The organism is Pedobacter psychrodurus, assembly GCF_032678585.1.
Classification (GTDB): Bacteria; Bacteroidota; Bacteroidia; order Sphingobacteriales; family Sphingobacteriaceae; genus Pedobacter; species Pedobacter psychrodurus_A.
Genome location: NZ_JAVTSN010000003.1, coordinates 57672 through 250306 on the forward strand (window position 1 = coordinate 57672; position 192635 = coordinate 250306).

General features: G+C 37.6%; 175 protein-coding genes, 1 other RNA gene and 1 riboswitch (1 of these 177 only partly in view). Of the genes, 80 read left to right on the forward strand and 96 right to left on the reverse strand.

Going from position 1 to position 192635, the window contains the following annotated elements; translation table 11 throughout:
* Positions 1-1086, forward strand: partial view of an FAD-binding oxidoreductase gene (locus R2S57_RS02710; protein ID WP_316843572.1) — the 3' portion only. Its footprint begins 339 nt before the window's first position; 1086 of the gene's 1425 nt are visible here — the last part of the coding sequence; the start codon falls outside the window, past its left edge; its stop codon occupies positions 1084-1086.
* A gap of 11 nt (positions 1087-1097) precedes the next feature.
* Here R2S57_RS02710 and R2S57_RS02715 read toward each other — a convergent pair whose 3' ends face one another.
* Positions 1098-1583 carry a thioesterase family protein gene (locus tag R2S57_RS02715; RefSeq protein WP_316843573.1) on the reverse strand — a complete coding sequence of 162 codons (486 nt, stop codon included), beginning with the start codon at positions 1581-1583 and terminating at the stop codon, positions 1098-1100.
* A 77-nt stretch (positions 1584-1660) separates the two neighbouring features.
* Between R2S57_RS02715 and R2S57_RS02720 the strand changes: the two genes are divergently transcribed.
* Both R2S57_RS02720 and R2S57_RS02725 read left to right on the forward strand, forming a co-directional pair.
* On the forward strand, positions 1661-2095 hold the full coding sequence (locus R2S57_RS02720) for an Hsp20/alpha crystallin family protein (protein WP_131530226.1): 435 nt from the start codon (positions 1661-1663) through the stop codon (positions 2093-2095).
* A 160-nt stretch (positions 2096-2255) separates the two neighbouring features.
* A complete protein-coding gene (locus R2S57_RS02725) occupies positions 2256-3572 on the forward strand; it encodes a nicotinamide mononucleotide adenylyltransferase (RefSeq protein ID WP_316843574.1) in 1317 nt (438 codons plus the stop codon).
* Between the two features lie 147 nt (positions 3573-3719).
* Here R2S57_RS02725 and R2S57_RS02730 read toward each other — a convergent pair whose 3' ends face one another.
* The 10 genes from R2S57_RS02730 to R2S57_RS02775 all read right to left on the reverse strand — a co-directional run bounded on the left by R2S57_RS02730 (position 3720) and on the right by R2S57_RS02775 (position 14642).
* Positions 3720-3929, reverse strand: a complete 210-nt coding sequence (locus R2S57_RS02730) for a DUF2683 family protein (RefSeq protein ID WP_316843575.1) — start codon at positions 3927-3929, stop codon at positions 3720-3722.
* A gap of 76 nt (positions 3930-4005) precedes the next feature.
* A complete protein-coding gene (locus R2S57_RS02735; protein ID WP_316843576.1) occupies positions 4006-5664 on the reverse strand; it encodes a MutS-related protein in 1659 nt (552 codons plus the stop codon).
* 40 nt (positions 5665-5704) lie between these two features.
* The gene (locus tag R2S57_RS02740) at positions 5705-6403 is read right to left on the reverse strand and encodes a LytTR family DNA-binding domain-containing protein (RefSeq protein ID WP_316843577.1); all 699 of its coding nucleotides are present in this window, start codon (positions 6401-6403) and stop codon (positions 5705-5707) included.
* The gene (locus R2S57_RS02745) at positions 6400-7443 is read right to left on the reverse strand and encodes a sensor histidine kinase (RefSeq protein ID WP_316843578.1); all 1044 of its coding nucleotides are present in this window, start codon (positions 7441-7443) and stop codon (positions 6400-6402) included. The genes R2S57_RS02740 and R2S57_RS02745 overlap by 4 nt, the downstream gene beginning before the upstream one ends.
* A gap of 157 nt (positions 7444-7600) precedes the next feature.
* Positions 7601-8824 (reverse strand): ABC transporter permease, encoded by a 1224-nt coding sequence (locus tag R2S57_RS02750; protein ID WP_316843579.1) that lies wholly within the window; start codon positions 8822-8824, stop codon positions 7601-7603.
* A gap of 11 nt (positions 8825-8835) precedes the next feature.
* Entirely contained in the window at positions 8836-9582 is a 747-nt protein-coding gene (locus R2S57_RS02755) for an ABC transporter ATP-binding protein (protein WP_316843580.1), read from the reverse strand.
* A complete protein-coding gene (locus R2S57_RS02760; protein ID WP_316843581.1) occupies positions 9582-10775 on the reverse strand; it encodes an efflux RND transporter periplasmic adaptor subunit in 1194 nt (397 codons plus the stop codon). Before R2S57_RS02760 ends, R2S57_RS02755 begins: the two co-directional genes overlap by 1 nt.
* Before the next feature lie 45 nt (positions 10776-10820).
* Positions 10821-12116, reverse strand: a complete 1296-nt coding sequence (locus R2S57_RS02765) for a TolC family protein (RefSeq protein ID WP_316843582.1) — start codon at positions 12114-12116, stop codon at positions 10821-10823.
* A gap of 648 nt (positions 12117-12764) precedes the next feature.
* A complete protein-coding gene (locus tag R2S57_RS02770) occupies positions 12765-13787 on the reverse strand; it encodes an LD-carboxypeptidase (protein ID WP_316843583.1) in 1023 nt (340 codons plus the stop codon).
* A gap of 693 nt (positions 13788-14480) precedes the next feature.
* Positions 14481-14642 carry a hypothetical protein gene (locus tag R2S57_RS02775; protein ID WP_316843584.1) on the reverse strand — a complete coding sequence of 54 codons (162 nt, stop codon included), beginning with the start codon at positions 14640-14642 and terminating at the stop codon, positions 14481-14483.
* A gap of 345 nt (positions 14643-14987) precedes the next feature.
* Between R2S57_RS02775 and R2S57_RS02780 the strand changes: the two genes are divergently transcribed.
* On the forward strand, positions 14988-16286 hold the full coding sequence (locus R2S57_RS02780; protein WP_316843585.1) for a DEAD/DEAH box helicase: 1299 nt from the start codon (positions 14988-14990) through the stop codon (positions 16284-16286).
* Between the two features lie 144 nt (positions 16287-16430).
* Here the strand turns inward: R2S57_RS02780 and R2S57_RS02785 are convergent, their stop codons facing one another.
* From R2S57_RS02785 to R2S57_RS02800, 4 genes are all read right to left on the reverse strand, one after another.
* A complete protein-coding gene (locus tag R2S57_RS02785) occupies positions 16431-17714 on the reverse strand; it encodes an OmpA family protein (RefSeq protein WP_316843586.1) in 1284 nt (427 codons plus the stop codon).
* A gap of 235 nt (positions 17715-17949) precedes the next feature.
* Positions 17950-18612, reverse strand: coding sequence for a YdeI/OmpD-associated family protein (locus tag R2S57_RS02790; RefSeq protein ID WP_316843587.1), 663 nt, complete (start codon positions 18610-18612; stop codon positions 17950-17952).
* 236 nt (positions 18613-18848) lie between these two features.
* Positions 18849-19379 carry an RNA methyltransferase gene (locus R2S57_RS02795; RefSeq protein WP_316843588.1) on the reverse strand — a complete coding sequence of 177 codons (531 nt, stop codon included), beginning with the start codon at positions 19377-19379 and terminating at the stop codon, positions 18849-18851.
* A gap of 95 nt (positions 19380-19474) precedes the next feature.
* Positions 19475-20626 (reverse strand): galactokinase, encoded by a 1152-nt coding sequence (locus R2S57_RS02800; protein ID WP_316843589.1) that lies wholly within the window; start codon positions 20624-20626, stop codon positions 19475-19477.
* 76 nt (positions 20627-20702) lie between these two features.
* On the opposite strand from R2S57_RS02800, the gene R2S57_RS02805 reads away from it, so the two are divergent.
* Both R2S57_RS02805 and R2S57_RS02810 read left to right on the forward strand, forming a co-directional pair.
* Positions 20703-21752, forward strand: a complete 1050-nt coding sequence (locus R2S57_RS02805; protein WP_316843590.1) for an aldose epimerase family protein — start codon at positions 20703-20705, stop codon at positions 21750-21752.
* A 3-nt stretch (positions 21753-21755) separates the two neighbouring features.
* Positions 21756-22151, forward strand: a complete 396-nt coding sequence (locus R2S57_RS02810; protein ID WP_316843591.1) for a DUF1398 domain-containing protein — start codon at positions 21756-21758, stop codon at positions 22149-22151.
* Between the two features lie 100 nt (positions 22152-22251).
* On the opposite strand, the gene R2S57_RS02815 is transcribed toward R2S57_RS02810, so the two are convergent.
* The 4 genes from R2S57_RS02815 to ribD are packed head-to-tail and all read right to left on the reverse strand — an operon-like array spanning position 22252 to position 25644.
* Positions 22252-23112, reverse strand: coding sequence for a nucleoside phosphorylase (locus tag R2S57_RS02815; RefSeq protein WP_316843592.1), 861 nt, complete (start codon positions 23110-23112; stop codon positions 22252-22254).
* Positions 23113-23121: 9 nt separating this feature from the next.
* Positions 23122-23736 carry a YigZ family protein gene (locus tag R2S57_RS02820; protein WP_316843593.1) on the reverse strand — a complete coding sequence of 205 codons (615 nt, stop codon included), beginning with the start codon at positions 23734-23736 and terminating at the stop codon, positions 23122-23124.
* The gene (locus R2S57_RS02825; RefSeq protein WP_316843594.1) at positions 23723-24592 is read right to left on the reverse strand and encodes a DMT family transporter; all 870 of its coding nucleotides are present in this window, start codon (positions 24590-24592) and stop codon (positions 23723-23725) included. Before R2S57_RS02825 ends, R2S57_RS02820 begins: the two co-directional genes overlap by 14 nt.
* Positions 24589-25644: a bifunctional diaminohydroxyphosphoribosylaminopyrimidine deaminase/5-amino-6-(5-phosphoribosylamino)uracil reductase RibD gene (ribD, locus tag R2S57_RS02830; RefSeq protein ID WP_316843595.1), complete on the reverse strand. Its 1056-nt coding sequence runs from the start codon at positions 25642-25644 to the stop codon at positions 24589-24591. Before ribD ends, R2S57_RS02825 begins: the two co-directional genes overlap by 4 nt.
* Before the next feature lie 79 nt (positions 25645-25723).
* On the opposite strand from ribD, the gene prmC reads away from it, so the two are divergent.
* Entirely contained in the window at positions 25724-26611 is an 888-nt protein-coding gene (gene prmC, locus R2S57_RS02835; protein WP_316843596.1) for a peptide chain release factor N(5)-glutamine methyltransferase, read from the forward strand.
* 119 nt (positions 26612-26730) lie between these two features.
* Here prmC and R2S57_RS02840 read toward each other — a convergent pair whose 3' ends face one another.
* Positions 26731-27252 carry a hypothetical protein gene (locus R2S57_RS02840; protein WP_316843597.1) on the reverse strand — a complete coding sequence of 174 codons (522 nt, stop codon included), beginning with the start codon at positions 27250-27252 and terminating at the stop codon, positions 26731-26733.
* A gap of 22 nt (positions 27253-27274) precedes the next feature.
* Positions 27275-28174 (reverse strand): site-specific tyrosine recombinase XerD, encoded by a 900-nt coding sequence (xerD, locus tag R2S57_RS02845; protein WP_316843598.1) that lies wholly within the window; start codon positions 28172-28174, stop codon positions 27275-27277.
* Between the two features lie 49 nt (positions 28175-28223).
* Here xerD and aroQ point away from each other — a divergent pair, with 49 nt between their 5' ends.
* Positions 28224-28640 carry a type II 3-dehydroquinate dehydratase gene (gene aroQ, locus R2S57_RS02850; protein WP_316843599.1) on the forward strand — a complete coding sequence of 139 codons (417 nt, stop codon included), beginning with the start codon at positions 28224-28226 and terminating at the stop codon, positions 28638-28640.
* 110 nt (positions 28641-28750) lie between these two features.
* Here the strand turns inward: aroQ and R2S57_RS02855 are convergent, their stop codons facing one another.
* Together R2S57_RS02855 and R2S57_RS02860 are read right to left on the reverse strand one after the other, a co-directional pair.
* Positions 28751-29764, reverse strand: coding sequence for a glycosyltransferase family 2 protein (locus R2S57_RS02855; RefSeq protein ID WP_316843600.1), 1014 nt, complete (start codon positions 29762-29764; stop codon positions 28751-28753).
* Positions 29765-29769: 5 nt separating this feature from the next.
* Entirely contained in the window at positions 29770-30642 is an 873-nt protein-coding gene (locus tag R2S57_RS02860; RefSeq protein ID WP_316843601.1) for a lysophospholipid acyltransferase family protein, read from the reverse strand.
* Positions 30643-30681: 39 nt separating this feature from the next.
* Here R2S57_RS02860 and R2S57_RS02865 point away from each other — a divergent pair, with 39 nt between their 5' ends.
* The 4 genes from R2S57_RS02865 to bioB all read left to right on the forward strand — a co-directional run bounded on the left by R2S57_RS02865 (position 30682) and on the right by bioB (position 35121).
* Entirely contained in the window at positions 30682-31293 is a 612-nt protein-coding gene (locus R2S57_RS02865) for a WbqC family protein (RefSeq protein ID WP_316843602.1), read from the forward strand.
* Positions 31294-31296: 3 nt separating this feature from the next.
* The gene (gene corA / locus R2S57_RS02870; protein WP_316843603.1) at positions 31297-32418 is read left to right on the forward strand and encodes a magnesium/cobalt transporter CorA; all 1122 of its coding nucleotides are present in this window, start codon (positions 31297-31299) and stop codon (positions 32416-32418) included.
* A gap of 240 nt (positions 32419-32658) precedes the next feature.
* Positions 32659-34008 carry a magnesium transporter gene (mgtE, locus tag R2S57_RS02875; protein ID WP_316843604.1) on the forward strand — a complete coding sequence of 450 codons (1350 nt, stop codon included), beginning with the start codon at positions 32659-32661 and terminating at the stop codon, positions 34006-34008.
* Between the two features lie 111 nt (positions 34009-34119).
* Positions 34120-35121 (forward strand): biotin synthase BioB, encoded by a 1002-nt coding sequence (gene bioB, locus R2S57_RS02880; protein ID WP_316843605.1) that lies wholly within the window; start codon positions 34120-34122, stop codon positions 35119-35121.
* A gap of 212 nt (positions 35122-35333) precedes the next feature.
* Here the strand turns inward: bioB and R2S57_RS02885 are convergent, their stop codons facing one another.
* Both R2S57_RS02885 and R2S57_RS02890 read right to left on the reverse strand, forming a co-directional pair.
* Positions 35334-35744 (reverse strand): organic hydroperoxide resistance protein, encoded by a 411-nt coding sequence (locus R2S57_RS02885; RefSeq protein WP_316843606.1) that lies wholly within the window; start codon positions 35742-35744, stop codon positions 35334-35336.
* Positions 35745-35875: 131 nt separating this feature from the next.
* On the reverse strand, positions 35876-38035 hold the full coding sequence (locus R2S57_RS02890) for an FUSC family protein (RefSeq protein WP_316843607.1): 2160 nt from the start codon (positions 38033-38035) through the stop codon (positions 35876-35878).
* Positions 38036-38522: 487 nt separating this feature from the next.
* On the opposite strand from R2S57_RS02890, the gene R2S57_RS02895 reads away from it, so the two are divergent.
* Both R2S57_RS02895 and R2S57_RS02900 read left to right on the forward strand, forming a co-directional pair.
* The gene (locus R2S57_RS02895) at positions 38523-38807 is read left to right on the forward strand and encodes a hypothetical protein (protein ID WP_316843608.1); all 285 of its coding nucleotides are present in this window, start codon (positions 38523-38525) and stop codon (positions 38805-38807) included.
* Complete coding sequence (locus tag R2S57_RS02900; RefSeq protein WP_316843609.1) at positions 38791-40143, forward strand: PhoH family protein; 1353 nt, start codon at positions 38791-38793, stop codon at positions 40141-40143. Before R2S57_RS02895 ends, R2S57_RS02900 begins: the two co-directional genes overlap by 17 nt.
* A 130-nt stretch (positions 40144-40273) precedes the next feature.
* Here the strand turns inward: R2S57_RS02900 and R2S57_RS02905 are convergent, their stop codons facing one another.
* On the reverse strand, positions 40274-41485 hold the full coding sequence (locus R2S57_RS02905) for a TCR/Tet family MFS transporter (protein WP_316843610.1): 1212 nt from the start codon (positions 41483-41485) through the stop codon (positions 40274-40276).
* Positions 41486-41775: 290 nt separating this feature from the next.
* Here R2S57_RS02905 and gyrA point away from each other — a divergent pair, with 290 nt between their 5' ends.
* The 4 genes from gyrA to R2S57_RS02925 all read left to right on the forward strand — a co-directional run bounded on the left by gyrA (position 41776) and on the right by R2S57_RS02925 (position 47542).
* Positions 41776-44367, forward strand: a complete 2592-nt coding sequence (gene gyrA / locus R2S57_RS02910) for a DNA gyrase subunit A (protein ID WP_316843611.1) — start codon at positions 41776-41778, stop codon at positions 44365-44367.
* A 26-nt stretch (positions 44368-44393) separates the two neighbouring features.
* The gene (locus tag R2S57_RS02915) at positions 44394-45482 is read left to right on the forward strand and encodes a tetratricopeptide repeat protein (protein ID WP_316843612.1); all 1089 of its coding nucleotides are present in this window, start codon (positions 44394-44396) and stop codon (positions 45480-45482) included.
* 100 nt (positions 45483-45582) lie between these two features.
* Positions 45583-46728 carry a tetratricopeptide repeat protein gene (locus tag R2S57_RS02920; RefSeq protein WP_316843613.1) on the forward strand — a complete coding sequence of 382 codons (1146 nt, stop codon included), beginning with the start codon at positions 45583-45585 and terminating at the stop codon, positions 46726-46728.
* Positions 46729-46825: 97 nt separating this feature from the next.
* A complete protein-coding gene (locus tag R2S57_RS02925) occupies positions 46826-47542 on the forward strand; it encodes an endonuclease V (RefSeq protein ID WP_316843614.1) in 717 nt (238 codons plus the stop codon).
* A 27-nt stretch (positions 47543-47569) separates the two neighbouring features.
* Here R2S57_RS02925 and R2S57_RS02930 read toward each other — a convergent pair whose 3' ends face one another.
* The 4 genes from R2S57_RS02930 to R2S57_RS02945 all read right to left on the reverse strand — a co-directional run bounded on the left by R2S57_RS02930 (position 47570) and on the right by R2S57_RS02945 (position 50476).
* Positions 47570-47917 carry a hypothetical protein gene (locus R2S57_RS02930; protein WP_316843615.1) on the reverse strand — a complete coding sequence of 116 codons (348 nt, stop codon included), beginning with the start codon at positions 47915-47917 and terminating at the stop codon, positions 47570-47572.
* Complete coding sequence (gene hemF, locus R2S57_RS02935) at positions 47918-48832, reverse strand: oxygen-dependent coproporphyrinogen oxidase (RefSeq protein ID WP_410479060.1); 915 nt, start codon at positions 48830-48832, stop codon at positions 47918-47920.
* A gap of 84 nt (positions 48833-48916) precedes the next feature.
* A complete protein-coding gene (locus R2S57_RS02940) occupies positions 48917-50149 on the reverse strand; it encodes an MFS transporter (RefSeq protein WP_316843616.1) in 1233 nt (410 codons plus the stop codon).
* 102 nt (positions 50150-50251) lie between these two features.
* Positions 50252-50476 carry a coproporphyrinogen III oxidase gene (locus R2S57_RS02945; protein ID WP_316843617.1) on the reverse strand — a complete coding sequence of 75 codons (225 nt, stop codon included), beginning with the start codon at positions 50474-50476 and terminating at the stop codon, positions 50252-50254.
* A gap of 412 nt (positions 50477-50888) precedes the next feature.
* Between R2S57_RS02945 and R2S57_RS02950 the strand changes: the two genes are divergently transcribed.
* The 3 genes from R2S57_RS02950 to R2S57_RS02960 all read left to right on the forward strand — a co-directional run bounded on the left by R2S57_RS02950 (position 50889) and on the right by R2S57_RS02960 (position 53577).
* Positions 50889-51374, forward strand: a complete 486-nt coding sequence (locus R2S57_RS02950) for a DUF4442 domain-containing protein (RefSeq protein WP_316843618.1) — start codon at positions 50889-50891, stop codon at positions 51372-51374.
* A 10-nt stretch (positions 51375-51384) separates the two neighbouring features.
* Positions 51385-52014, forward strand: a complete 630-nt coding sequence (locus R2S57_RS02955) for an ATP-binding protein (protein ID WP_316843619.1) — start codon at positions 51385-51387, stop codon at positions 52012-52014.
* A 204-nt stretch (positions 52015-52218) separates the two neighbouring features.
* Positions 52219-53577, forward strand: a complete 1359-nt coding sequence (locus R2S57_RS02960) for an MATE family efflux transporter (protein WP_316843620.1) — start codon at positions 52219-52221, stop codon at positions 53575-53577.
* Positions 53578-53882: 305 nt separating this feature from the next.
* On the opposite strand, the gene R2S57_RS02965 is transcribed toward R2S57_RS02960, so the two are convergent.
* From R2S57_RS02965 to R2S57_RS03000, 8 genes are all read right to left on the reverse strand, one after another.
* Complete coding sequence (locus R2S57_RS02965; protein ID WP_316843621.1) at positions 53883-54617, reverse strand: hypothetical protein; 735 nt, start codon at positions 54615-54617, stop codon at positions 53883-53885.
* Between the two features lie 38 nt (positions 54618-54655).
* Entirely contained in the window at positions 54656-55339 is a 684-nt protein-coding gene (locus tag R2S57_RS02970; RefSeq protein WP_316843622.1) for a pseudouridine synthase, read from the reverse strand.
* A gap of 42 nt (positions 55340-55381) precedes the next feature.
* Positions 55382-56284 carry a histone deacetylase gene (locus R2S57_RS02975; protein WP_316843623.1) on the reverse strand — a complete coding sequence of 301 codons (903 nt, stop codon included), beginning with the start codon at positions 56282-56284 and terminating at the stop codon, positions 55382-55384.
* The gene (locus R2S57_RS02980; protein ID WP_316843624.1) at positions 56284-57144 is read right to left on the reverse strand and encodes a bestrophin family protein; all 861 of its coding nucleotides are present in this window, start codon (positions 57142-57144) and stop codon (positions 56284-56286) included. The genes R2S57_RS02975 and R2S57_RS02980 overlap by 1 nt, the downstream gene beginning before the upstream one ends.
* A gap of 22 nt (positions 57145-57166) precedes the next feature.
* A complete protein-coding gene (kynU, locus tag R2S57_RS02985) occupies positions 57167-58453 on the reverse strand; it encodes a kynureninase (protein ID WP_316843625.1) in 1287 nt (428 codons plus the stop codon).
* Positions 58454-58518: 65 nt separating this feature from the next.
* Positions 58519-59007: a pyridoxamine 5'-phosphate oxidase family protein gene (locus R2S57_RS02990; RefSeq protein ID WP_316843626.1), complete on the reverse strand. Its 489-nt coding sequence runs from the start codon at positions 59005-59007 to the stop codon at positions 58519-58521.
* A gap of 54 nt (positions 59008-59061) precedes the next feature.
* Positions 59062-59667 (reverse strand): DNA-3-methyladenine glycosylase, encoded by a 606-nt coding sequence (locus R2S57_RS02995; protein WP_316843627.1) that lies wholly within the window; start codon positions 59665-59667, stop codon positions 59062-59064.
* A 14-nt stretch (positions 59668-59681) separates the two neighbouring features.
* Positions 59682-60161 carry a GAF domain-containing protein gene (locus R2S57_RS03000; protein WP_316843735.1) on the reverse strand — a complete coding sequence of 160 codons (480 nt, stop codon included), beginning with the start codon at positions 60159-60161 and terminating at the stop codon, positions 59682-59684.
* 129 nt (positions 60162-60290) lie between these two features.
* Between R2S57_RS03000 and R2S57_RS03005 the strand changes: the two genes are divergently transcribed.
* Positions 60291-61001, forward strand: a complete 711-nt coding sequence (locus R2S57_RS03005) for a DUF3291 domain-containing protein (RefSeq protein ID WP_316843628.1) — start codon at positions 60291-60293, stop codon at positions 60999-61001.
* A gap of 4 nt (positions 61002-61005) precedes the next feature.
* Positions 61006-61257 carry a hypothetical protein gene (locus R2S57_RS03010; protein ID WP_316843629.1) on the forward strand — a complete coding sequence of 84 codons (252 nt, stop codon included), beginning with the start codon at positions 61006-61008 and terminating at the stop codon, positions 61255-61257.
* A 519-nt stretch (positions 61258-61776) separates the two neighbouring features.
* Here R2S57_RS03010 and R2S57_RS03015 read toward each other — a convergent pair.
* From R2S57_RS03015 to R2S57_RS03045, 7 genes are all read right to left on the reverse strand, one after another.
* On the reverse strand, positions 61777-62112 hold the full coding sequence (locus tag R2S57_RS03015) for a Dabb family protein (RefSeq protein WP_316843630.1): 336 nt from the start codon (positions 62110-62112) through the stop codon (positions 61777-61779).
* 97 nt (positions 62113-62209) lie between these two features.
* Complete coding sequence (locus R2S57_RS03020) at positions 62210-62722, reverse strand: YMGG-like glycine zipper-containing protein (RefSeq protein ID WP_316843631.1); 513 nt, start codon at positions 62720-62722, stop codon at positions 62210-62212.
* A 130-nt stretch (positions 62723-62852) separates the two neighbouring features.
* Positions 62853-63578 carry a diphthine--ammonia ligase gene (locus R2S57_RS03025; RefSeq protein WP_316843632.1) on the reverse strand — a complete coding sequence of 242 codons (726 nt, stop codon included), beginning with the start codon at positions 63576-63578 and terminating at the stop codon, positions 62853-62855.
* Positions 63568-64254 (reverse strand): SIR2 family NAD-dependent protein deacylase, encoded by a 687-nt coding sequence (locus R2S57_RS03030; protein WP_316843633.1) that lies wholly within the window; start codon positions 64252-64254, stop codon positions 63568-63570. The genes R2S57_RS03025 and R2S57_RS03030 overlap by 11 nt, the downstream gene beginning before the upstream one ends.
* 10 nt (positions 64255-64264) lie before the next feature.
* Positions 64265-65206 (reverse strand): ABC transporter substrate-binding protein, encoded by a 942-nt coding sequence (locus tag R2S57_RS03035; RefSeq protein ID WP_316843634.1) that lies wholly within the window; start codon positions 65204-65206, stop codon positions 64265-64267.
* A 131-nt stretch (positions 65207-65337) separates the two neighbouring features.
* Positions 65338-65928 (reverse strand): DUF6580 family putative transport protein, encoded by a 591-nt coding sequence (locus R2S57_RS03040; RefSeq protein ID WP_316843635.1) that lies wholly within the window; start codon positions 65926-65928, stop codon positions 65338-65340.
* Positions 65929-65968: 40 nt separating this feature from the next.
* Positions 65969-67837 carry a TonB-dependent receptor plug domain-containing protein gene (locus R2S57_RS03045; protein ID WP_316843636.1) on the reverse strand — a complete coding sequence of 623 codons (1869 nt, stop codon included), beginning with the start codon at positions 67835-67837 and terminating at the stop codon, positions 65969-65971.
* Positions 67838-67934: 97 nt separating this feature from the next.
* Positions 67935-68129: riboswitch (cobalamin riboswitch) on the reverse strand.
* A 241-nt stretch (positions 68130-68370) separates the two neighbouring features.
* On the opposite strand from R2S57_RS03045, the gene R2S57_RS03050 reads away from it, so the two are divergent.
* Together R2S57_RS03050 and R2S57_RS03055 are read left to right on the forward strand one after the other, a co-directional pair.
* Positions 68371-69618: a serine hydrolase gene (locus R2S57_RS03050; protein ID WP_316843637.1), complete on the forward strand. Its 1248-nt coding sequence runs from the start codon at positions 68371-68373 to the stop codon at positions 69616-69618.
* Between the two features lie 105 nt (positions 69619-69723).
* A complete protein-coding gene (locus tag R2S57_RS03055) occupies positions 69724-71127 on the forward strand; it encodes a sigma-54 dependent transcriptional regulator (RefSeq protein WP_316843638.1) in 1404 nt (467 codons plus the stop codon).
* A 156-nt stretch (positions 71128-71283) separates the two neighbouring features.
* Here the strand turns inward: R2S57_RS03055 and R2S57_RS03060 are convergent, their stop codons facing one another.
* From R2S57_RS03060 to R2S57_RS03085, 6 genes are all read right to left on the reverse strand, one after another.
* Positions 71284-73074, reverse strand: coding sequence for a chloride channel protein (locus tag R2S57_RS03060; RefSeq protein WP_316843639.1), 1791 nt, complete (start codon positions 73072-73074; stop codon positions 71284-71286).
* Positions 73075-73150: 76 nt separating this feature from the next.
* The gene (locus R2S57_RS03065) at positions 73151-73873 is read right to left on the reverse strand and encodes an RluA family pseudouridine synthase (protein WP_138821545.1); all 723 of its coding nucleotides are present in this window, start codon (positions 73871-73873) and stop codon (positions 73151-73153) included.
* Positions 73874-74234: 361 nt separating this feature from the next.
* Positions 74235-74924, reverse strand: a complete 690-nt coding sequence (locus tag R2S57_RS03070) for a response regulator transcription factor (RefSeq protein ID WP_131532107.1) — start codon at positions 74922-74924, stop codon at positions 74235-74237.
* Positions 74925-75027: 103 nt separating this feature from the next.
* Positions 75028-76140 (reverse strand): TlpA disulfide reductase family protein, encoded by a 1113-nt coding sequence (locus tag R2S57_RS03075; protein ID WP_316843640.1) that lies wholly within the window; start codon positions 76138-76140, stop codon positions 75028-75030.
* A complete protein-coding gene (gene gatB, locus R2S57_RS03080; RefSeq protein WP_316843641.1) occupies positions 76140-77603 on the reverse strand; it encodes an Asp-tRNA(Asn)/Glu-tRNA(Gln) amidotransferase subunit GatB in 1464 nt (487 codons plus the stop codon). The genes R2S57_RS03075 and gatB overlap by 1 nt, the downstream gene beginning before the upstream one ends.
* A 93-nt stretch (positions 77604-77696) precedes the next feature.
* Positions 77697-78884, reverse strand: coding sequence for an ATP-binding protein (locus R2S57_RS03085; RefSeq protein WP_316843642.1), 1188 nt, complete (start codon positions 78882-78884; stop codon positions 77697-77699).
* 321 nt (positions 78885-79205) lie between these two features.
* Here R2S57_RS03085 and R2S57_RS03090 point away from each other — a divergent pair, with 321 nt between their 5' ends.
* Together R2S57_RS03090 and R2S57_RS03095 are read left to right on the forward strand one after the other, a co-directional pair.
* Complete coding sequence (locus R2S57_RS03090) at positions 79206-79796, forward strand: hypothetical protein (protein ID WP_316843643.1); 591 nt, start codon at positions 79206-79208, stop codon at positions 79794-79796.
* Positions 79797-79922: 126 nt separating this feature from the next.
* Positions 79923-80429, forward strand: coding sequence for a hypothetical protein (locus R2S57_RS03095; RefSeq protein ID WP_316843644.1), 507 nt, complete (start codon positions 79923-79925; stop codon positions 80427-80429).
* A gap of 74 nt (positions 80430-80503) precedes the next feature.
* Here R2S57_RS03095 and alaS read toward each other — a convergent pair whose 3' ends face one another.
* Entirely contained in the window at positions 80504-83122 is a 2619-nt protein-coding gene (gene alaS / locus R2S57_RS03100) for an alanine--tRNA ligase (RefSeq protein ID WP_316843645.1), read from the reverse strand.
* A gap of 116 nt (positions 83123-83238) precedes the next feature.
* On the opposite strand from alaS, the gene R2S57_RS03105 reads away from it, so the two are divergent.
* The 6 genes from R2S57_RS03105 (at position 83239) to R2S57_RS03130 (ending at position 91736) form a co-directional block, all read left to right on the forward strand.
* The gene (locus R2S57_RS03105) at positions 83239-83574 is read left to right on the forward strand and encodes a MerR family transcriptional regulator (protein ID WP_029274329.1); all 336 of its coding nucleotides are present in this window, start codon (positions 83239-83241) and stop codon (positions 83572-83574) included.
* Between the two features lie 323 nt (positions 83575-83897).
* Positions 83898-85895, forward strand: a complete 1998-nt coding sequence (locus R2S57_RS03110) for a helix-hairpin-helix domain-containing protein (RefSeq protein ID WP_316843646.1) — start codon at positions 83898-83900, stop codon at positions 85893-85895.
* A gap of 113 nt (positions 85896-86008) precedes the next feature.
* The gene (locus R2S57_RS03115; RefSeq protein WP_316843647.1) at positions 86009-87985 is read left to right on the forward strand and encodes a ComEC/Rec2 family competence protein; all 1977 of its coding nucleotides are present in this window, start codon (positions 86009-86011) and stop codon (positions 87983-87985) included.
* 1 nt (position 87986) lies between these two features.
* Positions 87987-88763, forward strand: a complete 777-nt coding sequence (locus R2S57_RS03120) for an enoyl-CoA hydratase/isomerase family protein (RefSeq protein ID WP_316843648.1) — start codon at positions 87987-87989, stop codon at positions 88761-88763.
* Between the two features lie 23 nt (positions 88764-88786).
* Entirely contained in the window at positions 88787-89470 is a 684-nt protein-coding gene (locus R2S57_RS03125) for a DUF4412 domain-containing protein (RefSeq protein WP_316843649.1), read from the forward strand.
* Between the two features lie 97 nt (positions 89471-89567).
* Entirely contained in the window at positions 89568-91736 is a 2169-nt protein-coding gene (locus tag R2S57_RS03130) for a S9 family peptidase (RefSeq protein ID WP_316843650.1), read from the forward strand.
* 32 nt (positions 91737-91768) lie between these two features.
* Here R2S57_RS03130 and R2S57_RS03135 read toward each other — a convergent pair whose 3' ends face one another.
* Both R2S57_RS03135 and R2S57_RS03140 read right to left on the reverse strand, forming a co-directional pair.
* Positions 91769-92479 (reverse strand): DUF3307 domain-containing protein, encoded by a 711-nt coding sequence (locus R2S57_RS03135; RefSeq protein WP_316843651.1) that lies wholly within the window; start codon positions 92477-92479, stop codon positions 91769-91771.
* On the reverse strand, positions 92479-93090 hold the full coding sequence (locus tag R2S57_RS03140) for a SatD family protein (protein ID WP_316843652.1): 612 nt from the start codon (positions 93088-93090) through the stop codon (positions 92479-92481). The genes R2S57_RS03135 and R2S57_RS03140 overlap by 1 nt, the downstream gene beginning before the upstream one ends.
* Before the next feature lie 155 nt (positions 93091-93245).
* Between R2S57_RS03140 and R2S57_RS03145 the strand changes: the two genes are divergently transcribed.
* From R2S57_RS03145 to pdeM, 4 genes are all read left to right on the forward strand, one after another.
* Positions 93246-94274: a ligase-associated DNA damage response exonuclease gene (locus R2S57_RS03145; RefSeq protein WP_316843653.1), complete on the forward strand. Its 1029-nt coding sequence runs from the start codon at positions 93246-93248 to the stop codon at positions 94272-94274.
* A gap of 3 nt (positions 94275-94277) precedes the next feature.
* Positions 94278-95867: an ATP-dependent DNA ligase gene (locus R2S57_RS03150; RefSeq protein ID WP_316843654.1), complete on the forward strand. Its 1590-nt coding sequence runs from the start codon at positions 94278-94280 to the stop codon at positions 95865-95867.
* A gap of 252 nt (positions 95868-96119) precedes the next feature.
* Complete coding sequence (locus tag R2S57_RS03155; RefSeq protein WP_316843655.1) at positions 96120-98597, forward strand: ligase-associated DNA damage response DEXH box helicase; 2478 nt, start codon at positions 96120-96122, stop codon at positions 98595-98597.
* A gap of 72 nt (positions 98598-98669) precedes the next feature.
* Complete coding sequence (gene pdeM, locus R2S57_RS03160; RefSeq protein WP_316843656.1) at positions 98670-99308, forward strand: ligase-associated DNA damage response endonuclease PdeM; 639 nt, start codon at positions 98670-98672, stop codon at positions 99306-99308.
* Here pdeM and trxA read toward each other — a convergent pair.
* From trxA to R2S57_RS03185, 5 genes are all read right to left on the reverse strand, one after another.
* Positions 99305-99601: a thioredoxin gene (gene trxA, locus R2S57_RS03165; protein WP_316843657.1), complete on the reverse strand. Its 297-nt coding sequence runs from the start codon at positions 99599-99601 to the stop codon at positions 99305-99307. The two genes, pdeM and trxA, sit on opposite strands and share 4 nt — an antisense overlap.
* A 112-nt stretch (positions 99602-99713) precedes the next feature.
* Positions 99714-100340, reverse strand: coding sequence for a hypothetical protein (locus R2S57_RS03170; protein ID WP_316843658.1), 627 nt, complete (start codon positions 100338-100340; stop codon positions 99714-99716).
* Positions 100341-100397: 57 nt separating this feature from the next.
* Positions 100398-101753, reverse strand: a complete 1356-nt coding sequence (locus R2S57_RS03175) for a dihydrolipoamide acetyltransferase family protein (RefSeq protein WP_316843659.1) — start codon at positions 101751-101753, stop codon at positions 100398-100400.
* Positions 101754-101809: 56 nt separating this feature from the next.
* On the reverse strand, positions 101810-103054 hold the full coding sequence (locus R2S57_RS03180) for a competence/damage-inducible protein A (RefSeq protein WP_316843660.1): 1245 nt from the start codon (positions 103052-103054) through the stop codon (positions 101810-101812).
* Positions 103055-103058: 4 nt separating this feature from the next.
* Complete coding sequence (locus R2S57_RS03185) at positions 103059-105629, reverse strand: putative LPS assembly protein LptD (RefSeq protein WP_316843661.1); 2571 nt, start codon at positions 105627-105629, stop codon at positions 103059-103061.
* 164 nt (positions 105630-105793) lie between these two features.
* Here R2S57_RS03185 and R2S57_RS03190 point away from each other — a divergent pair, with 164 nt between their 5' ends.
* The 3 genes from R2S57_RS03190 (at position 105794) to R2S57_RS03200 (ending at position 108566) form a co-directional block, all read left to right on the forward strand.
* Positions 105794-106657, forward strand: a complete 864-nt coding sequence (locus tag R2S57_RS03190; RefSeq protein WP_316843736.1) for an N-acetylmuramoyl-L-alanine amidase — start codon at positions 105794-105796, stop codon at positions 106655-106657.
* Between the two features lie 10 nt (positions 106658-106667).
* Complete coding sequence (locus R2S57_RS03195) at positions 106668-107444, forward strand: N-acetylmuramoyl-L-alanine amidase (protein WP_316843662.1); 777 nt, start codon at positions 106668-106670, stop codon at positions 107442-107444.
* Between the two features lie 168 nt (positions 107445-107612).
* Positions 107613-108566: an MlaD family protein gene (locus R2S57_RS03200; protein ID WP_316843663.1), complete on the forward strand. Its 954-nt coding sequence runs from the start codon at positions 107613-107615 to the stop codon at positions 108564-108566.
* Between the two features lie 631 nt (positions 108567-109197).
* Here the strand turns inward: R2S57_RS03200 and R2S57_RS03205 are convergent.
* From R2S57_RS03205 to R2S57_RS03220, 4 genes are all read right to left on the reverse strand, one after another.
* On the reverse strand, positions 109198-110103 hold the full coding sequence (locus tag R2S57_RS03205; protein WP_316843737.1) for a ribonuclease Z: 906 nt from the start codon (positions 110101-110103) through the stop codon (positions 109198-109200).
* Between the two features lie 70 nt (positions 110104-110173).
* Positions 110174-110551: an STAS domain-containing protein gene (locus R2S57_RS03210; protein ID WP_316825240.1), complete on the reverse strand. Its 378-nt coding sequence runs from the start codon at positions 110549-110551 to the stop codon at positions 110174-110176.
* 43 nt (positions 110552-110594) lie between these two features.
* Positions 110595-111539 carry a phosphoribosylaminoimidazolesuccinocarboxamide synthase gene (locus tag R2S57_RS03215; RefSeq protein WP_316843664.1) on the reverse strand — a complete coding sequence of 315 codons (945 nt, stop codon included), beginning with the start codon at positions 111537-111539 and terminating at the stop codon, positions 110595-110597.
* Positions 111540-111642: 103 nt separating this feature from the next.
* A complete protein-coding gene (locus R2S57_RS03220; protein ID WP_131532166.1) occupies positions 111643-112602 on the reverse strand; it encodes a PhoH family protein in 960 nt (319 codons plus the stop codon).
* Between the two features lie 103 nt (positions 112603-112705).
* Between R2S57_RS03220 and R2S57_RS03225 the strand changes: the two genes are divergently transcribed.
* The 3 genes from R2S57_RS03225 (at position 112706) to R2S57_RS03235 (ending at position 114378) form a co-directional block, all read left to right on the forward strand.
* A complete protein-coding gene (locus tag R2S57_RS03225) occupies positions 112706-113485 on the forward strand; it encodes an SAM-dependent chlorinase/fluorinase (protein ID WP_316843665.1) in 780 nt (259 codons plus the stop codon).
* 168 nt (positions 113486-113653) lie between these two features.
* On the forward strand, positions 113654-114178 hold the full coding sequence (locus tag R2S57_RS03230) for a hypothetical protein (RefSeq protein WP_316843666.1): 525 nt from the start codon (positions 113654-113656) through the stop codon (positions 114176-114178).
* 53 nt (positions 114179-114231) lie between these two features.
* Positions 114232-114378, forward strand: a complete 147-nt coding sequence (locus R2S57_RS03235; RefSeq protein ID WP_316843667.1) for a hypothetical protein — start codon at positions 114232-114234, stop codon at positions 114376-114378.
* Positions 114379-114426: 48 nt separating this feature from the next.
* Here the strand turns inward: R2S57_RS03235 and R2S57_RS03240 are convergent, their stop codons facing one another.
* From R2S57_RS03240 to R2S57_RS03280, 9 genes are all read right to left on the reverse strand, one after another.
* The gene (locus tag R2S57_RS03240; RefSeq protein WP_316843668.1) at positions 114427-115377 is read right to left on the reverse strand and encodes a D-2-hydroxyacid dehydrogenase; all 951 of its coding nucleotides are present in this window, start codon (positions 115375-115377) and stop codon (positions 114427-114429) included.
* A gap of 77 nt (positions 115378-115454) precedes the next feature.
* A complete protein-coding gene (gene serC, locus R2S57_RS03245; RefSeq protein WP_316843669.1) occupies positions 115455-116528 on the reverse strand; it encodes a 3-phosphoserine/phosphohydroxythreonine transaminase in 1074 nt (357 codons plus the stop codon).
* Between the two features lie 258 nt (positions 116529-116786).
* Positions 116787-119213 carry a TonB-dependent receptor gene (locus R2S57_RS03250; protein ID WP_316843670.1) on the reverse strand — a complete coding sequence of 809 codons (2427 nt, stop codon included), beginning with the start codon at positions 119211-119213 and terminating at the stop codon, positions 116787-116789.
* A 155-nt stretch (positions 119214-119368) separates the two neighbouring features.
* Positions 119369-120040 carry a ribulose-phosphate 3-epimerase gene (rpe, locus tag R2S57_RS03255; RefSeq protein ID WP_316843671.1) on the reverse strand — a complete coding sequence of 224 codons (672 nt, stop codon included), beginning with the start codon at positions 120038-120040 and terminating at the stop codon, positions 119369-119371.
* Positions 120041-120517, reverse strand: coding sequence for a DUF6036 family nucleotidyltransferase (locus R2S57_RS03260; protein WP_316843672.1), 477 nt, complete (start codon positions 120515-120517; stop codon positions 120041-120043).
* Positions 120518-120520: 3 nt separating this feature from the next.
* The gene (locus tag R2S57_RS03265) at positions 120521-120700 is read right to left on the reverse strand and encodes a hypothetical protein (protein ID WP_316843673.1); all 180 of its coding nucleotides are present in this window, start codon (positions 120698-120700) and stop codon (positions 120521-120523) included.
* A 148-nt stretch (positions 120701-120848) separates the two neighbouring features.
* Complete coding sequence (gene pnp, locus R2S57_RS03270; protein ID WP_316843674.1) at positions 120849-122984, reverse strand: polyribonucleotide nucleotidyltransferase; 2136 nt, start codon at positions 122982-122984, stop codon at positions 120849-120851.
* 176 nt (positions 122985-123160) lie between these two features.
* Positions 123161-123445 carry a 30S ribosomal protein S15 gene (gene rpsO, locus R2S57_RS03275; RefSeq protein ID WP_116249811.1) on the reverse strand — a complete coding sequence of 95 codons (285 nt, stop codon included), beginning with the start codon at positions 123443-123445 and terminating at the stop codon, positions 123161-123163.
* 334 nt (positions 123446-123779) lie between these two features.
* A complete protein-coding gene (locus tag R2S57_RS03280) occupies positions 123780-124256 on the reverse strand; it encodes a hypothetical protein (RefSeq protein ID WP_316843675.1) in 477 nt (158 codons plus the stop codon).
* A gap of 310 nt (positions 124257-124566) precedes the next feature.
* Between R2S57_RS03280 and R2S57_RS03285 the strand changes: the two genes are divergently transcribed.
* A complete protein-coding gene (locus tag R2S57_RS03285) occupies positions 124567-124986 on the forward strand; it encodes an acyl-CoA thioesterase (protein ID WP_316843676.1) in 420 nt (139 codons plus the stop codon).
* 329 nt (positions 124987-125315) lie between these two features.
* On the forward strand, positions 125316-126740 hold the full coding sequence (locus R2S57_RS03290) for an MATE family efflux transporter (protein ID WP_316843677.1): 1425 nt from the start codon (positions 125316-125318) through the stop codon (positions 126738-126740).
* Between the two features lie 92 nt (positions 126741-126832).
* Here R2S57_RS03290 and R2S57_RS03295 read toward each other — a convergent pair whose 3' ends face one another.
* Both R2S57_RS03295 and R2S57_RS03300 read right to left on the reverse strand, forming a co-directional pair.
* Positions 126833-127930: a hypothetical protein gene (locus tag R2S57_RS03295; protein ID WP_316843678.1), complete on the reverse strand. Its 1098-nt coding sequence runs from the start codon at positions 127928-127930 to the stop codon at positions 126833-126835.
* Entirely contained in the window at positions 127930-128556 is a 627-nt protein-coding gene (locus R2S57_RS03300; protein ID WP_316843679.1) for an ABC transporter ATP-binding protein, read from the reverse strand. The genes R2S57_RS03295 and R2S57_RS03300 overlap by 1 nt, the downstream gene beginning before the upstream one ends.
* A 261-nt stretch (positions 128557-128817) precedes the next feature.
* Between R2S57_RS03300 and lepA the strand changes: the two genes are divergently transcribed.
* Both lepA and R2S57_RS03310 read left to right on the forward strand, forming a co-directional pair.
* Positions 128818-130605, forward strand: a complete 1788-nt coding sequence (gene lepA / locus R2S57_RS03305) for a translation elongation factor 4 (RefSeq protein WP_316843680.1) — start codon at positions 128818-128820, stop codon at positions 130603-130605.
* An 82-nt stretch (positions 130606-130687) separates the two neighbouring features.
* Entirely contained in the window at positions 130688-131608 is a 921-nt protein-coding gene (locus tag R2S57_RS03310; RefSeq protein ID WP_316843681.1) for a bifunctional 5,10-methylenetetrahydrofolate dehydrogenase/5,10-methenyltetrahydrofolate cyclohydrolase, read from the forward strand.
* A gap of 178 nt (positions 131609-131786) precedes the next feature.
* Here the strand turns inward: R2S57_RS03310 and R2S57_RS03315 are convergent, their stop codons facing one another.
* Positions 131787-132122 carry a Rieske (2Fe-2S) protein gene (locus R2S57_RS03315; protein ID WP_316843682.1) on the reverse strand — a complete coding sequence of 112 codons (336 nt, stop codon included), beginning with the start codon at positions 132120-132122 and terminating at the stop codon, positions 131787-131789.
* Between the two features lie 107 nt (positions 132123-132229).
* Here R2S57_RS03315 and R2S57_RS03320 point away from each other — a divergent pair, with 107 nt between their 5' ends.
* Genes R2S57_RS03320 through R2S57_RS03330 form a run of 3 tightly spaced genes read left to right on the forward strand, consistent with a single transcriptional unit; the run spans position 132230 to position 135223 of the window.
* Entirely contained in the window at positions 132230-132853 is a 624-nt protein-coding gene (locus R2S57_RS03320; protein WP_316843683.1) for a 7-carboxy-7-deazaguanine synthase QueE, read from the forward strand.
* A gap of 37 nt (positions 132854-132890) precedes the next feature.
* Positions 132891-134777 carry an OmpA family protein gene (locus R2S57_RS03325; protein ID WP_316843684.1) on the forward strand — a complete coding sequence of 629 codons (1887 nt, stop codon included), beginning with the start codon at positions 132891-132893 and terminating at the stop codon, positions 134775-134777.
* Positions 134778-134806: 29 nt separating this feature from the next.
* Positions 134807-135223: a DUF6526 family protein gene (locus R2S57_RS03330; RefSeq protein WP_316843685.1), complete on the forward strand. Its 417-nt coding sequence runs from the start codon at positions 134807-134809 to the stop codon at positions 135221-135223.
* A gap of 185 nt (positions 135224-135408) precedes the next feature.
* Here the strand turns inward: R2S57_RS03330 and R2S57_RS03335 are convergent, their stop codons facing one another.
* The 3 genes from R2S57_RS03335 to recQ all read right to left on the reverse strand — a co-directional run bounded on the left by R2S57_RS03335 (position 135409) and on the right by recQ (position 139212).
* Positions 135409-136125 (reverse strand): DUF2071 domain-containing protein, encoded by a 717-nt coding sequence (locus tag R2S57_RS03335; protein WP_316843686.1) that lies wholly within the window; start codon positions 136123-136125, stop codon positions 135409-135411.
* A 2-nt stretch (positions 136126-136127) separates the two neighbouring features.
* Complete coding sequence (gene kdsA / locus R2S57_RS03340; protein WP_316843687.1) at positions 136128-136940, reverse strand: 3-deoxy-8-phosphooctulonate synthase; 813 nt, start codon at positions 136938-136940, stop codon at positions 136128-136130.
* 82 nt (positions 136941-137022) lie between these two features.
* Entirely contained in the window at positions 137023-139212 is a 2190-nt protein-coding gene (gene recQ / locus R2S57_RS03345) for a DNA helicase RecQ (RefSeq protein WP_316843738.1), read from the reverse strand.
* Between the two features lie 91 nt (positions 139213-139303).
* Between recQ and R2S57_RS03350 the strand changes: the two genes are divergently transcribed.
* On the forward strand, positions 139304-140272 hold the full coding sequence (locus R2S57_RS03350; RefSeq protein ID WP_316843688.1) for a KpsF/GutQ family sugar-phosphate isomerase: 969 nt from the start codon (positions 139304-139306) through the stop codon (positions 140270-140272).
* A gap of 15 nt (positions 140273-140287) precedes the next feature.
* On the forward strand, positions 140288-141379 hold the full coding sequence (locus tag R2S57_RS03355) for a mannose-1-phosphate guanylyltransferase (protein ID WP_316843689.1): 1092 nt from the start codon (positions 140288-140290) through the stop codon (positions 141377-141379).
* A gap of 186 nt (positions 141380-141565) precedes the next feature.
* Here R2S57_RS03355 and lysA read toward each other — a convergent pair whose 3' ends face one another.
* Positions 141566-142732 carry a diaminopimelate decarboxylase gene (lysA, locus tag R2S57_RS03360; protein WP_316843690.1) on the reverse strand — a complete coding sequence of 389 codons (1167 nt, stop codon included), beginning with the start codon at positions 142730-142732 and terminating at the stop codon, positions 141566-141568.
* A gap of 165 nt (positions 142733-142897) precedes the next feature.
* Between lysA and R2S57_RS03365 the strand changes: the two genes are divergently transcribed.
* Positions 142898-143062 carry a hypothetical protein gene (locus R2S57_RS03365; protein WP_316843691.1) on the forward strand — a complete coding sequence of 55 codons (165 nt, stop codon included), beginning with the start codon at positions 142898-142900 and terminating at the stop codon, positions 143060-143062.
* On the opposite strand, the gene R2S57_RS03370 is transcribed toward R2S57_RS03365, so the two are convergent.
* Positions 143051-144364 carry an aspartate kinase gene (locus tag R2S57_RS03370; RefSeq protein WP_316843692.1) on the reverse strand — a complete coding sequence of 438 codons (1314 nt, stop codon included), beginning with the start codon at positions 144362-144364 and terminating at the stop codon, positions 143051-143053. The two genes, R2S57_RS03365 and R2S57_RS03370, sit on opposite strands and share 12 nt — an antisense overlap.
* A gap of 340 nt (positions 144365-144704) precedes the next feature.
* On the opposite strand from R2S57_RS03370, the gene R2S57_RS03375 reads away from it, so the two are divergent.
* Positions 144705-146441 (forward strand): phospho-sugar mutase, encoded by a 1737-nt coding sequence (locus R2S57_RS03375; protein ID WP_316843693.1) that lies wholly within the window; start codon positions 144705-144707, stop codon positions 146439-146441.
* Between the two features lie 143 nt (positions 146442-146584).
* Here the strand turns inward: R2S57_RS03375 and R2S57_RS03380 are convergent, their stop codons facing one another.
* Positions 146585-147319, reverse strand: a complete 735-nt coding sequence (locus R2S57_RS03380; protein ID WP_316843694.1) for a hypothetical protein — start codon at positions 147317-147319, stop codon at positions 146585-146587.
* A 162-nt stretch (positions 147320-147481) separates the two neighbouring features.
* Positions 147482-147793 (reverse strand): hypothetical protein, encoded by a 312-nt coding sequence (locus R2S57_RS03385; RefSeq protein WP_316843695.1) that lies wholly within the window; start codon positions 147791-147793, stop codon positions 147482-147484.
* 86 nt (positions 147794-147879) lie between these two features.
* Between R2S57_RS03385 and R2S57_RS03390 the strand changes: the two genes are divergently transcribed.
* The 11 genes from R2S57_RS03390 (at position 147880) to rnpB (ending at position 154683) form a co-directional block, all read left to right on the forward strand.
* Positions 147880-148089, forward strand: a complete 210-nt coding sequence (locus R2S57_RS03390; protein ID WP_316843696.1) for a hypothetical protein — start codon at positions 147880-147882, stop codon at positions 148087-148089.
* The gene (locus R2S57_RS03395) at positions 148089-148472 is read left to right on the forward strand and encodes a type II toxin-antitoxin system VapC family toxin (RefSeq protein ID WP_316843697.1); all 384 of its coding nucleotides are present in this window, start codon (positions 148089-148091) and stop codon (positions 148470-148472) included. The genes R2S57_RS03390 and R2S57_RS03395 overlap by 1 nt, the downstream gene beginning before the upstream one ends.
* Positions 148473-148550: 78 nt before the next feature.
* Positions 148551-148922, forward strand: coding sequence for a hypothetical protein (locus R2S57_RS03400; protein ID WP_316843698.1), 372 nt, complete (start codon positions 148551-148553; stop codon positions 148920-148922).
* 169 nt (positions 148923-149091) lie between these two features.
* Positions 149092-149862: an MbnP family protein gene (locus R2S57_RS03405; protein ID WP_316843699.1), complete on the forward strand. Its 771-nt coding sequence runs from the start codon at positions 149092-149094 to the stop codon at positions 149860-149862.
* Between the two features lie 27 nt (positions 149863-149889).
* Positions 149890-150900, forward strand: a complete 1011-nt coding sequence (locus R2S57_RS03410) for a cytochrome-c peroxidase (protein ID WP_316843700.1) — start codon at positions 149890-149892, stop codon at positions 150898-150900.
* A complete protein-coding gene (locus tag R2S57_RS03415; protein WP_316843701.1) occupies positions 150863-151840 on the forward strand; it encodes a transporter in 978 nt (325 codons plus the stop codon). The genes R2S57_RS03410 and R2S57_RS03415 overlap by 38 nt, the downstream gene beginning before the upstream one ends.
* Positions 151841-151850: 10 nt before the next feature.
* Positions 151851-152285, forward strand: coding sequence for a hypothetical protein (locus R2S57_RS03420; RefSeq protein WP_316843702.1), 435 nt, complete (start codon positions 151851-151853; stop codon positions 152283-152285).
* A gap of 102 nt (positions 152286-152387) precedes the next feature.
* Positions 152388-152648, forward strand: coding sequence for a YHS domain-containing protein (locus R2S57_RS03425; RefSeq protein WP_316843703.1), 261 nt, complete (start codon positions 152388-152390; stop codon positions 152646-152648).
* Positions 152649-152797: 149 nt separating this feature from the next.
* On the forward strand, positions 152798-153448 hold the full coding sequence (locus R2S57_RS03430; protein WP_316843704.1) for an SCO family protein: 651 nt from the start codon (positions 152798-152800) through the stop codon (positions 153446-153448).
* A 181-nt stretch (positions 153449-153629) separates the two neighbouring features.
* Entirely contained in the window at positions 153630-154052 is a 423-nt protein-coding gene (locus tag R2S57_RS03435) for a cytochrome c (protein WP_316843705.1), read from the forward strand.
* A gap of 233 nt (positions 154053-154285) precedes the next feature.
* Positions 154286-154683: RNase P RNA component class A (gene rnpB / locus R2S57_RS03440), an RNA gene on the forward strand.
* On the opposite strand, the gene R2S57_RS03445 is transcribed toward rnpB, so the two are convergent.
* Positions 154684-155562, reverse strand: a complete 879-nt coding sequence (locus R2S57_RS03445) for a polyphosphate kinase 2 family protein (protein WP_316843706.1) — start codon at positions 155560-155562, stop codon at positions 154684-154686.
* Positions 155563-155704: 142 nt separating this feature from the next.
* Between R2S57_RS03445 and R2S57_RS03450 the strand changes: the two genes are divergently transcribed.
* The gene (locus R2S57_RS03450; protein WP_316843707.1) at positions 155705-158149 is read left to right on the forward strand and encodes a transglycosylase domain-containing protein; all 2445 of its coding nucleotides are present in this window, start codon (positions 155705-155707) and stop codon (positions 158147-158149) included.
* A 180-nt stretch (positions 158150-158329) separates the two neighbouring features.
* The gene (locus R2S57_RS03455) at positions 158330-161518 is read left to right on the forward strand and encodes a peptidase MA family metallohydrolase (RefSeq protein WP_316843708.1); all 3189 of its coding nucleotides are present in this window, start codon (positions 158330-158332) and stop codon (positions 161516-161518) included.
* Between the two features lie 224 nt (positions 161519-161742).
* Here the strand turns inward: R2S57_RS03455 and R2S57_RS03460 are convergent, their stop codons facing one another.
* On the reverse strand, positions 161743-162093 hold the full coding sequence (locus tag R2S57_RS03460; protein WP_316843709.1) for a GIY-YIG nuclease family protein: 351 nt from the start codon (positions 162091-162093) through the stop codon (positions 161743-161745).
* A gap of 133 nt (positions 162094-162226) precedes the next feature.
* On the opposite strand from R2S57_RS03460, the gene R2S57_RS03465 reads away from it, so the two are divergent.
* The 4 genes from R2S57_RS03465 (at position 162227) to bioD (ending at position 165340) form a co-directional block, all read left to right on the forward strand.
* Entirely contained in the window at positions 162227-163003 is a 777-nt protein-coding gene (locus R2S57_RS03465; protein ID WP_316843710.1) for a LexA family transcriptional regulator, read from the forward strand.
* A gap of 79 nt (positions 163004-163082) precedes the next feature.
* On the forward strand, positions 163083-163535 hold the full coding sequence (locus R2S57_RS03470) for a hypothetical protein (protein ID WP_316843711.1): 453 nt from the start codon (positions 163083-163085) through the stop codon (positions 163533-163535).
* A 74-nt stretch (positions 163536-163609) separates the two neighbouring features.
* Positions 163610-164731 (forward strand): pyridoxal phosphate-dependent aminotransferase family protein, encoded by a 1122-nt coding sequence (locus R2S57_RS03475; RefSeq protein ID WP_316843712.1) that lies wholly within the window; start codon positions 163610-163612, stop codon positions 164729-164731.
* Positions 164732-165340 (forward strand): dethiobiotin synthase, encoded by a 609-nt coding sequence (gene bioD / locus R2S57_RS03480; protein ID WP_316843713.1) that lies wholly within the window; start codon positions 164732-164734, stop codon positions 165338-165340.
* A 75-nt stretch (positions 165341-165415) separates the two neighbouring features.
* Here bioD and R2S57_RS03485 read toward each other — a convergent pair whose 3' ends face one another.
* The 8 genes from R2S57_RS03485 to R2S57_RS03520 all read right to left on the reverse strand — a co-directional run bounded on the left by R2S57_RS03485 (position 165416) and on the right by R2S57_RS03520 (position 178321).
* Positions 165416-166315, reverse strand: coding sequence for a glycerophosphodiester phosphodiesterase family protein (locus R2S57_RS03485; protein ID WP_316843714.1), 900 nt, complete (start codon positions 166313-166315; stop codon positions 165416-165418).
* 315 nt (positions 166316-166630) lie between these two features.
* Complete coding sequence (locus tag R2S57_RS03490; protein WP_316843715.1) at positions 166631-168040, reverse strand: calcineurin-like phosphoesterase family protein; 1410 nt, start codon at positions 168038-168040, stop codon at positions 166631-166633.
* Between the two features lie 77 nt (positions 168041-168117).
* Positions 168118-169692 (reverse strand): DUF5689 domain-containing protein, encoded by a 1575-nt coding sequence (locus R2S57_RS03495; RefSeq protein WP_316843716.1) that lies wholly within the window; start codon positions 169690-169692, stop codon positions 168118-168120.
* A gap of 32 nt (positions 169693-169724) precedes the next feature.
* On the reverse strand, positions 169725-171308 hold the full coding sequence (locus R2S57_RS03500) for a SusD/RagB family nutrient-binding outer membrane lipoprotein (protein ID WP_316843717.1): 1584 nt from the start codon (positions 171306-171308) through the stop codon (positions 169725-169727).
* A gap of 10 nt (positions 171309-171318) precedes the next feature.
* Entirely contained in the window at positions 171319-174753 is a 3435-nt protein-coding gene (locus tag R2S57_RS03505) for a SusC/RagA family TonB-linked outer membrane protein (RefSeq protein WP_316843718.1), read from the reverse strand.
* Between the two features lie 190 nt (positions 174754-174943).
* Positions 174944-175945, reverse strand: coding sequence for a FecR family protein (locus tag R2S57_RS03510; protein WP_316843719.1), 1002 nt, complete (start codon positions 175943-175945; stop codon positions 174944-174946).
* Positions 175946-176454: 509 nt separating this feature from the next.
* Positions 176455-177021: an RNA polymerase sigma factor gene (locus tag R2S57_RS03515; RefSeq protein ID WP_316843720.1), complete on the reverse strand. Its 567-nt coding sequence runs from the start codon at positions 177019-177021 to the stop codon at positions 176455-176457.
* 64 nt (positions 177022-177085) lie between these two features.
* A complete protein-coding gene (locus tag R2S57_RS03520) occupies positions 177086-178321 on the reverse strand; it encodes a sterol desaturase family protein (RefSeq protein ID WP_316843721.1) in 1236 nt (411 codons plus the stop codon).
* A 164-nt stretch (positions 178322-178485) separates the two neighbouring features.
* Here R2S57_RS03520 and R2S57_RS03525 point away from each other — a divergent pair, with 164 nt between their 5' ends.
* The 5 genes from R2S57_RS03525 (at position 178486) to R2S57_RS03545 (ending at position 183507) form a co-directional block, all read left to right on the forward strand.
* Positions 178486-179244 carry an ROK family protein gene (locus tag R2S57_RS03525; protein WP_316843722.1) on the forward strand — a complete coding sequence of 253 codons (759 nt, stop codon included), beginning with the start codon at positions 178486-178488 and terminating at the stop codon, positions 179242-179244.
* 86 nt (positions 179245-179330) lie between these two features.
* Positions 179331-180746: an NADP-dependent phosphogluconate dehydrogenase gene (gndA, locus tag R2S57_RS03530; RefSeq protein ID WP_316843723.1), complete on the forward strand. Its 1416-nt coding sequence runs from the start codon at positions 179331-179333 to the stop codon at positions 180744-180746.
* A gap of 29 nt (positions 180747-180775) precedes the next feature.
* Positions 180776-182290: a glucose-6-phosphate dehydrogenase gene (zwf, locus tag R2S57_RS03535; RefSeq protein WP_316843724.1), complete on the forward strand. Its 1515-nt coding sequence runs from the start codon at positions 180776-180778 to the stop codon at positions 182288-182290.
* 108 nt (positions 182291-182398) lie between these two features.
* The gene (gene pgl / locus R2S57_RS03540; RefSeq protein WP_316843725.1) at positions 182399-183124 is read left to right on the forward strand and encodes a 6-phosphogluconolactonase; all 726 of its coding nucleotides are present in this window, start codon (positions 182399-182401) and stop codon (positions 183122-183124) included.
* A gap of 2 nt (positions 183125-183126) precedes the next feature.
* Positions 183127-183507 carry a DUF5655 domain-containing protein gene (locus tag R2S57_RS03545; RefSeq protein ID WP_316843726.1) on the forward strand — a complete coding sequence of 127 codons (381 nt, stop codon included), beginning with the start codon at positions 183127-183129 and terminating at the stop codon, positions 183505-183507.
* A gap of 361 nt (positions 183508-183868) precedes the next feature.
* Here the strand turns inward: R2S57_RS03545 and R2S57_RS03550 are convergent, their stop codons facing one another.
* The 3 genes from R2S57_RS03550 to R2S57_RS03560 form a co-directional block, all read right to left on the reverse strand.
* Positions 183869-184750, reverse strand: a complete 882-nt coding sequence (locus tag R2S57_RS03550) for an exopolyphosphatase (RefSeq protein ID WP_316843727.1) — start codon at positions 184748-184750, stop codon at positions 183869-183871.
* The gene (gene ppk1 / locus R2S57_RS03555) at positions 184750-186810 is read right to left on the reverse strand and encodes a polyphosphate kinase 1 (protein ID WP_316843728.1); all 2061 of its coding nucleotides are present in this window, start codon (positions 186808-186810) and stop codon (positions 184750-184752) included. The genes R2S57_RS03550 and ppk1 overlap by 1 nt, the downstream gene beginning before the upstream one ends.
* Before the next feature lie 100 nt (positions 186811-186910).
* Complete coding sequence (locus R2S57_RS03560; RefSeq protein ID WP_316843729.1) at positions 186911-187540, reverse strand: hypothetical protein; 630 nt, start codon at positions 187538-187540, stop codon at positions 186911-186913.
* 76 nt (positions 187541-187616) lie between these two features.
* Between R2S57_RS03560 and R2S57_RS03565 the strand changes: the two genes are divergently transcribed.
* The 4 genes from R2S57_RS03565 to R2S57_RS03580 all read left to right on the forward strand — a co-directional run bounded on the left by R2S57_RS03565 (position 187617) and on the right by R2S57_RS03580 (position 191076).
* The gene (locus R2S57_RS03565) at positions 187617-188108 is read left to right on the forward strand and encodes a YajQ family cyclic di-GMP-binding protein (protein ID WP_116249667.1); all 492 of its coding nucleotides are present in this window, start codon (positions 187617-187619) and stop codon (positions 188106-188108) included.
* Between the two features lie 98 nt (positions 188109-188206).
* Positions 188207-188653 (forward strand): GNAT family N-acetyltransferase, encoded by a 447-nt coding sequence (locus R2S57_RS03570; protein WP_316843730.1) that lies wholly within the window; start codon positions 188207-188209, stop codon positions 188651-188653.
* A gap of 57 nt (positions 188654-188710) precedes the next feature.
* The gene (locus R2S57_RS03575) at positions 188711-189307 is read left to right on the forward strand and encodes a DUF4142 domain-containing protein (RefSeq protein WP_316843731.1); all 597 of its coding nucleotides are present in this window, start codon (positions 188711-188713) and stop codon (positions 189305-189307) included.
* A 155-nt stretch (positions 189308-189462) separates the two neighbouring features.
* Entirely contained in the window at positions 189463-191076 is a 1614-nt protein-coding gene (locus tag R2S57_RS03580; protein WP_316843732.1) for a S8 family peptidase, read from the forward strand.
* Between the two features lie 229 nt (positions 191077-191305).
* Here R2S57_RS03580 and R2S57_RS03585 read toward each other — a convergent pair whose 3' ends face one another.
* Complete coding sequence (locus R2S57_RS03585; RefSeq protein WP_316843733.1) at positions 191306-192352, reverse strand: NAD(P)-dependent alcohol dehydrogenase; 1047 nt, start codon at positions 192350-192352, stop codon at positions 191306-191308.
* Between the last annotated feature and the right edge of the window lie 283 nt (positions 192353-192635).

The following is a 192635-nucleotide window of genomic DNA, read 5'->3' on the forward strand; positions in this document are numbered from 1 at the left end:
GAGCCGGGCGTAATAACAGAAGAATTTATCAATGCAGTAGCCGAAAAAGGGCTTTTATACCCTGTAGATCCAAGTAGCAAGGGCTCTTGTTTTATCGGAGGCAATGTGGCCCATGGTTCTGGCGGACCAAGAGTAGTAAAATATGGCACCATTCGCGAATATATCTTAAATCTCGAGGTAGTTTTACCCAATGGCGATATCATATGGACGGGTGCCAATACGTTGAAATATGCATCTGGTTATAATTTAACACAATTAATGATCGGTTCGGAAGGTACTTTGGGCGTGGTAACTAAAATTGTAACCAAATTATTGCCTAAACCTACTCAATCTGTTTTAATGATGGGTTCTTTTAATACCAACGAAGATGCTTGTGCGGCAGTTTCAGCCATTTTCAGGGCAGGAGTTACCCCATCTGCTTTAGAGTTTATGGAGCGGAAAGGAGTGGAGTGGGTCATCAAATTCGATGATATTAAATTTGATTTGAAGGACGATGTTGCTGCTTTACTAATGATTGAATTTGATGGAGATGATTTAGATGATATTTTTAAAAACTGCGAGAAAACCAATATCGTTTTAGAAGAACACAAATGCACAGATGTACTCTTTGCAGATACGGCGGCTCAAAAGGAAGAATTATGGCGGATGCGGAGAACAATGGCCGAATCAGTTAAAGCTAACTCCGTTTATAAAGAAGAAGATACGGTTGTTCCACGCGCAGCTTTACCAAAGTTAATCAATGGAATAAAAGAAATTGGCACCAAATATGGTTTTGAGAGCGTATGTTATGGCCATGCAGGCGATGGAAATTTACATGTAAATATTATAAAGGCCGGAATGAGCGATGAGGATTGGAAAAATAAACTCAAGTTCGGCATTGCCGAAATATTTGAATTAACCACAGCTTTAGGTGGAACATTATCTGGCGAACATGGAATCGGTTTAGTTCAAAAGGAGTTTATGCCAATTAAATATTCCGAAATCCACCTAAATTTAATGCGGGGCATTAAAAATGTTTTCGACCCCAAGGGGATATTAAATCCAGGTAAAATTATGCCGGAAGAGCTAAAGAAGTCAAGTTTTTAAAACTTGACTTCTTATCCAAGTTGCTCAAAACCTAACATCTTTTGTTTTTCTTTATCTGGTATTGCAGTTGGTTTGCCTGTGCTATAATCCACAGCGATACATACTGTTTTGCCTTTGCCGCAGATCACTTCTTCATTTCCTGTTAGTTTAACGATCTGATAATCCAGATCGAAACTTGTATTGCCAATACGAGATGTTTTTACATGGATGGCGATTTTATCGTTCATCACAATTGGTAAAATATAATCCAGCTCTGCATGGGCAATTACAATTCCGGTTTTCTTCCAATCCCACTTGATGATTTCTTCCCAGTACTTGGTTCTGGCAATCTCCAGATAGGTAAAATAAATAGAATTGTTTACGTGCCCCATCAGATCGAAATCAATAAAGCGCAAATGGATATTGGTTTTATAGTTGAATTTGTCTGAAAAACCCTTTATTTCTGCCAATTTGTCTTTTGAAATGGATTTATTTTGCCAAAATGTCTTAAAAATCATAAATATTTGCTTTGGTATGTAAGTTGAATATGGTGTATTATCAATTTAAAAATTAGAAAAAATAAATAATAAGCGATATGACACTAGTAAATTTTAACAACAGAACCCGTAACACAGCTCCTTACTTTAACAATGTTTTTGATTCATTGTTTAGCGACGCAGTAACTAAAAACAAAATGGTTGATAAATCACCAAATGTGAACATTTACGAAAATGAAACTGCATACGTAATCGAGTTAGCAGCTCCAGGTTTAAAGAAAGAAGATTTTCAGATCAATTTAAAAAAAGACAACCTTTCTGTTTGGGCAGAAGTTAAAAAAGACGAAACCCAGGTAGCAAAAGATTTTACACGTAAAGAATTTGATTACAGCTCATTCGCAAGATCATTTAATTTACCAGATAGCGCTGATGGTGATAACATTACTGCCGAGTATAAAGACGGTATTCTATCCATCAATATCAGCAAAAAAGACGATGCTAAATTGCAACACAAAGAAATTGTGGTATCGTAATAAAAATATTCTCGAAAGAGGGTTTTTCATAATAGTTTAAGTTTAGGTTTTATAAGGTTAATGCTGGATAGCATTAACCTTATTTTGTTTTAAGTATTTAGATTGATTTTAAGTTACATTCTTAAAATCACCTTAATCTCATTTTTTGTACTTTTGCGCCATGGAAAGAGAAATTCTGGATACGAAACGTAAAGCACTTAAAATAAACCTTGACCCGAGAATTTACGGCACATTTGCCGAAATTGGCGCGGGACAAGAAGTTTCCAGGAACTTTTTTAATGCAGGTGCAGCATCTGGAACAGTTGCAAAGACCATGTCGGCCTATGATATGACTTTTAGCGACGCCATTTACGGAGCAGAAGCCAATGGCCGTTATGTGAGTCAGAACAGGCTTTTACAAATGCTCGATCACGAATTTGGCCTACTTAACGAACGTTTATCAGGCGAGAAATACGAAAGCCGCACCTTTTTTGCATTTGCAGATACCGTAACTACCCTCAATTATAAACGCACCAACGAACCTCACGGTTGGGTGGGCATCCGTTTCCAGAATGAGCCTGGAGGTATGCCAAATGAAATATTTTTCCATGTTCGTTTGCTGGACACCGATGTAAACATGCAACAGCGTGTACTGGGCATTATTGGGGTAAACTTGCTTTACGCAGCTTTTTACCATTATCAGGATCCAAAAATCATGGTAGAATCGCTGGCCGATAACCTAACCATCGGATCAGTTGAAATCGATTTGATTTCAGTTAAAGGCCCAGCTTTCCCTGAAGTGGATAATATCTTACTTAATCTATATATGATTATGAAGGATTTCTCCGCAGCGGCGATTTTCGATGCAGATGCACACCCACGTCAGGCTAAAGATCTTTTATATAAAAAGGATATCATGATTTTGCGTACCAAATACGGACAGAAATCGTTGCCAAACTTTAATTTATTTAATAAAGCTACCGATCAGTTTAAACGTACAAACAAGGTAGAGGAGGGGAACCTGGCGGTAATGATAGAGGTTTTGTTAACCAATGTTTTAACCGATGCACAAGAAACTCCAGATGATATTGATCTAGAATCAGTAGCTAAACGTGCCCAGGAAATGTGCGATACTGGAAATATTGTGATCGTTTCGAACTTTACCCGCCATAACCGTCTTGCAAAATATCTGGCCAGATGTAAACCTAAAAGCGTTGGTTTGGCCACAAACATCAACAATTTAAAATTTGTATTCAATTCAAAAAACTTCACAGGCGAAAACTACTCAGGTCAGTTATTGAGTTATGTAAACGATATGTTCAATACCAATGTGAGGTTATTTGCGTATCCATTCCTGGATAAAAAGACCAATCAGGTCATAACCACAGCAAATATGCCGGTTACGCCTGAAGCAAAGCCATTATTTGATTTTCTTTTAATCAATGGTTATATCACCGATATTAAGGATTACAATGAGGATGAGGTGAAGACGGTTTAGGGTTATATCTCAATTATGATTCATAACTTGCATTGATATGCAATATGTTTTTGACTGATAATATGAGCGGTCGTCACCCTGAATTTATTTCAGGGTCTATTTAGCCTGAAATAAATTTAGCATGACGAGCTTATAAAATTAAAGACGCTATAAAATACTTTCCCATATGTTTTTAGGATCTTTAATGCTAACCACATTGCCATTTTTAGCGTTAGTTATTCTTTCTTTTATATTAGAACCGAATTCGGAATTATATGGGCTTTCCTCTTCTTTTTTAAAAGAAACATTTAAAGCTTTTAAAACAGCTTCGATTGCAGCCTCTTGCTTTTTGTTTTTAGGATGTGCGATTATAGTCATAACAATTATTTTACAATCAAAAAATACGAAATTATTCAATAGCAATCAGATGCTTATAATTAGAGATGCAAATTATTCATTGCTTGGATGAATTCAAATCCTTACTGATCCGCAGCGCTTCGGCAATAATTTCCTTTGGATAATTGGACATTTCTAAAATTCTAATGGCATTTTTGGTTTTAAGCGGGCCTTCTTTTAACTTATGGTCAAAGATAAGTTCATCATTGGTAATGGTTTCGGTAAAATGATAAAGTTCATACTCTTCCGCTAACATATTAGATAGTTCAATATCATGGGTGGCCACGAAAGTTAAATTCTCTTTGCAGTTTAAGTGCGACAATATGGCTTTTGCCGCTGCAATCCTTTCGATGGTATTTGTACCCTTAAATACTTCATCCAAAACAAAAAGATTTTGATCTTCGCTTTCAACCGCATTAATTAAATAAGACATTACATCTACTTCTTCTAAAAAATAGCTTTTCCCTTGAAACAGATTATCATCGATTCTTATGGAGGTATGTAATCTGAAGAATGGTGCTTTATACTCTTCCGCAAAACAGGTATAAATCGTTTGCGCGAGCACCGAATTGATGGCTATGATACGTAAGAAAGTTGATTTTCCCGACATATTTGACCCCGTAATCAACATACTTTTTCCATCAAGCTTCAATGTATTGTCGATGCAGTTCTCGATTAACGGATGTTTAATGCCTTTAAATTCGACTCCTTTGTAAGTCTGGCTAAATTGTGGTTCGCAGGTATTTTCGCTTTCCTTTAACGATGCTACAGATATAGCCATATCGATACTGCCAATGTATTGATATAGATTTAAAATGTCTTCCTGGGAATTTTCAATCAGTTTGATCAATTTGAAAAAGGTAAAAATTTCGATCAGAAAAACGGCTTTAATGATCTCGAAGAGATAAAGTGGGATCTGGCTTAAATCGCCTTGATTATTCTGGCTAAAATCCTGATAAAGAATACCTATTCTTCTCTGGAATTTCTTGAAAACCGGAATGGCATTATTTATTTTTTCAGTCTCAAAAGGAAGTTTTTCCTTTACCAGTTTTCTCGAAACCTCAATTAAAATGTTAAGCTGCGAGAGTGATTTGGTAAAAACGAGCAGGTGCTTTTTATTCCAATAATTCAAATACGTAGCATTAAAAACGATCAGGAAAAGAGCTAATATTAAAAAGATGGAAATTTTAATGGATAGGATTAGTAATGTTGCTAAAACTATTAGATCAACTGAAAGCCATTTAAACCATGTAGGTTTTTCTACCAATTGATCATTTAACAATAACACCACAGCATAACTATCGGTACTATTGAGTTTTATCAGTTCTGTCTGAGTTTTTTCCCTAATGGATGGGTTCTCTGAAAAGAAGCGAGCCTGATCACTTAAATGCTTTAATGCTTCACGGTTATTGCTTGGCTTAGCCAATTTGTTATAAAGAAATTGTTGTCCGATTTTGCTGCTTGTACGATCAACTTTTGCAAATAACTGGTCGAAATCGATGTCGGCCATGGTTTGATGAGAAAGTACATGGAATGCCTGGTCTTTCACATATGTTGAATACCAGCTTGCTTTATCGAAATTGATAACCTCTGTTTTTTCTTTTCCCCAAATATCTTTAAGATCTTTTAAAATCTGTTTCTTCTTTTTTCTTTTGTCAAAAAAAGCAAATAGCATAAGGAACAATAAAGCTGCAATTCCGAATAATAGGTAGGTCATGTAATGTACTAAGCGCACACAATATACAGGATAAATATTTTTATTTTAATAATTTTTCAACTACCTGTTTATAACTGTCACTAACAGGCAGTTCCTTGTCCGCTATAAATAATACATTCTTTCGTATAGCGGTTATTTTATGGATATTTACGATAAAGGATTTGTGGATTCTTTCAAAATACCCTGGCAGTTCTTCTTCCATGTTTTTCATGCTTGAGCGAACCACAGCTGCTTTCGGACTGGTAGAGGTATGGATCTGGATGTAATCTTTTAGCCCCTCCAGGTAAGTAATCTCGTTGAAGCTGATCTTCATTAAGCTATAACCTATATTCACAAACATATAATCTTGCTTAGGCAGATGGGATTGCGAAGCAGACTGTTTAAGCTCATACAGGTCTTTAGCTTTGTTACAAGCTTTCATGAAACGATCAAGCGATACAGGTTTCATTAAATAATCTACCACATCGAGCGCAAAACCCTCTAAAGCATATTGTTTGTATGCTGTAACGATAATTACCATTGGCTTTTTAACCAAACTTTGGATAAACTGTAGTCCGGTGATTCCAGGCATCTGGATATCGATAAAAATCAGATCTATCGATTGTTCCTGCATGATTTTATTGGCTGCAAATGCGTCATCGCAACTGTCTACCAATTCTAAAAACGGAATGCGGCTAATGTTGTCGGCCAATAACTGTAGGGCTAATGGCTCATCATCAATGGCTAAACACTTGATCATAACGTTAATTTTATGGTGAGGTGAACATTGAACCATGCATCTTTTTTTTCTATTTCCAATTGATGGTTTTTGCCATAAAGTAAATTTAAACGTCTGCTTACATTGCTTAAGCCAATACCCGAGGCAGCATCTTTCACTTCATTTTCGTCTGTGCTAAACTTGTTTCTGACGATGAAAGTCAGCTGCTCATCTTCTGTTTTTAGATCGACAAATATTTTGGGGTTTTCGATCATCCCAACACCATGTTTAAAGGCATTTTCGATAAATGGAATTAATAACATGGGTTCTATTTCATCAAATTCGCTTTCGATATGCATGTTGGTTTCAATTTCTACCTTTTTTCCGAAGCGCTGCTTTTGCAAATCAATGTAGGCCTGCAAATACTCGGTTTCGGTTTTAATGGATACTTTTTCTTCATCTGTTTCGTACAACATATATTGCATTAAACCAGATAATTTCATCACGGTTGGCTCCAGTTCATTGCTTTTTAGCCGCACCAAGGCCACAATATTGTTCAGTACATTAAAAATAAAATGAGGACTGATCTGCGATCGAAGAAATGAAAGCTCCGTTTTCATGTTTTCCTGTTCGCGCTGCAAAGATCGTTTTTCTTCACTAATCCGGTCCGAAATCATGGTAAAGGCCGTGCTTGCCGCGATGGTTAATAGAAAGGTTGGGGTATTAAACCAAAGTGTTCTGCCCAGGTTAAAATTAAAATCGGGTAATAAAATATGGAACAAGATCGAATGAACAGTAATGGCCAGAAGTAAACAGGCAACGAATGATAGCCCATACCATAAATATTTTTTCCTGTAAAAGAAAGAGGGGATTAAAACCTTACTGTTTAAATAAAAAATGGCAATCCAATAAAAGTAACTGATAAAATTTAACCTTAAGAACTGGGTTTCTTCGTAGCTGCTTAATGGGTGAGGAGGACGACTTCTATTCACATTAATAATATAGGGCAAAGTGATTAAAACAACCCAAACCAAAATATGCAGGCTTAATTTTATCCACTTTTTTGAGAAATTAATCGTCATTATTTTTTCTTTTGCGCTTCGCATCGCTAAGTTATTATTTATTATGTTTTTTAAGGTGTTTCGTCATGCTGAATTTATTTCAACATTTTGATGATATTTTTAAAGAGTAGCGCATCGGGACATTAACCTCTCAAATTAAAAGCCCCGATGCCTGGTGCTACTCGTATCTTAATGCATCTATCGGATCTAAATTGGATGCTTTCTTTGCTGGATAATAGCCAAAGAAAACACCTGTAATGGCACATACAACAAAGGAAATAACGATTGAAGATTCTGCGATTAAAATTGGCCAGTTTAAGAAATAGGAGATGAGATAAGCCGAGCTTACCCCCAATATTACGCCAATTATACCGCCAGTGATACTGATTAAAATTGCCTCTATTAAAAATTGCATTAAAACATCTTGTCCACGGGCGCCAATAGACATTCGAAGACCTATTTCCCGGGTACGTTCGGTAACCGAAACGTACATAATATTCATAATCCCAATCCCCCCAATGAACAGTGAAATACCTGCTATTGCTGTTAAAAGGACGGTTAACATACCACTTGTGGCGCTAATGGTACTGATTAGTTCAGCTTGTGTACGCACCTGAAAATCATCAGTTTCTGCAGCTGTTAATCGGTGGCTTTGTCTTATGGCATCCGAAATTTCGGTTGTAGCCGCAGCACTTGAGGCTTCTGTTGTTGCAGATGCATAAATACTTTGCAGGTAGTTGGTTGCGGTAATTCTTTTTTGTACGGTTGTGAAAGGGGCGAGGATAATATCGTCCTGATCTTGTCCGAAATTACTTTGCCCTTTTGATTCTAACACGCCAATGACCTGAAAAGGAATGTTTTTAAAACGTATAATCTGGCCAATAGGGTTACTTCCATCGGGAAACAGGTTATCAATCACTGTTTTACCCAAAAGACAAACTTTAGCAAAACTTTTAACATCATTTTCGGAAAACAGAATACCATCTTTAAGTTTCAGTTGACGGATATTTAAATAATCAGGGCTTACTCCGGTAATGGTAGTTGGCCAGTTATAGCCACCTTTAATGGCTTGTCCGCTGGTAGAAACAACAGGCGATAAACCATTTATATTTTTCGACTGTAGTTTTTGAATCGCGGTGATATCTTCCAGTTTCAAAGTCTGGATGCTGCTTCCCTGTAAACGTACACCGCCAGGTTCGTTGCTTTGTGGCATAATGGTAATCATATTCGAACCCATACCAGAAAGTGAAGAGCGGATACTTTGTTTAGAGCCTTCGCCAATCGCCATCATTGCAATTACTGCTGCTACACCGATGATAATGCCCAACATGGTTAAGAATGCACGAAGTTTATTTCGCTGCAATGCTAGAAAGGCAATCCTTAATAAATTTGTTATGGCCATGATTTCCTTGATTAATAATCATCCGATTCGGGCAAACTGGCCAAAGCCTCTTTTGCCGAACGTTGATTGGTGTTAATACTATTTTTTTGGATTTTACCGTCCCTTAGCATAATGGTTCTGGTACTAAAAGCCGCAATATCAGGCTCGTGGGTAACAAAAACGATGGTTTTGCCTTCAGCATTCAGCTCCTGCATTAAAGCCATAATTTCGTATGACGTGCGGGTATCTAAATTTCCTGTAGCTTCATCCGCCAAAATCATAACAGGATGATTAACCAATGCCCTAGCAATGGCCACGCGTTGCTGCTGTCCGCCAGATAACTGACTAGGTGTATGATCAAAACGTTCAGCAAGTTTTACCGATTCAAGCGATTTAATAGCCCTTTCTCTTCGTTCATCTGCCGATATCATTTTGTTATAAAACAGTGGAAGTTCTACATTTTCTAATGCAGATGTTCTTGGTAAAAGGTTATAAGCCTGAAAAACAAAACCAATTTTGGTATTCCTCAAACCAGCAAGCTCATCCCGGTTTAAACTTTTAACATCAACACCATCCAGATGATAACTTCCATCAGTAGGTTTGTCTAAACAACCTAGAATATTGAGTAGAGTTGTTTTACCAGAACCGCTACTTCCCATAATGGTTACAAACTCGCCTGCTTTAATATCAAAAGTAATACCTTTTAATGCCCGAACAGTTTGATCGCCCATTACAAACTCACGTTTTAAGTCGTGTATATCTAATATCTTCTGTTCCATTATTTCCTTCTGTTACCGCCTGGGCGTTTTGGCATGAAAGGACTAGATTGGCCCTGACTTGCTGCCTGACTTTTACCCATGCTTTGCGCGCCTGTAATCACTATATCTGTTGCTGCTAATCCTGATAATACTTCAACATGTGTATTGTCGTTTATACCTGTTGAAATTTTCTTTTGTACCAGTTCTTTTGCACTTTTTTGTACCCACACATAAGCTTCATCTGCTGCTGCTGGTTTCTTTTCAGGATTTACCCAGGTCATTTGATATTTACCTGCCAAAGTTGAATCTGGGTTATATTTTATCGCCTTTGTTGGAATGAGTAGTGCATTATTCACTTCTTTTGTGAAAATGGTAATGTTTGCGGTCATCCCTGGTTTTAGCTTATTCGCATCGTTCGAAGTATTGATAATGGTTTTATAGGTGACCACGTTCGATGAAATGGAAGGGCTTAGCCTGATTTCCTGAATGGTTCCTTTAAAGGTATCGTTCAAAAAGGCATCTACGGTAAAAGTTGCCCTTTCGCCTTTAGAAATATTACCTACATCAGCCTCATCCACAGATGCTTCTACCTGCATTTTCGTTAAATCTTTTGCAATACTGAAAATGGTTGGTGTACTGAAACTTGCTGCAACTGTTGTTCCTTCACTCACGCTTCTCGAAAGCACCGTACCATCAATTGGCGAATATATACTGGCCAGCGATAAATTCTTTTGCGCTGAAGCCAGCTGTGCTTTAATGCTATTAACGGATGCTTTTGAGGCGTTGTAAGTATATAAGGCATTGTCGTAATCGGCTTTGCTCACCGCACCAACTTTATATAAGTTATTTTGGCGGCTAAAATTACCCTGCTGGTAAACCAATGCGCTTTGCGCACTTACCAGATTGGCCTGGTACTGATTTACAGTCGCCTCGAATAAGGTTTTATCCAATTCGGCCAATAATTGTCCCTTTTTAACTTTAGAGTTGAAATCGGCGTAAAGGGTTTTAATCGTTCCCGATACCTGTGTACCTACCGCCACTGTATCAACCGGTTGAACTTTACCTGTGGCGGTAACATTTTCGGAAATATAACCTGTTTTGGGTTTCTCCGTTTCCAGAACCACCACCTGTTCTTTTTTGCGTAAAGCGAAGTACCAAACAGCAAACAAAGCTATCGCGATACCGAGGATAATGAATATTGTTTTCTTTTTCATGATTCAAATATTAAGTTGACTAGGCGGCAGCCATCATCATGTATTTTAGTTAGTTATAGGAACTCCTGTGTAAAAATTATAGATTCTGGTGTATAGGTTTGCAGTATATTTTGCTTGTACAAAGGACTGTAAGGCCTGCACATATAAATTTTTCTGTTGCAGGTTTTCGACGATATTGTTTGTACCTTCTTTTAATGCCGCATTCGAAATCCTTAAAGCTTCGCTTGTGTAGGTAAACTGTTGTTGTGCAGCAGTATATTGACTGTTTGCATTTTGTACATTGATATACGCACGTTCTACATTTTGGGTCAGTGTAGTTTTGGTATCTAAAAGAGATAATCGAGCCTGTTCAATGCTAATATTGGCCTTGGCAACATTGGTTTTTGTTACCCTTCTGTCGAAAATTGGGATTGATAGGGTTAAACCCAAATTCTGATAAAAACTATTATTCAACTGGTAACCATAACCGCCTACACTATTATTGCTATAACCTGTGTTCAGTGATCCGCCCAAGCTTAAGGTTGGGCGTAAGGTCGATTTTGCTTTTGCCAATTCTGTTGTTTGCAGCTGAATGTTTATTTCACCGCTTTTAACTTCCGGGCGAGTCCGTAATGCTTTGTCCTGTGCGGAAGCTAAATTATCCAATGCCGGTGCTACCGATACGGTATCTGTTGTACTTACTTCGAAAGCAGTTGCTGTTGGAATTTGCAATAACTGTTTTAATGTTAAGATATTCTGTTGCAATGTATTTTGAGCGGTAACTAAAGTGTATTTATCATTAGCGTATGTAGCCTGCAACTGTAAAAGATCCTTTTTTGCAATGGTTCCGAACTTAAATTGTTGTGCTGATTGTTTAACCTGTGCTTCGCTGGTAGTTAACAAGTCTTTTAAATAGGTGATATTTTCTCTGGCGAGCAAAATATTCAGATAAGCCTGGGTAATAGAAATGGTAATATCATTTTTAGCCGCTTCAACAGATAAATTTGCGGTTTGCAGGTTTAGTTCTTTGGCTTTTATATCATTTTTTAAATAACTCCCATTATATAAGGTAATATCTGAGCTTAAACCAAAACCACTGGTATTCTGTAATCCAGATTTGTAATTGGTAATTGCCTGCGATACATTTCCGGTTAAATTGGGAAGCACAGCCGATTTTGATGCAATTAAGTTCTGTTCGGCCGTTTGGGCATCCAATTTTAAAGTATTAATGCTGATATTTTTTTCCTTGGCATATTCAATGGCCGTTTTTAAATCCCATACTTTTGGGATTTCTTGTGCTTTAGTTGCATAAGCCGCTACAAGCAAAATGAATATGAAAATATATTTGATGTATCTGCGCATGGCGAATAAATTTTGTGTCTCTTTAGAACTATTGAACACAAAAATATATCCGATTCAAGCTGTATTTTATCAATTGAGACGAACACCTAAAATGCTGCGACGAAAAGCTGAAACTTTGAGACCACTCAAAATTTGAGATTTAATATACACGGCATATTTGTCTGTTTTTTGAACCACATAAGGCATATAAGCTCAATTATTTTCTTACATAGGCAATAGCTAAGCTGTTCTCAGGTGACTTAGGTGGTGAGAACATTGGTAATGTTATTTGAACCACCTTAGCCATCTAAGATCACCTAAGTTTCTTAGTTGCAATTTAACTTGACCATATAAGCTTACATGGTCTTAATGTATTAGATGGTAATAAATTAAACCATTTGTAATATCTAGCCGCTTTCATTTACACTTAAAAATGGAAAATACATTTACCACGTTTTTGAACCACGTAAGGCATATAAGTGAAATAAGCTCGATTGATGCGCATATATAGGCAATAGCTAAGCTGTTCTCAAGTGACTTAGGTGGTGTAAAAACATTGGTGGTGTTAATTGAACCACCTTAGACACCTAAGATCACCTAAGTTTCTTAGTTGCAATTTAACTTGACCATATAAGCTTACATGGTCTTAACTATCTTAAATGGTATCAGTTAAACCGTTCGTAATGTTGAGCCACTTTCATTCACGATTAAAGTATGATTTACACCACATTTCAAGGCGAAGTTATTTCGTTGGTGCCCCACAGGGAAGTCGAAGACAACAGGATAATTGTATTCCTTTATTTTTTCTAAAACGATATCATACACGGTTTTGCCAAATTCTTCACCAGCATCATCCGGTTTAACTTTAAAACCACCAATAATCAATCCTTTTAAGCTTTTTAATTTACTACTGCGCTTCAGGTTCCATAACATTCTATCAATGCTATACAGGTATTCACCGGTATCTTCTATAAAAAGTATTTTGTCTTTAGTATTCAAATCAGAATCGCTGCCTGCCAAAGTTTCAATAATACTTAGGTTTCCGCCTACTAAAACACCATCAATTTTGCCCATGCGGTTATTGATGTTGATAGGGGCGGTGTACCCCATCTGTTCACCAATCAATGCATTTTTTATGGATAAAATTGTTTCAATCTGTATCGGTTCGGCTTTACTCCAATCGTCAGGAAAACTATTGCACATTTTGGAGTGGATGGAAGCAATACCATAATTTTTGGCTAAATGGCAATGCAGAACGGTGATGTCGCTAAAACCAATAATCCATTTTGGGTTTCTTTTGAAAGATGAAAAATCGAGTTTATCGATTATCCTTACAAAACCGTAACCTCCCCGGGCGCACATAATGGCTTTAATTGTTGGATCATCAAGCATTTGCTGAAAATCTACCAATCTTTCATTATCCGTACCACCATAGGTAAAATCGCGTTTGCCGATGGAATTACCCACTTTAATTGTAAAACCCCAACTTTGCATCTGTAAAACAGAAGGCTGGATCTGTTCTGGTGTAATGTATCCCGCAGGACTCGTAATCCCGATGGTATCACCAGGTTTTAAATAAGGCGGTATTTTAAATGATGAATTTTCACTTTCTACAGTATTGGCTAAAGTTTTAAATACAGGAAACGCAGTTGCGGCTGCGATAAATGAAGAAAGGAAGTGTTTTCTGTTCATCTAAAATGTGATGTAATGTTGATCTGGCTAATATAGGATTTAAAATTTTCGCATAAAAGAAAAGGGATTTATATCCATAAATCCCTTTTTTAAACCAAACAAATTAATCTGTAAAAGATTAGTATAATGTGAATTATATAAATAACCCCGAATGAAATAAAATGTTTTGAGATTTTGAAAAAAATTTGTGTCATTCTGATCCGATAACTATCAGATGCAGTGAAGGATCCTTAAATTATAAGTAAATTTTTCCAACATATTAATGATTTGATTGCTCATAAAATATTTTTTAAATCACTGTATCTGCTAAATAGCCCTGATGGAAACGGAAATACTTTTTGGCCCCATGATATTGTATTTGAGAAAACATTTCCAAAAAGATTGAAGTGTACAGCAGGAACAACCCAAACTATGAGCACTGTAACTGCGCTTCTAATATTGAAAAAGCAGGACAATTAATCGAGATTCTTCACTGTGCTCAGGATTAAAGCATTTAGGTTAAAAGGTAAAGGCTACCCATCGCGGATAGCCTTTGCTAACAACAAAACAAATATAAGATAACCAAATCTTGCCTGATTGAGCAGAATCAGGGTAAAGTGCTATGAGATACACTTCGCGGCCTAGTAATGGATTCGAACCATTGTAAAGAGTTTATGAAACTCCAACCTTCCAATCGGTCAACTGGCCAATGTTTTATAACTGCCTTAATGCTAAATAATCGCTTAATTCTAAAATCTGTTCTTTATTTAAGCTATCTTCATCCGCCGAAACCTGCTGTTCATCTTTTTCCTTTTTTAGGGGATATAGGAGATTCGGGTATTCATCTATAGCTGGGTATTGAAAATAGATTGACATGATTTTTTTGTTTAACTGCTTAACATATTTTTGTTATTGATTAATGATGAGCAAATATAGAAATAAGTATATAATATCTATAGATTTAGTAGTGTTTGTTTTAAATTATCTTTCAACTGATTCATTTTCAATTAAATAATTTTCATTTCACCTTTATATTTACTTGAAATAAAATTCTGAATCAAATAAATCTGATCAACACAAGCCGTTTTTCTTAATAAGAAAAATAGCAGGGACGCAGCTAGTCCAGGAAATTCCCACCTTTATTTTTAAGCCTTTAAATTCAATTTCAGAAAAGCTAATTATTTTAAGGATATTTGCAGCTTAAACATTAAAATAGTAATTGTGTCTTTAGATAAATTAAAACTTAGCAAACCGCTTGTAGCAGCCATGACTGATGCCGGATTTTTAACACCAAAAGAGATCCAGATCAGAACAATGTCGCGCATTTTAGGTGGACAAGATGTTATAGCGGTGGGACCAGAGGGGTCGGGAAAAACAACAACTTATGTTTTAGCTACTTTAATGAAGTTGAAGTATGCCTTTGAGGAAGCGCCAAGAGCTTTAATTTTAGTACCTGATGCAGAACATGTAGACCATGTATTGGAGCAGTTTAAATTATTGAACCGCAACAATACCTTTAGGATTTTAGGAATTGACAGCCGTGGAGCTGTTGATACTCAGATGAACGAAATAACAGATGGTGTAGATATTATTGTTGCGGTGCCTGATCGTGCACGTGCTTTATATTTGAAACTGGCACTCAATACCAATAAAATTCAATTGTTTATTGTAGATAATGCAGAGCTTATTGTTAAAAAGGGCTTACAATTACCCGTTGTAGAATTGGCCAACAGTGCCTATAAATCTCAGCATGTGGTATTTACCGAAGTGATGCACGAAAAATTAAACCATATGATTTCTCCGTTCATGAAAGATTCTACCACAACAATTGAGGTAGACGAGATCGGCGAAAAGCAGGCAGAGGTTTATCAGCAGATGCTTTATCAGGTACCAAATTTCAGGACCAAGCTTAATCTGTTAACCTTGTTATTGAATGATACCGAGGTTTTTGATAAAGTGGTAGTTTTTGTCAATACACGCTTAACTGCACAAACGGTTTATAAAAACTTTAACCATACCAAAGAAAACGAGATCAGTATTTACCGTTCTTTATTCTTTGATGATAAGGGCTATGATGATATCGAAGATTTTAAAGATAATCCTGAGGCCAGAGTTTTAATTGTAGCCAACGAGAATCTGGAAGAGCTTGACATTCAGGGAATCCCTTTTATCCTGCATTTGGAATTGCCTGAGCAAAAGGAAACCTTAATTCAACGGATTGTTAAACATGGCGATGAAGATGTTGTGGCGATTACTTTTTCAACCGATATCGAATTGATCGAGGTGAAAAAGATTGAACAGGCAATAGGTCAAAAGTTAGCAGTAATGGAATTACCAGAAGATCTAAAAGTAGTTGATGCTGCCGCTAAACCAAAGAAAAAGAAAAGTGGGGAAGAGGAAGAAGATACCGACCGTGGTGCAGCCTTTCACGACAAGAAAGCGAGTAACCTGAAAAATTACAACTATAGTGCGGGCACAAAAGCCAAAATGACTTATAAAAATAAGAAGGGCTTGTCTTAAATGAGTAGGGCGTCACCCTGAATTTATTTCAGGGTCTATTTTGCAAAAAAAAAGATGCTGAAACAAGTTCAGCATGACGTTAAAAAATAAAAAAGCTCCTCAGAAATTAATCTGAGGAGCTTTTTTATTAATCGTTATTTACGACTAGTATAAAGTAAACTCTACACGACGGTTTTGTTGACGGCCAGCTGCAGTTTTGTTGGTTGCAATTGGTTGGTCAGGTCCGTAACCTGTAGCTTCAATTCTCGATGCATTAGCACCTTGAGATACTAAATAAGCTTTTACTGATTCAGCTCTGTCTTTAGATAAACGTAAGTTTAACTCTCTGCCACCAGTATTATCAGTGTGACCAGCTAATTTTAAGCTAAAGTTTTTCTCTACCAATAAACCAGCAACACGGTTTAAAGTAGCATAAGATTTAGAACGGATAGTTGATTTACCTAAATCGAATTCTAAGTTAGAAATCGCATCTTTAACTACTTTACGGTCTTCTTCAGTAATTACTCTTGTTTCTTTAATGATTGTTTTTGGAGCAGCTAAAGGACATCCAGAACCATCAACAACTGTACCTGATGCAGTACCTGGACATTTGTCGAATTTGTTTGCTACACCATCATTATCATCGTCGCCCAGATCTTTAGCATATTGATCTCTGTCGCGTTGTGCATTTTGCTCAGCTGTAGATAATGCACTTCTTAACTCAGCACTCTCTTCAGCGCTTTGTTTACGTAGGTTAGCCAATGCACTGTAGTTTTGTAACTGAGGTTTATCCGCACTTCCCAATGCAAACTCTAAACCTGCGTGAGCGTAAGCAAATCTGCTTTTAGGTAAAGATTCAGGAGATTTGATAAAATTAACATCATAACCTAAATCAATGTTGATACCTTTTGCAACACCTAATTTAACACCGGCTCCAACTGGGATAAACCAACCTTCTCTACCTTTACTTTCGCTTACAATTGCACCAGTTGTGCTGTAATCAGACGACATGTAACCAGCACCACCTTTTAAATAAGGAATTAACACTGCATTTTCGTTGTTGATGTTGATGTTTGCAACATTAAAAACTGCGGTTAAAGCTCCAGACCATTCAATGCTCTGTTGAAAATCGGTAGTACCGTTGGTAGACTTAATATTGCCTCTTAAGAAATCTGCCTGCAGACCTAAAGATGGTAAAATTTGTTTTCTAACGTTTGCACCGTAACCGATACTTTTAAACTCTCTTGCTCTAACACTTCCTGATCCGAAGATCGTGTTTGGAGAAAGTATTCCTCCATGTACACCTACACTCCAGGTACGGAAAGATTTTTCTCCGAATCTGGTACCTGTTGTTGTACTCGTTGTGGTTGGCGTTTCCTGTGCAAATAATTGTGATGATAAACCTAGTAAAGCAACCAACATTGTTGATTTTGTAATTCTCGTATTCATGTTCTTCTATTTTGTAATTATTAGTCTCTTAACAGTTTTTATATCGTACTGTTTTGCTTCGACTAAGAAAAAATCTTGCCAAAAGAAATATTTTACACACAAATAGCATATTATCAGAAGATTAGCTAGGTAAAATAATTTCACAAAAATGTTACTTAACAGGAGGGAATGCCTTGTATTTTGTATATTATTCTATACAGATATGCTATCTGAATTTTAAATGAAACTTAAATTTTTATTTTTCAGATGGATTTTTCTTTCCATTTAAGAGCATTTCCAACGACTTTTCGATTCTACTCGAACGGGTTTTTTCTTGTTTAGCCGTTAAAATCCAAAGCACATATTCTTTCCTATGGGAATAAGCGAGTTGGTTGAAATAGGTTAATGCTTGAGGAGAATTTTCTAAAACAATCTTTAAATCGTTGGGCAGTTTAACCGTTTTGTTTACCGGATCAATATATTCGCCAAATTCGTTGTTTTTGATATGGTCGTTCCGCAATCCCGATGGCTTAACTTCAGTGATGAGTTTTAAGCGTAAAGCCGTCCAGGTTTCGTTTACCGCCGCAGATGCGCAAGGCGTTAAACCGAAAGTATCCAGCTCTTCCCAACTTTTCATCAGATCCAGGTCGGATTTAATTTTTGATGATTTCTTAGGATAAAATATCCAAATGATGGTTTTTGCATTTATCCATTTAAGATTTCGCTGGATTTGTTTATCCAACTGATCTTTAGTGGTTGTAAAGGCAATTAATACATTAAAACCGGCTCCCTGATTATATTTTAATGTTACGTCAGGAGGTATATCGCCAAATATAACAGCAGCTTGCTCTGGCGCATCAATTATATTAATCACAGCACCTGACTTTACCTGAAGCTTTTTTAAGAATAAATTTTCCATCATTTAAAAAAAAAATTAGCCACGGAATCACTGAAACACGGAATATTGATCAATTTATTATTTTAATCAACTTCCAATCTAACTTTGTGTGCGGTTAAAAATTAGCCCCGCCTGCCCAGCTATTCAGGCGATGATTCACAAAAAAACACGGAAATATTTTTTTTCTCATTTGCCGAATCTCATGTCTCCGTGTTCTTTGTGCTTTTTCTCTGTGATCTTTATGGTAAAAAAAATGATTACAATCTCAATTTAGCGAAGAAATCCCAAAAAACAATTCCTGCGGAGATCACTATATTAAACGAATGTTTCGTTCCAAATTGTGGGATTTCGATACACTCATCAATTTTTGCCATCACCTCGTCGCTTACACCATCCACCTCGTTACCAAAGATTAACGCGTATTTTTTATTAGGATCAGGCTGGAAAGTATTTAACATTGTACTGTTTTCGGCCTGTTCAATGGCCACAATCTCATAGCCCAAAGCCCTTAAAGCATCAACGGCCTGTAAGGTATCTGCATAATGGATCCAATCCACTGATTGTGTAGCCCCAAGTGCAGTTTTTTCGATTTCACGGTGTGGTGGTTGTGCGGTAATGCCGCAAAGTATCACTTTCTCTAAAGCAAAACCATCTGCAGTGCGGAAAATAGAACCTACATTGTGCATGCTGCGCACATTATCCAAAACTACCACTACAGGTAATTTTTCCTGTGCTTTAAACTCTTCTATATCCGGACGGTTTAACTCGTCTAATTTTAATTTTCTCATTATTTTTATAAAAGGATTACACAGATGGAGGGATTACACCGATTGGATGTAATTTCGGAACTGTGTTTATCGATATTCGTCGGTGGTTAATATTTTTATAATCTAATTGGCCCGCTACCAATCTCGCTGATGTAAATCGCGGCGGGGTAACCAATTTTATCTATATAATCCTCTGTTAGTTGCTTTGCAAAATCTTCTTCGAAACCTTTTTCTAATAAAGCGATAGCACAACCGCCAAATCCGGCTCCTGTCATACGTGCACCAATAACATGTTCGTAGCCCGCACAAAAATCAACCACCGCATCCAATTCTTTTCCGCTCACTTCGTATAATGTTCTTAAAGATTCGTGCGAAGCATACATTAACCTCCCGAATTCTTCCAGATTTCCGCTATTTAGCGCTTTTGCTGCCAAATGAACGCGATCGTTCTCCTTGACTACATGCATAGCACGATTTAAAATTATTTCGTCGGTGATTAAATGGCTATGCAGCGCGAATTTCTCAGCCGTTAATTCGCAAAGATAATGAAGTGTGATTTCTTCGTTTAATAGGTTTAGCGCTTCCTGGCATTCCGCTACACGCTCGTTGTATTTAGAATCGGCCAGTTCGCGGGGCTTATTGGTATTAATGATTGCCAGAACATATTTGCCAAGATTAACATCAACCATCTTGTATTTTAAGGTTTCACAATCCAAAACAATTGCCTTGTCTTTTTCACCAAAAGCAACAGCAAACTGATCCATTATACCTGAATTTAAGCCGATAAAATCATTTTCAACGCGTTTAGCGATTTTAACAAGCTCCAGTTTATCGTAACCAAGATTGAAATAGGTGTTCAGGGCATAAGCTGTTGCGATTTCTATAGAAGCCGAAGAAGAAAGTCCAGATCCGATTGGAATGTTTCCATAGAACAGAAAATCCAGTCCGCCAATTTCTTTTCCATCCTTGATAAATTCGTTGATTACACCTATGGGATAATTGCTCCACAGACCACCATCTTTTTGATTTAGGGCATTACTTTCAACTTCTGTTTGAATGTCGAAATTTAGGCTCTTAAACCTAAACTTGTGATCTTTGTTTGGCGCGATGGCAAGCCATGTTCCCAGTGTAATGGCACAGGGCATCACCAAACCACCGTTATAATCGATGTGTTCGCCAATCAGGTTAACGCGCCCAGGAGTAAAATAAACCGCATCGGCATTTTTATGGTATTGTGCTGCAAATTTTTCCGCTAGGTTGATATTCATTTGGCTAAAATATATTTATAAAAAGCATTAATAATAGTATGTTTGTTTAGGAAACAAAAGCCCTAAGTTACAATTTATGAGCGTTCAGCAAATACCTACAGGAAAAATTATTGATGGCGAAGAAGTTATCGCAATCGAACTCACCAATAGTAAAGGCACTTATGTCAAAATATTCAATTACGGTACCATTATCAACAAATTTGTAGTTAAAAATGCCAATGGCGAAATGCAGGATATCGTTCTGGGTTTCGATACTTTCGACGAATATCTTGATCCGGCTTATTTAAAAAATTACCCATATTTTGGTGCCATTGTTGGCCGGTATGCAAATCGTATAAAAAACGGCAGGTTTACCATCGGCGAAGAAAGCTATCAACTGGCACAGAACGCAGGTACCGATACCCTTCACGGTGGAGTAGTGGGCTTTGATAGAAAAGTTTGGGATATTGTTGAAATAGGAGAAGGGGCACAATCGTTTGTTACCCTGCAATACGAAAGTGTAGATGGCGAAGAGCATTTCCCCGGGAACCTGATTGTTGACTTAACTTTCGAACTCACTGAAAATGATGAGCTGATTTTAAGTTATGAAGCTGAAACCGATAAAGCGACAGCCATTAACTTAACACACCATAGCTATTTTAATCTCGCAGCAAATGGTGGAAACATCAAAAATCACAAGCAACAGATTTTTGCCGCTAATTATTTGGAGCAGGATGATAATTATTCGGTAACGGGCAAATTGATTCCCGTTGAAGGAACACCCTGGGATTTTACAAAATCTAAAGCAATTGGAACGGATTGGAATGAAGATGAAGGATACGACCAAACATTTGTTCTGGATAAAATTTATGGTGATTTATCCTTGGCCAGTAAAACAATTGAAGAGGATAGCGGTTTAGTGTTAAGTGTATACACTACAGAACCGGTAGCCCACCTGTACACCGCAAAATATTTGGGTGTTAAAAACGGAAAAGGCGGAAAAGATTATGAAAGTTATGGTGCTTTTTGTATAGAAACCCAGCATCATCCAAATGCAGTTAATATACCTGAGTTTCCAAGTACCATTTTAAACCCTGACGATCTGTATACACAAACCACAATTTATAAAGTTTCACTAAACAAATAAATCATGTTCACAATCGAAGACATCCACGCAGCAGAATCAAAAATTAGAACTGGTGCAGATTTCCCTCAGTTTATAAAAGAAATTAAGGAAATGGGTGTTAAGCGGAACGATGTTTACGTATCCAACGGCTTGTCAATTTATTTTGATGATGAAGACAATGCTCAGCAGGTAAGTCCTGATGGCTACCCAACGTTGATTATAAATGATGATCCATCTGCTGGTAAGTTAACCCATGCCTTGGAAATACATCAGAAAGGTGAAACAGATTATTTTACGTTTTGCAAACAGGCAGCCGATGCTGGAGTAGAGAAATGGGTTACCGATCTGGACGAAATGACCTGTACCTATTTAGATGCCGAAGGGAACGAATTGGTAAAAGAATCAATACCAACGATATAGTAAAGAATATAAATTTAAAGGCCCGAATCTCGGGCCTTTTTTATGCTATATCATTCTGTGATGTCAGATGTTACCAGCTGATATTTAATATTTTTTTCCTCTAAATCCTTTCCAGCACCATTTTTATGGCTTGTTCTACAATTTTGTTTGGTTCTTTGCTAAATTCAAATTTCACGCGACTGGCTAAAATTGCATTTATCGAAATGGCATTGTGACCTAAAACTTTGGCCAAAGCATAAATACCTGCGGTTTCCATTTCCAGATTGGTAATGCGGTGTTGGTTGCTCTTAAAATTATTGATTAGGCCGATAAAATCGGGAACTGCATTTTTTGCCCGCACAATTCTACCCTGTGGTGCATAAAAACCGGGTGCAGTAATGGTGATGCCTTTCGCCATATCTTTACCAATGGTATTTAATAAAGTGTCGCTTGCCGCCGTTAAATAAGGATTAATATTTTTAAGGTGGCCAAAGTGGACTTTAACAGCGTTCATTAAAAGTTGCTCATCACCAGATAACTGCTGAAGATAATAATTCATTAAAGCATCCATGCCTAAGCCATGCGACGATGCCAGGATGGTTCCCATGGGAATATCTGGCTGAACGGCACCAGATGTACCTACACGGATAATATTTAATGAAGTAAGCGATTTTTTAATTTCACGGGTTTCGAAATCGATGTTCACCAACGCATCCAGCTCATTAAAAACAATATCGATATTATCCGTGCCAATCCCTGTTGAGAGTACCGTGACGCGCTTTTCACCAACAAAACCGGTATGGGTAATAAATTCGCGTTTACCTTTCTTAAATTCGATCGTATCGAAGTACTTACTCACTTCACCAACACGGTCGGGATCGCCCACGGTAATCACCGTATCGGCAACATCTCCTGGCAAAAGATTTAAGTGGTAAATGCTGCCATCAGGATTGATGATTAAGTCGCTCTCGGATATTTTCATATTTGGTTATTAAATCGTTTGAAGATATTTTAATTTAACACCTTCAATTTTATCAAATTTACTTAAAACCTGATTGAGTTGTGCTTTTCTTACTTCAAATTTCAATATACAATCTGTATCAAACTGTTGACCTAAAATCTGCAGGTTTTCTTCTTTGCTCAGTTTCATTACATCATTCATCTGCAGGTATTCGAAATGGGCTTCGTAAACATCATTTACGGTTTTACAAACAATAGTTGAGGCTTTAATCGCCTCAATACTAGCAGTCTTATAGGCGTTAATTAAACCCGGCACACCAAGTAAAGTACCGCCAAAATAACGCACCACAACGATTAATACATTGGTAATATCTTCAGACAATAAACAGTTCAATATCGGCCTGCCTGCAGTACCCGAAGGCTCTCCATCATCGTTCACCCTAAAAACATTACGGTCTGGTGTTAAACGGTATGCATAACAGAAATGATTGGCTTTAGCATGCTCTGCCCGGAGCTTAGTCATAATCGGTTTTACCTCTACTTCACTACGGATTGGATAAGCGTAAGCCATAAACTTACTTCCTTTATCCCGAAATATACCTTCTGAGGCAATTTCGATAGTTTTATACGAATCATCGAACAGCATTTTGCGATAATGTAATGAAAATAACAGCTGCAATAGCCAAAATGATACCTGCGTAATTTAATTTGCTTAGCTTTTCTTTAAAAGCAATTACGCCAATTAGTGTCCCTATAATGATTACACCCAAATTCATGGCAGCAAAAACCGTTGAAGGGTTTTCTGCAAGTGCTTTGTGGGCTTTCATATAAAAAAGAATGTTCCCGAAATTAAAGAATCCTAAAATAAGTCCACAAATCAGATTTACAAGTTGTAATTTGATTTTTCCAGTAATCAGCATCGAAATCACAATCAGTAGGGAAACGATAAATGCCAGGCAAAAAACAGTGAAAAGTGAAGTGGCATAGGGTAGGTCTTTGTAGAGTGCAATCTGTTTAAAAAGCACATCAATTACACCAAAACCAATAAAAACCATAATGGGGAAGAGTAGGTTTCCTTTGCCGTTCTCTTTTTGATCGGTCTTACGTAGAAAGGTTAGGAAAATGGCTGGGAAACCAATACATAAGCCTACAATTTTGAACTTATTAAAATCTTCCTTAAAAATAAAATAAGCTGCCAGTATAGGGATAAACAGAGATAAACGCTGTGCGATATCAGTTTTAGCGATCCCCAGGTTTTTAACAGAGGCGGCAAGAAATAGAAATATAGAGGGCAATAGTATCGCCAAGGCGACATATATAGGCCAGGGTGCACTGGCTGTAATGAGTTTAACATCGGGCTTAAAAAAAAGAAAACACAAGGTTAAAGCTGCAAAATAATTAACGGTAACGGCCTGGATAATACTGATCTGATACCGTTTGGCCAGTTTTAATAAGATGGCTACGGTAACACTACAGCAAATGCTTAAAATAATGTAAATCATTTATTGATGTCGTTTATATAGATAGAGAGTTTGTCATTTCCGATCTGGATTTCTTCCTGTAAATTTCCGTTAATGGCAGGGGAAGGAATACCATCGCTCCAACTGTTTGATGAGGTAAAAATACGTGCTTCATCCCATAGGTTAGTACTTAAAAACTGGTTTAAGATGTTGGCACCCCCTTCGATAATGACCGATTGTATATCCATCAGGTAAAGCTGAAAAGCTATTTTTTGCGCCAGATAAAAATGCATATCTTCCATCTGGATGTAATGGATATTATCGATTACATCGGTTTTGACCTCGTTAAAGATAATGGTTTTTGCTTCCGTATTGAAAATATGATTGCTTACAGGTACCTGGAGATTTTTATCAATAACCAAACGAACTGGGTTTTTACCTGGCCATTCGCGTGCAGTTAACTGGGGATTATCCATAATAGCAGTCTGTTTGCCGATTAATATCGCATCTTCTTCGCTACGCCACTGGTGCGCCAAACGTTTAGCCAAAGCGCCACTGATCCATTTCTGGTGGCCATCTTTTGTTGCAAAATAGCCATTGGCCGTTTCAGCCCATTTTAGAATGATATACGGCCTTTGTTGCTGTACCCTGGTAAAAAACCTTCTGTTAAAATAACGGCATTCCTCATCTAAAATGCCACTTACAACTTCAATACCAGTATTTTTCAACTTCTCAATTCCTTTGCCATCAACCCCAGAGAAAGGATCTCTATTGCCAATCACAACTTTTTTTAACTGATGTTTCACCAATAAATCGGCACATGGGGGCGTTTTACCAAAATGAGCACAAGGTTCGAGGTTAACGTAAGCAGTAGCTTGTTTTAATAAATTTTCAGCTTCATCTCCGTATTTATCAAATACAGCCTTTACAGCATTGGGCTCGGCATGGGCTTTTCCGTATTCCTGATGGTAACCTTCACCGATAATTTTGCCATTTACTACAATTATGCAACCAACCATCGGGTTTGGACTTACGTTTCCGATTCCCAGGGCTGCTAATTCCAGACAACGTTTTATGTAAAATTCATCGCTCATTACGGCAAAAGTAGTAAAAAAAGCGTCATGGGCTCATCAAAAGCAACCTGTTATCATCTCAATTAAGTAATTTTGTATCATGAAAATCGGAGAACTAGCAGCGCATTACGAACTGGAACTTGAGCCATTATACGAAGGTGATGAGGCGAAAGCACTATTTAGTATTGCTGCTGAGCAGGTATTGGCCTTGTCTCCAGGCAAATTGATGATGCATAAGGATACGGATATCAGTTTCATCAATATGCAAAAGCTCCTGAGTATCTTAAATGATCTGCAGATCGGTAAACCCATTCAACATATTTTAGAGGAAGCTCATTTTTACGGCTCTGTTTTTAAGGTAAACGAACATGTGCTGATCCCGAGGCCTGAAACAGAAGAATTGGTAGATTGGATGATTTCAGTTTGCAGTTCACAGCTTTCAGCTGACAATAGTAAGAAAATTAGTATCCTCGATATCGGAACCGGATCTGGATGTATCCCGATTACCTTAAAAAAACATTTGCGAAATGCCGAAGTTTCTACTTTAGATGTATCTGCCGATGCAATTGTTGTTGCCAGGGAAAATGCCTTCCAAATAGGTGTTGAAATCAATTTTATTGAAGCTGATATGCTAAGTTTTGCAACTGAACAAAAATTTGACGTAATCGTCAGTAATCCGCCATATATCAGAGATTTAGAAAAAGCTGATATGCATGATAACGTACTGAGTCATGAGCCACACCTGGCGCTATTTGTGAGCGATGAAAACCCTTTGATATTTTATAAAGCCATAGCCGAATTTGCTAAAACAAACCTAAAAACTAATGGCTTACTTTATTTTGAAATTAACGAATACTTAGGTAGCGAAACCATTGAAATGTTAAAGGATAAGGGGTTTATAAACATTGAGTTAAGGCAGGATATGCAAGGAAAAGATAGGATGGTGAGAGCGGAAAGTCCGAGGTCCGAGGTCGGGAGTCAGAAGTGAAGGTGCGAATAAGAACACGTTAAATCCAACTTGTCTCTTCTTGCCCTCCAGGTTAAAAAAAATGTCGCGAATGCTCGGAAAACCCAGAAAATTAAATGCTTCGGATAAAGGCGGAATTACTAAACCTTTTTGAAACTGAGTTTTGATTTAGTTAATTCAATAATTTCTTGGAATTGTTGCTCATTTGCCTCAGATTGATGTAACATGAAAAATATTTTGTTATTAACAAGCAGTATAAAGAAATCATTATTAATTGAGTAATTTGAAAATGCTTCCCATTTAAAATAAATTTTTTTTTCATTATCAAAATAATTAAACTCATCATCGGTAAATTCGAAAGTATAAATGAAATTTTGTTTTTTATGTTTTTCAGATATGGTATCCAACTCTTTAAAATAGAATGTTCGTATATTTATTATTCTCAGTATATAATTAAAAGTCAGTATAAAAAGAATAACCCCGGCTATTCCATAAAAAGATGGGGTGGGCCCCTTGTTAATCGCAATTAGAATCATCAATCCTACCGTTAGAATAATATAGATGAGTAACTTTATATAACTCTTCATATTTTCTAATCTAAATTTTAATTTATTGCTCTTAATAAAAAGTGATTTATCAAATGGAACTGTAATACTGATCATTTTTATATTAATTTATTTATAATTAAGCCCTTGGATGAAACTGTGTAATTACCTCTCTTAAATAATCGCGATCGATGTGTGTATAAATCTCTGTAGTTGTAATACTCGAGTGGCCCAGCATTTCCTGCACCGCACGTAAATCAGCACCGCCTTCAATTAAATGCGTAGCAAAAGAATGCCTTAGGGTGTGTGGACTAATTGTTTTCTTTAAGCCCGTAGCTATTGCCAAAGTTTTAATCAGGTTGAAAATCGATATTCTGGATAATTTAGCGCCGAAACGATTCAAAAATATAAAATCTTCGTTTCCTTTTTTGATATTGGCATGTACGCGGACTTCAGTGATGTAAATATCCAATAGCTTTAAGGCCACACCTCCAATTGGTACCAAACGCTCTTTATTTCCTTTTCCAATTACCTTTATAAACTCAATCTGAGGAAATAGATTTGAGATTTTCAATTCTGTTAATTCAGTTACACGCAGGCCACAGCCATACAACACCTCCATAATGGCCTTGTTACGCATGCCTTCTGGTTTTGAAGCATCAATTGCTGCGATGAGTTCATTTATCTCATGGATATTTAACGTATCTGGTAGTTTTCTGCTGAGCTTCGGGGCCTCAATTAGTGCCGTTGGATCGTTAGAAATCACCTCTTCGAGCATTAAATAGGAGAAGAAAGCTTTTAGCCCCGATATTACCCGTGCCTGTGTACTGGCCTGCATCCCCAATTCATTTAGCCACGAAATAAAGGATTTTAGATGTGAGATGGTAATGTCAGTCAGTTTTGGTTCCTCATTTAAAGATTCGTAATACTGAATCAATTTGTCAATATCACCCAGGTAAGCATCAACAGAATTGCCGGATAACGACCGCTCTAACTTCAGGTACGACTTAAATCCTTTAATATATGATTGCCAAAGCATGCTTTTAATTGAGATTTTTTATAACATTGCAACGTTACAACATTATATTATGAAAATACAAATTATTAACGGTCCGAACTTAAACTTATTAGGCGTGCGCGAACCATCTATTTATGGTAGCACCAGTATTGAAGAGTACATTAAAGAATTAAAAACGGTTTATCCGAATATCGAAATAGCATATTACCAAAGTAATGTAGAAGGCGAAATTATTAATAAACTACATGAAGTAGGTTTTAGTTACGACGGCATAGTACTTAATGCTGGTGGTTATACGCATACTTCTGTAGCCATTGCAGATGCTATTGCAGCCATTAAAACACCGGTAGTTGAAGTACATGTATCGAATATTTATGCCCGCGAAGAATACCGTCATGTTTCTTTGACCGGAAAAAACTGTCAGGGGGTTTTAACAGGTTTTGGTATGAAAGGTTACCGCCTGGCGATTGAAAGTTTATTGATCTAAATCTTTAATGGATAAAGCAATTCACAGATTTTAATTTGATTCAGGTGGATTACAGATGCACAGATCATTGGTCTGGAAAACATTTCGAGACCAATATACACAGCGGTTTTTTATTTTAGATTAGAAAAATATTTAATTTTCTTAATAAAAAATGCCCAAACAATGCTGTTGTTATACACTCCAGTATGTTTGGTGTAGTCTTTTTGAATTGCTTTTCTCTTTTTGCTCGTTTTCGACAACGATTTAAGAAAATGCCAGTGCCCTTTACTTACTGCCATTGTAAATTTTGGCTTTCCACTAAGTAAAAAGTGCCACCAGGCAATAAAATCGATAAACATCCGAATCGTTATCCTAAAAATGGCATCACCTACAGGCAGGTTTTTTTGCATAATGATCAGATTGTTCCTGAAATTGAGGTAGGTTTTAAATGGATTTTCGGTTTGTAAAGTCCCGCCACCAACGTGGTAAACCTCCGCATCCGGACAGTACATAATCTTATAATTCAGGTTCTTTAAACGCCAACATAAATCTATTTCCTCCATGTGGGCAAAAAGATCAGCATCTAAACCACCCGCTTCCTGCCAACACTTACTTTTGATAAAAAATGCAGCACCACTGGCCCAAAAAACTTCTTTTTTCTCATTGTATTGGCCCTTATCGAACTCATAAACATTGAATAACCTGCCACGGCAAAAAGGGTACGCATAAATATCCAGATAACCACCGGCAGCGCCTGCATATTCGAATTGGTTTTTGTTCAGCTGCCATTTAATTTTTGGCTGTGCTGCTGCAATCTGCACATCACTTTCCATCAGATTAATTACAGGCTGTATCCAATTGGGAATCACTTCTACATCCGAATTGAGCAAAATAAAATAATCAGCTTCAACGCGTTCTAAAACTTTATTATATCCCCCCGCAAAGCCGTAATTAAGATCATTTTGAATGATTTTAACGGTTGGAAAATTTTCTTGTAAAAACAAAACGGAGTCGTCTGTTGAGGCATTATCGCCAACAACAATTTGCAGGTTATCATATTCCGAAAGCAAAATTCCAGGTAAAAATTGCTTTAGATACGCCTTTCCATTCCAGTTTAAAATTACAATAGCTACTGATGGGTTCATTCTTTTTATTCGGGTTTAAATTTCCAGCGCTTATGGCTCCAAAGCCAATACTGAGGCTGTTCTTTAATAATATCTTCTAAAAACTTAAAGTGCAGATCTGTAATTTCAAATTCATACATTTTTTCGGGGTCAAGGCACATGGGCAAAACTTCGATGTGGTAATAGCCTTTTTTAAGCACTTTAACCTTAAAATAGTATATCGGTCTTTTGGTTGATTTTGCAATTTTTTCTACACCCAATAAAGCAGCGGTAGGCTGATTCAGGAAATTTACAAAGTATTTTGTTTCTTCTCTCGTTGGCGATTGATCACTTGCAAAACATAAAAGCGTTGGTTCATTTTTGTAGGCCGCCATACCGCGCAAAGTTTGTCGCATGGCAATAAAAATATTCCCATATTTTGTCCGTGCATAATTGAACCACTTTCCAAAAACTTTATTCGAAATGGGTTTAAAAATCACCATGGTCTTAGCAGAAATATGGAGTCCCAATGCTAAAGTACCCAATTCCCAGTTGCCATAATGGCCTGTACAAGCGAGTACGCTTTCGCCAGCTTTAAAATGAACTTCTAATTGCTCCAGTCCTGTAAATTTAACCCTTCTTAAAGTTTCAGCTTTCGAAATGCTGGTCATTTTGATGATTTCAAAAATAAGTTCGGCTAAATACAGAAAGAATTTTTTCTCAATTGTTTTAATTTCGGCCAGGGATTTTTCAGGAAAAGAGTTGGTTAAATTCTGTCTGACAACTTTTTTTCGATAGCCAATTACGTAATAAAGCAGATAATATAGTAATCTTGCAAAAAAAAACAGCAAAGGCAAAGGGAGCAGCGATAATAGGTATAAAAAAAATACGCCAACGTGCGCAATCCCTCTTTTAATCATTATTTTTAAAACGTTTCAGCTACAAACATAAATTTTCAAATGCAGAATACAGCTATACTTCCATTATTTTATCTTCCACCGGTTGGTTATTTTAGTCTATTGCAAAAGCTGGGGACAGATTTTTTAATTGAAAAACATGAGCACCTCGCCAAGCAAACTTACCGCAACCGAGCCAGTATTTATTCACCAAACGGAAAACTCGATATCACAGTCCCAGTAGTAAAAGGCTCAAAAACACATACGAAAATGAAGGATGTTCGGATCAGTTACGATTTTAAATGGCAACGTTTACACTGGTTGAGTTTGGAAAGCTGCTACAGAAGTTCGGCTTATTTCGAATTTTACGAAGATGAGTTATCGCATTTCTACAATAACAAATTCGAGTTTTTATTCGATTATAACCTTGAACTGGTAGAATGGTTGAGCAAAAAGTTGAAACTGAATAAAACTTTCGAAGTTACTCCTGAGTATTTTGACAATATCGTTCCAGAGTTGGATTATCGGACCATCATGAATCCCAAAAAAGACGAAGATATTGTAAACAATAAGCCATATTATCAGGTTTTTGAAGATAGACATCAATTTTTACCCAACTTAAGTATAGTTGATTTGTTATTTAATCAGGGCCCGCAGGCCCGGTTATATTTGTAACGTATGGGAAAAAACAAAGCACGTAACCGCCATAAACATTATAAGGTACCAGAACCTGGTACAAGTCCGGGGCTATATGCCATTGATGATGATGCATTAAAGCCGCAAATCGTACTGCATACTTATAACGAAAAGAGTTATAAGAAAGAGAACATCGAAAACATCAATAACATTGATAAACTGATTGAGAACAAAGATTTTTATTATTGGTTCGATATCAAAGGTTTGGCCGATCCCAATATTTTTGAAACACTGTATTCTAAATTGGATATCAGCAGGTTGGTTTTGGAAGATATTACCAGTTCTTATCAGCGACCAAAACTGGATGAGTACGACAACGATAAATACATTTTCGCGGTAAGCAGGCACTTGTTTTTAGGGGAGGAGAATGTTTTAAGCAATGATCAGATCTCTTTTATTTTATCAGAACGTACACTCATTACCTTTCAGGAAACTTATGCCGATTGTTTCGAACCTGTAAGGAAGCGCCTGGAAATAGGAAAAGGTAACATCCGTATCGGTGGAAGCAGTTATTTAATGTACGCCATCATGGATGTGATTGTAGATAACTACTTTACCTTATTGAATTTTTGGGGTGAAGAACTGGATGCCATTGAAGACAGATTGTATGACCATCCTGATCGCAGAATCATGTACGATACCCAGGCGATTAAAAGATCATTGATTATGATCCGTAAGGTGGCCTGGCCAGAAAGGGATAAATTAAACGATATTATCCGGACAGATAGTCCGTTAATTTCCGATCTGACCAAAACCTATATGAAAGATGCTTACGATCATTGTATCCAGATTATCGATTTTATTGAATCGTTGAAAGAGATTGCATCGGCCAATATTGACATGAATTTATCAATCATTAGCAACCGGATGAATGAAATTATGAAAGTGTTGACCATTATTTCTTCAATTTTCATCCCATTAACCTTTATTGCAGGGATTTATGGGATGAACTTTAGTAGGGAAGACCCTGCAACAGGAAAAATATTAAAAGATAATATGCCCGAATTATATGCCGCTCATGGTTATTTATATACCTGGATTGTGATGGGCGTAATTGCAATTTTACAGGTCATTTATTTTTGGCGGAAGGGTTGGTTTAAATAATGTTGTCATTGAATGCTATGAAGACTCTGCCTCTAAGTTGTATTAACTAAGATATTAGAGTTGTGTAATGGAAAGTTTTCTATTGAAGAAGATTCTTCGTTTCTCTCAGAAAGACAATCAGCTCTGAATAAGTGAATGCCATACAATGGAGTGATTAAAAAGATGAGAATAAATTTCAAACAGTTCTAAAAATCAATTTTTAATATTTGTAGCTTTAGGGCGGTTTTGGTTAGGTTATAGATGCAGTCATTCGAAATAGATAAAAGCGACGTACTCAAGGTTAAAAATGCAATTTTAGCTGGTGATGAAACTTTAAAAGTAGTTTTAGGTGAATACCATGCCTCAGAAATTGCCATTCTTTTCGAACGTTTGGATAAATCCGAACAACGCCATATTATCAACCTGCTTCCGGCAGAAATTGCTTCAGAGATTATTTCTGAGATGGATGAAGAATCCCATCCGGAAGATTTACTTTTCGAACTCCATCCCGATAAACGTACCGAAATTGTTGAGGAACTGGATTATGATGACGCAACCGACATCATTTCCCAGCTCGAAGATCATGAGCAAAAGGAGATTTTAGAAGACCTGACCGAAGATCATGCTTCAGAAATCCGAAACCTTTTAACCTACGACGAAAAAACCGCCGGTGGTTTGATGAATACAGAATTGATCTGTGTAAACATCAACTTAACCAAAAAAGATGCGATCGACGAAATCATCCGCCAGAGTGAGGAAATGGAAGAGTTTTACACCATTTATGTGGTGGATGATGAGGATATTTTTAAAGGGATTGTTTCGTTAAAAGACATTATCAAAGCAAAACACAATGCCAAAATAACCGAATTGGTTAAAATTGATGCCGTTTATGTGCATCCTGATACCGATCAGGAAGAAGTGGCCAATCTGATTTCACAATATAATTTAACCAGTATCCCCGTAATAGATGATCATCAGAAATTACTCGGAAGGGTAACCTTCGATGATGTAATCGATGTAATGGAAGCCGAAAGTACCGAAGACATTTTGAAAATTTCAGGGGTATCAGAAGATGAGGAATTGAGCGGTAACTGGGTAGAGGCTGTAAAATCGCGTTTGCCATGGTTAATTATCAACCTGGGCACAGCGTTTTTAGCTTCATCTGTTGTGCGTTATTTCGATCCAACCATTAAGTTAATTCCTTCCCTGGCGGCCTACATGACAATTATTGCGGGAATGGGTGGAAATGCAGCAACTCAGGCACTTGCCGTAACGGTTAGGCGTATTTCACTGTATGATTTGACTGATAAACAGGCTTATCGAACCGTTTTAAAAGAGTTTACGGTAGGTTTAATCAATGGTGCGTCCAATGGATTAATCGTATTTATTTTTGCTTACTTTTTTGATGGAAACCCATTGCTTGGATTGGTTATCTTCCTGGCTATGACGGGTAATCTGGTTATTGCAGGCATTACAGGTGCCGGAATTCCACTAATTTTAAAAAGGGTAGGTATCGATCCTGCCATTGCATCATCTATAATTATTACTACTTTTACCGACGTTTTTGGTTTCCTATTAATTTTAGGATTGGCCAGCAAACTATTACTATAATCAGGATTTACTTGATTTTGGGATATCAGGATTTGATTCTGGCACACCTCAATGAAAATCCTGTTAACTTAACTAAGATTACATAAATTAAATCTAAAAAATCTGATCCCGATGCAAACAACAAGACACGATTGGACAAAAGAAGAAATATACGAAATTTATAACAGACCATTTTTAGATCTGGTTTACGAAGCCGCAAGCATCCACAGAGAAAATAAAGATTATAATGAAGTTCAGGTAAGTTCATTAATCTCCATCAAAACTGGTGGCTGTGCCGAAGATTGTTCCTATTGCCCTCAGGCAGCACGTTACCATACTGAACTGGAAGTTCAGCCATTAATGCAGGTTAGCCAGGTGGTAAGCGCTGCAGTTAAAGCAAAAGAGGGTGGCGCATCACGGTTATGTATGGGTGCAGCATGGCGCGAAGTACGTGATAACCGTGATTTTGACCGAGTTATTGAAATGGTTAAGGCTGTAAACGATATGGATATGGAGGTTTGCTGTACTTTAGGTATGCTGACCGAAAATCAGGCACAACGTTTAGCAGATGCTGGCTTATATGCCTATAACCACAATATCGATACTTCTGAAGATGATTATAAACGGATTATCTCGACCAGAACTTACGATGATCGTTTAAATACCATTAAGAATGTGCGTAAAGCTAAATTAACGGTATGTAGTGGTGGTATTATCGGTTTGGGCGAAACTGTAGAAGATCGTGTTTCGATGTTGCAAACCTTATCCAATATGGAAAAACACCCTGAATCGGTTCCGGTTAATGCCTTGGTTCCGGTAAAAGGAACACCTTTAGAAAATCAACCACGTGTGCCAATCTGGGATATGGTAAGGATGATTGCTACGGCACGTATCGTAATGCCGAATTCGGTGGTACGTTTATCAGCAGGTAGAAATGAGATGAGCACTTTAGAACAGGCTTTCTGTTTTATGGCTGGTGCAAGTTCGATTTTTGCCGGAGATAAATTGTTAACTACCCCAAATCCTGCTTTTGTAGATGATATGGCGATGTTCGAACTATTGGGCTTAAAAACACGTGATGCCTTTAAAAATGGCCGACCTGCAAATACAAGGATAGCTGAAGAAGCTGTTTAATGGTGTCAGTTGTTTCCAACTAACACAAAGATTGATTTCAAGCCATAGTGTAAACAAGAAAGTCCCGGTTTAAAACCGGGACTTTCTTGTTTTATACTTGTGGTGTCAGATATTGCAATTGACACAAAGTGGAGTGTTATCTTACCTTTCTATTAGATAGTCAGATGATAACATCTGACGTCACTCAAAAATGGCAACATCTAATCTTCACTTTACACAGCTGTTACCCTTACCTCAATATTTCCTTTTACGGCTTTAGAATAGGGACAGGCTCGATGTGCCTTATCTGCTAACGCTTGCGCCTCCTCATGAGAAATTCCAGGGATGTGTACGTCAAGATCGGCTGAGAGTACGAATGAGTTTCCATCTTTATTAAACGAAACCAATACTTTCACATTTGCTTCACTGATATCTACACCTTCGCGTTCAGCGACTGAGCCTAAGGCACCTAAGTAACAAGGTCCCCATGCTGCTGCAAAAAGTTCTTCGGGATTGGTTGCGCCGCCTTGTCCGCCGAGTTCCTTAGGTTTTCTTAAATCAAAATCTAAAATCCCATCACTTGATTTGATGTGTCCGTCTCTTCCTCCAGTAGCTGTTACTTCAGCTGTATATAGCTTTTCCATATTGTTATATTAGTGTGAATAGCTTAACAATTGATAATGGCCTTTGTTTTACACAAGGTTCGTTATACTACATCAATTCAGTCTAATGAATGTGTTTTAGCATCATTAATAAGTATAATGAAATACCCGGATTAAATCTTGATTTTTACCGAGAGTTTATAGATATCATAAGCTACCTTTTGGATGAGGTCGAATTGCTCCGGAATTAAATCTTCGCCTTTTTTTATAGCTAATCCTGTATCATTTAGCCTGATTAACGGAACATTATCAATCGTATTTGTTCCCTGTACAAGATTATCAATAGCGGTATCCAGTAAATAATTGGTGTTATTGGCAATGGGTTTTAATGCATCAAAACTTTCAAAAATAAATTGATGCTCTTTATTGTACAGTGAAAGTGTAGCCACATAAGAAGAGAGTAAATGACTCAAGGCTGTAAACTGGTGTACTTCTTTAATAAATAACTGTTTGCTCTTCGGTTCAGAAAACATTCTTTGAAACAAGGAAGCCAAATTGGCGGTGCTTACATAAACCTCTTTTCGCGCGAGTTTATATTCCGTTCTATTGTAATTTTTTTCGAAATACAATTTAATTACCTGCGCATAGTAAACCTTATTTGCTTTAATAATGTTGAGCATGGCTTCTTTAAGTTTTTCATGCTCCCAGGTTGGAAATAAGGAATAACTGGCAATCAGAGCAATGCCTGAACCAATAAAAGTATCGTAAATTCTTTCTCGTGCCAGGGCAATCGACCCCATACCCAGAAAGTCGAACAGGATCAAGATATAAGGGGTCATGAAAAGTACGCTCACCACATAATTTTTCCTTTGAAAACTATAACAACCAATCATGCAGATCAACAAAATCACGAAGAGGGTGTTTCGATCATGGATGTAGGTTAAAACACCCATACCAATAAATGCACCCACAGTAGTACCAATCAAACGTTGATAATTACGTTCTTTAGTCAAACTGAAGCCAGGCTTCGAGATCACCAGTATGGTAAGCAGAATCCAATAACTATGCGAAAAGTTGAGGATCTGAGAAACGACAAATCCCAAAAGCATTACTACGGTAACCCTTAGCGAATGTCTGAAAGTTGAAGAACTATAAGTTAAATTTTCTGTAAACAGCTTGAAATCGAATTTCTGTCTGGTAATAAATTTCTCTGTATCTACCTCAGCCTGCCTGATATCTTTACTGTTCCTGATTTTAAAATAACTAAAAATGGTTTTAACCCTTGCGAGTATATTTTCAATATTTACTTCAATATTTTTCAGGGCGATAATCCCAAGCGTGTTGTATTCCTGATTTTGATTGTTTTTTTCCAGGTCGTTGATCTTGATTTTCAAACGCTCAATTTCGATCAATAAACGTTTCGAAACAACCGGTGTTCCACCGCTTTTTAAAGCAAATGCAATATCGTCCAAAGCATAAGAAATCCGCTTGATCGCCATTTCATAATCTGATAAAATGCCTGCTTTATCAAACTGATCATGCAATTGCTGGTAATTATAATAGGTCGACATGACCTGTTCGAACAGATCAACCATATCCACAAATACCAGTAACAAAAATCTTCCTTCAGGGGTAGAATCCCTCACGATTTCGCGTGTCCGGAACAATAGCTCCCTTACTGCATCTTGTTTTTCGTGTACGGAAACCTGAAGCTGCAGCAAATCTGAGTATGTTTTATCATAATTGTTATTTTGATGGTAGAACTTCGCTTTTTCGCGCAGAAACTCTGCAACCTCCAAAATAGAATCGCTTAACGATTGCTGTACCAAACGGAAAGGGCGAAGTCGGTATACAAAATAGCTTAAACCCGTATACCAAAGGCTTCCGGCCAACACCATAACTGCATGCAATAATACCTCCTGCCAAGGGCGCACATCATCAATGCTCAATACCATAATCAGCAAAACTGCCGTACCTACAGAGGCCGCCCTAACACCATAAATATAAAACATCGAAAACACGAAGCTCGATGCAGCGAGTAAAAAGCCAATAAAATAATGGTTTTTGTTGGTTAAGCCGGTAATGATCGAAAAGGTAAAAATTAACGCTGTGGTGATCAGCATCGCATTTCTACGATGTACCATCGGGCCGGGGCTATCAACAACACTTACGCATAAAGCTCCGAGAGATAAAGTCATGCCATACTTCAACATACCAAATTGGGCCAATATTAAAGAGGGGAGCAGTACGCCAATGGTTATGCGTAGACCGTCGGCAAAATACGTACTCAATAAAAAGTCTTGTATATTTCTAATAGGTTGCCTAATCTGCATGTTACAAAAATAACTATAATAGTGATTTTTTTGTTGCGATTAAAATTAAGTTTTTTGCTTTTTTTCTGATTTTAAGCAGAAAACATATAATTAACTGATTAACAAAAAGATAGAAAATGTTGACAAGTACACAACCCTAAATTGTTAATAACATCAGCATAGATATGAGTTAAAGGATATAGAGCTACTTTTTGTAAATATATGTTGTTGATAAACAGCATTTTTAAGTTAATAACTTTGTGCATAAAAACGTTTATTTTTCTCTTGACAAAAGAGCGTTTTCATACTAAATTAGATCATATCAAATACGAAGTACTTTGAATTCTGATAAAACAATCCAAAAGAGATAAAGAACCGAAAGGGGAATTGTTTCGGATCGTTTACAGGGAAAACGATTAATTTCAGAAAGGGTTAAACCGAGTAAGAATATATATAACCATCGAAAGATTGGACGATAAGAAAATCGCACAGGCCCAAACAGAGCTTATTGAAAACTAAGAAGTTTACGGACGAAAGAGTTGGAAATAAATTTTCACGAATCGCAAAAGTTGCAAAACCTAACGATAACGGAAAAATCAAGGTAACAAGAATTAGATGCGTTAAAATACGACTACGGTGGTTTTTAGCGTTAAAACGGGGAACTGAATCGAAAGATGAAGGACCCCGTTTTTATTTTGGGCAAAAATTAGCTCAGGCCATCAAAAAAGAATGGCACATTTTTCTGCTTATTATCCCTAAAATATTAAATTTACCAAATGGCCAAAAAAGGTAAATCAATCTCCAGTCCTTCAAAAAAGATATTCGTTTTAGATACCTCGGTTATTTTATACGATCATGATGCGATAAACAACTTCCACGAACACGATGTGGCCATTCCCATTCAGGTTTTAGAAGAACTCGATAATTTTAAAAGTGGTAATGATACCCGAAATTTTGAAGCCAGAAGTTTTATCCGCCTTATTGACGAAACTTCCAAGCAAAAACTGATCAGCGATTGGATTGCCTTGAAAAGTCCAGGCTCAGGAAAATTTAAGGTCGTTTTAAATGAAAAACCTTTAATAGTAGATGCGGAAGAAGTATACGGAAAAGGGAAAACAGATCACAAGATTCTGAATGCGGCTTTAAGCTTAAAAGAAGAACATCCTGATAAAAAAGTAGTCCTGGTATCAAAAGATATCTGTCTGAGGTTAAAAGCAAAAGCACTCGATTTAAACGCAGAAGACTACGAAACAGGTAAAATCAAAAATGTAGATGAACTTTACGCCGGAAAAACTGAAATAACAGATTTTCCTGTCGAAGTTATAGAAGCAGTAAAAAAACAACCTTTTATCGATGCGGGTGAGATCGAGTTGCCCCCGAAAAATGCCAATCACTTTTATATCCTTAAAAATAAAAGAAAAACAGCCAATGTATTTTACAACAATAGTTTAAAAACTATTGCTGCTGTTTCTACTGATCCAATATTCAAGATCAAACCTAAAAACATTGAGCAGGCATTTGCCATCCATGCCCTTTTAGATCCTGAAATTAAATTGGTGAGTATCCAGGGAAATGCCGGAACAGGAAAAACCTTGTTGGCTTTGGCCAGTGCTTTAGAACAGCGCAAAAACTTCAGGCAGATTTATGTTACCCGACCGATTGTTTCATTAAGTAATAAGGATATTGGCTTTCTGCCTGGTGATGCAAAATCGAAAACGGATCCTTTTATGGCTCCGATATGGGACAACCTAAGATTTATTAAAGAACAGTTTGTTGGAGACGATAAAATGTCGGAAAAAATTGATGAACTGATTGCAACCGAAAAAATAGCCATTGCACCATTGGCCTTTATCCGCGGAAGAACCTTAACGAAGATTTTTTTTATTATAGATGAGGCGCAGAATTTAACCCCGCACGAAGTGAAAACCATTATTTCGAGGGCAGGTGAGCATACTAAAGTGGTATTTACGGGCGATATTTATCAAATTGACACACCATATCTTGATTCAGAAAGCAATGGATTGTCATATCTAATTGAAAACGCAAAGAACCATCCACTGTATGCACACATTACCTTACATAAAGGCGAAAGGAGCGAATTGGCGAATTTGGCGAACGAATTGTTGTAACACTGAACCATTTCCCGTTGATCTAGCAGAAAAGAACCGCAGATTTAGAGGGATTTGATAAGAAGTAATATTTAGCCTTCGAATGTCTATTGAGATCTGCGCATTTATCTTTTTTAATCTGCAGGAAAATCTAATGATATTTTTTCAAACTCCTCAAACAGATAAATAATCCAATTAAAGTCAAAACTGCACTTAAAATAAATGGTGCTCCCGGAAAATAAACCGGCGCTTTGCCTTCAATAAAATAAGCAAAGATATGTGTCATCACCCAAGGGGCAAATATGGCAGCCAAGCTTTGCAGACCAGTTAAAACGCCTTGCATTTCACCTTGTGCATTCGATGGCACCTGGTTTGAAATCAAGCCCTGCATCGCCGGCCCACCAATTCCGGCCAAACCATAAGGCAACATAAAGGCAAACATCATCCAACCTTTGGTTGCAAAGGCAAATGCTACAAAACCGATGATGTATAATATCAAACCAAAATAAACCGCTTTCTTTTCTCCGATTTTAGGGAGAATGATTCTGATCAAGCCACCTTGAACAATCCCCACTACAAGTCCTACAAAACCTAAAGAATAACCTACCCAGGCGGCATCCCATTGGAATTTTTCCATGGTGTAAAACGTCCAGTTAGATTGAACCGAATGACTGGCAAAATACAATAAAAATAAAGTGGCCATCAAACCCAATAGTGCAGGATATTTCCCAATACTGACTAACGAACCGATTGGATTTGCTCTTTTCCAATCAAAAGCCCTGCGTTTTTCCACTGGTAGCGATTCGGGCAATATAAAATAACCATAAAGCCAGTTGATTAATGATAAACCAGCGGCAATCATAAATGGCACACGGGTACCGAAATGACTAAAAACGCCACCCAAAACTGGCCCTAAAATAAACCCTACACCAAATGCAGCCCCAACCAGACCAAAGTTTTGAGCTCTTTTCTCAGGTGGCGAAACATCAGCAATATATGCTTGCGCAGTTGTAAAACTGGCACCAGTAATTCCTGCAATAATTCTTCCTACAAATAACCAGACAATAGAAGGGGCAAAGGCCAAAAAAATATAATCGATGCCGAGCCCGAACAAAGAGCTTAACAATACTGGTCTGCGGCCATACCGATCGCTCATTGCCCCTATAATAGGCGAGAATATAAATTGAACCGATGCATAGGCCAATGTTAGCCAACCACCATATTCTGCAGCTAAACCGAAACCTCCGCCGGTAAAATCCTGTATCAGTTTTGGTAAAACAGGAATGATTAACCCAAAGCCCGTAAAATCGATCAGGAGGGTAACCATAATAAAACTCATTGCAGATTTCTTCTTGTTTGCCATCGTATTAAAGGTTGAAACGCAAAAGTATCAGAATTCCTTAAGATTGTAAATTTTAGTTCTCTACACCTGAATAAACCTCACAGGATTTAAAAAACCTGTAAGGTTTGCGAAAGCTACAAAACTCCTTAAACTGGCCCTCAATAAGTTAAAATTCAGTGGGGAGTAAAAAACCTATCACAAAGGTCAAAACTTTTCCACAATGCCTTAATTCGGCTAAATTTTGTTAAATTCGCAAGGTTATAGTAATACCCTTTTTTTAATATCGTTTTAAGTAACGAGAATAATAATTTATGGCAGAAGATTTAGAAAATCAGCAGAACGACAAAATCATTCAAATTAATATAGAGGAGCAGATGAAATCGGCCTACATTGATTATTCAATGTCGGTAATCGTATCAAGGGCTTTGCCTGATGTACGCGATGGATTGAAACCGGTACACCGCCGTGTTTTATATGGCATGCTCGATCTTGGTGTAACCAGTAATAAACCACATAAAAAATCGGCCCGTATTGTAGGGGAGGTTTTAGGTAAATATCACCCACACGGTGATGCATCCGTATATTTCACCATGGTTCGTATGGCTCAGGATTGGAGCTTACGTTACCCGATGGTTGATGGACAGGGAAACTTTGGTCATATTGATGGTGACTCTCCGGCTGCAATGCGTTATACTGAGGCACGTTTCTCGAAAATTGCTGAAGAAATGCTTGCCGATATCAATAAAGATACTGTAGACTTTCAGTTAAACTTTGATGATACCTTACAAGAGCCAACAGTTTTACCGGCAAAAATCCCTAACTTATTGGTTAACGGATCTTCTGGTATTGCAGTAGGTATGGCTACTAACATGGCACCTCACAATTTAACTGAGGTAATTGATGGTATTGTAAGTTATATCGACAATAGAGAGATTACTATTGAGGAGTTAATGAAGTTTGTAAAAGCTCCGGATTTCCCTACGGGTGGTATTATCTACGGTTATACGGGTGTAAAAGAAGCTTTCGAAACAGGTCGTGGCCGTATTGTAATGCGCGCTAAAGCCGAAATCGAAAACATTAAAGACCGCGAGGTAATTATTGTTACCGAAATTCCTTATCAGGTAAATAAGGCACAAATGATTGAGCGTACTGCTGAATTGGTTGGGGAGAAAAAACTGGAAGGTATTTCGAACATCAAAGATGAATCGAACAAAGATGGTATCCGGATCGTTTACGAAATTAAACGTGATGCAAATGCCTCAATCGTTTTAAACAACCTATATAAGTATACTGCTTTACAAACGTCTTTCAGTGTAAATAATATTGCATTGGTAAAAGGCCGTCCGCAAATGTTAAATCTTAAAGATTTAATCGTACATTTTGTAGATCACCGTCATGATGTAGTGGTTCGCCGTACCAAATACGAGTTGGCAGAAGCTGAAAAAAGAGCGCACATTTTAGAAGGTTATTTAATCGCCTTAGATCATTTAGATGAGGTAATTAAATTGATCCGTGCTTCCGAAACACCAGAAGATGCGCGTTTAGGTTTGATCGAGAAGTTTGGATTGAGCGATATTCAGGCCCGTGCGATTTTGGATATGACGCTTCGTCGTTTAACAGGACTAGAGCGTGATAAGATTAAAGAAGAGTATGCAGAATTAATGAAAACCATCGAATACTTAAAATCTATCTTGGATGACGAAGGTTTACGTATGCAGATCATTAAAGATGAGTTAGCAGAAATCCGTCAGAAATTTGGTGATGAGCGTAGAACGACTATCGTTCACTCAGCCGAAGATATGAGCATGGAAGATTTCATCGATGATGAGGAAGTGGTGATCACGATCTCTCACGAAGGTTATGTAAAACGTACACCTGCAACTGAATTTAAGGCACAGGGTAGAGGGGGTAAAGGTTCTAAAGGCAGTACCTCAAGAAACGAAGATTTTATTGAGCACATGCTCGTGGCTACTGCTCACAATTACATGTTGTTCTTTACTGAAGCAGGAAGATGTTTCTGGCTAAGGGTTTACGAAATTCCTGAAGGCTCGCGTACGAGTAAAGGAAGAGCCATTCAGAACATCATCAATATTCCGAAAGAAGAGAAAATTAAAGCTTACATCAAGGTTAAAAACCTTAAAGACCAGGAGTATTTAGAGAACAATTTCATCATTATGTGTACTAAAAAAGGTACCATTAAAAAAACTTCTCTTGAGGCCTATTCGCGTCCGCGTGTAAATGGTATCAATGCCATCAATATTAATGAGGGTGATGTACTGTTAGAAGCTTGTTTAACCAATGGCGAAAGCGAAATTGTAATGGCATTGCGCTCTGGTAGGGCAATCCGTTTCAACGAAAAAACCGTTCGTCCGATGGGTAGAACGGCTACTGGTGTACGTGGTGTAAGGCTTGCACACGATCAGGATGAAGTTGTTGGCATGATTGCTGTAAACAATCCTGAAGTTACGGTGTTAGTAGTATCAGAAAAAGGTTATGGGAAACGTACCGATATTGAAGATTACCGCGTAACCAACCGTGGCGGTAAGGGTGTAAAAACAATTAATGTTACGGAGAAAACCGGACAATTAGTTTCAATTAAAGACGTTACTGATAGCGAAGATTTGATGATCATTAACCGTTCGGGCATTGTAATCCGGATTCCGGTTTCAGCTTTAAGGGTAATGGGCCGTGCAACTCAAGGTGTACGTTTGATCTCATTAAAAGGTGATGACGAAATTGCATCTGTAACCAAGATTGATCACGAAGAGGATGAAGAAGAAACAGTAGATTTGGAAGATGTGTTGGTAGTAGATGGCGAAGAAATAGAGGCAGATACTACCCCAGAAGCAGATGATGCTGAAGATGAAGGCGAATCAGATACCGAAACGGAAGAAGAAAATTAACTAAAATTAAGATTAGAATAAAAATTATGAAAAGAGTATTTCTAAGTATACTTCTAGCAGGTGCGGTGAGCTCTGCATTTGCTCAGAAAAGTGAAATAACCGCGGCGAAAAACGACTGGGGTTTATTCCAACTGACTTCTTCAAGTGCATCAACGCCGTTGGCTAAAAAACTTGAGTCGTTGGCAAAAGGACTGGCACATACTGATAAAGCCATTGCTGATGAGAAATCTAAAGTAATTGCTGAAGCGTGGTCTTATCGTGCTTTATTTGCTTCTTCTGCAGCCATCTTAGATTCAACCAGTACAGCAAATGCTGATGCAAATCTGAAAATTGCTCAAGATGCAGTTGTAGAAGCCAAAAAACTAGATGCAAAAGGAAGTGAAAAAGACAATATTGCTTTAGCTGAAACCAACATTAGCAATGCAGTTAGAAACGGTGGTGTAATTGCTTACAACAAGAAAGATTACAAAACTGCTTACGAGAAATTCTTGGCAGCAACTGTAATCAATCCTAACGACACGGCAATGTATTTAAATGCAGGTATTGCTGCTAGAAATATCGAGGATTATCCGGGAATGATTACCCAGTTTAAAAAAGTAATTTCTTTTAATTCTCCGCAGTCTAAAGATTTGTATTCTGAAATTATCAGTACGGTATTAAGCAAACAAAAAGATACTACTGCTGCATTGGCTATCATCAAAGAAGCAACTGCTAAGTTCCCAGAAAACACAGACTGGATTAAAACTGAAACTCAGATTTATATTGATAGGGGTGATGCAGCAAAATCTGAGCAAATGTTAGTGGCTTTGGCAGCAAAAGAACCAAATAATCCTAGTTATCAGGTTTTATTGGGAAATATTTATTTCAGCCAGGCTTTAAAATTACAGGCCGACAGAAACAAAATTGACCCTAAAAAAGTAAAAGAATTTAACGAAGTAACTGGTAAAATGAATGCTTTGTTAGATAAATCTTTGCCTTTTTACAAAAAAGCACTTGAAGCAGATGCTAAAAATCAAGGCGCATTAGAAACGTTAAAAACGATCTATGCTTTTAGGAACGATACTAAAAATTATGAAGACATTAAGAAACGTTTAGACGCTTTACCTAAACAATAATTTATTGATCGATTCAAAAAAAGAGCCCTGAAATTTCGGGGCTCTTTTTTTTATGTTTATTTTTATCACTTATTACGGTTTTTACCACATTATTTACATTATGCAGAATTGCCTTAAAATATCCTTAACCGCTTTAATTTTCGTCTCTTTTAATGCTGTAGCCCAAAAAAGCCAAATTCTTATCGCCCGGAACGCCGTAGGTAAACTCCAGGCATCAATTGCGAATAAAGAAGATGAAAAAAAACAGTTATCGATCATTACAGAAGGCTTAAAATCAATTGAATCTGCCGAAAAAGACAATAAAACTAAAAAGTGGGGCGAAACCTGGTCTATAAAATCTTATCTCACATCTTTTGCTTCATTAATCGATACCGATCCGAATAATGCGAATAAGTTTTATGATACTGCAGTAGAAGCTGTGGCGAAAGCTAAATCTTTAGATCGTTACGATGATAATGGGGGATTGATCAAAGCTTCAAACCATAATATTCTGATCAAAAAGCAGGAAAAAGGCAATGAGGCCTATTTTAATAATGATTTTAAAGAAGCTTTTGCTGATTTAAAGGAAGTATGCGATAATTTTCCGGCAGATACAACTTTGGCATTAAATACAGCAATATGCGCGCTAAATATTCAGTCTTACGACGAATCTTTAACCTATTTTAAACGTGCAAAAGAAAACGGAATCAGAAATCCATCTGTTTTTCAGAAAATGGCACAGATGTATGTGGTGAAATCTGAGAATGAAACTGCGATTAAAACGTTAGAGGATGGCCTGGTGCTTAATCCTTTTAACCGTTTTCTTACCAACGATTATATTAATCTTTTGCTTGATACCGAAAATTACAGCAAGGCGCAGGGATTGATCGAAAATAATCTGAAAGTAGAAAAAGGAAGTAAATTGCTATATTTTCTTTACGGTTACCTACAACAGGTTGGCGGAAATAATGCGACAGCAATTTTATCTTATGACAAAGCTTTGTCTACAGATCAAAATTATTTCGATGCATTGTATCAATTGAGTTTGGCTTATATCAATACTGCCAACGAAACGTTGAGCAAAAATGATGCGGACAAAACTGAAAAATATAAAGGTTTGATCAACCGCGCACAGTTTGCTTTACAACGCGCCAATGAAATTAATCCTAATGATAAAAAAACTGTACAGCTGCTGATCGATATTTACACCAAAAAAGGAGCAACAAATAAAGTACAGGAACTAAACCGCAAGCTTCAAGAACTGTAATTTTATTGAGTAATTTGTGAGAATAGGATAGTATTGTAAATTACAACTTAACATAATATTAATTATAAGACATAATATTTCTAAACATTTATTGGATGTGATTTGTACTATTAACATGTACGACCACTATAGCTTCGAAACAGCTGCTGCTTATCAAGTTGAGCTTGCCCAGCAATTAAAGTTTCAGCCGATTGATAAAATTGAAACCATTGCTGGTGCAGATATTTCATTTAATAAAAACAGCACAACCATGTATGCCGGAATTGTAATTTTAACTTATCCTGCTATGGTGCTGAAATCTTTCGCATTGGAAACTTATGAAACCAGTTTTCCGTACAAGGCCGGTTTTTTGGGTTTTAAAGAAGTTCCGGCGCTGTTAAAAGTTTGGCAATTGATAGCTGATAAACCAGATGTTGTGGTATTGGATGGGAATGGAATTTTGCATCCTCGGCGTATGGGTGTGGCTTCACATTTTGGAATTCTTGCCAATCAGGCCACAATCGGTTGCGCCAAGAGTCTTTTACATGGCGAAAATCATATTCCTGAAAACATAAGATTGAGTACCGCTGAGATCGTCAGTCATGGTGAAACACTTGGCTTTGCCTTACGTACAAAAATTAATTGTGAATCAGTATACGTGTCTGCAGGTCATTTAGTTACTGCTGACCAGAGTTTATCAATTATGAAAAAATGTGCTGGCAATTATCGGATTCCTGAACCAACACGTATGGCGCACAACATTGTAAATGATTTTCGAATTGGCAAATTAAAAACTGGTTACCACGAGTTGCCACCGCCACTAACTTTGTTTTAGATCCTCAGATAAAATTAAATCCAACAACTAATTCAAATTGCAATTTTCTAAATTACCGTCCCAGATTTCCTTTTCGTTGGTTACGATTTCAAGGAAATCCATTTTGCTGTTGGTAACATCCAGACAATATGTTAATTCGTTTTTTAGATTTGGAGCGCTTAGTTTTTGCTCCGCACTTAATAAACCGTTTTCAAATTCTTCTTCCTGAGAAAATTCTTTTAGATAAACAAAACTTAAATACAAGCCTGTGGCTGTCACTTTTTTGATTTCAATTCTTATAAAATCCAGATGATCAGACAGATATTGAAATTTTTCTGAATTATTTGCTATTATAGTATTGAGCAACAGTAGCTCAAATTCGTTCAATTCTGTCATTTAAATCCAGTTAATTCCTTTTTTAAGCAGTTGTTGGGTCTTATATTCATCTGAATTAATTTCTGGTTGAACATTGTAACCCCAGTTTGCTTGCGGTGGTAAACTCATTAAAATAGATTCGATGCGGCCGTTTGTTTCTAAACCAAATTTGGTTCCCGAATCGTAAACTAAATTGAATTCTACATATCGGCTACGGCGCTGATATTGCCATTGTTTCTGCACTTCTGTAAATTCCTTATCCCGATTACGGTCGATCAGTTCAGTGTAAATCGGTAAAAATGTTTCGCCTATATGCGCAGAGAAATCCAGAATCTGCTCCCATGATAAATTCGTGCTTTCTGGTTTCAGTCTGTCGTAAAAAATTCCGCCTATACCACGTGTTTCTTCACGGTGTTTAATGAAGAAATAATCATCGGCATGTGTTTTAAATTTTGGATAAAAATCACCACTGAAATCGTCGCAGGCCTGTTTTAGTTTATGGTGAAAAAAACGGGCATCGTTTTCAAATACGTAGTGAGGTGTTAAGTCGATACCACCACCGAACCAGCGTGTTTCTTCATTTAGCTCGAAGTAACGGATATTCATATGGATAATCGGAACTAACGGATGGTTAGGATGGATTACGATGGAAACTCCAGTTGCAAAAAAATCATCTTCAGTTACATTAAAGGCCTTTTTTACGGCATCAGGTAATTTACCATGTACAGCAGAGAAATTTACGCCCCCTTTTTCGATAATTGCCCCGTTTTGCATAATACGGGTACGTCCGCCTCCCCCACCGTTTCTTTCCCAAAGTTCCTCTTCGAATTTTCCCTTGCCGTCGGCAATTTCCAATCCTCTGCAAATTTCATCCTGTATTTGCTTATAACGCGCTGCTACTTCTTCTTTGAACATGATGGCTCCTTCTATTTCCATACAAATTTAAGGCTATTAAAGCAGCTATATTGATTTATGTTTAGATAGTACATTTTATTGACATTGGTTTTAGTTGGGGATAAATTATTCTTCTAAATAATTAAGATCCTTATTAAAACTTTCTTTTAGATAGGATACCGAAATCATTGCAATTACCGTTACAATTCCCATCAAAATAAATGCAGCAGAAACAATATTGTAACGGTGAACAAAAAATTCGAAAACCAAAGTGATTGGAATTAAGGCGCCACGTACAAAGTTAGGAGCTGTTGTAGTTACGGTAGAGCGAATATTAGTGCCAAACTGTTCGGCAGCAATGGTTACAAAAGTTGCCCAATAACCCACTGCAAAACCCATAAATAAACAGATTAAAATAAAACTACTTTCCGTCAATCCTGTACTTGTAAGGTAAATAATAACTGTGACCACCGATAGGCTTTGAAAAATCAATACCGTTTTTTTTCGCGATTTTAATACCTGAGCCAAAAAGCCACACACTACATCGCCAATGGCAATACCAAAATAAGTATACATAATTCCAGTACCAGCATTAAGCAGATCTTTTGCACCTAGTGCTTTCCCTATTTCTGGCGATTGGGTAACCAAAATCCCCACAATGAACCAAAGCGGAAGTCCTAAACATATGCAGGCCAAATATTTTAAAAATCGTTTTCGGTCAGAAAAAAGCATAAAGAAATTACCTTTCGAAACTTCGGTACTTTGTTCAGCATGTTTAAACATACCTGATTCGAATGTACCTACACGTAAAAGTAATAACAAAAGACCCATGCCCCCTCCTACAAAATAAGACGTTTGCCAGGTGAAATGTTTGCCTATAGTTGCTGCTGCAGCTGCGCCTAACAAACCAATGCCAGCTACCACCATGGTGCCATACCCCCGCTTTTCTTTATCCATCGTTTCGGTAACCAGTGTGATCCCAGCACCAAGTTCACCAGCAAGACCAATACCTGCTATAAACCTGATAATGGCATAAGTATGTACATCGGTTGCAAAACCATTGGCAATGTTGGCCAACGAATACATTAAGATAGAGCCAAACAGAACTTTAATCCGGCCAAATTTATCGCCAATAATTCCCCACAGCAAACCGCCAAGTAATAACCCGAACATTTGCATATTAATTACATATTCGCCTTCAGTACGCATGTGTTCTGCGGAAACACCGATATCGGTAAAACTTTTAAGGCGAACTACGGAAAATAAAACAAGGTCGTAAATATCAACAAAATAGCCTAGAGCGGCTACGATAACTAAGAAAATTACATTACGGTTGTTGGCTTTTGCTTGAAGATCCATTTAATTATTTGGTTTAAACGCTGAAAGTACGCAATAACACAAATATTTAAAATAGATTTTTAAAATAAAAGCCACTCTGTTTTTAGAGTGGCTTTCATCATCCTACATAGGAGGATTTTTTTTTGTAGTATCAGGTGGCATTTTTGTAGTGGTATCAGGCATTTTTTTCGATGTCGTATCTGGCATCGTCTTCGTGCTGTCCATCATTTTTGTAGAATCCGTCGCAGTACTATCTGAAGAACCGGCCATATTTTTCGACGAATTGCATGCTGAAGTGGCTATCATAAGAGAACCCGCGAAAGCAAGACTTAAGATTATTTTTTTCATAGTTTTTATTGTTATCTATCAAATTAACAACCTTTTAATCATTTGGTTTTATTTTTTTTACTTCACAGTGATAATTATTAGTTCATTCTGCTGATTATCAATATTTTGAAATTACAATCCATACCTGTTATTCGGGATGGATCTTTATCTTTTCTAAAAATTTTGCTATATATTTTCTGCATAACATAGTAACCATCTTTCAAAATACCCTTGAAATTTTCTTGATTTGAGGAGATAGTATAAATAGAAGCACTAGCTGTTGTACCCTCAAAATGGTAACCTCTTCAATATCAAATTCTTCAGGTATGATGAATGCTATCGTCAACATGCATCATTCTAAATTACTTAAATATTACCAAAACAACATCTCCAAAACTTTAAAAGGTGGTAAAACTTTCTGATATTAGTATGTATGATTATTTCTCAAAACACCCTGAAATGGGTAATGCGCCTTTACCCTCCTTTGTTTTTTCAGCGCATTTGGGTTCAGAAATTTGAAAATGAATTTAGGAGCTGTACGGTCAAATTAAGTAAGAGCTTCTTAAATAAAAATTATAATGGCTCCATTTTTGGAGGCACCATTTATGCAGCAACAGATCCGTTTTATGCCTTATTGTTTGATCAGCTCATGCAGCGTCGGGGTTTTAAAGTCCGTGTTTGGCTTAAAAGCGCTTCTATACAATATTTAAAACCCGGACGTTCTACATTATATTTTACGATAACGGTTACAGAAGAAATGTTGAACGAAGCCACGGATGCCTTAAAAACCGTAGGGAAGTTTGTAAAGGCCTACCCTATGGAAATTACCAATAAAAATGGCGAGCTGTGTGCCACTGTAATGAATGAAGTGTATATCCGAAACCTGCACCAGGGCGAAACCCCTAGAGTTGCTTACTAATTTTTAGATTATGCCGAGTATTAAGAGTTTAATTTTGCAGGGCGAAGGTGTAATGCTCGATTTCAAAAAAACGATTACCAGTACCGAAAAAATAGCCAAAAGTCTGGTGGCCTTTGCCAATAATAAAGGTGGTAAGCTATTAATTGGCGTAGCTGATGATGGATCTATCAAGGGAGTAAAATCGGAAGAGGAAGAAAAATACATGATCTTAACGTCTGCGCATCAGTTCTGCAAACCAGCTATTGAGCCTTATTTTGAGGAAATTTATGTGGATGATAAATTGGTGCTGGTGGTAAACATCCCTCAAAGCGATACCAAGCCACATTATGCGCTTGATGACCAAAAGAAATGGTGGGCCTATATCCGCATTGATGACAAGAGTGTTCTGGCTAGTCGGATTATCCTGGAAGTGCTTAAACAGGAATATAAAAACGATGGGGTGCTCATATCCTATTCTGATAACGAAAAAAAGTTGCTCGAATACTTAGCGCAAAACGATAAGATTACCTTAAAAGAATTTAGCAAACTTTTACGCAGTTCTTACCGGAAGGCACAAAAAGTATTGGTTAATTTAATCCTGACCAATGTGATCAAGTCGCATTCCTCAGAAAAGGAAGAGTATTTTACAGCAGTGAGGTAAGAATTTACCACCAAATATGCGTGCGTTCTCCTACCCAAAATACATCCTCCTGAACTTGTTCCAGGATCATAAAAGAGAAATTTCTTAAAGGTTGGGTGCAGATACCAACTTTTCCAGGCATTACGAGGATCGATTTTAGAAACCGAACATTAACTTTTCTACATTCTAAATTTTGAGGTTTAAAAATCCGACCTTTGCAGACTTATGTTTTCTAAAATCTACACCAAGTATAAACCCTATTACAAAGAAAATCTTCATTTGGCATTGCCAATCGTGGGTTCGCAGGTTGGTCATACATTGGTACACATGGCCGATAGTATTATAGTTGGCCACTTTACCGACACCATTCAATTGGCAGCTGTTTCACTCGTGAATAGCATATTTATGCTCATTTTAGTCATTGGATTAGGTATTTCCTATGGTTTAACGCCACTCATTGCACAAGAAAACGGTCGGCAGAATTATGATGAATGCGGAAAACTTTTATCCAACAGCCTGATTATTAATATTTGTGTGGGTATATTTTTATATGTACTGGTTCAATTGGGCATATTTTTCGTGATCGATCATCTGGAACAAACGCCAGAGGTAGTACGATATGCAAAACCATATCTCAACCTTTTATCTGTTTCCATTATTCCATTATTGATTTTTCAAACTTTTAAGCAGTTTGCAGAAGGTTTAGGATTTACCAAACAAGCCATGTTTGTTTCCATCTGGGGAAATGCCATCAACATTATTTTGGGGATCATCTTCGTAAAAGGGATGTTTGGAATTAAATCGATGGGTGTTAGTGGTGTGGGTTTAAGTACATTGATCGATCGGATTTTAATGGCTTCAGTAATGTGTTTTTATGTATTACGCTCCCAACATTTTAAAAAATACCTGATTAATTTTAAAGCAACGTTTTTCGATAAGTTAAGGGCTATTAAAATTGCAAAGATCGGAATGCCTGTTGCGATGCAATATTCTTTCGAAATCAGTGCTTTTAGCGGGGCTGCAGTATTGATTGGTACAATTGGGGCGGTTGAACAGGCTGCACATCAAATCGCCATTAGTTTAGCCGCCATGACTTATATGATTGCCAGTGGTGTGGCCTCGGCTGCAACCATTAAAACGGGGAATAATTTTGGAAAGAAAAATTTTGATGATTTACGTAAATCTGCCATCGCCAGTTATCATGTTATCTTACTATTCATGTGCTGCACTGCGGTTATTTTTGTGCTGGCCAATAACATCATGCCTTTTATCTATACCGAAGATGCGGCAGTAATTCCAATTGCAGCACAGTTGTTGATTATTGCGGGATTTTTTCAGTTATTTGACGGGACACAAGTGGTGGGATTGGGTGTGCTGCGTGGTGTAGGCGATGTAAATATTCCTACTTTCATCACGTTTTTAGCTTATTGGGTCGTCGGAATTCCCATTGGATATGTAATGGGGTTTCATTTCGGCTTAGGCGTTAACGGCATTTGGTACGGCTTAACCTTAGGGTTGCTAACGGCATCTTTCCTATTGTTTATGCGCTTTCAGAATAAAACAAGAAGTTTGAAGGCTGGTTAATTCTCATTCTGAGCGAAGTGAAGAATCTTACTAGAAGTGTTCGCTGCGCTCAGAGTAACATTTTTTTTGAATGGGTAGATTGAATGCCCACTATCTTGACTTAGCCAAATTATTTTTTTGTGTCATCCTGAGCCTGTCGAAGGACCTTCACCATATTTAGTTTTGTCCAGTCTGGATATTCCGAAAATTCATTAAACAAAACAGATTAGCTTGTGACTTCTCCTGGGCTTAACGCAAGTGTTAAGTTAATGGCCTCTGCAGAACCAACACAGATTCTTCATTGCATTCAGAATGACAGCACGCTGTTACTTTCCGCCTACATTTACCACCACACCAATGGTAAAGATCGAATTACCTGCCGACATGTATTTGCGGTTCTTTAAGCCAATATTACTACTCGTGGTATATTGTAGCTGAAAAGTTTTACTCAATGCCATACGTGTAAAGAAAACCGGCTCAAAGAATATATTGTCTTCTTTTGGCTGAACAACTCCATTTAAAAAGAAACGGTCCATTTTTACATGGCTAATTCTTAATGCTGTACCGTAATTGATCGGAAAATCAGTTCCAAATAAATGCAGATTGTTTTTCTTTTTCGAACTATAGTTAACCTGTAAAAATGTTTTTCTATAATCTACTTCCTGTAGTTCACTACTGATCAATACATCATCTTTAAAATCGCGGAAGGTAATGTCGCTCCATCCCTTTCCCACACCTGCATAAATTTCAATAATCCGGTTATTGTCTGGACCAAAGGTATCAAAGTAACCACCGCCAATTTCGATCAGTTTATGGCCGAAATCTTTGCTCTTTCTTTCGCTGTTCATCCTTGAGCCGCTAAAAAGCACTCCTATGTGATCAGAAACGGCATATGCCCCATTCACACTGGCATTTCCTTTTAAAGAAATATGTGCACCGCCACTAAACTCGCCCTGCTTGCTCAACATAGGGGTATTCGGAACGTTGGGCATATAAACTGAAGAACAACTTGCTGCAAATAGCGCTAAAACTGGGAGTGTAAAACGTAGGTATTTAATCATAGATGTTATATAAACAGATTTTGAAAGTAAAAATTGTGTTAGCGTTCCATTTTCATGAAATCCATCACCCGCATAAACTCATCATGTAAACCAGCTTTTAAGTGGATTCTTTCTTTTGTGATTGGATGCGCAAATTCAAGTTCAGAGGCATGAAGCAACATGGTGGTCATCTCCCACTGATCTTTAAAAAATTTATTCTGTTTGTTGCAGCCATGTGTCCGGTCGCCAATGATGGGATGCAGGATGTGGCTAAAGTGCCTTCTCAATTGATGCATTCTACCTGTCTTGGGTGTAGCTTCAATTAATGAATATCTTGATGTTTGGTGTTTGCCAAAAGCCACTGGTACTTCGGCCCTTTGGAGGGTTTTAAACGAGGTGAATGCATCCTGCATAGTGCCGTTTTCTTTGGCTAAAGGATAATCGATATCCATAACATCAGGCGTGAAACCACGTAAAATGGCTAAATAGTTTTTATTAGTTTCTGCGTTCATAAATTGCTGGTGCATAGCAATTTCTGATGGTTTATCAAAAGCAAACAATAAGATTCCACTGGTCTTTCTGTCTAAGCGGTGAACCGGACTAACATGTTTGCCAACCTGATCTCTCAGTAACTGTAGTGCAAACTCGATCGCATCTCTGGCAATCGATGATTGATGCACCAGCAATCCGTGGGGTTTGTTAATCGCAATTAAATGCTCATCCTGGTAAATAATCTCCAACATATTGCCGCGAAGATAAGCATATTATGGTTTTCGCATAATGGCCTAGCTAAATAAATCAAATGCCAGCCGGTAGGTATTGCAGTGTGCATCTACAATATCTTTGATATCTGCAGAATAACCACCGCCCATACTCACTTGTAGGGGCAGGTTTTTATCCCTGCAGGCTTCTAATACCATCCTATCGCGTTCTTTACAGCCCGCTTTGCTTAATGCAAGTTTACCCAATTTATCTGTCGAAAGCACATCCACTCCAGAGAGGTAAAACACGAAATCGGGTTTAGCCCTTTCAAATGCTTTTTTAAGGTTGATGTTTAAAAGTGATAAATATTCTTCATCCTGCAGACCGTCATCCAAAGGCACATCCAGACTTGACAATTCTTTTCTGAACGGAAAATTCTTGTCCCCATGCATCGAAAAAGTGAATACCTTTGGCTCATACTGAAAGATTTCTGCTGTACCATTTCCCTGATGTACGTCTAAATCAATAATTAAGATACGCTTAGCTAAATTTCTACTTAATAAATAGTTAGCTGTTATCGACTGATCGTTTAACAAACAGAATCCTTCGCCCCAATTACTGCCTGCGTGATGCGTACCGCCGGCCACATTAAAAGCAATTCCATTATTTAAGGCAAAATGCGTCCCATCAATTGTTCCCTGGGTAATTCTTAATTCGCGCTCTAATAATTGTGCATTCAAAGGAAAGCCTATGCGTCTTTGCTCTTTTGCAGGGAGCGTTAAATCCCTTAGCAGCTCCCAATATGATTCTTGATGCGTTAAAAGAACGATATCTTCAGCAACAGGTTCCGGACTAAATAAATTTTGTTGCTCAATGGTCCCTTCGTGCAAAAGCTGTTCGGGTATCAGTTCATATTTAAGCATCGGAAAACGATGCCCTTCCGGTAATGGATGTGCATATATAGGGTGCCAGGCAATTTTGATCATTAGCCTAAAATCTCCTCCACATGTTTTTCGATATTATTACAGATCTGATCTACCGGGAGATCGTTTGCGTCCTCCCCAAACGGATTCTCTATTTCTTCAGCTATCAACTCCAAACTCGCTAATACATAGAGAATAAAGGGAACAATGGGCACGACAAAATAACCTAAACTGAATACCCAACCAAATGGTAAAGTAATCACGTAGATGAAGATAAACTTTTTGATGAATGCACTGTATGAATAAGGGATCGGTGTGTTTTTGATTCGCTCACAAGCACCGCAGATATCAGTAAACTGATTAAAATCACTTGACAGCACGATAAACTGTTCCTGAGAGATAGCGCCTTTTTCCAATGACTCGTAAAATCGGTTAATTAAACTGCCTGCTATCTGGTTTGGAATGTGCTTACCTTCTTCCACCTCAATTAAAAGACTGTTTTTACCAAAATACATCCTTTCGCGCAAGTGTTCCTTTAAGGCAAAAGCATATTTGGGAATTCCATATTCGAAAAAACGAACATCCTCTTCTGTTAATTTAAGTGCCTTTATCTTCATGGCCAGGTTTCGGCTCACATTGGTTAATGACCCCAACAATTTTCTTCCTTCCCACCACCTGTCGTATGCTGTATTCGTTCTAAAAACCAATAACATCGACAATACGAAACCCAGTAAGCTGTGCATCATACCGATGTTGGTTACATAACTGCTTTTAGAAAGCTGGAAAAAATTTAATTCCGCAAAAGCCACTAGACCTGAAAACACAGCCACAGCTAACATCAAAGGCCAAAGTTTCCTGAAAGTATCACTCTTGTGGATATGGAAAATAAAGGTACTCCAGTCTTTAGGGTTGTAGTTAATCATTTTAAATTCTTTTATAAACGGATTACAAAATGTTTTTACTTACAGTTAAGAGCGCCTGTCCTGCTAAAAATACATCTTCAAAAGAGTTGTAAAGTGGTACGGCACTTAAGCGGATTACGTCGGGTTCACGCCAGTCGCCAAGGACATGATTGGCCATCAAACCATCAAAAATCTGCTTGCCATTTCGCTGTGCAATAATAGATAACTGTGCGCCTCTATCATTTACCGCTTTAGGCGTAATAATTTTATACTGCTCCGCTCCCAACACCTTATTTACCTCATTTATAATATATTCAAGATAACCAGTTAAAGCGATACTCTTGTTTCTTAATGGCTCAATAAACCCTGCCTGCTCAAATATTCCAAGCGAAGCATGGTATAAAGCCATGGGCATTACCTGTGTACAGCTCACCTGCCAACCATCAGCTCCCGCCTCAGGAATAAAACCCTTTTCCATTTTAAAACGTTTGTCTTCCTGATAACCCCACCAGCCTGCAAAACGATTCAACGCTGAATTATTGAAGTGTTTTTCATGCACAAAAATGCCGCTAATGCCGCCAGGTCCTGAATTCTGATATTTATAAGAACACCAGCAGGCAAAATCTACCTCCCAATCGTGAAGCTTTACAGGGACATTTCCAGCCGCATGTGCCAAATCCCAGCCAACAACTGCACCAATTTCGTGGCCAGCTCTGGTAATGGTCTCCATGTCGTACCATTGTCCGGTATAATAATTAATCCCACCAAATAACACCAGCGCTATTTCATCTGCATTTTCTTTGATTTGAGCCACGATATCTTCCGTACGGAGTATTTCTTCGCCTTCCCTGGGAAAAACCTCTATAATCGCTTCCTTCGGGTCAAAACCGTGAAATCTCACCTGGCTTTCTATCGCGTATTGATCGGACGGGAATGCGCCCCCTTCCATAATAATTTTAAATCGCCTTCCCTTTGGTTGGTAAAAGCTAACCATTAACAGATGAAGGTTCACCGTTAGGGTATTCATCGGGCAGACTTCTGATGGCAATGCCCCAACAATGGGCGCCATAAGCTTTTTAAGTTCTTTATGATAGAACATCCAGGGCTCATCTCCATCAAACCATCCTTCTACAGCATAGTTAGCCCAATTATCCAGCTGTCCTTTTAAAACTTCGCCGGCCACTTTAGGTTGAAGTCCTAATGAATTGCCACAGAGGTAAATAAAATCTTTATCATTATGTTTTGGAAATAAAAATTGTGACCTGAAATGACGGAGCGGATCAGCTTCATCCTGCGCTTGAGCGAATGATAGGTTATTTTCGAAATTCATGGCCTCAATATTACAAAAAAAAGCAGGTATTGTTTCCAATCCTGCTTCTCGTTCTATCTTGTTAATTAAAATTTCATCGTGTCGTGTTTACCCAAATCTGGCGTATCACCAGTAACCACTGCTTTTAACATACTGAATAATACCACGATCTTTGACGCCGATGCATCCCAATATTCAGCCTCTTCAGGTGTCACTTTAATCAATATTAATCTTGGATCCTCAATTCCGTCAGGGAACCAGGCTTTAATAAATGGTGAGAAATAAGCTTCTTTGCGTACTTTGTCATCCACCAATTCCGCCTTGCCCTTAACGGTAAGGTAGGTATTTTTAGAAGGATCACTATAGGCCAGCAGCACATTGTTTTCTTTCGAAATTTCTTTTGACTTAGGCGAGTATTCGTTGGTGTAAAACCATAAACTCCCATCATCTTCAATTTTTGCAGTACCCATTGGCCTGCTTCCAAATTCATCGCCGGAAGAAAATGTGGTAAACATACAGGTACGCACACTTTCTGCCATTTCTTTCAGGATCGCTATATTTTTCTCGTTTTTCATTTTTACAATCATTTATAAAGAAAAACAGGAATTAAGCCAAAAGGTTTCTGTTAATTAAACCTTATTAGGTTTGCTTACGTATTTATTGCCTTTAACAAAGAAACGCCAGGGGAACAACGCATGTTCCTTTGCATAGGCGATGCCCACCCTTGGCGTGGCGGCAATATCTTCATCCCTATAACAAATGGAATGATCTTCGATCCAGATTTCATCGCCCGTAAGATTTTTTGCATTAAAAGTTCTATCTATACCCAATGCTTTTGCTGCAGAGCCCGGTCCGGCAGAAATGGCGCCTTTGGTAGAGGGCATATTTCTTCTTTCTTCAATGACGCCGATGCCGATCAAAGGTTCGATTCCCCTTATCAATACTGCATGCGGATCATTTTCTTTAGAACTGACAATATTAAAAAGATTGTGCATACCGTAACAGAGGTACACATAAGCAATCCCGCCATTTCCATACATGGTCTCTGTCCGGTTGGTGCGCCGACCACCATAAGCATGCGAAGCCTTGTCTTTTACGCCAAAATAAGCTTCAGTTTCAACAATGATACCTGCAGTGATTTCGTTATCGATTTTGGTGTATAAAACCTTGCCCAGTAAATCTTTAGCTAGATCCACTACATCTTCATTGAGATAATATTCTTCTTTTAGCTTCAAAGCAATGATATTAACTACCTGTTTAATATAATAGATATAACCTGCTCTAAATAAGCCTTATCTGTATCATCGAATTTACCCAATACTTCACTATCCACATCTAAAACACCCATCACCTCGCCATTTACAATAAGTGGCAATACGATTTCTGATTTTGAAGCAGTTGCACAGGCAATGTGACCTGGAAATGCATCAACATCCGGAACGATAATGGTTGCGGCCTGCTCCCACGATGCACCACACACTCCTTTTCCTTTTTTAATCCTTGTGCAGGCTACCGGACCTTGAAACGGACCCAATACCAATTCGTCTTGTTTCACTAGGTAAAAACCTATCCAGAACCAATTAAACTGTTCTTTGAGCGCCGCAGTAACATTTGCAAGATTTGCGATAAAGTCTGTTTCGCCGTAAAGCAAAGCCTCTATCTGCGGGATGATCGACTGGTACTGTTCTTCTTTCGATGTATTTCTGGTGATGGTTAAATCTTCTGCCATTTTAATTTTTCTATAATCAAAGTTAATCATGATTTATGAGATGTAAAGTGATAGCCAATTTTAATGACGAAAATTTGAACGAGAATCTATTTGTAAATTCATTAGTTTTGGCCTAATTAACCGTGATTTATGATTGTAGCCTTAACCATTACCAAATTCCGTGGCCTAACCATCCCTTTTGCTTTTATAGGCATGGCGGTTTTAAGGCTGCCGCTTTGGTTAAATAAAAGCTGTAAATTCTGGAAGTTAATGGGGAGCGGAAAAAATGCGCAGGTTGATCTAGCCCCCGATTACAAACACTGGGCTGTATTAACCACCTGGGACAATCGCAAAGATTGTGATGATTTTTACGCAGATTCATTTGTAATAAAATGGCTCCATTTCTTTGGGGTTGAAAGTTTTACAATATTACTTAATCCTTTATCTAGTCATGGATTATGGTCTAATTTAGAGCCATTTAAAACTAATATTTCAAATAAAAATCACATCGGCAAAGTCGCAGTAATTACAAGGGCGGCTATTAAATTTAGTAAGCTGAAAGAGTTTAGGCGTAACGTTAAAAGAGCAGCTGACGCCATGCGTACGGCTCCTGGTTTTATCCTTTCGGCAGGAATAGGCGAAAATCCATTCTTTGACCAGGCCACCTTTTCCATTTGGAGTGATACAGAAAGTATGAAAAGCTATGCTTACAAGTCTGTTGATCATTCGGACGTGATTAAGCTCACCAGAGAAAAGCAATGGTATAAAGAGGAGTTGTTTGCCCGTTTTGCAATTGTAGACAGCTGGGGAACGCTGAATGGAGTTTCTATTGAGGGTATAAATAAAAAATTAAAAACATAAATTAATGAGAGTAGTAGCAGAGCTTCCACATCCGGAATGTAAGATTACCATTTTTTCGATGAACCAAAAATACATCGTAAAGTTTGAGCAGGGTACGTTTGAACAAAGTTATAAACTGGCAGAGCTTGATTTGAGTGGAGGTGGTGTGAACGATGTATTCGAAATTATTGATGAAGAATTTATTCAAACGGTTATCACCCGATTTAAAGTGATGCGTTCAGATTTCACGGCAGCGTACAACAGGCATCAACATTAGTAGATATTACACATAACTAATTGATTTATAGTTATTTTTATTAATACACAGAATTAAATTTTGAATTTATGGAATGTTTTTATATTAAAAACAATCTTTATTATTTGTTATTATTTAATTAACATATTATAACTATCTGATATATTGATTTTTATATGTAGTAACAAAATATAATTTCCTATGGCGTTTTGGCCAAATAAATGGGAGGTTTTGGCTTATTCAAGCTAAAACTATCACTTTGATAAAAACCTGAAAGAAAGATTTATTACTGCTTTATCAATAAAGAATTTATAAAATCGGTCTATGTTTCGATCCGATAGCTATCTTTCTAAAGAAATAAAAACTGAAAGATCCTTCACTGCGTTCAGGATGACAGACACAAAAAAAATGCACAAATAAAATCTGTGGTTAAATTAAGAATAGAAAGATTCTGAAATATCTCCGATAGTTACCGGAGATCAGAGTGACGAAGAGCAGTGATTTCCGTGTTTCCGTGGCAAACCTAATTAGCGCCCTGTATTAAGAAACCAGTGTATCGTGCACCACTACCCTGTACCAGTTTTTAGAAAATTTTTCTACAGCATCTAAATGCGTTTTATCTTCCTGGTAAGCGTTATGGTCTGCGATGTTATCAAAGGTAATGGTAAGGGAATAGGTAAAAGAATTATCGGTTACCGGACGTACTGGGGTACTTGCGGCTAAGCCGTAACTCAATGTTTTAATATATTTAATCGGTTTTAAACTTTCGAAGAAGTTGGCGAAATCTACGATTTCATTTTTAGTAAGCTGAGGCTTTAACCAGAACATTACGAAGTGTTGGATCTGGCCTTTATCTGCGGTTTGGATTTCTGTCATGGGGGGATTCTTTTTTCGCTAATATATTAATCATTTTTTATAAGGCATAAAAAAAGTCCTGATGCAAATCAGGACTTTCTATATCTTTCAAAAACACTTAGTTTTTAGGTTGTACACGACCAGATTTTCTGTCTTCGCCTCTACCGATTAAATAACCGCCACCTGCTCCAACTAATCCACCGATGATGGCACCTCTACCTTTTTTCTTATCAATTAATGCGCCACCAACTGCACCACCAACGCCACCAATTACAGCTCCTTTAGCGGCATCACTCCAGCCTTTTTTCTTAGCTGTAGGTTGAGTACCTCCGTACGCACCGCTAGAACTTCCACTAGAACTCGCGCCTGAGCCTGCATACGATCTTGATGATGCAGCACCTGCCCTTCTGGCGGCTACTAATTCTGCCTGGTGTTTAGCTTCTTTTTCCTGCTCTACTTTTGCTGCAGCAGCTTTATTAAAGCTGTCTAACCTTAAACTGTCTTTTACTGCTTTAACGGCTAATTCTTTTTCTGCTTGTTGTTGTTTTAATGCTGCTTCTTCTTTTGCCTTATTGTTACAAGCAAACAAAACCGAAGTACTTAATGCGATTACTACCAATATCTTTTTCATAACTCTTAATTTTTACATGACGCTTGTTCAGCTACCTAACCTCGCTAAACAGGTTTCATTGGGATGTGTGATTTTGTTAATTATATGTAGTAAAGAAAAAATGATGCCAAAATGTTTTGAAAATGGAAAATTATTCCACTAAGTCGACATACCAAAAGCCGGAAAGCGCTGTGGTTGAGCATGGTGAGTCTTCATTTACATCAGTTTTGTTTGGCGCATTGTAAGTTCGAAATACCTTCTCTCCAATGGTGAAAGTGATTTTATTCCTGAAAATTGGTCCTTCAAAAGCGAAAGTATGAAACTCTCCATTTTCTCCGCAAGGATCAATATTGTTGGGCAATTGGTCAATTAAATCAAGGCTGATTACTTTTCCACAAATATTTTCAAGATTTTGTTGGGTACAAACAATGATGGTTTTATAGCTCAGATTTACAAATTCTTCAATCAAAGCTCTCGTGTTTTTTTGCCACAGCGGAAAAATTGCTTTCAGACCTATTTCTGCTAATTTGTTTTCACGGTATAAACGGAGGTCTTCTAAAAAGATATCGCCAAAAATGGAATGTGTAATGCCTTCTTCTTTAAATTTACTTAGATGTTCCTTCATCGTACTATCGTAGGTTTCCATATCAGGCATTTCTCCCAGGCGGATCTGGCGCAACGGAATACCAATACTTTCGGCCTGTTTGATCAATAAAGCTTCTCTAACACCATGCATTGAAACGCGGTTATATTTTTCAGTAACCGTGGTAATCAGGTAACGGATTTCTATAGTAGGGTCTTGCAAGGCGTAATGAAGCGCCAAAGTGCTGTCTTTACCTCCGCTCCAGTTGAAAATGCAAATCTTTTTATCTGGCATTGGCTAAAATTTCTTTCAGTTCTGCCACACCATCTACCGCGTTCTTCTCGATATTGATTACATTTTTATAGCGTTTTACATCTGGTGTTTTCGGGTCGATGATATATTTATCGATTACAGATGGAACAAAATCTATTAAACCTGCTGCCGGATAAACTGCCAGCGAAGTGCCTATCAATACAAATAGGTCAGCCTGTTTGCAAAGTTTAGCGGCTACTTCTATCATCGGAACAGCTTCACCAAACCAAACTACATGCGGTCGCAATTGCGATCCCAATTCGCACAGTTCCCCCATTCTGATGTCGGTGCCTACAATTGGATAGGTTAACTCGGCTTTCGCATCCGATTGTGATTTGGTGATTACCCCATGAAGATGTGTAACCCTGGTTGAACCTGCTCTTTCATGCAAGTCATCAATATTTTGGGTAATAATTTCGACATCAAAATCTTTTTCCAGTTCGGCCAATATTTCATGGGCTTTGTTGGGTTTTGCAGCTAAAACCTGGCTTCTCCGCTCATTATAAAACTGCTGCACCAGCTCTGGGTTTCTTTCCCAGGCTTCTGGGGTAGCAACATCATAAACATTGTAACCTTCCCATAGGCCATCAGCATCCCTAAATGTTTTTAACCCACTTTCGGCACTGATCCCTGCTCCTGTTAAAACAACTATTTTCATAAATATATGATTACACCGATTTTAATGATTTCACGGATTGGCTATAGTTGATGAATTTTTTAGACAAATTTTCGTCAGCTTTAAATATCTCTGGATGAAACATACACGCTAAAGCTTCTATACCTTCTACCAATGTACCTATGCTTGGCTGAGTAAACATATCAAAATCGGCAATATAAACCTGATTGTTTTTTACAGCTTCCAGATGATCCCAGCCTGTTTTTGAGGTCAGCAATTGCATTTCTTCCAGACTTCTTTTTTGATCGAAACCACAAGGAGCGATTACCAAAACCTCTGGATTGTATCTCAATACTTTATCCCATTGGGTAACTATAGAATCTCCTGCAGGATTGGATAACATATCTACCCCACCGGCCGCTGCAATCTGAAACGGAATCCAATGCCCGCAGTTGTAAATCGGTTCGATCCATTCCATTAACATAATCCTTTTTAAGGGTGCACGATTGGCCCTAAGCTGATCTAATATATGATCAGTTTTCTTTTGTAAGCCTGCAAGGTAGCTTAACGCTATTTCTTCTTTCCCTAATGCCTTAGCAACGGTTATGGCACATTCGAAAACATCCTGCAGGTTATTTGGTGATAAAGGTACCAGTGTTGGTTGCTTGCTTAGCTTCATCACAGCGGTTTCGGTGCAAACAGTATCGATATTACAAACCTCGCAGATATCCTGAGTAAAAACCACATCGGGTGCAATACTTTCTAACAATTCATCATCCACCCAATATAAACTTTTACCCTGCGCTTTGGAAGCTGAAAATATCCGGTCGATTTCGATACTCGAATAGTTTTTGCCCTCAAGTATACAACGTACAACCTTTGGCTGATCTGCAGCCTCTTTTGGGCACTCGAAAGTAACGCCATGCAAGTATTCTTGCAGGCCCATATCGTAGATCATTTTGGTGGCGGCAGGTAAAAAGGAAACAACTTTCATGATGTAAGATGTAATAGGTAAAATGGAATTGATGTTCTAAGGTAAAAAAAATCCCCTTTTGAATTAAATCAAAAGGGGATTTTAATATTATTTTTTATCCAGCTGGTGAATCACCAACTGATGAATGTTAATTATAACTCTTGTGTTTGCAGTTTTAATACCGGATATTTTGCCTTTAAAACTTCGAAAGCTCCAAAAAGTAATGCGCCGTAAATAACTGTTCCCTCTAAGAATCTGATTTCAAAAGGAATTGCTTTTACTAAACATGCCCAAAAACCAGCTAAATCTTGTGTATAAGCCGGGTTGTGAAACCAAACACCAATATCGCTTACAATCCAGTGGATTAAAACAATTGCCAATGTAGAAGCCAATAAACTTACCACGTTTACTTTTTTAAGTAATACTCTTCCTGCTAAAACCATTAAAGCAAATGCGATATAGGTCCAGTACCAGCCTTCGTAAAGGAAACCACTGCTGTATTTACTGAAAATAGTTAGCGATAAAATGATATCACTTAAAAATAAACTCAATAATGGAAAAGCAAATGCTTTAAGATGATCTTTAAAATATGCACCTCCGAATAAAGCTACAGCACCAATTGATGAGAAATTGGCAAACTTTAATTCATCTGAGTTGAATGTTACCAGCAAACGGAAGGCCGTTATAGCCAATATCATTAACAGTAAAATTAATGTGCGTGGATTAAATTTTAAATGGGACATTTTATTTTGGTTAATATTTATAACACAAAGTTAATTTTTATTAGTGTATATTAAAAATTACGCCCGTATTAAAGTTGAAGCCAGGTGTATTGTAGCCAATAATTTCGCTATATTTTTCGTTCAAAATGTTCTTCGCATCGAAAAATAACTTCACACGTCTTTTAGCCAGTGCATATTCTGCATAAGCACTAAGCAGTTTATAGGATGGTAAAAGCTCATCAATAGATTTGGTTGTAAAATAAGTATCATAACGGTTTCCGAAATAACGGAAGTTGGCACTTACATATAAGTTTTTGGTAGCTTGTGCGCCCGCATTAAGGCCAAAAGTGTGTTTTGGTCTACGGATCAAATAATTGCTTGTTCCTGCATTTCCTTCAACATAAGCATAATAACCATTAATGTTAAATACACTAAACTTAGCTGCAGGTTCTACTTCAAAGCCCTTAAATTTTTGACTTGCCTGATTAAAGTAACCTGTGGTATACACAATTGCATCAGTTAAATCGCGTTTGAAACCTGCAAGGCGCAAACTAAACTGATCATCAACAAAACTAAAATTTACACCAGCCTCATAATTTTGAGATTTTTCCGGTTTAAGATCCAGATTGGCACCATACTGACCAAACAGCATGTTCAGTGTAGGGATTTTGAAAGCGGTAGATACCGTACCGAATAGTTTTACTTCTTTAATAATGTTGATGCTTGGAGTAACAGAATAAGTATAGTTTTCGCCATATTGATCGTGTTTGTTGTAACGTCCGCCCACCTCAAGGTTAAAAACACTTAAATCGTGCAAAAACAATGACCCATAAGCGGCAAAGATGTTAGTTGTCGGATTTTTGGTATCGGTAACTAATTTCATTTTTCTATTATCGATACCCACAAGTAAGTCTAACTTGTTGCCTAGTTTCTGGTTGTAGAATAAATCAACCACATTAAGCTTTCCGAAGTTTAAGAATTTACTTTCAAAACCTGCATAACTAGAGCTCACATCGTTCGAATTGCTTTCGTGACTATAATTAAGCGTTATTTTACCTGTGTTAAACTTATATTCTGAATTAAAGCCTGCACTAAATTGTTTCAAAATAGAGTTATTGGTCGGTAAACCATCGGTAAATGCATCCTCATCTATTTTATAATTGCCATAGAAATAACGTAAAAATGGATTAACAGAAAAATTTTTGTCTAGTTTGATTCCGAAATTGGCGTTTAAACCATCAGTTTTAAAACCATCTTTATCGAACATTGCAGCACTGCCTACCGGAGTTGCCGCTTCAGAAATTCCGTCAGTTTTAAAATGCGTATAGTTGATGTTGTAAGTAAAGCCTTCTACCGCACCATTTAAGCCGATCGTACCTTTGTATGTTTCATAACTTCCCGCACTGGCTACTCCGTAAATGGTATTTCCTTTAGGGCCACCTTTTTTGGTTACGATATTGATTACACCTGCAACGGCATCAGATCCGTAAATAGTAGACTGGCCTCCTTTTAAAATTTCGATATGATCGATCTGATCGATGGAGAAGAGGCGTAAATCGAATGTACCACTAACACTCGCCGGATCATTTTGTACAATTCCATCAATAAGCACTAAGGTGTAACCACTTCCCGATCCTCTAAAAAAGATACTTTTATCTTTTCCCTGGTTACTGTTTCCACCGCTGATGATGATACCAGCCTGCTCGTTCAGTAAATCAGGCAACGATTTACCGTTGCTGCGTTCCAATACCTCACGGCTAATAATGGTGACCACTTTACCCGTTTGTGATTGTTTCTGATCATTTTTAGTTGCCGAAATAACAACATCTTTAAGCTGCAAACTGTCTGGAGTTTGCGCATTAGCCACCTGGCCAATCATTAACTGTGCAAGCCCTAAACCGGCTACAGTTAGCATTCTTTTTTTGTTCATTTGATTGTGAGTTTTGCCCACAGCCAACAGATGAGAAAAGGAAATGAAAATACGAACAACGTTAATATCTCAATCCTAGCTTCAATCCCCGAAAGCTATGAAATTAAACGCTAAAGGCAGGTCTTCTGACTTACTCCCGTTTTTCTGTCTTCCCGCCCGGTAGTTAATTGGACAGTGACTTATGAATTGAAAAACGTTATAGAGCTTACAGCTGCGGGACAGTTACAGATTTACACTGTATTCCCTTTTAATCCCGGTTGTAAAACCGGAAACCAAAAGCAGTGCAAATGTAGTAAAAAGAGCGGAGAGCAGAAAGCCACTGGCATCAACCGAAAAACGTACGATGAGCTGTTTTATTAAACACCAATTCAGTCCATTTTAATATAATTGGTATATTGTAAGATACTAATTGAGTCTTGCGAGATACAATCCAATATGTAGCCCCCCGATCTAAAAGGAGAACCTTGTAAAATACATGATGGAAAATGGTGGTTTTGATAGAAAAAGCTAAATTGGTAATCAAAATTTAAACCATGAGAAGCACTTTAACCATTGCATTTTCGTTATTCAGCTTATGTACTATGGCACAAAAAACGGATACTGTTTTTCTAAAAAAATTAATGGAAAGCAAACCTGAGCTTTTTTCCACTGTACTCAATCACCCGGATAAAAACCAGATTCAGATTCTTTATACACAGGTTAACCGCGACGTGAAGAATAAGCCCACCTTTAAAACATTTAGTTACAATTTAGACCCCCACCATTATTTTTATCCAGCAAGTACGGTAAAACTCGCTGCTGTAGTTTTTGCTTTAGAAAAGGTAAACAGGTTAAAAAGTACTGGGTTAACGAGTAAAAGTACGATGATTACCGATAGTGCTTATAAAGGGCAAACCAGGGTTTTAAAAGATAGCAGCGCTAAAAACGGCTTGCCATCCATTGAACAGTATATTAAAAAGATTTTGCTCACCAGCGATAACGACGCCTTTAACCGTTTGTTCGAATTTATTGGTCGTGCGGAAATTAACCAAAAACTGAAAACAAACGGTTTAAACGATAGCCGCATTTTAAACCGTCTGGCTGTAGGTGATGCAGGCGAACCGGCTAAACATAGCAATCCCATCAAGTTTTATAATGGTAATCAACTGGTGTATAACCAGGACGCTCAATATGATCCAAAAGAATATGAATTGAAATTAAGTAATCTGGTAATGGGTACCGGTTATCTGGATAGCACAGACAAACTGGTGAATAAACCCTTCAATTTGGCTGGTAAAAATGCTTTCGCCATTAACGATCAGCAGAAACTGATGCGGAAACTTATTTTTCCTGAAGCTTTTCCAACAAAGGAAAGGTTTAACCTTAGTGCGGCTGATTATAAATTGATTTATACTTACATGAGTAAATACCCAACAGAAAGTGATTTTCCTAAATACGACCCCAAAGAATTTTGGCCAACTTATGCAAAGATGTTGTATTATGGAAGACAGCAGATAACGCCTGATCCAAATATCAGGATCTTTAATAAATATGGCGATAGTTATGGCTACATCATTGATAACTCCTATTTTGTTGATTTCAAAAATGGAATCGAATATTTTCTTACTGCTGTGGTACAGAGTAATGAAGATGGCATTTTCAATGATAATAAGTATGAATACGACACGGTTTGTTTTCCTTTTATGAAAAATCTGGGCCGAACCATTTATGATCTTGAACTAAAAAGAGTCAAAAAATTGAAACCAGATTTAAATAAGTTTAAAATGGATTACGCTTATTAAAACCTTTCTCTTCTTTTATGGTTTATAGCCTATAAATTGTATAAAAAACTATACATTAATTAAAAAATAATATATTCGCATCAGAAATAAAAGAATAGATCTCTAATGGCTAAATTATTAATAATTGACGATGAGCGTGCGATAAGGAGTACCTTACGCGAAATTCTGGAGTACGAAAATTACGATGTTGAAGATATCGACAATGGTATCGATGGCCTCGAAATGATCAAAAAAGGAAATTTCGATCTGGTACTTTGCGATATCAAGATGAACAAGATGGATGGTATGGAAGTGCTCGAACAGGCACAACTCATCAAACCCGATCTGCCATTTATCATGATATCTGGTCACGGAACCGTTGAAACTGCCATTGAAGCCAGCAAAAAAGGCGCTTTCGATTTTATTTCGAAACCACCTGATTTAAACCGTTTATTGATTACTGTCCGAAATGGTTTAGACCGTGGAAATTTGGTTACCGAAACCAAGGTTTTAAAGCGTAAAGCCAGTAAAACCCGCGAAATTTTAGGCGAATCGGAAAGCATTTCTAAAATTAAAGAAACGATAGAACGTGTTGCCCCTACCGAAGCCCGTGTATTGATTACCGGCGCGAATGGTAGCGGTAAAGAATTGGTAGCCCGCTGGTTACATGAAAAATCGAACCGTGCCGATAGTCCTTTAATTGAGGTAAACTGTGCCGCTATTCCATCTGAATTGATTGAGAGTGAACTTTTTGGTCACGAGAAAGGTTCATTTACCTCAGCTGTGAAACAACGTATCGGTAAATTTGAACTGGCCAATGGCGGAACTTTATTTTTAGATGAGATCGGTGATATGAGTCTTTCTGCGCAGGCAAAAGTTTTACGTGCCTTACAAGAACATAAAATCTCTCGTGTAGGTGGAGAAAAGGAAATTGAAGTGAATGTTCGTGTTTTAGCGGCAACCAATAAAGATTTATTGAAGGAAATCGAAGATGGTAATTTCCGTATGGATTTGTACCACCGCTTAAACGTAATTAATATCCATGTTCCACATTTAACCGAACGTACGGATGATATTCCGGTTATTGCACAGAACTTTTTAGAAAGCATATGTAGCGATTATGGTATGCCGGTAAAGAAAATAAATGAAACGGGTATGGCGGCTTTAAAAGCATTACCATGGACGGGTAATGTTCGTGAGCTTCACAATATGATCGAACGTTTGATTATATTAAGTGATAGGGTAATTACCGAAAACGATGTGCGCGCTTTTGCCAATCCAGGCGGAGGAACAAACATTGGCGCGGCAAGCAGTGCGCAGATTGCTGGTGCCGGAGGTTCGGCCCTCGCCTCTTCTTTTGATTCGTTCAATAACTTCCAGGATTATAAAGATCATGCGGAGCGGGAGTTTATCAAATTCAAATTGGAGAAAAACAATTGGAACGTATCAAAAACTGCCGATGAAATTGATATCCAAAGAAGTCATTTATACAGTAAAATTGAGAAATTTGGCTTAAAAAGAGCTGAATAACCCCAGTCCCTAAAGAGGAGACCAAAATGTACTTTTGATATAAATTAAAGTTGGAATGAGTAGATTTATCCTGATCATTCCAACTTTTTATTAAATAATACATTGGCAACAGATGTAAACTTGGGGCATTAAAGTCCCCGTTAGGGGATTTAGAGGTTACCCCATATAATCATTCTGTCTCATCAGCAATGCCCTGTACTTATTAAAAATAGCTGTTTTTGAAACGAAACCTAAATACTGATTTTGGGAATTCAATACCGGTAAAATCCACACGTTATCCTGCTCCATTTTCTCGAGTACCATTTTCAGGTCATCATTTTCAGTAATTACATTTGGTGCAGGTTGAACCAATTGAGCGGCAGATAAGGTGCCTTTATCAGGATTTTTCATCATTTCGTTAAACAGCTCTTCTATATAAATAATCCCCTTAAAATCGCCGAGTTCGTCGGTAACGGCACAGATGTTTTTGTGTGATTGCATGATTTCGTTCATTTTAACTGAAATCAGATCGTTCATATTGAGCTGAGGGTAGGTTTTTTCAATCAGATATCTAAGTTTCATCTGATTTAAAACCGTGGTATCCTTATCCTCATGCGATAATAGTTCGCCTTTATCTGCCAGTGCTTTGGTATAAATAGAATGTTTTTGCGAACTGCGGTTAATGGCATAAGAAATTGCAGTGGTAATCATCAATGGTACCATCAAAATATATCCACCAGTAATTTCGGCGATTAAAAAGATACCCGTTAACGGCGCGTGCATAATCGAGCCTAATGCCGCGGCCATACCTGCTACAATAAAATTAGATACATTTAATTGTGCCAAACCCGATAGGTTGACCACATAAGCGAAGATAAACCCGATTAAACCACCCATAATTAAACTGGGTGCAAAGGTTCCACCATTACCACCAGCGCCTAAAGTAACCAAAGTGGCTATTGATTTCATAAAGATGGTAACCACTGTAAACAGCACAACCAAAGCCGGAATTGTATTGTAATCGGCAAAAATACTGTTGTTGATTACAGTTTGGTAATCGCCTTTTAACAAACCTTTGATGGTAATATAACCTTCGCCGTAAAGCGTTGGAAATAAAAATACCAATGCGCCCAACATTAAACCACCAACAACTACCTTGGTATAAGGATGTTTTATTTTATAAAATAAACCTTTTACAGCATAATTTGCCTTTGTAAAATAAATGGAGAACAGGCCGATAAAACAGGCCAGTATCACATAATAAAACAGTGCGTTTACCTTCCATCCTTCTGTAACCAGAAAGAAAAGTTGCTGGGTATAAAATAATCTGGCTACCACAGCCGCAGTTGCCGCAGAAAGCAATAAGGGAATAAATGCAGGAATGGTAAATTCAGGTAATAAAATTTCAATAGCGAATACAATACCAGCCACCGGACTGTTAAATGCACCTGCTATACCTGCCGCTGCCCCACAGGCCACCAACATGGTAATTTCGCGATAAGACAAACCCAGCAAACGACCCAGGTTAGAGCCTATTGCCGATCCACTGGTCACAATTGGTGCTTCCAATCCCGTAGATCCACCAAAACCAACCGTAACCGCTGCGGTGATAATCTGCGAATAAATATTATGTGCCTCTACCTTGCTCGATTTTTTTGAAATGGCATAAAGCAGTGGTGTTAACCCGGTTTCGAACTTGGTTTTACGGATAAAGTATTTAATGTACAATACCGTTAAAAAGATACCGATCATCGGAAAAATAAAATACAGGTAGTATTTATATTTCCAGTGCCAATCTGATTGAAGAAATTCTTCGATGTGGTGGGTTAAACTTTTTAAGGCGGCGGCGGCTAATCCGGCTAAAATTCCAACAACTACGGCAAGGATAATTAAGAAATTACGGTTTGATAGTTTAGATTTCCGGTACTGGTTAATCTGATCAAGGTAATTTACAAATCTGATGTACATTCTATTGTTTTTTAATAGAGGGCTAATTGCCCAAAAGTAACAAAAACAAAAGGAGAAGTCAATTTAAAGACTTCTTTTATGCATCAAATTTATCCAATAGCTTAATGAGTGTTGCAAAATCTTTTGGATATGGCGCATCAATTACGATATCTTGATCATTTAATCCTTTAAAAACCAGGTGTCTGGCATGTAATGCAAAACGTTTCATGATAGGTTGCTCCTCTTCACCTTTGGTTAATTTATAACCTCTCTTAATTGAAGAAAGAAAAACAGGTTTTCCTTTATACATATCATCACCAACAATTGCTGCCCTTTGTGTAGCCAGGTGAATGCGGATCTGGTGCATACGGCCAGTTATAGGCTTGCACTCCACCAAAGTATAGTGTTTATAGTATTTTAACGAATCGAAAATGGTTTCTGCTCTTTTACCTTCGGCCCTATCGATGGTTACATTTTTATTTCCATCGTTTAAGATTGGTAAGTCAACTGTTAACTGATCAAAAATTACATGTCCATCTACTACCGCATGGTAGGTTTTATTCACCTTTCTGCGTTCGAACTGCATCGAAGCGTGACGGTAGCCTTCCGGGTTTTTAGCAATAATCAAAGCGCCCGAGGTTTCTTTATCTAAGCGGTGACAAACCTGTGCATCATCGCTATATTGCTTCGCAAGACGTAATACATTGGTTTCTCCTGATCCGCCACGTTCATCGAGCGAGGCTAAAAAAGGAGGTTTATTGATCACTATAAAATCGTTGTCTTCGAAAAGAATAAGGTCTTTAAAATTTGGAAACTTCAAACTGTGCTGTAATTAATGAAGCGCAAAAATACGATTTTATTTTTTAAGAGGGTCGTCACCCTGAATTTATTTCAGTGACGCAATCAGTAAAGGTTTGATCCCGAAACTTCGGGACAGCATGCCGAATTGATACAAGCAACGTCCTCCTGACGAATTTTGTCATTCTGAACGCATTGAAGAATCTCATGTCACGGAATGTGTTGTACGATAAAAGCACTGGGTAAAGGAACAGAAGAACTTTAATGGCAGTGCTAAAAGGTAAGGGATTCTTCGTTCCTCAGAATGACATCATAAAAAAACACAGATTAATCATCAGAAAAAAAATCTGTGTTAATCTGTGTCTATCTGTGGTGAAAATTATTTAAGATAACTCAAATTTATAACCCACACCTTTAACGGTAGAGACATAAGTTTCACCTAATTTTTCTCTTAATTTACGGATATGAACATCAATAGTTCTATTGGTTACCACAACAGAATCTTCCCATATATTTTTAAGGATCGATTCGCGGGTATAAACCTTTCCCGGTTTTGAAGCCAATAAGTATAAAAGCTCAAATTCCTTTTTAGCCAATACCACTTTGTTTCCACTCTGGAAAACCAAATATGCTTCACGGTCGATTACTAAATCGCCGATTTCCAATTTGTTTTCCGACACTTCTTCCGTTCCTGTATTTCTTCTTAAAATAGCATTAATACGGCTAACCAAAGCACGAGGTTTAATCGGTTTTGCAATATAATCATCAGCACCAACATTAAAACCTGCAATTTCAGAATACTCCTCACTTCTGGCGGTTAAGAAAACCATAAATGTATTTTTGAATTCTGGGATTGCACGCATTAAACGGCAAGCCTCAATTCCATCCATTTTAGGCATCATAATATCCAGGATAATCAAATCCGGATGAACCTTTTTCGCAACAGTAATTCCTTCCTGGCCATTAGTAGCTGTGAAGACCTGATAACCCTCTTTTTTAAGGTTATATTCAATAAGCTCCAGAATATCTGGTTCATCATCAACAATTAATATTTTCTGACCTGCGTTATTCATAGTTAAATATTTGTTACGAAAGTAGTGTCTATGATGCACTATTTAGTTAAGCCTAAGTTAAGAAATTGTTAATTACTTAAATTAGTTTAACATGGAATTTGTTTTAACGTAACGTTTTAGCTAAAAAGGCTTCCAATTGATCGCCACGCAGGTTTTTAGCTACGATTTTTCCAGCCGGATCAACCAGGTAAGAAGTTGGGATAGCTTGAACCTGATATTTTTTAACTGTTTCGCCATTAAAATCTTTTAATTCCGAAACGTGAGTCCAGGTTAATCCATCAGCTTTTACCGCGCCTAACCATGCTGCTTTGTCTGTATCTAATGAAATACCAATGATATCGAAGTTTTTATCTTTATATCTATTGTAAACTTTAACCACATTTGGATTCTCCTGACGGCAAGGCTGACACCATGATGCCCAGAAATCGATCAATACATATTTGCCTTTATAGTTTGATAAACTTACTGGTTTGTTATCTGCGGTGTTTATAGTAAACTCAGGGGCCACTTGTCCTACCTGAACAGTTTTTAAAAGTGCCATTTGTTTTACAAAAGCGTCTACTGTTGCATTACCTTTAATTTCTTCCTTAACCTCATCAGCAAATTGTACCAGTTCAGCCTCAAATTCTTGTGGACTTAAAGTATTCATTGCATAGAAACTCGCAAGCGTACCTTTATTGTCTTTAGCAAATTTAATGATCTGTGTATTCAATTGGTTGATATACGATTCATATTGAGGTTTCATCGATTCTAAAACAGCAGCTCTGTTTTGCGGTTGCGAAGCTACTTTTGCTTCAAAATCGGCCTGTAACTTCTCAACTTGTTTAGCGAAATTGTTTCTGATGGCATTCAACTCCGATAATTTATCTACTTCGTTTGCCCCAGAAATTTTATAAGCCATTGTTTTGTCGGCCAAATCAGCTTCTAATTTGATGTCGTCGCCATTTTTTGCAATCAGCATAAATTCGTGGTTACCTACCGATACCCTGAAAAAATCGACTGATGGGGTTTTACGGATGAATTTAAATTCGCCTTTTTCAGATAGATTGGTCGAATCAATCGCTACCATGTTGCTGTTTTGCATGCCATATAAGAAAACTTTTTTCTCCGTTCCCGGGTTTTGAAAAGTTCCATCAATTGTGAAGCTATCTTTAGGTTTACATGCGGTGAAGGCAATCGCGATCATCATGATCAGGCTCAATTGTTTTAGTCTCATTATTTCAGTTTTTCAAGTATTAATTCATTTAATTTTTTAGCATCAGCTTTGCCTTTGGCCAGTTTCATTACATCGCCAACAAACAAACCTAAAACGCCCTTTTTACCTTTTTTATACGTTTCTACCTGTTGAGGGTATTTATTTAACACTTCATCAATAAAAGTACTTAGTTCATCTCCGTTTTCGGTAATGAGTAAGTTTAACGTTTGTGCCAAGTCAGCAACCTTTGCATTTTCCTGTAGTTCAACAGCAGGTAACAATTGTTGAATAGCGATTTGTTGTGTTATTTTTTTATCATCAACCAGATTGATGGCTTCGGCCAGTTGTGCCGGATTAACTTTAAAATCGGCAATGGTTATCTCCTTTTCGTTTAAAACAGCTCTAATTGGGCCAATTAACCAATTGATCAAACTTTTTTTATGATTAACAGCAGGTTGTGCCGCGTTAAAGTAATTTAAGAGGTCTAGATCTTCTGCAAAAAGTGCTGCATCTGCTTTGCTGATCCCAAATTCCGAGATCATTTGTTGTGATATCTCGTTTGGCAAGGCTGGCATTAAAGATTTAATCTCCGCTAACCAAGCGTCAGAAATATGTATCGGTTGAAGATCTGGATCCGAAAAATAACGGTAATCGTTAGCCTCCTCTTTTGTACGCATGGGTGAAGTGGTGCCCTTATCGGCATCAAAGTTTAAAGTACTCTGAATAATCCGCCCTCCATTATTAATCACTTCTACCTGACGGCCAAATTCGAAATCCATTGCTCTACGTACGTTACGCATTGAGTTTAGGTTTTTTACTTCACAGCGTGTTCCAAATTCGGTAGTACCAAACGGACGGATGGAAATATTGGCATCACAGCGCAAACTTCCCTCTTCCATATTACCATCACTTACATTTAAGTGTCTTACCAGTTTTCTGATTTCACTAAGTAAAACAGAAGCCTCTTCCGAACTGCGGATATCAGGTTCAGTTACAATCTCGATTAAAGGTACTCCGGCACGGTTTAAATCAACTAACGAATAATGATCATCCTGATCGTGAATGCTTTTTCCTGCATCTTCTTCCAGGTGAATGCGGTTGATCCCAATTTTCTTGGTAGAACCATCTGCCAGTTGAAGTTCTAAAAAACCATTCACACAGATCGGTTGATTATCTTGCGTAATCTGATATCCTTTTGGCAGATCGGCATAGAAATAATTTTTCCGGTCGAAATGGTTTATCTGATTAATAGTACAATTTAAAGCCAGCCCAATACGGATTGCTTTTGCAACCACTTCTTTGTTAAGTTTGGGTAATGCACCAGGTAATGCCAACGAAACAGTAGATATATTTTGATTAGGCAAAGCCCCGAAAGATGCACTATCAGCAGAAAATATTTTTGTATTTGTATTTAACTGAACGTGGATTTCTAGTCCTGAAACGAGTTCGAAAGCGGTTTGGGGGCTTGTTTCTTGTAAAGGCATTTAAAGCTTCGTGTTGTTATAAGTTTAATAACCACAGATTAAATCTGTGGTTAAATATTAATGTGTCAAATATAGTTATTATTTAGTCTTTCGTTAAAAAAGGCTTGATGGAGAAATTTTTAAAAATTCTTGCCATGGCAATCCTCCGGAGCCAACTAAAAGTATTTTATCAGGTTTATACATTTTGCTAAAAGCAGCCATTCCAGAAGTGCCTGTAACTAAGCCGGTACTTTTAACTTCTATGCCAATTATTTTACCTCGTTTTTCTAGGATAAAATCTACCTCATCATTTCTATGCCGCCAATAATACACTTTGTAACCCTCAACAAAAGAAGAATTTAATAGGTGTGCCCCTATTGATGACTCTACCATCCTTCCCCATTCGGCAGGTTGTCTTTTTATCTCTCCAAAGAATTGATTTCTCTGTGCACTTACCAATGCATTATTATGCACCTGAAATTTTGGGCTCGACGAACGCTTGCGGATTACATCAGCTGCAAATTTCTCAATGCCTCCCAGTAAACCTGCGGTATCTAATAATTGAAGGTAGTGAGATAAAGTAGTGGTATTGCCCGCATCAGAAAGCTGTCCTAATATTTTAGTGAAAGATAAGATCTGACCAGAATACACACAGCCCAGTTCGAACAAACGTTTCATTAAGGCGGGTTTATCAACACGGGTAAGCATTAAAATATCTTTCGAAATACTGGTTTCAATTAAAGCATTTGAAACATAATTTTTCCAGCGCTCTTCGTCATCAATTAAACCTGCCGAACCAGGATAACCACCGAACCAAACATATTGGTCTGCAGTAAAACCAAAAGCACTTTCCATTTCTGTAAAACTCCAGTGCCCTAAATAAGTTAACTCAAAGCGGCCAGCTAACGATTCAGTCAAGCCTTGCTGAATTAATAACCTCGACGAACCCAGTAAAATTACTTTGATGTTTACCCCATTGCGCATATCCTCGTCCCACAAACGTTTTATAATTTCACTCCAATTGTCTATTTTCTGAATCTCATCTATCACTAAAAGATATTCGTTAATATTTGGCTCTTTTATAAATTCTCTGGTATTGTTCCATATCTGCTCAATCCAGGTTCGATCTGATGCGGCAACTGCATCAGCAGATTCGAATATATAGGGTATAGCAATTTCCTGAACCAACTGACTAATCAGTGTGGTTTTACCAATCTGTCTGGGTCCAACGAGTACCTGAATAAACCTTTTTGGCTCGTTCATTACTTCTGTAAGTTTCTGTAAATAAGATCTTGGGAACATGTTTTACAATTTACTCAATACAATGAGTAAATTTACTCAATGTATCTAGTAATTCAAAAAAATTACTAAAAATATATTAGATCATTATTATAAAGACATGGATTTACAGCATTTTTAACACAAAAAATTATCATATAAAATACTATAAATGAGATAATTATATTGATATTTACAATTTACTCAACGCAATGAGTAAAATTACTCAATGGGACGCATTCGTTAAAGAATGTTAAATTTGCCAACCTGCGATTAAACCACACTGTATCTGCTTTGTCTATCTCAGTAAATACACACAAAAGAAACCTTTAAATTAAAAACATTATGAAAAAGTTAGTTTTATTTGCTGCAGTTCTGATGGTTTCATTATTCAGCATCAACAATGCCAAAGCGCAGGTTAGCTTAAATATCAATATTGGATCTCAACCCGTTTGGGGCCCTACTGGATACGACCATGTAGATTATTATTACTTTCCTGATATCGATGCCTACTATTATGTACCTTCTGGTCAATACATTTATGCAAATGGAGGGCGTTGGGTTTGGACACGTAGCTTACCAGCTCAATACGGAAATTTTGACCTGTACAGAGCATATAAAGTGGTAATTAACGAGCCAAGACCATATCTAAGAAATAATGTTTATGTAACCAGATATAGTAAATACAAAAATTATAGTGGTCGTCAAACCGTGATCAGAGATAGCCGTGACAGTAAATATTATGTGGTTAAAGGACATCCAAACTATAACCAAAGGCCCAGCACCAAAAATGTAACCGTAATTCGTAACAATAACCGTCCAACCCGTGTGGTTACAAGGCCTGTCCAAAATAATGGCCGTCCGCAACGCAATGATAACACAGATAGCCGTACAGAGCGAAACCGCGGCGAAGGTAGAGGTAACGACCGTCATTGAAATTAATATTTAGTTGTAATGAAAGGAGTTTCGAAAGAAGCTCCTTTTTTATTATATATCTGTTACAATAGAAATTTTGGCACAGCGTTTGAATTATTGAAGTACACACAAATAAAATAGATTATTATGAAAAAGTTATTTATCATCTCCGCGATTGTAGGTATCGTGGCTTTAGCATCTAATCAATCTAGCGCTCAGGTAAGTATTAATGTCAATATCGGTGCTCAACCAGCTTGGGTTCCGGCAGGCTATCAAAATGTTAACTACTATTATCTCCCGGAAGTTCAATCTTATTATTATGTTCCACAAAGACAGTTTGTTTATTTAAGTGGAAACAGATGGACCAGATCGAGGTATTTGCCAGCCAGATATAGAGGCTATGATTTGCACAGAGGCAGAAAAGTAGTGGTTTATGGAAATAGTCCTTATCATAACTACAATTCGCACAGAGTAGCCTATTCACATCATAACAATTACTACCGCTCTTCTTATGGTGGCGGAGGCAACCGGGTAAGATACAGTTCGCCAAGAAATAATTACAGATCATACCGTGTAGATAACAGGTATCACGATAGAAGGGTAAATTCAAGTTTATTCTCTAGAGGACACCGAGAAAAACATGGTAGACATTAAAATAAAAAAGAGGCTCTAAGGCCTCTTTTTTATTGCTATCTCGTTATGCTGATCCAATAGCTATCGGATTTATATTAATGATGAGGAATAAAACTTTCTGCTTTTTCCAGAACAACAGGTAAACCGGCAGGATTTTTACCGCCAGCTGTAGCGTAAAAAGGCTGTCCACCTCCACCACCCTGGATTTCTTTACCCAATTCGCGCACAATGTTTGATGCATTTAATCCCTTTTTAACCAAGTGATCAGAAAGCATAACCGTTATTCCCGGTTTACCATCAATTTCTGTAGTGAACACTAGGAATAGGTTGTCTATCATATCTTTCAAAGAGAAAGCCAGATTTTTAACGGCATCAGCGCTTTGCAGATCAATGTGTTTTGCAATGAGATTAATGCCATGGATTCCCCTAACATGATGTACAATTTCATGTTTCAGTGTATTAACACGTTCTAAAGTCGATTTCTCGATTTCCTTTTTCAGTTTAGCATTTTCATCAAGTAAAGCTTGAACAGATGCTGATAAATCTTTACTTCCGTTCAATAAAGCTTTTAAATGTCCAAGCTCTTTTCTTTGTTCCAAGAAATACTGTTCAGCTTTATCTGCGGTAATGGCCTCAATACGGCGAACACCTGCGGCTACCGCACTTTCAGAAATAATTTTGAACGAACCGATCTGTCCGGTAGCTTTTACGTGTGTACCACCACAAAGCTCCTTAGAGAAATGATCTTCAAAAGTTATCATCCGAACAAAATCGCCATATTTCTCGCCAAATAAGGCTGTTACACCACTTTCAATAGCATCCTGATATGGAACGTTACGTTGTTCTTTTAATTTGATATTTTGTCTAATCTTTTGATTTACAATTACCTCAATCTGCGCTAACTCTTCGTCGGTTACTTTTGCAAAGTGAGAAAAATCGAAACGCAGGTAATCGGCATTCACCAATGAACCTTTTTGGTTTACGTGTTTGCCTAAAACCTGCTTTAATGCAGCATGTAGCAAATGTGTTGCCGAGTGGTTATCCTCCGTTAAAACACGTTTATCTTCGTCTACAACAGCCCAAAATTTACCCTCCAAGTTATCAGGTAATATATCTGCAAAATGAACAGTTAATCCATTTTCCTTTTTGGTATCTGTAATATCTACCCAAAACTGGCGGCTATGGTCTTCTAAACGCCCCGTATCTCCTACCTGACCACCACTTTCTGCGTAAAAAGGTGTTTGGCGTAAAACAATTTGATATTGCTCTTTGCCTTTTGCTTTTACTTTACGGTATTTTAAAATTTCAGTTTCAATTTCTAATTCATCATAACCGACAAATTCACTTTGATCTTCTGTATTCACAACAATCCAATCGCCGGTATCAATCGCTGTTGCAGCACGGCTATCATCTTTTTGTTTTTTCAAAGCTTGTTCGTAACCTGTTAAATCAACACTCCAACCTTTTTCTCTCGCCATTAATTCAGTTAAATCGATAGGAAAGCCAAAAGTATCCGATAACTCAAAAGCAAAGTTGCCTTTTACCACATCATTAGAAGCCTGATATTTTTCGAAACGTTGAATACCTGTAGATAAAGTTCTCAGGAAAGAGACTTCTTCTTCTAAAACCACTTTCTGTACAAAATCCTGTTGCGAAATCAACTCATCAAAAACACCTTTAAACTGTTCAGCCAATAAAGGAACCAGTTGATTTAAAAATGGCTCTTTAAAGTTTAAGAAAGTATAAGCATAGCGTACCGCGCGACGTAAAATCCTACGGATCACGTAACCTGCTTTATTATTTGATGGCAATTGCCCGTCAGCAATAACAAATGAAATGGCACGGATATGATCGGCCATTACGCGCATTGCAATGTCTGTTTTCTCGTCTGCGCCATATTTAATCCCTGATTTCTCCGCAATAAACTGGATCATCGGCTGAAAAATATCAGTATCGTAGTTGGATGTTTTTTCCTGGAGAACACGCACCAAACGTTCAAAGCCCATCCCCGTATCCACATGTTTGGCTGGTAGGCTTTGCAGTGAACCATCTTTTAAACGGTTAAACTGCATAAATACATTGTTCCAAATTTCGATTACCTGAGGATGGTCTGCATTTACCAAGGTAGCGCCATCAACAGATGCTTTTTCTTCATCTGTACGGCAATCTACATGGATTTCTGAGCATGGCCCACATGGACCGGTATCGCCCATTTCCCAAAAATTATCTTTTTTATTTCCTGGTAAAATATGGTTTTCGTCTACATACTGTTTCCAGAGGTCATAAGCTTCCTGATCTTTCTCTAAACCTTCTTTTTCGTCACCTTCAAAATAAGTAACATATAATTTTTCTTTTGGGATTTTGTAAACCTCCGTTAATAATTCCCAACTCCAGGCAATGGCTTCTTTTTTGAAATAGTCGCCAAAACTCCAATTGCCCAACATTTCGAACATAGTATGGTGATAGGTATCAATACCTACCTCTTCCAAATCGTTATGTTTACCCGAAACACGTAAACAACGTTGGGTATCAGTTACACGAGAATATTTTATGGCGGCTTCTCCTAAAAACAAATCTTTAAACTGGTTCATACCCGCATTGGTAAACATTAAAGTTGGATCGTTTTTAACCACGATCGGTGCGGAAGGAACAACATGATGTTGTTTCGATTCAAAAAAACTAAGGAATGCCTGTCTAATCTCTTTTGCTGTCATTTCAATATTATTGGAGGGAACAAAATTAAAATTTTATTACGTTAATAAGGAAAAATCGAGCTACATTTGAACACTTTAATTAATCGATATAAGACACTCATAATCAAGCACAAAATATGCCGTATAAAGAAAGGGACATTAATAAAATGTATTATACCATGGGCGAAGTGACTGAAATGTTTAATGTAAACGCATCACAGATCCGTTTTTACGAAAAGGAATTCGATATCCTTCAGCCTAAGAAAAACAAAAAAGGCAACCGTCTTTTCACTCCGGAAGACATTGAAAACTTAAAAATCATTTTTAATCTGGTAGATGAAAAAGGCTTTACCTTAAAAGGTGCAAAAGACTATTTAAAAAATAACAAAACCGGTGTACGCGAGAATCAAAAGATCATCGATTCGCTGGAAAAGTTGAAAGGTTTTTTGGTAAATCTTGCCGAAGAACTATAGATATTTTTCTTTGTATTACATTAAAGTGTTTAAAAAAATACAATACTTGTAGTTTTAAAATATTATTTTTATACTTGTAATAATAATACAACAATCACCCCATTTTTCTTGAACTAGTTTAATTACTGCTTATGAAAATATGGTATTTGTTGTTGCTTGTCTTTTTTTTCTGTGGCTTATCTGCTCAAAGCTATTTAAGCCCTCGTTTATCAAGGTGTAATCTAGGATTAACGTGGCCAATAAGGCGTAGTTTTTACCGATGGATCTGTTTAAGATTATCCCGTTTAAAAATTTGCTGTAAAATCTTAATTATCGCATTTGCAATGATTGGATCTGTTGCAAATGCACAAACTAGTGAGCAAGAAAATGATATCCGTGATATATTGGAAAGTATGGCGGAGAATCTTCCCGATGATTACGATATGAGCGAACTGGTTGATGTACTGGCGAGATATCGTAGACATCCGATTAATTTGAATCACACTTCGCCTGAAGAATTAAAGACATTTGTTTTTCTTTCACCCCTACAGATCAGTAATTTCTTCGCCTATTTAAAAGAAAACGGACAACTTGCTGATGTATTGGAGTTACAAAGCATTGATGGATTTGATGTTAAGACTGTTCAGAGTTTGCTCCCGTTTGTAACATTAACCCACAACAGCGAATATGAGCAACTCAATTTTAAAAATATTTTCAAGAGTGGCGAAAATGATTTAATGATACGTTTTGCACAGACCTTGCAAAAGCAAAAAGGATTTACTGATTTACCAGGAAACCGGTACCTGGGATCGCCTGAAAAATTCCAAACCCGATACAGATATAATTATAGCACTATCCTATCTGCAGCCATTACTTTAGATAAAGATGCCGGTGAAAAATTCGGAGGCAAACCTTTTGATTTTTATGCTGGTAATGTGGCATTTTTCAAATTAGGCAAATTGAAAAAACTGGTACTCGGCGATTATACGTTGCAATTTGGACAGGGCTTGACGCTATGGTCTGGATTTTCCTTTGGAAAAGGTCCTGATGTAACCAGCGTAGCTAAAAAAGATTTAGGGTTACGCCCTTATAACTCTACCAATGAATATTCTTTTTTCAGGGGAGTTTCAGCAACAGTTACCTTACTTAAAAATGTAGACATTACCCCTTTTGTTTCATTCAGAAATCTTGATGCCAGCCAAAAATTGGATCCGAATGGTGATTTAGTTCAGTCGACTATTAATCAAACCGGACTACATAGAACGCCCTCAGAGATTAAAAATAAAAGGGTGCTATCGCAGAGATTATTTGGTGCTGCCATACAATATGCTCAGAACGAATTTACGCTAGGTGCAATTGCTTACCGTAGTCATTACGGGAATAGTTTTATTACGCAAACTGCTGCTTATGATCAATATAGTTTTACCGGGAAATCGTTAACAAATCTGGGGTTGTTTTATAACTATACCTATAAGAACATGTACCTGTATGGCGAAGGTGCCAAGGGTTTGGGTGGAGGTTTCGCATATATTAATGGATTGTTAATCAGCTTATCACGCACTGTTTCTGCAGCACTAACCTATCGTAATTACGCAAAAGATTATCATAATTTCTTTAATCAGGGGGTATCCGAATCCAGTGAAGCGGTAAATGAAAAAGGATTGTATGCTGGTTTAAATGTTAATCCTAATAAACATTGGGCCTTTTCTTTTTATGGTGATTATTTTCGGTTTCCGTGGTTGAAATACCGGGTAGATGAGCCATCAAAAGGCTATGAAATATTAAGTCAGGCCGTTTATATGCCAAGCAAAGGTTTTAAGGCTTTGCTTAGATTTAAAACCGAGCGGAAGCAGCAGAATACCGATCTGGATGTGCCTGTAAACTTTTTAGATGATGTAAATAAAACAGGTTATCGGGCCGAAATAAACTGGCAGCTGAACAAGAGCTGGAGTTTCCAAAATCGTGCAGAGATTTCACAGTTTAAAAAAGGTGGCGCTGATCGGGAATTTGGGTATCTGGTTTATCAGGACGTAGATTACTCGCCCATGTTTTCTAAAATCACTGCCAACATAAGGTTTGCCTATTTCAATACACCAAGTTATAACAGCAGAATTTACGCTTATGAAGACGATGTTCTATACAGTTTTAGCTTTGGGATGTATAGTGGGAAAGGTTTTAGAACGTATTTAAATTTGAAATACAATTTAGCTAAAAAGTTAAATATTTGGTTGCGATACGGCTTGTTTATCTATAAAGACGTAGAAACAGTTGGTACTTATCTGGATGAAATTAAAGGTAATAAAAAGTCGGAATCGAAAATTCAGGTACGTTATCAGTTTTAAGCATGTTTAAGGCCGAATATGTTTTTGTCAGGATTTTATTTCCATTTCTTACTGGTATTGGTATTTTTTATTTCTTTCCAACAAAAACTTGTTTACAATTTTTAGCAATAACGATGGTATTATGTATATTGAGTATAATCATCACAAATATTGCCTATAAAAAATTAAAACTATACCGATATAAAGGAACAATAGGGACGCTGATTTTTATACTTTTTTTCAATTTGGGTGGATGGCTTTGCTTAATAAATAATGCAACGCTAAGGGAAAATTATTTCGCAAATAAACAATATGACTATTTAAAAGTATGGGTGAAAGATGAGCCCGAAGAAAGCAACCATATATTAAGATTTAAAGCAGCAGTAATTTCTGGATATCAAAAAGATCAGCAGATCAAATTATCTGGGCAACTGCTTTTAGCAGTGAGATTAGATAGCTTAAGTCCTGTTAAGATAAGATATGGCGACGAAATCATGATCTCAGCCAAATGTGTAGAAGTTGAGCCTCCCTATAACCCGGCAGAGTTTGATTTTAAAGCCTGGTTAGCCAATCAAAACATTTATCATCAAGCTTTTATAGATCAGGATCATTTAATTAAAACAGGTAAAAACAATGGTAATCCGATTATTAAACTAGCCTTAAACTTAAGAGAAAAGCAAATCGGAAAATACCGCAAATTGATTAAGGGCAACGAAGCTTTTGCAGTGGCATCAACCTTAATATTGGGGTATCGCACAGATTTAAGCCAAGAGACCTTATCCGCATATTCCAAAACGGGAACCATACATGCTTTATCTGTTTCAGGCGCTCACGTAGCTATTATTTATGTGGTTTTAGATTTCCTGTTACTCTTCATGAATAAGAAACCTGGATTAAAAATCATGAAGCTGATATTAATCTGCGCTTTAATTTGGGGATATGCCCTAATTACGGGGTTATCCCCTTCGGTTGTGCGTTCCGCAATCATGATCAGCATTTTAATCACGGCTAAAGTTTTATCTAAAAATACCAACAGTTATAACGTTTTAGCCTTTTCAGCTTTCTGCCAATTGCTTTATGATCCATTTTTAATATGGGATGTTGGATTTCAGCTCTCCTATCTTGCTGTTTTTGGATTAATTTACCTCCAGCCCAAAATTTATCATCTGATGTACATTAAAAATTCCTGGACGGATAAATTATGGAATTTCACGGCCATGTCGTTAGCTGCTCAAGTGGTTACATTTCCTTTGAGCATTTATTATTTCCACCAATTCCCAATTTATTTTCTTTTTGGAAATCTTTTTATCACCATCCCGTTGGTGTTAATGATGTATTTGGGAATTGCCGTTCTGGTTCCGTGGCTGAGTTTTTTAGCGCCAATTTTCGAATGGATAATCACCTTTACCAATCAGGCACTCAGATGGATTGCCGGTCTACCCTATGCTACTTTTTCATCCATATGGATTAATCTGCCCGAATTTATATTATTAAGTTTAGCCTTAGGCTTATTTATCTACGGATTGGCAAATTTTAATAAACGTTTTATATTTTCATCCTTGGCAGTTTTTATTTCTTATCAAATTTTGGTTGTACACGGTGACCTGAATGCCTATCATCAACAAAAGATTATTTTTTTTTCACTAAGAAAAAATTATGCCGCTGCTTTTATTCGTGGAAAGGAAACTGTTTTGGTTACCGATTTAAAAGCTACAGATAAAAACTATAACTACTTTGTAAAACCTGCATTAATGCAATTGCAGATAGATCAGATTTCTTTTATCAGTTTAAAGAAAGATACTATTGTAGGAGATTTTGTTTTAAAAAACAATCAGATTGTATTCCGTAATTATAAAATATTGCTGATTGATGATCGGTTAAATGATAAAACATTAAAAGGAAACGGCATTTTTTCAAGCCTTTGGATCAGTGAAAATACAAAGTTTAATCTAGGGAGACTAAGTTCACACATTAAATACAAAAATGTATTAATCGATGCCACCAACAAAGATTATAAGATTGAGATGTTTAAAAAAGTTGTGAAGAATAATCATTTGGATGCTCATATTTTAAAGAAAAATAAAGCATATTTGGTGCAACTAACCCAATAACATGGAAAATCTGGTTTTATATCAAGTTGCAGATAGAATTGCAACAATAACCATTAATAGACCTGAAAAAAGAAACGCCTTAAATCCAGAACTCATAGTTGCATTAACGGCTGCTTTTATCAGTGCATCGGAAGATGACCTCGTTAAAGTAGTGGTTTTAAATGCAAATGGAGATTCTTTTAGCGCCGGTGCCGATTTAGGTTATTTGCAACAGTTACAACAGAATACCTTCGAAGAAAATGTTGCTGATTCTAATCGTTTGAAAAAACTCTTTACAACCATTTATTATTTACCTAAGGTGGTTATTGCGCAGGTGGAAGGCCATGCCATCGCTGGTGGCTGTGGTTTAGCCACAATATGCGATCTTGTTTTTGCTACTCCTGAAAGTAACTTTGGCTACACAGAAGTTAAAATTGGTTTTGTTCCAGCCATTGTTTCATGTTTCTTAAAACAGAAAGTGAGCGAATCTGTTGCCAAAGAAATATTGCTTACCGGAAAAACCTTTCCGGCAGAACAGGCACTAAAATATAATTTGATCAATTTTGTAACAAATTCATCCGAAATTCATCAAAAAGTAAGAGAATTTGCACTAAGTTTGTGTAGCGGAAGTTCTGGTAATTCGTTAATGATTACTAAACAATTGATTACGCAAACAACCAATCCCCTATTGGAAAAATGCTTGGAAACTGCGGTACAGATAAATGCCCGTGTAAGGGAAAGTGAAGATTTTAAAAAAGGAATTTCTTCATTTTTAAACAAAGAAAAAATTAATTGGTAAAAAACTAAACTGAAATAAAAAACATGTTAAAATCAATCAAAACAAGCGTTGTCGCTTTAATCCTGGTAAGTGGCGCAATCATCGCTCACGCACAAAAGAAAATGACCGAAGGTACAATTACCTATGGCCTGGAATATAAATTAACAGAAGAACAAAAATCTGCGATGGGCGGACAAGAGCCACCTGCAGAGCTTAAAGTTAAATTCAACAATGGTTTAACTAAAATCGAAATGGAACAAGGTCCGGCTTTAATCGGGATTGTTTCTGATAACAATGAAAGAACTGGTTTGCTTTTAATTGACGTGCCAGTTGCTCAAAAACAATTTGCGGTAAAACAAACCAAAGCGGATATTGAAAAAGCAATGGGTGCCATTCCTAAATATTCTGATTTCAAAGCTACTGGCGAGAAACAGACTATCGGTGGCTTTAGCGCAGAAAAATATACTTTCAAAGACGAAAAAGGTACTGCACTCGAACTTTGGGCTACAAAAGATATTGAATTGCCAAACGTAGGTTCTCAAAATTATTTTCCAGGCTTAGGTGCTTTTCCGGTAAAATATACTTTGGTTCAGAGAGGTGTAGAAACTACTACAACATTAAAATCTGTTGTTGAAGGTAAAATTGGTGCGATCTCTAAAGAAGTACCAACTGGCTACGAAGTAGTAACCATGGAAGATTTAGCAAAAATGCAGGGTGGTGGTGAATAATTAACCAATCTCTGTTAATTAATAGCTTTTTAACTGCCGGCTTTTTATTTAAATTAGCCGAAAGTTGAAAAGCTTTTTTTATGTCCAAAACTTATATATGATTAAAAAATTATTACTCAAACTATCAGTCGTTTGCATAGTTTTATGCGCATTAACTGAGGCAAATGCTCAAGGTATCAACTGGGCGAAGGATGGCAACTCTTACTATCAGATTGCAAGCGGAGAAATTATCTCGGTAACACTCCCTAAAAGCGACCGAAAAACTATTATATCAAGAGCACTATTAACGCCTACCGGAAAAAGTGATGCTATTGCGGTAAGAAGTTTCCAGTTATCTGATGATGGTACTAAAGCATTGATTTACACCAATAGCAAAAAGGTTTGGCGTTATGATACCCGTGGAGATTATTGGCTGGCTGATTTAACAGCAAATAAAATTACCCAGATTGGAAAAGATAAACCATCATCCTCTTTGATGTTTGCCAAGTTATCGCCTGATGGCAGTAAAGTAGCTTACGTAAGCAAACATAACCTATATGTAGAAAACATTGATGGATCTGGCGCTAAAGCTTTAACAACAGATGGCACCGACCGCATGATCAACGGTACTTTCGATTGGGTTTATGAAGAAGAGTTTGATTGCCGTGATGGTTTTAGATGGAGTCCTGATGGCAAATCAATTGCCTTTTGGCAAATTGATGCGACGAAGATCAAAAACTTTTTAATGATCAACAATACGGATTCTATTTATCCTTACACTATCCCGGTAGAGTATCCAAAAGTTGGCGAAAATCCATCAGCCTGTAAGGTAGGTGTGGTTGATGTAACAACTGCTAAAACAAACTGGTTAGGTGTTCCTGGCGATAATATCCAGCACTATATCCCGCGTATGCAGTGGGTACCAAATAGTAACAATATTATTTTGCAACAACTTAACCGCGAGCAGAATGAAAGTACAGTATTTATCTGCAATGCTGCTACCGGAGCTGCAAAAGCAATTTATACCGAAAAGGCCAAAGCCTGGATCGACCCACAGGACGAATGGAAATGGTTAAATGACAATAAAGAATTTACAATCGTATCTGATAAAGATGGCTGGAACCACTTATACAGAATCAGCCTTGACGGAAAAAAAGAAACACTGGTTACAAAAGGCAACTATGATGTAATTGATGTAAAACTGATTGATGTAAAAAACAATACCGTTTATCTCTTGGCATCGCCTACAAACGCTACGCAGAAATATCTTTTTAAAACCAAGTTAGATGGAAAAGGAAAATTAGAACAGGTTACCCCTTCTATTTTACCGGGTACGCACAGTTACGATATTTCTCCAAATGCAGCTTTTGCCCGTCACACTTACAACAGTTCGATTGTTAGGCCAATTACTGAATGGATGAACTTTACAACTGGCAATCCATTTACTATGGACGGAAGCATTACTACGCAATTGTCTAAACAAGAAGCGGGTAAAAACAAAGTTGAGTTTTTTAAAGTAACTACCGAAGATGGTATTGAAATGGATGGTTGGATGAAAAAACCTGATAATTTTAATCCGGATAAAAAATATCCGGTAGTATTTTATGTGTATGGAGAGCCCGCTTCGCCAACGGCATCAGATACTTATGGCGCAGGAAGAAACTTTTTGTATGCTGGCGATATGGCTAAAGATGGTTATATCTATATCTCAATGGATAACAGAGGAGCACCTGTTCCAAAAGGAAGCGCATGGCGTAAAAGCATTTACAAAAATATTGGTTTAATCAATATCCGCGATCAGGCCATGGCCGCTAAAAAACTGTTGGCTACCAATGCTTTCATGGATAAAGACCGCGTTGCCGTTTGGGGCTGGAGCGGTGGTGGTTCATCTACTTTAAACCTGATGTTCCAATATCCTGAAATTTATAAAACGGGTATTGCAATTGCAGCGGTTGGTAACCAACTAACCTACGATAATATTTATCAGGAGCGTTACATGGGTACACCTTTCCCAAGTAAAGAAGCTTATGTAAAGGGCTCTCCTGTTACTTATGCTAAAAACTTGAAGGGTAACTTATTGTATATCCATGGTACCGGAGATGATAACGTTCATTACCAAAATGCCGAAATGCTGATCAATGAGCTCATCAAAAACAGAAAGGTTTTTCAATTAATGAGTTATCCAAACCGTACCCACAGTATCTCTGAAGGTGAAGGAACAAGCGAACATTTATCGTTAACTTATACCAAGTTTTTAAAAGAAAATTGCCCTCCGGGAGCAAGATAAAAATTTTAAAAGCAGCTTTCGGGCTGCTTTTTTTATGCGATAAACATTTGGGCAAACATGGCGGTTGCAATGGCTATGCCGAAGCTCAACAAGGTTCCAATTAATACATATTCGGTTAGTTTGAGGTCATGCGCTTCTTTTAAATCACCAAACCGAAATATCGATTTTGCCGCCAGTAAAAAACCAACAGCCTCAAAATGATTGGTTAGGATAAAAAGAAAAATCAATACCCGCTCCAATATCCCGATGTACTTCCCTGCATTTTGTAGTGATTTTGGACTATCTGGCTGATTATCCGGGATCCATTTGTCGATAATTACCTTCATGATGATCGATGTAGGCATCGTTAAAAATAAAACTCCTGAGATTAAAGCCCATGTTCTGGTTTCATTTAAAAAACTGAAGTCAAAACTTCCCTTATAAAATATATGCCATACCGCCGCTATTGAGGCAAAATGTAAAACCTGATCAACGAAAAATAGTATACGCGCATTTTTATTCGTCTGAAAAACAGATTTTAATGCATCGATAAACAGATGGAGAATGCCGATCAATAAGGCGGTTTTCCAAACATCAAAGCTTAAAAAAATAAGGAATATCAAAGCCACATGAATGGCTACATGGAGGTACAGTTTTGTTGATTTTAACTTTCTCCGCTCCTTATCTTTTACCCATGCTGTTGGTTGTAAAAAGAAGTCTCCAATTAAATGGGCAATAAGAAGTTTGATTAGATAGATATCCATTATTTTAAGATCATTTGGTTCAATTTTTTACGGTAGAGTTTGTCCATTTCCATAATTTCGGTATAATGTGCGCGTTTTAGCGCCTCACTTACAGACGATTGTGTTCTGCCCGAAATTGCGGCTAGTTCACTTTGTAACAGATTTTCATTTTCCAGGGCCAGTTTTACCATTTCTGCAGCTACCTCTCCCCAGCTGTCCATTGATATTAAAGAAAGTTTAATCAACACATTCATTTCTTCATCAAAATCAGGGTTATCGGTTTTAATTGCCAGGTTAACTTTAGCCTGTTTTAAACTGTCGAAAGCAGCACCTGAGTTTACAAAAGCATCTCCACTGGATTCAGAAAGCTTTTTGCGTTTGTTTTTCAGATCTCCGATACCAATGCCCATCCTTACATCTGCAGGTTTATTTACCCTAATACAGGCTTTTAAATAGGCAGCTGCTCTCATTGCATTTTCTGGTTCAACCTCTACCTGAAAACTATCTCCACGATAGATCTCTCCCTTGCTATTCTGATTTGAAACTGTTTTTAAAGCCGTTTTCAAACTTAATAACCAGCTGTCTTTAATCTTTCTCGAGCCTACAATATCACCTGTTATAATACAAATCATAATACAATATCGGGCTTATTATTCATATTTCAAATTTAATATCGGCTAATTAGCCGATATTTCGTTTTATCGGGTAATTAGCCGATATTTTAAATTATCGGGTATTTAGCCGATATTGATTTAAAACTAATCAATAATTTTATTGTTTACTAACTATGGCATTAATCGAATTTACCAAAAGAGGCATTTATTGTAAACAGGGCGATTTTTACGTAGACCCCTGGTGGCCTGTAGATTATGCTGTTACTACCCATGGGCATAGCGATCACGTACGTTTTGGAAATAAGTACTACCTCTGCCATACCCTCACCAAACCCATTATAAAACGAAGGATCAGTGAGGATTTAAATGTAGAAACATTGGAATATGGCGAAAGCATAACCAGAAATGGGGTGAATATTTCCTTTTTCCCTGCCGGACATATTATTGGATCAGCGCAGGTACGTTTAGCATATAAAGGAGAAATTTGTGTGATCTCAGGCGATTATAAAATTGAAGATGATGGCATTACCACACCTTTTGAACCGGTTAAATGCCATTCTTTTGTATCCGAAAGTACTTTTGGATTACCCGTTTACAAATGGCAAAAGCAAGAAGTTGTTTTTAATGGTATCAAGAGCTGGGTAAACAATAATATCAATCAACAGAAAACGAGCGTATTAATTGCTTATAGTTTAGGTAAGGCGCAACGCTTAATTAAAAACCTGGCTGGCGATATTCCTATTTATGTACATAATAGTATTGCTAATTTAAATGAAGTAATTATCGCTGCTGGTGTAAATCTCCCTGAAACCATTAGGATTACCCCCGAAACCACTAAAGATGAACTGCAGAAAGGTATTGTAATTGTACCGCCAGCCATGCGCGATAGCCGATGGATCAAAAATTTATCCCATCCCGTTACGGGGATCTGTTCGGGTTGGATGCAGGTTAGGGCACACCGCCGCTGGCAAAGTGCCGATGCTGGCTTTGCTTTAAGCGACCATGCCGATTGGCCGGGTTTAATGGAGGCGATTAAGGCAACCGGTGCTGAAAAAGTATACGTTACCCATGGTTTTACAGCGGCTTTTAGTCGGTTTTTAAATGATGAAGGCATAGAGGCCGCTGAAGTTTTAACCAGGTTTGGGCAAGAGGATGATGAAGAAAACGAAGTGGATTTGGCTGATCAAAACGAAAATAAATAAAATATGAAACGTTTTGCTCAATTGATCCAGCAGCTCGAACTGAGCAATAAAACCAACGATAAAATCGCGGCTTTGGTTGATTATTTCAATTATGCCGATGATAAGGACAAAGTATGGGTGATCGCCTTATTTACAGGTAAAAAACCTAAAAGACCGATTAAATCAGCACTGCTCAAATACTGGGCGATAGATATTACAGAAACTCCGGAGTGGTTATTTGCGGAGAGTTATTCGAATGTTGGTGATTTAAGTGAAACCATTGCGCTGTTATTGCCACCCGCCGAGAATACCTCAGATTTTCAATTGCATCAATGGATAGAAGATTTACACGATCTGGAAGGCAAGGATGACGAAACCAAAAAAGAATTTATTTTAAATGCATGGAATAAACTCGAAAACCAGGAACGTTTTATTTTCAATAAGTTAATTTCTGGCAATTTCAGGATCGGTGTTTCCAATAAAATGCTGGTGAATGCATTGGCTAAACAAAGTAGTCTGGATAGTGCCCAAATTATGCATAGCATTATGGGAAAATGGAATCCTTACGAAATTACCTTCAACGAACTGATCAATGGTGTACATGTAAATACGGATAACTCCTGGCCTTACCCCTTTTGCCTGGCCTATGCTTTAGAACAAGAACCAGAGAAATTGGGTGATATTTCTGAATGGCAGGCCGAATGGAAATGGGACGGTATCAGGGGGCAGATCGTAAAACGGAACGGAGAGCTGTTTATCTGGAGCCGTGGTGAAGAACTGGTTACGGAGCAGTTTCCGGAACTGCATTTTATGCTCGATGTTTTGCCTGATGGTGTGGTTTTGGACGGAGAAATATTGGCCGTACAGGATAAACAGGTTTTATCGTTTAGTACGCTGCAGCAACGTTTAAACCGTAAAACGATCAGTAAAAAGCAACTCGAGGATGCGCCTATCGGATTTTTCGTTTACGATATTTTAGAATATGAAGCAAAAGATTTCAGAGAAGAGCCCTTAAGCGTAAGAAGGAAAATACTTGAACAGTTGATTGGTGATCTGGAAGAAAGTCCTGTGCTCATATCTCCCGTAATTAATTGCCACTCATGGGAAGAATTAGCCGAGTTAAGACAAACTTCGAGATCGATTAATAGTGAAGGGATTATGCTTAAAAAGCTGAGTTCTCATTATCATAGCGGCAGAAAACGCGGCGATTGGTGGAAATGGAAAGTCAATCCTTATACGGTTGACGCGGTAATGATTTATGCGCAAAAAGGAAGTGGCAGAAGGGCAAATTTCTTTACCGATTATACATTCGCTGTTCGTGATGGCGAAAATTTAGTCACGATTGCAAAAGCCTATTCGGGTTTAACAGATAAAGAAATTAAAGAAGTAAATTCTTTTGTAACCCGAAATGCAATTGAAAAATTTGGTCCGGTACGTACGGTAAAACCCGAACTGGTTTTCGAAATCGCATTTGAAGGGATTGCCGAAAGCAAACGGCATAAAGCAGGTTTGGCTTTACGTTTTCCACGTATATTGCGGTGGCGAAAAGATAAAAAGGCAGATGAAATTAATACTTTGGAAGATTTGCGGCAGTTGCTGCAATCTACTTTGTAAATGTGAGGATTAGAGTTTGCTTAAACCTCGCAGGTTTTTGAAACCTGCGAGGTTTTGAAGGTTTGCCTCAGGATTTTAAACCCGACAGCAGCGATACCCTTTTTTGCTGGATATGATTAACGTTACAAGAAGCATTACAAAAAAGGTAAAGCGTATGGCGGGACTGCTGTAACCGAAGTACTCGTGTTGTTGATTTTCAAAAAAGAATTAAAAACTTAAACCATCAAAACCATTTAAGAACGATATTTAAACATGGATCAAACCAAAACCAAAGGTTATAAAAAGATAAAATCCTGGTTAAAAGCCAATAAACGTAAGCCTTTTCAGTTTCAGGAAGATGCCTGGCAGTATTATCTTAATGGCTATAGCGGTTTGGTTAATGCCCCTACGGGTTTCGGAAAAACCTTTTCCTTATTTTTGGCGGTGGTTATTGAAGCTTTAAATGCATCAGAATCGAACAACAAAAAAGCAAAAGACCGTTTACAATTAATCTGGATCACCCCGCTCCGCTCCTTGGCTAAAGATATTGCAAGGGCCATGCGCGAAACCTTATTGGAACTCGAACTGGATTGGCATGTTGGTGTGCGCAATGGCGATACCTCCCAGTCAGAAAAATTACAACAGAAAAAATCGATGCCCGAAATTTTGTTGATTACCCCAGAGAGCCTGCATTTGTTGTTGGCACAAAAGGGCTCTTCAACATTGTTCAGAAACCTTAAATGTATTGTTGCTGATGAATGGCACGAGCTGTTAGGAAGCAAGCGTGGCGTTTTGGTTGAGTTGGCGGTATCGCGGATCAAAGGTTTGCAAAAGCTGGAAAAAAATCAATTTTTAAGAATTTGGGGAATTTCGGCTACGATTGGCAATATTGACGAGGCTTTAGATGTATTAGAACCCAATTTGGAGGCAAAACGCATCATTGTTAAGGCCGATTTAGAAAAGAAAATTATCATCAAGTCGATTTTGCCTGATGATATTGAAACATTGCCCTGGGCTGGCCATTTAGGCTTAAAGCTCGCATACAAACTTTTGCCGATCATCGAAAAAAGTAAAACCACTTTAATCTTTATCAATACCCGCGGACAATCAGAAATGTGGTATCAGCACTTGCTTAATATCGAACCTGAACTGGCAGGGCGTATAGCCATACACCATGGATCGATTGATTTTGAACTTAGGAACTGGATTGAAGATGCGCTACATACCGGACAACTCAAAGCAGTAATTGCCACTTCGTCCTTAGATTTGGGTGTAGATTTTAAACCTGTTGATACCGTTGTACAGGTGGGATCGCCAAAAGGTGTTGCCCGCTTTTTGCAAAGGGCCGGTCGTTCTGGTCACTCCCCCAATGAAACTTCCAAAATATATTTCCTGCCAACGCATGCACTAGAACTTGTAGAAGCTGCAGCGATAAAAGAAGCAGCCAAAACAAACAATATAGAGAGCCGTGAACCCTTTATTATGGTTTTTGATACCTTGGTTCAGTATCTGGTTACACTGGCTATAGGCGACGGATTTGATGATAAAATTATTTACGAAGAAATTAAAAATACCCATGCTTTTAAACTTATTCTACCTGAGGAATGGACCTGGGTGATGCAATTTATTACCTCAGGTGGCGATAGTTTGAGCGCTTATACCGAATTTAAAAAGGTGGTGAAGGATGAAGACGGACTTTGGAAGGTAAAAAGCCGACAACTGGCGATGCGGCACCGGTTACATATTGGAACGATCGTGAGTGATGCCATGCTAAAGGTTAAATTTATTTCTGGTGGCTACATTGGCATGGTGGAAGAATATTTTGTTACGCGTTTGAAAGCCGGTGATAATTTTCGCTTGGCAGGCAGGGTTTTAGAGTTTATCCAGGTGAAAGATATGACGGTTGTGGTAAGGGTAAGCAAGCAGAAAAATGCAATTTCACCCAGCTGGAATGGAGGACGTTTGCCCCTATCCTCTAATTTGGGTTCGGTACTGCGCAAAAAATACAACGAAGCATTGGATAAAACCCATCAGGATGAAGAACTCGATGTTGTTTATCCTTTGTTTCTATTGCAAGAGAAACGCTCACATGTGCCCAGAAATGATGAATTATTAATCGAACTGATCAACAATAAAGAAGGTTTTCATTTATTTGCCTACCCTTTTGAAGGCCGTTTGGTACATGAAGTTTTAGCGGCATTGGTTGCTTATCGTTTAAGTAAACTTTTACCAATCAGTTTTTCTATTGCGATGAACGATTATGGTTTTGAGCTTTTAAGTGAAACGGAAATCCCGATGGATGAATCGATTGCTTATGAAGTTTTTTCGCCTAAAAATTTAACGGAGGATATTACGCTAAGTATCAATTCGACAGAAATGGCCAGGCGGAAATTTAGGGATATAGCCTGTATATCAGGCCTTGTATTTCAAGGCTATCCTGGAAAATATGTAGCCAATAAACATCTCCAGTCATCTGCTGGTTTGTTTTTTAATGTTTTTAGCGATTACGACAAACATAATTTACTTTTGCGCCAGGCTTACGATGAGGTTTTTTATCAGCAACTGGAGGAACCAAGGTTGGCAGCAGCATTAGAACGGATTCAGAATGGAGCGATTATCATCACCCATCCGAAAAGTTTTACGCCACTGTCTTTTCCGATTAAAGTGGATAGTTTACGTGAGAATATGAGTTCGGAAGAATTAGAGCAAAGAATTGCCAGAATGAAGGCCGAATCGGAAAAAATTAAATAGAGATATCTTACTGAACCTGTCGGAACTTAAAATATCCTTCGACAGGCTCAGGATGACAATAACAAGAAATAAATGACCATTACAAGCCAGGGTGAAGAATTGATTTTAGACAAAGAGAGGGCTTTATTTTTACCCAAACATCAGCTTTTAGCTATCAGCGATTTACATTTAGGCAAGTCGGCACACTTCCGTCAGGCAGGTTTGCAAGTACCCGCTACTATTGCACAAACAGACCTGCAACGCTTAAGTATATTGATTAAACAATATCATCCTACAACATTATTGATCAATGGCGATATGTTTCACCACGGCTTAAATGCTGATATAGATGAATTTGCATCATGGAGAAAACAATATCAGGAACTTAATTTTTTATTGGTAAAAGGTAACCACGACAGGCTTTCGGATGCCAATTATGCTGAGATGGACATCGAAATACATGAACCAAGTTTTTGTTTAGGGCCCTTTTGTTTTATTCACGATGCGCCAAATTGTACTGAGGAAGAATTGTACCCCATTAGTGGCCATATCCATCCAGGGGTTACTATTGTAGGTAAAGCGAAGCAAAGATTAAAATTTCCCTGTTTTTATTTCGGCAAGGAATACGCTGTATTACCTGCTTTTAGTTTATTTACAGGACTTTACAATATTTACCCAAAAACAAGTGAGCGTATCTTTGCGGTTACCCCCAAAAGCGTGGTGGAAGTTTAAGCGTGGTTATCTATTACCTGTTTGAGCTGAGAAGCCTGTAAAACACCACTTTGTCTCCATACCTGTTTCCCATTTTTAAAAAGAATTAAGGTAGGAACGCTCTGAACATTGAAGGAAGCAGCGGCTGGTTGATTCTTATCGATATCTACCTTAATGATCGAAACTGAATCGCCCACCTGTGATTTTAGTTGCTCCAAAATCGGTTTCATCATTTTACAGGGACCACACCATTCGGCAAAAAAATCTACCAGAACTGGTTTATCGCCGTTGATTAACTCTGAAAATTTGGCCATGATATTTGTGTTTATGTAGAAAACAAAGAGAAATAAGATTGGTTTTATATACCACACGTAGATTTCTCCATTTCGCTCCGCTACAGTCGAAATGACGATACTTGTTGACGACTTATAATTGTTTATAAGCACTTACCGGCAACTCTGCTGCTAAGGCTGTAACCCAATCTTCGAACAGCGCTTTCTCGATTTTAATGACTTCCGCGGCATGATTTTCCCAGTCATCAGAAAAACTGATCAATTGGTTCATCATTTCTTCTAAATGCCCTTCCTCTTCCAAAATAATCGATTTTACATTTACTTTACTTTTTGCTTCATCTAAAACCGTTTGGTAAATTGGATACAGTTCGTCAGCACGCACTTCGATAGCATAGGTAACAAATAAATATGCAGCGAATTTTAAATCGTAGCCAGAAAGATTGAATACAGCTTTTAAGTAACGGCAAACCGCAATATCTAAAGCATGCAAATAATATTTGGTATGGTTTGGAGAAAGTAACTCAGCATTGGTATAGGTTTTACAAAGTGCCGCATCAATTTTCGAAATCTGCTTTTTTAAATAATAAGCATGACGGTGCTCCTCGGCTGCATGTTTAAGAATGATCAGGTTTACATTTTCTTTATGCTCAGAAGCTGAAATCTTCTTTGCGCCTGCATTTTCCATATACGACAATGTATTTAACCATTTGGCATGCAATACGTTATCTGAAACTATCGATTTTAAATTTGAAGCTAACATTCTTGATTGTTTGATTGTTGGCATTAATCCAACTGAAAACTTTTAATAGTAAACTGACTAAATTTCTCTGTTTAAATCCCAGCCCTCTAAATAATCTGCCACCCTACGCACAAACATTCCGCCTAATGAACCATCAACTACCCTATGGTCGTATGATAAAGAAAGGAACATCATGTGTCTGATCGCGATTACATCGCCATGTTCGGTTTCTAAAACCGCTGGTTTCTTTTTAATGGCACCAACCGCCAAAATAGCTACCTGTGGCTGATTAATGATTGGTGTGCCCATTACGTTACCAAAACTACCTACGTTGGTTAAGGTAAAAGTTCCACCCTGGGTTTCGTCAGGTTTTAACTTGGAGTTTCTTGCTCTGCCGGCTAAATCATTAACTGCTTTTGTTAAACCTACCAGATTTAACTGATCAGCGTTTCTGATTACGGGAACGATTAAGTTTCCACTTGGTAAAGCCGCGGCCATACCAATATTGATATTATTCTTTTTAATAATCTGAGTTCCGTTAACCGATACATTGATCATTGGGAAATCTTTTATCGCTTTTGCAACGGCTTCTACAAAGATTGGTGTAAAGGTTATTTTTTCGTTTTCACGTTTTTCGAAGCTGTTTTTTACTTTGTTTCGCCATAAAACCATATTGGTTACATCGGCTTCTACAAATGAAGTTACGTGCGGAGAGGTTGTTTTACTCATTACCATATGATCGGCAATCAATTTACGCATCCTATCCATTTCGATAATTTCGTCGCCACCACTAATACTGGTTGTAGATGGTTTATTTGCAGTTGGTGCCTGAGCAGCGGTAGTTATTTTATGCTCTGCTGTTTCATTAACTAGTGGAACTGGCGGTGTTAATATAACTGTGGTTGTTTGCAGCGAACCATCATTTTTCTTAGTGATATAATCCAACAGGTCATCTTTATTTAACCGGCCATCGGCACCAGAACCTTTAATCGAATCAAGTTCGGCCAATGGAATATTTTCTTGTGCCGCAATACTTTTAACCAAAGGAGAATAAAAGCGCTCAGAAGTACTAAAATCGCTCTTTACAGTTGTGTTTTCTACAGGTAATTGAGCTATGCCTGGAATAGGTTCTGTTTTTTCCGCTACCACTGGAGTTTCAACAGCAGGGGTTTCAGCTTTTGGTGACTCAGCACCGCCAGTTTCGATAATGGCGATTACATCCCCCACCTGGGCAACTTCATCTTCCTTAAATAACTGTTTTACCAATTTACCGGCAACTGGAGAAGGAACCTCAGAATCCACCTTATCAGTTGCGATTTCCAGAATGGTATCATCTAATTCGATAACATCGCCTGGTTGTTTTACCCATTTAATCACCGTTGCTTCCGCAACACTTTCACCCATTTTTGGTAACAATAGTTCGTATTGAGCCATATTAAATTACAGTATTTTATATTGGTAACTCGACAAAAATACAGTTTTTATTCGTTCTAAACTGTTTCTTTAAGCAGATTTAATAGCATCGTTAGTGCTGATGCCGCAGAACGTTCGATGTTTTGAATACGTTTGTTGCTGAAATTAAACACCTTAGCTACAGTTTTGTCTTTTGAAGAAATTGCTATCCATACCGTACCAACAGGTTTATCTTCCGTTCCACCATCAGGACCAGCTATACCGCTAACCGCTATGGCATAATCTGTTTTAAAGTGTTTTACAGCACCTTCGGCCATTTCGGTCACGGTTTGTTCGCTCACGGCACCAAATGTGCTTAATGTATTTTCTTTTACGCCGAGGATTGATTCTTTTAGCTCATAGGCATAGGCCACAGCTCCACCCCAATAAACTGAAGAACAGCCCGGATGCTGTGTGATTAAATGCGCAATATACCCGCCTGTGCAACTTTCGGCAGTTGATAAAGTTAAGCCCCTCTCTTTCATGATATTCAGAATGGCTTTTTCCAATGGAATATCTTCATCAATCACCACGAATTTATTTACTTTCGAAATGATCTGTTTTGCGTAACCTTCAACTTCAGCTTTTAAACTGGTTTCGTTATCTCCCTTAGCTGATAAGCGCAAACGTACCTGACCTAATTTTGGTAAATAAGCCAATTTGATGTGAGCTGGCAAACTATCTTCGATCTCCTCGATCTCTTTCGCTAAAAACGATTCACCGATATTTGCGGTGAGGATGGTTTTATGAACGATTGATGGAAGTTTAAACCTACTGCTTATCCTTGGCAAAATTTCGTCGTCCATCAGGTACATCATTTCGTAAGGAACACCCGGCATAGAAACAAAAATTTTGTCGTTTTGCTCAAACCACATGCATGGAGCGGTACCGTTTTTGTTTACAATAACCTCACAGCCATCAGGAACATCGGCCTGTTGAATATTAATATCTAGTAAAGGGCGTTTGTACTTTTCGAAAATCTGACGGACCATTTCCAGTGCACCGGCATCATTCCGGAAACCCATATTAAAATATTTCGCCAGAGTTTTTTTGGTGATATCGTCTTTTGTTGGCCCTAAACCGCCTGTAATTAATATAATATCAGCGCGTTTTTCTGCCTGGGCTAAAGCTTCGATGATATGTTGTTCATCATCCGAAACGGAGGTAATCTGTTTAACAGAAACGCCGATTAGATTTAACTGATTAGCCATCCAGGCTGAATTGGTATCCACGATCTGGCCGATAAGAATCTCATCGCCAATAGTAATAATTTCGGCTAGCATAAATTTATTGGTATGTGCTGTAAAAACCTTGTCTTTTACTCAATTTCAAATCCTGTAATATTGATGCTTTAACTTTAATGGTAACAGAATAACTTTTATAAGCACCATATGGCACCCAGTTTACACTCATATCCCAACAATGCAAATCGCGATAAATCGCCAGGTTCATCGGCGTTAAACCATTGTTCTTGAAATCGTAACCTGAATTAAAAGTAACTTTCCATTTAGGCGTTAAATTAACATCTCCATTAAAGTTTAACGTATTTGAAGTTGTAGTAGTGTTTCCATCATTTGTATATTGGAAACTATAGGAGAACGAAAAATTCCAGGGAATATTAAAATCAACAAAAGCATTTGGATCGCGACTGATTGCTGCCAATTGTTCTGATTGTATATCGGTTAAGCCTTTTTTATTTGCAGCTTCGCCTAATTTATCGTTGGCTTCATTTTTACGTTTTAAAGCTTCCGGATTTAAGCTATAATCGAAAGAGAAACCAAAATTAGCTAAGCGTGGTAAAAATTTACCACTCTGCCAGAAATAACGATCTTGCCTGATCCTTCGTGTAGAACCTGGTATAGTATCTGCCCCCAGCGAGTAAGGATCCAATGTTCCATTATAATTGATACCCAGTTTATCGGTAAATTGAGAACGCCCACTAAAGCCAATGGTTGATAATTTATAGGATGTAGCCAGAAAATTGTAAGATCCGCTAAAACTCAACCCCTGAATAATCGGAATCTTCTTTGAGCCTGTTCCCGTTGTATCGTTTTTATTCCGCACTTTCAACTCGACGGTATTATCCAACCCAAAACCAATTGAGGCGTTTGGCCCTCCAAATGAACCAGGTTGTGCCATCCCGTCAAAAATCGAATATTTTAGCGGTAATCCATTAGTTAAAATCGGAAGGCCATTTTGATTTATAGCCGGTCTGTAAGGCCCGGCACCAGCTTTGGTAAAATCAGGTGAGTATGAGAATGAAACATTCGGCGTCATTACATGTCTTAATGCCTGGATTTTTGCCTGCGGATTAAAATCTCTTCTGCCGTATATTTTTGTCGATAAGCTGGTCGACAAGCTATAACTTCCAGCCCTTTTGAAACCACTCACAGTGTCTTCTCTAAAGCTATAAGTATTATCCGCATACTCGGTATATCTTCTGTTTACACTCTGGAAATTCCAAACTTCGTTGTAGGTTCCACCGACGCTAAAGTTTAAGTATTTTAACGCTGTAAACGACATATTAATAGGGATACTATGCGAAAAACCACTTCTTAAACGTTTTAAGCCGTCGTTTTGGAACAGTAGACTATCAAAAGTATCAATTCTATTGGTTCCTTGTAAACTGTAACCCACGGTTATTTTTTGATACCATTTCTCGTCACCGACAGCATCCTTTGCCTTAAACGGATTAAAGGTAGGTACGTTAAAGGTCACTTCTGGCAACCTAAGCGATATTGCCCTGGTGCTCAAAGTCTGATCACTCGATGCGGCCAAAGAGAAATTCATCCCATTGGCGTAAGATTTAGCGTAACTTATACTACTACTTGTGGAGTTGGTTGCGATGGTATTGATATCATAAGTAGTACCTGCAGCCGTGTTTTTATAATAGCCTGATCTACCAGTCGATACCAATCGAACACTCGCGCTAAATGTAGTTCCTGGGTTTGCATTCGCATTTTGGCTATGGCTCCAGTTGATACTAAAGTTTTTTGTTGGATTTGCAAAAGCCTCTGTGCCTTCCAATCCATCTTTAAAACTAGAGTAGGCTAAATTAATGTTGCCATTATATTTATATCTCTTGGTATAATTGCTTAATACACTGGTTTCGTAAGAGCCATTGGTATAAATTGATCCCATTAATTTGGCATCCCAATAATCGTTTAATCCAAGGTAATAACCACCATTTTGAAGAAAAAATCCCCTGGTGGCATCTTCACCCGGAGTTGGTAAAATTACCCCCGACGTTCGTTTATTCGGTTTTGGAAAAAATGCAAATGGCAAACCTAAAAAAGTAGGCACATCTTCAATAATCATATACACAGGTCCTGTAATGATCTGTTTTTCGGTTACCACGCCCTTGGAAATCATGAGTCCAAAGTGTGGATGCGGAAGATTACAGGTACTGTACATCACATTTTTGATGTGCAGTTCATCATCTATCTGTTTTTTACTCTGTCCGCCTGAAAAGAATCCTCCCTCCTGTTCGGAAAAAACGCCATATACCTTAGCACGCGTTGTTTCTGAATTGTAAAAAATAGAATCGGCAATGGCGGTTCCATCAGTACCAGATTTAAAAATCGGTCTGCCCGTATATCTGCCTGTTTTTGGATCCTTAACACCACTGGCAAAAATCGTGTTTTTCTTTTTGTCGTACTTGATGTAGCTTGCATCCAACTCAAAATCACCATAGATAACCCTTGCGTTACCATATAAATAAACGATGTTTTTGTCGGCACTCATTTTTACAGAATCTTCCGCTTTGTACTCAACTTTCTGATCGATACTACTATTATTTTTGCCTGTTTTTTTAGTCGTATCCTTTTTGGTTGTGTCTTGCTGAATGATTTGTTGCAATGAAAAATGAGAAAATGCGTTAGCTTTACCAACAGCAAGTGTTAATAAAATGACAGAAATTAGTAAAATAGAGCTCTTAAGAAGTTTCAAATTCGTATTTGAATGTTATTTTTGCACAAATGTTTAATCAAAAACGTTCAAAATTAGTGAAAAATATACCATTGATGTATCTTAAATCCATTTTAACATTTATTATTTGTTTAGTATTGTCAAATACGTTTGATAATCAGGTGTTTGCGCAAGAATATAAAATTAAAACAATTGTGATCGATGCTGGTCATGGTGGTAAAGATGGCGCAACCCACGGGGTCTATTCCAAAGAAAAAGATGTAGCGTTAAAAACTGCACTAAATCTCGGCCGTGCGCTTCAGGATAGCTTGAAAGATATAAAAGTAATCTACACCAGAGAGTCGGATGTTTTTATTCCTTTATACGAACGCATTAATATTGCCAATAACGCAAAAGCAGATTTGTTTATCTCTATCCACTTAAACGATATGCCAGTGCGCGTTTCGAGAGTGGTTGATTATTACAAAAAAGTTCGGGGCCGGAAAGTTCCTGTTTATAGAACAGTTACTTCAAAAAGCACCTCAACAAGGGGAACCGAAACTTTTGTATCCGGAACTGGTCGTTTAGGTGAGCAAGATGAGGTAATTAAAAGGGAAAATGCTTCGATGTTTTTGGAAGAAAACTATCAGAAAAATTATGAAGGTTTTATAGCCAATACTCCCGAAAGCGATATTATGTTATCGTTAATGAAACAAACCAATAGGGATAGGAGTTTAAAGTTTGCTTCGATGTTGCAACAAGAGTATGTTAATGCCGGCCGTACCAATCGTGGGGTTCAGGAAAAAAGTCTTGCAGTATTGGCACGTGCAGCTATGCCCGCGGTGTTAACTGAGATTGGTTTTGTGAGTAATCCGGAAGACGAAGATTATATGAACTCGCAGGAAGGACAAAATGAAATTGTGAACGGCATCATCAGGGCAATTAAAAACTATAGGCGCATAGCCGAAACCTCATTTTAAAATTTTATAAATGAAGATTAAACTTCTGATAACACTAATTTTCTTTTCGTTAATCGTTGCTCAAAAAACGTCGGCCCAGGGATACAGAATTAAAACCATTGTAATTGATCCTGGACATGGTGGTAGAAAACCTGGCGCATCGGGCAGTTATTCAAAAGAAAAGGATATTTCGTTAAAGGTTGCGTTAAAACTCGGTGAAATTATAAAAGAAGAATTACCAGATATCAAAGTAATCTATACCCGCAAAACAGATATAGATGTTGATTTATACAGACGGGCAGAAATCGCAAATGAAGCCAATGCCGATCTCTTTATATCTGTACATTGCAATTCTATGCCTCCCGGTAATAAACACATCAAAGGCGTAGAAACCCTGGTAGCCGGTTCACATCGCTTAAAAGAACAGGATGCAGCCATTCGTGAGAATGCAGATATTAAACTGGAAAAGAATTACAAAAGTAAGTACGATGGCTACGACCCTAGTAATCCCAGTAGTTTTATTCTTTTATCGCTGTTAAAAAACACCTTTCGCGATAAAAGCATTAAATTCGCAAAATTAATTCAGAACAGTTATATCAACAGAGATGAAAGATTTAGCCGTGGAGTTAAAGAACAAGGTGTTTTAGTATTACAGCGATGTGGTATGCCAGCGGTACTAACAGAGGTAGGCTTTATATCAAATACAGCTGAAGAAAAATATATTAATTCGCAAAAAGGCCAAAGTGAGATTGCGAATTCTATTTTTGAAGCAATAAAAACCTATAAAAAAAATATTGAGGTTAAATAAGTGGCATTATAAATGATAGTTATTTTACCTTTACAGAAAATATAAAACAGATACCAAACAATTGATGTAAGCTTTGTGTATTTATAAAGTTTAACATTAAAAAAAGAAATTACGCTCTAGCAGGTTATAAACGCTTTAAAACTTGCAGCCATAAAATAAAAAACACTCATGAAGATTAAGAACGAAACCAAAGTAGGTATTTTAGCTGCATTTGCTATTGCTTTATTAATAATTGGATATAATTTTTTAAAAGGTAATTCCATTTTCTCAAGCGAAACAACATTATATGCAAAATATACCAGAGTTGATGGTTTAAGTGTATCTAAACCGATCCTTATTAATGGTTATCAGATTGGACGTGTTGCCAAATTAGAATTGCAACATGATGGTACTGTTATCGCTACATTAAGCGTAAATAGTAAATACGAAATTCCTGAAAATAGTATCGCACGTTTAGAAGGTACCGATCTTTTGGGTAGCAAAGCGATTGTAATGTCGTTGGGCGACTCGAAGAAAATGGCAGAAGATGGTTATACTTTAAATGCCAATGTAGAAAAAGGATTGATGGAACAGGTTCAACCGGTTCAAAAGAAAGCTGAATTGATTATTGGTAAAATGGATTCAATCTTAAGTAGTGTAAATTCTATCCTGAATCCTAACTTCCAGAAAAACGTGGATAAAAGTTTTAACAGTATTGCCGGAACGCTTGCATCATTAGAAACCACCTCTAAAAAAGTAGATGGTTTGGTAGGTTCGGAAAGTGCCCGTATCGAAGCGATCTTTAAAAACGTTGAAGGCATTACCGCTAACTTGAATAACAACAATCAAAAAATCAGTGATATTTTAACCAATATCAATACGGTTACCGATAAGTTTGCTGCCGCTAATTTTAAAGAAACTTTAGATAAAGCCAATAGTGCTATCGCTGATTTGCAAACCGTTATTTCTGGAATCAAAGACGGGAAAGGAAGTTTAGGTTTGCTGTTAAATGATGATAAAATGTATCAGAATTTAAATAACGCTTCAAAAAATCTTGACGAGTTGATGATCGATTTAAAAGCTAATCCTAAACGTTACGTACACTTCTCCGTATTTGGTGGTGGGAACAAAAAAGATAAGTAATTAATTTTTATATAAACGAGAGCCTTGCAGTTTCAAATTGCAAGGCTTTTTTGTTTAGAGTTGTGAGGCCTCAATTTTTCTGCCACAGAAACACGGAATTCCTATTCAATCTATCATCCTGAAGGGTAATTTATTTTATAAAAATCAATATTAATGACATATATAATTGATTTTTTCACCCCTTGGCTCAACCTTGCCTCGGCTCGCCGCCGCCGATTGGCTCTTTCTTTTTGCTGTCAAAAAGAAACAAAAAACACCGGCTGAAAATTTTTCTTTCGAAGCAAGTGGAGTGGCTGGTTCAGTGGAGCCCGAAAAATTTGTTAGGCCGGATTTAAGTAGAACGAAGATATGGTGCTATGGCCTAGTTGGGTCGAAATGCCTAAAAACTAAAACCCTCATTAGCAAGTAATTAACAAATAACATCAATGGTAGCGTAGTTGAAGGGGCTCTAAAGATGGATAACTGAATTATCTCTGCGGCGATCTGCGATATTTGCGGGAAAAAACTTTAAGCATAGGTTTCCCGCAGATTTGAAAAGATAAACGCAGATTGTTTTTAATTATTAATTGCAACCAACTCTGCGTCCTCCGTGCCCTGCCCATGCGTGCTTTACGGTAAAAACGCAAAAAATCTACAGCTGAAAAGTTCTCCCCTCAATGGCCAGCTCTGTGTTTTCGAAAACAGATTGCGCTTCTTCTAAAAGCATCTGTAAGGTTTTGTAGCGTGATGAAAAATGCCCGATGAGCAATTTCTTTGCGCCATTAATTTTGGCTACCTCTCCTGCTTGTAAAGCGGTAGTATGGTGCGTTTCATTTGCCCGATCCAAAAGCTCGTGCATAAACGTGGCTTCGTGGTAAAGGGTATCGCAATCTTTTATGGTAGAAAAGTAACTTTCATCAAATAAGGTATCAGAGCAATATGCGTAACATCTTGGCGGGTCGGCTTCTGTGGTGTAATCTGTGCTACGTAAAATATCACCATTTGGAAGTTCTGCATCCATCCCCTTTTTTAAGATGGTGTAATAGGCCATGGGCACATCCTCAGTCTTATCCTTGATCAACTTGCGTTGCCGTTTCTTTTGCTTAAAAATAAAACCAGTGGTGGGTATACGGTGATTTAAAACAATAGTTTGAACCGTTAAATCGCTATTCTCAAAAATCTGCGTAGATTGATCAGCCTCAATTGGAAAAAACTCGATTGGGTATCTTAATACAGTATCAGAATATTTGAACTGGATCTCCAGGATTTCCAATAGTGGTTTTGGTCCAAATATCTGCATGGGTTTAATCCTGCCGTTTAAATGCAGGCTGGATAACAATCCGATTAAACCAAAATAATGATCGCCATGTAAATGACTGATGAAAATATAATCGATACGGGCTGCTTTGAGGTTATATTTGGTTAATTGTTGTTGAGTGCCTTCGCCACAGTCGATCAGGTAATATTTTTCGTTACAATTTAAAAGCTGTGCCGATGGATTCCTGTTAAATACAGGCGTAGCAGAACTGCTTCCTAAAATGGTAACTTCAAATTTCATCATATTAAGATATAAAAAGCCTCGTAGGTTTTTAGGAACTACGAGGCCAGAATTTTATGTAAAAAATATATTATTTAGCGCCTCTAAACTCTTTCTCCAATTCATCCATAAAGATGAAATCTGTTGCTTCGTCTAATGTATTAACAAACGTTACAGATTGAAATATGTTTGATAATTCGATAATTGATGCCAGCTCGTCGTTAATGCCGGTTACGATAAACAATCCACCTGCCGATTTACAAAGTCGATCGCCAACCAATAAACAGCTTAAATCCTGCGCATCATTGCATTCAGTAACATGACTTAAATCAACAATTATATTCTGAAATCCCTCTGCATTAAGTAAATAGAATTCGGATTTCAAACCTGGAGCATTATCATTTGTAAACTTAGTTTCTTCCAACTTTAAGCTTACGTATTTATCGTGTTTATCTACTGAAAATTTCATCTCTCTAATCTTTATTTTACTAATGTATAAATTTCTTTCGAATTTAAAGTGTTTCTAAAGCCTTTAAAACATTGGTTTCAATACGGCTAGAAATTGCATCAGCATCAGCTTTTATAAAGGTTTCTCCAACAATCTGTTCGTAAAGTTCGATGTATCGTTCTGAAATGGACTTTACAATTTCAGGTTTCATTTCCGGAACAACCTGACCATCCTTTCCTTGGAAACCATTTTCGATCAGCCATTTTCTTACAAACTCTTTCGAGAGTTGTTTTTGTGGCTCATTGTTATCCTGGCGATCCTGATATCCTTCAGCATAAAAATAGCGTGACGAATCAGGTGTATGAATCTCGTCGATGAGATAAATCACTCCATCTGCAGTACCAAATTCATATTTCGTATCCACTAAAATCAATCCACTTTTTGCAGCAATCTCAGTTCCACGTTGATATAGTGCATAAGTATATTCTTCTAATTTTTCGTAATCTGTTATCGAAACAATGCCTTTAGCTAAAATATCTTCTTTCGAGATATCCTCATCATGGCCTACAGAAGCTTTTGTAGTTGGAGTAATAATAGGCTGAGGCAGTTTATCATTTTCTTTCAAACCTTCAGGTAAATCAACGCCACATACAGAACGTTTACCGGCACTGTACTCACGCCAGGCATGCCCAGCCAGATAACCTCTGATTACCATTTCTACTTTAAATGGCTCACAGATACGGCCGATGGTAACCATCGGATCCGGAACAGCCAATACCCAGTTAGGAACAATATCTTGCGTAGCTGCTAAAAACTTAGCCGCAATCTGATTCAATACCTGTCCTTTAAATGGAATAGCTTCAGGCAATACTACATCAAATGCAGATATACGATCGGATACCACCATTACCATCGATTGATCAGCTATAGTATAAACATCGCGAACTTTACCTTTGTAAAAATTACTTTGATTTGGGAAATTGAAATGGGTTTCTTTTAGTGCTTTCATGAGGGGGTAAAAATAGGAAAAATTTGGGAAGTCGGAAAGTCTTTAGTCCATAGTCCATAGTCGATTTAGACTCAAGACTATAGACTGCCGACTCTGGACTCTATTACTGAATATCTCCGTAAGCTTTCAAGATATCTTTTACCAATTTATGTCTTACCACATCTTCACCACTTAGATAAATAATATCGATTCCTTTAATGTCTTCCAAAATCCGCAAGCCATTAAATAAGCCCGACATCTGTTTTTTAGGTAAATCGATCTGGGTTACATCTCCAGTTACGATAAACTTAGCTGTTGGTCCCATACGTGTTAAAAACATTTTTAACTGCATATCGGTTGCATTTTGGGCCTCATCCAAAATTACAAAACAATTGTCTAAGGTACGGCCGCGCATAAATGCCAAAGGCGCAATTTCAATTGTACGGTTTTCGATGTAGAATTTCAACTTTTCCGCAGGAATCATATCATCCAACGCATCGTAAAGCGGGCGCAAATATGGATCTATTTTTTCTTTTAAATCTCCAGGTAAAAAGCCAAGGTTCTCCCCTGCTTCAACCGCCGGACGGGTTAAAATAATCCGTTTGATTTCCTTATTCTTTAACGCCCTAACGGCTAAAGCTACAGCGGTATATGTTTTCCCTGTTCCGGCAGGGCCGATGGCAAACAGAATGTCATTTTTTGTAATACTGGTTACCATTCTCCGTTGGTTTGCCGTTCTGGCCTTAACCAACAAGCCGTTTGTACCGAACACAATTACTTCTCCGCCTCCACTAGCAGGGTCTGCAACAGATTTTTTCTCCACACCAATTGCTTTGGCACCTAAAATAGATTCAACATCATTATTACTCAAAGAACTATATTTCTCCATATGAGCAACCAGCTGATTAAACTTATCTTCAAAAGTCTTAAGTTCCTGTTCATCACCAAGAACGGTAACTCCACTCCCTCTCGCTACAATTTTTAGTTTAGCAAAAGAACCTTTAATCAATTCGTAATTCTCGTTATTCGGCCCCCAAAAGTGAGCAGGATTTACGGTGTCCAGGGTTAATTTTAATTCGTTCAAACTGTAGTATTTTAAAAAGTTATCGGGGTATATTAATTAAAATTTGAATATTTGCAGACGCTTAGGCCTGTACACAAGAATAAGCAATAATAATGAATTTTTAATGGGGATAATTACTTTAACAACAGATTTAGGTTCAAAAGATTTTTACCAGAGTGCCCTTAAAGGTAGTCTGTTCAGTCTGATGCCTAATGTTAATTTAGTTGATATTACCCACGAAGTTCCATCGTTCAATATTTCGTATGCGGCCTTTGTTTTAAAAAACGCTTATCCCTACTTCCCGAAGAATACGGTACACTTGATTGGTATTGATTCTGTTTACAGTGAAAACACTAAATATATTGCTGTAAAACATCGTGATCACTATTTTGTAGGCGCCGACAATGGTATTTTTTCCCTTCTTTTTGACGATGTTCCGGAAGATGTAGTGGAGCTGAATATTATGCAGGATCTAAAATATCTCCATTTTCCATTGGTTGATATTTTTGTGAAAGCGGCAACGCATCTGGCTAAAGGTGGTAAGCTAAAAGAGATCGGTTTACCTGTAGCGGAGATTGAACAAAAGATGCTTTTACACCCTGTAATTGAGCGTGATGTGATCCGTGGAAGTGTGGTTTATATTGATACGTTTTGCAACGTAATCACCAATATCACCAAAGATCTTTTTACAAAGATCCAAAAGAACAGAGATTTTACTTTATACTTCAGAAAAAGCGAAACCATTACGCAGTTGAGCTGGCATTACAATGAAGTGCAGGAAGGCGAAAAACTTTGTTTGTTCGGCATCAGTAACCACCTGGAAATTGCCATCAATAAAGGTAAAGCGAGTGGTTTATTGGGTTTGCATTTGGGAGACATCGTACGGGTCGAATTTCATCCTTAAATTGAGTTCAATCGTTCAATAGTTCATTTGGCGTGGCGCCGTTTGCAGCTAACTCTAGCACTTCACAATGAGGGAAAGCAGAAATAGCCCTTTGCAAACCAATAACTAATAACAAATTAACCCTTAAACCAGCTAAAACAACTTCTACCCTTTTCGCGTTTATATCGCATGAAGAAATATTTTTATCTGCTCTCTATGGTATTGCTTAACGTGCCTGCTTTTGCGCAGCAAGATACCGTAGCTTATGCCGCTCAACGTGCTAAGGTAAATTCATTACTAACGGAAAGAAGTACCAGATTTGGTCAGTATGATGAAAGTTTAAATCAACGGACAGGCATTTTCGGTTGGCAAACAAAACGTGATATCAAAAATTCTAATGAGATTCTCCGCCAGGTGGTATTAACCGATAATAATATCTTTAAAGAACTAAAGATATTAATGGATTATAAAGATTTACAGAACCAGCAGAAAGTGGCTGTTGCGGATAATTCTCAGGAACGGATAGAACGTTATATGCAAACCATAAAAAAACTTCAGGACCAAAATGCGCAGCTTAAAGAAGATTTAGACAAGAAGAACAAAGGAGGTTTATCAAATTACATCATCGCATTTTTGATTTTAATAATGGCAGGTGGATTTTACTTCTTTAATAAAAAACTGAAGAAATATGAAACCGTTAAAATCAACTCCTAAAATTACAATTCGAATTTAGCAGCAGCATTACCAATAAAAGCAATCAATAAATTATGAAAAAAGGACTATTTAAAATCCTGGCGAAGATAAATAAGATAGTTTTGCCAAGTTTATATAAAAAGGATCCGAATAAGTTAACTACTTTTCAGAAAGCGGTATTGGGGTACCGCTATTGGGTTACAACGAATGCGTTAGACTAGTTTAGAAAAACCTCGCAGGTTTACAAAACCTGCGAGGTTTAAAATATATTATTTCTTAAAATGCTCAATAATCAAAGTAGCCAGTTCCGTACCGATACGTTCTTGTGCTTCGTTGGTTGATGCACCAATGTGTGGTGTTAAAGAGATTTTAGGATGTGTTAAAATTTCTGCCAATGGTGTAGGCTCGTTATCGAAAACATCTAATCCGGCAAAGGCAACTTTACCCGAATTTAGTGCTTCGATTAAAGCTGGCTCATCAATGGTTCCGCCACGAGAACAGTTTACAATACCCACTCCGTTTTTCATTTTAGCAAATTCTTCCGCACCTAAAATCGGTTTATCTGCAAATGGTGTGTGCAAACTAAAGAAATCACTTCCTGCAATCACTTCATCCAATGAAACCGTTTTGATTGGAATACTTACCGATTTTCCACCTTGAAATTCTAATGTAATTTCAGATTCTGAAGGGTATAGATCATAAGCTAAAACATTCATACCTAAACCTAAAGCCACTTTTGCTGTAGCACGGCCAATACGGCCAAAGCCGATAATACCAATGGTTTTCCCACTTAATTCAGTTCCTTTAGCATACGCTTTTTTAAGGTTATTGAATTGTGTTGAACCTTCAACTGGCATTTTACGGTTGGCATCCTGTAAAAATCTAATACCCGTAAATAAGTGAGAGAATACCAACTCCGCTACAGATAATGAAGAGGCAGCCGGCGTATTTACTACATTAACACCTTGACTACGTGCATATTCAACATCAATATTATCCATGCCTACTCCACCTCTACCAATTAGTTTGATATTTGGAACAGCATCGATCAACTCTTTTCTAACTTTTGTTGCACTACGAACAGTAATGGCGTCATAGTTTTTTAAAGCTTCGGCTAATTTATCCTGGGGAATAGTTTCAGTATCAACCTGGAAACCTGCTTTTTCTAATAATTCTTTTCCGATCGGATCAATCCCATCGTTTGCTAATATCTTAATCATTATATTTATGATTGCACAGATTGAGTTGATTACACCGATTGAATAATCGCAGTAATTATCTGTGGTTAAAATTTAAGTTAATTTGCTTTTGCTTGTTGTTCTTCAAATAGTTGCATGGCATCAATTAAAGCATGTACACTAGTTATCGGTAATGCATTATACATTGATGCACGGAAACCGCCAACACTTCTGTGTCCTTTAATACCAACAATACCTTGCTCTTCAGCATATTTCAAGAATGGTTTTTCCAATTCCGCATTTTCCATTACGAAACAGATATTCATTCTAGAACGGTCTTCCACTGCGCAGGTTCCTTTAAACAAAGGATTGCGATCGATTTCCCTATAAAGTGCTTCAGCTTTTTGTTTGTTCTCTTTTTCGATTTCAGCAACTCCACCTTTTGATTTTAACCAGCGAAGATTTAATAATGCTACATAAATCGAGAAAACCGGAGGTGTATTGTACATCGAATCATTATCAATATGTGATTGATAGTTCAACATTGATGGAATTTTACGGTCAATTTTACCTAAAACCTCATTTTTTACAATGGCGATAGTTAAACCAGCAGGACCCACATTTTTTTGCGCTCCGGCATAAATTAAATCGAACTGAGCAACATCAATTACACGGCTCATAATATCAGAAGACATATCACAAACTACAGGAACATCAGTTTTAGGCACTTCGAAAAGTTCAGTACCATAAATGGTGTTGTTCGAGGTATAATGGAAATAAGCACTGTCAGCAGGAATTTCGAAATCCTTTGGAATGAAAGTATAGTTTGCATCCTTTGAAGAAGCCACCACATTCACATTACCAATAAATTTAGCTTCCTTTAATGCTTTAGTTGCCCAAACACCAGTATCTAAATAACTTGCTGTTTGTCCATCACCTAATAAATTCATCGGAACCATTGCAAACTGTAAACTTGCACCACCTTGTAAAAATAAAACGGAATAACCCGACGGCACATTTAATAATTCCTTTACCAACTTGTCAGCTTCAGCAACAACTGCCTCAAATTCGGTTGTTCTGTGCGAAATTTCTAAAATTGATAATCCATCGTTAAAATCTAAAACAGCCTGAGCTGCTTGTTTAAACACTTCTTGAGGTAAAATACAAGGGCCTGCGCCAAAATTATGCTTCATCTTATTATATAATGTTTTATGGCGGTAAATGTAAAATTTTTAAAGCAGTTATGCCTATAAAATCGTATCATAAAAAATTAAATTTTGTTAAAAAAATGCTGAAAATCGATCCATTTATTGCAGTTTTTGCAATTAAAACGTTTAACTGGAAAAGATGAAATTCTTTTGTTTTTTGAATAGACAATGTGAATATTTTCTGTTAATGTGATAAACTTCACTAGATTGTAAAAGGGATCTTAAAATCCTGCATTCCTTTAATCACAGCTTATTCTTCAGCTTTACAATCAGTTTCAGATTAAACTGCCTGCCCGTTAAATAATTAGGAATGGCGTATTGCACATTATCTACGTCTTTTAACCAGAGATATGAAACAGTGTTGTCTATATTCAGCATATTGAAAATTTCAAAAAACAAGATAACAGAGCTAAAATTCCGGTCTAAAAATTTGGGCTTGTGCAATGCTGCGTCATCAAGAAAGTCTTTGGAAAAACCAATATCAACACGTTTGTATGATGGGATAAAAAACTTATCCAGGTATCTTGGAGTTTGCGAGGGGCCTATTGGCAAACGTGAGCCATAAAGCGCATTTAAGTGTACTTTATATGTAGGGCTGTTTAACAACTTATCCTGAAAAAATATGGAAAAATTTAAACGCTGATCGGTTGGCCGTTTTAAATAACCAGGATAAATTGTGATTCCATTTTGAACATAACTATCACCGATAATGTCTTCATTAGCATGCATTACCGACATCCTGAAATAAGACACCAAATCCTTAACAAACTCACCACCAATGCTAAAATCGGCACCATAAGCATAACCTCTGGACACCTCATTAGCCAGATACTTAATTCTAAGGTTATCAATTTTATAAGGAATCAACCGATCTGAATATTTAAAATAGGCCTCTGATGTAAACTTTAAACGTGTTCCGAAAGCATCAAAGGCATATTCATAACCAAGCGAAGTGTTATAAGAACTTTGGGCTTTTTGATCAATATTTAATATTCCTGAAAAATCACGGATCGTGCGGTATGAAGGTGGCTGTTTATAAACACCGGCTGAAAACCTTAAAATTTTATTGTTCGAGTTTGGCCGGTAAGCAATTAACATCCTCGGACTGATCAATAATTGTTTGCTTAACGAACTGTATGTAGCGCGTGCTCCTAATTGTAATTCTGCAGAATTGGAAAGCGAATAACTATCCTGTATATAAGCACTATAGTTTTTGATATCAATATTGTTCTGAACATTGATTACATTTTGCAAAACGATATTTTTGGAGTTATTTGGCAAAATAAATCCAGCTGAATCGGTATAATTATATTCACTCAACTGATCGTTATATTTAGATTTATCGAATTTTAGCCCCCACGAGAAAACATGGTTATCGAAGTTTTGATCTACCTTAATTTCAGAAGCAAAAATCTGTGTATTGAGGCTATTTCTTCCATAGTTATAATAACTGCCAATGCCCCTATTTTTATTGATTACACCAAAATTTTCACCCGAAAAAGTATTGTCCACCTCATCAAAAATATAGCTGCCGTTGATATCGAAACGCTCCCTTTCAATAGTATTGAAGTAGCTGTTGATAAACTTGATCACCAGGTTCGGTTTAGGCGAATAAGTGGCGGTAACGGCGCTTCCTAAGGTTTGGTAATCGTCGATTTCCTGTCCGGTATAATCCACATTAAGTCTTAAGGTGGTACTTAAAGTTCCAAATTGGGTTTCCCTACTAGTAGGTACCAATTTAAACTGACCGAGATTAAAGCTGCCCAGGAAACTGACATTGAATTTAGATGAAAAATCATATTGATACAGCAATTGGGCATCAGCAAAATTTGGATTATAACTTCCCTTCTCATCTTGTTTGATTAATACACTCGAATTATTTTTGTACCGTAAACCTGCCAGTAGAAAGCTGTTTTTGAATATTTTTTTTGTACTTAATGAAGTGTTTAAAAGACTGGTACTAAAAATGGTCTGATTGCTGTCCGGCTTATCATATTTAATGTCCAAAATGGAAGAAAGTTTGTCGCCATATTTTGCTTCGAAACCACCTGCAGAGAACTTAGCCTTACTCACCAGATCCGAATTGATAAAACTCAGCCCCTCCTGCTGTCCGTTGCGGATCAACACTGGCCGGTTGATTTCTACATCATTGATATAAATTAAATTTTCATCGAAATTGCCTCCTCTAACACTATACTGAGCGCTTAATTCGTTGTTTGTAGATACACCTGGCAGGGTTTTAAGCATGGTTTCGAAATTACCCGAAACCAGTGGCATAGATGAAACGTCAGCAATATTAATGGTGGTTGTATTACTTAACTGATTCTGTTTGTTCGTGATATTAACCTGTTCCAACTCATTAATATTGGCAATTAAGTTGATTTGTTTAATAATCCGGGCTCCTGAACGCTCATTGAATTTTATGGTTTGCGGCTGGTAACCTAATAGCGAATATTTAATGCTGAAAGTTTTCGATTTTGAATAAATGGTGTAAACCCCAAATTCATCGGTTATGGTAGACTGCGCCTGACCTAAAACAATTACTGTAACCTGCGATAATGGCAACTTTTCATCACTGTAAACTATTCCCGAAACCCTAACCAATGGCTGTGCAACAGCGAAACCGCAGCCAGCAATTAAAAGAAAAAGGATTAGCCGAAATTTGAGCATTTTTCGCGTTATGATTTGGTTAAATTAGCCACAGATGCACACAGATAAACACGGATACTTTCTTTTCACAAAATATGGTTTAGGTACTAGGCTTTGAATCTAAAAATAGTGATCCAAGATCTGTGTCTAATCCTATTTATCTGTGGTTAAAACCCTTAAATGTTTATGCTTGTGGCAGTCAAGCTTTTCATTTTGGAAATGGTTTCCGATGGATTATCTGTTGCAAAGATTGCATTTCCGGCCACAAAAGCATTGGCACCAGCAGATACTAATGTAGTGATATTTTGTAAACCAACGCCACCATCTACCTCAATAATCAAATCTTCATTTTTGCCTTGGATCAGCGCTTTTAAATCTTTAATCTTCTTGTAGGTATTATGGATAAACTGTTGTCCGCCAAAGCCTGGATTAACCGACATGATTAATACCAGATCTAAATCCTCAATCACATCCTGCAATAAGGTTACAGGAGTATGGGGATTTAAAGCCACACCAGCCTTGCAACCAGATGCTTTAATGAGTTGAATGGTTCTATGTAAATGTGTGCAGGCTTCATAATGTACTGTAATCCGGTCTGCTCCAGCTTTAGCAAAATCTTCAATATATTTATCAGGTTCAACAATCATTAAGTGCACATCTAATGGTTTAGTTGCATGCTTTTTAACTGCGGCCATTATCGGAAAACCAAAAGAAATATTTGGCACAAAAACGCCATCCATCACATCAACATGAAACCAATCGGCCTCACTTTGATTAATCATCTCGATATCGCGTTGTAAGTTGCCGAAATCGGCAGAAAGTATGGATGGGGCAATGATGTATTTCATTTAATTATCTCTAAGTTTTTTAATATTTTCAAGTTCAATGATATCAATTTGATCCTTCGGTCGATTCGCTGCCTTTTTTGAATCGATTAGTTGGTTAATATGTAGGAATGGGATTTCTAATTCGTAAATTGTTGCAATAGAGGCATATTCCAGACATTTATCAAAACCAAAATCCTCTAATCCTTTTACTGAGGTCATGATATCCATTCGCAAGCTGTTATCAAGATAGAAATCTGTCCAGCCTGGAATAAACTGAATAGTTTCCAAGGCTTTAAGATCTCCAAGTCCATAGTCTTTGAAAGCACTTCTCAAGTTTTTTCTGTTTTCCAGGTTATCTTTTATCCAGATATCAATATCATCAGTTGTCCGATGAAATCCATGCAGATTGGTTGCCACCCCACCTATCATGATAAACATGACCTTGTTTTTCAAAAGTGAGCGCCATAGTTTTAGTATTTCATCATCAAAAACATCCATGTATTAATCAATTTTTTTATGGACAATAGTTGCTGATTTTAAAATCATGTTTAATTTCATTAATCTCGCCATGGTGTGGAAACGCTCCGTATATGAACTGGATAACGCTTTTTTTAAGAGATCTTCTTCGGCTTTTAGATAATTAGCAGCTGGTTCTTCAACAATATGATTTTCTTTTTTCATAGCAACACTGCAAGTTACAAAAGAAGTGCGAAAGTTTTTAGTTAGAAATACCGATGTTAATTTTTATATCAACAAAAAACCCTTACAGTAAAAACTGAAAGGGTCTATAAATATCTTCCGACTCCGGACTGCGGACTTCGGACTTTTTCTACGCTTGTGGCGCAGCTGGTTTTTCTGGTCTTGGCAATAAAACTTTACGAGAAAGTTTCATTTTACCTTGTTTATCGATATCTAATAATTTAACCTCGATTTTATCACCTTCTTTTAATACACCATCCATAGTTTCTAAACGCTCCCATGAAATTTCAGAAATGTGCAATAAACCATCTTTACCTGGCATAACCTCAACAAATGCACCAAATGGCATAATTGATTTTACTTTACCCTGGTAAACTTCACCAATTTCTGGTTTAGCCACGATGTTACGGATACGGGTAACTGCTGCATCAATTGCTGCTTTGTTATCCGCAAATACTTCTACGATACCTTTACCATCAACTTCTTCGATAGAGATTGAAGCTCCGGTTTCGCGTTGCATTTCCTGAATGATTTTACCTCCAGGGCCGATAATTGCACCAATAAATTCTTTCTCGATAGTAAGAGAAACAATACGTGGAGCATGTGGTTTGTAATCTTCGTTAGGTGAACTGATGGTTTTTTTCATCTCGTTTAAGATGTGTAAACGACCATCTTTAGCCTGTAACAAAGCTTTAGTTAAAACTTCGTAAGATAGACCATTGATTTTTAAGTCCATCTGGCAAGCAACAATACCATGTTCGGTACCCGTTACTTTAAAATCCATATCACCTAAATGATCTTCATCACCTAAAATATCAGAAAGAATTGCATATTTACCAGTTTTCTCATCAGTGATTAAACCCATTGCAATACCAGAAACCGGCGATTTGATTTTAATACCTGCATCCATAAGTGCCAATGTACCAGCACAAACAGTTGCCATTGATGATGAACCGTTAGATTCTAAAATATCAGAAACGATACGGATTGTATAAGGATTTGCTTCACCTTGAGGCAATACTTTTTTCAACGAACGTTGTGCTAAAGCACCGTGACCAATTTCGCGACGGCCAGCGCCTCTGTTTGGTCTAACCTCTCCGGTTGAGAAACCAGGGAAATTATAGTGCAATAAGAATTTGTTATAACCATTAAAGAAAGCACCATCAATCATTTGCTCATCATCTTTGCTACCTAAAGTAACTGATGTCAACGATTGCGTTTCGCCACGTGTAAACACAGCCGAACCGTGAGCAGCAGGTAAATAACCAACTTCACTCCAGATTGGACGGATTTCAGTAGTTTTACGGCCATCTAAACGGATACCTTCATCTAACAATAAGTTTCTGATGGCATCGTACTGAACATCATGGTAATAATGTTTAGCCATTGCTTTAGTTAAATCTGCAGTATCTTCTGGCATTGCTTCGAAGAATTCGTTAATAATTGCAGTGAAACCTTCTTTACGAACATCTTTATTGCCGCCAGCTTTCGCTACTGCATAAACTTTATCGTAAGTATCAGCATAAACTTTAGCTTTTAAATCAGCATCATGGTCTTCGTGGTTATATTCACGTTTTACAGTTTTGCCGGTAGCCTCAGTTAATTCAACCTGAATAGCGCATTGAACTTTAATTGCAGCGTGTGCAAATTTTAAAGCTTCAACCATTTCATCTTCTTGAATCTCATCACACTCCCCTTCAACCATGCCTATGTCGTTAGCTGAACCAGCAACCATAAACTCTAAAGTAGCACGCTCTAATTCGCTAGCTTTTGGATTGATAATTAATTTACCATCAATTTTAGCCACACGCACTTCAGAAATTGGACCATTGAAAGGAATATCAGAAACTGATAATGCAGCAGATGCTGCTAAACCTGCCAAACAATCTGGCATGATATCTTTATCAGCAGAGATTAAAGAAATCATCACTTGTGTATCAGAGTGATAATCACTTGGGAACATTGGGCGTAAAGCTCTATCTACTAAACGAGAGATTAAAACCTCGTAATCAGATAATCTTGCCTCACGACGTAAAAAGCCTCCTGGAATACGGCCGGTAGCCGCATATTTTTCCTGATAATCAACCGATAAAGGTAAAAAATCAGTGCCTGGTTTAGCACCAACAGTTGATACTACAGTTGCTAACAACATCGTATCGCCCATTTTTACCACGACCGAACCATCAGCTTGTTTAGCCAATTTACCCGTTTCAATTTCTACAATTCTGCCATCGCCCAAATCGAACGATTTTTTTATTACATTCATTTAATTAGAATTATGGTGTGTTTTCCTCTTTCTACACACCGTTGTTTATATATGTATTTGTTTTTGCAAACGAAGATAGGATTAAAATAGCCTATCTATAATAAATCCCGTTAAAAAATTAACAGGGAATTAAAAAGCCATTCCCTAAAGAATGGCTTTCAATGATAAACTTGCGCTTATTTTTGTTTGATGATATCACGAAGCGATAAAGCTTTGATGATAGCACGATAGCGCTCAATATCTTTTTTGTATAGGTAAGCCAAAATACCGCGGCGTTTACCTACCAATTTTTGAAGTGACAACTGAGTTGAAAAATCTTTACGGTTTTTCTTTAAGTGTTCTGTTAAGTGCGCAATACGGTATGTAAATAACGCTACCTGACCTTCTGCAGAACCCGTGTTGGTTTCTACTTCTCCGTGTTGTTTAAAGATTACGGCTTTCTTTTCTGGACTTAAATACATTCTTGAATAATATTAAAGCAATAAAAAATTAATTAATTGTGGCGCAAAGATAAGGCTATTTTTAATTATAAACAAGTGTTTAATAAACGATAAATTAAAGCCTTGTTTATCCGATTTTCGGGGTTTGGAAAACAAGGTTCCGTTCTTATCGGTTGCCTCACTCCTGTCCTCGCTGCAATCTTTTAAAAGCACCTGTCATTCTGAGGCACGAAGAATCTGTTTCATCGGTTGCAGATTCTTCGTACCTAAAAATGACAACCTATGCAAGGTTGCGGCATATTTTAAAAGGATTTCCACTAAGCCGGGTTTAGAGAACGTCAGGCAATGCAGAGAACTAGTTTCGTTTATTAATACGCTCTAATTCTAAAACATCCAACTGATCTTTAGGTCTGTTTGTTGCCCTTTTATTGTCTAAGAGATGGTTGTAATGGAGAAACCTGGCTTTAATTCCTTTAATTTCATCAACTGTGGCCATCTCAAAATACTCATTAAACTTCTCTCTATCCAATCCAGGGATATCGGTCATTAAATCGGCATACATGCCATCATCCATTAAAACTTCACAATAACCTGCTATAATTGGAACATCCAAAAGCATATCATATTTACCATATCCCATCCTATCTAAAGCATAAATAAGATTTTGCCTGTTTTCTTTTGTGTCCTTTAAATAGATATCTAAATCTCCAGTAGTGCGGTTATAACCATAACGGTTTACAGCAAAGCCTCCAACAATAAGATAATGCACATCAAACTGCTGAAACGTTTCCAATAACAAAAGCATTTCTGGATTTTCTTTATCAAACGACATATAGAGATTATATGTTTGGCTTACGGATAATGAGACCTTTACCTTGGGGAGATTTTAATGGTTTGCCACCATTCATGGTAACCGAAATGTGGTTGAGCTGCAAAACTCCAAAAAAGCGTTGCTCCGGGGTAAGGCTTAAATAGATATTTGCACGCTCTTCAATTATTGTTTCGCGTGGAATATTTGTGTCATATAGCTTTAAACTACCCATTTATCAAAAATACAAAAAAAGAGCAATAAAAACATACAATCGTATACTTTTATTGCCTAGCAAATTGGTAAATTAATACTTTTGTAAAAAAAAATACCCTTGGAGAAAAATCAATATAGCATTTTCGAAAGCGAATTACGTGTGCGTCCGGATGATATCGACATGTTTAACCATGTACATAATAGCAAATATTTAGATTATGTATTGGCAGCACGTTACGAACAAATGGATAAGTTCTATGGCATGCCCTGGGAACACTTCACAAAAAAAGGTTTGGGCTGGGTAGTGAGCCATGTAGACATTAATTTCAAACGCCCCCTGTTGATGAATGACTTAATGCGCATCAGAACTGGAATTTTGACTATGAATAATAAAGGCTGTTCCGTTCAGTTTGAAATTATTAATCAAAAAACGGGTAAAGTAGCATCGGATGGCATTTTTGATTACGTATTAATCGATTTAACTACCAGCCGTGGAACAAAAGTTTCGGAAGAAATGATTAAAGCATATAGTATATAGTCAGGAGTCAGGGAGACCGAGATCCGAAGACATATTGTTTCAAAAACATACGACACACCTCAGTTAGCGTCTTCATAACTATTCTAACAAGAGCATTTAATTCCGTGTTTCCGTGGCAAATAAGTGAATCAAATGACTAAAAATTAGTCATCAAAATTTGACAATTCAATATTTTAGCTATCTTTGTCCCATCAAAAAGACCAGAGCCATGATAGTATCTGCAATCCGTTTGAGGTTTTAAACAACCGAGGATTCCCTCCGCTTCAATTTTAGGTATGTACGCTTAACAGCGTAGTACTGGTTTATACATCACATTTTATCTATATTATATGTCACAGTCTACAAAGGCACAGGGCAAATTATCGTCTTTTTTCGATATCCTCATCCAGTCTTTAAAAGGTCACGAAGTTGATTTAACTTCAATTAGTATTAAACGCGCAATTATTTTATTGGCTATTCCGATGATGTTGGAAATGGCTATGGAATCGGTATTTGCATTAGTCGATCTATATTTTGTAGGTCATTTAGAAAACAGTAGTCATGCCATACAAACCGTTGGTTTAACGGAATCTGTTTTAACAATTATTTATTCATTGGCCATTGGATTAAGTATGGCGGCAACCGCCGTAGTTGCCCGTAGAATTGGCGAGAAAAACCCTGAAGCAGCATCAAAAGCAGGTATGCAAACCATTGTGATTGCTGTTTTCATTAATATTTTAATCAGTATCCTGGGTTTGATTTATGCCAGGGATATTTTATTATTAATGGGTGCTTCGAAAGAAACGGCTGACCAAGGGGTTACCTTTGTGTGTATTATGATGGGCGGAAGTATCATTATTGTACTTTTATTCTTAATTAACGGAATTTTTAGAGGTGCGGGCAACGCAGCAATCGCGATGCGAAGTTTGTGGATCGCCAATATCGCGAACATCATCCTCTGCCCTATTTTTATTAACGGCTTTGGCCCTATACCCGCATTTGGTTTAACAGGAGCTGCAATTGCCACCACCATCGGACGAGGCTTGGGTGTTATCTACCAGGTTTATAATCTCTTTAGTGGTAAAAATGCGCTAAAAATACGTATCAGTCATTTCATGCCAGATTTTACCCAGATAAAAGCGATTATAAAAATTGCAGCTCCAGCCATTTTCCAGTTCGTAATTGCGAGCTGTAGCTGGGTGTTTTTGGCGGAGCTAGTTGCTACCACCGGTGGAGATACAGGATCTGCAGGTTACCAGACGGCATTACGGTTGATGATGTTTTTCATGTTACCCGCATGGGGATTGAGCAATGCCGCAGCTACTTTGGTGGGTCAGAATTTAGGTGCAGGACATGTAGACCGTGCTGAAAAGTCCGTTTTCCAAACCTTAAAATACATATTGATTTTCATGGCCATCGTAAGTGTGCTCTTCCTTACCTGTGGGCATTTGTTCGCTGCATTTTTTACTGCAGATGAGAAGGTAATAGCCATTGCCAGTAAGGCACTGAAAATTATGAGTATCGGTTTTGTGATTTATGGCGCCGCGATGGTTTTTAGCAGTGCATTTAATGGTGCAGGCGATACCTGGACACCCACAAAAATTAATGTTTTTGCCTTTTGGTTATTTCAGATTCCATTAGCGTATTTTTTAGCTAAGTTTTTAGAAATGGGGCCAACCGGTGTTTTTATTGCCATCCCAACTGCAGAGGCAGGAATTGCGGTAGCAGCCTATATCTTGTTTAAGAAAGGTAAATGGAAGAAAACAATGGTTTAAATTAAATCTATATAGCGTTTAACCACAGATAAAAAGATGAATACCGATGAAATTTATAGCTGCATCCTCTATTAACATCTGTGGTTAAATTCTTATTCCTCCACTCCTTTCAAATCGGTTTTATAAAACATTAACACATAATATAAAATACAAATGCCCAACAACACCACGCTGAATAAAAGATAATGATTTGCGAGAATAGACCACATGGTTATGAAAAAGAAAAACAGCAGCCACTTCAGATAGTTATCCATATTTAACCGAACCATATATAGTAAAGTCAAAAGAAAAAATAATCCTGTTAAGCCGAACATGAATCCATTTACTATCGAAAATAATTCGAACTGAGCCACTGAAATCAAAAGTATCCATTCGGGGATGAATACGATGGCTAAAACCAATAACCAATTAAATATTCTTTTATAGACGGATATGTGAAGGCTTTTGCTGAAACTGAGGTAATCTGTTTCGAATTTTAATAGTGTAAAAACCAAAACTGCATGGCATAAAATAGATGCCAATAAAGCAACCAGTATTATCCGGACATCATAGCCAATATCAGCAAACATCCACATCATTCCTTTAAAGAAAACAAAAGATAACAGCTTACACATGAACAACATTAGCGGTTGTTCTTTAGCTAAATGAAATAGCGGCCAGCTGAAGAAGGGCTTCTTAACTTTTACTCCAAAATTGACGGATTGTTTTTCTTGTTTTAAAAAGCCAAACGTTATCGATTGATAAGTTATCCAGGATAAACCTAAAATCAGTACCGAAAAAACAGTTAAGATACCAATGATACTAATAAAAAAGTGGTAGTTGAGGCTTAAAGCGATAAGTAGAAAAACATAAACGACTATTGGAAAGAGCAGGATAAAATATAACCTTATCCACAATTTTAACTGTAAATTCTTTTCTAAAGCTGCTGATTCTTTAATAAAAAAATACTTTGCTAACGATAATTTTTGTTCGATAAAGAAATGAACTTTCATGGTGTATAAAAGCCATGATGAAAATACTATAGCCATTCCAACTGGCGATGAAATACCTGCCAATAATAAGGCCTTCTGATAGCCAATTAATTGTGAAGGCTCTACCACGCCGAATAAAATATAAATCCCTACCAGAAAAAAGCCTGCATGTTGCTGGTAAAATTCTTTTGCTAAACTATTGATCAGTAATTTGAGCATTATGGCTGAATGATTTGTTTATCAACGATATGAAATACGCTATCTAACTTTAGTTTATCCGCATTTACTTCCTGGTGCGACGATAAAAGAAAGCTCCTACCTTCTGCTTCTTTTTCCTTGATCAATTGATATAATTTATCTGCCGAGGCCACATCGATGGTAATCAGTGGCTCATCTAAAATATATAAATCAGGATTGCCCATAAATGCACAGATCAAAGAAAGTTTTTTGAGCATTCCGCTCGAGTACCCGCCAACTTTCTGATCAAGGAAGACCGTCATTCCGAAATAAGCTGCTAGTTCTTCCGCTTGTTTCCTTTCTGCTTTTCGTGTTTCCAGATAAAAATCGATCAACTCCCTACCGGTTACAAATGAGGGATATTGTGGTTCCGCTTCAGCAAAACTAATTTTAGACCTGAATGTTATAGGTTCTTTTTTAAGATTTATTCTATTGAGCTCCACTTCGCCTTTAAAAGGGATCTGGCCTGAAATAATCCTGAATAAGGTCGATTTACCCGTTCCGTTCCCTCCTTTTAACCAATGGATTCCGTTTTCGATTTTCCATTCGTTAAAGTTTAACACTTCGTGACTTCCGTATTTCTTATTGATATTAGTTAAGCTTAGCAAGGTGTTTGAGTTTAATTCTGATTTAGATCTCGTTAAATACGAATTGTTACTTCCTAATGCACCTTGCCAGGAAATTATCAAAAGCACCACTGTCACTGATAAATAAACATGATTGAAACGTACACGGAATGCAATGGGGTAAAGCGGAAAGCAGGACTGCAATAACCGAAAAGCCACTGCGATTGCTTTTCAAATTAATGTGTTTGGCAGCGATATTTTCTAGATTAAAAATTACCTTAAAAAGCATATCTTTGCGCAAAGATGAAGCATATACGTAATTTTTGCATTATTGCACATATCGACCATGGTAAAAGTACTTTGGCTGATAGGTTATTAGAATACACCGAGACAATTTCTAAGCGTGAAGCGCAGGCACAATTGCTCGATAACATGGATTTAGAGCGTGAGAGAGGCATTACAATTAAAAGTCATGCCATACAAATGAACTATAAAGTGGGTGATATTGAATACAATTTCAACCTGATTGATACACCTGGTCACGTCGATTTTTCTTATGAAGTTTCGCGTTCTATTGCAGCCTGTGAGGGTGCACTACTTATTGTAGATGCTTCGCAAGGTATTCAGGCACAAACGATTTCAAACTTATATTTAGCATTAGAGCACGACCTTGAAATTATACCGATTTTAAATAAAATGGATTTACCTGGGGCAATGCCTGAGGAAGTGAAAGACCAGATTATCGATTTGATCGGATGTAAAAGAGAGGATATTATTCCTGCATCGGGTAAAACCGGATTGGGGATCCCAGATATTATCCAGGCCATTGTTGACCGTGTTCCAGCTCCGGTTGGCGATCCGGAAGCACCTTTACAGGCTTTGATTTTCGATTCTGTTTTTAACTCATTCCGCGGAATTATTGCTTATTATAAAGTAGTAAACGGCGAAATTAAAAAAGGTGATAAAGTAAAATTCATCAATACCGGAAAAGAATATCTGGCTGATGAGGTTGGTATTTTGAAACTGGATATGTCGCCACGCAATGTGGTTAAAACCGGGGATGTGGGTTACATTATTTCCGGAATTAAAGAAGCCAGGGAAGTAAAAGTTGGTGATACCATTACAACTACTGCAAGACCATCGTTAGACTCAATTCAGGGATTTGAAGAGGTTAAACCAATGGTTTTCGCTGGTATTTACCCGGTTGATACGGATGAATTTGAAGAATTGAGAGAAGCCATGCACAAGTTGCAACTAAATGATGCTTCTATCGTTTTCGAACCCGAAAGCTCTGCAGCATTAGGCTTTGGTTTCCGTTGCGGTTTCTTAGGGATGTTGCACATGGAGATTATCCAGGAACGTTTAGAGCGTGAATTCGACATGACGGTAATCACTACCGTTCCCAACGTGTCTTACATTGCACATACGACCAAAGGCGATGAAATTTTTGTAAATAACCCATCTGATTTGCCTGACCCAAGTAAACTGGATTCTGTTGAAGAACCATTTATTAAAGCGAACATTATTACCAAAGCCGATTTTGTTGGTCCTGTAATGTCACTTTGTATTCAGAAAAGAGGAACAATTGTAAATCAATCCTACTTAACATCTGACAGAGTTGAGTTGGTTTTTGAAATGCCAATGGGCGAAATTGTATTTGATTTTTATGATAAATTGAAAACGATTTCAAAAGGCTACGCATCTTTTGATTATCATCAGATTGGTTATCGTAAATCGGATTTGGTTCGTTTAGATATGTTAATCAATGATGAGCCGGTTGATGCACTATCATCTTTAATCCATCGTAGTAATGCTTATGATTTTGGAAAGAAAATCTGCGAGAAATTAAGAGAATTAATCCCTCGTCAACAGTTCGAGATTAAAATACAGGCTTCTATTGGCGCTAAAGTGATTGCCCGTGAAACCTTGAGTGCCTTACGTAAGGATGTAACCGCTAAGTGTTATGGTGGTGATATTTCCCGTAAGCGTAAATTATTGGAGAAACAGAAAAAAGGTAAAAAACGTATGCGCCAGGTTGGAAACGTAGAGATTCCACAAAGTGCATTTATGGCGGTTTTGAAATTAGATTAACCCCCTGCCCCCTAAAGGGGGAATTACTAGCGAACTTTAATAATTGAAATCTTAAATTATAAATTATAACCGAGCAAGTTATATGAGCAATGGAAATTCAAAGTCCCCTTCAGGGGATTTAGGGGTATTATTAGACGGTAAATACGTATCAGAAAAAGTTAAAGTTCAAATTGCAGAAGAAGCTGCCGAATTTTTGAATAAAAGTGGCCGCAAACCACACTTAGTTGCCATTTTGGTGGGTAATGATGGCGGTAGCGAAACTTATGTGGCCAGTAAGATGAAAAACTGCGAAAAAGTGGGTTTCAAATCTTCACTTCACCGTTACAATAACTCGGTAACCGAAGCAGAATTATTAGCGAAAATTGAAGAGATTAATCAGGATGATGATGTAGATGGATTAATTGTTCAATTGCCATTGCCTAAACACATCGATCCGGAGAAAGTGACAGAAAAGATCGATCACCGTAAAGATGTAGATGGTTTTCACCCTGTAAACTTAGGCAGGATGATGCGTAACCTACCTTGTTTTATTCCGGCTACTCCTTATGGCATTTTGTTGATGCTGCAAGAATACGGTATTGATACCACAGGAATGCACTGTGTTGTGGTTGGCCGTAGTAATATTGTAGGCAGCCCGATGAGTATCTTAATGGCACGCAATGCCAATCCGGGTAATTGCACGGTAACGCTTACACACTCCCGTACAAAGGATTTAAAAGAGCAGATTCTTCAGGCCGATATTGTGATTGCAGCAATCGGTAAAAAGAATTTTGTTACTGCCGATATGGTGAAACCTGGTGCCATTATTATTGATGTGGGCATTAACCGCGAAACTTCTACCGAAACCAAATCGGGCTTTAAGTTATATGGTGATGTAGATTTTGAAAACGTAGCTCCTAAAGCCTCTTACATCACGCCTGTTCCAGGTGGTGTAGGTTTGATGACCATTGTTGGTTTATTGAAAAACACATTGGCATCGGCAAGGAAAGAGATATATTCTTAAAGGTTGAAGGCTGAAAGGTGGAGGGCTGAAGGTAAAACCCATAGCCTATAAAAATACGAAAAAGCGGTTCAATAAATTGAATCGCTTTTTTTGTTTAGTGGGAATTAATAAGCAGTTGGCGGTTCACAATTAACCGATTTAAACAATTAACCAGTTAACCCAATAGACGAATGAACCACTACCCCCACAACTTACTCCACCAGCTTTCTTCAAAACCAATATATAATCCATCCTCCCGTAATTCGGTTGGGTAGATATCGATATAATCACCTTGTCCTTCTGCACCTCGTCCAGTGCTTAAACTGTATTCGTAGCGATGGATTGGGCAAACCAGCTGTCCGTTTTTGCACCAACCACCACTAAAATGACCACCAGCATGCGGACAATGCGACTGTGTTGCAATAATTTTATCCTCATTATTGATCAGACAAATCTGTTTCCCGGCAACCTCAATGGTTTTAATTGTATCAGGGCGGGGAATCTGATTGTTATTTAGTGCCTTAAACCACTTCATTCTGCTAAAATACAGCAAATAAATATCACTCTTATTTCATCTTTATATTAAATTTCAGAAGAGGAGCCGCTTCACCATATTTTTTTAGGATATTTGCATCCTCAAAAATGAAACAAGACATACCAGAAGACGGCACATTACTTCCCTTGATGGAAGAATTTTATACTATACAGGGCGAAGGATTTAATACGGGTAAAGCAGCTTATTTTATCCGTTTAGGGGGCTGCGACGTGGGTTGCCACTGGTGCGATGTGAAAGAAAGCTGGGATGCGGAAATGCACCCGCTTACAGCATCGGATGTTATTGTAGAAAATGCTGATAAATTTCCGGGGAAAGCCGTTGTAATTACTGGTGGTGAGCCCTTGATTTACAACCTCGATTATCTGACCAATAAATTAAAAGAAAGAGGTATTTTAACCTTTATCGAAACCTCTGGAGCTTATCCACTTTCGGGAAACTGGGATTGGATCTGTTTATCTCCAAAGAAATTTAAGGCACCAAGGCCAGATATCACGCCTTTTGCGCACGAATTAAAAGTGATTGTTTTTAACAAGAGCGATTTTAAGTGGGCAGAAGAGTATGCCTCAATGGTATCTCCTACCTGTAAATTATATCTTCAACCTGAATGGTCTAAATCAAAAGAAATTACGCCGTTAATTATCGAATATGTAATGGCCAATCCTAAATGGGAAATTTCTTTACAAACGCACAAATTTTTAAATATTCCTTAAAAACAATACATTAGCTTTATAACCAAATGTTAATGTAATGAAATCCCTTCTCGTCCTCATCTTTAGCATACTGGGCATTTATTGTTTTGGGCAAAGCTCATCGAACAAAAAAGCGCAGACCTTTTTCGAAAGAGCAGCACCTTTGATCCAGAAGCTAGATTACGTTTCTGCCGAACAGACTTTAAAAAGCGCTGTAGAGGCCGATCCATTGTTTCAAAATGCTTATGTTACGCTTGCTGCCGTTCAAAAAGCGCTAAAGAAATACCCTGACGCTAAAGCAGCTTATGAGAAAGCGATCCTGATCAACAAATCCGTAACTCCGGAAGTAATTTATGGCCTGGCCGAAACTGAATTTGCTACACAAGACTATCTAAAGGCGAAACAACATTTCGGTGAATTTCTGAGTTTAGATGCTTCCTCAGATCGGGCTAAAAAAGCAAAAAAATACCTTTTAGATTGCGATTTCGCTTCAATCGCAATTAAGAAACCTGTAAAATATAGTCCAACAAACTTGGGTGGAGGCGTAAATACTACTGATGCAGAATATTTCCCTGCGCTAACTGCTGATGGCGAGACCTTGGTTTTTACCCGTCAGGTTAATGGCAATGAAGATTTCTGGACTTCACAGTTCAAAAATAATTTATGGGCTCCTGCAACACCCTTATCAAGCAAAATCAATACCACCCAATATAATGAAGGTGCACAAACGATCTCTCCAGATGGAAAATATCTGTTTTTTACAGGTTGTAACCGTCCTGATGGATTGGGAAGGTGTGATATCTATGTTTCACATCGTGAGGGGAAAGATTGGGGCGAACCTTATAATGTTGGCAAACCCGTTAATTCTGAATATTGGGAATCGCAACCGGCCATCAGTCCTGATGGAAGAACTTTGTATTTTATCAGTAACAGACCCGGCGGATCCGGAGGTTATGATATATGGAAGAGCAGCATTACCGATGATGCCAAATGGGGACCTGCCATTAACCTTGGACCTGAAATCAATACCGCCTTTGACGAGAATACCCCGTTTTTGCATGCAGATGGCAAAACATTGTATTTCTCTTCCGATGGCTGGCCTGGTTTTGGAAACAAAGATATTTATTATAGCAGACAAGAAAATGATGGCAAGTGGCAAAAGCCGATTAATATAGGTTATCCGATTAATTCTTTCGAAGATGAAAGTGGTTTGGTAGTCAGTGCAGATGGAAATTTCGGTCTGTTCTCTTCCAACTTAAAGGGCGGTTTTGGCTTACAGGATCTTTATAGCTTTGGTATCCCTGAGCAAGCTAAACCTCTAAAAATAAGCTACGTAAAGGGTATTGTAAAAGATAAGGATACTAAAAAAACGATAGAAAGCAATGTTCAGGTAGTTGATCTTAAAACCAATAAAACGTTATTTGATGATTACACCGATCCAGAAACCGGGCAATTTTTAGCGGTAATGCCTGTTGGAAGCAATTACCTGTTTAATGTAAATGCCGAAGGTTACATGTTTTATTCAGAAAACTTCGAACTCAAAGCCGGTGATATTAATAAACCTTATCAGATTGAGGTTTACATCGAAAAAATAAAAGAGGGCGGTAATGTTACGTTAAGGAATATATTTTTTGACACCAATAAATTTAATCTTTTACCAGCTTCTATCCGCGAACTGGATCTGCTCATTGATTTTTTGCATCAAAATCAAACTGTACAGATCGAGATTCAAGGCCACACCGATAATGTTGGCGATGACAAGCTGAATGAAAAATTATCTTTTAACCGTGCAAATGCCGTTTACGAATACCTGATCAAAAACAGTATTGATACCAAAAGGCTTACCTTTAAAGGCTTTGGAGCCAGTAAACCTATTGCTGATAATAAAACTGAATCGGGTAGAAAAAACAACCGAAGGACCTCATTCGTGATTACAAAAATTTAACAGATAAGTATTACTTAAAAAATGTCAACATGTCTCAACATTACGGAAACCATAAAAGATTTTATCCGCCCTTCCATTTTTTCACCATACCATTAGCGGTTTTAGGTTTGGCTTTTGCCATTTATTCATGTGTTGCAATCCCAACAATCATTACGGGTTTACTTGTGCTTGCATTTTTCCTGATTGCCATTATAGCTGTAATGGCAAGGATGTTTGCCCTTAAAGCACAGGATAGAGCAGCAAGGGCCGAAGAGAAACTACGCTATTACATTCTTGTGGGCAAAGCACTGCCACCCGATCTTCAAATGGGCCAGATTTTGGCATTACGTTTTGCTAGTGACGAAGAATATTTGGCTCTAGCGGATAGCGCACTTTTAGAAAAATTATCTCCTGACGAGATTAAAAAAGCGATTAAAAATTGGCGTGGAGATTATCATAGAATGTAACTCGGCGCTCGTTATGCTGTTACGAATTTGACGGCCGTCATTCCCATGCATGCGGGAATATTAATGCGACTGCAATTGATAAGGATTCTTCATTGTATCCGATAGCTATTGGATGAAGGGAAACTAAATCGTCTTCTCGACCGTAGCGGAGAGATCTAAATAATATATATTCTTTATTTTTAGAATTAAAACTTCTTGCCTTTTAACACCCTAATTTCTGATCCTTCTGCCAGCATTACAGAATCGGGAGTAACATTGTTGAGGAAAGCGAAATCATCGCCATAATTTATCCCAAAATCAACGTTGATTTTATAATCTTTTAAAGGATAAGCTTTCCAACGGGGATGTTCCACACCATATTCAGAAGTTTTATTATTTCCTATTTTGGTGTAACCCCAATAATGTTCGGTAATAAATTCTTCTTCACTGCCCATCTGTATTTCTTCTGCTTGCGAGGAAGCGGTTACAGAGAAATTATGCCAACTCCTATTCTTCCATGAATAATCTACCTCAAGCTGATTTTCTTGCGCTATCCAAACGTGTTTCATCGGAAATGTTTGGTAGTTTTCTTTATAAATGGTATTGGCTACAAAGGTGATGGCAGGTTTAGGTACAAATTCTTTAATAAACACCACTCCTCTTTTCCATGTATCACCATCCTTGAATTTGACGTAAAACCTTAAGTTAACTTCTTCAAAGTTGGTATGAAATGGAATATTAAAGCCAAGCAGTTTCACATCAACAAACATAAAGCCCACTAAACTCACATAATATTTACCCTCCCAATCGTCTAGTTCGGTATGCGGAGGCAAGTATTTCGAAAGTATTTCTTTATCCACAGCATATTGTGCCAGCGACAATTTTCGCCATTCTGCGGTAAGAAATACTTTCGGGTTATTCAAGATTATAAAATGGCTTGCCTGATTCTGATCAGTTTCGTTAAAGTTTCTTCCAACAGATCCAAATGTAACATATTGGCGCCATCTGATTTTGCATTTGCAGGATCTGGATGGGTTTCGATAAATAAACCATCAGCACCTACAGCAATTGCTGCCTTAGCAATCGTTAGAATGAGTTCAGGCTTACCTCCGGTAACACCGCTGCTCTGATTGGGTTGTTGTAAGGAATGCGTACAGTCCATCACTACAGGAACGCCAAAACTCTGCATTTCGGGCAGACCGCGATAATCAACAATTAAATCCTGATAACCGAAAGTGTTGCCCCTATCCGTCAGGATCACCTTTTCATTACCTGCTTCTTTTACTTTCTCAACCGCAAATTTCATTGAACCTGCAGAAAGAAACTGGCCTTTTTTAACGTTCACTACTTTTCCGGTTTCGGCAGCAGCAATCAATAAATCAGTTTGGCGACATAAAAATGCAGGAATCTGCAATACATCTACATAAGCAGCTGCCATCGCAGCTTCACCACTCTCGTGGATGTCGGTAACCGTAGGTACGCCAAATTCTCTACCAATACGTTCTAAAATGCGTAAAGCCTTTTCATCGCCAATTCCTGTAAAAGAACTGCCCTTACTTCTGTTTGCTTTACGGTAAGAACCTTTAAAGATGTATGGAATCTTCAGTTTATCGGTAATCGTAATAATTTTTTCAGCAATCCTCATGGCAATATCCTCGCCCTCAATAGCGCATGGACCAGCCATTAAAAAGAAATTACCTGAATCTGTATTTTTTATTTTATCTAAATAGTTTATCATTTTTGAAATATGAGATGTGAGAGATGAGATGTGAGAAATGAGTTGGTCTCAAATCTAACTTCTCCTGTCTCACATCTAATTTTTAGTTTCCTAGTTCTGACATGAATTTAATCCGCATCAATTGAATTTCTTCTCGGGTATAATCAGTTTCGCCCAATTCATTTAGGGCTTCATCTATCGAATCGCTTTCAGCCGCCCTGAAGTAATCAAAAACTTCATCCTGGCGATCGTCATCAATTACTTCATCAATGAAATAATTCAGATTTAGTTTAGTGCCCGAATTAACTATTGACTCTACTTCTTTCAGAATTTCTTCATATGTAATGCCTTTTGAATCGGCAATGTCTTCTAAACCGATTTGTCTATCAATATTTTGGATGATAGATACCTTCATCTGTGATTTATTGGCCTGGGTTTTTATAATCAGATCAATTGGGCGTTCGATATCGTTATCCTCAACATATTTTTTAATCAGTTCGATAAACGGTGTTCCGAATTTCATTGCCTTACCCGAACCTACACCCGAAATTTGGCGAAGCTCTTCCATCGTAATCGGGTAATGTGTGCACATCTCCTCTAATGATGGATCCTGAAAAACAACAAATGGCGGAACATTTTTCTGTTTTGCAATTTTCTTGCGCTGATCTTTAAGTAAGGATAAAAGATGTGTATCCAAAGCACCTGTACCTTGTTTTACATCATCATCATCGTCGTCGGTACCGCTTTCAATAGGTTCGTTTAGTATGAATTTAAGGCTATAGGGATTGATGATAAAATCTCTTCCTTGTTTGGTTAATTTCAATAAACCGTAGTTATCGATATCCTTGAACAGGTAATTATTTAAAACAGCCTGGCGGATAATCGATTTCCACATCAGCTCGCCTTCTTCTTTACCAATTCCGAATTCAGGAATCTTGCTGTGTTCATAAGCAATGGTTTGAGCGGTTTCTAAACCCAAAAACACGTTTAATAAATGTGCGTCGTCAAATTTTTCACCCGATTTTTCTATAAATTTTAAAACGGTTGACAATTGACTTTCAGCATCAAATTGTTTTTTAGGCTTTTTACAATTGTCGCACATGCAATTACAGCCAGTTTCATTAAAATTCTCGCCGAAATAATGAAGGATCTGCTTACGTCGGCAAACGCCAGATTCGGCATAATCAATCACTTCCTTCAATATTTGCGTACCAATTTCCCTTTCTGAAACCGGCTTGTCTTTCATAAATTTGGCCAGTTTATCTACATCCTTTTGGGCGTAGAAAGCAATGCATACCCCTTCACCACCATCGCGGCCGGCCCTACCTGTTTCCTGGTAATAACCCTCCATACTCTTGGGTACATCATGGTGAATCACGAAGCGAACATCTGGTTTATCTATCCCCATACCAAAGGCAATGGTGGCTACAATCACCTCGGCATCTTCCATCAAAAACCGATCCTGAGTATCGGCCCTCACTTTTGGATCCAAACCGGCATGGTATGGTAAAGCGCTAATTCCATTCAGATTTAGTGCTTCAGCAACCTCCTCTACCTTTTTACGGCTCAAACAATAAATAATGCCCGATTTACCCGGATTAGACTTGATATATTTAATGATTTCCTTCGTAATATCTCTTTTAGGCCGGATTTCATAAAACAGGTTTGGCCTGTTAAATGAAGACTTGAATAACGTTGCTTCCGTCATTCCGAGGTTCTTCATAATATCCTGCTGCACTTTTGGTGTTGCAGTAGCCGTGAGCGCAATAATTGGAATATTATCGCCCAAACCCGCAATAACTTGTTTAATCTTACGGTATTCCGGTCTGAAATCATGCCCCCATTCAGAGATACAATGTGCTTCATCAACCGCAACGAAAGAGATCTTAATCAGATTTAAAAATTCAATATTGTCCTGTTTCGCCAGGGATTCGGGCGCAACATACAATAATTTAGTCTGCCCACTTAAGAGATCAGATTTAACTTGAGTAATTTCAGATTTGTTTAAGGACGAATTTAGAAAATGGGCAATACTGTCATTTCCACCAAAAGCCCTTAACTGGTCTACCTGGTTTTTCATCAATGCAATTAACGGAGAAATTACAATTGCTGTTCCTTCGCTCATTAAAGCGGGCAACTGATAGCAAATAGACTTCCCTCCGCCTGTTGGCATAATAACAAAAGTGTTATTGCCTTCTAAAATATTTGTAATGATCGACTCCTGATCACCCTTGAAATTATCAAACCCGAAGAAATTTTGTAGGTTATCAAATAACGACTTTTTCACGTCCATTTTGTGTAATAAAATATGCGATGCTATTTTTGTATCCAAAATAACATAATTTTACAAGAATTTCAAGTATTAACAGACAATTATTTTCTCTTTGAAAAGTAAAAAATCAATTATCCAATCGGCTGTAAGCACATTAGAGCTTGAGGCAGCGGCAATATTAAATGTTGCGAAGAATTTAAATGATGATTTTGAAAAAATCGTTTCCAGCATTTTACATGGCAAAGGCCGGGTAATTGTAACAGGTATAGGAAAAAGCGCCATTATTGCACAAAAAATGGTAGCTACATTCAACTCTACCGGTACACCAGCCATTTTTATGCATGCTGCTGATGCGATCCACGGTGATTTAGGCATGATCCAGGTTGATGATATCGTAATCTGCCTCTCGAAAAGTGGAAATACGCCGGAAATTAAAGTATTGGTTCCTTTACTGAAAACGTCCAACAATCTCTTGATCGGGATGGTTGGCGAATTAAATTCTTTTTTAGCAGAACAGGCCGATCTGATTTTAAATACTTCTTTCGAAAAAGAGGCCTGTCCGCATAATTTAGCACCCACCACCAGCACCACAGCACAATTGGCACTGGGCGATGCCCTGGCCATCTGTTTACTCGAATGCAGGGATTTTAACGAATCAGACTTTGCAAAATACCATCCTGGAGGATCATTAGGCAAAAAACTCTATTTAAAAGCCCGCGATTTAGCTTTATCAAACGAGAAACCTGCAATACATCCATCTGCTTCGGTTAAGGATGTACTGATCGAAATTAGTAAAAACCGTTTGGGTGCTGTTGCTGTTGTTAATAGCGACAATAAGGTGTTGGGTATAATTACCGACGGCGACATTAGGAGAATGCTCGAAAACAACAATTCTATTGCAGGTTTAAAAGCCGAAGATATTATGGGCAGAGCGCCAAAAAGTATACAATATGATGCTTTAGCTGTTGATGCATTAGACATTATTAAGCAAAATAACATCACACAGTTACTAGTTCTGGAACAAAATACTTACTTTGGCATCATCCATTTACACGATCTCCTCAACGAAGGCATAGTGTAATTTTTAAAATAAAAAATGAATAAAGATTATTATGCATTAATTATGGCCGGTGGCGTCGGAAGTCGCTTTTGGCCAGTAAGCAGAACAGAATATCCAAAACAGTTTATCGATTTTTTCGGTGTTGGTAAAACGCTAATACAAAGTACTTACGATCGCTTTTTAAAGATTTGCCTTCCTGAAAATATTTTTATAGTTACCAACGAAATTTATTCAGATTTAGTAAAAGAACAGTTGCCACAACTGAGTCCCAACCAAATTTTAGCAGAGCCACTACTAAGAAATACAGCACCATGCATTGCTTATGGGAGTTTGAAAATTTCTGAATTAAATCCTGACGCAACAATTGTTGTAGCCCCCTCCGATCATACCATTGCCGATATTGATGGCTTTGTAGATTCAATAGAACAATCGCTGAAGGCTGCTTCAAAAAACGATTGTTTAATCACCCTGGGTATTAAACCAAACCGCCCGGATACAGGTTATGGTTATATTCAACATACGGATTATGTGCTCAACACCGATACTGATCTGCACAAGGTTAAAACATTTACCGAAAAGCCGAATTTAGAATTGGCTAAATCCTTTTTACAAAGTGGTGATTTTTTATGGAACGCCGGAATATTCATCTGGTCGGCCAAAGCAATATTAAATGCCTTTGAAAAACATTTGCCTGATATGTATGAAATATTTACCATCGGCAGATCTGAACTAAATACCGATGGAGAAAAAGCTTTTATCAATAATGCCTATTTCCAATGCACCAATATCTCGATCGATTTTGGTATAATGGAAAAAGCAGAAAATGTTTACGTGCTTCCATCCGATTTTGGCTGGTCTGATTTAGGTACCTGGGCTTCTATTTATGAAATGGCCGACAAAGACTATGTTGGTAATGCGGTTATTCCGTCAGAACAGGTAATTATGTTCGATTCATCAAATTGCATGGTGAATGTTCCGAAAGATAAACTGGTTATTTTACAGGGACTGCACGATTATATTGTTGTAGAAAACAACAATATGCTGATGATCTGCCCAAGGGATGAAGAGCAGAAAGTTAAGGAGTTTGTAGCGGAGGTTAAATCCAGATTTGGAAATAAGTTCATTTAAAGATAGATGATGGAAAAGTAAAGCAATGAAATCTGCTTTATTTAAGAAGTGAGGTTCTAAAATAAAAAATCTGTTTGCGATTGATTAATTTACCAATTGCAAACAGATTTTCTTTTTAGTTCTTTATGTGATGCTGACGAAAGAAGTATTCCATCAACTGAAGTTCCTTCATTACATCCAGGTTCCTTATATCTCGTAACTATAAACTGATCTTATCGCATCTCTCAAATTATATTTAGAAGCCATTACTTCTCCATAAGCACCCGCACTACGGATGGCGAAGATATCACCTCTAAAAGATTCTGGCTGTTCTACCTCTTTCCCAAAGCAATCAGTACTTTCGCAGATCGGCCCGACGATATCGTATTTAACCGGGGTTTGAGATTTTAGATTTGAGATCTGAGACAAATTTTCGATCTTATGATAGGCCTGATACAATGCCGGGCGCATCAATTCGGTCATGCCTGCATCTAATACCACAAAATTTTTCTTCTTTCCGTTTTTAATGTACAATACCCTTGTAATTAACGAGGCCGATTGTCCAACCAAAGCCCTGCCCAATTCGAAATGTACTTCCTGACCAGGTTTAACGGTTAAAAATTCATTAAAAATCTTAAAATAAGATTCAAAATCCGGAATTTGATGATCAGGATTGTAATAATCGATACCTAAACCACCACCAACATTCAATACCTGAAGGTTAAATCCTTTATCTTCAAACCAGGCAGCAAATTCGTTTACGCGAACGCACAGGTTTTTATATACATCCAGATTGGTAATCTGAGAACCGATATGAAAGTGTATTCCGATAAACTTCAGGTTTGGTGATACTTTTAGGGTTTCGGCACATTCTGGCAAATCCCATGAATTGATACCGAATTTATTCTCATCTAAACCAGTGGTGATGTTGTGGTGTGTATGCGCATCAACATTAGGATTGATACGAATTGCTACCTGAGCTGTTTTACCTTTCCTGGCAGCAAGTTCATTCAGCACTTCTAATTCCTGAATAGATTCTACATTAAAGCAGAAAATATCAAGATCTAAAGCTTCGTTAATTTCCTTATCAGATTTACCAACTCCGGCAAAAACGATTTTTTTGTTTTCGAAACCAACTTCTACGGCTCTTCTTACCTCTCCAGCACTTACACAATCTGCACCAAAACCAATTTCTTTGATCTGGTTAAGCAGCACCGTATTGAAATTTGCTTTTAATGCATAATGGATGTGAAAACGATACGGTGCTGCTGCGTCTGCACAGGTGTGCAATGTTTTTTGCAACAGATCAGTATCGTAATAGTAAAAAGGTGTTTCAATATTGTTAAACTTTGATATATCTTTATCGGCGAACATGTTCAAATTCCTTATTATAATTTTAATTTTATTCTTTGGGCTAATTTATTTGGGTAACTACCTGGATTTAAAGCATGGAAGAATTACCCAGAAACAATACAATGGAAAAATCCGATTTTTTATCGTGTTGCTCCTCATCGTATTGTTTCTTTTATTTATTAAAAAATGAAGATAGTAGCCGCCATATTTATTGTTCTTATTCTTTCTGCAGGATTATATAACTCTTACAAAAAATATAAAAACGGATTATTGCCATCAAGCTTTCTGGCTTTTCACTTCCTGATCGGATTAATGGTGGTAGTCGGCGCTTTTTTCCTCTTATTCGAATAACCTATTGTGCAGGCTTCTTAAGGCCTCGGTTTTATATTCGCTTAAGATTAAAAGCGAAACATTATAGTTACTTCCTCCGTAAGAAATCATGCGGATTGGAATGTGTTTTAATCCTTCTAAAACCCTGCTGGCAAAACCGTGTTTCTCCGAACCGAAATCGCCAACTACACACACAATACTGTGATCGGTATCTACTTCTACCGTTCCGAAACTCTCCAGCTCTTCGATGATCTGTGGCAAATGGGCCGTTTCATCAATTGTTAACGACACGGCAACCTCAGAGGTTGTAATCATATCGATTGGCGTTTTATAACGTTCAAAAACTTCAAAAACCCTGCGTAAGAACCCATAAGCCAGTAACATACGGCTCGATTGGATACGGATTGCCGTGATACCATCTTTAGCCGCTATTGATTTGATCTTACCTTTTTCGCTATCATGAGTGATTAAAGTACCTGCTGCAGAAGGTTCCATTGTGTTTAACAAACGAACCGGAATTTTATATTTCTGTGCTGGAAAAACAGATTGTGGGTGTAAAATCTTTGCACCAAAATAGGCCAGCTCCGCTGCTTCATCAAAAGATAACTGGGCAATTGGTTTGGTTCCTTTAACAATACGTGGATCGTTGTTGTGCATGCCGTCGATATCTGTCCAGATCTGAACTTCTTCGGCCAATATTGCAGCACCCAGTAAAGATGCCGTATAATCGCTTCCACCACGGCGCAGGTTATCAACTTCACCAAAACTATTGCGGCAGATGTATCCTTGCGTAATGAATAATTTATTGTCTTTATGCTGCTCCAAAAGCGGCGTTAAATGTTTTGTGGTAAAAGGAATATCGGGTTCATTATCCTCATCTGTTTTCATAAAATCTAAAGCTGGCAGCAATACCGATGGTACACCGATCGACTTTAAATAAATATGGTATAAGGTTGTAGACAATAACTCACCTTGTGCCAACACTACTTTCTCTTCGATTGAAGTGAAAATATCGTTTGCCAGCCCAGCTAAGAAACCGAAGTGGTAATCGATCACTTCATTTCCCTGCTCCTGAAATTCGGCAGCAGGCAACAATTCAACAACAAAAGTTTTATATTTTTGATATAAATTATCTACGCACTCACTTCCCTTCTTCTTATCTCCAGCTAAAAAATAATTTGCAATTTCTACTAAACTATTTGTAGTACCAGACACGGCTGATAAAACTACAATCTGTTCTTCATTTGGATTAACGATATCCAACAACTTCGTCATGCGCTCAGGACTACCTACGGAAGTACCCCCAAATTTTAATATTTTCATTTAATGCCTTTGTTTTTAACGGTAATGAAGCAATCAGATTTTTATCCCACGGGTGGTTTTAAAATCATGATGCTTTCATCTGTTTCTAAATTGTTTATTAGCCACGATCAACTGACTGTAACATTATAGTTTTGCAACTATTTTAAAAAAGTTACATTGGTGCCACATTAATAATGGATTTTCTTTATTATTGTATCGGGGCGTGAAATTAAACAAAAGCAGCTTAAAAGCAACACCCTCAACAAAATAAAATTTGGATGTGCTGAAATAAATGCGTTTCAACCAAACATCATTCAATAAAATTTGTTCAACACCAGATATTAAATTAAAAAACAGCTCAATGCAGGCAATTGACCAATCAACGCAAGCCACAATTAATCAGTGGTTAAGTGGAAATTACGATGAAAATACCAAGGCAGAAATTCAGGCCCTTGTAGATAAAAATGCAACTACCGAATTAACAGATGCATTTTATAGAAGTTTAGAGTTTGGAACCGGTGGTTTACGTGGTATTATGGGTGCAGGTTCTAACCGCATCAATAAATATACTATTGGAACAGCAACACAGGGGTTGGCCAACTACTTAAACAACAAATACCCGAACGAAAAAATCAAAGTGGCCATTGCACACGATAGCCGTAACAACTCTGATTATTTTGCTAAAATTACCGCAGATGTATTCTCTGCAAATGGCATCCATGTTTATTTCTTCTCTGCACTAAGACCAACACCAGAACTTTCTTTCGCTGTTCGCCATTTTGGTTGCAAAAGCGGTGTAATGTTAACCGCATCGCATAATCCAAAAGAATATAACGGTTATAAAGCTTATGGTGCCGATGGAGGTCAGTTTACTTCTCCTGATGACAAATTGGTGATTGATGAAGTAAATAAGATCAAAAGCATCGACGAAGTAAAATTCGAACGTGTTGAGGCGAATATCGAACTGATCGGCGAAGATGTAGATAAACTTTATTTAGACGGTATTACAGCACTTTCGATCTCTCCGGAAGCGATTAAAAGACAGCACGATTTAAAAATTGTATACTCGCCCATACATGGTACAGGAATTACCCTGGTACCTAAAGCTTTGGCACAGTTTGGATTTACCAATGTAACTTTGGTTGAAGAGCAAAGTACACCTGACGGTAATTTCCCAACGGTAGTTTACCCTAACCCGGAGGAAAAAGATGCATTAACCTTAGCGATGAACAAAGCGAAGGAAATTGATGCTGATTTAGTATTGGCAACCGATCCTGATGCCGACCGCGTAGGTATTGCCGTAAAAGATAACAATGGCGAATGGGTATTGCTTAACGGCAATCAAACCGGTAGTTTATTAATCAACTACCTTTTATCGGCCTGGGAAGAGAGTGGAAAATTAGATGGCAATCAGTTTATCGTAAAAACCATTGTTACATCTAATTTAATTGAAGCGATTGCCAAAAAGAAAAATGTAACCTATTACAATACTTTAACAGGCTTTAAATACATTGGTCAGTTAATGACCGAGTTAGAAGGCAAAAAATACTTTATTGGTGGTGGTGAAGAGAGTTATGGCTACTTAATTGGCGATTTGGTACGCGATAAAGATGCGGTTGTATCTGCGGCTTTCATCTCTGAAATGACTGCCTACTACAAAGATAAAGGTGCAAGTTTATATAATGCCTTGTTGGATATGTATGTAGAATATGGTCTGTATAAAGAAGATTTAGTTTCGCTTACTAAAAAAGGCAAATCAGGTGCTGAAGAAATTAAAGCCATGATGGTTAAATTCAGGGAAAACCCTCCTGCCACATTGGGCGGATCTAAAGTTTCGATACTAAAAGATTACGAATTGAGTCAGGAAACGGATTTAGCAACCGGAAAAGTAAGCAAACTGGATTATCCAACTTCGGATGTTTTACAGTTTATTACCGAAGATGGAAGCATCGTTTCTGCCCGCCCGAGTGGTACAGAACCTAAAATTAAATTCTATTGCAGTGTAAACGCACCATTAGCTGACAGAAAAGACTTTGAATCGGTTAATGCGCAACTTGCTGAAAAAATCAAAGCAGTAATGACTGATTTACAGGCATAGTTTTTCAGTACAGATACCACAGATAAAAAGGATAAACACAGATGAAGGTGATTCATCTGTGTTTTTTATTTAGTGTTGTCTTGACTGGAGCATCTCTTTTCAGCCACGGAAACACAGATTGACACGGAGAAATCTGCTAACGATTAATCAATCAGTTGCGATACATTTTTCTTAGAAATATAAATAATAGCGGCTTCACTTTTCTCAGCAGATAAATACTTCCCTGTTTTTTTATCGTGAATGGCTCTTCCGGCTGAAACATAGAGTTTTCCAGATTTATCTACATGTATATTGTTGATCTGATTATCAAACGGAACCTGGATTATTTTTGACGTCCCCTTTTTAAAAATTTGAATATCGCTTTTTAATACATAGCCAGACCAAGGATCTGAATCCTTATTATAAGGCTCAATATTTTCTTTTAGCTTAATTTTAAACTGGTTATCTAAATTAAGGGTTGCAAACTCCTGGATTCTTTGTTCCGAAATGCCATATTTGATACACCAATCCCAGGTAAAACCTTTGTCTAGGCTAAAATATTGACTAAAGGTTGCCATTCTTAGATTATTTTTCAGCAGACTATTGGATTGTAGTGCAAACACAGTATCCTTAACCGACAGAAAACCATATATAGGCTGATGATTTACTTTCGTTTTTCGCCAGGTTTTGCCTTTATCAGTAGTTTGATAAATCTCGGTAAGTGTTGATACCATTAAAGTATCGTCAATATTCCCGTAAACAGCATGGGCTTCTCTCCCATTTGCAATTTCGATCCTGATCCAATTCGGGTCGTTAAATGTTGGCGGTACATCTGGTACCTCTTTTTTTGCGCATGATGACAATACCATCATCACGGCAATAGTTTTAAGTAATTTCATAGGTTTCATTATTTGTGTAATGCAAGATAGATAAAATTTTAATTAACTAATAATACAGGTGAGTTAGTTGAAACGGCAAAAAGTCGATTAGCGAACTGAGATTCTATGTTAAAACAGTTACCTCAGTTTATAGAGATTGTAATTTCAGGATAAATTAACGAATTACTCATGATTTGTTGCCACCCATGGCGGGAAGCTTTCATGCCCCTCATGATTTGTCGCTGCACACTGCAGGAAGGTTTCATGCCCCTCATGATTTGCCGCTGCACACTGCAGGAAGGTTTCATGACCCTCATGATTTGCCGCTGCGCACTGCAGGAAGGTTTCATTGTAAAATGCATTGTGTCCTGGAAAAATGTAAATAATATCTTCTGTGAAGAAAAATACAATCAAAATTCCCTCCCCTTTAATCTGTGTTTCCCAATTTAAACAGCCGGGCGGGTGTGAAAATCTTTGGTTAAATAATTTAAACAATGAAAATGCAAACCATGTAGAAATTTGATTTTACATATTCCGTTATAAATAGATTGCTTATATTTACCATTACAAAAGTTGATACCATGACGGAGATAATTTTAAAAGACAAGATAGAGCAAGGCAAAATTGATGCGTTATTAACCTTTTTAAAGTCGTTGGATATTGATGCCGAATTAAGGACTACTGAAGAGCAGAAATCAACTGAAGCAGTAGTGTTCTCTCTTGCTAAAGGTATTTGGAGCGATTATAACATTGATTCGGCTGAGCTTCGCCAAAAAGCCTGGAAGAGGTAATGGTTCTGTGTGATACAAATATTTTAATCGAAATTTATAAAGGAAATGACTTATTAATTGAAACTTTTAAGAACATAGGTCAAAATAATGTTGCGATTTCAGATGTTACCTGCGCAGAATTACTTTACGGTGCTAGAAATAAAAGAGAGTTGAATCTGATCAGAAAGGACATAACTAAATTAGTTGTTCTACCCATTTCTTCGCCAATTTCAGCACAAGCCGTAAAACTGGTAGAGCACTTTTCCTTATCGCATAACCTTAATCTACCAGATGCTTTGATTGCATCTACCGCGATGTTTTACGAAATTGAACTTTACACTTTGAACATTAAGGACTTCAAATTTTTAGAGAATATTACATTATACAATTCTAAAAAGATCTAAAGTTTAAGAAATCTATACCCCCTTTTTATTTTTTCTTTGCTGCAACCAATTTCTTTAATACTTTTGCAGCGCAATACCATGTTCAAAAAAATCTTAATATATCTGATCATTACCTGTACCGTTTCTAACGGTGCCATGCAATTGGTTATTTATTCTGGTTATAAAATGAACAAAGAATACATTACAAGTGTATTCTGTATAAACAAAGAACATCCCGAATTGCATTGCGATGGACAGTGTTTCTTAGCCAAAAAATTAAAAGACCTTGATGGTAAAAACAAACAGGCCCAGGAAAACCTGAAAAGAGTTGCAGAGGCTGAACCCAGATTTCAGACAGTTGTACTCAATCACCATCTTCCCTATTTCATTATCACTTCTGAAAATCTTTACATCGAAAAACCGGTGAAAGATCTTTCCATTTCTATTTTTCATCCACCGAAAACGGTTTAAGTAAATCCTTTTTTTTGCGATCGTCACCCTGCCTCGATAAATCGGGATCAGGGTCTATCATGTATATATTGTAAATAAGATGCTGAATTGAATCCGATAGCTATCGGATCAGCAGGACGACCGTATTAGAATCCCTCTAAATATTTTTTACTTATTCAATTTCCTTAAAATGAAAATTTCAACATACTTTTTGGCATTGTTATGCCCTATTATCTTATTATCATCTTGCAAAAAAGACGCAGAAGAAGTTACTGCAGCTACCAAATCCACTTTCTCTATTGAATTCGAAAATCAGGTAAATGGAAGTCCGTTGGTTTTAAATAGCACTACCTATAAAAACGCCAAAGGCGAAGATTTTAAAATCAATATATTTAAATATTATGTAAGCAATATCAAATTAAGCAAAGCTGATGGAACAACTTATCTGATCCCTGAAAGTTATTTCTTAATTGATGCCTCGAAATCAGAATCGACCAATATTACGCTTAAAGATGTACCAACCGGCGATTATACCAAAATAGAATATACTATCGGTGTAGATTATGCACGTAATTTCGCAGGTGCGCAAACAGGTGCTTTAGATCCAATTAATGGCATGTTCTGGACGTGGAACAGTGGTTACATCTTTGTTAAACTGGAAGGGACTTCTCCACAATCTGCAGCAGCAGGAAATGCGCTCACTTTTCATATTGGCGGTGTTACCGACCCAAATAATACGATCAGGACATTTGCTGCTGAAATTAATGCTGCAAATCCACTTCGTGTGAGAACTGATGGCAAACCGAATATGCACTTTATCGTAAACGCAGCGGCATTATTTACCGGTAAAACCGATGTAAGTTTTGCTACGCTAAACTTCACCATGGGTGGTGCAAATTCGGTACTTGTAGCCAACAATTATGCAAATGGTTTATTCCGTTTAGATCATATCCATAACTAAATGTTAAGGAAAATAACCGTCTTCGCAATGCTTTTTTTAAGCATTGCGTTGATGTATGCCTGTAGTAAGAATGAAGATGAAATTGCTCAAGAAGAAAAGAAAATCACTTTTTCGATTCCAGCCAACTTCCCTGCTCCCGCATATAATTTCGAAGACAATAAGTTAACCAATGCAGGTTTTGCCCTTGGCAAGAAGTTGTTTTATGAAGCCCGGTTATCGGCCGATAAAAGTGTTTCATGCGGAAGTTGTCACCAGCAATTTGCTGCCTTTACCCAGCTCGATCATAAGGTTAGCCATGGGGTTAACAACTGTCAGGGAAAAAGGAATACCCCTCCACTTGTTAACCTGGCCTGGCAAAAGGCTTTTTTCTGGGATGGTGGCGTAAAAAACATCGAAACTTCGCCATTAAATGCCATTACCGATGCCTGCGAAATGGGAACGGATATACAAACCATCGTTGCATTTCTGAAAAATACCCCACCTTATCCCGATTTATTTAAACAGGCTTTTGGTTCAACAGAAATCAATTCGCAATTGATTTTAAAGTCGATTACCCAATTTACAGCGGTATTGGTTTCGGGCAATTCGAAATATGACAAGGTAATACGCAAAGAGAGTGGCGCAGCTTTTACACCTACTGAGCTGGCTGGTTATCAACTGTTCAAAGAAAAATGTAGTTCTTGCCATGCCGAGCCTTTTTTTACTGATTTCACTTACCGCAGTAATGGATTGGATTTAGTAAGTACAGATGAAGGGCGTTCGCACATCACTGGAGTAGCCTCAGACTTTGGAAAGTTCCGTGTACCTACATTACGTAATATTGAATATACCAGCCCATATATGCATGATGGCCGATTTTACAGTTTAGATGAGGTTTTGGAACATTACAATTCTGGCGTTAAAGCTTCAACAAATCTGGATGTCCAACTTAAAAATGGTATTCCTTTAAACACAACAGAAAAAGAGCAGATTAAAGCTTTTTTAAAAACATTAACAGACAATGAATTTATCAAAAATACATTATACAGCGAGTCGTAAATTATTGATTTTAATTTTCGCACTCATAAGCAGTCAGGCTTTCGCTTGCGATATCTGCGGCTGTTTTATGGGGATTACTCCATATTACAACCGCAATAGCATCAGTCTTTTATACCGTTACCGTTCTTTCAACGGTTACGAAGGACAATCACATTCACTATTTCCTGGTGGAGGGAATTTCTTTATTCCAGCCCGAAGTCAGGATTCACCAATCACCAATCATGCTGGTAATCCTGATGACTATGAACTTTACCGATCCTTAGAAATCAGAGGTAAATATTTCATCAACAGCAGACTTGAAATTAATGCGATTTTGCCATATGTTTCCAATAGCGAGCGCTACAATGGCTATACTTCATCAATTTCGAGCATGGGCGACATCAATTTATACGCGGGTTATCACCTCGTTCAGAAACTGGAAGATAATTTTAAACAACAGTTGATTGCCGGAGCAGGGATAAAATTACCTACCGGTAAAAATGATTTCAAAAATACTGCAGGTATCCGTTATTCTTCATTAATGCAGGCTGGTACCGGAAGTACCGATGGTTTTGTTTATCTCAACTATATGGTTGGTTTGGGTAAGTTTGGGGCGAGTTTAAATACCTCTTATAAGGTTAATGGAACCAACAGCCGCGACGAAGGCATTGCCAACAGTACGACCAGTTTTCTGAATATTTTTTATACGCAAAGTGTAGGTAAAGACGTAAAGATCATGCCATCAGCGCAATTCTTTTATGAATATTCCGGAGGAGAAAAATACAAAGGCCAAAAAACCGGAGAACACGTAATGAACAACCTGATGGGTGGCGTTGGTGTAGATGTTTTTTATAAAAATATAGCCTTAAACGTTGGTGTCCAAAAGAACATTTGGGAAGCGGAAACCGATCACCCCATGAGTGCCGGAAAGGCCTATGTTGGAATAACTTATAATTTTTAAATTAAATATTATGAACAGATTAAATGTTGCCTTGTTATGCTTAATAACCATTTTCTTCATTTCATGCAAAACCGAGCCGGATTCGAAAGCAATACGTCAGGAAGTATTAAACATCCATGATAAGCTGATGATTGATGGTGAAAAAGTAATCAAAAATAAAATGAAGTTAGATGCTTTATTGGTTTCTGATCAGATTAAACTCTCGCCAGATTCAGCCTTACAAAAACAAAAAATCAATGATTTAATTACCCGCTTAAATGCTGCTGATGAAAAAATGATGGATTGGATGCATTTCTTTAAAGATGATTTTAAAGGAAAAACAGCACAGGAAGATCTCGATTATTACAAATCTGAAATGGTTAAAATCAGGGCCGTTGAAGACGGTTATATTAAGGTGACGAGAGCGTCAGATTCGTTAATTAAAGTATATAAGATAAATAAATAGTCGGAGGTCCGAAGACCGAAGTCGGAAGATATGAAGCTTGGCCGTTAAGCCCCCAAACCTCGGTCTTCGAACTGCCGGCCTCAAACTTAAAATAAATTCAGAATGAAAAAATCAATTTTAGCACTAACCCTAATTGGATTAACAACAATAGCATTAAAATCAAATGCAAACTCCGTGATGGATGGACCTAAAACAAATTTGATCGATTCAGCAAAAAAAGTGGTGGTAGATCCAGTTTGCAAAATGAAAATTAAAGCTGAAACAGCTAAAACGACAGTTTATAATAAAGTTACCTATAGTTTCTGTTCAGAAAGTTGCAAACAAAAGTTTGTAGCGGAGCCAGCTAAATACATTAAAAAGTAATAAGTTGGAGACCTAATTTTCGTAACCCTGATCAGATAGCTATCGGATTTATTTCAGGGTCTTTAATTCTAGATTGATGCTGAAATAAATTCAGCATGACGATACCTCAAACAAATTACATTGTATATTTACATTTTTAAAATAAAATCATGAATAAAGCTATTGCTTACCTGGCAACATCCCTGTTAGCCATTTCCATATTTACCGCTTGTAAACAAGAAAGAAAACTTCCATTTTATGGTGAGCGCCATGCCGAAACGGTTAAAGATGCAACTGGCGTGGAGAAAGTTGATACCGTTTATCAAACCATTCCAGATTGGTCTTTCTTGAATCAAGATAGTGTAATTACCACCAATAAAGCCACTGACGGTAAGATTTATGTTGCAGATTTTTTCTTTACTTCCTGCACCACCATCTGCCCTACCATGCACCGCAATTTAATGACGGTTTACAACGATTTCAAAACCAATCCTGATGTGATGTTTGTTTCGCATACGATTGATTTTAAATACGACAAGCCATCTGTATTAAAAAAATACGCCAAGAAATTAGGTGTAGACGGATCCAATTGGCAATTTCTTTATGGCACTAAAGACAGTGTGTATACTTTAGCCGAGAAGAACTATCTGGTAGCCGTTGGCGAAGATAGTACCGCTAAAGACGGTTATATCCATCAGGGTTATCTGGTTTTAATCGATAAAGACAGGAGAATCCGCGGTGCTTATGATGGGACTAAAGAAGAACAGGTAGAACAATTGAAAAAGGATATTCCTGTTTTATTGGCTGAATACAAAAAGTAAAATTATTAGCCACGGAAACACGGATTTACACGGAATAAAAAATCCTTATTTTAGCAAATTAAGTGTCTTCACGACAAAATTAGCTATTTCCTTTTTACCACAGATATATAGGATGAACACGGATAAGCAACAAAATCTGTGTTTATCTTTCCTTATCTGTGGTTAATTATAAAAATACATTATGCGCAAGTACATCATCAACGCTATCTTTCTGCTTTCCCTTATTGCCATTATCGTTTCTTGCCAAAACCAGGAAACTATCGATCTGCAAAATTACATGTCGAACGGGAAAGATATTTATAAGGCCAAATGTCAGAACTGCCATGGCGAAAATGGTGAGGGATTAGGTCAGCTTGCGCCACCACTTACCGATTCGGTTTTCTTAAAGGCCAAAAAAACCGGTTTGGCTTGTTTTATAAAAAACGGCGCGAATGAATCTTTAATGATCCACGGTAAAGAGTACAAAGAAAAAATGCCAGCATTCCCCGAGCTTGCCGATATTGATGTGGCACAGGTAATGGTTTTCATTACCAATTCGTTTGGCAATAAACAAGGTTTTGTACCTTATTCGCAGGTTTCAAAAGATTTGCAGAATTGTAAATAAATATTGAACTTATTTTCTTACAATTCGATTTGTAAGAAAAACGGTCGTCATTGCGAGAAGGCTTTTTCAGCCGACGAAGCCTGCCTGCTGCAGGCAGGCTTTGTCGTTCCTCCTCGCAATGACGATATTTTTTCAATTTATTATTAAACTAAAATTAATTTTAGCTTGATAAGCTTCCTAAAAATTTGATTCTCCTTGTCATTTTCTACTTAAAAAAACCCATCTTTGCGCAAAATGCAGGTTGTTCTATCGCTGTTCCGATTTATCGGGAGAGAGGAAAGTCCGGGCAACGCAGGGCATCCCGCTTTCTAACGGAAAGGGGTTCAGGAATGAAAACCTGAATTACGGATTAGTGCAACAGAAAATATACCGTCCCGATTTTATATCGGGATAAGGGTGAAAACGTGCGGTAAGAGCGCACGAGCATTACAGGCGACTGTAGTGGTTTGTAAACCCCGGGAGTTGAAAGACCAAATAGGCTAGCATCCCGACTTTACGTCGGGATAAAGGGCTGCCCGTCCGATGTTAGTGGGTAGGTCGTTAGAGATAAACGGCAACGTTTATAGTGGATAAATGATAGAAATCCTGAGCAATCAGGAAACAGAACCCGGCTTATAGACCTGCATTTTTTTTATTCACTCAATAAGATGGTTTTTGTTTCGCCAAGCTTTGCCACTTCTTCTTCTCCCAATACAGGGAATTTAAGGTCTAAACTTTTCAATTTGTCTTCGATAATTTCGCTAATGGCCAAACGCGCAAACCACTTTTTATCCGCAGGTATAATGTGCCAGGGCGAATCTTCCGTGCTTGTTTCATTGATAGCATCTTCATAAGCGTCCATATATTTATCCCACAAAGCCCTTTCTTTAATATCACCTGAAGAAAATTTCCAGTTTTTGGTGGGGTCTTCTATCCTATCCAAAAAACGCTGTTTCTGTTCATCCTTACTTACATTTAAAAAGAACTTTAGAATTACAGTTCCATTTGCGGTTAAATGCTCTTCAAAATTTTTGATACTCTTATAGCGCTGTTGCCAAAAGTTTTTGTTGATCTTTTTTACCTCCGCAAAACCTGGGATATTTTCGCTTAAAATATATTCCGAATGCACCTTGCAAACCAACACGTTTTCATAGTGCGAACGGTTATGGATCCCAATGCGTCCACGCTCCGGTAAAGCCTTATAATGTCTCCATAAGAAATCATGTTCATATTCTTCTGATGTCGGCACTTTAAAACTATACACCTGGCATCCTTGTGGATTCAGCCCACTCATTACATGCTCTATTGCGCTGTCTTTCCCAGCAGCATCCATCGCCTGAAAAATAATCAGAACAGAATGTTTTCCGGATGCGTACAGTTTTTCCTGTAAATGACTCAGCTCTATTTTCGAATTCACCAATGCATCTTTTGCTTTTTCTTTGTTGTAACCACCGGTGAAGTCGGTTTTATGGTTTTTTAATGAGAATTTCTTATCTCCCTGTACAATTAATCCTTTAAATTCGTTTTTCATACTTATGCACTATTTAGATAAATCCATGTGTCAATAATTTAAATATAGAACTAAAAAATAAGTAAATTAAATACGTTAATTTGCATTTAGAGTTTTTTATATTTAACGCCACAGCTTTTACCTAAAGATCATCTTATCCAATATGTTTAAAGAGATAAAAAACAAGTACTTACGTTATTCTACAATAGTTTTATTTTTTATAATAATTTTCTTTTCAGCACTGCAATTAAACTTTTTGTGGTTATTTGGTTACTCACCAAGTGTTCACGACATCAAAGCACCTACCCTTCGTGTAGGTTCAGAACTCTATACTGCCGACGGAAAACTGATCGGAAGGTATTTCAAAGAGAATAGAACACCTGTAAACTACGAAGAGATTGCCCCTAGTGTAATACAAGCTTTGGTAGCTACAGAAGATGTACGTTTTTATAAACATTGGGGTATTGATGTACAGGCTGTTGGCCGTGCGGTAGTAGGTTTTGGAAAAGATGGCGGAGCCAGTACCATTACACAACAACTGGCAAAAAACCTGTACCGTACACGTTATAATAAATCGCAGGGTTTGTTAATCAAAATCCCTTTAGTGAGAACGTTGATCGTAAAATTAAAAGAGTGGCAAACTGCTGTAAAACTGGAAGCTAACTATTCTAAAAACGAAATCATTACCATGTACCTGAATACGGTTTCTTTTGGTAACAATACCTATGGGATAAAAACCGCAAGCCGTATTTACTTTGATAAAGAAGCAAAAGATTTATCCACCACTGACGCAGCCATGCTTGTAGGGATGCTCAAAGGTACCACGCTATACAATCCAACCAAAAACCCGGTAAAAGCATTGGAAAGAAGAAATGTGGTACTTGCACAGATGAATAAGTACAAATACCTGAGTAAAGATAGCTTAGCAGCCTTATCAAAAGAGCCAGTCAAATTAAAAGAAGGTAAAATACAGGATGGTAGCGATGGTGATTCTTATTTAAGGGCCGCTGTAGCGAAATACCTTGAAAAATGGTGTACCGATAATGGTTACGACCTTTACGAAGACGGTTTGAAAATATATACCACCATTGATTCCAGACTTCAGGGATATGCCGAGGAAGCCGTAGCAGATCAGATGAGAATTTTGCAACGCAGGTTTTACAGCGTTTGGGGCAATGAAGATCCATGGTATGATTCGGAAAAGCAGAAAGTCGATTATCCGGATAGGGCGATGAAAAACCTGCCTATTTATGCGCTTTTACAAAAGAAATTCCCAAATAACCCGGATTCTGTTAAGGCTTATTTCAATAAAAAGAAACGGATGCAAATTTTCACCTACAAAGGTGACCGTGATACCTCTTTCTCTACTTTAGATTCTATCCGTTATTACGGAAAAATCATGAATACAGGGATGATGACCATGGAACCAGCCAGTGGAAAAATCAAAGTTTGGGTAGGTGGCATTGATCATAAATTTTTCAAATACGATCACGTCAATCAGTCTAAACGTCAGGCTGGATCTACTTTCAAACCTTTTGCCTACTTAACAGCGCTAGAGCAAGGGATGAGCCCTTGCGATAAATTTACCGACAAACCGGTTAAAATAGCGTATCAAGATAAAGGCCAAACCAAATACTGGGAGCCAAAAAATGCCGATTACAGTGTTTCCTACCGCGAAATGAGTTTGCGTTGGGCCATGGCAAAATCGGTGAACACCATTACCGCTCAGCTTACCGAAAAAGTAGGTTGGGATAATGTGGTTAAATATGCACACGAATGTGGTATTGATAGTCATTTAGAGTCGGTTCCATCAGTAAGTTTGGGTTCTAACGATGTTAGCGTTTACGAAATGGTAAAGGCTTATGCTACCTTTATGAACAAGGGTATTAAAACCGATCCGATTTTGGTCGAAAAAATTACCGATCAAGACAATAAAGTTATTGATGAATTTAAGCCTAAAACCAAAAGGGTTTTAACAGAAGAAATTGCCTGGTTAATGACCTACATGTTCCGTGGTGGTATGGAAGAGCCAGGTGGAACCTCACAAGCCCTGTGGGAATGGCCAAACCTATTCAAGAAAAATAACCAGATTGGTGGTAAAACAGGAACATCTTCCGATTATGTTGATGCCTGGTATATGGGCTTAACCAAAGATCTGGTAACCGGTATTTGGGTAGGCTGCGATGAAAGAACAGCGCACTTTAAAAATGGCGAACAAGGCGAAGGTTCGAGAACGGCATTGCCAATTTTCGCTAAATTTATGGAGAAAGTTTATCTGGATCCCAAATCAGGATACACCTATGGTGCATTTCCAAAAGCAACGGTTGATATTACGAGAAGTTACAATTGTCCTAGCCCTCAAATTGTTAGAGATACAACCTCAACAGATAGCGCTGCAGTAGATTCTACAGATTTTACAGTTCCTGAATTGCCGGTAACTGAAGTTCCAGTAACTGTTGAACCGGAGGTTAAAAAGGAAGAAAAGAAAGCTGATCCAGCTCAAACACCACCTGCAGCTACTGTTCCTTTAACGAGAAAGGAAGAACGAGAATTGAGAAGAAAACAGCGTCAGGAAGAAAAAGAAAAGAAAAAGAACGAAGGTAACTAGACTTAGGCCTCATTTTGGGAATAATCGGTCAGATACAAGCTATTTGAGCGATAAACACAGATAAACTTTAAAAAAGTGTTAAAATTTTAATACTGTTTTAAACTATTGCTATTTTTATTTTCCAAATCTTACACTATTTTATTTTCGTAAATTATTGAACATCAAACTAAAACCACACATATGAAAATAGGCTCTACTTTATTAAAGCGGTACTTTCCCCTATTGCTCCTGCTTATTCTTTCTTTTTCTGTTAAAGCCCAATATTTCGGACAAAATAAAGTGCGGTATAAAAAACTCGATTTTAAAGTTTTACAGACACCGCATTTCGAAATTTACTATTACATCAAGAATGAAAAACTTTTAAAACGTTTTTCTCAGGATGCCGAAACCTGGTACAAAATGCACCAGGAAGTTTTTAGAGATACTTTCTTAAAGAAGAACCCAATAATCCTATACAATAATCACCCCGATTTCCAACAAACAACCGTCCTCAACGGAGAGATTGGTATCGGTACCGGCGGTGTTACTGAAGCACTAAAAAACAGGGTTATTATGCCGGTGATGGAGCTTAATAGCCAAACCAGACATGTATTGGGTCACGAGCTTGTTCACGCTTTTCAATATCACTTATTACTAGAAAAAGATTCAATCAGTTTAGAAAATGTTGGCCAAACACCATTGTGGATGGTTGAGGGTATGGCAGAATATCTATCAATTGGAAAAAAAGACGCATTTACTTCCATGTGGATGCGTGATGCCATGTTAAACCGTGATATCCCTTCGTTAAAAGACTTAACCAACTCTAATAAATATTTCCCTTACCGTTACGGACAGGCATTTTGGACTTATATTGGTTCTCAATATGGTGATACAACCATTGTTCCCTTATTTAAGAATACGGCAAAATATGGTTACGAAAATGCCATCAGATATACTTTTGGTTACGATGATAAAACATTGTCAGGCCTCTGGAAAAATTCGATAGATGCGCATTACAAACCCATGCTAAAGGCCGATAGTTCGCAGATTAAAATCACCGGTACAAAAATCATTGATAACAAGAATGCGGGAAATATGAACGTTGCCCCTGCCCTTAGTCCCGATGGCAAATATTTGGCTTTTATGTCTGAAAAAGATCTTTTTGGGATCGATCTATTTCTCGCTGACGCGAAAACCGGGCAAATTATCAGGAAACTGAGCAGCCAGATTTCTAATGGCCATATTGATGATTTTAACTTTATCGAATCGGCAGGAGCTTGGTCGCCGGATAGTAAACAGTTTGCTTTTAGTATTTTTAGTCAGGGTAAAAACCAGATGATGATTATCAATGTGGCAAACGGAACTACTGTTTCGCAAACAGCAATGGATCAGGTGCAACAGTTTGGCAATTTAACCTGGTCGCCGAATGGAAAAGATGTTGCTTTTTCGGGTATGGTTGAAGGACAAAGTGATATCTTCTCTTACAACCTGGATACCAAAGTAGTAACGCAGATTACGAACGATGTATATTCAGATTATGCACCAAGCTATTCTCCTGACGGCAAAAAACTGGTATTTTCATCAGATCGCGCTGCCATTCAGGCCAATGTAGTTAATGCTGTATTGCCGATCAATTTAGCTGTTTATGATATTTCGACTAAAACAGTAAGCAATTTAGCTGTTTTTCCAGGAGCGAATAACTTAAATGCACAGTTCTCTGCTAATAGTCAAAATATCTATTTCCTATCTAACAGAGATGGTTTCAGAAATTTATATAAATATAATTTCGCCGACAATACAGTTGATCAGCTAACCGACTACTTTACAGGTATCAGTGGAATCACCGAGTTTTCGCCAGCCATTTCAGTTTCAACAACTGATGATATCGTATATAGCTATTACCGCTACCAACGTTATACTTTGTACAATGCTAAATTGAGTAGTTTTAAAGCAAAGCGAATTGGTAATCAGGAAGAAAATTTTGATGCGGCAATTCTCCCTCCTTTGGAAAACATTGGGGTAAACATCATCAACTCGAACCTAAATAATTTCGACCGTTTCGAAAAAATCATTGCGGATTCCATGAAAACGGTTCCTTACAAACCTAAATTTAGATTGGATTATCTGGCAAACAGTGGTGTTGGTGTTTCAACAAGCCGTTTCGGAACTGGCGTTTCAGGAGGTATTGTTGGCATGTTCAGCGATATTTTAGGTACCAATCAAATCATTGCCAACTTATCCGTAAATGGCGAAATTTACGATTTTGGTGGCTTAGTGGGTTACATCAACCAAAAAAGCAGGATAAATTGGGGTGCTGCTGTTTCTCACATTCCTTATGTATCCGGGTTTAGATCGTACGGCTACGAGAATATCACTACAGGCAAAGATCAGGCGGGAAAGGATCAAACCATTAATGTGCTTTCAGACCGTACAGATATCATCAGAACATTTGAAGATCAGATTCAGGTTTTTGGGGCTTATCCATTTAGTAAAATTCACAGATTTGAATTAGGTGGTGCATTTTCACATTATAGTTACAGGATAGACCGTTATAGCAATTACTATGATGATGCTGGATTTTACAGAGGATCAGACAAAAGCAGGATTTCTAACGATGTGGCTTCTCAGGATTATGGCATTCCATTTAATTCATTTACCCTTTATCAGTTAAATGCTGGTTTTGTTGGCGACAATTCTATTTTTGGCTTAACTGGTCCACTTGATGGTTTTAGATACCGTGTGAGTGGAGAAAAATATTTTGGTACCTATAATTTTGCAGGAGTAACAGCCGATCTTCGTAAATATTGGAGAGCGAAACCGGTAACTTTTGCCGTAAGAAGTTACAATACTTTAAGGATTGGTAAAGATGCCGACAGGCTTTATCCGATGTATGTGGGTTATCCTTATTTAATTAGAGGCTACGAATCGAACTCAATTTACAAGAGTACCTCAGCCCAATCGTCAGAATCGTTTGATATTAACCAGTTAACGGGAAGTAAAATAGCGGTTTTTAATTTTGAAGTCCGTTTACCTTTTACAGGGCCTAAGAAATTAGCCGCAATACCCTCTAAATTTTTATTTTCAGATTTGAATTTATTCTTTGATGCTGGTTTGGCCTGGACAAACGATACCAAGGTTAAATTTAAGAGTGAACCCACTTATACATCTCAGCCAGTATTAGACAACAATGGTGTGCCGGTTAAAGACGATAATGGAAATCCAGTTACTTATCAGGCTACGACAGAGCGTGTGCCAGCGATGAGTGTTGGTATCTCGGTACGGGTAAACGTTTTTGGTTATTTTGTATTAGAACCTTATTACGCGATTCCTTTCCAACGTAAAGATGTTAAAACCGGAGTATTTGGTTTAACATTCGCACCTGGGTGGTAAATTGAAATGATTGAATGAGAGAATGAAGGATTGATTGAATGAGAGACTGACTGACTGATTGAATGAGAGAATGACTGACTGGTTGAATGACTAAATCAACCGTTAAATTAAATGAGATGCTTGAATGATTGGAAAAATACTCCCGATCATTCAAGCATTCTTTTTATAAGCATATTTCTTCATTCCTATTTTATTAATTAAGATATTTATAACTCAACATTTGATTAAGATAAGCTCGAGAACGAAAGTTTAACCTGATTGGTGATGTTTCTTTCCAAAAGAATATTCTCGAAATCAAGACCTATAGTTAAATCAATCCAATCTGGATTACAAGACCTTACTAAACGTTCTTTCTGCATACGGGTAAACCTGCTAATTGATTTAAAACGGAGCAAAGCTTGCGCTTCTGTTTTAAACTCTTCAAAATAAACCAAACGTGTTAATTGCTGTCCGCTATCAAAAAATAAGTTTGGCATCTGTTTGTAGAAATCCAGTGTTTTAATCAAATCTGAGCTCATGCCCACGTGCATACTTGTACGATTTCTGTCGGTAACGATATAAACAAACTTTTTCATGATCTTGTATTTAAAAATTAAAACTAAACTATTTAGTATACCCTCTTGCAAATCAAAATAATATTACTAACTTTATGAGCATAAAATTACTAACTATTTTAGTAATTCCAAATTTATTTTAAAATTTATTTTTATGTCAAATATTTCAAATAATTTAAAGTACCTCAGGAAGAAAAAAGGCCATACACAGCAGAATTTCGCTGATATTATGGAAATCAAGAGATCGCTTATCGGTGCTTATGAGGAAGACCGGGCGGAACCTAAATATGATTTACTAAAAAAAATAGCTGAATACTTTGATTTAACCATCGATGAATTCATCAACGAGAAAATATCCGACAGCTGGAAACCGAAGCCAAAAAGCCAGGGATCTAACTTAAGGGTACTTAGTATTTCTGTAGATCAGAACGATCGGGAGAACATCGAATTGGTTCCGGTTAAGGCAAGTGCCGGTTATTTGAATGGTTTTTCTGATCCACAATACATCAGCGATCTTCCAAAATTTCAACTTCCTTTAGCTGCACTAAGACAAGGCACCTTTAGAGCATTTGAAATTATGGGCGATAGTATGTTGCCCGTTCAACCAGGTAGCGTAATTATTGGTGAGTATTTAGACAACTGGAATGAAGTGAAAACAGGAGAAACCTACATCGTGATTAGTAAAAATGAAGGTGTAGTATATAAAAGGGCCGGTAACCGTTTCAGAGAAAATAAAGATTTAAAATTAGTGTCAGATAATAAGGTGTACGATGCTTATACCATCGCTGCTGAAGATATCCTGGAAATCTGGAGGGCTAAGGCTTATATATCTACCTCATTACCAGAGCCTGCACCAGATCCAACGATGGAAACATTAACTCAAATGATGGCGCAAATGCAGAAATCAATTTCGCAATTAAATAAAAATTAACACTTTTTAACAACAGCCGATTAAACCGTTTGCCTTTTTATGTATCTATTAATTTAACAAACACATAAAAAAACATAACATGAAAAAGGCAATTTTAACAATAGCAATTGCAGTAATGGGTTTAACCGCTGCATTTGCTCAAGACACCACCAAGCGCGCGAGACGGGCAATGCCTAAAATGACCGCAGAACAAAGGGCTGAAAAGGTAACCTCGAGATTAGAGAAAGAGTTAAGCTTAACAGCTGATCAGAAAACGAAAATCTATGCCATTCAATTAGACAATGCAAAAAAAATGGAAACCTGGAGATCTGCTGATCAAGGCGACATGAAAGGCAAGATGAAAGAGCGCAAAGCAGCCATGGATGAGCAAAAAACTAAAATTGATGCTGTTTTAACCGCAGATCAGAAAACAAAAATGGATGCCTTCCGTGCAGAGGCCAAAGAAAAAGGTGAGAAAATGAGAAAAGGAATGGGTGGCAGAGGCAAAAAAGATAAAGCACCAGTAGTTTCTAATCCTCCAGCACAAGGATAAATGAAGTAATAAGTAATTAATTATATTTTTGAAAGCGTTCCGATTATTCGGGACGCTTTTTTTACTTTTGACCAATGAGCAAAATTGAACAGTTTCTTAACGGTAAACTTCAGGAGCGAAAAGATAATCTTTCGATTAGAAATTTATCGACCAACATCCCTCCTTTCGATTTTTGTTCTAATGATTATCTGGGTTTTGCAAGATCTGCTGCATTAAAAAAGCTGATCGAAGATACTGTAGCTACACTGCCCCATTACCTAAACGGCGCTGGCGGCTCTCGTTTGTTAAGTGGTAATACAGCATTTACCGAAGAAACCGAACGATTTATAGCTAATTTTCATCATGCAGAAAGTGGTTTAATCTTTAATTCTGGTTATGATGCCAATGTGGGGCTTTTATCAAGCATTCCACAACGTGGCGATACAATTATTACCGATGAGTTGATCCATGCCAGTATTATAGATGGTTGCAGATTAAGTTATGCTACCCGTTATAAATTTCTTCATAACGACATAAATGATCTTGAAGCCAAACTTAAACTCGCTAAAGGAAACATATTTGTTGTAGTAGAAAGTATATATTCGATGGATGGCGACATGGCTCCATTAACAGCAATCGCTCATCTTTGCCAAAGGTATGAAGCCAACTTAATCGTAGATGAAGCACATGCTACAGGTACTTTTGGCAATAAAGGAAGTGGTTTAATCAATCAGCTATATCTAACCGACCGGGTATTTGCACGCATTGTTACGTTTGGGAAAGCCATGGGTACACACGGTGCTATTGTTTTGGGAAGCAATACCTTACGCCATTACCTGATTAATTTTGCCAGATCGTTTATTTACACCACCGCGGCGCCAATTCATAATATTGTAGCCATTAGATCAGCATATCAATTGTTAAATGATTTAGATCATCCGCTCATTCATCAAAAAATTGCATTGTTCAGAAAAACCTTAAAAGAACAAAACATCAAAGCGCTCGATAGCGAAAGCACTATTCAGGGGGTTTTGTTTTCATCAAATGAAGCAACTAAACTGGCCGCTACCACACTGCAAAGCAAAGGTTTTGATGTGAGGGCGATATTAAGTCCAACGGTGGCTTTAGGCAAAGAAAGATTGAGGATTTGCCTGCACACTTTTAATACCGATGAAGAAATTATTTCGTTGGTTAATCATCTTAAAGAATTAATTTAAATGGCTACATATTTTATAACAGGAATTGGAACTGGAATTGGGAAAACTTTAATCAGTGCCATCTTAACAGAAAAATTAAAGGCAGATTACTGGAAACCAATCCAATCCGGAGATTTAGAAACCAGTGATAGTTTAACTATTAAAAGTTTAATCAGCAATACAAAAACGGTTATCCATCCCGAAAATTATAGGCTAACACAACCGCTATCGCCTCATTTATCGGCTAAATTAGACGGAATTGCAATTGATCTTCACCAAATCAATACCCCTAAAACCGATAACAATTTAATTATTGAGGGAGCAGGCGGTTTAATGGTTCCATTAAATGAAAACGAACTGATTGTTGACCTGATTAAAAAACTGGATGCAGAAGTAATATTGGTTTCGCAAAATTACCTTGGCAGCATTAACCACACGCTTTTATCAGTTAGTCTTCTTAAACAATATGAAATCCCAATTAAAGGCATCATTTTTAATGGGGAAGAGAATTTGGAAACGGAAAGATATATCCTTCAGTATACCCAAATAAAAAAGCTAGGTGATGTGCCTAGCTTAAAAAATATCGATAAAGAAAATGTGATAACTGCTGGCCAGAACCTATTTATTTAATGCGTTTCGAAAAATCAGTTTTATCCAATTATATATACTAAATAAGCCGGCATTAAATTATTAGGACTTAGCGTACTATTTTGCCTGTACTAAAATATCAGGATAATCAGAAATAATACCATCAACATTTAAAGCCTTCAATTTTTGAATGTCGGCTAAAGTATTGGCTGTCCAGGGGATAATCTTCACATCGTCTGCGTGTGCCTTTTTAACCAATTCTTCATTCACCATCTGCCAAACCGGACTTAAAATAAAGGGTTTATAGCCTAAATCGGCAATATTCTCTTCATATGTTTTTTTATTGGCAACCAAAAAAGAGGTTTTCATTTTTGGGTATTTTTCATGTATGATCTGAATTGTCCTTTTATCGAAAGATTGGATCACAACAAAATCAGTAACCTTTTTCTTCATGATCACCGCCATTAAAAGTTCAACAAATTCTTCAGGTTTAGGATTGGTAATGCCATCTCCACTCTCGCTACACTTAGTTTCGATGTTATAGAAAAACTGCTTGCGTTTATTGGCCTTAATATCGTGTTGAACGGCATCGATTAAATCAGACAATAAAGAAAGCTGTGTTTTTTCTTTTTTCTGCTGAGGAAACAGATCATAATACTTGGTACCCAGATCAAATTGTTTAATTTCAGTATAGTTCATTCCATATATCGGATATTTCTTGGCGTCAGTTACAGGAATATCTTTTCCATCAGGCGTAAGCATAAATGCAGGACTCAGATAATCATCATGTGTAACCACTACTTTAGCGTCTTTAGAAATATGTGTATCCATCTCTAAAGTTGTAATTCCATCAATCTTCATGGCGTTTAACATAGCCAAAATGGTATTTTCAGGCATCAACCCCCTTCCACCACGATGTGCTTCGGCACTAAATGCTGGAAATTTAACTTCCTGACCATTAGATTTAACTGCGAATGCAGATAAAAGAACAACAATTGCTGTTTTTGTAAGTTTCATATTGAAATGTGGCTTTATTTTGGCGTCATGTGTTTCCATCTGACGCCATTAATCTATTCAAAGTTTTATTTTTTGAAGCACCTATCGGATGGTAACATCCAACAGCACGACGATTTTTTGAAATTAGCAGTCTGTCAAATGGCAATATCTAACAGCACGGATATTCATTAATTTTTAGCGGCATAAGATCTTACTATTCCACCCTGGCAATTAAGTTGCAATATAGTAGTGCTAAATGTGATCAACTGACGAGATTAATTAAATTTACATTAATTTTTTCACGAAACTGTCGGATGGTAATATCCGACAGCGATATTAGGCATCAATTTCTGCCTCAAACTTTTCTCCGAAGCGATCGGTAGCCACAACTTTTACTTTTTTAACTTCTGGTCCGAAATGTGCCATAAATAAATGATCGGTAGAAATTGGTTCAACAAATGGCCTTGGGTTTGGTAATTTATCTCCTTTATACAATTTAACCGATAAAGGATCAAATCCATCCTGCTGTGCCAAATTGCCCATTGCTTTACCATCTAAAAAGTATTCTACTTTCCATTGAGGATCGTAATTCCAAACATTTGCAATTAATCGCTTTTGGTTGGTTAAGGTATTCACATAAATGCTTACCTGTTTTTTACGGTCTTCGCCTGTTGACTTGTAGTACCATTTTAAATCCGTTCCGTTTACTTCATAAACACCATAACCGCGGGGTGTTCCATCGCCACAGATGGGACCTGTCCACCAGCCACCGCAAACGGTGCCATGGTTATGTTCGTAAATGCCATTTTTGATTACATTTTTATTAAAATGCGTATGGCCCGACATGATGTGGACGTTTTTGAAATCTTTCAACACGGCATAGAAATCGTCGTTATTTTTAACGGAGTTGTGCACCGGAATATGCAGACAAACAATCAGCAAAGCATCTTTTGGCACCAATTGAAGATCTTTAGTCAGCCATTCTAACTGTGTTGGTGTAATGTAACCATCGTAAGTCCTTTCTACCCCCAAATAACGTACATCATCTAAAACAATGTAATGGGCTTTCCCCCTGTTGAACGAATAGTATGTTGGTCCATAATGTGCCTGAAAAGTACGGTCTGATGTATCGTCTCCTCCCTGCCTGTAATCCTGATCATGATTACCTAAGGCCTGAAAAAATGGAATACCAATTTTAGCAATGGCTTCATCATAGGCTGGGAAAAGATCGAAATTATCCCAAACCAGATCGCCAACACCAATGCCATGAACCAGTGTTTTACCCATGCTTTTCACCACCTCTCTGGTATCAGGCACGGAGGTGTCCATCATCTGTTGAACATCTTTTTTATTTTTTACCTGCGGATCGGCCCAAATGATAAAATTGTGTTTGTTATCGTTTTGTTTTAATGGCTTGAGGTCGAAATTTAATTTTCCAGCAGTATCTGGTTTGTAATAGTGACGGGCAATACTGCTTTCTGTTTTAAACTCATAACCTGATGGTGTACTGATCCAAACAAAACGGGCAAGTTCATGAAGCTGGATTTGATAATTACCCGTTTTATCGGTTTGTACCACACTGTAACCATCTGAAATGACAACTCCGGCAACCGCCTTACCTTTACTGGTTACAGTTCCACTCACCAACCCATCAACCGAAAACAAAGATGATGGAAAGGATTTTAAGCTAATGAAAACTGTTGAAGTTAATAAGGTTGATTTTTGTATAAATGATCTTCTGTTCATTGTCTTATCTAAAAAATTATGCAAAAAACAAGGCTAAGGGCAATTACTCCTTAGCCTTGTTCAAATTCAGTTTATTCTTATTTTATCTGTGTTGCCGGGGTACCTAATGGATTATCAGCAGTTGGAGCTGGAAAAACACCTTCTATTTCGGCAAGTGTTGATGTAAGCGTTAACAAAATATTCGTTTGTGTTCTGGCTTTAACCCATTTCCCTAAAGTTACGCTATACACACCGCCAAACTTATAGTAATAACCTGCGTCTGAAGGCGTGGTATAGGTAAAGTTGATGGTATTTGTTCCTTGACGATAGAAAGGCTGAGCGGCCAGCGTGATCGGATTTACAACATCGTAAATATCGTTATTGGCAATGCGATAGCCTATTGCCGGCGGACCTGCAGAATAAAGCAAACCGCCCGATCCTACAAATAAAGCATCAATTGGCGTACTTGCTTCTGTTACCGTTGTTCCTTCGAATACTGCCACACCATAAGCATTACCACTGTTTGCGAGCAGATTGGTGGTTTTGGTTCCAAATCCATCGCCTGCAATAGTTGAATAATCAAATGACCTAATCCAGTTTGAAGAAGCTATACTGGTAGAATTAACATTACCAACTGCCGAATTAATCAATTTCTTAGCTCCTCCAACATAAAAATAGGTTCCCTTTGCTGCCTTACCTGAAGTTAAGTTAAACTTATATGTTCTTAAATCACCCAAAGCCCATCCATTTGTTGGATTAATTGCGGGAGTAGATGCACCTGCATTGTTCGTTGTTACCACAGAAAACGGCGTTACAGAAAAGTCGATATCGCGGGTAGCCAGAAATTGAATATATTCGTTATTCGCATCTGTGCCTTTAGGATCGGCAATCCAGCCACTTATTATCATTGAAGGAATACTAACTGTACTGCTTAAAACAACGACATCAGTTGCGGTACGTAATCTCTGTTGTGGAACTAATTTCCCGTCGGCACCTGCTTTGTTAAAGATAATACCGTAAAAATTGGCTAAAAATGGCAAGGTTTTACCTGCAAAAGCTGCTGTTGGCTCAGTGTGAAGTGTGATGTTATCAAAACCGTCGTTTACCAATCTATCACCCGAAAAAGTATCTGTAGGTGCTGGTACAGGATCAAAACCTCCTTTTACAATGGCAACCAAAGTACTTTCATATGCTTCAGGATTGGCCAAAATATAACTACTTGGTACGCGGTTTGGAGCAATGGTTACTCCACTGGCTAATTTAGTAATATTCGTAGGCATTACATTTTTAACCTGTAGCACGCCGCTTTCGCGTGTTAAAATACAGCCGTTAATATCAATGGCAATCGAATCGCCAGGTACATATTTTGCCGCATCAGCGCCTATATTAATCGTAATACCGCGTAATTTCGATAACCTCTTTTTATCTTGAAGTACCAAATAACCAACAGGCATATTTCCTCCAGAATGATCAGAAACAACCACTCCGCTAATTTTGGTAGAACCAAACATATTATCAGCAGATAAGGTAAGATCACTTCCTTTGTATAAACTTCGTAAATCCAACATTGGAACATAAGGACCTACCGTTCCTTCCGGATATTTAGTCTTTTTGCAAGCAGCAAATGAAAGCACTGCAAACAAAATAAAACTATAGCTTAAAATTCTTTTCATGTTATTTAAATTAAAATCGTTAGAAACACACATTAAGGTTTTTGCCACCAAACTTGTGTATAAATCTCATCCGCTCCCTGAACTTCTACTGCTTTTTTATAATTTGTAGGGTTAGCCGATTGAACGTATACCGGATAGGTTAAACGGGCTGGCATAACACCTCCATTTTTTAAGCCTGCCCCTTTCGGTAAAACCGGATGACCTGTACGACGGAATTCAATCCATTGTTGCAAATCTTCCAAAAACAATGTGTAGTATTTTTGCAGGTGAATTTCCTCCATATGATCATCAACCGAACCTGCTGGCGACCAAATGATATCGGCATTGGTTAAATAGGTTAAAAATGCGGCATCGGTAATGGTTGCAGGCGTAGTTGGCGTGGTAGTAGACGTTAGGTTAGGCCAAATTGGTAACCAGGTAGTAATTGTGCTTAAAATACCTGTTTTATAATAATTCTCAGCCGTCCCGGTGGTAATGAAACCTTTCAATGCTGCTTCTGATAGAATAAAGTTTAACTCTCCATAAGTCAGAATCAAACCATCTAAAGGCTCTACCTGAAGATTAGTAACCAATGCACTGCTTACAGTAGATGCACTTGAATAAAAATAGGCTTGCTTCGCTACACCTGCACCTGGAAGGTAACCACCAGGTACACCTACAAAACCATTCGAACCTTGTGCTATCCCCCATCTGTTTACACCACCTTTACCATATTTGGTAATGTCTAAACACGGATGTTGCCAATCTCTTAAGTGATCGATAAAGAACGAACCAATGGAAGGAGCGGTAAAATCTTGCGTACGTACGTTGGTTACATATGGATTGGTATAAGGGCCTGTTCCTACCCATCTTAAAATTGCCGAATCGTCATTGCTCGTCATTTTAGGATACGTAGAGGCTTTAGTGTCGACCATTTCTTTAATCTTTGCAATCATATCCGACGACACTTCTGCCTTACCCGACAAACGCAACAACATCCTTAAATACAACGAATTACCAAATTTTCTCCATTTAGATACGTTTCCGGCATAAATAGGATCACTTGATGCTAAAACAGCCGGACCTGTTGACAATAAAGTATTGGCTTCTTCCAGTTTTTTAAACAGATCAAGATAAATCTCCTTTTGTGTATCAAATTTCGGTTCAGTAATACCGTTTTTTGCCTGATTCGATTCCGAGTAAGGTGCATCGCCATAGGCATCGGTTATCATTGAATAAATCCATGCCTGGCAGATTAAAGCAATACCCTGATATGATTTATTTGCCGTTAATGGCTCACCTGCTTTTGTATAAATATCTTTAAAATTGGTTAATTGAACATACCAGCTATTCCACAAATAATCGGCATAGGTTCTTCTGTACTCGTACCGAAATACCTGTGCATCTGCATCGCTTAGCGATACCGTAACCTGCATTAATTCGTTATTAAAGTTACGATTACGAACCATATTCGCCGTTACCGTGCTTACTAAAGCAGGTGCTAACAATTGTGCCGGTGTACTTGTTGGCGAATTGTTTGGGTCTGTATTGATTTCGGTGAAATCTTTTTTACAAGAAGGCAATACCATCATGCTAATGGCTACCAGACCGATAAATGTATATAATCTCTTTTTCATGTTATTAAAATTAAAAACCAACCGTTAATGTTACCCCAAATGTTCTGGTTGATGGAAATTGTGCTGTTTCGAAACCTTGTACAATGTCGGTTCCTGAAAGCGTACCAAACTCCGGATCGAAAATTGGCCATGGCGACCAGATAAATAAATCGCGACCGTATACACCAAGCGTAGCTCTTTGTAAACCTAATTTTTTGGTTAATTTAGGCGTTAGCGTATAATCGAGACGTGCCTCTCGGAATTTCAAGAAATCGGTACTAAACGTACTTCCTTCAGCGTTATCTGCTCCCATTTGTGCTCTGTAGTAAGCATCTACATCATAGGCTACTACATCATTAGGGCGATAGGTTCCGTTAGGATTTTGAATAACACCAGTACCAATTATACCATTGTATCTTCCCGGAAGGGTATTGGTTGTTTTTCCTTGCTCTACCAATTTGTAGTTGGTTAAGGAGTGTGCTACTGCACCAACCTGTGCATCGAACAATACGTTTAATCGAAATTGTTTGTATCTAAATTCTGAGCCAAAACTTGTTTTAATTCTTGGTGATGTATTACCTAAATAAACAACATCATCAGTAATTTTTGCAGTTCCGGTAGTTGCATCGTACACAATTTGTCCATCAGGAGAACGTACAAATCCACGACCATATAAATCGCCCATGCTTCCGCCAACCTTCGCTACAACTTGTCCGCCAGCAACAGGCCCGGTTCTTAATACTACCGAGCTATCGCCATTTATATCTACAATCTTATTTCTGTTAGCAGCATAGGTAAAATTTGCATTCCAGCTAAAATCTTTCCCTTTTATTATTGTTCCGTTAACCGCAAGCTCAATACCCCTATTATCTACCCGGCCAGCATTGATAACCATTTGATTATATCCCGTTGAACGATCTAGAATACGGTATAAAATTTGATTTTTTGAATTACCAGAATACATCGCAAAATCAAAATTCAACCGATTATTAAACAAACGTATATCGGCACCCACTTCGTAGGTACTGGTGGTTAATGGTAGCAAATCCGGATTAGGCAATATGGTTGGGTTTTGCAATGCACCGCCCGAATACAGACCACCAGCAGCTGATGGATAAGTATATGAAGTAATGTAAGGTGTATTTGTGGTACCACCCACTTGCGAATACGAAGCTCTTAGTTTAGCATAATTAATAACTTTCGGTAACTTAACTACTTCGGATAAAATAAAACTTAAACTTGCTGATGGGTAGAAGAATCCAACATTGTCTGTTCTTGAAGGCGTTGCCAAAATACTCGACCAATCCTGTCTACCCGTTAAATCTAAATACAAGAAATTTTTATACGTTAATGAAAGTAATCCATAAAAACTATTGGTAGCGTATTTGTTCCGAAGTGGTAAGGTTACCAATGCACCTGCTGCATTCGAAAAAGAATACAAGCCTGGATAAATTAACGAATCGGCTCTGATTTCGTCTCTAATGTATTTATTCTTAAGCATGCTACCACCCGCTGTTGCTGTTAATTCGAAATCTTTTGATACTTTTTTGTTATATCTTAATAAGAAATCGGTACTGGCTTCCTGCGAATAAATATCTTGTGTACGGTACGATCCTTTTGGTAATTTAGTACCTGCATCGTACGGACGATCTTGTTCGCGTTGCTCGTAACTAAAATCGAGCGATGTTCTTACTTGCAAGCTTAATTCTTTGGTAAAACTATAGGTAGCCTGAACATTTCCGGTCATTCCGTTTCGTATCGATTTATTTATAAATTCGTACGAAATGGCATATGGATTTTCAGGAAATGAACTAAACGGATATTGAATAGCTCTACCTTCCTGACCAGTTTTCCAATAATTTCTTAAGCCATTTGGATCGGCATTTGGTTGCCAGAAAATGTACCAGTACATTAACGATTGGTTACCATAACCTGCACCTGGTAAGTTATCGCTAAACTTGTTGGTATAATTAATTTTAGATGAGATAGTTAACTTATCGTTTACTTTCGAATTAACCGATAAGGCTACAGAATTACGTCCGTAACCCGTATTTGGTGTAATCCATTTATTATCTACGTTGGTAAATGAGAAACGTGCCGTGGTTTTATCAGTACCACCATCCACACTCACCGAATTGGTATACGTTTGGCCAGTTTTAAAAAAGTCGTTTACTCCGTTTACATATGGAACCCATGGGGTTCTTTCGGTACCCACTTTTTGCGTAACCGGATCGTATTGGTAAAACATTTGGCCATCAAATTTAGGTCCATATGCCGAACTCGTACCACTCGTACTTGCTCCGTCTGCACCTGCACCGTACGAATAATAATCTGCACCTGCTAAACCCTGTCCGTATTCATATTGTAAATCCGGTGAGCGGTTCATACTCTCGAAGGAAGCATTCGAATTAACCGTAATTCCCAATCCTTTATGTTTTGGATTACCCGATTTTGTGGTAATCAAAATGGCACCATTTCTACCACGCTCGCCATAAAGTGCAGCTGCACCCGGGCCTTTTAAAACAGAAACCGATTCTATATCTTCCGGGTTGATATCGTTTAAGCCACTACCATAATCGGCAGGCATATTATCGCTACTCGTTCCATACACAGATTCGCCAGAAATTGCTGTAGAACGACCACTACCACCGCTAATTGCAACTCCATCCACTACGATTAATGCTTCACTGCTTCCGCTTAAATCGCTCTCGCCGCGTAAAACTACCTTAATTGATCCTGTAGGGCCTCCATTTGAGCGTATTAAATTTAAACCGGCTACTTTTCCCGAAAGGGCATCCAGCCAGTTACCTGAAATGGCATTGGTTAATGCTTCGCCTTTAACAGTTGTATTGGCGTAACCCAATGCTCTTTCTTCCCTTTTAATCCCTAAAGCCGTAACCACAACCTCGTTAAGTGAATTATCTGCCGCTTTAAGCGTAAAATTAATCTTTGTAGTTACCCCATTGCTTACTTTTATCAATTGTTTCCGCACAATTTCATACGAAATAAACCGGGCTTCAACAGTATACGTTCCTGGCGCTAAGTTGAGGTTAAACTCACCTTTATTATTGGTTTGCCCAAGAACGTTAAGTTCTACAATCTTAATCGTTGCCGCAGGTATAGGTTCGTTGTTTTCATCAACAACTTTACCGCTAAGGGTACCGGTAGAAGTGCTTTTTGAAATAATTAGGATATTACCTGCAACGCCTGCTTTATATGTAAAGGGCATACCTTTCAAAAGCAGATCGAGTATTTCGTTTACCGATCTTAGTCCGCGGGAAACATAAACTTTTTTCTGATCGTCTAGTTGTGTATTGTTGTATGCAATATTATTGCCGCTAAGCTTTTCTAATGATTCGAAAGCCTTTTTAAGTGTGATGCCATCGGCCTCAAATAAAATTTTCTTATCCGTTTGTGCATTAGCGTATGGTGAGAATGAGAGCAGATTCAAAATTATTACGGCCATAACAACCATAATTTTTGAGGGATACTGACAGACGTTTTTCATCCATCGGGTATTAATTTTCATATCTTTACTAAGTTTTACTTTTTCAAATGAGTTTAAACAGTTTTTAGGGCTTGAAATGTGTCGAGCATTTCGAGCCATTTTTCGGTTTTAGTAATTTTTTAGTTCATATCTATTTTGTAGTTTATCGTTAATAAATGATTACTTTATTTTCATAGATTTTGTATTTTGAGCCTGACAATTTTGCAATCATATCCATAATCTGCTTCGCCGGACATTTATCAAATTTTGCGGTGAGCTTTACTTCTTTTAAAGCTTCCGTTTTTATTTCAACATCAAGGTCGTACTCTCGGGCAATAACCTCAGCTATCTCTCTTAAGGGTTCATCATAAAAAAAGAGTTTGTATTCGCGCCAGCTGTTATAATCGATGGCATTTACCGCTCGTTTGGTACTTTTTCCATTATTCTTATTGATAATGAGCTGTTCATCTGGCAGGAGGAAATGTACAGGCTCTGTTTTGCCCTTATTTTTAAACAGCACACCTACTTTCCCGGTCTGAATGCTTATGGTGATATTTTTTAATGATGGGTAGGCATTGATATTAAATGATGTTCCTAAAACAGAAGTACTTACTTTTCCGGTATAAACAACAAAGGGTTGTTTGTTACGGTGCTGAACATCAAAAAACGCTTCGCCAACCAGATAAACGATTCGTTTTCCTACATTAAAATTTTGAGCATAACGTATTTTACTGTCTCCGTTAAGATAAATATTAGAACCATCAGGCATCGTAACCAATCTTTTTTGTCCCCTTGGGTTATAAATTTCGTTGTAAACAACAGCTTCGGTTTTTTTAGCTGGCAGCGTATTAAAATATAATAAAGGCAACAGCGCAATAACCAATATTGCAGCTGCGATGGTAAAATATTTAAGGTAATTGATTTTCCGCACAACCGGCGATTGATCGGCCGCACTGTTTGCAATGTGCTGCTGAAGGGCTGTCCAACTTTTCTGTTGGTTTACAGGTTTGTTTAGCGTATAATCTGCCGCCTCGAAAGCCTGTAGCGTTTCCCTGAAAATCTGCTGATTCTGCTGGCTGCTCCCCACCCAAATCAGTAAATCAGTTAAATCTTCACTGCTAATGGTTTTTTTGCTGTAATCTTCTATTAGTTTGTAATAACGTTCGTCCATTTAGTAATGCTGTTCTGAGTCTAAGACAGATTAAATGGAGCGGATACGTAGCGAAAAACATCAAGTTATTGTTAACAAATTGTTAAGTGTAAAGAATTGCTTCTTACCTAAAGGTTAAAGGATTATTTCATTATGGAAAATATGAATTCTTGTGATTTGGAAATGAAAAGTCAGTGTTTCATAGATACTTTAATCCTGCTCTACGCTACATCCCGACAGAAAAAATCGGGGATCCGCTCCTATCGGATTTAGGCACAAAGGCCAGTTAAAAAACCATTCTTAACTCTCCTGTTTGTGCAAAATCGGTTTATTTGACAAGCACCAAATTAAATTAAATAAACCCGATTGCGGGAAGAGCTTCCGATCCTTCATCGGAACTCGCACCAAAAGCGGGACTGAAATTCCTATGAAAAACCGAACCTGCCTTTCCAAAAACTAATACACGTAATATTACAATAAATGATATGTTTAAAAGGATTAGGATTCTTTGCTGGTAAAAGGGAATTAAATTAAATAGCTGATCGGTCGATAGTGAGCAACCTAAAATTTTTTACGGCCTGGTAAAGCAGTGTTTCTACCGTTCTTACTGTAATGCCCAGTAAATCGGCGATGATATTTTTTTCAAGCAGATCGATGCGACTCATCAGCAGAACCTCGCGCTGCCGGTCGGGCAATAAATTAATCAAACCGATAATTTCCGAATAAGATTCCCTGCTGGTAAGCTGTTCGTGCGGGTTTAAATAAGTATCCGGGTAATCAAGCGTATCAGCGTGGTCGTTTATGCTCAAAATATGGAGTTTTACGCGCTGGATTTCGTTAAAGGCTAAATTTTTGGCTGCTGTAAACAGGTATTTTTTGATCGATTTGATCTGAAGCTCGTTCCGTTTGTCCCAAAGCTTCATAAAAAGATCTGCAATAAGTTCTTCAGCCTTATTATAATCCTTAATGTAAATAGAGGTAAATTTGCATAAAGCCGGATAATACCTGTTAAAAAGGGTTTCTAATGCAAGGCTGTCCTGATTTGCTAACAAAGACATTAAATCTTCATCACTTTTACTTAAATATACATCCTTCATCTTGCCAACAAAAGTAGCTGGGCAACATTACGGTAATGTTAAGCAAACTTTGCCTTTAGGTTATCTATGTATTAATTGTGTTGGATTGGTAGTTGAGTAAGTGCTTTTTATACAAGCTATTCAAAGAAAAATTACGTTCAAGAATAATCAATCCTACAACCGGGAATATTAAAAGTTCGATGATGTTAAAAGTATAGAAAAAATAGCCGAATAGCAGAATCAACCTAAAACACTCCAGGTAGTAAATCCACCTGCGTTGCTCCAGCAATGCACCAATATTAATCAGCGTAACCAAAATAAAAACGGCAATTGCTACTTTATGCACCAAGGTTAACGACCCATAAAATGCCGTAGTGCCCGTAAGCATGGCTACCACCATCACCAGCTGGATATTTAAATAAATTTTAAACTTGGGTTTGGGCTTCGCCTCATGCTGGATCTTGTTCTGATGATAACGTTCTTCTAAAACAGGCCTGATATTTTGATCCATCAATGCCGGACTGCCAAATACGGCATTCCATTTGGCCTTAAAACCATTCGCACGCTTATACGCTTCCCCTATCTCTAAATAATAATGAAAATGCTGCCAAAGAAAACTATAACTTTTAATGGGATGTGTTAAGCCATATTTCGGCGCTTCTTCTTCGGTTTGAAAAGTTCCGAACAGCTTATCCCAAAAAACGAAAACATCGCCATAGTTTTTATCCAGATATTTCTCATCTGAAGCATGATGGACGCCATGTAAAGAAGGCGTAATCAGTACGTATTCTAACCAGCCCAACTTACCGATTAATTGTGTGTGCGTAAAAAAAGAGTATGCACCATGAGCCAAAAGAATGGTGATGATCATATTTGGATGAAAACCGACCAATGGGAGCATACACCAAAACACATTACGGAATACCGCTTGAATGGTGGTTATTCTTGCCGCTGCAGACAAGTTAAATTCCTCGCTCTGGTGATGCACAATATGCGCTGCCCACAAAAAATTAATTTCATGCCCCAATCTATGGTACCAATACCAAACTAAATCTGTTGAAAGCAACAGCAATATCCATACGTACCATTTTATAGAGATATCGAATATTGCGTAGTTTACATATATCCAATCGTAAACCTGATAAAAACTGGCAGCGATAAATAAGTTCAACAACCTTTCGGCAATACCCACACTAAAATTTGCAACAGTACTTTCATATTTAAATATTTTCGCCTTTTTTTGTTGCTGGGCGATCTTAAATTCAATAAATACAAAAATAAAAAAAGCTGGAATTGCAAATGCTAGGTAGTTTACCGTCATAACTGTAGTGGTCTTTTTTAAGTTTAACGGAACAAACTTAAATATATTCTATTAAATACATAGATTTTATAGAATATATTATTACACATAAATTACCTCGATAGCGATTTATTGTTTGTCGTTTTAATTTATTTGTAGAACTTCGGATTTATAAATACACAATTATGGCTACAACGAAAAAAGCTGAAAACAACAATATATTATCCATTGATATTGGCGGTACGAGTATAAAAACGGTCCTTTTAGATGAAAGCGGGAATATGCTTACCGAATATTTAAAAAGTAAAACCCCAACAGAAGCTACGCCAAAAGATATTGTTTCGGGCATTGTAGAGTTGATTAAGCCTTTTCCAATTAGTTATAACCGCGTATCGATCGGATTTCCGGGGTATGTTAAAAACGGAATCGTTAAAACAGCCCCTAATCTTGCCAAAAATAAATGGGCAGATGTTGATCTGGCGCAACGTGTAGCCAACGAGCTGGGTAAATCAGTCCGCCTGGTAAACGATGCCGATCAGCAGGGCTTAGGCGTTGTTGATGGCAAAGGCTTCGAAATTGTTTTTACCGTGGGTACAGGTTTTGGTACCGCTTTATTATTCGATGGAGAATTACTTCCGCACTTAGAACTTGCACACTTCCCCATCAATAAAGAAGAAGATTACGATGATTATATTGGGAACAGGGCTTTCGAAAAAATAGGCACCGAACGCTGGAATAAAAGGCTAAAAAAAGTGATCGAGATCTATAAAACAGTTTTTAATTACGACACTTTATATATTGGTGGCGGCAATTCCAAACAGATTGATTTTAAACTGGAAAGCAATATCAAAATTGTAACCAATAAAGATGGGATTAAAGGTGGCGCCAAGCTTTGGAAACTGGCCGATAAGTACAACATTTTCACTGTTGAGCCTAAAAAATAATTGATCTTTATTACAATCTTTTAACAACAAAATCTACATTATTAATTTGTAAACCCTAATTTTGGGTGCATCCTAAAAAATAAAAAATGGCAAATAACGATTCAAAAAAATATAAATTGGGAATGATCGGTTTGGGCACAATGGGCCGCAACCTATTGTTGAACATGGCTGATAAAGGCTTCTCTGTAACAGGTTACGATAAAGACAGAAAAATGATCTCGAAACTTGAAGAAGAAGGCAAAACGCACAATTTAGAAGGATTTGACGACATTGAAAGTTTTATTGCAAGCTTACAAACACCACGTACACTGATCTTGTTAGTACCAGCCGGACCAATTGTAGATAGCGTTATTGCAGAATTAAAGCCACTTTTAAGCAAGGGCGATATTATTATCGATAGTGGTAACTCACATTTTACCGATACCAACCGCCGTGTTGATGAATTGGAAAAAGATGGTTTACATTTCTTCGGCATGGGTATTTCTGGTGGTGAAGAAGGTGCGCGTTTTGGGCCAAGTATGATGCCAGGTGGCGATAAACAAGCCTACAATGTTGTAAAAGATGTTTTTGATGCCGTAGCTGCAAAAGTGGGTACCGATCCTTGCGTAACTTATATTGGTCCTGGGGCATCTGGCCACTTTGTTAAAATGGTTCATAATGGAATCGAATATGCCATTATGGAACTTATCGCCGAAGTTTACGGAATCCTTAAAAACGGCTTAGGTTATAGCAACGAAGAAATATATAAAGTATTTAAAAAATGGAATGAAGGCAGACTACAATCTTTCTTATTGGAGATTACTGCTGAAATCTTCCTTTTTAAAGATACTGAAACACAAAATGACCTTCTAGATCAGATCAAAGATGAGGCACGCTCAAAAGGGACAGGAAAATGGACATCAGAGGTTTCAATGGAACTTCAATTGCCAATCCCAACCATTAACGAAGCTGTATCTAACCGCGACTTATCCAAATTTAAAGCCTTAAGGGTTTCTTTAGAAGAAGCTTTTGGTAAAAAAGACACCAAAATAGCCGTTACCATTGAAGAACTGGAAGATGCATTCTACTTCTCCATGATCAGTGCTTATGCGCAAGGCATGCATTTATTGGTTCAGGCTTCAAAAGAGTATCAATACGATCTGCAGTTACAGGAAATTGCTAAAATCTGGCGTGGTGGCTGTATCATAAGGGCTAAATTCTTAGAAGATATTTATCAGGCTTACGATAAAAACAATGCTTTAGAACATTTATTTGGTGATGCTGGTATACAAAATATCATTAAAGGTACTTTAGCGGGTACACGCAAAACAATTGCTGAATGTCTCAGCTCTGGCTTAGGTATACCTGCATTTGCATCTACCCTAACCTATTTCGATACAATTACTACGGCAAGGATGCCTTCTAATTTAATCCAGGCGCAAAGAGATTTCTTTGGTGCACACACTTTCGAACGTATTGATAAAGATGGTGTTTTCCATGCAGATTGGAATAAATTATCATAACCTATTAGATTCACGAACAACAATATAAAATGAAAAGCAAAACCGCATTAAACCCTACCATTTTTGTAATATTTGGTGGAACAGGTGATTTAAACAAAAGAAAATTAGCACCTGCCCTATATAACTTATTTATAGAGGGTTACATGCCAAATAAGTTTGCCGTAATTGGTACGGGTAGAACCGAATTTACCGACGATAGTTATAAAGCTGCTTTAGAAGATGCCGTAAATCAGTTTTCACGTAGCGGAAAGGTAAAAAAAGATAAATGGGAAGATTTCGCAAAAACCATGCATTACTGCCCTACCGATTTTGCCCAGCCAAAAACTTTCGAAAACCTAAAAGCAGCAGTAGAAAAATATCAAAAAGAATATGGTCCTGGTACACAGGTAATTTTCTACCTGGCCGTTGCGCCTAACTTCTTCCCTATTATTGCGGAGTGTTTACAGAAATATAAACTCACCCAAGATGAAGACAATAGCCGTATCGTGATCGAGAAGCCATTCGGACATGATTTAGAATCAGCAAAAGAGTTAAACACCTTACTGGCTACCATTTTTACCGAAAAACAGATTTACCGTATCGATCATTATTTAGGTAAGGAAACTGTTCAAAATATGATGGCTTTCCGTTTTGCCAATGCTTTGTTCGAGCCTTTATGGAACCGGTCGTATATCGATCACGTTCAGATTTCGGTTACAGAACAATTGGGCGTAGGCGATCGTGGTGGCTACTACGAAGGTTCTGGTGCACTAAGAGATATGATTCAGAATCACCTTTTGCAATTGCTTTGTTTAATCGGAATGGAAGCGCCAATCAACTTTGATGCCGATGAAATCAGAAACCGTAAGGTTGAGGTGTTGAAAGCCATGCGCCCGTTTTCTGCCGAAGATATCCGTTTCCACACGGTTAGAGGTCAATATAGCAAAGGCTGGGTTGAAGGTAAGGAAGTTCCAGGCTATCGGCAGGAAAAAGGTGTAGATCCTCATTCCAATACCGAAACTTTTGCTGCAGTTAAATTTCATATCGATAACTGGAGATGGCAAGGCATTCCTTTCTACCTAAGAACAGGAAAACGTTTGAACCAGACTTCATCTTTGATTACCATCCAGTTCAGAGATGTGCCACATCAGATTTTCTCATCAGGCGTAACTGAAAACTGGCAACAAAATAGATTGGTAATCAGTATACAACCAGAAATGAGTATCCGTATGCAGGTTCAGGCCAAAAGACCTGGTTTGGATATGGTATTAAATCCGGTTGATATGGTTTTCGATTACAAAGGAACCTACGAAGGCGATACTCCTGAAGCTTACGAAACATTACTATTAGATGCCATGATGGGCGACCAAACCTTGTTTATGCGTGGCGATCAGGTAGAAGCTGCATGGGAATTGGTAATGCCGATTTTAAATACCTGGGAAAGTAAAAAATCGATCAATTTCCCGAACTACCCTGCCGATAGCTGGGGACCAGAAGAAGCTGAAGCCCTTATTGCAAGAGATGGTTTTCACTGGTTTAATTTGCCATTGAAGAATAAAGAATAAAACGCTTACCGTCATTGCGAGGTACGAAGCAATCTTAATGCTATGGGTTTTGTATAGCAAGTGTTGTAGGATTGCTTCGTACCTCGCAATGACGATTATACTAAAAAAATGAATCTACTCATATATAAAACATTAGAAGAACTGAATCAGGATCTGGCAGATTATGTAATTAAAATTGCAGAAATGTCTATCGAAGAAAACGACCGTTTTAATTTCGTATTAACCGGCGGCAGTTCTCCTAAAGCGCTTTACCATTTGTTGGCTACAGAAGGTCAACATAGAATTGATTGGGAAAAGGTGTACTTCTTCTTTGGTGATGAACGTAACGTTCCAGCTAACGACGATAACTACAATGGATTAATGGCTAAAAAAGCGATTCTTGATCCACTGGGTATTAAAGAAGATCATATTTTTTATGTTGATACCACTTTGGCTCCAGAAAAGGCCGCTATTGAATATAAAAAAGCAATCGACAAACATTTTAACGGAGAGGATTTGGTTTTCGACCTGATTCTTTTGGGCATGGGAGATGATGCACACACCGCTTCTATTTTCCCACATACCACTTTAGTTAAAGATGAAGAAGTAAATATAGCTTCGGTTTATGTCGAAAAGTTAGATACTTACCGCATCAGTTTTACTGCACCTTTAATCAACAAAGCCGATAACGTTGCATTCCTGGTTTTTGGAGAGAACAAAGCCGAAGCATTGAAACATGTGATTGGCGATACAGAAAAAAATGTAGACTTATATCCTTCTCAGTTAATTGATCCTATTGATGGAAAATTAACCTGGTTTACCGATGAAGCTGCAACAAAATTATTAGAAGATTAAAAATGATGATGTCTGAAGAAAAACATTTATCAGACTTTTTAAACGGAAAAACGGAATATACTCTTGAGTTGTTCCGTTTTTTTATTGACCAGCTGGCCGAACTTGGCGAAATTAAACTTCAGCCTACTAAATCAATGATTGCCATCGAATCAAAATCCAGTTTTGCGTATATTACACAACTGGGCAAAAACTTTATCCATGTAGTTATTCCTTTCGATCGGGCTTACGAGGATAACCTTTGCTTTACCAAAATTGCCCAGGTACCAGGAACAAACCAATTTAACCACCATTTAAGGGTTTTCTTTAAGGAAGATATCAATGAAGAAGTAAGAAGCTTTTTGAAAATGGCAATAAGAAAAGACCCTGAAACAAGTTCAGGATGACGATTGGAGGGGGATTATTTCGCATGTGCTGTCGGATGTTACCATCCGACAATTAAAAAGAAATTAATATAAGTGTCAGATAATAACATCTGACACCATGAGAGTTTCAGTGTCGATAATGCATTTTCCATGTTTTCCAGTCCGAAAGGATCCTGAAACAAGTTTAGGATGACGATTCAAGGGGGATTATTTCGCTTGTGCTTTCGGATGCTACCATCCTACTAGTTTAAAACAAATTAATATCAGTGTCAGATGGTAACATCTGACACCACGAGAACCGATTCTTCATCAGCAGCGAACGGAGAAATCTAGCGCTATAGATTTCTCCACTTCGGTCTAAATGATGATCTCATAAGTAAATTTAATCCAATTTCTCTTCAATCAACAGTTTAATAATCCCATCGGCCATACCTACTTTTGGTACATAAATCTGTTTAATGCCCGTCCATTTCATTAAGGTTAAGTAAATCTCGCAGGCCGGGATAATTACATCTGCGCGGTCGGGATTTAAGCCCAGGGTATTGATCCTTTCTTTCAATGAATAACTGGTTAACTTATTATACATCGAATTTAACTTCTGTAAAGATAAAGGCGCATTTTCCTTTTCGTCAGACATCCGGAAAAGCTTGTTGATGTTTCCACCAGTACCAATACCTGCAAGGTGTTTGTAAGCCTTAGTATGTTCTTTTACCCATTCTTTCATCTCTTCCCAGGTTTCTTCCTTATCCTGGTTATCGAGCATTCTAATCGTACCAATATTAAACGATCTCGAGGCTTCTGGCGAACCCTTTACAAAAACAGATAATTCGGTACTGCCACCGCCAACATCAATGTATAAATAAGTTTTATTCTCATCTAACTCTTCTTCAATGTGGTTGGCATAAATAATATTTGCTTCGCGTTGTCCTTCAATAATCTCTAAGGTAACATCAGTTTGTTCTTTAATCAGTTTAACAATGTCCTGACCGTTATTGGCTTCGCGCATCGCTGATGTTGCACAGGCTAAATATTCGGAAACATGATAAACATCCATCAGGTTTTTAAAGGCAGTCATGGTTTTTACCAGGTCTGCAGATTTTTTCTCTGAAATATGCTGATCCAGGAATGCATCATCTCCAAGGCGGAGTGGTACACGGATTAAGGTGTTTTTTTTGTATTTGTATTTTCCGTCCTGTTTGCTGATATCGGCAATGAGTAACCTCACGGCGTTCGAACCGATATCTATAGCTGCGTATCTTAACATTATGATTGATGCTTGGTTTTTAAATAGTTATAAATATCTACTTGTGCCCTTATCTTCTTACTTAATCTGTTTTTATGGTATTTGTTGTTGTTCAAGGCATTAATCTGTCGCGATTTGGTATTGTCCTGCAGTTGCAGATCGATGATGTCCTGGATCTCCTGTTTCACATCATGGTCTAAAACCGGGAATCCTACTTCTACACGGTGTTCGAAATTCCGGCTCATTAAATCGGCAGATGACAAATACATATCGTTTTTACCGTTATTGCCAAAAATGTACACACGGGCATGTTCTAAAAACTTATCGATGATGCTGATGGCCGTGATATTTTCACTAAATCCCTTAACACCTGGCACCAAACAACAGATACCGCGGATAATGAGTTGAATTTTAACCCCCGCATTACTGGCGTCGTAAAGTTTGGCAATAATCCCTTCATCGGCCAGGCTATTCACCTTTAACATGATGTAGGCCAGCTTGCCCTGTTTGGCATTTCTGATTTCGCGGTTGATAAAATTAACCAGCTTCGAACGGCTCTCTAAAGGCGAAACAATCAGGTGTTTGAAACCTTTGGTAACCGTTCTTTTGCTTAAGGCATCGAACAGTTTTACCAGGTCGTTGGTGATTTCCTTTTTGGCCGTAAAAATACTGTGATCGCAGTATAAACCTGCTGTTTTCTCGTTAAAGTTACCTGTTGCTAAATTTGCATAATAAACAGGTTTATCTTTTTCCATCCGTTTAACCAGGCAGATTTTAGAGTGTACTTTATAATCCGTTAAACCATAGTTTACCTTCACGCCTTCTTCCATCAAACGGGTAGTCCAAAAAATGTTGGCCTGTTCATCAAAACGGGCTTTCAGCTCCAATAAAACCGAAACAGCTTTACCATTTTTAGCGGCGTTGATTAAAGCATTGATTACTTTCGAATTTTCTGCCAAACGGTATAACGTAATCTGGATCTCAGTAACCTTTGGATCAAGTGCCGCCTCACGTAAGAACAGAATGATATAATCGTACGATTGATAGGGTAAATTGACCAGATAATCGCGTTGGGCCACTTTATTGAACATGCTCTGCGTACGGTGCAAATCATGAACCTTTAGCGGTACGTTTGGTGCATATTCCAGTTCCTTTTTACCCACATTTGGGAAGGCGATGAAATCACCAAATTTATGATAACGGTTACCCGGGATTAAACTTTCGGCTTCGAGTTTAAGTTTGTTTACTAAAACAGTAAGCATATTTAGTGGCATCGCCGAGTCGTAAAGCAAACGCATGGGTTTTCCCTTTTTGCGTTTCTCCAAACTGCTTTTTAAATCTTCGATAAACTTATCGTTGATATTTTTATCGATATCCAATTCCGCATCTCGTGTTAACTGGATGGAATATGCCTCTAAATTATCGTAAGAAAAAACATAAAAAATATCGTCTAAACAATACCTGATGATGTCTTCAGCAAGAATAATAAATTTCAGATCGTTTGTTTCCGGCAGCACCAAAAACCGAGGTAAATTGGGCGGAATTTCAATTAAGGCATACTTTTCCCTAAGTTTCGGATCCTTTTTAGAAAGTTTAACAAAAAAATATAGGTACCGGTCTTTCAGTTCAGGGAAAGGTTTGTCCATATCCAGCATGATCGGAACCACATTGGATAAAATTTTGTCCCTGAAATGATTTTTAACAAATTCTCCCCGGCTTACGTTCAGCTGGGTATCGTTTAAAATAAAAATCCGGTTCTGGGCCAATTCATTAATCAAGGTAGCCTGAAAAAGCTGATCGAATTTCTTTTCCTGTTTGACTACGATGTTCTTGATCTCGTTTAGGATTTTCTTTGGGTTAAAGCCCAAAAGTGCTTTTGCCTTATCGTTAAGATTGGTTAGCCTGGTTATTGTAGCTACCCGAACGCGATAAAACTCTTCTAAGTTAGAAGAAAATATAGATAGAAATTTAATCCTTTCGATTAGCGGCACGGTTTCATCCGCTGCCTCCTGCAATACGCGATCGTTAAAGTAAAGCCAACTAATCTCTCGGTTAAAAAATGGGATCTTCTTATTGCTCATTTAAAAAAATAAAAAATCCCTGCCAAAACAGGGATGTTCAAAACTGCACATTAATTTGTTAAATCGATGTTAATTCATCTACGCGTTAATGTTAACAAATCTATTTTTTAACGGGTGTTTTCACCTCTTTCTTAACCACTGGTGCTGCTTTAGCTACAGTTTTTTTAACAACAGGGGTTGCTTTTTCTGTTGTAGTTGCCGGAGTTACTGCTTTTTTAACGGTTGTTGTTGCTTTAGCAGGCGCTTTGGCTACAGTAGTTACGGCTTTTTTAGCAACAGCTGTTGATTCTTTTACAACCTCTTTAACTGCAGCAACTGGTTTTGCCAATACTTTTTCAGCTTTTTCTTCGGTTTCAATAGCAGCAACCTTAATGCTCTGCACTACGGGTTTGGCTTTAGCAACTGCTTTTTTCACCACTTTTGCGGCAGATTTTTCAGCCTTACTTGGCGCTTTGGTAGCCGTTTTTTTTGCTGATTTGGCCTTTTCTTTAGAGGCATGTAACAAGTCATCAATTTTCTGCCCTACATCAGCCTTTACTATGGTAAATTTTTTGGTTAATTTTTTAGCCACACGCTTACTTGCTTTTCCCACCTCTGTGCTGATTTCAGATACATCATGACCTAAACTTTTGATCACATCCAGGAACTTATCGGTGATCGATTGTTCCAATTGTTTCTTCACTTCTTTTTTGGTGATCTTTTTTTGAGACTTCGGCTTAGTGGTTTTCATATTATTTTTCGTTTTTTTGTGAGGATGGATTAATTTCTATTAAATCTACTTATTTTTTTACTTTAAAGCTAAAACCATGCCTTCTTTTGATATTGTAAGTAAAGTTGATGCGCAGACACTAGACAACGCGATTAACAATGCTAAAAAAGAAATCCTCAACCGATTCGACTTTAACGGATCGAAAAGCACCATCGATCTGGATAAAAAAACAAATGTGGTCACCATCGTTACTGAAGACGATATGCGGTTAAAAGCGATCGAAGGTTCTATCATCTCGAGGATGATGAAACAGAATTTAGATCCGAAAAGTCTGGATTTTGGTGATGAACAACAAGCTTCTGGCAACATGATCAGAAAAGAAATCAGCATTAAAGAAGGACTGGATAAAGAAGCTGCCAAAAAGGTTGTGGCAAAAATCAAAGCCAGTGGCTTAAAAGTGCAACCTGCTATTATGGATGACCAGGTTCGGGTAACCGCAAAAAAAATCGATGATCTTCAGGCCGTAATGAACCTTTGTAGAAATGAAGATTTTGGTCAGCCGCTACAGTTTATTAATATGCGTAATTAGGGTTAACTGCTATTTAGGTTAACTGGTTAATTGGTTAACTGTGGCGTGTGGAAAGCATTCACTCATTTTAATTATTCAAAATTCAATCATTAATCAAAATGGAAATCAGCGAAAACGGATTTATATTTTCGGATAATAAATCACTTTTGGATATCGAAGCCATACACCAGTATTTAAGTAAAGAATCTTACTGGGCTAAAGGTATTCCTTTCGAAACCGTTAAACGTTCTATAGAAAATTCGCTTTGCTTTGGTATTTACAAAGGTCCTGAGTTGGTTGGTTTTGCCCGATGGGTAACCGACAAAGCTACTTTTGCATGGCTTTGTGATGTATATATCAAAGATAGTTACCGTGGTTTGGGGTTATCAAAAAAACTCATGTCGATTATGATCTTTCACCCTGATTTACAGGGTTTGCGACGCTACCAACTGGCCACTTTAGATGCACATGGTTTATATGAACAGTTTGGTTTCTCACAGATTCAGAACCCAGAAAGGCAAATGGGCATCGTGATCCCAGACATCTATACCAAAGTGGCAGAATAGATCATAAAAACCTTTTCTAAGTTCTCTTGTTTTCCATACATCAAAACAAGAGAAAACATGAAAAAGATATTTTTATTATCCACAGCTTTTGCCTTAACACTTTCGTTCCAGGCTTGCCAAACTGCAGATAAAAAATCGGCAACTACAAAAGACAGTGTTGCAGGAGATACCACCATGGTAAACGGTAACCACGTTACAGGTGCCGAAAGTACCGAATCTGGACTTGATGAGGCTGGGGCAACCTTTTTAAGAAAAGCTGCTGTTGGTGGCATTATGGAAGTTGAAGCGGCCAAAATTGCACAGAAAAATGCAAAAAGTGCAGAAGTGAAAGATTTCGCTGTTAAAATGCTGGCCGATCATACCAAAGCCAATACAGAATTGAAAGATTTGGCAGTAAGTAAAAAAGTAATTACACCGGATGCATTACCCGCCGATGATCAGATCCATCTGGATGCGATGAAAAAAATGACCGGAGCGGCCTTCGACAAACATTATATGGATATGATGGTTACCGATCATGATAAAACTGTGGCCTTGTTTAAATTGGGCATGCAAAACCGCGATCAGGCCGTCAAAACATGGGCAAGCAATACCTTAACAGTAATCGAATCTCATGATGAAATGGCAAAAAAGATTGTGTCCAATATGAAGTAGAGGAGATAAAAAACTTTCTTTAATTTAAAATCCTGGATAGATCATTCCAGGATTTTTTTCGTTATTAAAATGTGTCAAAAACATCATTTTTAATACAATTTCTTTGAATAAAAAAATTAAAATTAACTTTCGCCGTTTAATACAAAAATACATAAATGAATAAGAGTAGAATTTTTAGCGCGCTTTTAAGTGTGGCCTTCATAAGTGCAGTGCCAACTTTAGCCAATGCGCAAAAAGCCAACTGGCAAAACCTTGATCTTAAAAGTGATACTACTTTCGGGATCAGTACCGAAAAAGCATATAAAGAACTGTTAAAAGGCAAAAAATCGGTTAAAGTTATCGTTGCGGTTAACGATGGCGGTGTAGAAGCCACACACGAAGACTTAAAACGGATTATGTGGGTAAATACCAAGGAGATTGCTGGTAATGGCAAAGACGACGACAAAAATGGTTATATCGACGATATCAATGGCTGGAATTTTATCGGCGGACCTAAAGAATCCATAAACTTTGAAACCTTAGAATTAACCCGTTTGGTACGTCGCGATCAGGTGCGTTTTGCCAATACTACCGATGCCAATGTTGCAGAAAAAGATAAAAAGGATTTCGAAGTTTTTAAAGCAGAAAGAGCCGATTTAGAGAAACAACTGGCAGAAGCCAAAGAAAATCTTGCTGGTATTACTGGTTTTAAGGCAGCATTAGACGCTGTGGTAAAGAAAATCGGCAAGGAAAACCCAACTGTAGAAGATTTCAAAAACTTTAAACCTGCTACCGAGATTGAAGGTAGAATACAGGGTGTATTAACCCAGCAATTGGAAAAAGGTAGCTTTAAAGATTTTTACGAAGATCAGATTGTAGAAGGTTTGGATTATTACACCCGTCAAGCCAACTATAACTTAAATCTTGATTATGATCCGCGTTCAATCGTTGGTGATGACCCGAACAATGTTAAGGAGAAATTTTACGGCAATAACGATGTTGCTGGTCCGGATGCCATGCACGGGACACACGTAGCCGGTATTATTGCTGCCGACAGAACCAATAAATTAGGTATTATGGGTGTGGCTGATAACGTTGCCATTATGGGCGTTCGTTGTACGCCAAATGGTGATGAAAGAGATAAAGATGTTGCCAATGGCATCCGCTATGCGGTTGATAATGGTGCAAAAGTAATCAACATGAGTTTTGGTAAGGCATACAGCTGGAATAAGGAAATTGTAAACGAGGCGATGAAATATGCAGCTTCTAAAGATGTATTAATCGTTCAGGCAGCAGGTAATGAAAACAAAAACATCGATACGGAAACCAATTTCCCTAACCACAAAGATTTAGACGAAAAAACCATTGCCTCGTGGATTACCGTGGGTGCTTCTGGTCCTAAGGATGATGAAACACTTAAAGCAAGCTTTTCTAATTTCGGTAAGACGCAGGTAGATGTATTCGCTCCGGGGGTTCAGATTTATTCTACCGTACCTGGCTCTAAATACAAAAACCTGGATGGAACCAGTATGGCCTCTCCTGTTGTGGCTGGATTGGCAGGATTAATCCGCTCTTATTATCCAAAGTTAACTGCAGCTCAGGTAAAAGAAATCATCGTTAAATCGGTTACTAAAGTTAACCACAACGTAGAATATGCAAAAGGTGAAGAGCCTGGCGCGGAAAAGGTTTCTGTTCCTTTCTCTGATCTTTGTATCAGTGGTGGTATTGTAAACACTTATAATGCGTTAAAATTAGCGGCAACTTACTCAGGTAAAGCAACTGCAAAGTAATTTGACTTTTTGCCACGCCCGCCTAGCTATTCAGGCAGGGAATCACAGAAACACGGAGTATCTTATCTCCCTTTATCATTCTGAGCGCAGTCGAAGAATCTTCAAACCATTATTTTAATAAAACAAAAAAGCGTCCTGATGTAAAAATCAGGACGCTTTTTTGTATAGCATTCAGAGAAGTCAAGTTTGATAGGCATATTGCCCATTAAAAAAAACTTGACTTCTCTAATTATATCGTATCCATATCGATAACGAAACGGTATTTTACATCGCTGTCTAACACACGCTCATATGCCTGGTTTACGTAGTTGATGTTAATGACTTCCACTTCCGAAACAATATCGTGTGTGGCACAGAAATCAAGCATTTCCTGTGTTTCTTCTATCCCACCAATACTCGAAGCCGTTAAAACCCTATTGCCATGCATTAAACCTGATCCTGGAAATTTGATAGGTTCTGCAGGTATACCTACGCAGATATGTACTCCGTTTACATTCAATAACTTGAAATACATTTCATAATCGTGTGGTGCAGATACCGAATCGATAATAAAATCGAAATGTTTGGCGTATTGCTTCAATTGTTCGGGATCTTTGGTGATCACAAAATTATGTGCACCTAATTTTCTGGCATCGGCCTCTTTTGATGGCGAGGTACTTAAAACCGTCACTTCTGCACCAAAAGCAACAGCAAATTTAACCGCCATATGGCCTAAACCGCCTAAACCTAAAACTGCTACTTTATGTCCTTTGGTAATTCCCCATCTTTTAATTGGCGAGTAAGTGGTTATACCTGCACATAATAAAGGAGCAACACCTGCTAGTGGTAGTTTATCAGAAACATGCACTACAAACTCTTCGGTACAAACAATTTTATTCGAATAACCGCCATAGGTTGGGGTAGTTTTATCACGTTCTACACTGTTGTATGTCCAAACGGTTTCTCCTTTTTCGCAAAATTGTTGCTGACCACCTTTACAGGTTGGGCATTCCTTACAGCTATCAACCATACAGCCAATCCCAGCAAGATCGCCTACCTTAAATTTAGATACAGCAGACCCTACTTCTGTAATCCGGCCAACAATCTCATGCCCTGGAACCATTGGATACCGTGCAGGTCCCCATTCGCTTCTTACCTGGTGGATATCAGAATGGCAAATGCCACTAAATAAAATCTCAATCAACACATCTTTCGGCCCAACATTCCTTCTTTCGAAATTCCATGGAGCCAATTTATCGGTTTGGCTGTGAACAGCGTATCCTTTTGCAGCTATCATATTATATTAAATTTTGGCAAAGCTAGGCGATTAACAATTATGGTTCGTCATAGCGGGTTCATTTCGGCAGGTGCCATAGTGTTGCAATTACAGACATCGCTGGTTTCTAAAACCTAAACTGAAAATTGTCAACTCAGAACTGGAAACGCTCAACTGAGAAATAATATGGGCGTTCCCCAATCCCGAGAAATACGGGAAAGGGTCGGGCTTTTCAGGGCTGCGCTTCGCTTCGGTACCGATGGTACTAAACCCTTCCAATCCCTAACGCAAAACCTACCGTTTT

Bases quoted from the DNA above. Each gene is read 5' to 3' on its own strand.
- R2S57_RS02715 (WP_316843573.1), bottom strand. From the start codon at position 1,583: ATGATTTTTAAGACATTTTGGCAAAATAAATCCATTTCAAAAGACAAA.
- R2S57_RS02720 (WP_131530226.1), top strand. From the start codon at position 1,661: ATGACACTAGTAAATTTTAACAACAGAACCCGTAACACAGCTCCTTAC.
- R2S57_RS02725 (WP_316843574.1), top strand. From the start codon at position 2,256: ATGGAAAGAGAAATTCTGGATACGAAACGTAAAGCACTTAAAATAAAC.
- R2S57_RS02730 (WP_316843575.1), bottom strand. From the start codon at position 3,929: ATGACTATAATCGCACATCCTAAAAACAAAAAGCAAGAGGCTGCAATC.
- R2S57_RS02735 (WP_316843576.1), bottom strand. From the start codon at position 5,664: ATGACCTACCTATTATTCGGAATTGCAGCTTTATTGTTCCTTATGCTA.
- R2S57_RS02740 (WP_316843577.1), bottom strand. From the start codon at position 6,403: ATGATCAAGTGTTTAGCCATTGATGATGAGCCATTAGCCCTACAGTTA.
- R2S57_RS02745 (WP_316843578.1), bottom strand. From the start codon at position 7,443: ATGACGATTAATTTCTCAAAAAAGTGGATAAAATTAAGCCTGCATATT.
- R2S57_RS02750 (WP_316843579.1), bottom strand. From the start codon at position 8,824: ATGGCCATAACAAATTTATTAAGGATTGCCTTTCTAGCATTGCAGCGA.
- R2S57_RS02755 (WP_316843580.1), bottom strand. From the start codon at position 9,582: ATGGAACAGAAGATATTAGATATACACGACTTAAAACGTGAGTTTGTA.
- R2S57_RS02760 (WP_316843581.1), bottom strand. From the start codon at position 10,775: ATGAAAAAGAAAACAATATTCATTATCCTCGGTATCGCGATAGCTTTG.
- R2S57_RS02765 (WP_316843582.1), bottom strand. From the start codon at position 12,116: ATGCGCAGATACATCAAATATATTTTCATATTCATTTTGCTTGTAGCG.
- R2S57_RS02770 (WP_316843583.1), bottom strand. From the start codon at position 13,787: ATGAACAGAAAACACTTCCTTTCTTCATTTATCGCAGCCGCAACTGCG.
- R2S57_RS02775 (WP_316843584.1), bottom strand. From the start codon at position 14,642: ATGTCAATCTATTTTCAATACCCAGCTATAGATGAATACCCGAATCTC.
- R2S57_RS02785 (WP_316843586.1), bottom strand. From the start codon at position 17,714: ATGAATACGAGAATTACAAAATCAACAATGTTGGTTGCTTTACTAGGT.
- R2S57_RS02790 (WP_316843587.1), bottom strand. From the start codon at position 18,612: ATGGAAAATTTATTCTTAAAAAAGCTTCAGGTAAAGTCAGGTGCTGTG.
- R2S57_RS02795 (WP_316843588.1), bottom strand. From the start codon at position 19,379: ATGAGAAAATTAAAATTAGACGAGTTAAACCGTCCGGATATAGAAGAG.
- R2S57_RS02800 (WP_316843589.1), bottom strand. From the start codon at position 20,626: ATGAATATCAACCTAGCGGAAAAATTTGCAGCACAATACCATAAAAAT.
- R2S57_RS02805 (WP_316843590.1), top strand. From the start codon at position 20,703: ATGAGCGTTCAGCAAATACCTACAGGAAAAATTATTGATGGCGAAGAA.
- R2S57_RS02810 (WP_316843591.1), top strand. From the start codon at position 21,756: ATGTTCACAATCGAAGACATCCACGCAGCAGAATCAAAAATTAGAACT.
- R2S57_RS02815 (WP_316843592.1), bottom strand. From the start codon at position 23,112: ATGAAAATATCCGAGAGCGACTTAATCATCAATCCTGATGGCAGCATT.
- R2S57_RS02820 (WP_316843593.1), bottom strand. From the start codon at position 23,736: ATGCTGTTCGATGATTCGTATAAAACTATCGAAATTGCCTCAGAAGGT.
- R2S57_RS02825 (WP_316843594.1), bottom strand. From the start codon at position 24,592: ATGATTTACATTATTTTAAGCATTTGCTGTAGTGTTACCGTAGCCATC.
- ribD (WP_316843595.1), bottom strand. From the start codon at position 25,644: ATGAGCGATGAATTTTACATAAAACGTTGTCTGGAATTAGCAGCCCTG.
- prmC (WP_316843596.1), top strand. From the start codon at position 25,724: ATGAAAATCGGAGAACTAGCAGCGCATTACGAACTGGAACTTGAGCCA.
- R2S57_RS02840 (WP_316843597.1), bottom strand. From the start codon at position 27,252: ATGATCAGTATTACAGTTCCATTTGATAAATCACTTTTTATTAAGAGC.
- xerD (WP_316843598.1), bottom strand. From the start codon at position 28,174: ATGCTTTGGCAATCATATATTAAAGGATTTAAGTCGTACCTGAAGTTA.
- aroQ (WP_316843599.1), top strand. From the start codon at position 28,224: ATGAAAATACAAATTATTAACGGTCCGAACTTAAACTTATTAGGCGTG.
- R2S57_RS02855 (WP_316843600.1), bottom strand. From the start codon at position 29,764: ATGAACCCATCAGTAGCTATTGTAATTTTAAACTGGAATGGAAAGGCG.
- R2S57_RS02860 (WP_316843601.1), bottom strand. From the start codon at position 30,642: ATGATTAAAAGAGGGATTGCGCACGTTGGCGTATTTTTTTTATACCTA.
- R2S57_RS02865 (WP_316843602.1), top strand. From the start codon at position 30,682: ATGCAGAATACAGCTATACTTCCATTATTTTATCTTCCACCGGTTGGT.
- corA (WP_316843603.1), top strand. From the start codon at position 31,297: ATGGGAAAAAACAAAGCACGTAACCGCCATAAACATTATAAGGTACCA.
- mgtE (WP_316843604.1), top strand. From the start codon at position 32,659: ATGCAGTCATTCGAAATAGATAAAAGCGACGTACTCAAGGTTAAAAAT.
- bioB (WP_316843605.1), top strand. From the start codon at position 34,120: ATGCAAACAACAAGACACGATTGGACAAAAGAAGAAATATACGAAATT.
- R2S57_RS02885 (WP_316843606.1), bottom strand. From the start codon at position 35,744: ATGGAAAAGCTATATACAGCTGAAGTAACAGCTACTGGAGGAAGAGAC.
- R2S57_RS02890 (WP_316843607.1), bottom strand. From the start codon at position 38,035: ATGCAGATTAGGCAACCTATTAGAAATATACAAGACTTTTTATTGAGT.
- R2S57_RS02900 (WP_316843609.1), top strand. From the start codon at position 38,791: ATGGCCAAAAAAGGTAAATCAATCTCCAGTCCTTCAAAAAAGATATTC.
- R2S57_RS02905 (WP_316843610.1), bottom strand. From the start codon at position 41,485: ATGGCAAACAAGAAGAAATCTGCAATGAGTTTTATTATGGTTACCCTC.
- gyrA (WP_316843611.1), top strand. From the start codon at position 41,776: ATGGCAGAAGATTTAGAAAATCAGCAGAACGACAAAATCATTCAAATT.
- R2S57_RS02915 (WP_316843612.1), top strand. From the start codon at position 44,394: ATGAAAAGAGTATTTCTAAGTATACTTCTAGCAGGTGCGGTGAGCTCT.
- R2S57_RS02920 (WP_316843613.1), top strand. From the start codon at position 45,583: ATGCAGAATTGCCTTAAAATATCCTTAACCGCTTTAATTTTCGTCTCT.
- R2S57_RS02930 (WP_316843615.1), bottom strand. From the start codon at position 47,917: ATGACAGAATTGAACGAATTTGAGCTACTGTTGCTCAATACTATAATA.
- hemF (WP_410479060.1), bottom strand. From the start codon at position 48,832: ATGGAAATAGAAGGAGCCATCATGTTCAAAGAAGAAGTAGCAGCGCGT.
- R2S57_RS02940 (WP_316843616.1), bottom strand. From the start codon at position 50,149: ATGGATCTTCAAGCAAAAGCCAACAACCGTAATGTAATTTTCTTAGTT.
- R2S57_RS02945 (WP_316843617.1), bottom strand. From the start codon at position 50,476: ATGAAAAAAATAATCTTAAGTCTTGCTTTCGCGGGTTCTCTTATGATA.
- R2S57_RS02950 (WP_316843618.1), top strand. From the start codon at position 50,889: ATGATTATTTCTCAAAACACCCTGAAATGGGTAATGCGCCTTTACCCT.
- R2S57_RS02955 (WP_316843619.1), top strand. From the start codon at position 51,385: ATGCCGAGTATTAAGAGTTTAATTTTGCAGGGCGAAGGTGTAATGCTC.
- R2S57_RS02960 (WP_316843620.1), top strand. From the start codon at position 52,219: ATGTTTTCTAAAATCTACACCAAGTATAAACCCTATTACAAAGAAAAT.
- R2S57_RS02965 (WP_316843621.1), bottom strand. From the start codon at position 54,617: ATGATTAAATACCTACGTTTTACACTCCCAGTTTTAGCGCTATTTGCA.
- R2S57_RS02970 (WP_316843622.1), bottom strand. From the start codon at position 55,339: ATGTTGGAGATTATTTACCAGGATGAGCATTTAATTGCGATTAACAAA.
- R2S57_RS02975 (WP_316843623.1), bottom strand. From the start codon at position 56,284: ATGATCAAAATTGCCTGGCACCCTATATATGCACATCCATTACCGGAA.
- R2S57_RS02980 (WP_316843624.1), bottom strand. From the start codon at position 57,144: ATGATTAACTACAACCCTAAAGACTGGAGTACCTTTATTTTCCATATC.
- kynU (WP_316843625.1), bottom strand. From the start codon at position 58,453: ATGAATTTCGAAAATAACCTATCATTCGCTCAAGCGCAGGATGAAGCT.
- R2S57_RS02990 (WP_316843626.1), bottom strand. From the start codon at position 59,007: ATGAAAAACGAGAAAAATATAGCGATCCTGAAAGAAATGGCAGAAAGT.
- R2S57_RS03000 (WP_316843735.1), bottom strand. From the start codon at position 60,161: ATGGCAGAAGATTTAACCATCACCAGAAATACATCGAAAGAAGAACAG.
- R2S57_RS03005 (WP_316843628.1), top strand. From the start codon at position 60,291: ATGATTGTAGCCTTAACCATTACCAAATTCCGTGGCCTAACCATCCCT.
- R2S57_RS03010 (WP_316843629.1), top strand. From the start codon at position 61,006: ATGAGAGTAGTAGCAGAGCTTCCACATCCGGAATGTAAGATTACCATT.
- R2S57_RS03015 (WP_316843630.1), bottom strand. From the start codon at position 62,112: ATGACAGAAATCCAAACCGCAGATAAAGGCCAGATCCAACACTTCGTA.
- R2S57_RS03020 (WP_316843631.1), bottom strand. From the start codon at position 62,722: ATGAAAAAGATATTGGTAGTAATCGCATTAAGTACTTCGGTTTTGTTT.
- R2S57_RS03025 (WP_316843632.1), bottom strand. From the start codon at position 63,578: ATGCCAGATAAAAAGATTTGCATTTTCAACTGGAGCGGAGGTAAAGAC.
- R2S57_RS03030 (WP_316843633.1), bottom strand. From the start codon at position 64,254: ATGAAAATAGTTGTTTTAACAGGAGCAGGGATCAGTGCCGAAAGTGGG.
- R2S57_RS03035 (WP_316843634.1), bottom strand. From the start codon at position 65,206: ATGAAAGTTGTTTCCTTTTTACCTGCCGCCACCAAAATGATCTACGAT.
- R2S57_RS03040 (WP_316843635.1), bottom strand. From the start codon at position 65,928: ATGTCCCATTTAAAATTTAATCCACGCACATTAATTTTACTGTTAATG.
- R2S57_RS03045 (WP_316843636.1), bottom strand. From the start codon at position 67,837: ATGAACAAAAAAAGAATGCTAACTGTAGCCGGTTTAGGGCTTGCACAG.
- R2S57_RS03050 (WP_316843637.1), top strand. From the start codon at position 68,371: ATGAGAAGCACTTTAACCATTGCATTTTCGTTATTCAGCTTATGTACT.
- R2S57_RS03055 (WP_316843638.1), top strand. From the start codon at position 69,724: ATGGCTAAATTATTAATAATTGACGATGAGCGTGCGATAAGGAGTACC.
- R2S57_RS03060 (WP_316843639.1), bottom strand. From the start codon at position 73,074: ATGTACATCAGATTTGTAAATTACCTTGATCAGATTAACCAGTACCGG.
- R2S57_RS03070 (WP_131532107.1), bottom strand. From the start codon at position 74,924: ATGAATAACGCAGGTCAGAAAATATTAATTGTTGATGATGAACCAGAT.
- R2S57_RS03075 (WP_316843640.1), bottom strand. From the start codon at position 76,140: ATGAGACTAAAACAATTGAGCCTGATCATGATGATCGCGATTGCCTTC.
- gatB (WP_316843641.1), bottom strand. From the start codon at position 77,603: ATGCCTTTACAAGAAACAAGCCCCCAAACCGCTTTCGAACTCGTTTCA.
- R2S57_RS03085 (WP_316843642.1), bottom strand. From the start codon at position 78,884: ATGTTCCCAAGATCTTATTTACAGAAACTTACAGAAGTAATGAACGAG.
- R2S57_RS03090 (WP_316843643.1), top strand. From the start codon at position 79,206: ATGAAAAAGTTAGTTTTATTTGCTGCAGTTCTGATGGTTTCATTATTC.
- R2S57_RS03095 (WP_316843644.1), top strand. From the start codon at position 79,923: ATGAAAAAGTTATTTATCATCTCCGCGATTGTAGGTATCGTGGCTTTA.
- alaS (WP_316843645.1), bottom strand. From the start codon at position 83,122: ATGACAGCAAAAGAGATTAGACAGGCATTCCTTAGTTTTTTTGAATCG.
- R2S57_RS03105 (WP_029274329.1), top strand. From the start codon at position 83,239: ATGCCGTATAAAGAAAGGGACATTAATAAAATGTATTATACCATGGGC.
- R2S57_RS03110 (WP_316843646.1), top strand. From the start codon at position 83,898: ATGATTGGATCTGTTGCAAATGCACAAACTAGTGAGCAAGAAAATGAT.
- R2S57_RS03115 (WP_316843647.1), top strand. From the start codon at position 86,009: ATGGTATTATGTATATTGAGTATAATCATCACAAATATTGCCTATAAA.
- R2S57_RS03120 (WP_316843648.1), top strand. From the start codon at position 87,987: ATGGAAAATCTGGTTTTATATCAAGTTGCAGATAGAATTGCAACAATA.
- R2S57_RS03125 (WP_316843649.1), top strand. From the start codon at position 88,787: ATGTTAAAATCAATCAAAACAAGCGTTGTCGCTTTAATCCTGGTAAGT.
- R2S57_RS03130 (WP_316843650.1), top strand. From the start codon at position 89,568: ATGATTAAAAAATTATTACTCAAACTATCAGTCGTTTGCATAGTTTTA.
- R2S57_RS03135 (WP_316843651.1), bottom strand. From the start codon at position 92,479: ATGGATATCTATCTAATCAAACTTCTTATTGCCCATTTAATTGGAGAC.
- R2S57_RS03140 (WP_316843652.1), bottom strand. From the start codon at position 93,090: ATGATTTGTATTATAACAGGTGATATTGTAGGCTCGAGAAAGATTAAA.
- R2S57_RS03145 (WP_316843653.1), top strand. From the start codon at position 93,246: ATGGCATTAATCGAATTTACCAAAAGAGGCATTTATTGTAAACAGGGC.
- R2S57_RS03150 (WP_316843654.1), top strand. From the start codon at position 94,278: ATGAAACGTTTTGCTCAATTGATCCAGCAGCTCGAACTGAGCAATAAA.
- R2S57_RS03155 (WP_316843655.1), top strand. From the start codon at position 96,120: ATGGATCAAACCAAAACCAAAGGTTATAAAAAGATAAAATCCTGGTTA.
- pdeM (WP_316843656.1), top strand. From the start codon at position 98,670: ATGACCATTACAAGCCAGGGTGAAGAATTGATTTTAGACAAAGAGAGG.
- trxA (WP_316843657.1), bottom strand. From the start codon at position 99,601: ATGGCCAAATTTTCAGAGTTAATCAACGGCGATAAACCAGTTCTGGTA.
- R2S57_RS03170 (WP_316843658.1), bottom strand. From the start codon at position 100,340: ATGTTAGCTTCAAATTTAAAATCGATAGTTTCAGATAACGTATTGCAT.
- R2S57_RS03175 (WP_316843659.1), bottom strand. From the start codon at position 101,753: ATGGCTCAATACGAACTATTGTTACCAAAAATGGGTGAAAGTGTTGCG.
- R2S57_RS03180 (WP_316843660.1), bottom strand. From the start codon at position 103,054: ATGCTAGCCGAAATTATTACTATTGGCGATGAGATTCTTATCGGCCAG.
- R2S57_RS03190 (WP_316843736.1), top strand. From the start codon at position 105,794: ATGTATCTTAAATCCATTTTAACATTTATTATTTGTTTAGTATTGTCA.
- R2S57_RS03195 (WP_316843662.1), top strand. From the start codon at position 106,668: ATGAAGATTAAACTTCTGATAACACTAATTTTCTTTTCGTTAATCGTT.
- R2S57_RS03200 (WP_316843663.1), top strand. From the start codon at position 107,613: ATGAAGATTAAGAACGAAACCAAAGTAGGTATTTTAGCTGCATTTGCT.
- R2S57_RS03205 (WP_316843737.1), bottom strand. From the start codon at position 110,103: ATGAAATTTGAAGTTACCATTTTAGGAAGCAGTTCTGCTACGCCTGTA.
- R2S57_RS03210 (WP_316825240.1), bottom strand. From the start codon at position 110,551: ATGAAATTTTCAGTAGATAAACACGATAAATACGTAAGCTTAAAGTTG.
- R2S57_RS03215 (WP_316843664.1), bottom strand. From the start codon at position 111,539: ATGAAAGCACTAAAAGAAACCCATTTCAATTTCCCAAATCAAAGTAAT.
- R2S57_RS03225 (WP_316843665.1), top strand. From the start codon at position 112,706: ATGGGGATAATTACTTTAACAACAGATTTAGGTTCAAAAGATTTTTAC.
- R2S57_RS03230 (WP_316843666.1), top strand. From the start codon at position 113,654: ATGAAGAAATATTTTTATCTGCTCTCTATGGTATTGCTTAACGTGCCT.
- R2S57_RS03235 (WP_316843667.1), top strand. From the start codon at position 114,232: ATGAAAAAAGGACTATTTAAAATCCTGGCGAAGATAAATAAGATAGTT.
- R2S57_RS03240 (WP_316843668.1), bottom strand. From the start codon at position 115,377: ATGATTAAGATATTAGCAAACGATGGGATTGATCCGATCGGAAAAGAA.
- serC (WP_316843669.1), bottom strand. From the start codon at position 116,528: ATGAAGCATAATTTTGGCGCAGGCCCTTGTATTTTACCTCAAGAAGTG.
- R2S57_RS03250 (WP_316843670.1), bottom strand. From the start codon at position 119,213: ATGCTCAAATTTCGGCTAATCCTTTTTCTTTTAATTGCTGGCTGCGGT.
- rpe (WP_316843671.1), bottom strand. From the start codon at position 120,040: ATGAAATACATCATTGCCCCATCCATACTTTCTGCCGATTTCGGCAAC.
- R2S57_RS03260 (WP_316843672.1), bottom strand. From the start codon at position 120,517: ATGGATGTTTTTGATGATGAAATACTAAAACTATGGCGCTCACTTTTG.
- R2S57_RS03265 (WP_316843673.1), bottom strand. From the start codon at position 120,700: ATGAAAAAAGAAAATCATATTGTTGAAGAACCAGCTGCTAATTATCTA.
- pnp (WP_316843674.1), bottom strand. From the start codon at position 122,984: ATGAATGTAATAAAAAAATCGTTCGATTTGGGCGATGGCAGAATTGTA.
- rpsO (WP_116249811.1), bottom strand. From the start codon at position 123,445: ATGTATTTAAGTCCAGAAAAGAAAGCCGTAATCTTTAAACAACACGGA.
- R2S57_RS03280 (WP_316843675.1), bottom strand. From the start codon at position 124,256: ATGTCGTTTGATAAAGAAAATCCAGAAATGCTTTTGTTATTGGAAACG.
- R2S57_RS03290 (WP_316843677.1), top strand. From the start codon at position 125,316: ATGTCACAGTCTACAAAGGCACAGGGCAAATTATCGTCTTTTTTCGAT.
- R2S57_RS03295 (WP_316843678.1), bottom strand. From the start codon at position 127,930: ATGCTCAAATTACTGATCAATAGTTTAGCAAAAGAATTTTACCAGCAA.
- lepA (WP_316843680.1), top strand. From the start codon at position 128,818: ATGAAGCATATACGTAATTTTTGCATTATTGCACATATCGACCATGGT.
- R2S57_RS03310 (WP_316843681.1), top strand. From the start codon at position 130,688: ATGAGCAATGGAAATTCAAAGTCCCCTTCAGGGGATTTAGGGGTATTA.
- R2S57_RS03315 (WP_316843682.1), bottom strand. From the start codon at position 132,122: ATGAAGTGGTTTAAGGCACTAAATAACAATCAGATTCCCCGCCCTGAT.
- R2S57_RS03320 (WP_316843683.1), top strand. From the start codon at position 132,230: ATGAAACAAGACATACCAGAAGACGGCACATTACTTCCCTTGATGGAA.
- R2S57_RS03325 (WP_316843684.1), top strand. From the start codon at position 132,891: ATGAAATCCCTTCTCGTCCTCATCTTTAGCATACTGGGCATTTATTGT.
- R2S57_RS03330 (WP_316843685.1), top strand. From the start codon at position 134,807: ATGTCTCAACATTACGGAAACCATAAAAGATTTTATCCGCCCTTCCAT.
- kdsA (WP_316843687.1), bottom strand. From the start codon at position 136,940: ATGATAAACTATTTAGATAAAATAAAAAATACAGATTCAGGTAATTTC.
- recQ (WP_316843738.1), bottom strand. From the start codon at position 139,212: ATGGACGTGAAAAAGTCGTTATTTGATAACCTACAAAATTTCTTCGGG.
- R2S57_RS03355 (WP_316843689.1), top strand. From the start codon at position 140,288: ATGAATAAAGATTATTATGCATTAATTATGGCCGGTGGCGTCGGAAGT.
- lysA (WP_316843690.1), bottom strand. From the start codon at position 142,732: ATGTTCGCCGATAAAGATATATCAAAGTTTAACAATATTGAAACACCT.
- R2S57_RS03365 (WP_316843691.1), top strand. From the start codon at position 142,898: ATGAAGATAGTAGCCGCCATATTTATTGTTCTTATTCTTTCTGCAGGA.
- R2S57_RS03370 (WP_316843692.1), bottom strand. From the start codon at position 144,364: ATGAAAATATTAAAATTTGGGGGTACTTCCGTAGGTAGTCCTGAGCGC.
- R2S57_RS03375 (WP_316843693.1), top strand. From the start codon at position 144,705: ATGCAGGCAATTGACCAATCAACGCAAGCCACAATTAATCAGTGGTTA.
- R2S57_RS03380 (WP_316843694.1), bottom strand. From the start codon at position 147,319: ATGAAATTACTTAAAACTATTGCCGTGATGATGGTATTGTCATCATGC.
- R2S57_RS03390 (WP_316843696.1), top strand. From the start codon at position 147,880: ATGACGGAGATAATTTTAAAAGACAAGATAGAGCAAGGCAAAATTGAT.
- R2S57_RS03395 (WP_316843697.1), top strand. From the start codon at position 148,089: ATGGTTCTGTGTGATACAAATATTTTAATCGAAATTTATAAAGGAAAT.
- R2S57_RS03400 (WP_316843698.1), top strand. From the start codon at position 148,551: ATGTTCAAAAAAATCTTAATATATCTGATCATTACCTGTACCGTTTCT.
- R2S57_RS03405 (WP_316843699.1), top strand. From the start codon at position 149,092: ATGAAAATTTCAACATACTTTTTGGCATTGTTATGCCCTATTATCTTA.
- R2S57_RS03410 (WP_316843700.1), top strand. From the start codon at position 149,890: ATGCTTTTTTTAAGCATTGCGTTGATGTATGCCTGTAGTAAGAATGAA.
- R2S57_RS03415 (WP_316843701.1), top strand. From the start codon at position 150,863: ATGAATTTATCAAAAATACATTATACAGCGAGTCGTAAATTATTGATT.
- R2S57_RS03420 (WP_316843702.1), top strand. From the start codon at position 151,851: ATGAACAGATTAAATGTTGCCTTGTTATGCTTAATAACCATTTTCTTC.
- R2S57_RS03425 (WP_316843703.1), top strand. From the start codon at position 152,388: ATGAAAAAATCAATTTTAGCACTAACCCTAATTGGATTAACAACAATA.
- R2S57_RS03430 (WP_316843704.1), top strand. From the start codon at position 152,798: ATGAATAAAGCTATTGCTTACCTGGCAACATCCCTGTTAGCCATTTCC.
- R2S57_RS03435 (WP_316843705.1), top strand. From the start codon at position 153,630: ATGCGCAAGTACATCATCAACGCTATCTTTCTGCTTTCCCTTATTGCC.
- R2S57_RS03445 (WP_316843706.1), bottom strand. From the start codon at position 155,562: ATGAAAAACGAATTTAAAGGATTAATTGTACAGGGAGATAAGAAATTC.
- R2S57_RS03450 (WP_316843707.1), top strand. From the start codon at position 155,705: ATGTTTAAAGAGATAAAAAACAAGTACTTACGTTATTCTACAATAGTT.
- R2S57_RS03455 (WP_316843708.1), top strand. From the start codon at position 158,330: ATGAAAATAGGCTCTACTTTATTAAAGCGGTACTTTCCCCTATTGCTC.
- R2S57_RS03460 (WP_316843709.1), bottom strand. From the start codon at position 162,093: ATGAAAAAGTTTGTTTATATCGTTACCGACAGAAATCGTACAAGTATG.
- R2S57_RS03465 (WP_316843710.1), top strand. From the start codon at position 162,227: ATGTCAAATATTTCAAATAATTTAAAGTACCTCAGGAAGAAAAAAGGC.
- R2S57_RS03470 (WP_316843711.1), top strand. From the start codon at position 163,083: ATGAAAAAGGCAATTTTAACAATAGCAATTGCAGTAATGGGTTTAACC.
- R2S57_RS03475 (WP_316843712.1), top strand. From the start codon at position 163,610: ATGAGCAAAATTGAACAGTTTCTTAACGGTAAACTTCAGGAGCGAAAA.
- bioD (WP_316843713.1), top strand. From the start codon at position 164,732: ATGGCTACATATTTTATAACAGGAATTGGAACTGGAATTGGGAAAACT.
- R2S57_RS03485 (WP_316843714.1), bottom strand. From the start codon at position 166,315: ATGAAACTTACAAAAACAGCAATTGTTGTTCTTTTATCTGCATTCGCA.
- R2S57_RS03490 (WP_316843715.1), bottom strand. From the start codon at position 168,040: ATGAACAGAAGATCATTTATACAAAAATCAACCTTATTAACTTCAACA.
- R2S57_RS03495 (WP_316843716.1), bottom strand. From the start codon at position 169,692: ATGAAAAGAATTTTAAGCTATAGTTTTATTTTGTTTGCAGTGCTTTCA.
- R2S57_RS03500 (WP_316843717.1), bottom strand. From the start codon at position 171,308: ATGAAAAAGAGATTATATACATTTATCGGTCTGGTAGCCATTAGCATG.
- R2S57_RS03505 (WP_316843718.1), bottom strand. From the start codon at position 174,753: ATGGCCGTAATAATTTTGAATCTGCTCTCATTCTCACCATACGCTAAT.
- R2S57_RS03510 (WP_316843719.1), bottom strand. From the start codon at position 175,945: ATGGACGAACGTTATTACAAACTAATAGAAGATTACAGCAAAAAAACC.
- R2S57_RS03515 (WP_316843720.1), bottom strand. From the start codon at position 177,021: ATGAAGGATGTATATTTAAGTAAAAGTGATGAAGATTTAATGTCTTTG.
- R2S57_RS03520 (WP_316843721.1), bottom strand. From the start codon at position 178,321: ATGACGGTAAACTACCTAGCATTTGCAATTCCAGCTTTTTTTATTTTT.
- R2S57_RS03525 (WP_316843722.1), top strand. From the start codon at position 178,486: ATGGCTACAACGAAAAAAGCTGAAAACAACAATATATTATCCATTGAT.
- gndA (WP_316843723.1), top strand. From the start codon at position 179,331: ATGGCAAATAACGATTCAAAAAAATATAAATTGGGAATGATCGGTTTG.
- zwf (WP_316843724.1), top strand. From the start codon at position 180,776: ATGAAAAGCAAAACCGCATTAAACCCTACCATTTTTGTAATATTTGGT.
- pgl (WP_316843725.1), top strand. From the start codon at position 182,399: ATGAATCTACTCATATATAAAACATTAGAAGAACTGAATCAGGATCTG.
- R2S57_RS03545 (WP_316843726.1), top strand. From the start codon at position 183,127: ATGATGATGTCTGAAGAAAAACATTTATCAGACTTTTTAAACGGAAAA.
- R2S57_RS03550 (WP_316843727.1), bottom strand. From the start codon at position 184,750: ATGTTAAGATACGCAGCTATAGATATCGGTTCGAACGCCGTGAGGTTA.
- ppk1 (WP_316843728.1), bottom strand. From the start codon at position 186,810: ATGAGCAATAAGAAGATCCCATTTTTTAACCGAGAGATTAGTTGGCTT.
- R2S57_RS03560 (WP_316843729.1), bottom strand. From the start codon at position 187,540: ATGAAAACCACTAAGCCGAAGTCTCAAAAAAAGATCACCAAAAAAGAA.
- R2S57_RS03565 (WP_116249667.1), top strand. From the start codon at position 187,617: ATGCCTTCTTTTGATATTGTAAGTAAAGTTGATGCGCAGACACTAGAC.
- R2S57_RS03570 (WP_316843730.1), top strand. From the start codon at position 188,207: ATGGAAATCAGCGAAAACGGATTTATATTTTCGGATAATAAATCACTT.
- R2S57_RS03575 (WP_316843731.1), top strand. From the start codon at position 188,711: ATGAAAAAGATATTTTTATTATCCACAGCTTTTGCCTTAACACTTTCG.
- R2S57_RS03580 (WP_316843732.1), top strand. From the start codon at position 189,463: ATGAATAAGAGTAGAATTTTTAGCGCGCTTTTAAGTGTGGCCTTCATA.
- R2S57_RS03585 (WP_316843733.1), bottom strand. From the start codon at position 192,352: ATGATAGCTGCAAAAGGATACGCTGTTCACAGCCAAACCGATAAATTG.